Origin of the sequence: Streptoverticillium olivoreticuli subsp. olivoreticuli, from assembly GCF_003391135.1 — a bacterium.
Taxonomy (GTDB): Bacteria; Actinomycetota; Actinomycetes; order Streptomycetales; family Streptomycetaceae; genus Streptomyces; species Streptomyces blastmyceticus.
Genome location: NZ_CP031455.1, coordinates 5391294 through 5615296, shown reverse-complemented (window position 1 = coordinate 5615296; position 224003 = coordinate 5391294). Strand labels below are relative to the sequence as shown.

Genomic DNA, 224003 nt, shown 5'->3' with positions numbered 1-224003 from the left:
GGGCTTGATGTCGTGGCTGTGGTCCGCTGCGTTCGGGTCGCCGATGCTGACCAGCGGGTGGTAGGAGAGGCCGCAGGCGTTCCTACCGAGGTTGCGCACCTCGATCACCCGCTGGCTGGAGTCCTCCGAGTGCCGGATCACCTGCACCGACAGCTGGTTGGAGGTGCAGGCGTGGGAGTAGGCGTAGCTGTCGGTGTCGGTGTTGCCGGACGCCGCCGAGGACGTGCCGGCGCTGCCGATGACCGCGATGGAGCCGAGGGCCAGGGCTGCGCAGGAGAACAGGGTGCGGGTACGGGTCATGGACATGGGTATTCCTCCGTCGAGTGGGTGGAGTGGTTCGCACAGGGCCAGGAATCCGTTCGGATCCGGGGCGGACCCCGGCTGGCCAGGCCAACTTTGGGCCCTTTTTCGTCCCAGTCGCCCTTCCTGCCGGGAAGTGGGAACCATGGAACGGTTCCACCCCCTCTCACCTGGGGAAACTGCCGGGCCTGGAACGGCGTTCCGGGACGAGGGTGAGGGTGGGGATGGGTACGGAGACCGAGCGGTTCGCGGAGCTGATGCGTGAACTGAAGGAACGTTCCGGGCGGAGTTACGGCACCCTCGCCAAGCGGCTGCACTCCAGCAACTCGACCCTGCACCGCTACTGCAACGGCCAGACGGTGCCCACGGACTACGCGCCCGTGGAGCGGTTCGCCAGGGTCTGCGGCGCGTCCGCCGACGAGCTGGTGGCCCTGCACCGGCAGTGGATCGTGGCCCTGGCCGAACGCCGCCGGGAGTCGGCGGGCGGAGGTGCGCCCGCCGGAAGACCGGCCCGTACGGAGACTCCGCGCGAGGGCGCGGCCGACGCGGTCACGGACGAAGCCGCGCCCGTCCCGGCTCCCGTCCCCCCGGCGGTCACGGCAGACGCACTTGAACCCCCCGTGGCCCTGCCGGATGTAACGGAGAATCAGGAGAGCTCGGCTTCGGCTTCGGCTTCGGCGCCGGAGGCGGACCCCGCCCGCATACCCACCCGGTCCGGCGGCCGGCGCCGTCGGCTGGTCGCGCTCGCGGCGGGCGTCGCCGTGGCCATGGCGGCCGGCACGACCGTGGCCGTGGCGGCGCTCGGCGGTGGCGCGCACACCACCGAGCCGTCCGGCGCACGGCACGCGGCGGCTTCGGCGAAGGCGCAGTCGGCGAAGGCGCAGCAGCCCCTCTCGGCGGACGCGGCCGCCGACGCCATCGCCCCGCACTCGCCGTCGCCCTCGGGCGCCCCCCGCACCTCCGCGCCCCCCGGCGCCACACCCTCCTCGGCCACCGAGCAGGACGGCGCCCCCGGCGACTCCTCCGGCGCCCCGCCGACCGGTCCCGCCGCCGTTCCCTTCACCGTCAGCGTCATGACCAACAACTGGGGCAGCCCCTGCGGCCAGTGGTTCGCCCTGGACCAGGAGCCGGGCAAGGTCCCGCCGCCCCCGGCCCGGGGCGCCACCGACGGCTGGGCGTCCGCGCTGCACGCCGTGCCCGCCGGGAACCTGCGGATGGAGGTGACCGTGCAGGGCACCGGCAACACCCCCGTGGTCCTGCACGGTCTGTACGTCCACGTGGTCGACAGCGGCAAGGCGCCCGCGCGGAACGGCTACACCATGGGCGCGGGCTGCGGCGGCGAGCTGGCGCCCGCCTCGTTCGCCATCGACCTCGACGACGCCTCGCCACGCCCCCGGCCGGTCCCCGGCAAGGAGGGCGAGCGGCCGACGTCGACCACCGACTTCCCCTACAAGGTGTCCGCCACCGACCCCCAGGTGCTCGACATCGACGCCTCCACGCTCGGCCATGACGTCCGCTGGAAGCTGGAACTGGCCTGGAGCAGCGGCGGCCGCCAGCAGATCACGACCATCGACGACCACGGCCGCCCGTTCCGCACCACGGCGCTCAGCAACGACCACCGCTACTGGTACAACGCGGCCGGCCCCAACGCCTGGGTCCCGGCAACATCCTGATGTCCCGTCTATCCGTGATCCGGACGGGGCTCGGCGGTGCCGCCTGAGGCCGGTCCGGGTTTCGTGTAGAGGACCTCGCGGGCCTGCTCCGCGGCGCGGGTGATGCTCTCGGAGACGAAGTCGAGGAAGCGGGCGATGTTCTCGAGGCGGGCGGCGGCCGGGGTGTCGGGTCCGAGGATGCCGACGCCCTGCCGTGCGATCCCGACGAGCTGGGCGGTGGACCGGGCGCTGGCCATCATCGACTGGTACCAGACGTCGTCGTCGACGACGTAGCGCTCGCGGCGGCGCTCGTCGCGTTCCCGGCGGACGAGGCCCTGGCTTTCGAGGAACGCGACCGCCTTGGAGATGGACGCCGGGCTGACCTGAAGGCGCTGGACGAGTTCGGACGCGGTGAGGCTGCCGGCGTCGGTGAGGGTGAGGCAGGCCAGCACCCGGGCCATCATCTTGGGCACGCCCGAGGCCATGAGGATGACGGTGAAGGTCTCCTCGTATTCGCGCACGGCCTCGGCGTCGCGTCCGTAGGCCTGCGGGGGCGCCTCCGCCCCCCGGGGCGCGGCCTGCCTGCGCCGGTGGGCGCGGCGTTCGGTGGCGCGGTGGGCCAGGTCGGCGCGGTAGGCGGTGGGGCCGCCGTTGCGCATGACCTCGCGCGTGATGGTCGAGGTCGGGCGGTCGAGACGTCTGGCGATCTCCGCGTAGGCGAGGCCGTCGGCCAGCCCCAGCGCGATCTGCTGACGTTCCTGCTGGGTGAGCCTGCCTCCCGGCATCGCGGTCTCCTTCGCTCTCCTTGGTGCCTCCAGCATAGCGTTCACCCGCAATTCATTGCAACGAACAGGCGCCTTTCATTGCATTGAATTCAAGATCATTGCAACGATTTCCAAGCTCTGACCTGCATATATGCCAATTTTGCGCAACGAACTCATTGAATGATCCTCGAACGCAACGTAGCTTTTCCCTCATCGGAAACAACAACGCACCGAAGGAAAACACGATGCAGAAGTTCGACACCTCCGCCCCCGTCTCCGCCGTCCTCGACATCCCCGCCGGACGCATCCGGTTCATCGCCGCCGACCGGGCCGACACCACGGTCGAGGTCCTGCCCGCGAACGCCTCGAAGAGCCGCGACGTGAAGGCGGCGGAGCAGACCACGGTCGAATACGCCGACGGCGTCCTGCGGATCGAGACCTCCCAGGAGAAGAACCGGATCCTCGGCCCCTCCGGGTCGGTCGAGGTGACGGTCCAGCTGCCCGCCGGCTCCCGCGTCGAGGCGAAGGCGGCCCTCGCCGAGTTCCGGGGCGTCGGACGGCTCGGCGACGTCGCCTTCGAGGGCGCGCAGGGCACGGTCAAGCTCGACGAGACCGCGGGCGCCCGCCTCACCCTCCTCGCCGGCGACATCTCGGTCGGCCGCCTGGGCGGCCCCGCGGAGATCAGCACCCAGAAGGGCGACCTCCACATCGCCGAGGCCATGGGCGGCACGGTCGTGCTGCGCACCGAGTCCGGCGACGTGTCGGTCGGCGCCGCCCGCGGAGTCTCCGCCTCCCTGGACGCCGGCACCGGCTACGGCCGGATCCACAACGCGCTCCAGAACACCGACGGCGCCGCCGCCCGGCTCGACATCCACGCGACCACCGCCTACGGCGACATCACCGCCCGCAGCATCTGACCCGCAGCCCCTGAGGAGCACTCATCATGACCGACTTGGCCATCGCGGCGAACGGGCTGCGCAAGTCCTACGGCGACAAGGTCGTGCTCGACGGCGTCGACCTGACCGTCCCCGAAGGAACGATCTTCTCGCTGCTCGGCCCGAACGGCGCCGGCAAGACCACCGCCGTCAAGATCCTCTCCACCCTCGTCTCCCCCGACCCGGGCACCGGTGACATCCACATCGGCGGCCACGACCTGGCCACTGCCCCCCAGGCAGTGCGTGCCGCAATCGGTGTGACCGGGCAGTTCTCGGCCGTCGACGGGCTGATCACCGGCGAGGAGAACATGCTCCTCATGGCGGACCTGCACCACCTCTCCAAGCGGGAAGGACGGCGGGTCGCCGCCGAACTGCTGGAACGCTTCGACCTCGTGGAAGCGGCGAAGAAGCCCGCCTCCACCTACTCCGGCGGCATGAAACGCCGCCTCGACATCGCCATGACGCTGGTCGGCAGCCCGCGGATCATCTTCCTCGACGAACCCACCACCGGCCTCGACCCACGCTCCCGCCACAACATGTGGCAGATCATCCGCCAACTGGTCACCGGCGGCGTCACCGTCTTCCTCACCACCCAGTACCTGGACGAAGCCGACGAACTCGCCGACCGCATCGCCGTACTCAACAACGGCAAGATCGCCGCCCAAGGCACCGCGGAAGAACTCAAACGGCTCATCCCCGGCGGACACGTCCGCCTCCGCTTCACCGACCCGGCCGCCTACCAGTCCGCCGCCCTCACCCTGCGCGAAGCCACCCGCGACGACGAAGCACTCGCACTGCAACTCCCCAGCGACGGCAGCCAGCGCGAACTGCGCTCCATCCTCGACTGGCTCGACTCCACCCACATCGAAGCCGACGAACTCACCGTGCACACCCCCGACCTCGACGACGTGTTCTTCGCCCTGACCGGCGGCACCGACAAGCCCAAGGAGACCGTCCGATGAGCTCTCTGGCCCTCGCCGTGCGCGACTCCTCCACCATGCTGCGCCGCAACCTCCTGCACGCCCGCCGCTACCCCTCCCTCACCCTCAACCTCCTGCTCACCCCGATCATCCTGCTCCTGCTCTTCGTCTACATCTTCGGCAACACAATGAGCGCGGGCATCGGCGGCGGCGGCCGCTCCGCATACATCGCGTATCTCGTCCCGGGCCTCCTGCTGATGACCATCGGCAGCACCACGATCGGCACCGCGGTCTCCGTCTCCAACGACATGACCGAAGGCATCATCGCCCGCTTCCGCACCATGGCGATCCACCGCGGATCCGTACTCATCGGACACGTCATCGGCAGCGTCCTGCAATCCATCGCCAGCGTGGTCCTCGTCGGAGCCGTCGCCGTCGCCATCGGCTTCCGCTCCAAGGACGCAGGCGTCCTTGAGTGGGTCGCGGCGTTCGGACTGCTCGTGCTCTTCGCCCTGGCACTCACCTGGATAGCGGTCGGCATGGGCCTGATCAGCCCGAACGCCGAGGCGGCCAGCAACAACGCACTGCCGATGATCCTGCTGCCGCTCCTGTCCAGCGCCTTCGTCCCGGTCGACTCCATGCCGGGCTGGTTCCGGCCGATCGCCGAGTACCAGCCGTTCACGCCCGCCATCGAAACCCTGCGCGGGCTGCTGCTCGGCACCGACATCGGCAACAACGGATGGCTCGCCGTCGCCTGGTGCCTGGGCCTGACCGTGCTCGGCTACTTCTGGTCGACCTCGAAGTTCAACAGCGACCCGAAGTAACCGCCATGACAGCGCGGACCACCGGAGCCCATACTTTTGCAAGCAGGTCGCTTGCAAAAGTTAGCAACGTGGGGCAGCATCGAGCGCATGGGATCACTCAACGTCGGCAATCTCGGTGAGTACCTGCGGGAGCAGCGGCGCAACGCGCAGCTCACGCTGCGGCAGCTCGCCGATGCCGCGGGGGTGTCCAATCCGTATCTCAGCCAGATCGAGCGCGGCCTGCGCAAGCCGAGTGCCGAGATCCTCCAGCAGCTCGCGAGGGCGCTGCGGATCTCCGCCGAGACCTTGTACGTACAGGCCGGGATTCTCGACGAGCGGGACCGGGACGAGGCGGAGGTCCGCAGTGTGATCCTCGCCGACCCTTCGATCAACGAGCAGCAGAAGCAGGTGCTGCTCCAGATCTACGAGTCCTTCCGTAAGGAGAACGGGCTCGCGACGGACGACGACAGCAAATCTTCTAGCTGACCGGGAGACCATCGCCATGGCCACCACCCAGGACCTCCGCAAGGCCGCCACCGACACCGCGTACGCCGCGGCGGGCCTCGCCGACTTCACCGCCGAGAAGCTCGGGCAGGCCGTCGCCGAGGCGCCCGAGCGGTTCGAGCAGCTGCGCAACACCGACCCCAAGGCCCTTCAGGAGAAGGTGACCCAGCGGGCCAAGGAGACGCAGGCGACGGTGACCGCGAAGTTCACCGAGATCGTCAGCACCTTCGACAGCGACGCGAAGAAGCTCGGCCAGTCCGCACAGGACCTGCTGCTCCAGGGCGTCGGCCAGGCCGTGGGCTACGCGGCGAAGGCCGGCGAGCAGTACGAGAAGTTCGCCGAGCGCGGCCGGGTCGCCGTGAAGACCTGGCGCGGCGAGGCCGCCGAGGAGGTCGCGGACATCGCCGTGGCCATCGAGCCGGACAGCGAGGCCAAGCCCGCGGACGGGACCGGGCCGGAGGACGGGGCCGACGCGCAGGGCGACGACGCCAAGCCCGCCGCCGCGCGGAAGCCGGCCGGCCGCAAGGCCGCGGCGCCCAAGAAGACGGACGCCAAGTCCGAGGACCAGTAAGCAGGCGGGGCCGGGGAGCGGCCCGGGGCGTGTGTCACGTGCCCGGACCGTTCTCCCGGTACCGTGGCGGGCGCAAGCGCCCGTAACGGAACGACCTTGAGGTGAGCCACGTGTTGGTTGACGGGTTCGGCAGCGCCATCGGCTGGCTCGCGGAGTGGCTGCCCAGGGTGCTGTGCCTGTTCGCGCTCGCGGCGGTCGTCGACGCCGCGACCACCCGCGAGGACGCCTTCCGCGCGACCGACAAGCAGACGAAGCGCTTCTGGATCACCGTCATGGCCCTGGCGGCGCTCGTCTCGGGGCTGCCGTCGGCGCGCTATCTGGGCGGCGGATGGGCCGCCCTGGCGGGGATCTTCGGCGGCCTCGGCTTCCTCCTGATCCTCGCCGCGCTCATCGCCACCATCGTCTACTACGTGGAAGTGCGGGCCACGCTCAAGCGGATCAACGGCCGCCGGAGCTGGCCGAAGCGGCGGGGGCCGGGCCGGGGGTTCTGACCGGCCGGCGTCGGCTAGCCCCGGTCCAGCAGGAGCACCGCCAGGTCGTCCGTCAACTCGCCGCCGTTCAGCGCGCGCACCTCCGTCACCGCCGCGTCGAGCAGCTCCTCGCCGCTCAGGCCCTCCTTGACCTGACGGGTGACCAGCTCGACGATGCCCTCCTGGCCGAGGCGCTGCGTACCCGCCCCGATCCTGCCCTCGATCAGGCCGTCGGTGTACATCATCAGGCTCCAGCGGCCGCCCAGTTCGATCTGCCTGCGCGGCCAGCGGGCGCGCCGGAGCAGCCCGAGCGCCGGGCCGCCGCTGTCCTGCGGCAGCAGGCTCGGGGCCTGTCCGGGGCGTACGAGCAGGGGCGCCGGGTGGCCCGCCAGGCTCAGGCCCGCGCGGCGCCCGTCGGGCGATATGTCGACGGCACACAGCGTCGCGAACGTCTCCTCGTCCGCGCGCTCGTGCTCCAGCACCTGCTGGAGGGTGGAGAGCAGCTCGTCGCCGCACAGCCCGGCGAGCGTCAAGGCCCGCCACGCTATGCGGAGTTCGACGCCGAGCGCGGCCTCGTCCGGGCCGTGGCCGCTGACGTCGCCGATCATCGCGTGCACGGTGCCGTCGGGCGTCCGTACGGTGTCGTAGAAGTCGCCGCCGAGCAGGGCGCGGCTGCGGCCCGGCCGGTAGCGGGCGGCGAAGCGCAGGTCCGAGCCGGCCAGCAGCGGGGTCGGCAGCAGGCCGCGCTCCAGCCGGGCGTTCTCCTGGGCGCGCAGCCGGGACTCGGTGAGCTGGCGCTGGGCGAGGTCCGCGCGCTTGCGCTCGACGGCATAGCGGATGGCGCGGCTGAGCACCCGCCCGTCGAGCTCGTCGCGGAAGAGGTAGTCCTGCGCCCCCACGCGTACGGCCTCGGCGGCGCGCTCGGCGTCGGTCTCCGCGGTGAGCGCGAGGACGGCGTGCCGGGGCGCGAGGCGCAGCACCTGGCGCAGGGTGTCCAGCTCGTCCCGGGCCTCCGCCGGGTGCGGCTCGCCGCCGCCGGCGCAGCCGACAGTGACGCAGGCCGGTTCGCAGACCCGGTCGGGGGCGGGGAGGGCGAGGTCGAGAAGGATGCAGTGCACGTCGTCGGTGAGCAGCCGCTCGGCCTCGGTGAGGTTGCGGGCGGTACGGATCCGGACGGGCTTGCCCGCCGGGCCCGACATCTCGGCCATCTCGGGCATGGACAGCGAGCCGCCGGGGTCGCTCTCGATCACCAGCAGGGTCAGCCCGGCGTCGAGCGGGGGCGCCTCCGCGGGCCTCGGCGCGGGTACGGACATGGTGACGGCTTCCTTCCGTTCCCCCCGGGAACACGGCACCCCCCGATCGGTGGGCGCCGAACGCGACCCTAGCGGCCGACACGTTCGAACGGAATGGAACGGAGCCACTCGCCGCTGTCATATGCGCTTGCCCGGGCGGCATTTGGCGCGTGAGGGGAGAAACACGCAATGAGAAACATCACCCCAGGGAGTGGCCCGGGTCACACCGGTCATATGTGCGGCTTTCGCCTGCGGCGGGCTTTCCCCATGGGTGCGCGAATCCAGCCCGTCCGGCGATTGAGGACGCGCCCGCAGGGCGCTCCGCCGCAGGCGCAACGGACCGGCAGCCGGGGGTCTGGGGCACGGGCCCCGGTTTCGGGAAGGGGCGGGGTGGGGGAAAGCCCGCCGCAGGCGGCAACGGACCCGCACCCAAGAGCCGTCACCCCGGCCGCACGACCCCAAGAATCGGCATCGACCCCGCCCCCGCCAGAGTCACCTGCCGCCCCGGCCGCGGCGCATGCACAATCGTGCCGTCCCCCACGTACATCCCCACATGGCTCGCGTCCGCGAAGTAGATGATCAGGTCCCCCGGCCGCATGTCCTTGACGTCGACCTTGGGGAGCTGGCGCCACTGCTCCTGCGAGGTCCGCGGGATGGCCCGCCCGGCCGCGGACCACGACTTGAGCGTCAGCCCGGAGCAGTCGTAGGTGTCCGGCCCCTCCGCGCCCCACACGTAGTTCTTGCCTATCTGGGCCGTCGCGAAGGCGACCGCCCGCTTGCCCTCGTCGGTCGCCGCGGCCCCGGAGTCCTGGAGGGCCTCCTTGACGGTGACGCCCTTGGCCGGCTCGGAGGCGAGCCACTTCTGCTGCTCCTGGCGGGCGCGGTCCTCCTCCAGTTTCCGCAGGCGCTCCTTCTCCTTCTCCTCCAGCCGTGACTCCAGCTCCTTGGCCGCGGCCAGCTTCGCCTCGATCTCCTTCTTCGCCGACTCCTTCTTCCGGCGCTCGCCGTCCAGCGCCTTCCAGCGCTCGCTCGCGGCCTTGGCGTAGCCGTCGAGGGCCTTCTGCGTGGCGGCGACCTGCGCGATCACGCCCCGGGTCGCCGCCTCGCCCTTGTGGGCGAGCGCGATCCCGTCGAGGAAGGTCTGCGGGGAGGCGGAGAGGAAGAGCCGGGCCTGGGGCGGCATGCTGCCGTCGCGGTACTGGGCGCGGGCCAGGGCGCCCGCCTGGTCCTTGAGCCGGTTCATCCGCTCCTGCGCGGCGGCCGCGGACCGGGCGAGGTCGGCGATCGACTTCTCCTGGAGGCGCTGTTCCTCACCGGCCGCGTTGTACGCGTCCGTGGCGGCCTCCGCCTGCCGGTAGAGGCCCTCCACCTCCTTGTGGACGTCCTCCAGGCTGCGCGGCGGGGGCTTCGGGTCCGCGTACGCCGCACTGGACAGCACCGTCACCCCCGCCACGGCCGCCACACAGACCAGGGCGGTCGTCGCGATCAGGCGACCGCCGCCCGGTGTCCCCGTATCCCCGTCCCCGCCGCTCGCACCCCTGCCGTGCCACCTCACAGGCCACCTCCGCGGCTTCCGCCCTCAGGTCTGACATGCCGTCACGCGAGAAACGGATGCTGCCACGGCCGCCCGCAAACGGACAGAGATCTGCGTCACACTGTGGAGAATCAAGCCGTGCGCCCGGCTACCACCCTGACCGGTGAGGTTCACCCTCCGTTCACTCTCACCCTTCGACCGCTTCACCTGTTCTGCCTAATTTCGGTCGTAGAGGGTGCGGGGTCCCGGAAATCCGGGGCCGCGGCGAACGGCCGGACCGCACCACCACCTCTCGCACGCCGCCCCAGCGGCGGCTCCCGGAAGGAACTCCCGAAAAGTGAAGCTTCAGCGCAAGAACCGGCTCCGCGCCGTCGCCTTCGGCGCCATCGCCGTCTCCGGCGCCCTGGTCCTCACGGCGTGCGGTTCTGACAACAACAGCGGCAGCGACACCGGCAGCGGTGGCGCCACCAAGGCCGCCGGCAACATCAAGTGCGACGGCAAGGGCCAGCTGCTGGCCTCGGGCTCGTCCGCGCAGAAGAACGCCATGGACCTCTGGGTCAAGAACTTCATGGCGGCCTGCAAGGACATCCAGATCAACTACAAGCCCACCGGCTCCGGCGCGGGCATCCAGGAGTTCCTCCAGGGCAAGACCGCCTTCGCGGGCTCCGACTCGGCCCTGAAGCCGGAGGAGGTCGCCAAGTCCAAGGACGTCGTCAAGGGCGGCCAGGGCATCAACCTCCCGATGGTCGGCGGCCCCATCGCGATCGGCTACCACCTCTCGGGCGTGGACAACCTGGTCCTGGACGCGGACACCCTCGCCAAGATCTTCGACGGCAAGATCGAGAAGTGGGACGACCCGGCGATCGCCAAGCTCAACAAGGACGCCAAGCTCCCCGGCACCAAGATCCAGGCGTTCCACCGCTCGGACGAGTCCGGCACCACGGACAACTTCACGAAGTACCTCAAGGCCACCGCCGACAAGTCGTGGCCCTACGCGCCCGCCAAGGCCTGGGCCGCCAAGGGCGGTCAGTCCGCGGACGGCTCCGCCGGTGTCTCCTCGCAGGTCAAGCAGACCGAGGGCGCCATCTCGTACTTCGAGCTGTCCTACGCCACCGCCAACTCGATCAAGACGGTGAAGCTCAACACCGGCGCCGCCGCCCCGGTCGAGGCCACCTCGGACAACGCCTCCAAGGCCATCGCCGAGGCGAAGATCACCGGCACCGGCCAGGACCTCGCCCTGAAGCTCAACTACAACACCAAGGCCGAGGGCGCCTACCCGATCACCCTGGTGACGTACGAGATCGTCGGGGACAAGGGCAACAAGGCCGACACCCTGGCCGCCACCAAGTCCTTCCTGACCTACATCGCAAGCGAGGACGGCCAGTCCGTCCTCAAGGGCCTCGGCTACGCCCCGCTGCCCGCCGAGATCGCGAAGAAGGTCCGCGAGAACGTCGCGACCATCTCGTAACCCCGTGTGCGGCCGGACCCCCAGCGGGCATCCGGCCGCACCGTCCGGTGCACCGCCGCGCCAGGAGAGCGGGCCGAGGTCCGGCCGCCTCCGCAGACCGGAGAAAACCCCATGGACATAACCAGCACGACCGCAGCAGGCCCACCGGGCCCCGCCGCCCCCGCCGGGCGGGCGAAGGCGGCCACCCGCGCCGGTGACCGCGTCTTCCTCGCCCTCTCCCGGGGCTCCGGGATCCTGCTGCTGGTGATCATGGCCGCCATCGCGGTCTTCCTCACCGTCCGGGCCGCCAGCGCCCTCTCGCACGACCACGGCAACTTCTTCACCACCTTCGAGTGGAACGCCAACGCCACCCCGCCGGTCTTCGGCATCGCGGTCCTGGCGTTCGGCACGATCGTCAGCTCGCTGATCGCGATGCTCATCGCGGTCCCCGTCGCCATCGGCGTCGCGCTCTTCATCTCCCACTACGCGCCGCGCCGGATCGCCGCGCCGGTCGCGTACGTGATCGACCTGCTCGCCGCCGTCCCGTCCATCGTGTACGGCCTGTGGGGCGCCCTCTTCCTGGTGCCGCACCTCGGCGGGTTCTACAGCTGGCTCGACGACTACTTCGGGTGGACCGGCGTCCTCGCCTACCACGACGGCGCCGCCCGCTCGCTCTTCACCATCGGCATCCTGCTGGCGATCATGATCCTGCCGATCGTCACCAGCGTCAGCCGCGAGGTCTTCCTCCAGGCCCCGAAGATGCACGAGGAGGCCGCGCTCGCGCTCGGCGCCACCCGCTGGGAAGTCATCCGGATGTCGGTCCTCCCCTTCGGCCGGTCCGGGGTCATCAGCGCCTCGATGCTCGGCCTGGGGCGCGCGCTCGGCGAGACCATGGCCGTCGCGACCGTCCTGTCCCCCAGCTTCGTCATCAACAAGAGCCTGCTCGACCCGGGCGGCGGCACGTTCGCGCAGAACATCGCGAGCAGCTTCAAGGAGTCCGGTGACATCGGCAAGGACGCCCTGATCGCCTCCGGCCTCGTCCTGTTCGTGCTGACCCTGCTGGTCAACGGCGCGGCCCGGCTGATCATCGCGCGTCGCAAGGAGTACTCGGAGTGAGCGACGTGACCATGGAGCAGCCGCAGGTCGCAGACCGCGCCCCGCAGCCCCGCAGCAGCCTGCGCCAGCCGCGGCTGCCCCGCTGGGCACCGCCCGCCGTCGCGATCACCGCGGCCGCCGTCGGCGTCGCGATCGGCCTGGGCGCCGGTCTGAGCAGCAGGATCCAGTGGGGCCTGATCGCCGCGCTCCTCTTCGTCCTCGGGATGTACGGCCTCGCCGCCCGGGTCGAGGGCCGCCGCCAGGCCAAGGACCGCCTGGCCACCAGTCTGGTGTGGGTCTGCTTCCTGATCGCCGTCGTGCCGCTGCTCTCCCTGGCGTGGGAGACCGTCGGGCGCGGCTCGAAGGTCCTCGACGGCTCCTTCCTCTCCCACTCGATGTCCGGCGTGCTGACGATCCAGCCCGGCGGCGGCGTCTACCACGCGATCATCGGCACCCTGGAGCAGGTGGGCATCGCCACCGCCATCGCGGCGCCGGTCGGCCTGCTGACCGCGATCTACCTCGTGGAGTACGGGCGCGGGCGGCTCGCCAAGGTCGTCACCTTCTTCGTGGACGTGATGACGGGCGTCCCGTCGATCGTCGCGGGCCTGTTCGTCCTGAGCTTCTGGATCCTCATGCTGGACTTCGGCTACTCCGGCTTCGCCGGGTCGATGGCCCTGGCGATCCTGATGATGCCCGTGGTGGTCCGCTCCACCGAGGAGATGCTCAAGCTCGTGCCGAACGAGCTCCGCGAGGCCTCCCTCGCCCTCGGCGTGCCGAAGTGGCGCACGATCCTCAAGGTCGTCCTGCCCACGGCCATCGGCGGCATCGCCACCGGCGTGACGCTGGCCGTCGCCCGCATCGCCGGTGAGACCGCCCCCATCGTCCTCCTGGTCTTCGGCTCCCAGGTGATCAACAACAACCCCTTCGACGGCGCCCAGTCGTCCCTGCCGTACTACATCTACGAGCAGTGGGCGGCCGGCAACGAGGCCAGCTACGACCGCGCCTGGGCGGCGGCCCTGGTCCTCATCGCCTTCGTCATGATCCTCAACCTGGTGGCCCGCGGCATCGCCCGCTGGAAGGCCCCCAAGCACGGTCGCTGAAGCGACTCACGAAAGTAGTGATTCCCATGGCCAAGCGCATCGACGTCGGCGGCCTCAACGCCTACTACGGCAACCACAAGGCCATCGAGGACATCTCGATGACCGTCGAGCCCCGCTCCGTGACCGCCTTCATCGGCCCCTCCGGCTGCGGCAAGTCCACCTTCCTCCGCACCCTCAACCGGATGCACGAGGTCACCCCGGGCGGCCGCGTCGAGGGCAAGGTGATGCTCGACGACGAGAACCTCTACGGGCCCGGCGTGGACCCCGTCTCCGTGCGCCGCACGGTCGGCATGGTCTTCCAGCGGCCGAACCCCTTCCCGACCATGTCGATCTACGAGAACGTGGCCGCGGGCATCCGCCTCAACGGCGGCCGCGTCCGCAAGGCCGACATGGACGCGATCGTGGAGAAGTCCCTCAAGGGCGCCAACCTCTGGAAGGAGGTCAAGGACCGGCTGAACAAGCCGGGAGCGGGCCTCTCCGGCGGCCAGCAGCAGCGCCTGTGCATCGCGCGGGCGATCGCGGTGGAGCCGCAGGTGCTCCTGATGGACGAGCCCTGCTCGGCGCTCGACCCGATCTCCACGCTCGCCATCGAGGACCTGATCGGCGAGCTGAAGGAACAGTTCACGATCGTCATCGTCACGCACAACATGCAGCAGGCGGCGCGCGTCTCGGACCGCACGGCCTTCTTCAACCTGGCCGGCGTGGGCCAGCCGGGCAAGCTGGTCGAGATCGACGACACGGCCCGCATCTTCTCCAACCCGTCCGTCCAGGCCACCGAGGACTACATCTCGGGCCGCTTCGGATAAAGACCGCCTTACGGCGCTGCATGGCGGTGCCGCCGCAAGGCGAAGGGCCCGTCCCCCTGTTCGTACCAAGGGGACGGGCCCATCAGTGTTCAAGTGCGGGCAGCGGCGCTACCCGAACGCCAGCTGGACGATCCAGTAGCTGAACGCCGCCACGATCGCCGCGGCCGGCATCGTGATGAACCAGCCCATCACGATGTTCTTGGCGACACCCCAGCGCACCGCCCGCGAGCCCTTCGTCGAGCCCACGCCCATGATCGCGGAAGTGATGACATGCGTCGTGGAGATCGGCGCGTGGAACATGAACGAAGCGGTGTACATGACGGACGCCGCGGTCGTCTCGGCCGCGAACCCCTGCGGCGGGTCCAGCTCGATGATCCGGCGCCCGAGCGTCCGCATGATGCGCCAGCCACCGGCGTACGTACCCGCGGACAGCGTCAGCGCGCAGGCGAGCTTGACCCACAGCGGGATCGCGTCGCCCTTGCCCTGCACATCGCCGATGACCAGGGCCATCACCACGATGCCCATGGTCTTCTGCGCGTCCTGGAGGCCATGGCCGAGGGCCATGCCCGCCGCGGACACCGTCTGCGCGATACGGAAGCCGCGCTTGGCCTTGTGCGGGTTGGACCTGCGGAACATCCACATGATCGCGACCATCACCAGATAGCCGAGGATCAGGCCGACGAAGGGCGAGAGGAACATCGGGATGACGACCTTCTCGACCACGCCCGACCAGATCACCGTGGTGCCGCCCGCGAGCGCCGCGCCCACCATGCCGCCGAACAGGGCGTGCGAGGAGGACGACGGAAGCCCGAAGTACCAGGTGATGAGGTTCCAGGCGATCGCGCCCACCAGCGCCGCGAAGAGGATTCCCATCCCCTTCTGGCCCTCCGGCGTGGCGATCAGGCCCTCGCTGACGGTCTTGGCGACGCCGCTGCCCAGGAAGGCACCGGCGAGGTTCATCACCGCCGCCATCGCGAGGGCCGCCCGCGGGGTCAGCGCCCGCGTGGAGACCGAGGTCGCGATGGCGTTCGCGGAGTCGTGGAAGCCGTTCGTATAGGTGAAGCCGAGCGCGACCGCGATGGTCACGACGAGAGAGAAGGTGTCCACCGGGGGTCAGGACTCCTTGACCGCGATGGTCTCGACCGTGTTGGCGACGTGCTCGAACGCGTCGGCCGCCTCCTCCAGCACATCCACGATCTGCTTGAGCTTGAGGACCTCGATGGCGTCGTACTTGCCGTTGAAGAGCTGGGCGAGGAGCTTGCGGTGAATCTGGTCCGCCTGGTTCTCCAGCCGGTTCACCTCGATCCAGTACTCCGTGAGGTTTGTCATGGTCCGGAGGTTGGGCATGGCCTCGGCAGTGAGCTCGGCGGCCCGCGCGAGGACCTCGATCTGCTGCTCGACGCCCTTCGGAAGCTCCTCGACCTGGTAGAGAACGACCAGGTCGACGGCCTCCTCCATGAAGTCCATGATGTCGTCGAGCGACGAGGCGAGGTTGTAGATGTCCTCGCGGTCGAAAGGCGTGATGAAGGAGGAGTTCAGCTGGTGGAAGATCGCGTGGGTCGCGTCGTCCCCAGCGTGCTCCGCTGCCCGCATCCGCTCGGCGATCTCGGCTCGGGCGGACGTGTCCGCTCCGAGCAGTTCCATCAGGAGCTTGGAGCCCGTGACGATGTTGTCCGCGGACGCGGCGAACATGTCGTAGAAGCTCGTCTCCCTGGGGGTCAGACGAAAGCGCACGTGGGATCCTCGGGGTGCAGCGGATTCGGTCTCGTTGATGCTAGGCGCATCATCCAGCCACGGCTAACTGGCATTCCCTCAGTGTCGCCCATCGGGCAGAGTGCTCACGAAGGCAGGTACCGCCTCCGGCCACCGAATTCTGTACCATATACCTGCCGGGGGTATGCGAGTGGGGTATCCGCACCGACAGGGGCGAAACCCCTGGCCCGAGGACCGCACCGGCGCCTGGGGCACCCCGGACTTCAGCTCCGGGGAGGGACGACGGAGGACGCCATGACCACCACGGAAGCCGGCACCGGCTCGACCGGCGCCACGCCCTGCCACGGCGAGGCGGCCGGCGCGGACGGATCGCCCGAGCAGGTCCAGGGGCACGGCCACGACCACGGTCACGGCCCGCACGGCTACAGCGACCAGAAGGACCAGCACCTCAAGCGCCTGCGCAGGATCGAGGGCCAGATCCGCGGCCTCCAGCGCATGGTCGAGGAAGACGTCTACTGCATCGACATACTCACCCAGGTGTCGGCGAGCACGAAGGCCCTCCAGTCCTTCGCCCTCCAGCTGCTCCAGGAGCACCTGCGCCACTGCGTGGCGGCCGCGGCGGTCAAGGGCGGCGACGAGATCGACGCGAAGGTGGCGGAGGCGAGCGCGGCGATCGCGCGACTGCTGCGCACCTAGCGTCTGCCGAGGGGCGCCTTCGACGGGGCGCCTCCGGCGGAGCGCGGGACTATTCGCCCCGCGCCTCCGACCCGGCGGGCACGACCTTCAGCACCTCGTCGATGCGGTCGGGGCTCAGCCGGTCCTCGTCCGCGCTCGAGGCCGCGATCATCAAATCACCGTAGAGATCGATCTCGATGAGGGCCACGGGATCCGGCCCACCCGACGAACCGCGTCGCGAGACCACGTGATTCACCTCCTCGGGTTTTTGGTTCTTCGGCTTACCAGCGTAGTGATCGGTACACATGGCGCGCATGGCACAGAAGGACCATTTCCATGGCCAACCACGTCGCGCCGCGTTATTTCCGCGGCGAAGCCACGGTCCCCGCATAGATATCGGCGGAAGCCGGAAGCACCACATCGAACTTGGTGCCGAAGTCGGAGAGATCGACGGTCGAGACGACCGTCATCGGGACCGCAGGACCGCCCGAAGCCCCCGCCCGCCCGCGTGCGCCCCCTGCGACGCTGAACCGGTGGGAGAGCCTCCGCAGCCGGCCCTGGTCGTCGAGATACGCGTCGAACGCCACCGTGCCGCTGGAGAACCCTTTCGCTGCCACGGACAGCGGACCGCGGTCCCGCTCCGGCGCGGCGCGCGCCGCCTGGCCGAGGTCGATGGTCCCCCAGTAGTGCTTCACACGGACCCCGCCCACCCGCTCGTCCCTCATGTATGACACCTCGCGCGCCCCGCCGAGCAGTTCGGCCGCCGCGAGCGGGTCCGTGGCGCCGTTGGTGAGGAGATTGCCGTCGGCGAAGGCGGGGGTGGAAAGCCGCACCCACTTGTCGGCGGGCACGCCCGCCCCGCGGTTCTTCATGAAGAGCGCGCCGGGGGTGAACACCTCGGTGACGGCACGGTGTTCGGCCGCGCCCGCCGCGTCCGCGGGCACCAGCACCGTCAACTCACCGGCCGGCCGGGCGAAGTCGTAGCCGCCCGTCCCGTGGATGGTCAGCCGGGTGCCGCCGCTGACGGTCTCCATCGACGTACGCACCTTCGCGCCGCCCGCCTCGGCGAGCACCCGGGCGGCGCGGTGCAGCGCCTCGCGGGCCCAGCCGGGGTCGTCCGCCTGGCGGGCCTGGCTGCTCAGACTCTTCAGATCGTCCCGCAGCTCCGGCTGCTCCTGCGCCGCACAGCCGGAAACCAGCAGGCCGAGGGCGACGCCGCCCGCCGTCACGTGGGCGACGACCGCACCCCGGCCCCCGCGTCCTTGCCGCCGCACCACCATGCCCGTCAGCCCCCTGCCAGTACGCCGTGGAACCCGTAACTGTCAACGACCCCCCGTGGCCACCGTCACGGCCGGGTAGCGTGGTCACGTGTCCGAAGCAGCAGCCGCGAACGCCTCCGCGGCCCACTCCACCAGCACCAGCGAGACGGGATCCTTCTGCAGCGCCCGCTGCACCTGCGGCTGGCGCGGCCCGGCCCGCAGAGCGCGCTCACTCGCACGCGAGGACGCGCTGTCCCACACGGCGACGGCGCCAGGACCCAGCCCGTCCGGCGTTTGAGGACAGCGCGCGAAGCGTGCTTCGGGGGTCTGGGGCGGAGCCCCTCGCGCGGCGGAGCCGCATATCGGATGCAGCCGGGAAGGGGCGGGGCTGGGGAACAAAGCCCGCCGGGCCGCACCCGAACACGCACCCGACCCCAGGGCAGAGCCCTACGCCGCCAGGTCGTTGTCCCGGTGCACCGGCCGCTCAGGCCGACCAGCAGCCGCCACCACAGGCGCAACCGCTCCGCCAGACCGCACGAGCCACCCCACCCGAGACCCCGCCACCCTCCGCACCAACGGAGTCAGAAGCATCATCGCCAGCGGAGCCAGCAGCAGAGCCACCGCCGTGCCGAGCGCGAGCCCCCCGATGACGTCGGTCGGATAGTGCACGCCCATATAGACCCGGCAGAACCCTTCCAGGAAGGCGAGGCCGATACCGATCAGCCCGTACTTGCGGTTGGCGACGAAGAGGCCCACCCCGAGCGCCATCGTCAACGTCGCGTGATCGCTGACGAAGGAGTAGTCGGTCTTGCCCTTGACGAGGACGTCCAGCCCGGTGTGGTCGACGAAGGGCCGGGGCCGCTTGACGAAGTCCCGGATCGGGATGTTGACGAGCAGCGCGATCCCGGCCGCCAGCGGCGCCCACAGCAGCCCGGCCACGACGGCCGGCGCGTCGTCCCGCTTGCGGACGCTCCACCAGGCGCAGAGCATCAGCACGGCGAACCCCAGGACGATCCCGTACTCGCCGATGAACTCCACGGCGTGGTCCAGCCAGTTGGGGGCGGCCTTGGCGATGCCGTTGATGTCGTAGAGCAAGCTGTTGTCGGGGCCCGGCCCGGCCCCGGCCTCCGACACGAGGTGCCCCACCGCGAGTCCAGCCATGTGTCGTGGCCCCTATCTGTCGCCTCGTGCTACGTCCAGCTGCCGACCCCCGTGGTCCGTTGCGCCCGCCAACGGCGGCGCTGCTTTCCCACTCTCATGGAACGCCTCACTCCGGCCGGGCGTTCCACTCTCCACTCAATGATCACCAGGACGTTATCGAAGGGTGACCCATCGTTGCAGTCCGGGGTCCGGAGTTCAGACCCCCTTCGCCTTGGGCAGGGCCTTCGCGCCGTCCTCGGTGACCCGAGTCGCCCCGATGTAGTCCGGTGTGTCGATCTTGTCGAACCTGATCAGCGCCCCCGTGTGCGGCGCGTTGATCATGTACCCGCCGCCCACATAGAGCCCCACGTGGTGGATGCTGCGGGGGTCGTTCAGGTCGTGCGCGAAGAAGACCAGGTCCCCGGGGAGCAGCTCGTCCCGCTTGGGGTGCGCGCCCGCGTTCCACTGGTCGTTGGCGACGCGCGGCAGGGTGATCCCCACCGTCTCGTACGCGGCCTTGGTGAGCCCCGAGCAGTCGAAGCGCCCCCCGTCCTCGGCGGTGCCGTCCCCGCCCCACAGATACGGCGTCCCGAGCTTCTCCTGCGCGAAGTAGATGGCCCCGGCCGCCTGCTGCGAGGGCGCCACCCGGGTCACGGGCCTGGCGAAGCTCTTCGCGAGCGTCCGGATCTCCTTCACATAGCCCTGCGTCTCGTTGTACGGCGGCACGCCGCGGTGCTGGATGACCGCGTACGCACCCGCGTTGTACGAGGCCAGCATGTTGTCCGAGAGGTCGCCCGGCACGCTCTTGACGTCCTGGGAGAGCTCGCAGTCGTAGACGGCGGCCGACGGGATGGCGTCCTGGGGGTCCCAGATGTCCCGCTTGCCGTCCTTGTTGGCGTCGATCGCGTGGGCCTGCCACGTCTCGGGGATGAACTGAGCTATCCCCTGGGCGTTCGCGGGGCTCACGGCCTTCGGGTTCCAGCCGCTCTCCGAGTAGATCTGCGCGGCGAGGATGGCCGGCGACAGGGCGGGGCAGATGTTCCCCCAGTCCTGCACGAGCTTCTGGTACTCCGCCGGAACCGCGCCCTTCGCCAGCTCGACCGAGCCCCCACCGCCCGTGCCCATCAGGTTGGCGGCGGCCGTGTACACCCCGACGACGAGCAGCCCGATGAAACACAGGCACATCCCGATCCCGACACCCACGCCCACCCAGAGCTTCCGCACCCCGCAATCCTCCCCCACGAGCCCGCCGCGTATCCGTCAATTTCCTTTGACTTGGGGAGAGGAGCGTCGGCGTACGGCGCAACTGAGCATCGTGCCGACCATGTCGCACCGGGGCGGTCATCCGGTACCGTGAAGCAAGAAGGGCCCCCGCCCAGGGACCGGAATCCGTAAGGCGGGAGCCCACGCCGAAAGCCAGGGGCTACGGCCTGAGCCTCGTATGTGGGGGCTCAGGTCAGCCCTTGAGCCACCTCCCCAGCGTTCGCGCGACACGGACCAGAAGGTCCTCGACGCGCTGCCGTACGGATGGCTTCGGCTTCCCGCGACGCCCCATGGGCGCCTCCCCTCAGACCGGCTGCCGAAATCCCGGTCGGCAACCATCCTCAGGTTCGGGCCGGGCCCCGAGGGCCGGGGACCGGAGACGATCCGTGAGGGGAGGCGCACCGCAGTGCGCACAGATCACTCTACTGCCCAACTCGCAACGCACATGCGCGTTCTGGGAACTTCCGCACCCAATCGTGGGTGAGCCTCACGCGCTAAGCCGGAGCCAACTCGGCGTCCCCGCCGCGCAACGCGGCCCGTACGGCGGCCGCGCCACGGCGGGCGGCCGCCACGGCGCCCGAGGTGTCATGAGCGGGTGGAGCGGGCGCGTTTGGCTGTACGGGTGGTGGTGGCGCGAAGCGCTGTTCGGCGGCGCGTTGTTCCGCGAACGTGGGAGCGTCCGGCATCTTGCGGAGCAATCGATTCCGGATGATCCCGGCGGCGGAGTGCACATGATCGGGCAGCCCGCCGGTCAGCGCCTCCCGGACCTCCGCCAGACAAGCGCCCCGCTGGAACCACTCCCCGGCGAGCGGCGCGAGGCGGGCGATGTCCATGGCGGTCAGCCGCAGCCGCCGTTCGATGCGGGAGACGGAGGTGAGGGCGTGGACGCCTTGTGTGACGAAGGGCGCGGGGACGAACGCCGAGCGGTCGGGCGGGTCGGCTTGAGGCTTTGACGGGGGTACGGGGTCCGGCTCCGGCTCCGGGGCCGGTTCCGGGTCTGGCGTCGGCTCCGGGTCCGGCTCAGGCGGGACGGGGTGGGGAGGTTGGGGAGTGTTCTCCCCTGAGTCTTTGTCTTGGTAACGGCCGACGGACGGACTCTCCGGCTGACCGACGGCCGGGATCTGCGCACCCGGCTGTCCCGCCCGCACGGCGTCGGCCTCCTCGGCGGTGAGCGGCACCCCGGAGACGAGCTGCTCGGTGGCCCACCGCCCGCCCCACCCCTGCTCGCGCCACTCGTGGTAGTAACCGGCGGCGGCCAGCTCGCGCTTCGCACGGATGAACCCGGTGGTCTTGATCCCGGCCCGCTGCGCGACTTGCCACAGCGGCAGGTCGACGCCGGGCGGCAGGGACAGCTGCCAGATGAGCAGCCGTACGGCGTCCGAAGACAGCTTCGGGCTGCGAATGATCTCGTTGGCAACCTGCGTGAAGGAGGACGCGGGCGCGATAGCATGCCGGAGCATTCCGGTACCTATTCCTGTTGGTGCATACCGGGTGTAGACCCCTGGACCGGTGTCGCAAGCACCACCAGGGGTCGCCTCGCGTCTGGACGAGGCAACCCATCTGCCGTCACCGTAAAGCACAATTTCGGCCTGGACGCGGTCACTTGACCCACATCACCCGAATGGGTAACGAGAGTGGGGTTTGGTGACCTCATCGCCAGGGCCGTCACGGTGAATACGGTGGTCGGGGAGGGTGAACGCGGAAGGCCGCGCGTTCCTGAGGCTTGGTCGATACGGGCACTCCCGGTAGGGAGGCTGTGGGATTTGCCAACCGCGAGGGTCAGGACCACACAGTGAAGAGAACCAGTCGCATCAAGATGGCGGTCACAGGTCTTTCCGGCCTGCTTCTGGTCGGGGGCGGAGCGTCGCCCGCCATGGCCTGGGGCGACGGGCCGTTCGGCGCCGACGGCGACACGCACATCCGCTTCTATGCCGGATTCGTCTGCGAGGGCCGGGCCCGGACGTGCATCAACGGACCGGTGAACAGCGGCAACACCAAGGACTCGCAGAACGTCCGGCTGAACGGAAATCCCAGCAACAGCGGCAGCCCGACGAACAACAGCGGGTCCGTCAACTCCGGGTCCACCGGCACAGGTGCCGCGTCGGGCAGCTCCAACCACCAGCAGCACATCGGCCCGGGCGGCGACCTGCACCTGTGAGCCGACGCCTCGGGCCCCGGCGAGACCGGGGCCCGAGCGGACGGCCTAGGGAATCGTCGAGATGTCGTTCCTGCTGTTGCGCTCCGAACCCGTGGCGGAGTTGAGGCTGTTCGTGGAACCGGCGGCAGTCTCGATGTTGCCGCTGTCGACCGGGTTCCCGCGGTTGAGGAAATTGTTGCTGTTCTCGCTGTTCCCGCTCTGGACCGGACCGTTGATGCACGGATGCGGCGACTCGCTCACCGGCGATTTGTAATGGAAATCGGCCAGACGGTTGTTGCAGACCACGCCCGACACCGTTTCGGTGAGGGTGCCGAGATCGGCTCCCGCCACGGTGGACAGCAAGGAACCGTCCGGATTGGTCTGCGCCCGCGCGCTTCCGGCACCGATCAGCACCAGACCGCATGCCCCGGCGAAGGTCACCGCCTGCCCGAGTCTTTTCATGACGCTCCCTGCCTGGTCGACCTGTCGCTCCCAGACGTATCGTGCTGCGCTTCTCCCCCGCGGTCCCGACAACCCACAGAAGGCCAAACACTCGCGGCCCACATTCAGCCGGACGGCCTAGCACTACGAGCGGTGCCGGGACCGTCGAGGAAGCGAAGCAGCACGGCGGCCTCCGCGCGGAGCCGCGCGACTCGGTCGGCGTGCGCGGGCGCAGTCAACTGCGCCGCGACCTCCAGCCGCTCGGCGGCCTCGGCGCGTACGACATCCACGACACTCTGCTCGCTCAGCTCACGCCGCGCTGCTTCGGTGATGCCGACACCGGCAGGCGAATGCTCAAGGGCCGAGCCGCGAAGCTCGGCTTCTCCCACGGGCACCGCCTCGGCGTTGTCCAGCGCGGCAAGCGTTGCGCGCAGGGCGCTCACCGCGGCCTTGTCACGGGCGCGCATCGCTTCCGGCAGTGCTTGACGCATACGAAGACGTAAGGACATGCGGGTGACTTTATGGCGGCGGCTCTGGGCCCACAACGCGATATGCGTGCGGCATCAGGCGTAGATCCGCGAGGGCGGCCCGCCAGGCGCCGCCGAGTGGAACGTCGACGTACCTCACCGGCCTGCCGAGAACGGCGCCGAAGCGGTCGCAGAGCTCCGTCAAGGAAGCAGTCACTCGTTCGACCCTTCGTGTGTTCCACCCTTGTCGGGTGGGCAACTCGGGTGTAGGGGCACCAGAGTTGTCGTACGTACGTGGCCGCACCAGGAAGGGGCCCCGCCCATGACCGTTGAGGCCGACCGGCCGGACCCGACCACAAGCATGCTGGCGTTCTTCGGCTCCGAGGCTCTGCGGATGCGCACGAAGGCGGGGTGGTCACAGGAGAAGACAGCCAAGGAAGCGCTCTCGACGCAGGCGATGATCAGCTACGTGGAGAACGCGAAGCGGGTGCCGTCGAAGGAGCTGGCGGCGAGCCTCGACGCGGCGTTCGGCACGGACGGACACTTCGGGCGCCTGTACCCGCTGGTCATGCGGTACGCGTACCCGAAGTGGTTCGTTCGGTACGTCGAGTTGGAGCAGGCGGCGGCGACCATGCGGTCGTTCCAAGCACAGATGATCCCGGGTTTGTTGCAGACAGAGGACTACGCGCGCGCCTTGTTCGAAGCCGTGCGACCCGACAACCTGGACGGCCTCGTGGCAGCCCGCATGTCACGCCAGAGCCTGCTCGGAAGCGGCCTCCGGTGCTGGTTCGTGATGGACGAGCCCGCACTCGACCGCCACATCGGCGGGAAGAACGTCATGAGGGAGCAACTCGCCCGCCTGCTTGAGGCAGGACAGGAACCGCGCATCGTCATCCAGGTGATCCCTCACACCGTGCCGGCTCACGCTGGGCTTTTCGGTCCGTTCACACTCTTGAGCTTCGACGAGGGCGCGGACGTACTACATGTGGACGGCTTCTCCCAAGGCGGAACCACTGCCGACACAAGCGAGGTGAAAGAAGCGGTGCGCGCTTACGATCTCCTCCGGGCAGTGGCCCTGTCACCCAAAGAGTCGGCAGACCTGATCAGTTCCCACTTGAAGGAGCTAGACCCATGACCCGAGCAAGTGACCTTGCTGCGACGTGGCGGAAGAGCAGCTACAGCAGCCCCAACGGCGGCGAATGCGTAGAGATCGCCGACAACATACCGAACGCCATACCCATACGCGACAGCAAGAACCCCGACGGCCCCGCGCTCCTCGTCACACAAACGGCATGGATGTCATTCCTCGCCGGCATCAAGAGCGCGAGCCTCGGCGCCAGTTAGTGCGGCAGATATCGACAGCAACCAACGCGGTCAGCAGGAGCACCGGGAGCGACCTAACAGCGGTGCACGTCCTTCGCAGGGACCGGACGGTTCCCACACACAGGAGCTCTCCCTGCTGATTCAGCGAGACCAGGCCGCTTGATCCCAAATCGCCTGGAACTCCTCAGAGGTGATCACGGTAGCGGAAAATTCCGCTTGCGCAACAACGTCCTCAATACTTCCCACCGGGATCTCGCTGAGACCGATTTCTCCGGTCTCATGGAATTGATCCGCCTTGAGCAATCGGCCATCCCGGTATTGCTGAATCTTTCGAGTCTCATATCCGTCACTTCCGATCTCACTGAAGAACACCACCGGATCCTCGACAAAATCGTGGTGCCACGTCACCTTCCAGTAATCCATGTCAGTTCTTCCCATGGCTGATGATTCGACCTTCCAGGTTCAGCGGGCCGTCGTTCGGAATAACGTACACATCTGGGCGCTCGACGGAGCGCATGACGCCAAGCCCTTGAACGTCTATCTCAAGGAAGTGGGTAAATTTCCTTCCGGCCCATGGTACGCGCATGAACGCATAGGAGAGCTGACCAGGCGTCTTCGCACCCGGCTCTATGTCGGACAAGTACTGGCCGTCTCCGAAGCGCGCATCCTTCGGGTTGTGAGCCCGGATCGATGCTCTCATCTCGTTACTTTCCAATATCCCTTGATGGCCAGCCTCATTTGTGTAGTGAAACAGTGAGGCGACTTCCCCCTCGGGAACCCCTACGACTTCCCCGCACCCCGGCGCCAACCCCAGCGGGTCCGCCCAAGTGACCGGGTTATGGACATACGTAGCCGGATTCGGCGCCGGAGCCAACCCCAGAGGATCCGGTGACAGATAGCGCGCCGACTCCGGGTCGTAATGGCGGTGGAAGTTGTAGTGGAGGCCCGTCTCCGGGTCGAAGTACTGGCCCGGGAAGCGGAGTGGCGTGTAGGCCGTGCTGGCCGTGGCCCAGGCCGTCGTGCCCCAGAGAGTTGAGCGCGCGCGCCACGCCACCTCTCCCGACTCGTCGACGAGCTCCGTCGGAGTGCCGATCAGGTCCGTGACGATAGCGAAGAAGCGCTTGTCTATTGTCCGTTGAGACGCGCCCGTCGCCGATATTCGCTCCGTCTGGGCGATCGGGTGGAGACCATCGTGGTCCCACGTCAACGTGACCGGGTTGGGGAACTCGGAAGAGATCGTGGTCTGCTCGACCAGCGTCGCCCCGTCCCACGTGAAGCGGACTTCTTCAAGAATCGCGCCCGCCGCGCCGAGGCGTCGCTTCGCGATGCGGCGCCCCAGTGGGTCGTACAGATAGCGCCACCGCGCGCCGTCCGGAGTGACGACCGTCGTCAGGCGGTCCTCCGCGTCCCACTCGTACCGCCACGTATCCGGCTTTCGCGAGAGACGGGTCTTCCGCCGGACGACGACGCGGCCGAGTTCGTCATGCTCGTAACGGACGCCACCCGCCCGGGTAATGCGCGTACCCACATACGCGCGCGAGCCCACCGCCTCCTGCCCAGGGCCGGGCCAGTCGGCGGACGTCTGGTTGCCCGCCTCGTCGTACGCGTACCGCTCGCTCCACCCCGGAGCGTCCACGCCCGTCACCCGGCCCACCGCGTCCAGCGAGAACGTGCGGTCGTCGATCGAGGTGACGGCCCCGTCGCGACGGTAGGTGTACGTACGGGACAGAACGCCAGGCAGCGACTGGGAGCTCAGCCGGCCCACCGGGTCCCAGTCATGGGTCAGGGTCAGCTCATCGCCGAAGTGGCGGGCGATCTCCCGGCCCGCCGCGTCGTGTTCCATCGTGAACGAGTGACCGGACGCGGTCATGGACGTACGCCGTCCCGCCGCGTCGTACGCCCACGCGCTCACCACACCCATCGGCGTGACCCGGCGCGTGCGGCGGCCCAGTTCGTCGTAGGCGAAGGTCAGCGTACGGCCGTCGCAGCCCTCGGACTTGACCCGCCCGAGCCGGTCCCGGCCGTACACGAGTGTCGCGTCCGGACCCGCCGCCTCCAGAAGACGGCCCGCAGCGTCGTGGACGTACGTGGTCACCGCACCGTCCGCGTCCTTCCGTACCACCCGCCCCAGCACGTCACGCTCGTACGAGACCGTCTGCCCCAGCGGATCCGTACGCGACACGAGCCGCCCCACCGCGTCATGCGCATACCGAAGCGTCCGCCCGTCGAAGTCCGTCTCCGACGCGAGCCGTCCCGCCGGGTCGAACTCGTAACTCCAGGTCAGACCTTGCGGATTGGTGACGGCCGTCAGCTGGAGATGCGAGTCGTGGGTGAACTCGTAGCGCACCCCGTCCGGACCCGTCCGCGCCGCCAAGCGGTCGAAATGGGTGTATTCGGAGCGGGTGACTCCACCGAGGGCGTCCGTGTGCGTGACGCAGTTGCCCTCGCCGTCGTACGTCCACCTCTCCTCGGCCCCGTCCGCCGCGACGCGCCGGGCGAGCCGTCCCTCCACCGTCCACGACAGCCGGGTCGTCGCGCCGAGCGGATCGATGACGGTCGTCACGCGGCCGAAGGCATCGCGGCGGTACGTGGTCACCCCGCCGAGCGGGTCCGTCACCTCGACGGGCAGCCCCGCCGTGTCGCAGGTGACGTGCGTGGTGGAGCCCAGCGCATCGGTGACCGTCGACAGGTGGCCATAAGAGTCGTACGTGAAGCGGGTGACCGCCCCCGCAGGGTCCGTCGCGGAGGTCCGGCGGCCGGCGGCGTCGAAGGTCTGGCGGCGGACGGTCCCGTCCACGTCCGTCACGGTCACCGGGTGGCCCGCCGAGTCGTACGACGCCGTCGCCACGCGGCCGTCGGGGCGGGTCACCGAGAGGAGCCGCCCCGCCCCGTCGTAGCGGAACTCGGTCGTCCGGTCGAGGGCATCCGTGCAGGAGAGCAGCCGGTTGTGGCGGTCGCGGCGCGAGCGCGTGGCGGCGCCGGTCGGGTCGATCTCGGCGACGACGTGCGATGTGGCGTCCTCGACGACGTAGTGGGTCGTGTGCCCCAGGGAGTCGGTCATCGCCGTGACGCGCAGGCCCGTGTCGGGGTCGGGCTCCCCGTACTCCAGGGAGAAGCGCATATGGCCGTCGGTGCCGGTCTGGAAGACACAGCGGTCCCGGTCGTCGTACGCGTACACGTACCGGCTGGCGTTGCGGTCGGTCCACGCGGTGATCCGGCCGCGCTCGTCGTAGTCGAACCGCAGCGGCAGACCCGAGGAGTTGATGACATCCGTCAGGTTTCCGTCGGTGTAGCCGTACCGAATCAGCTCCGTCTCGACGCCTTCGGTCACCAGATGGAGCGCGGTGATGCGGCCCGAGTCGGTGGTGATGCGGACGCGGTAGCCGCCGTCGTGGACGAGCGCGCGAGGCGTGCCGTCGGCGTCGTACTCAAGGGTGATCCAGTGGCCTCCGCGGTCGGAAACCTGCTGGAGCAGGGCGAGATCCTCGCCGTACGGGGCGAAGTGGCGGGTACGGCCGGACGCCGGGTCGGTGATCAGATAGCCGCCGTCGGCGTTGGCCAAGGGCCAGCGCGGACCTTCGACAGGGAGGGTCGGGACGCCCGGTGCCGGATGCGGATAGCTCAGCAGCATGCCGTCGGCGCGTACGTAGACCACGCCCGCGGAGTCGATCTCCAGGCGCTCGTCGACGGTGCTCGACCAGGACGGGCCCAGCCAGCGGCCCGCACGGTAGCCGGACTCCGCCCGCCGCTCGAACAGCAGGGGCAGCCCGGCGGCGGGCAGGGAGACGTCGGTCTGGGGCAGGAACATGCGGCCGGTGGCCAGGTCGATGGGGTCACCGCCGACACACTTCTGGCCCTCCCCGATGCCGCCCTGCTTGGGGTTGGCATCCACCGCCTCGCGCGCGGCCCCGCTCTTGACGCCCTGCTCCGCCCCCGCCTCGGCGGCGTCCGTCGCCCCACGGCGCGCCGCTCCGATCGCCATCCGCTCACCCGCGTTGGCCGCGGTGCTGCCGCCGCCCGTGGCGACGCCCATCGTGATGTTGCCCGCGAGCCGGCCCATGGCCTCGGAGGGGTCCGAGCCCCAGCCGTCACCCAGGAGAGTGGAGGGGATGCGGCCGGGGTGAGCGGCGAGCGAGACGATTCCGGCATCGGTCTGGACGACGCCGTCGAGGTACGCCGCGGGGTGGGTGATGTTGTACGGGTCGAGCGGGTTGAGCGTACGGGCGAACCGCGCCATATCGGTCACCGACCGAACCGCGCCACCCAGCAGGTGCATCGCCTCGACCTGGCCGCCGTCGAAGAGGTCCTTCGCGTCACCGGCGACGCGATCGGAGAACTTGGGGAGCTTCGGGGCGAGTTCGACCGCCGTGCCGATGTGCGCCTGCGCGGCTGCGGCGGCGGTATTGCGCTGCTTCCGGGCCTCGGTCAGGACGCGCTGCGCCTCCTCACGGTCGGCGATGCCCGGGTCGGTGCACGGAGGTGGCGGCGAACCGGGGTCCTGGCCCGCCTTCACCTTCGCGTCGTATGCGTCGGCCGCCTTGCTGTAGGCGTCCCTGGCCGCCTTGGCGGCCTCCTGGCCCTGCTTGTAGAGGCGTACGGCCTCCTTGGCCTGGGCCTGCGCCCAGGTGACGGTGTGCGCGTACGCGGACAGGGCGGTCGCCGCGTCCTGACAGGAGTCGGCCGCATGAGCCCACTTCGGTGCATGCTCGGCAAACTTCTGCGCGAAGTTGTCCGATCCTTCGCCCTTCCACTGCGAGGAGTCGACCTTCTGCATGCCGGCGTGCGCGGTGTTGAAGGCGGTACGGAAGCTCCGCAGGTGGCCCGCGGTGGCCTCAATGCGTTTCGCGTCGCCGTGGACGAGCTCTTTGGGGTCGTCGGTCTCGTCGAGCCGCTTCTCGCCGACCTCCGCTCCCAGACCGGAAGCGGTCTTGTCGGACCAGTCGTCGACGGCCTTGGCCGCACCGTGGAACCCGAGGTCGTCGGCGACGTCGGCGACCTTGTGGCCACCCCATTCGACGGCCTCGCCGAGCCCCCTCTTTCCCGCGTCGACGGTGTGCTCGACCTTGTCGCCGATGTTGTCCCAGATGGCCATCAGCGACGCTCTCCGGTCGGCGGCGCCTCGCCCTTGATGTCGGCGATGGTCCGCGCCAGGGCCGCGTCCGTATGGTGACCGGCATGCTTGAAGGAGTCGGCGCTGTAGTCGGCGTGCGCAATCTGGTTGAAGGGGTTGTCCGAGAACGTCTTCCCCCAGGACTGCTGCTCCGCCTGCTCCTCGGTCATGTGCGGGTTGCCCATGAGGGCGTTGGTGGTCACCTTGAAGGTGTTCGAGATGTACGCGTCGCCCTCGTGGTAGTAACCGGCGGCCAGGCCCACGCGCTCGGCGAACTGGCTGCCGTCGTGCACCAGCGCCCGTACGCCCCACTCCCAGCGGTGGCAGAACGACTTGAAGGAGTCCGTCAGCCCCTGGTGGCCGGTCTCCATGCCGGAGAGGGCGAGCTCGCCGAAACCACGGCCGGTAGCCGCCTCGCCGGGCGAGCCGCCGGACTTCTTCAGCTCCTCTATGGCGCCGTTGAGGCCCTTGGTGATGTTGTCGAGAGCGTCCTTGGGGGCGTGTATGCCATCGCTCATCGCGTCGCCCTGTCGATGGCGGCGCGCTCGGGGACGATGCCCGCCACCGGCGGGAACATCATGGGACGCTCGCCGCCCACGTCCAGTGCGACACCGGTCGGTTCGCCGACGGCGGGCACGACGACGTCCAGCAGCCGTGCGCCGAGCACGGACCGGTACTCCCAGTCGCGCGCCGCCTCACCACGCGCCGCGGCGAACCGGGCCAGCGCGGCCTCGTCGGTGAAGGCGTAGATCCATTGCACGCCGCCGAACTCCGCGGTCCACAGCCCGCCCTGACCATCCATCGGTACGAGCACGGCCGTCCGCCGGAACTCCCCGACCAGCGCGGCCGGCCGCCCCCGCACCGCGTGGACCGCGGCGACCTCATCCCTCAACGACACCGTCTCCCCGCCCCTTCCCTGCCCCCGAGGCAGCGTATACAGCGGGCGACATGAATCGAACGGAGGGTCAGGTGGGGTGCCCGGCGGTCCTCTATCGTGAGCAACGACATTCGGCCGTATATCCCTTGAGGGGGCATCGTGGCAGAGCTCAACTGGATTCCGGCGACCGAAGGCGACGAAACGGAATACCTGGAAGTCGCGTTCGGTGACGACGGCAATGTCTACATCCGCGAGAACCACCGGCCGGACGAGGTGGTGGTGACCACGGACGCGAAGTGGGACGCGTTCGTCCTGGGCGTCAAGGCGGGCGAGTTCGACCATTTCGTGGAGGGTTAGGGAATGTCCTCACCGGTCGGGCTGATTTGCGAGCTACGGTCCGCGAAATCCAGCCCGTCCGGCGTTTGAGGACACGCCCGAAGGGCGCTCCCGCCGCAGGCGGCAACGGCGGGACAGCCGGGGGCTGGGCCACGAGCCCCCACGCGGCGAAGCCGCAAATCGACACAGCCGGGAAGGGGCGGGTAGGGGAAAAAGCCGCGCAGCGACCGATCAGTCGTCGGACTCCCGGCCCGATTTGGCCCGCTTCCCGTGCCCACCCTTGCGAACATCACCCGAAGGCGAAGCAGTAACCTCCGCCGGAACGACTTGCTGAACCGCCGGCCCCGACGGCCCCGCTCCCCCACCCCCACCGGACCCGAACGCCCAGGCGCCGATCGCCGCGGCCACCACGAACGCCACAGCCCCGGCGACCGCGATGCCCAACGTCTTCGACTTCCGCACGTCCTTGCGCCCACGCCGCACAGGCGCAGACACAGGCGCGGAAACCGGTGCGGACACAGGAGCGGGCCGGTGCGCGGGCGCAGGCACCGGCGGCCGTACAGGCGGCGCGGCAGCCGGCATCGGCACAGGCCCAGCACCCCCAACAGCCCCCGGCGAAACGAAAGGCGCAACCAGAGGCGCAGCCACAGGCACAGCCGGACGCGCGTCACCCTGCCACGCCGTACCCCCGAACCACTGCGCCACTTCCTCCGCCGCCGGCCGCTCCTCCGGCCGCTTGGCCAGCATGCGCAGCAGACAGGACTCGAAGGCGGGCGGCAGATCGGCCCGGTGCTGCCGTGGCGGTACCGGTGCCGCGTCGACATGGAGATAGAGCAGAGCAGTGGGGCTGTCCGCCCAGAACGGCGGTTGGCCCGCGAGGAGCTGGTAGATCACGCAGCCCAGCGCGTAGACGTCGGAGGCGGGCCCGGCCATGCGGCCCAGCGCTCGCTCCGGGGCGAGGTAGGTGCTGGTGCCGACGATCTGGCCGACCCTGGTCAGCGCCGTGGAGGTCTCGTCCACGAACCGGGCGATCCCGAAGTCGCCGATCTTCAGCGTGCCGTCGGCGTCGAGCATGAGATTGCCGGGCTTGACGTCCCGGTGGACCACTCCCTGCCGGTGCGCGGCCGCGAGCCCGGAGGCGGCCTGGGCGGCGATGCGGGCGACGCGGGCGGGGTCCAGGGTGCCGCGCGCGGCCAGCTCCTGGGCCAGGCTCGGGCCCCGGACCAGCTCCATGACCAGATAGAAACGCCCGTCCCAGGCCCCGAAGTCGTACACCGCGACCACTTGGGGGTGATTCAGACGGGCAGCCGTCTGCGCCTCCAGCCTGAATCGCGAGGCGGCCGACTCGTCCGCCTCGTCGCCCAGCAGGAGCTTCACCGCGACCTGACGGCCGAGCACCTCGTCCTGGGCTTCCCAGACTTCGCCCATTCCGCCGCGGCCGAGCAGCTCTCCCAGCCGGTACCGATCGGCTACCAGCACCCGTACCACCCTTGTTCTCGATGCCCCCGAAGCGCCGGACCCGGGCTGCGAGGGCGACGCACGCGACGATCAGGCCCCACAGCCACGAGGCCCGGTGGTCAACCGGGCGGCGCAGGCCCCAGCGTACCGACCGAACACCCTGCCGCCCGAACGTCCGCATGGCCCCCCACCTCGCCGATCATTGCTCGCCGTCCATGCCCGTGATACATAGAGTCACCATAGAGCTCCCCACTGACAGCGCCTCGCGTCGCGGGCCGGACCTGCATCGATGAAACGCGTACGGGTTCCGGCAAAAAATGGCGCCAAGTCGACATGCCGGAGGGGCATCGTCGGCGAAGATAGGTCCTGACCTTTGCCAGGCGGCGGAGGGGTTGACAACTACCCATAAGGGGCGGTGAGTTACAAATGTTTTTGGCGGCCGGCGACAAGGGTGACATCAACACCATCATTGGCGGAATTGCCCCGAAATGGGGGCCGTTCGGCAGCCTGGGCAATGAGGCGCGCGTTCTGGTCGAGGTCGTGATGGCCGCGGCAATCCTGCTCTGCCTCGCCATCGCGATCTGGGGCGCGGCGAAACAGCGCATCGGGGCGACGGCCCTGCGGGACACTTTCAGCGCCGAACAGGGCAAGGGACTGATCGTGGCCGGGCTCACCGGTGTATTCATCATCGGCTCGCTCGGCACGCTCTTCACGATTGTCTACGGCATGGCCATCTGACCCACGCGATCCGGCCGTACCGCGCGGCCCTCTTGACGAACTCCGCCCAGCGTCCGACAACTTTTGCTACGTCAGCCCCGGCCGCCCCAACCACCCCACCGATCCCATGAGTCCCGCCGCGCATCACCCCCGCGCAGACCCTCTCGTCCCCGAGTCCCCCCGCACCGAGGCTGCCACCTGATGCCCCCTCACACCCCCTCGTACTCCTCCCCCCAGAATCGCTTCGCGCCGCTACCGTCATATGCGGGTGCCACAGCGGCGAAGACGTATGAGGGGACGTGCGCGCGATGAGTCTCGGTGACGACGGCTACGGCAACGGCCAGGACTACGGCGAACCGGCCGGCTCCGACCGCCACCTGACGCGCACCCGCCTGCCGGAGGGCGAGGGCGACCCGTACGGCCCCAACCGGCGCGGCCGTGGCGGCGGTCGTGGCAGCGGCAGCGGCCTGTCCGGCCGGAATCTGATCACCGTCGTCGGCGTCGTCGTCCTGCTCATCGCGGCGATCGCCTTCGCGAACAGAGGCGGCGGGTCCTCGTCGGACGAGTCGGACTCGAGGGGCGGCGCGAGTGCGCAGGCGACTGCCCCCACCGGCGAGAAACCCGTGTCCGGCAAGGACGGCGCGACGGGGATCGCGTCGGGCTTCGCGCATACGGAGCAGGGGGCGCAGTCGGCGGCGTCGAATTATGCGGTTGCGCTCGGCGGGGACGGAATGTTCAAGACGGACACCCGTCACGCGATCGTGGACGGCATCCATACGCCCGACGCCGCACCCGCCCTCCAGAGAGATCTGGACAAGGCGTACAGCGCCGACTTCTTCAAGAACGTCGGCCTGGCCCCCGACGGATCGGCGCCCAAGGGCCTGACCTTCGTATCGCGCACCGTGCCCGTTGGCTCGAAGGCCACCGCGTACAACGACGGCGAGGCGACGGTCGCGGTCTGGTGCACGGGCCTGGTGGGCCTCGCCGGCCAGGGATCGACCAAGCCGGTCACCCAGACGTGGTTCACCATGACCCAGAAACTCCGCTGGGTGGGCAACGACTGGAAGATCGTGTCCTCCGAGCAGAAGCAGGGACCGGCTCCCGTCAGTGGTGACGTACCCGCCGCGGGGGCCGAGGAGATCACGAACGCGGTCAACGGGTACGGAGGGTTCACTTATGCCAGGTAGCCGTCGCCTTCGCGGCCTCTCCGTCACGGCGCTGGTGGTATCCGCCCAAGTGACCCTGTTCACGCTCGCTTCGAGAGCAGCGGCGGCCCCGCCGTCGCCCTCCGCCCCGGCGCCTTCGGCACCGAACCCATCCACCCTGCCGTCGACCGCCCCCTCGACTCTGCCCTCCCCGGGCGCCAGCAAGAGCAAGGGCCCGTGCGACCTGATCTCGGGCCTGGCCAAGGACTACTGCGAGGGCGGCAAGAAAAACGGATCCACCCCCTCCACCCCCGACCCCCAATCCTCCCTCGACCCCCTCGACTCGCTCTCCAAGGGCTGTGCCGACGCCGCCTCCTGGATCGTCAAGAAGCTCTCCGAGGCCGTGCACTCCACCGGCAACGTCGACTTCACCAACGCCACCTTCCTCCAGCAGTACGCCGTCGTCTTCGCGGCGTCCAGCATCCTCACCCTCGTCCTCTGGCTGCTGGCCGTCGCCAAGCGGGCCGTGCGCGGGGTGCCGTTCTCGGAGGCGTTCACGGAGGCCGTGGGGTTCCTGTGGCTGACGGTGCTCGCTTCCGCGTTCACCCCGTTGATCCTCTACACACTCGTATCGGCCACCGACGCCGTCACCGCCGTCATCTCCACCGGCAGTGGTTCGAACAACGACACCTTCTTCGGCGCCTTCGCCGACGCCCTCCAGAAGCGCGACCACATCGGCGGCGGGCCGATCATGCTGATCGTGGTGTCCCTCGTCTCCGTGCTCGCCGCGGGCGTGCTGTGGCTGGAGCTGGTGATCCGGGCCGCCCTGCTCTACGTCGGCGCCCTCCTCGGCACAGCCGTCTACGCGGGGCTCGTCGACAAGAACATGTGGGGCCACGTGCGCCGCTGGGCAGGCATCATGCTCGCGGTGATCCTGGTGAAACCGATCATCGTCGTGGTGCTGGGGCTCGCCGGAGCCCTGTCCTCCGGAAAGGGCCCGAACTCCTTCTCGGCGGTCGTGTCGGGGCTCGCCATCATCATCCTTGCCATCTTCGCCAGTGCGATGATCTATCGATTCGTCCCCGGCTTCGGCGACGAGATCGTCCACACCCGCAGCGCCAGCAAGGACGCGGCGTCCCGGCAGGCGGCCGCCGTGATCTCCTCGCCCGCCGCCCTGGTCAAGCAGGGCATCACCACCCACAGCGCCCGCGGCAACGGCCCGGCCGGCGGCAACAACTCCGCCCAGCCCCGCCCCGGCAACTCCGTCTCCGGCGGCGTCGCCGCCCACAGCACCCGCGCCCCCGCCCGCCCCGAAGGCGGGAACACCGGCGGCGGAAGCGCCCCCTCCGCCGTACCGGCGCCTCGCGCACAGAACCGCAGCAATGCTCCAGGAGGTGAGCGGAGTTGACGATCCAGGCACAGTCCCAGCCGATCGCGGCCCGCCGTACGTATCTGATCGGCCGCGCACGTCCCAACGCGGTCGTCGGCAAGAACCGGGAGACCGGCGAGATCGCCCTGATCATCGCCGGCGCCTTCCTCGGCATGATGTGCGGCCTCCTGGTGCCCGTCCTCCCGCTGCGGATCCTCACCCTCACCGGCTTCCCGGTGCTCGCGCTGTCGGCCGTGTACGTCCCGTACAAGCAGCGCACGTTCTACAAGTGGTTCGAGATCAACCGCACGTACAAGCGCACGCTGCGCCGCGGCGCCGCCTACCGCTCCTCCGCCTCCGAGGCCGGTACGCGCCTGGACGGGCGCGAGATCGAGGTCGGCCCGCCGCCGGGGATCGGGCGGATCAGCTGGCTGGCGGCGCCGTTCGGGCCGGACGAGATCGCCGTGCTGCTGCACGCCGACCGCCGTACGGTCACCGCCGCGATCGAGATCGAGGGGCCGGGCGTCGGGCTGCGCGACTCGGAGGACCAGGAGGCGCTGGTCGACCGGTTCGGCACGCTGCTCAAGCACGTCGCCAACGGCGACGGCTATGTGACCCGCATCCAGATGCTGGCCCGTACGCTGCCCGCCGACCCCGACGCGCACGCCAAGGACGTCGAGCGCCGGGGCGACGAGAAGTCCCCGAAGTGGCTCAAGGACTCCTACGACCAGCTGCAGTCGATGGTGTCGACCTCCTCCGAGCAGCACCGCGCCTACCTCGTCGCCTGCATGCACTACACCCGCGAGCTGGCCGCCGAGGCACAGACCATCGCCCGCGCCTCCCGCCACGAGAGCGGCACCCGGCGGCTGGACCGGGACGGCGGCCTGGCCGTCGTCATGGCCCGCGAGCTCACGGACATCTGCGCCCGGCTCGCCGAGGCCGACATCCGGGTGCGCCAGCCGCTCGGGCAGGGGCGGCTGGCGTCGCTCGTGCACTCGATGTACGACCCGGACCACCCCATCGACCACATCCAGGCGATGACGCAGCGCAACGCGTGGCCCGCCGAACTGGACGCCATGGAGCCGACGTACCTCCAGGCGAAGACGCGCGAGTCGTCAACGCGCGCGCCCTGGTGTCACTCCACCGCCTGGGTGAAGGAATGGCCCATGACGCCCGTGGGCGTCAACTTCCTCGCCCCCCTGCTCGTCCACACCCCGGACGTCATCCGGACGGTCGCCGTCTGCATGGACCTGGAGCCGACGGACGTCGCCATCGAGCGGATGCTGACGGAGAAGACGAACGACGACGCGGACGCCTCCCGCGCCGCGAAGATGAACCGGGTCGTCGACCCGCGCGACGTCGCCCACCACTCCCGCGTCGACCAGCGCGGCGAGGACCTCGCCAGCGGCGCGGCGGGCGTCAACCTCGTCGGGTACATCACCGTGTCGTCGCGTTCACCGGAGGCACTCGCGCGCGACAAGCGCACGATAAGAGCGTCGGCCGGCAAGAGCTACCTCAAGCTGGAGTGGTGCGACCGCGAGCACCACAGAGCCTTCGTCAACACGCTGCCGTTCGCAACCGGCATCCGACGATAGGGGCAACGCCGTGCTCGACCCACTGGCCGTACCGACCGAAGCGCTTGTCGCTGCCACTCAGCGGACGGGGAACAACAGCGCTGCGCAGGCCCTGCCACGCGCTCCGCGCCATTCGTGCGACCGCGAGCACCACAGAGCCTTCGTCAACACGCTGCCGTTCGCAACCGGCATCCGACGATAGGGGCAACGCCGTGCTCGACCCACTGGCCGTATTGACCGAGGCATTCACCAGCTTCCTGTTCGGAAAGGTGGAGACCACCCGGCTGCCCGTCCGCACCTCCACCGGACAGGCCCAGGCCGTCTACCTCCCGACCGCCGCCCCGGGCCTCGGCGACTCGGGCGTCGTCATCGGCCGCGAGGTCTACTCCGGCAAGGGCTACATCTACGACCCGTTCCAGCTGTACGGACAGCAGCTGCCGGCCCCGCACTGGCTGGTGCTCGGCGAGTCCGGCAACGGCAAGTCGGCACTGGAGAAGACGTACGTCCTGCGCCAACTGCGCTTCCGCGACCGCCAGGTCGTCGTTCTCGACGCACAGGGCGAGGACGGCGTCGGCGAGTGGAACCTCATCGCCCAGCAGCTGGGGATAACCCCCATCCGGCTCGACCCGGCGGCCGCCCTCAACGGCGGCATCCGGCTGAACCCGCTGGACCCCTCCATCGCCACGACCGGGCAGCTCGCCCTGCTGCGCACCATCATCGAGGTGGCCCTGGGCCGCGGCCTGGACGAGCGGTCCGGTTTCGCGCTCAAGGTGGCGCACTCCTACGTCAACGAGACGATCCTCGACCGTCAACCCGTGCTGACCGACATCGTCGAGCAACTGCGCCACCCGGAAGCCGAGTCCGCGGAGTCGATGAATGTCGACATAGACGACGTACGCGCGTGGGGCCTCGACGTCGCCCTCGTACTGGACCGGCTGGTCGACGGCGACCTGCGGGGCATGTTCGACGGACCGACGACGGCGGGCATCGACCTCGACGCACCGCTGATCGTCTTCGACCTCTCGCACATCGACCGCAACTCGATCGCCATGCCCATCCTGATGGCCATCGTGGGCGTGTGGCTCGAACACACCTGGATCCGCCCGGACCGGAAGAAGCGCATCTTCCTGGTGGAAGAGGCCTGGCACATCATCAACTCGCCTTTCGTCGCCCAGCTGTTCCAGCGCCTGCTGAAGTTCGGCCGACGGCTCGGCCTGTCGTTCGTGGCGGTGGTGCACCACCTGTCGGACGTGGTCGACGGCGCGGCCGCGCGGGAGGCGGCCGCGATCCTGAAGATGGCCTCCACCCGCACCATCTACGCGCAGAAGGCCGACGAGGCCCGCGCCACCGGCAGGGTCCTCGGCCTGCCGAGGTGGGCCGTCGAGATCATCCCCACGCTGACGCCCGGCATCGCCGTCTGGGACGTCAACGGCAACGTCCAAGTGGTCAAGCACCTCATCACCGACGTCGAGCGGCCCCTGGTCTACACCGACCGCGCGATGACCGAGAACGGCGACGACTACCTCGCCCGCGAACTCGCGGCGGAGGCGGCGGCCGCCGAACGCGCGGCCGCGGCGATCGAGGCGCAACTGGCCGACGAGGCGTACGGCTCCTCCGAGTCGACGGTGGCGTGACCGATGACGAGCACCGGCCCCAACGGGAGCCGCAGACCTGAACGCGGCATTCCGGACGCCCTGTTGGTCGGCGCCATCGCGTTATTGCTGAGCCTGACGCTGCTGGTGTGGGTGACGACCGGCCTCGCGGGCCTGGCCGCCCACGGCTCCTGGCCGGACGGTGTCAGCCTGGACGGTACGCCCGTGGCCCTGCGCCACCTGGCCACCCAGCCGCACGACCTCGCGGCCGCCTGGCCGGACGCCCCACCGGACACGCTCTCGGGGTACGGACTCTTCTGGGGCATCCTCATCGGCGAGCTGCTGACCCTCATCGTGCTGTGGATCTTCATCCTCGGCACGTGGACCCGCTGGCGGACCGTACGGGCGCGACGGCGGGCGGAAGCGACCGCGGAGACGGTGACGGTCGCAGAGGCCCCTGCGGAGGCGCCGGAGCGCCCTCAGGCGGCTTCTCCTGCACCGGCGCCTGTCCCTGTGCCTCCGCAGCCCGTGGAGCGGCAACAGCCCGCCACGGCGCCCGCGGACGCCCCGGCCCCCGCCCCGGCCGACGACGCCCCGACTCCCCGCGTCGTCTACGGCTCCGACCGGCGCGGTGCCGCGGCGCGCGCGGTCCTCGAGGCCGCCGGACCCGTCCTGGTGACCACCAGCGACCCGGGCCTGTGGGCCGAGACCAAGGACTCCCGCGCGAAGCTCGGCCCGGTCCACGTCTTCGACCCGGGCCACCTCCTCGACACCCCGAGCCGCCTGCGCTGGTCCCCCACCGTCGGCTGCGAGCTCCGTGACACGGCCGCGGCGCGCGCCGCGGCGCTGCTCGCTCCCGTGCGCCCGCGGAGCGCCCTGGACTCGGCGACGGCCGACACCGCGGAGACCCTGCTGCGCTGCTGGCTGCACGCGGCCGCCGTGGACGGCCGGCCGTTCCGCCAAGTGCACCGCTGGGCCCAGGGAACGGCGGCGCACGAGCCCGTACGGATCCTCCGCACGCACCCCAAGGCGGCGGGCGGCGCGGCCGGCGAACTGGAGTCCGCGCTGACCGGACACCCGGAACGCAAGGATTTGGCCCAAGAATTGACGAGTCGGGCGCTCAACTCCCTTTCGTCCATCCATATTCGGGACGCGTGCAATCCCAATCGATCCGATGCGCTCGCGTGGGAATCATTCATCGCAGAAGGGGGAACCCTCTACGTGGTGGGTGAGGCGATTGAGGATCCCCGCACCCGCCCGGGTGCGATGCCCCTGCTGACCGCACTCGCCGCAAGCGTGGTCGAGCTCGGCCGGGGCATGGCCGGACGGTCATCTGCCGGTCGGCTCGACCCACCACTGACACTCGTCCTCGACGATGTCGCGGCGGTGGCGCCGGTGCCTTCCTTGCCGGATCTCCTGGCGGAGGGCTCGTCGTTGGGCCTGCCGACATATGCCTTCATGCGCTCGGAAGAACAAGCCCGCGCCCGCTGGCCGCACGCCTCGCTACGGCGGTAGCGATCAGCCTGTCCGGCGTTTGAGGACAGCGCGCGGAGCGTGCTTCGGGGTCTGGGGCGAAGCCCCCCACGCGGCGGAGCCGCAAATCGGATACAGCCGGGAAGGGGCGGGGCTGGGGAAAAGCCCGCCGCAGGCGCGACGGGCCGTCTCAAACCGCAGGCCGCGCCACAGCCATCTCGTACTCCAGCGAAGACGGGTCACCCTCCATCGGCACCGTCACCCCCGTCCGCTCGAAGCCCAGCTTCCGATAGAGCCCCGCCGCACGAGCGTTGCGCTCATGCACATACAGACGCACGCGCGCGACACGAGGATCGGACCGCTCCCACGACCAGTCGAGCGCCGCCCGGAAGAGAGCCTCGGTCAGCCCCGTGCCCCGGTGCTCGGGCCGCGTGAAGACCCCCACCAAATGCGTCTGCGGCACGGTCGCCGGGGCGCCGAAGACCCCGTCCACACCGGGCAGTTCCACCAGGACGGTCACATTCCCCACCCATTCGCCGTCCGGCCCCTCGGCGATGAAGGACGTCGACGAACGCGCCCGCTCCTGCCAGAACTCGTCGGGCTGGACGACAGCCTCGTCATAGGTGCTGAGAAAGGCGATCGGCGCGGCCGGGTCGGAGAGCGCGGTCAGCCGCAGCTCCTTGACCTTCTCCCACTCGTCCGGGCGTACGGTTCTGATGAGGTGCTCCATCCGCTGATGGTCAACCGGTGCCCACGGCCAGGGCAAATGAGTTTTCCCGGTTTGCCTCAGGGGCATGGGTCAGCGCGTGAACGGTATACGGGGGTTGGTCGTAGTCATAGCCATGGGGGCGGACGAAGCCGCGGCGGTCCTCCCCCCGGAGCTACGGGCCAGGCTCGCGGAGTTGGCCGCTCCGGTCCTCGGCACACTGGTCGGTCCGCTCACCACTCCACAGGCCCGTGCGGCACTCGAGGGCGCCGACATACTGATCACCGGCTGGGGGTGCCCCACCCTGACGGAGGACGTGCTGGAGAACGCGCCGCGATTGCGGGCCGTCATCCATGCCGCGGGATCAATAAAGGAGTTGGTGACCCCGGGGGTCTGGGAACGTGACATAGCCGTCTCCTCGGCCGCCGGGGCCAATGCCGGCCCGGTCGTCGACTACAGCCTCGCCGCGATCACGTTCGCCACGAAAAAGGCCCTCTCGACCGCGGCGGCCTATGAGTCCGGATGGCCCGCGTTCCGTGACCGGCAGGGCTCCGACGGCCGCACCATCGGCATCATCGGCGCCTCCCGCATAGGCCGCCGGGTCCTGGCCCGGCTGCGGGCTTCCTGCGTCGGATATCGGCTTCTTCTGCACGACCCTTACGTCTCCGCCGGCGAGGCTGCGAGCCTCGGTGCGGAATCCGTCGGTCTCGCCGACCTCTGCCGAGAGTCCGGCATCGTCAGCGTGCACGCCCCGCAATTGCCCGAGACGCACCATCTGTTGGACGCGGAACATCTCGCTCTCGTCCCCGACGGCGGCACGGTCATCAATACCGCGCGCGGCTCGCTCATCGACACGGAAGCGCTCACCCGGGAGTGCTCCTCGGGCCGCCTGGACGCCTTCCTCGACGTCACCGAGCCCGAACCCCTGCCTGCCGGGCACCCCTTGCTGCGACTGCGGAACGTCCTGGTCACTCCGCATATCGCGGGTGCGCAGGGCAGCGAGGCCCGCCGGCTCGGGGTGTATGCCGTGGACGAGGTCGCGCGGCTGGTGCGCGGTGCCCCACTGGTGGGGCGGGTGACCCGCGACCAGTTGGAACGGCTCGCATGAACAAAAAAGTGTCCGGAAACGCAGAAATGCCCTGGCAGGAACCGGAGTTCCCACCAGGGCATTTCTCAAAATTTGTTCGGCGGCGTCCTACTCTCCCACACGGTCCCCCATGCAGTACCATCGGCGCTGAAAGGCTTAGCTTCCGGGTTCGGAATGTAACCGGGCGTTTCCCTAACGCTATGACCACCGAAACTCTATGAAATTAACCAACCGGATAGCAACACGGTCGTTACTTCAGAACCTACACAGTGGACGCGAGCAACTGAGGACAAGCCCTCGGCCTATTAGTACCAGTCAGCTCCAACCGTTACCGGTCTTCCACACCTGGCCTATCAACCCAGTCGTCTACTGGGAGCCTTAACCCCTCAAAGGGGGTGGGAATACTCATCTCGAAGCAGGCTTCCCGCTTAGATGCTTTCAGCGGTTATCCCTCCCGAACGTAGCCAACCAGCCATGCCCTTGGCAGGACAACTGGCACACCAGAGGTTCGTCCGTCCCGGTCCTCTCGTACTAGGGACAGCCCTTCTCAATATTCCTACGCGCACAGCGGATAGGGACCGAACTGTCTCACGACGTTCTAAACCCAGCTCGCGTACCGCTTTAATGGGCGAACAGCCCAACCCTTGGGACCGACTCCAGCCCCAGGATGCGACGAGCCGACATCGAGGTGCCAAACCATCCCGTCGATATGGACTCTTGGGGAAGATCAGCCTGTTATCCCCGGGGTACCTTTTATCCGTTGAGCGACGGCGCTTCCACAAGCCACCGCCGGATCACTAGTCCCGACTTTCGTCCCTGCTCGACCCGTCGGTCTCACAGTCAAGCTCCCTTGTGCACTTACACTCAACACCTGATTGCCAACCAGGCTGAGGGAACCTTTGGGCGCCTCCGTTACTCTTTAGGAGGCAACCGCCCCAGTTAAACTACCCACCAGACACTGTCCCTGATCCGGATCACGGACCCAGGTTAGACATCCAGCACGACCAGAGTGGTATTTCAACGACGACTCCACGAACACTGGCGTGCCCGCTTCACAGTCTCCCACCTATCCTACACAAGCCGAACCGAACACCAATATCAAGCTATAGTAAAGGTCCCGGGGTCTTTCCGTCCTGCTGCGCGAAACGAGCATCTTTACTCGTAGTGCAATTTCACCGGGCCTATGGTTGAGACAGTCGAGAAGTCGTTACGCCATTCGTGCAGGTCGGAACTTACCCGACAAGGAATTTCGCTACCTTAGGATGGTTATAGTTACCACCGCCGTTTACTGGCGCTTAAGTTCTCAGCTTCGCCCCACCGAAATGGAGCTAACCGGTCCCCTTAACGTTCCAGCACCGGGCAGGCGTCAGTCCGTATACATCGCCTTACGGCTTCGCACGGACCTGTGTTTTTAGTAAACAGTCGCTTCTCGCTGGTCTCTGCGGCCACCCCCAGCTCAGGAAGTAAATTCCATCACCGGAAATGGCCCCCCTTCTCCCGAAGTTACGGGGGCATTTTGCCGAGTTCCTTAACCATAGTTCACCCGAACGCCTCGGTATTCTCTACCTGACCACCTGAGTCGGTTTAGGGTACGGGCCGCCATGAAACTCGCTAGAGGCTTTTCTCGACAGCATAGGATCATCCACTTCACCACAATCGGCTCGGCATCAGGTCTCAGCCTTAATGTGTGACGGATTTGCCTACCACACGGCCTACACCCTTACCCCGGGACTACCACCGCCCGGGCTGGACTACCTTCCTGCGTCACCCCATCGCTTACCTACTACAAGTCTGGTCCGTCGGCTCCACCACTCCCCTTTCCCCGAAGGGTCCAGGGCGGCTTCACGGACTTAGCATCGCCTGATTCGATATTGGGCGTTTCAAAGCGGGTACCGGAATATCAACCGGTTGTCCATCGACTACGCCTGTCGGCCTCGCCTTAGGTCCCGACTTACCCTGGGCAGATCAGCTTGACCCAGGAACCCTTAGTCAATCGGCGCACACGTTTCCCACGTGTGTATCGCTACTCATGCCTGCATTCTCACTCGTGAACCGTCCACAACTCGCTTCCGCGGCTGCTTCACCCGGCACACGACGCTCCCCTACCCATCCCAGCGGGCGTTGGCCCTTCACGCTGGAATGACACGACTTCGGCGGTACGCTTGAGCCCCGCTACATTGTCGGCGCGGAATCACTTGACCAGTGAGCTATTACGCACTCTTTCAAGGGTGGCTGCTTCTAAGCCAACCTCCTGGTTGTCTCTGCGACTCCACATCCTTTCCCACTTAGCGTACGCTTAGGGGCCTTAGTCGATGCTCTGGGCTGTTTCCCTCTCGACCATGGAGCTTATCCCCCACAGTCTCACTGCCGCGCTCTCACTTACCGGCATTCGGAGTTTGGCTAAGGTCAGTAACCCGGTAGGGCCCATCGCCTATCCAGTGCTCTACCTCCGGCAAGAAACACACGACGCTGCACCTAAATGCATTTCGGGGAGAACCAGCTATCACGGAGTTTGATTGGCCTTTCACCCCTAACCACAGGTCATCCCCCAGGTTTTCAACCCTGGTGGGTTCGGTCCTCCACGAAGTCTTACCTCCGCTTCAACCTGCCCATGGCTAGATCACTCCGCTTCGGGTCTTGGGCGCGCTACTCAACCGCCCTATTCGGACTCGCTTTCGCTACGGCTTCCCCACACGGGTTAACCTCGCAACACACCGCAAACTCGCAGGCTCATTCTTCAAAAGGCACGCAGTCACGACTGCATGTGCAAGCACATACAGCGACGCTCCCACGGCTTGTAGGCACACGGTTTCAGGTACTATTTCACTCCGCTCCCGCGGTACTTTTCACCATTCCCTCACGGTACTATCCGCTATCGGTCACCAGGGAATATTTAGGCTTAACGGGTGGTCCCGCCAGATTCACACGGGATTTCTCGGGCCCCGTGCTACTTGGGTGTCTCTTAAACGAGCCGTACAGATTTCAGCTACGGGGGTCTTACCCTCTACGCCGGACCTTTCGCATGTCCTTCGCCTATCCATACGGTTTCTGACTCGTCTCATGGCCGGCAGACCATGAAAAAGAGATCCCACAACCCCGCATGCGCAACCCCTGCCGGGTATCACACACATACGGTTTGGCCTCATCCGGTTTCGCTCGCCACTACTCCCGGAATCACGGTTGTTTTCTCTTCCTGCGGGTACTGAGATGTTTCACTTCCCCGCGTTCCCTCCACACTGCCTATGTGTTCAGCAGCGGGTGACAGCCCATGACGACTGCCGGGTTTCCCCATTCGGACACCCCCGGATCAAAGCTCGGTTGACAGCTCCCCGGGGCCTATCGCGGCCTCCCACGTCCTTCATCGGTTCCTGGTGCCAAGGCATCCACCGTGCGCCCTTAAAAACTTGGCCACAGATGCTCGCGTCCACTGTGCAGTTCTCAAGCAACGACCAGCCACCCATCACCCCGCCGCATAAAGCGCCGAGTGCACTGGGGCCGGCATCGCGAAGGTCCGAAACCTAAGTTCCGTACCCTCAGATACCCAACAGCGTGCCCGGCCCGACCAGTTGACAAAGTGTGTTCCACGCCGAAGCAGTACTAACACTCACCAACCGATCGTGCCGAATAGTCAACGTTCCACCCATGAGCAACCGTGCGAGTCATTCGCTCGCAGTCGGCCATATGCTCCTTAGAAAGGAGGTGATCCAGCCGCACCTTCCGGTACGGCTACCTTGTTACGACTTCGTCCCAATCGCCAGTCCCACCTTCGACGGCTCCCTCCACAAGGGTTGGGCCACCGGCTTCGGGTGTTACCGACTTTCGTGACGTGACGGGCGGTGTGTACAAGGCCCGGGAACGTATTCACCGCAGCAATGCTGATCTGCGATTACTAGCAACTCCAACTTCATGGGGTCGAGTTGCAGACCCCAATCCGAACTGAGACCGGCTTTTTGAGATTCGCTCCACCTCGCGGTATCGCAGCTCATTGTACCGGCCATTGTAGCACGTGTGCAGCCCAAGACATAAGGGGCATGATGACTTGACGTCGTCCCCACCTTCCTCCGAGTTGACCCCGGCAGTCTCCTGTGAGTCCCCATCACCCCGAAGGGCATGCTGGCAACACAGAACAAGGGTTGCGCTCGTTGCGGGACTTAACCCAACATCTCACGACACGAGCTGACGACAGCCATGCACCACCTGTACACCGACCACAAGGGGGCGACCATCTCTGGCCGTTTCCGGTGTATGTCAAGCCTTGGTAAGGTTCTTCGCGTTGCGTCGAATTAAGCCACATGCTCCGCTGCTTGTGCGGGCCCCCGTCAATTCCTTTGAGTTTTAGCCTTGCGGCCGTACTCCCCAGGCGGGGAACTTAATGCGTTAGCTGCGGCACGGACGACGTGGAATGTCGCCCACACCTAGTTCCCAACGTTTACGGCGTGGACTACCAGGGTATCTAATCCTGTTCGCTCCCCACGCTTTCGCTCCTCAGCGTCAGTATCGGCCCAGAGATCCGCCTTCGCCACCGGTGTTCCTCCTGATATCTGCGCATTTCACCGCTACACCAGGAATTCCGATCTCCCCTACCGAACTCTAGCCTGCCCGTATCGAATGCAGACCCGGGGTTAAGCCCCGGGCTTTCACATCCGACGCAACAAGCCGCCTACGAGCTCTTTACGCCCAATAATTCCGGACAACGCTTGCGCCCTACGTATTACCGCGGCTGCTGGCACGTAGTTAGCCGGCGCTTCTTCTGCAGGTACCGTCACTTGCGCTTCTTCCCTGCTGAAAGAGGTTTACAACCCGAAGGCCGTCATCCCTCACGCGGCGTCGCTGCATCAGGCTTTCGCCCATTGTGCAATATTCCCCACTGCTGCCTCCCGTAGGAGTCTGGGCCGTGTCTCAGTCCCAGTGTGGCCGGTCGCCCTCTCAGGCCGGCTACCCGTCGTCGCCTTGGTAGGCCATCACCCCACCAACAAGCTGATAGGCCGCGGGCTCATCCTGCACCGCCGGAGCTTTCAACCCACCGAGATGCCTCGGCAGGTATTATCCGGTATTAGACCCCGTTTCCAGGGCTTGTCCCAGAGTGCAGGGCAGATTGCCCACGTGTTACTCACCCGTTCGCCACTAATCCACCCCGAAAGGCTTCATCGTTCGACTTGCATGTGTTAAGCACGCCGCCAGCGTTCGTCCTGAGCCAGGATCAAACTCTCCGTGAATGTTTACCCGTAATCGGGTGCGACACTCGCGTTGAGCGGCACAGCCAGGCGGAATAAGCCCGGCCGTGCACAGCGTCCTCGCTGTGTGCCTTCCCTAAGGAAGGACTTTTTCAAAGGAACCGCGTCCCGACCAGAAGGCCAGGGACGGGGTATTTTATAGTCTGGCGTTGACTTTTGGCACGCTGTTGAGTTCTCAAGGAACGGACGCTTCCTTTGTACTCACCCTCTCGGGCTTTCCTCCGGGCGCTTCCCTTCGGTATTTCGTGTTTCCAACCTTACCAGATCCGTTTCTCGGTCCGTTTCCGGTCCGAATTCCGTTTCCGGCCCCCTGTTGGAGCGGGGTTTCTCGCGCCTTCCGGCGTGATCACTACTTTAGCGTATTTCCCCGGCGGCTCCTAATCGGAACCCGGTCCGGAATTCGGCACGCCGAAATCCATCCCGTTCAGGGATCATGCAGTAGAGATTGCCGCCGGTGCGGCGTGAGTGGCCGCCTCGCCGTCCTCGCGGACGCCGTGGCAACTCGAAGAACTCTACACCAGTCGGACCGGTGCTCCGGCCCGTTCGCCGCTATCGGCGCTTGCCCCGCTTGCCGGGCCTGGTGCGGCGCCGTTCGTAGCGGGCGACGGCCTCCTCGTACTCCTTGCGGCGCAGCTTCTCGCCCGGGGCCTCGGTGAGGGTGCGGAGGGCATAGGCGAGCAGGGAGCCGATGAAGCCGATCAACAGCATGCTCTGCATCGAGCGCTCGGCACCCGCGTCCCCCGCGGGGTCCGGCCGGCGGCTGAACCCTTCCCAGGTGCGGCGGAAAGCGAGCGCGCTGCACACGGCGAAGGCGACGACCACCAGGATGTTGACGAGGTTGCCGACCTTGGCGATCGTCAGACCCTCGTAGCCGAAGCGGAGCACCAGGGCGCCGGCCACCGCCGCGACGAGCGCGCCCAGGCCCGCGCCGACCCGGCGCAGCGCGTAGCCGCCGTCGTGGTCGATCCATGTCGTACCGAAGAACCGGATCGGTTCGGGCCGGGGTCCGGTCGCCTCGTGCTCATCGCTCATGTGCCGATTATCGCCACCGGCCCGCGGCGGGGCCTCGTGCCTCAGGAGCAGCGGACGGCGACGAAGCCGCTGCTGCCCGTCTTCACATAGGCGTCCGACACGTACTGGCCCGGCGCGATGCTGTCCCAGATGTCCGTCGTGCCGTACGGGCCGGAGACCGTCTCGCCGCGGGTCTGGCAGCGGATCTGCACCTCCGCGTCCTCCGGGAGGACGCGGACGATCTGGCTGCCGGTGTTCGGGCCGCGGCGGACGTTGACCTGGGTGCCCGGGGCGACCGGGTAGTAGACCGCGCTCGCGGACCGCACCGATACGGACAGCCCGGCACTCTCGTCACGCGTGCCGCTGTCGTTGCTCTCGCTGATCCCGCCGTCGGCCATGTGGCCCTCCCCCGCGCAGTAATGAGGCGTTGCTCGATGACATGCGCAGGCTAGCAAGGCACGGCCATGCCTCCCGGGGTTCCCGGGTGCCATCGATTAGGCTCCGGAAGCCGCCGTACGCGGCCGAATACACACGGGGGTGGGGGAATGCCGCCGCTGCGCACGACCGGGACGGGCCCGGAAGCGGAGGATCCGGGGTCTGCCGGTCAGTACCGGCTGGAGGGGCGTCTCGGGTCCGGCGGCATGGGCGTCGTCCACCTGGCCCGCTCCCCGTCCGGGCTGCGGCTCGCGGTCAAGGTGGTGCACGCCGAATACGCGGTGGACCCGGAGTTCAGGGCCCGTTTCCGGCAGGAGGTCGCGGCCGCGCGGCGGGTGAGCGGGGCGTTCACCGCGCCGGTCGTGGACGCCGACCCCGATGCGGAGCGGCCCTGGATGGCGACCCTCTACATCCCCGGCCCCACGCTCTCCGAGCGGGTGAAGCGGAACGGCCCTCTCCCGCCCGACGAGGTGCGGCGGCTGGCCGCGGGACTCGCCGAGGCGCTGCGCGACATTCACCGTGCCGGAGTGGTGCACCGCGATCTCAAGCCGAGCAATGTGCTGCTCGCCGAGGACGGTCCCAAGGTCATCGACTTCGGTATTTCCCGCCCCTGTGACAGTGAGCTGCGCACCGAGACCGGGAAATTGATCGGGACGCCGCCTTTCATGGCTCCGGAGCAGTTCCAGCGGCCGCGTGAAGTGGGTCCGGCGGCGGATGTGTTCGCTCTGGCGTCGCTGTTGGTGCACGCGGCGACGGGACGGGGGCCGTTCGAATCGGACAGCCCGTACATCGTCGCGTACCAGGTGGTGCACAACGAACCGGATCTCGCCGGGGTCCCCGGAGACCTCGTCCCGCTGATCCGCGCCTGTCTGGCGAAGGAGCCGGCCGAGCGGCCGACGCCGGACGCGATCATGTCCCGGCTGCCGAGCGTGCCCGACGCGGTGCGGGTGGGCTCCTTCGGCGGTACGGATCACGGCGCGGCGCGTGACGCCGTACCCACGCACGTACGCGTTCCCCCGCAGCCCGAGGCGCCGCAGCCGGTCGCGCCGCCGGCCGGCTCCCCCGCGCGGCGGTCCCGGCGTGTGCTGTGGGCCGTCGCCGCCGCGGTGGTGGCCACCGCGCTGGGGGCGGCCGGCTTCTGGGCGCTGGACCGGTCCGACTTGTCGGCCCGGCCGTTGCAGCCGCGGCCGACGGCGGCGGGCGCCGACTGGCAGCCGTGGGAGGCGTCCGTCCCGGCGGACGCGGCGGGGGACGGCAGGGTGCGGGCCGGGTTCTGTACGTACGGGGAGACGGCGCTCTACTGTTCCGCGCCCGGTGTGCAGGCGGCCCGTATCGACCCCGCGAGCGGCAAGGTCGTCTGGCGGCACCCGGTCGACACCTCCCGCCCCGCGGCGACGGAGCCGGGGGCCCCGCCCGCGCCCGTGGTCTCGGGCGGCCTGGTCCACGTCATAACGCCGGACGGCGACCGGCTCTCCGCGCTCGACCCCGCGAAGGGCGAGCAGCGCTGGGCGCGGGACGTCTCGGTGTACGGCGGGCGGGTCTATCACGCGGGGGACACGCTGCTGCTGGTCGCGAACGACGGGACGGTCACGGCCGTCGACGGCGCTTCGGGCAAGGAGCGCTGGAGCCACAAGCTGCCGGGGAACGCCAAGCCGGTCTTCTCCTCCTTCGCGGACTCCGACGCCGGCTCCTACGCCGATCCCCGCACAGGGGCCGGGCGCGACGCCGGTGCGCCCGTCTACGCCGTCTCCCCGGCCGGTGCGGGACAGCACCGTACGCAGCTGCTCGCGCTCGATCCGCTGCGCGGGACGACGCTGTGGCAGCGGACGCTGGACGGCGATCTGACGGCTGTGGGCGTGGGGCCGCGCGGCGCGCTCTATCTGACGGCGGTCGACTCCCGCGACCGTGTCTCCGCCGTCGTCCGCTACTCCCCCGCCGATCAGCGTGAGCATCGGGTGTCCCTGAGCACGCCGCTGAGCGTCACGAGCGCGGCCGCGCGGGGCGACGCTGTCTATCTGCTGTCCTCGGACGGCGGCCTGACGGCCGTCGGCGTCGATCCGGACGGGCCGGGCGGGGGCCAGCGCTGGCGGCTCGACACGTCCGTGGCCAACGCTTCGGCGCTCGTCCTCACGGACGGCAGGCTGTATTTCTCTGCGGCGGACGGGCGACTGCTGGCCGTCGATACGGGGCGGGGGACGCTGCTCGGGCAGACGTCGCCGCGGCTGACGCGGGCCGGGCGGGGGTATCTGGATCTGTTGCCCGCGCCGGTGGCGGCGGACGGGAAGGTTTTCGGGGCGGCGCCGGATGGAACGGTGTTCGCGGTCAGCGACCACAACCCTGGCGGGTGGCGGTAAGGATCGTCCGGCTGCGCCGGGCGCTTCTCTTTTCCCCCACCCCGCCCCTTCCCGAAACTGGGGCTCCGCCCCAGACCCCGGTCCTCAAACGCCGAACGGGCTGACTTTTAAGCGGTCACCCCAAGCGGCTGACGTCTCTCACCGCTCCCTTGTCCGCGCTCGTCGCCATCGCCGCGTACGCGCGCAGCGCCGCCGAGACCTTGCGGTCGCGGGACTTCGGGGCGTAGCGGCCGGCGAGGGTTTCGCGGCGGGACGTCAGTTCCTCTTCGGGGACGAGGAGTTCGATCGAGCGGCCGGGGATGTCGATGCGGATCCGGTCGCCGTCCTCGACCAGGGCGATCGTGCCGCCGGAGGCCGCCTCGGGCGAGGCGTGGCCGATGGAGAGGCCGGAGGTGCCGCCGGAGAAGCGGCCGTCGGTGACCAGGGCGCAGGACTTGCCGAGGCCGCGGCCCTTGAGGAAGGACGTCGGGTAGAGCATCTCCTGCATGCCGGGGCCGCCCCTGGGGCCCTCGTAGCGGATGACGACGACGTCGCCCTCCTTGATCTCCTTGCGGAGGATCTTGTCGACGGCTTCTTCCTGCGACTCGCAGACGACGGCCGGTCCTTCGAACGTCCAGATCGATTCGTCGACGCCCGCCGTTTTCACGACACAGCCGTCGACGGCGAGGTTGCCCTTGAGGACGGCCAGTCCGCCGTCCTTGGAGTAGGCGTGCGCGGCGTCGCGGATGCAGCCGCCCGCCGCGTCGGTGTCCAGGGAGTCCCAGCGCTCGGACTGCGAGAAGGCGGTGGCGGAGCGGACGCAGCCGGGGGCCGCGTGCCAGAGTTCGACGGCCTCGGCGGACGGGGAGCCGCCGCGCACGTCCCAGGTCTCCAGCCAGTCCTTGATGGAGGGCGAGTGGACGGTGTGCACGTCCTCATTGAGCAGGCCCGCGCGGTAGAGCTCGCCGAGGATCGCGGGGATGCCGCCGGCGCGGTGCACGTCCTCCATGTAGTACGTGCCGCCGGGGGCGACGTTGGGGGCGACCTTGGCCAGGCAGGGCACCCGGCGCGAGACCGCGTCGATGTCCTTGAGGTCGTAGTCCAGCCCGGCCTCCTGGGCGGCGGCGAGCAGGTGGAGGATCGTGTTGGTCGATCCGCCCATGGCGATGTCGAGGGCCATGGCGTTGTCGAAGGCGGCGCGGGTGGCGATGTTGCGCGGCAGGACCGAGTCGTCGTCCTGCTCGTAGTAGCGCTTGGTGATCTCGACGACCGTGCGGGCCGCGTTCTCGTACAGCGCCTTGCGGGCGGTGTGGGTGGCGAGGACGGAGCCGTTGCCCGGGAGGGAGAGGCCGATGGCCTCGGTGAGGCAGTTCATGGAGTTCGCGGTGAACATGCCGGAACAGGAGCCGCAGGTCGGGCAGGCGTTCTCCTCGATCCGCAGGACGTCCTCGTCCGACACGTTCTCGTCGACCGCGTCCACGATGGCGTTGATGAGGTCGAGCTTGCGGACCGTGCCGTCGACGAGGGTGGCCTGGCCGGCCTCCATCGGGCCGCCGGAGACGAAGACGACGGGGATGTCGAGGCGCAGCGCGGCCATCAGCATGCCCGGCGTGATCTTGTCGCAGTTGGAGATGCAGATCAGCGCGTCGGCGCAGTGCGCCTCGACCATGTACTCGACGGAGTCGGCGATCAGGTCGCGGGAGGGCAGCGAGTAGAGCATCCCGGCGTGGCCCATCGCGATGCCGTCGTCGACGGCGATGGTGTTGAACTCGCGGGGCACCGCGCCCGCCGCCAGGATCGCCTCGGAGACGATCCGGCCGACCGGCGCGAGGTGGGTGTGGCCGGGGACGAACTCGGTGAAGGAGTTGGCGACCGCGATGATCGGCTTGCCGATGTCCTCGCTCGCTACGCCCGATGCGCGCATCAGGGCGCGTGCCCCCGCCATGTTGCGGCCGTGGGTGACGGTGCGGGACCTCAGCTCGGGCATCCTGCTCCACTCCTCGAAGGGCGTCGGCGCGGTGTCGGACGTCTTCGTATCGACGTCTTCGCGTCGGCGCGGTGTCGGCGTCTTCCGAGCCTACGCCGATGATCCAAGATCCGGACAGTGCCTCCGGGATGTGAGACGGGCGTCTCGCGTGACGTTATGGGGTACCCGAGAGGTGGCGCTGTATGGCCGGTGCCACCTGGGCGATGACCTCTTCCATGTCCGCCGACGCCAGCGGCTCGACCTTGATCACATGGCGCAGCATGGCGACACCGACCAGGTGGGCGGCGGCGAGCTCGGCGCGCAGCCGGGGGTCCTCGATGTCCAGCTCGTCGGCGATGCGGGCCATCAGCCGGGAGGAGACGAGGTCGCGGAAGACCGCGGCCGCGGTCTCGTTGGCGACCGCGGACCGGACGATCGCGAGCAGCGGCTCGCGGGTGACGGGGTCCTCCCAGAGCCCGAGGAAGAAGCGCGCCATCCGCTCGCCCGCGGTGTCCAGTCCGCCCTTGAGGACGACGTCGGGCGCCTGGAGCGCGGGCGCGAAGGCCACCTCGATGGCGGCGGCGAAGATCTGTTCCTTGGGCCCGAAGTAGTGGTGGACGAGGGCGGGGTCCACGCCCGCTCCCCGGGCTATGGCGCGGATGGACGCCTTGTCGTAGCCGCGCTCGGCGAATTCGGCGCGGGCCGCCGTGAGGATGCGCTCGCGGGCGCCGGGGCCGCCGCCGAGGTCCGTGCGGGCGGGTCTGCCGCGTTTCTTGGGGGCTTCGTCGCCCGTACGGGGGACGCTCACGGGCGGGCCACGCCCGTCGGGGAGGCGAGGTGCAGCCGGGTGAAGGCCAGGGCCTCGGCGAGGTCGGCCTCGCGCTCGGCGGCGGACATGGCGCGGCGGGTGTTGACCTCGATCACCACGTGGCCGTCGAAGCCGGTGGTCGCGAGGCGCTCCAGCAGCTCGGCGCAGGGCTGCTTGCCGCGGCCCGGGACGAGGTGTTCGTCCTTGGCGGAGCCGTTGCCGTCGGCGAGGTGGATGTGCGCCAGCCGGTCGCCCATCCGGTCGATCATGTGGATGGCGTCGGTCCGGGCGGTGGCGGTGTGCGAGAGGTCGACGGTGAAGTGGCGGTAGTCGTCCTTGGTGACGTCCCAGTCCGGGGCGTAGGCGAGCATCTCGCGGTCGCGGTAGCGCCAGGGGTACATGTTCTCGACGGCGAAGCGGACGTCCGTCTCGTCGGCCATCCGCCAGATCCCCTGGACGAAGTCCCGTGCGTAGCCGCGCTGCCAGCGGAACGGCGGGTGGACGACCACGGTCGTGGCGCCCAGCTTCTCGGCGGCCGCGCGGGCCCGCTGGAGCTTGACCCAGGGGTCGGTCGACCAGACGCGCTGGGTGATCAGCAGACAGGGCGCGTGGACGGCCAGGATGGGCACCTGGTGGTAGTCGGACAGCCGGCGGAGCGCCTCGATGTCCTGGCTGACCGGGTCGGTCCACACCATGACCTCGACGCCGTCGTAGCCCAGGCGCGCGGCGATCTCGAAGGCCGTCGCCGTCGACTCCGGGTAGACCGAGGCCGTGGACAGCGCGACCTTCGCATCCGGGATGCGCACCACAGGCTCTGTCACGAGGGACAGCGTACGACCGTGTCCCGGACCGCGGGCATGGAGGTGCCCGTGCGGCGCACCGGTCGCGGGCCGCGCGGTGGGCCGTTCGCGTCCCGCGCGTCACGAAGTCGGCAGGTGATCCAGCCTCCGGAGGATGACGCCCTCCCGCAGCGCCCAGGGACAGATCTCCAGCTCCTCGACGCCGAAGAGGTCCATGGCCGCCTCGGCGACGAGCGCGCCGGCGACGAGTTGGGACGCGCGGCCCTCCGACACCCCGGGCAGCCGGGCGCGCTCCGCGGAGGTCATGCCGGCGAGCTTGGGCACCCACTCCTCCAGGGACCGCCGGGTGAGCGCGCGCTGGACGTAGAGGCCGTCGGTGGAGCGGGCGGCCCCGGCGATCCGGGCGAGCTGTTTGAAGGTCTTGGAGGTGCCGACGGTGTGGTCCGGGGTGCCGTGCCGGGCGAAGTCCCCGACGATGCGCGCGATCTGCGCCCGTACGTGCCGCCGAAGGGCCCGTACGTCGGTGGGGTCGGGAGAGTCTCCGGGCAGCCACGCCTTGGTCAGCCGGCCCGCGCCCAGCGGCAGGGAGGCGGCCGCGTCGGGCTCCTCGTCCATGCCGTAGCCGATCTCCAGGGAGCCGCCGCCGATGTCGAGGACGAGGAGCTTTCCGGCCGACCAGCCGAACCAGCGGCGGGCGGCCAGGAAGGTCAGCCGCGCCTCCTCGTCGCCGGTGAGGACGGGCAGGGTGATCCCGGTCTCCTTCTGGACGCGGGCGAGCACGGTGTCGGCGTTGGCCGCCTCGCGCACCGCGGAGGTGGCGAACGGGAGCACCTCTTCCACGCCCTTGTCCTCGGCGGCTTCCAGGGCCTCCTGGACGACGGCGACGAGCCGGTCGATCCCGGCCTCGCTGATCGCCCCCTCGTCGTCGAGGAGCTCCGCGAGGCGCAGCTCGGCCTTGTGGGAGTGCGCGGGCAGGGGGCGGGCGCCCGGATGCGCGTCCACCACCAGCAGATGGACCGTATTCGAACCCACATCGAGGACACCGAGTCTCATGGCCTGAACGCTACTGCGGTCGGCCGGTGCGCATAGTCTTGAGGGGTGGCAAAGACGAAGAAGGCGAAGCCTGACAAACCCCTCGACAAGGCAGCCAAGATCTCCCAGGACAAGGCCTCGAAGAAGGGCTCCAAGCCCTCCGCGAAGGTCTCCGACGAGGTCGGGCTCGACTTTGCCCGCGCCTGGGTCGAATTCCCCGATCCGGCCGACGACGAACAGGTCTTCCGCTGCGACCTGACCTGGCTCACCTCCCGGTGGAGCTGCATCTTCGGCAGCGGCTGCCAGGGCATCCAGGCCGGGCGCGCCGACGACGGCTGCTGCACGCTGGGGGCGCACTTCTCGGACGAGGAGGACGAGCAGCGGGTCGCCGGGCACGTGGCGCGGCTGACGCCGGAGATGTGGCAGTTCCACGAGGCGGGCACGTCGACCGGCTGGACCCAGGTCGACGAGGACGGCGACCGGCAGACGCGCCGCTGGGAGGGCTCGTGCATCTTCCAGAACCGGCCGGGCTTCGCGGGCGGCGCCGGCTGCTCGCTGCACATCCTGGCGCTCAAGGAGGGCCGCGAGCCGCTGGAGACCAAGCCGGACGTCTGCTGGCAGCTGCCGGTGCGGCGCACGTACGACTGGATCGACCGGCCGGACGACACGCGGGTGCTCCAGGTCTCGATCGGTGAGTACGACCGCCGCGGCTGGGGCCCCGGCGGCCACGACCTGCACTGGTGGTGCACGTCCGCGACGTCCGCGCACGGCGCGGGTGACCCGGTGTACGTGACGTACGCGCCGGAGCTGAAGGAACTGATGGGCAAGAAGGCGTACGCGCGGCTGGTGGAACTCTGCGAGGAGCGGTTGGCCTCGCTCCTGCCTTTGGCTCCGCACCCGGCGGACAGGGGCTGACGGTCGTTCATCGGGTGCGGGCCGGTTCGCGCCTGCCTTTGGCTCCGCACCCGGCGGACAGGGGCTGACGGTCGTTCATCGGGTGCGGGCCGGTTCGCGCCTGCGGCGGGCGGCCTCAAACGCCGGCCGGGCTGGTTTTGGCCGGCCTCAGCCCGCCGGGGTGGGTGGAGCAGGCGTCGGCTGTGGGGTGGTCGCCGGCGGCGTCGGCCGAGGCGTCGGTATCGGCGCCGGACCCTGGCCCTCGATCGTCACCACCGAGCCGCCGGGCGCCACGGCCACCCGCGCACTCCAGTGCCCGGCCGGTTCGTTCGCCGTGTCGATCTCGACGACGACGGTGATGGACTGGCCCGGCTGCAGGACCCCGCCGGTGCGGCTCAGCCGCAGCCAGGGCGCGTCGGTGCTCATCGACCAGACGACCGGTTCCCCGCCGCTCGCCGTGAGGGTGATGAGGGTGGCGTTGCCGCTCGGCCGCGCGGCGATGGTCAGCCGTCCGGGACCGGGCGCGGGCGCGGACGGCGGCCCCAGCAGGGGTACGGCGCTGCCGGTGGGCGAGGGCGGCACCCCGCCGAGCTGTTCCTCGGGTACGGGCACGGGTCTGCCGTCCGGCCCGATCACCGAGACCGAGACTCCGGGCGGGCGGTTTCCCGCCGCCGAGCGCGAGCCGATCCGCTTGTGGGCCGCGTCGTCGGCCTCCCCGCGCGGATATTCGGCCGGGCCGCCGGCCTCCTCGGCGGTGACGGACGTGGGGCTCTGCCCCTCCCCTGTCGACGGCGCGCCGCGGTAGGCGGCCCACAGGGCGAGCACGGGGGCGGCGACGACGGTGGCGACGACCGTGGTCGTGATGGCGCGGCTGCGGAGTCGGCTGCGGCGCGCCACCCGGTCCTTGGGGTCCACGGGAAAGCCTCGGCGGTCGAAGCGCGGGGTGAGGTGCGCGGACCCCCGCTGCGCACGCGCGCTCACGGCGGCCAGCATGGCGGTGTGCGCCGCGGCCCGTGGGGCCTCGATGACGGGCAGCGCGGCCGATGAGGCGGAGGTGCCGGGCCAGGGTTCGCCCGCGGTGGCCCGCTCGGCGGTGCGGCGGCAGTCGGCGCAGTCGTCGACGTGCCGGACCAGTTCGCGCCGCAGGGCGGTGCCCAGCAGCACCCGGGTGTCGCCCGCGAACCGTGCCACGACCGGGCAGCGGCCCGACTCGACGACGGCCAGCGCGGTCCGGGTGCGCTCGACCTCGCAGGCGGCGCTGGACAACAGGGCGCGCGCCGCGTCGGCCTCCAGGCGGAGCACGGCCGCGACCTCGTGCGCGGAGAGGCCGTGGCGGACGGCCAGTTCGAGCGCTTCCCGCTGCTCGGCGGTGGTCCCGGCGGCCTCGGGCCAGGCGAGCAGGGCGAGCTCCGTACGGCGGTGCTCGGCGGGCTCCCCGGACGCGGTGCCCGGTTCGGCGAGCCGGCGCAGACAGGCCCAGCGGGCGAGGGCGTAGAGCCAGGAGCGGCGCACGTCGTCGCCGGCGGGGGCGCGGTCGGCGCGCCGCTCGGCGATCGCGAGGACCTCGCCGAGCGCGGCGGTCGCGCTGTCGTGCTCGCACAGCACGGACAGGCAGTACGTGAACAGGCCGTCGAGGTGGGGGTCGTACTGAAGAGGCGGCCGCTGAACGAGCGTTTCCTGGTCCGTACGGGCCGCGCGCGGCGCTCCGCGGCCTGCGCGGTGCGCGCCGGTGGCGTGCGTGGGGTGCTCGGGCCTCCTGGTCATCATCCCGGCGACGGTAGGCGCGTGGCGGGCCCTCGTCCTCGCTGCCGGCACAGGATTAACCCATTCGGGTGAGCTTCTCCCTCAAAAGGGGACGCTGCGCTGTCGCGGGGCGCCCTGCGGGCGGCAACGGACCCGCACCCCGGATGTCAGTGCCCACCGATACGGTGACCCACATGGCCACCCGCACCGCTCGATCCGCCAAGGACCGCCCCTCCTACAAATGCAAGGAATGCGGCTGGACCACCGCCAAGTGGCTCGGCCGCTGCCCCGAGTGCCAGGCATGGGGCACCGTGGAGGAGCTCGGCGTGCCCGCGGTGCGGACGACCGCGCCCGGCCGGGTCACCTCGGCCGCGCTGCCGATCGCACAGGTGGACGGCCGCCAGGCCACCGCCCGGAGCACGGGCGTCGACGAGCTGGACCGCGTTCTCGGCGGCGGCCTCGTGCCCGGTGCCGTCGTGCTGCTCGCGGGCGAGCCGGGTGTCGGCAAGTCGACCCTCCTGCTGGATGTGGCGGCCAAGGCCGCCTCCGAGCAGCACCGCACCCTCTATGTGACCGGTGAGGAGTCCGCGAGCCAGGTCCGGCTGCGCGCCGACCGGATCGGCGCCCTCTCCGACCATCTCTATCTCGCCGCCGAGACCGATCTGTCCGCCGTCCTCGGGCACCTCGACACCGTGAAGCCCTCGCTCCTGATCATGGACTCCGTCCAGACGGTGGCCTCGCCGGAGATCGACGGCGCGCCGGGCGGCATGGCGCAGGTGCGCGAGGTGGCGGGCGCGCTGATCCGCGCGTCGAAGGAGCGCGGTATGTCCACGCTGCTGGTCGGCCACGTCACCAAGGACGGCGCGATCGCCGGGCCCCGGCTGCTGGAGCACCTGGTGGACGTGGTGCTGAGCTTCGAGGGCGACCGGCACGCCCGGCTGCGCCTGGTGCGCGGGGTGAAGAACCGCTACGGCGCGACGGACGAGGTCGGCTGCTTCGAGCTGCACGACGAGGGCATCACCGGCCTCGCGGACCCCAGTGGGCTGTTCCTGACCCGGCGCGCCGAGCCCGTGCCGGGCACGTGTCTGACGGTGACGCTGGAGGGCCGCCGTCCCCTGGTCGCCGAGGTCCAGGCGCTGACGGTCGACTCGCAGATCCCCTCGCCCCGCCGCACGACGTCCGGTCTGGAGACCTCGCGGGTGTCGATGATGCTGGCCGTGCTGGAGCAGCGCGGGCGCATCAGCGCCCTCGGCAAGCGGGACATCTACAGCGCCACGGTGGGCGGGGTGAAGCTCTCCGAGCCGGCAGCCGACCTCGCCGTCGCGCTCGCGCTGGCCAGCGCGGCCAGTGACACCCCGCTGCCGAAGAACCTGGTGGCCATCGGCGAGGTGGGGCTGGCGGGCGAGGTCCGTCGCGTCACGGGGGTGCAGCGGCGGCTGGCGGAGGCGTACCGGCTGGGATTCACGCACGCGCTGGTGCCGGGCGACCCCGGAAAGATCCCGAGCGGGATGCGGGTGCTGGAGGTCGCGGACATAGGCGAGGCGCTTCGAGTGCTGCCCAAGCGGGTACCCCGGGAGAACCGGCGCAAAGCCGGGGCGGACGCCTCGTCGGAAGAGAGCCCTGTCTGAACCGGAGGAGAGGCCTCTTTAATAGGCTGGGCGCCGGAATACGCCAGTAGACTTTGCCCTGGTCTCGCCCGTACGTACGGACGGCAGGGCGGCCTGCGGCACCGTTGACCTTGCGACCGGAGGAGTGCAGTGGCAGCCAACGACCGGGCATCGGGCCCCGGCAAGGCCGGGGGATCCTCCGGTGCCGACGGTCTGATGCGCGCCTCGCTGAGCGCCGTCGCGCCCGGCACGGCCTTGCGCGACGGCCTTGAGCGCATTCTTCGCGGCAACACCGGCGGCCTGATCGTCCTGGGCATGGACAAGACCGTCGAGTCGATGTGCACGGGCGGTTTCGTCCTCGATGTGGAGTTCACGGCCACCCGGCTGCGCGAGCTCTGCAAGCTGGACGGCGCGCTGATCCTCGACAAGGACATCACCAAGATCGTGCGGGCGGGCGTCCAGCTCCTGCCGGACGCCTCCATCCCCACCGAGGAGACCGGCACCCGCCACCGCACCGCGCAGCGCGTCTCCATCCAGTGCGGCTTCCCCGTGGTCTCGGTCAGCCAGTCCATGCGGCTGATCGCGCTGTACGTGGGCGGGGAGCGGCGCGTGCTGGAGGAGTCCGGCGCGATCCTCTCCCGCGCCAACCAGGCGCTGGCAACCCTGGAGCGCTACAAGCTCCGTCTGGACGAGGTCGCCGGCACGCTCTCCGCCCTGGAGATCGAGGACCTGGTGACCGTCCGGGACGTCACCGCGGTCTCCCAGCGGCTGGAGATGGTCCGCCGGATCGCCACGGAGATCGCGGAGTACGTGGTCGAGCTGGGCACCGACGGCCGTCTTCTCTCGCTCCAGCTGGACGAGTTGATCGCCGGTGTCGAGCCCGAGCGCGACCTGGTCGTGCGGGACTACGTCCCGGAGCCGACCGCCAAGCGCACGCGTACGGTCCCCGAGGCGCTGTCCGAGCTGGACTCCCTCACCCACGCCGAGCTGCTCGAACTGCCCATCGTGGCCCGTGCGCTGGGCTACAGCGGCTCGCCCGAGACGCTGGACTCGGCGGTCTCCCCGCGCGGCTACCGCCTGCTGGCGAAGGTGCCGAGGCTGCCTGGGGCGATCATCGAGCGGCTGGTCGACCACTTCGGCGGGCTCCAGAAGCTGCTCGCCGCGAGCGTCGACGACCTGCAGACCGTCGACGGCGTGGGCGAGGCCCGCGCCCGCTCGGTGCGCGAGGGGCTCTCGCGCCTGGCGGAGTCGTCGATCCTGGAACGGTACGTCTGACGACGTCGGAGTGGTTCCTCGGGGCCCGACTGTCCCGCCGTTGCCGCCTGCGGCGGGAGCGGCCTGCGGCCGCGTCCTCAATCTCCCCCAGCTACCGCTGGGAGGTGCCCCCAACGGGCTGAATTTCGCGGACCGCAGCCCGCACATCCAGCCCGTCCAGAGACACCCGCCAGGGGCGAAGCCCCGGAGATCAGCCCTTGTTCAGGGTGAACTCGTACTTTTCGGTCACGCCCGCGATCTTGACCTCCACGCGATACGTGCCGTCACCCACGGCACCACCGCCGGACGGCGTCCCGCACTGCGGGGCGCTGCGCTCACGGTTCCACTCCAGCGTCCGCTTCGTCTCGCCCGAGCCGGGGAGTTCGATCAGCACGGGGCCCTTGCCGCGCGGGCAGTCACCGGAGGACCAGATGTGGTCGTCGCCGCCGGTGGCAGTGATGGTGAGCGTGGCCGCCGCCGATCCGAAGTCGACCTTGCACGCCTTGCTACCGGAGTTCTTCACCACGATCTCGAACTTCGGCTTCTCGTCGGGACCGTAGGAGTCCTTGACGCTGCGCACCGCCAGGCGCACGGATCCTGACGTGCAGTCGGGCAGCGAGGAGTTCGCCGGGACGGCCTTGCCGTCTCCGGTGCCCAGGGCGCCGTTGCCGCCACCGGAGCCCCCGGAGCCGCCGGCTCCGGAGCCGCCCGTGCCACCGCCGGAGCCCCCGGAGCCGCTGACGTCGCCGTGGTCGTTCGCGACGCCACCGCTGCCGCCCGTGCCCGAGTCGCCCCGGCCGCCGGGCCGTTGGCTGTAATACGTGCCCGACGGAACCGGGCCGGGCGTGATGGTCGTGTCCGACGGGCCCTTTCCGTCCGAGGAGCCCTTGCTCTGGTCCTTGCCGGAGCCCCCGTCACCCCCGAGGGTGAGCATCCACAACCCCAGCAGTACGAGAAGGCCGAGCAGGCCAAGCGCAACTGCCCTCCGCCGCCAATAGATGGAGGAGGGAAGCGGCCCGATCGGATTGCGCAGTGATCCCACGCGAAGACTCTACGAGAGATCGGGCAGGGCACCAGCCAATACCCGCCGGGTGGGTGCTTACTTTTCCCATCATCTGCCCGCGTGACGAGGGCATTCCCGTTGTCGATACCTGACGAAAGTCAGACGCGCCGCATGCCGATCGCCCGATGTGGTGCGGGGGTGACATTCCGTACGCTCCATTGATCATGGACGACGATCTCTACCGTGACATCACCGATTACGCGCACTCCACACCGGGCTGGGTGCACACCCTCGCGGAAGTCGGCACCCAGGCCGGACTGTTGCTGCTGATGGCCGTGGCCGTCGTGGTCTGGTGGCTGGCCCGGCGGCGCGGCGCGCGCGAGGTCGCGCTCACGCTCCTGGTGCCGGTCGGCACGGCCGTGGCGTACGTGATCAGCGAGATCGTGAAGGCCCTGGTCGACGAGGTGCGGCCGTGCCGGGCGGTGGCGCACGCGGTCACCTCGATCGCCGCGTGCCCGGCGCCGACCGATTACTCGTTCCCCAGCAACCACGCCACGCTGGCCGCCGCCCTCGCGACCGGAATCGTCCTGGCGCGCCCGGTCGCGGCGTGGCTGGTGGTGCCCATGGCGCTGCTGGTGGCGTTCTCCCGTGTCTTCCTCGGCGTGCACTACCCGCACGACGTGGCCGTGGGCCTGCTGCTCGGGGCCATCGTCGCGCTGCTGGCCGCCCGGCTGCTCGTACGCCCCGGCACCCGGCTGGTGGAGCGGTGGAGCGGTGGCCGGTGGAGCGTACTCGTCAAGGCGTGACGGCAGTTCACACGATGGGGTGGTGAGTCCACTCCGTCTTGTGACCGAAGCCCTGGCCGTTGTCGACAAGCCGCAGCCATTCGGGGCGCAGCTCCCACAGATCGGTGCGCTCCATCGCCTGCCGGAGCTTCTCGTTCCGGTCCACGTAGGGGTGGCGCGTGCCGTACGCACGCCACCCCGCCTCACGGTCCGTGCCCTCCAGGCGGCGGCACACGCCCCGGCCTTGAATGCCCGTCAGGGCGGTCCACACCTGGCCGTCACGCTGCACGGTGAAGGCGACGGGCCCCCCGTCGAGGAGGGCGCGTCCATGGCGGGTGGTGACCGAGGTGACGAAGAGGAGGGCGGGGCCGCCGTCGGCGGTCTCCCCTCTCGCGTAGAGGACGGCGCACGCCTGTGGGCCGTCCTCGTCGGCGTAGGCCAGGGTCATGGTCGTGTGCGCGTCGAGGGCCGCCCTGATCTCGCCCGGGGGCCGTTGCTCCGTCTCGCTCATGATCCCCATTCCACCCCGGTCAGTCGCCGGTGACCAGTCCGGCCTCGTACGCGATGATCGCGGCCTGCACCCGGTTGCCGACCTCCAGCCGGTCCAGGACCGCGCTCACATAGCCCTTGACCGTGCCCTCCACGAGGTGCAGCCGCCGAGCGATCCCGGCGTTGGAGAGCCCCTCCCCCAGCAGGGCGAGCACCTCTCGCTCGCGGGCCGTCAGCCCGGCGGTGCGGGCGCGCGCGGCGGTGCCGCGCGTCATCCGCTCGCCGCCCAGCTCGGCGATGACGTGCCGGGCGACCTTGGGGGAGAGATAGGCACCGCCGTCGGCCACCGCGCGCACGCCGGCCATCAGCTCGTACGGGTCGCCGGACTTGAGGAGGAAGCCGGTGGCCCCGCCGCCGAGGGCGCGGGAGATATAGGCGTCCTCGGAGAAGGTGGTGAGGATGGCGACGGCCGTGCCCGGTGTGGTGCGGCGGATCTCCTCGCACGCGGCGAGGCCGTCCAGCCGGGGCATCCGGATGTCCAGCAGCGCGACGTCGGGGCGGTGCGCCTGTGCCGCCTCCACCGCCTCCCGGCCGTCCGCCGCCTCGGCGACCACCTCGATGCCGGGGTCCGCGCCGAGGATGGCCCGTACGCCCGCCCGGATCATCGCCTCGTCGTCCGCGATCAGAACCCTGATGGCCGCTCCTGTCACCGCACCCACTCCTTCTCCTCCTGTTCCACGACCTCGGCCGTGCCGACCCGCGGGATGCGGCTCTTCGCCACCAGCCGGCCGTCCTGGAAGCAGAGCCGGAAGTGGTCGACGCTGACGAAGAGCTCGCCGCTGGCCCGGTAGTAGCGGCACTGTGCCCCGGCGGGCGGCGGCGCGACGGTCCGTCTGACCGGCGGGTCGGCGACACGCCGGTCGGGCAGTACGGGCGCGACCGCCTCGTACGGCGCGCCGACGCGCAGCGCGGCGTAGTCGGCGGGCTTCAGCACGGAGTGCGCCTTGATGTAGGCGTACCACCCGAAGGCGGCCGTGACGAAGACGGCGGCGCAGCCTCCGACGACGGCGAACGGCACGACGATGCGCCGCCGTGACACGCGTCGCGCGCGGGCGAACGCGTCGAGGTCCCCGGCCGCCGAGGCGGCGGTGAGGGCCTCGGCCTCGCCGGTGTTCCGCGCTTCCGGTTCCCCGGCGGGCGCGGGAGGCGTGTGGGGCAGGCGTGCCGAGACGCGGAAGCCGCCGTCGTGCGGGCCCGCGGAGAAGGTGCCGCCGGCCAGCGCGGCGCGTTCGCGCAGCCCGAGCAGTCCGGTGCCGGAGCCGCCGGAGGCGGAGGGGTGCGCGGCGGGTGGCGGTCCGTTGACGACGGTCACGGCCGTCTCGTCCACGCCGTGCTCGACGGTCACGGTGACGTCCGCGCCGGGGGCGTGCTTGGCGGCGTTCGTGAGGGCTTCCTGTACGACGCGGTGGGCGGCACGCTCGACCATGACGGGGACGGCGGGGCCGTCCGCCCCGCGCGCGGGGCGCAGACGCACGCTCATCCCCGAGGCCGCCGCCCGCTGCACCAGGGCCGGAATGGTTTCGTCCGCCGGGGTCAGCGGGGGCACCGGTGCCGCTTGGGTCGTCGTGGGGTCGCGGAGGATGCCGATGATGTCGCGGAGGCGGTCGGTGGCGTCCGCCGCCGCCCCGCGCAGGTCCGCGGCGGCCGCGCGCTGTTCCGCGTCGAGGCCGGGCGCCACCTGGAGGGCGCCCGCCCGCAGCGCGATCAGGCTCAGCTCGTGGCCCAGGGAGTCGTGCATGTCCTGGGCGATGCGGGCGCGCTCGCGCAGCCGGGCGCGGTCGGCGACGATCACCTGCTCGCGCTCCAGCTGTGCCGCGCGGCTCCACCCGGCGGCGACCAGCTCGCGGTCCTGGCGGCGGTAGCGGCCGATCAGCCAGGGGAAGACCGCCCCGAACAGCAGCGTGCCGGTCAGGACCAGCCATTCGATGACGGGGTCGAAGCCCCGTCCCACGACCAGCAGTGTGCCCGCCGCGGCGGTCGCCGCGAACGCGTAAAGCGCCGGGCGGGCCCCGGCCGAGCGGCGGCCGAGCAGGAAGGCGAGGGCGGCGAGCGCGGGTCCGTACGAGAGCGTGAAGAGCGACGGCGAGGTCGCCAGGCCCAGGCCCGCGGCCAGCAGCACCCCGAGCACCGGACGCGTACGGGACGCCACGACGGCGACGGCGAGGACGGCGGCGCCGCCCGCCGACTGCCACCAGGGCCGCGGCGTGTTCAGCCCCAGCCAGGCCGCGGCGAAGCCGGGCGCGGCCAGCGCCACCCAGAGCAGGGTGTCCGGAAGCACCGTGGTCAGGGCGGGTCTACGGCTCACCGCTCGAACGTACCGGTGCGAAGGTCCCGCGCGCCCCTGCCGAAAGTCACATGCTCCGGGGGCGCGCGCCCCCGGACTACGTGAGCGGCAGCCGGTACAGACCGTCGGGCAGGGGTTCCACCAGGCCGTCCGCGACCAGGCCGTCGAGCGCGCGCGCCCGCTGGACCGGCTCGTCCCAGACCGCGTCCAGGGTCCGCTGCGGTACGGGCTCCAGGGCCTCGCGGAGGACGGCGAGGAGCTTGCCCCGGACCTGGCGGTCCGTGCCCGCGTAGGTCTGGCCGCGGCGCGGCGGGCCGTCGTGCGCGGGCGAACCGGCCGCCCGCCAGGCACACCGGGCGGCGATCGGGCAACGGGCGCAGTCGGGGGTGCGCGCCGTGCAGACGAGCGCCCCCAGCTCCATCGTGGCCGCCGCCCAGCGGGCGGCCGTCGGCTCGCTCCGCGGCAGCAGCTCGCGGGCCAGCTTCCGCTCGGCGGCGGTGGTGGCGTTCGGCGGGTACTGCGCGCCGCTCACGGCGCGCGCGAAGACCCGGCGGACGTTGGTGTCCAGGACCGCGTGCCGCTGCCCGTACGCGAACGAGGCGACCGCCGCCGCGGTGTACTCGCCGACGCCCGGCAGCGCCAGCAGCTCGGCGTGGTCGCTCGGCACCTCGTCGCCGTGCAGCTCGGTGATCGCCGAGGCCGCGGCGTGCAGCCGCAGCGCGCGCCGCGGGTAGCCGAGCCGGCCCCAGGCCCGCACGGCCTCGCCGGGCGGCTCCGCCGCGAGGTCGGCGGGGCGCGGCCAGCGGGCGAGCCACTGCTCGTACACCGGCAGCACCCGGCTGACCGGCGTCTGCTGGAGCATGAACTCGCTGACCAGCACGCCCCAGGGGCCCGCTTCGGGGCGGCGCCAGGGGAGGTCGCGGGCATGCGTCTCGAACCACGCGATCACGGGGGTGTGGAGGGACGCGTCGACGGGTGTGGGTGCGGCAGTCATCACCACGATCCTGGCACGGCCGGGCGGGCGCCGGGCCCGGGGGCCCCGGCCCCGCGGAGCACTGTCCGGGTCCGGGGCGGAACCTCGTGGGGGCGGCCCACCCGGTCCGACGGCCGGCACCCACGTCACAGCAACAAAGCAAAGGCGCGCAGCCCCCTTTGCGCCCCATTTCTTCGGCTTTCCCTCATCGCTGTTACACAACCTATGGATAGCTGTGCACCAGCCGCAGTGCTGCTGCACATCGCGCCGCAACAGCTCCTCCGTAGCGTCCTACTCGTGCTGGAGGACCACCAGCGTGACGCGGGGAATGCAAGCGGAATGGAGGCTGCAAGATGGCCAGCAGCGGCAGCAAGGTTCTGGACTTCGAGGAGTACGTGCGCAACCGTCAGGACGCCCTCCTGCGCAGCGCCCGCCGTCTCGTTCCGGACCCCATCGACGCACAGGACCTCCTCCAGACCGCCCTGGTGCGTACGTACGGCCGCTGGGAAGGCATAGCGGACAAGTCGCTTGCCGACGCCTACCTCCGTCGTGTCATGATCAACACTCGTACGGAGTGGTGGCGCGCCCGCAAGCTCGACGAGGTGCCCACCGAGCAGCTCCCCGACGCCTGCGTCGAGGACGGCACGGAGCAGCACGCCGACCGCGCTCTGCTGATGGACATCCTCGGAGTCCTGGCACCCAAGCAGCGCAGCGTCGTCGTGCTGCGGCACTGGGAGCAGATGAGCACCGAGGAGACCGCGGAGGCGCTCGGCATGTCGACCGGCACGGTCAAGAGCACGCTGCACCGGGCGCTGGCCCGGCTCCGTCAGGAGCTGGAGAGCCGCGACCTGGACTTCCACGCCCTTGAGCGCAACGAGCGGGGGCAGGAACGGTGCGCAGCCTGAAAAAGGCGGCTCCCACCAGGCCGGCACTGATCACCGGCGGCACGGTCGCAGCATTGGCCGCGGCCGCCGGTCTTCTGCTTGCCGGATGCGAGGCGGGCAGTGAGGGCGTACGGAAGGAGGGCACCGCGCAGACCCAGTCCGCGGCGAAGCCCACCCGGATGCCCGCGGCGTCGGCGGTCCCCACCCAGGGGAAGATAGACGCCATAAAGCTGATCAAGAGCGACCCCAAGGTCAGCGAGCAGGTCAAGAAGAACCTCAAGCCCTGCGAGAAGAACCAGTACCCCGTCGACGTGATCTACGGGCAGGTCACCGAGGGCTCCCGCAACGACGTGGTCGTCAACGTGCTGACCTGTGGGGATTCCCTGGGGGTCGCTTCGTATGTGTACCGTGCCAAGGGCGACTCGTACGAGAATGTGTTCACGGCCGAGCAGCCGCCCGTCTACGCCGAGATAGACCGCCGCGACCTGCGGGTCACCAAGCAGGTCTACGGCCCCGGCGACGCGGCGTGCTGCGCGTCGGGCGAGGACGTCATGACGTACCACTGGTCGGGGAACGAGTTCCGCGAGGCCAGTCGCACGCACACCGACTTCAGCAAGGTCGGCGGCAACAACGACAAGGGTGAACTCCCGAGCGTGGGAACGGAGGGCTGAGAGCAGCGTGGCCGATACGCATGTGCTCTTCGTCGAGGACGACGACGTCATCCGCGAGGCGACCCAGCTGGCGCTGGAGCGCGACGGCTTCGAGGTGACCGCGGTGCCCGACGGGCTGCTGGGGCTGGAGCGCTTCCGCGCCCGCAGGCCCGACATCGCCCTGCTCGACGTCATGGTGCCGGGGCTGGACGGGGTGAGCCTGTGCCGCCGGATCCGTGACGAGTCGACCGTGCCCGTGATCATGCTGTCGGCGCGCGCGGACTCCATCGATGTCGTGCTCGGCCTGGAGGCCGGAGCCGACGACTATGTGACCAAGCCCTTCGACGGTGCCGTGCTCGTCGCCCGGATACGGGCCGTGCTGCGGCGCTTCGGGCACGCCGGCGGCTCCGGCGGCGCGGCCGACGACCCCGAGCCGCTCGAGGGCGGTGTGCTGCGCTTCGGCGACCTGGAGGTCGACACGGAGGGCATGGAGGTGCACAAGGCCGGCGAGCCCGTGGCCCTGACCCCGACGGAGATGCGGCTGCTGCTGGAGTTCTCCGCGGCGCCGGGCACCGTGCTCTCCCGCGACCGGCTCCTGGAGCGGGTCTGGGACTACGGCTGGGGCGGCGACACCCGCGTCGTCGACGTCCATGTGCAGCGGCTCAGGGGCAAGATCGGCCAGGACCGCATCGAGACGGTCCGTGGCTTCGGCTACAAGCTCAGAGGCTGACCTCCCGATGGTGAACCACCGGGGTCTCCCGTGGTGAAGCTGGCCCTCCGAACCGGTCTGCGCTGGAAGGTCAGCCTCGCCATCGCCGGTGTCAGCGCGCTGGTGGCCGTCGCGCTGAGCCTGGTCGTGCACAACGCGGCGCGGCTGTCCATGCTCGACAACGCCCGTGACGTGATGGACTCGCGGGTCCAGATCGCCCAGGGCTACTACGAGAGCACCCACCGGCTGATGCTCCACGCGAAGCTGGACGACCCGGCGCTCCCCAAGCAGCTCAAGGACGCCGCGGCCGTGGGCCTGCGCGCCACCTACCTCCAGGACTCCGGCGGCAAGGGCACCCCCGAGGTGTGGGCCTCGACCCCGCTGCGGAACGGCAAGATCCTCTCGATCCACACCCGCTTCCAGGACCGCTTCTCGATCCTCGACGCCCTCGACCGGGCGCTGATCATCGGCTCGGTCTCGGTGGTGCTGGGCGGCTGCGCCCTGGGCATCCTCATCGGGGGCCAGCTCTCCCGGCGGCTGCGGAAGGCCGCCACCGCCGCCCGCAAGCTCGCCGACGGGGACGCCGAGGTGCGGGTCCGCGAAGCCATCGGGGGGCGGGTGCGGGACGAGACCGACGACCTGGCACGGGCGGTCGACGGCATGGCCGAGGCGCTCCAGCACCGGCTGGAGGCCGAGCGGCGGGTCACCGCCGACATCGCCCACGAGCTGCGCACCCCCGTCACCGGTCTGCTCACCGCCGCCGAACTGCTGCCGCCCGGCCGCCCCACCGAGCTCGTCAGGGACCGCGCCCAGGCCATGCGCACCCTGGTCGAGGACGTCCTGGAGGTCGCCCGGCTGGACGGCTTCGCGGAGCGCGCCGAGATGCAGGACATCCGGCTCGGCGAATTCGTCCTCCGCAGGGTCCGGATCGCCGAGCCCCAGGCACAGGTCAAGGTCGTGCGCGACGCCTATGTCTCCACCGACCCGCGCCGTCTGGAGCGCATCCTCGGCAATCTGCTGGCCAACGCCGCCAAGCACGGCAAGGGGCCCTTCGAGGTGACCGTGGAGGGCCGGGTGCTGCGCGTGCGCGACCACGGGCCGGGCTTCCCGGAGGAGCTGCTGAAGGAGGGCCCGAGCCGCTTCCGCACCGGCAGCTCGGACCGCGCGGGCAAGGGCCACGGCCTGGGCCTGACCATCGCCGCGGGCCAGGCACGGGTGCTCGGGGCGCGGCTCACCTTCCGCAACGCGGACCCGGAGGCGGAGGAGGGGCGCGGGGCGATCGCCGTGCTCTGGCTGCCGGAGTCCGCCCCGACGAGCACTGGCAGCTTCCCGATCATCCAGGTGCCGGACTGAGAGCTGCGTATCGAGGCCCGGAGGAACCGGCGCGTGGGGTGCTCGGGGAACCGGGACTCCGCCCCGGAGCCCCGGGCCGGCCGGGTGCCCGGCCGGGGTCGCTACATCGGATCCACGCACTCGCCCCACGCCTTGTCCAGATCCAGCTGGTCGCGGCGCTGCGTGAGCGAGAACCAGTTGCCCGAGTCGTCACGGAAGATCGCCTCCGTGCCGTACGGCCGCTCCTGGGGCTCCTGGAGGAACTCCACGCCCTTGCCCTTGAGCGTCTCGTAGTCGCGGTGTATGTCGTCGGTGCTCAGCACCCCGGCGCCGAGCGTCCCCTTCGCGACCAGCTTCTTCAGGGCCTCCGCGGACTCGGGGTCCAGGCCGGGCGCCCCGGGCACCATCAGGGTGAGCTCGACGTCGGGCTGGTCCTTCGCGCCGACCGTCAGCCAGCGCATGCCCTTGTCACCGCCCATGGTCATGTCTGTGCGGACCTCGAACCCGAGCTTCTCGGTGTAGAACTCCTTCGCCCGGTCCTGGTCGAGGACCCAGACGGTGGTGATGGCAATGCCCTTGATCATGGCGCGCTCCCAGGGGTTCCGGCTGCTTCACGACCACCGTAGGCCCGCCCGGGTTCAGGATGCTTCTCCAGAATTGCGGTCCTTGCCGACCGCCTCCACCGTGGGGAAACCGCCGCTCCAGAGCAGGGCGTAGCACCCAGGTATGTGCCCGGCGCCCCGGGCGGCGTGGCGGGCGCGGTAGGCGCTGGGCGTGAGCCCCGTCTGCTTCTTGAAGCTCGCGGAGAAGGTGCCGAGGCTGCTGAATCCGACCAGGGTGCAGATCTCGGTGACCGACAGATTCGCCGTGCGCAGCAGCTCCTGCGCCCGCTCTATGCGCCGTCGGCTCAGATACCGGCCGGGCGTGCGTCCGTACACCGCCTTGAAGGCGCGGACGAAGTGGAATCTCGAATATCCGGCGTGGGCGGCCACCGCGTCCAGGTCGAGCGGCTCGGCCCAGTCACGGTCCATGGCGTCCTTGGCGAGGCGCAGCCGGCGCAGCTGCGCCAGTCGGTGCGCCGGGTCAGGAGCCGTTCTCACTTCCGTCGGCTGCATGCACCGATGCTGGCACGGGGGTCTGACAACGACCCCCGCATACGTTCTGACCAGCGGTGATGTCAGAGGTTCTCGCCGTGGGCGCTCAGGAAGGCGCGGGGCTCGACGGCGGTGCCGTAGTCCGGGGTCGTACGGATCTCGAAGTGCAGGTGGGGGCCGGAGGAGTTGCCGGTGGAGCCGGACAGGCCGATCTCCTGGCCGGTCGTGACCGCCTGGCCGACGCGCACCTCGACCTGCGACAGGTGGGCGTACTGCGAGTAGGTGTTGTCGTCGTGCTTGATCACGATGGCGTTGCCGTACGCCGGGCCGTCGCCGCCGCCGTTGGGGCCCGCCTTCACGACCGTGCCGCCGTGCACGGCCTTCACGACCGTGCCGCTGTCGACGACCAGGTCCTGGCCGCTGTGCTTGTTGGCCCACATGTTGCCGGAGATGCCGAAGGGCTGGCCGATCCGGTAGCCGTCGACGGGCGCGACCCAGGCGTCGGCGCGCTTGCGCGAGGCCTCGGCGGCCTTGCGGGCGTCCGCGGCGCGCTTGTCGGCCTCCTGCTTGGCCTGGGCCCGGTCGGCCTGCTCCTTGGCGGCGGCCTTCAGCTGGGTCTCGGCCTGGGCGTGCAGCGCGCCGCCCAGCGCCACCACGGACGCGAACGCCGGGACCTGCTCCTGGGCGGTGGAGGTGTCCGCCGCGAGCGCCACACCGGTTCCGAGAGCGAGCGAGGCGCCGAGCCCGGCGGCCAGGACGGCGGCGCGGGAGCGCAGGGCGGAAGTGCTCGCATTACGGAAAGTGGTGTGCTTCGACATGAAGAAATACCTCCAGGCATGAATGGGCCCCGGCTGTGGACCGGGATCGCCATACCTTGGTAACCCGCAATTTCCGGTCCGCCAAGGGCGCCTTCTACTAGCGGATTTCGTATCCGCCGCGAAGGCATTTGGTCCCTACCCCCGGGCTTCGCCGGACAAAATCACGCTTTTGTGGTGCCTGTCCGGCCGCTAATGCGGGTAGTAGCCGGAATTCGCCCTGTGCGGCTTGTCACCGCCCCGGGACTTTCGGCCTTCGCCGTTCCGGGACCAAGGCCCGCGTCCCGGCGGTACGCTCTCGGACGGCAGCAGACGACGGGCCGCACACGCCGGGGGGCGCCGCGATGGGCAGGGATTCGCACCACTCCGAGATCGAGGGCATCGAGCTGGCGGACGCCGTCCAGGCGGTCCGCGACGGCCTCACCACGGCCGCGGCGCGCGGCGCGGGCCAGGACGTCGTCTTCGACGTCGGCCCGATCGCCATGGAGTTCAGCGTGGAGATCCGCAGGGACCTCCGGGGCTCGGGTGGCGTGAAGGCCTGGGTCGTCAGCGCGGAGACGGAGGCGTCCCGGGGTTCGACGCGCACCCACCGGGTCTCTTTCACGCTCACGCCGAAGGATGCCCGTACGGGCGGGAGCCTGCGGGTGGGCAATGAGCGCCCGGGTGGCGTGTCCCGGTTCGGCCCCGCGGGGCCATGACCGTCAATTCCGGTGAATGAAATTCACCGGAAGAGCTGAAAAAGGGGTGGGCCCCGGAACCGTGCGGTTCCGGGGCCCACCCCTTTTTCAGCTGTGTCCAGGGCGCCTTACGCGTCCTTGGAGAGGTTCGGGCCCGCGCCACCTGCCGCGGACTCGATCGGCGGGGTGTCCGGCAGAGCCGACTTCTCCTCGCCGCGGAAGGTGAACTTCTTCTCCTCACCCTCGCCCTCGGTGCCGACGACCACGATGTGGCCGGGGCGGAGCTCACCGAAGAGGATCTTCTCCGAGAGGATGTCCTCGATCTCGCGCTGGATCGTGCGGCGCAGCGGGCGGGCGCCCAGGATCGGGTCGTAGCCCTTCTTCGCCAGCAGCGACTTGGCCTCAGAGCTGAGCTCGATGCCCATGTCGCGGTCCTTGAGCCGCTCATCCACCTTGGCGACCATGAGGTCGACGATCTGGATGATGTCTTCCTCGGTGAGCTGGTGGAAGACGACCGTGTCGTCGACGCGGTTGAGGAACTCGGGCCGGAAGTGCTGCTTCAGCTCTTCGTTGACCTTCGCCTTCATCCGCTCGTACCCGGTCTTGACATCGCCCTGGGCGGCGAAGCCCAGGTTGAAGCCCTTGGAGATGTCCCGGGTACCAAGGTTGGTCGTCATGATGATGACGGTGTTCTTGAAATCGACCACGCGGCCCTGGGAATCGGTCAGGCGACCGTCCTCCAGGATCTGGAGCAGCGAGTTGAAGATATCCGGGTGGGCCTTTTCGACCTCGTCGAAGAGGACCACGGAGAACGGCTTGCGGCGCACCTTCTCGGTGAGCTGGCCGCCCTCTTCGTAACCGACATATCCGGGCGGGGAGCCGAAGAGCCGGGAGACGGTGTGCTTCTCGCTGAACTCCGACATGTCGAGGGAGATCAGCGCGTCCTCGTCACCGAAGAGGAATTCGGCGAGCGTCTTGGACAGCTCCGTCTTACCGACACCGGACGGGCCCGCGAAGATGAACGAGCCGCCGGGGCGCTTCGGGTCCTTGAGGCCCGCACGCGTGCGCCGGATGGCCTGGGAGAGCGCCTTGATGGCGTCCTTCTGGCCGATGACGCGCTTGTGCAGCTCGTCCTCCATGCGCAGCAGGCGGGAGGACTCCTCCTCCGTGAGCTTGAAGACCGGGATGCCGGTGGCCGTGGCCAGGACCTCGGCGATCAGCTCGTCGTCGACCTCGGCGACGACGTCCATGTCGCCGGCCTTCCACTCCTTCTCCCGCTTGGTCTTCGCGGCGAGGAGCTGCTTCTCCTTGTCGCGCAGGGAGGCGGCCTTCTCGAAGTCCTGCGAGTCGATCGCGGACTCCTTGTCCCGGCGGACGTCGGCGATCTTCTCGTCGAACTCGCGGAGGTCCGGCGGCGCGGTCATCCGGCGGATGCGCATCCGGGATCCGGCCTCGTCGATCAGGTCGATCGCCTTGTCCGGCAGGAAGCGGTCGGAGATATAGCGGTCGGCCAGCTGGGCCGCGGCCACCAGGGCGGAGTCGGTGATGGAGACGCGGTGGTGCGCCTCGTACCGGTCGCGCAGACCCTTGAGGATCTCGATGGTGTGCGGCAGCGACGGCTCCGCGACCTGGATGGGCTGGAAGCGGCGCTCGAGGGCGGCGTCCTTCTCCAGGTGCTTGCGGTACTCGTCGAGCGTGGTGGCGCCGATGGTCTGGAGCTCACCGCGGGCCAGCATCGGCTTGAGGATGCTGGCGGCGTCGATCGCGCCCTCGGCGGCGCCCGCACCCACGAGGGTGTGGAGCTCGTCGATGAACAGGATGATGTCGCCGCGGGTGCGGATCTCCTTGAGGACCTTCTTCAGGCGCTCCTCGAAGTCACCGCGGTAGCGGGAGCCGGCGACCAGGGCGCCGAGGTCAAGGGTGTAGAGGTGCTTGTCCTTGAGGGTCTCGGGCACCTCGCCCTTGACGATGGCCTGGGCCAGGCCCTCGACGACCGCCGTCTTGCCGACGCCGGGCTCGCCGATGAGGACCGGGTTGTTCTTCGTACGGCGGGAGAGCACCTGCATGACCCGCTCGATCTCCTTCTCGCGCCCGATGACCGGGTCGAGCTTGGATTCGCGCGCTGCCTGCGTCAGGTTGCGACCGAACTGGTCCAGGACGAGCGAGGTCGAGGGCGTGCCCTCGGCCGGGCCGCCGGCGGTGGCGGCCTCCTTGCCCTGGTAGCCGGAGAGCAGCTGGATGACCTGCTGCCGGACCCGGTTCAGGTCGGCGCCCAGCTTGACCAGGACCTGGGCGGCGACGCCCTCGCCTTCCCGGATCAGGCCGAGCAGGATGTGCTCCGTACCGATGTAGTTGTGGCCGAGCTGAAGGGCCTCGCGGAGCGACAGCTCCAGCACCTTCTTGGCACGGGGAGTGAAGGGGATGTGCCCGGACGGGGCCTGCTGCCCCTGCCCGATGATCTCCTCCACCTGCTGGCGGACCGCCTCGAGCGAAATCCCGAGGCTCTCCAGGGCCTTAGCGGCGACACCCTCACCCTCGTGGATCAGGCCCAGGAGGATGTGCTCGGTGCCGATGTAGTTGTGGTTGAGCATCCGGGCTTCTTCCTGAGCCAGGACGACAACCCGCCGCGCGCGGTCGGTGAACCTCTCGAACATCGTTAATCGCTCCTCAGAGCGGTCAGGCAGTTAGGGGTCGGTCCCCTCCCTGTCCTTCCGCATGCTAGTCCCGCGGGACGGGACAGCTCATTCCAACTGCCGACATCCGTCCGGATCACCCCCGCGTCGGCGGGGAAACCTGCTGCCGAACAGCCGACAACTCCTCCAACCCGATGGTGGGAGACGATGTTCCCGCAGGCCAGGCATATACGCTCACCACCACTACGCCCATGGCGAACGCACCCCTGGCCCGACACGCCCGCTCGGCACCCCACCACCGCCCCCGGTGGTGCGCTCCGACCGCTGCTGTACCGCCTCTTTCCCACTGGGAATGTCTTACCCGTACGCACCGGCGGTCCATGCGGCGCGGCCCTCGCCCCTCAGCTACGGGCGAACAACCTCGCGCCTTCCGGAGCCTCCGTGCGCCCCTTGCCCCTTATACGGAGCGTGCCCAACTACCAACCCTGCGTAACCTCTTGGGCGCTTCTCAGTTGCACCGCGTATGACCGTTGCCCTCCCGCGCCCCTGCGGCCCCGCATCTCCATGGTGCCAGGCGCGCCGCTGGTACGAGCGCGAGCTGAACTGGCCCACCACCGGCGAGGAACCCCTGGAGCTGGTGACCGGGGTGCGCTTCGACGTCCTCGACCTGCCGCTGGACGCCGGCCGCGCGGTGCTCGGCCGGGTGGGCCGGACCGGGCCCGTCGCGCTCGACGAGCGAGCGCGGAGGCTGCGGTTCCTGATCGCCGCCGGCAGCGCGGACGAGCTGCCGGGGCTGCTCGACTGGCTGGAGTGGGGCGGGGTGGCCCTGGAGCTGGCCGCGCTGGGGTCGGGCGGCCGGATGGTCGCACCTGTGCCCGCCGGCGAGGGCCGCGGGCACCTCGTGGCGCTCGGCACGGGGAAGGCCGTGTGGGTACGGCCTCCCGAGCCGGGGTGCGAGGTGGAGCCGACACTGCCGGTGACCGGCCTCGGGGGCGATGGGGGCGCCCCCGATCTCGTGCGGCTCGTGAGCGCGGCGGCTACGGAATGCCACCGGGCCCGGTTGCTGCGCGCCGGGGATGCGCGCACGCGTCAGCCGACGGGAGATCAGCCGTTGGCCTTCTCGTACGCCTCACGGATGTCGGCGGGGACGCGGCCGCGGTCGTTGACGCTGTAGCCGTTCTTCTTGGCCCAGGCGCGGATCTTCGCGGTGTCGGGGCTGCCACCGGTGGAACCGGCGCGGGCCTTGCCACGGCTGCCCGCGGTGCGGCCGCCGGTGCGGCGGGCGGACTTCACGTAGTCCGCGAGCGCCCCGCGCAGCTTGTCCGCGTTGCCGGCGGTGAGGTCGATCTCGTAGGACTTGCCGTCGAGCGCGAACGTCACGGTCTCGTCCGCCTCGCCACCGTCGAGGTCATCAACAAGAAGGACCTGAACCTTCTGTGCCACGGGGAATCCTTTCAGTGGAAAATGGGATTACGGAGGAATAGCAAACCGCCTTTCTCTGAAAAACACAAACCCCCCGGGAAGGTTCAGCCCGCCTTCCACGTGGGAACGATGCCTTCCGGAGGTCTGGGATAGGGGCGCGATTCGGACATAGGGACCGCGATCACAGATGCAGAAGCATCCGGCTGTTGCCAAGGGTGTTCGGCTTCACCCGTTCGAGACCCAGGAACTCGGCAACGCCCTCGTCATAGGACCGCAGCAGCTCGCTGTAGACATCGCCGTCGACCGGCGTCTCGCCGATCTCCACGAAGCCGTGCTTCGCGAAGAAGTCCACTTCGAAGGTGAGGCAGAAAATGCGCCGGACGCCGAGCCAGCGTGCCGTCTGGAGCAGCTTGCCCAGTACCGCGTGGCCGACTCCGGCGCCCTTGACGGCCGGGTCCACCGCGAGAGTGCGCACCTCCGCGAGGTCTTCCCACATCACGTGGAGTGCGCCGCAGCCGACGACCTCGCCGTCGGCGTCCCGCTCGGCCACCCAGAACTCCTGGATGTCCTCGTAAAGCGTGACCGTGGCTTTGTCGAGCAGGATCCGCTCACGAACGTACGTGTTGATGAGGCGGCGCACCGCCGGGACATCACCGGTCCGGGCGCGGCGGACGGTGACGACTTTTGATTGTGCGGGCATGCCCGGACGCTATCGCTCGGGAGCCCCGGCGCTGTCGGCGGGCCCGTCGAGTTGCGCGATGTGGATGGCGTCGCGCAGGGCTTCGCGTTGTTCGGCCGACATCATCCCGAAGAAGGCGACGAGTGCGGCCGCCGGGTTGTCACTGACGGACCACGCTTCGTTCATCAGTGCGGCCGAGTAGGCGGCCCGGTTGGAGACCGCCTCATATCGATAGGCGCGGCCTTCCGCTTCCCGCCGGACCCAGCCCTTCTGATACAGGTTGTCCATTACGGTCATGACCGTGGTGTAGGCGATCGACCGTTCCTGTTGAAGGTCTTCCAGCACTTCTCGAACAGTGACCGGTCGGTTCCAGTCCCACACGCGCGTCATCACGGCGTCTTCCAGATCACCCAGGCGTCGAACCACACGCGAATAATAGTGGGAGATGTCTAGAATGCCGGTTTATCCGGGCAGGAAAAAGGGCGCACGGCCGAGAAATGCGGTCTCGGACCGTACGCCCTGAGGACGCGGTACGCCCAAACGGCAGACCCGCCCTTCGGCGGGAAGTCGGGGGCGCCGCCCTAGGGGGCCTGCTCGGCACTCCCGGCGCGAGCCATGGCGGCGTCGACGATGGCGTCTTCCTTCGCCTTGTTCTCGCCACCCTGGCTCTTGACGATCGTCACGATCAGCGCGATGAATGCGACCGCCATCACCACGGGCGGGACCAGCGCGGCAACATAGTCCATGGCCGTCGGCTCCTTCTGGTTCTGGATTCTGCGATTGCCTGAGCGACCCGTCCAGATTACGCGCGCATCAGGCGGGCCGGGCCCGGGGGTCGGCAACCTCGGCCCCCGACGGCGGAGGAACCTTGCGCCGCGGGGGAAAGACCTCGCCGGGGGTGGGAATGGGACGGTCGGGCCGCGGCGACTTCGGCGCGGGAGCCGACGGGGCGGGTTTCTGCTCGGGCTTCGGCGCAGGCTTCGGGTCGGGACGGGCCTCCGGCGCGGCGATCGCCGTCGCCCCGGCCGCCCGGCCCCCCGCGAGGGCGAGCAGGCGCGCACGCGGCTCCGGCCGGGACATGGGCACACCGCCGGCGACCGAGCGGTCGGCCAGCCGTGCCCGTACGCCGAGCTCGGCGAGGTGCTCACAGCGGTGCAGCAGCGCGCGGCGGCGGTCCGCCTCGGCGCCCCCGGACGGCCCCGCGCAGAGCGTGCGCAGCGCCTTGAGGTCCTCGGCGCGGGGCTGGTAGCCCGCCGAGAGGGCGTTCTGGAGCCGTTCGGTGTAACCGGCGGCGGTCCCCGGCAGGGCTGCGCGGTAACGGATGAGGTCGGCGAGGAGGAAGGCGCGCAGCCGGCCGCCCTCGTGGGCCGCCTCGTCCACGGACTCCGCGAGCCGGAGGCACTCGCGCACCTCTTCGTCACGCTCGGGACCGGGGCTCCTGGGCACGGACTGGGGGTCGAGGGCGATGGCGAGGGCTCGGCGCAGCACGCGCAGTTCGTCCGCGCTGAACGCCATGCCGCCGCGTGTTCCATAAGGCGTGGGCATGCGCTGACTTTAAGTGCTAAGCGGACAAAATTGTCCGATCAATGCATTTCGGGCGTGGCATGGATGTTTGGCCGCGGCCCATCGTCAGGTACGGCTTCCGCTCCCGCGGCGGGCCGCCCTCCGGCGGCCGCGTCAGCGCTGACGGCGGCGGGAGGCGCCCAGGGCTATGGCTCCCGCCGAGAGGGCCGTGCCCGACGTGGTGGCGATGAGGAGGGTGCCGTTGGTGCCCAGGTCCTCCGCGCGGGCGGGCGGCGGGGCCGGGGGCAGGAGCTCCACGCGGATCGGGGCCGAGTCGTTGGCCGGGTCCGGGTCGGGCGCCTGCCCGGCGTCGTGGTCGAGCACCTGGACCCGGCCCTCCGCGCCCTCGACCTTCCTGTCGATGCGGACCTGGAAGCGCAGCGTCTCCTGGTCGCCCGCGGGGAAGTCCTCACCGATCGCGCAGACGTACGCGGCCGGGCCGGTGGGCGTCGCCTTCGCCACGCACGGCTGCCGGCCACCGCCCTGCGGCGGGCGCGCCGCGGTGATGGTGGTCCCCGCGGGCGGGATCACCTCGTACGTGCCGGCGCCATGACCGCCCCGGACGGCCGCGGGGGCGGGGCCGCCGTTCCTGACGCCCAGTTCGACCTCGACGGTCTGGCCGACGCGGCCCACGACGGGATGGGCGACGGCCTGGTAGTCGGCGCGCGGCAGCTCACCGGCGCTCACCGGCCCGACGGCCAGGCCCAGTCCGGCCGCCGCCACCGCGGCGACGGCCGCAAGCCGTCGCATTGTCCACTTCCTGCGCATACGCTCCACGCCCATCATGTGCACGATCATGTCCCGCAGCTGACAGGACAGTTGGAGCGGCCCCCCGGTTGCGCCCGCGGGAGCATTCCCTACGAGCGCACCACGCTCCCGACCGTACCCGCCGGTGCCCTATGTGCGGGCGACATTGCGCTCGTACACCAGGCGCAGGCCGATGAGCGTGAGCCAGGGCTCGTGCTCGTCGATGACCGACGCCTCGCCGAGCACCAGCGGCGAGAGGCCGCCGGTGGCGATGACCGTGACATCGTCGGGGTCGTCGGCCAGCTCGCGGGCCATCCGGGTGACGACGCCGTCGACCTGGCCCGCGAAGCCGTAGAGGATGCCGGACTGCATGGCCTCGACCGTGTTCTTGCCGATGACGCTGCGCGGGCGGGCCAGCTCGATCTTGCGGAGCTGGGCGCCCTTGACGCCCAGTGCCTCCACGGAGATCTCGATGCCGGGGGCGATCACCCCGCCCGCGTACTCCCCGCGCGCGCTGACCGCGTCGAAGGTGGTGGCCGTACCGAAGTCGACGACGACACAGGGGCCGCCGTAGAGCTCGACGGCCGCCACGGCGTTGACGATGCGGTCCGCGCCGACCTCCTTGGGGTTGTCCATCAGGATCGGCACGCCGGTCTTGACGCCCGGCTCGACCAGGACCGCGGGGACGTCGCCGTAGTAGCGGCGGGTGACCTCGCGGAGCTCGTGAAGGACGGCGGGGACCGTGGAGCAGATCGCGATGCCGTCGATGCCGTCACCCAGCTCCTCGCCGAGCAGCGGGTGCATGCCCATCAGACCCTGGAGCAGGACGGCCAGTTCGTCGGCGGTGCGGCGGGCGTCGGTGGAGACCCGCCAGTGCTCGACGATGTCCTCGCCGTCGAACAGACCGAGGACGGTATGGGTGTTGCCGACATCGATGGTGAGCAGCATCAGGCGGTCTCCTCCCGGAGGTCCAGGCCGATGTCGAGGATCGGGGAGGAGTGGGTGAGCGCGCCGACCGCGAGGTAGTCGACGCCGGTCTCCGCGTAGGCACGGGCGTTGACGTGGCTGAGGCGGCCGGAGGACTCCAGCATGGCGCGGCCCGCGACGAGTTCGACCGCCTCGCGGGTCTGCTCGACGGTGAAGTTGTCGAGCAGGATCAGGTCGGCGCCCTCGGCGAGGACCGGCGCGATCTGGTCGAGCCGGTCGACCTCGACCTCGACCGGCGCCTGGGGGAAGCGCTCGCGGACGGCGCGGAAGGCGGCGGCGACGCCACCGGCGGCGACCACGTGGTTGTCCTTGATGAGCGCGGCGTCGGAGAGCGACATGCGGTGGTTGACGCCGTCGCCGCAGCGCACCGCGTACTTCTCCAGGGCACGCAGGCCGACCGTGGTCTTGCGGGTGTCGCGGACGGCGGCCTTGGTGCCCTTGAGGATGTCGGCCCACTCGCGGGTGGCGGTGGCGATGCCGGACAGGTGGCAGAGCAGGTTGAGCGCGCTGCGCTCGGCGGTGAGCAGGTCGCGGGTGCGGGTGCGCACGGTCAGCAGCTTCTGGCCGGCCGACACCCGGTCGCCGTCCTCGACGTGCCGCTCGACCTCGAACTCGTCGGTGCAGACGACCGAGAGGATGGCCTCGGCGATGCGCAGACCGGCGACGGTGCCGTCCTCGCGGGCGGTGAAGTCGCCGGTGGCGACGGCGTCCTCGGGGATGGTCGCGACGGTCGTGATGTCCTCGCCGCCGTCGAGGTCCTCCTCGACCGCGAGGTGCGCGATGTCCTCGACCTGGAGCGGGTCCAGGCCCGCGCCCGCGAGCAGCTCGGCGAGCGCGGGGTCGAGCCCGCACTCCATGGCGTCCGCCTCGAACGTCTCGCCGCAGCCACAGCCGTCGCCGCAGCCGCCGGCCGCGGCTTCCTCCTCGGACAGGCCGATCTGGTGCAGGGGAAGGTCGTCGGTGGTGCTCACGGTGTCTCCTTGAGGGCGGCGGGAGTGACGGGCGGGACTGCTGTGGCGGACACCGCGGGGAAGGCCGCGGAGTCCGTGCGGGAGACCGCGAGCGTACGGTCGGGGCGCAGGGTGACCAGGAGGTGGCGGCGCCAGGTGGTGTCGACGCGGTCGGGGAAGTCCTCGCGCCAGTGGCAGCCGCGGGTCTCCTCGCGGCGCAGGGCGGCGGCGACCAGGACGCGGGAGACGAGCAGGAGGTTGGTGGCCTCCCAGCTCTCGGTGCCGGGCTCGGCGGTCTTGCCGTCCGTCTCCAGCGTGGTGACCGCCTGGGAGAGCAGCCGGTCCAGGTCGGCCGCGGCCCGCTCCAGGCTCTCCGCGGAACGCAGCACTCCGGCGCCCGTGGTCATGATGCGCTGGATCGCGAAGCGGGCTTCGGGGGCGAGGAGGGGGGTGGCCGGCCGGTCGGCGACGGTGGCCTCGCCCGGCGCCGCGCAGTCGTCCGCCGCGATGTCCGCGGCGATGCGCTCGGCGAAGACCAGGCCCTCCAGGAGGGAGTTGGACGCGAGCCGGTTGGCGCCGTGGACGCCGGTGCAGGCGACCTCGCCGCAGGCGTACAGCCCCGGCAGCGTCGTGCGGCCGTGCAGGTCGGTGCGTACGCCGCCGGAGGCGTAGTGCGCGGCGGGCGCGACCGGGATGGGCTCGGTCACGGGGTCGATGCCGTGGGCGCGGCAGGCGGCGAGGATGGTGGGGAAGCGGTGGGCCCACATCTTCGCGCCGAAGTGCCGGGCGTCGAGGTACATGTGATCGGCGCCGAGCTCCTGCATGCGGCGCGTGATGCCCTTGGCGACGATGTCGCGCGGGGCCAGCTCGGCCAGCTCGTGGGCGCCGACCATGAAGCGGTGGCCGTCGGCGTCGACGAGGTGGGCGCCCTCGCCGCGGACCGCCTCGGACACCAGGGGCTGCTGCCCCTCGGCGTCGGGGCCGAGCCACAGGACGGTCGGGTGGAACTGGACGAACTCCAGGTCGGAGACCTCCGCCCCGGCGCGCAGGGCGAGGGCGACGCCGTCGCCGGTGGAGACGGGGGGGTTCGTGGTCGCGGAGAACACCTGGCCCATGCCGCCGGTGGCCAGCACGACCGCCTTGGCGCGCACGGCGCCGACGCCGTCGTGGCAGCCCTCGCCCATGACGTGCAGGGTGACACCCGCGGCGCGGCCCTCGGAGTCCTTGAGGAGGTCGAGGACGAGGGCGTTCTCCACGGTCTTGATGCCCGCGTCACGGACGGCCCCGACAAGGGCGCGGGAGATCTCGGCACCGGTGGCGTCGCCGCCGGCGTGGGCGATCCGGCTGCGGTGGTGACCGCCCTCGCGGGTCAGCAGGATCTCGCCGGTGTCGCTGTCGGTGTCGAAGAGGGCGCCGGTGGCGATGAGGCGGCGCACCGCGTCGGGGCCCTCGGTGACCAGCGCGCGCACGGCCTCCTCCGAGCAGATCCCGGCACCGGCGACGAGGGTGTCGTCGAGGTGCTGCTCAGGGGTGTCGCCGTCGCCGAGCGCGGCGGCGATGCCGCCCTGCGCCCAGCGCGTGGAGCCGTCGTCGAGGCGGGCCTTGGTGACGACGGTGACAGCGGCCCCGGCGGCGGCGCAGCGCAGCGCGACGGTGAGCCCCGCGACGCCGGATCCGACGACGACGACATCGGCGTCGACGGACCAGCCGGGCCGGGGTGCGTGCAGCCGTATGCCGGTCATCGCTGTGCTCCGGTTTCCGCGAAGGTCAGGGGGATGTTGTCGATGAGGCGGGTGGTGCCCACCTTGGCGGCGACGGCCAGGACCGCTTCGCCGGTGTGGCCGTCGGGGACCTCGGTGAAGTCTGCGGGGTCGACGAGCGCCAGATAGTCGAGGACGACCGGGGGCTCCATCCGTGCCGCGTTGTCCAGGATGGCGCGGGCGGAGCGGCGGACGGCCGCGGGGCCCTTGGCGACGGCCGCCTCCGCGGTGAGCAGGGCACGCGATATCTCCAGGGCGGAGGCGCGGTCGGCCTCGGAGAGATAGCGGTTGCGGCTGGAGAGGGCGAGGTTGCCGCCCTCTCGGACGGTGGGGACGCCCACGACCTCGACGGGGAAGTTGAGGTCGCGGACCATGCGGCGGATGAGCGCGAGCTGCTGGGCGTCCTTCTGGCCGTAGAGCGCGACGTCGGGCCGGGTGAGGTGGAGCAGCTTGGCGACGACGGTGAGCATGCCGTCGAAGTGGCCGGGACGGTGGGCGCCTTCGAGGCGCTCCCCCATGGGCCCGGCGGTGATCCGCACCTGGGGCTCGCCGCCGGGGTAGACCTCGTCGACGGCGGGGGCGAGCACGATGTCGGCGCCGGCCTTCTCCGCGAGGACGATGTCGGCGTCGAGGGTGCGCGGATAACGGTCGAGATCTTCACCCGCGCCGAACTGGAGGGGGTTGACGAAGACGGTGACGACGACCTGGCCGTCCGTGCCCACGAGCCGGCGGGCGGTGCGGACCAGGGTGGCGTGGCCCTCGTGGAGGGCGCCCATCGTCATCACGACGGCTCGTCGGCCCGCGCGGGGCAGGGCGTGCAGCTCCTCTGCCGTACGGGTGAGCTGGGTGGTCATTCGTTGCCTCCGTCCGCGAGGACGCCGAGCAGGTCCTCCGCCAGTTCCGGCTTGAGCAGGCCGTGCGCGAGGGCGCGGTCCGCGGTCGTGCGTGCCATGGCCAGGTATCCGGCGACGGCGTGGGGTGCGTGGGTGCGCAGTTCCGCTATGTGGGCGGCGACGGTGCCCGCGTCGCCGCGGGCCACCGGGCCGGTGAGGGCGGCGTCGCCGCTGCGCAGGACGTTGTCGAGCGCGGCGCCGAGCAGGGGGCCGAGCATGCGGTCGGGGGCTTCGACGCCCGCGGTCCGCAGCAGGTCCATGGCCTGGGCGACCAGGGTGACCAGGTGGTTCGAGCCGATGGCGAGGGCCGCGTGGTAGAGGGGGCGGGCGCTCTCCGCTATCCACTCGGGCTCGCCGCCCATCTCGATGACCAGGGCCTCCGCGGCGAGCCGCAGCTCGTCGGGCGCGGTGACGCCGAAGGAGCAGCCCGCGAGCCGCTCCACGTCCAGCTGTGTGCCGGTGAAGGTCATGGCGGGGTGCAGGGCGAGCGGCAGGGCGCCGGCCCTGCGCGCCGGGTCGAGGACGGCCGTGCCGTGCCGGCCCGAGGTGTGCACGACGAGCTGGCCGGGGCGGACGGCGCCGGTCTCGGCGAGCCCGGCGACCAGCCCGGGGAGGACGTCGTCGGGCACGGTGAGCAGCACCAGATCCGCGCGCGCGAGCACCTCGGCGGGCGGGACGAGGGGCACTCCGGGGAGCAGGTCGGCGGCCCGGCGCACCGAGGCGTCGGAGACTCCGGAGGCGGCGACCGGGCGGTGCCCGGCGAGCCGCAGCGCGGCGGCCAGCGAGGGGCCGACACGGCCCGCGCCGACGACGCCGACGGTGAGCCGGGCCGGTCGGTCCTGTGGGCTCGGGTGCTGCGGGATGGGTTGTGCGTTCACGCGGCGATGGCCTTCCGTTCCAGTCCTGGGGTCCCCCATGCCGCAGGCCAGGGGCGGGTACCGGACGATTCCTTCGTCATGCTACGCGAGTGTGCGGCGGCCGATTCCGAACGTCCCAGCCCTGTGGATAACCCGCCTGTGGATAACTCGGGCGGTGTTCCGGAGATGCGCCATCATCGGCACATGGCTGACGACAGGACCGGGGAGAAGACCGAGGCGGCGACGGCGGAAACCGGCGCGGCGGAGCCGGAGGAGGGGCCGGGTGTGGACCGGGCGCGCAGGGTCGCGGCCGTGCGGGGTTCGGAGCGGGTCCTCTCGGCGGGCCCGCCCGTGGCGACGATCGCCGAGCGGCTGGCCGCACTGTCCGCGGAGGCCCCCGCGGGCCGTGGCCTGGACGAGCAGGCGGATATGTACGGCGACGGGATCGTCGGCGAGCTGGAGCGAGAGGTCGCGGAGCTGCTGGGCACGGAGGCCGCGGCGTTCTTCCCGACCGGCACGATGGCGCAGCAGGTGGCCCTGCGGTGCTGGGCGGGGCGCACCGGCAGCCCGGTGGTGGCACTTCACCCCATGTCCCATCTGGAGAAGGACGAGCGCGGCGCGTACGCACAGGTCTCCGGCCTGCGCGCGGTGCGTCTCGCGAGCGGTCCCCGGCCGCCGACTGCCGCGGAGGTCCGCGATCTCGACGAACCCTTCGGGACTCTCGCGCTCGAACTGCCGCTGCGGGGCGCGGGCTTCCTCCTGCCCACGTGGGAGGAGCTCACCGCCGTGGTGGAGGCGGCCCGCGAGCGGGAGGCGGTGGTCCACTTCGACGGCGCGCGGCTGTGGGAGTGCGCGACCCACTTCGGTGTGGGTCCGGCCGAGGTGGCGGCCCTCGCCGACTCGGTCTACGTGTCCTTCTACAAATCGCTCGGCGGCATATCGGGGGCCGCGCTGGCCGGGCCCGCGGAGCTGGTGGAGGAGGCGAAGGCGTGGCGGCACCGGTACGGCGGCGACGTCTTCCAGCAGTGGCCCGCGGCGCTCGCGGCGCTGTCCGGGCTGGAGCGCGAACTGCCCCGGCTTCCGTCGTACGTGGCGCACGCCAGGGTCGTGGCGGCGGCGCTGGAGGAGGGTTTCCGAGCGGCCGGGGTGCCGTGGTTCCGGGTCAATCCAAGGGTGCCGCACACCCACCAGTTCCAGGTGTGGCTGCCGTATCCGGCACACGCGCTGGAGGAGGCCGGGGTGGCGCTGGCGGAGGAGACCCGTACGACGGTGTTCGACGGCTGGTCGTCCTCCGACGTGCCCGGTCTGTCGTTCACCGAGGTCACGATCACCTCGTCAGCACTGAGCTGGACGCCCGAGGCGGTCGTCGAGGCGGTCGTCGCGGTCCTGGCCCGGGTTCCGGCGGGCGCCGGAGGCGCAGGGTGAGGCGGGCTCCGCGGTCCGGGCCTCCGCCGCGGGGCGGGCGGCGGCGCGGGCCACCGGGTGCGCCGGAGTGCGCGTCCCCGGCCGGAGGAAGGAGAGCAGGGCGTGCCGGCGGGAGCGGCGGGCCGCGGCGCGCTCGTCGACGACGGCCCGGAAGTCCCTCCAGGTGCGGAACGCGCGGAGGGCCCGGAGCTGCCCCTCGCCCGGGGTGAGCGGGGCGGGCTCCTGATGCTGGGCGGTGCGGTAGAGGTCGAGCATGTGCTGCTGAGTGGCGTTCATGTCCCCACCCTGCGCCGGTCGCGAAGCCACTGGCGCGCCAATTGACGAGGACTGTCAATCGACGGCCCGACCTGCGAAAAGAGAGGCACGATGAGCACATGAGCGTGGACATCGACATCACCGGACTGCCGCTCGAGCGCATCCAGTTCTGCCCCTCGCCCCTGGCGGAACTGGGCGCGATGCTGCACGCGCTGGCCGAGCCCGGGCACCACCCGGGGCTGCACGCCTGGGCCACCACCACCGCCTCCTCGCTCAAGCCGGACCTCGCCGACCGGCTGACCGAGGCGGACTTCCTGTGGCGCTCCACGCGTTCGGACATCCTGCTGCCGGCCGTCCCCCGGGCCACGCTCGCCGAGGAGCTCGACGACCTCGACCTGATGGACGACGAGACGTTCACGTCCGCGGCCTTCGAGGTCACCTGCACCTCCGGCTACGAGAAGGGCTGGCCGTCGCCGCTGGTCGACTCCAGGCAGCGGGCGCGGGTGCTGGAGCTCTCCGCCGCGCGCGGGCCGCGGCAGGCGGCGTTCGCGGAACGGATGCTGGAGACCCCCGATGTCCTGCGCGCCTGGCTGCGGCGCCTCTTCGAGGACTGCGAGCAGGCGTTCTTCGGTGACAACTGGCAGCGGGTCCGGGTGCAGCTCGCCACCGACGCCCGGCACAAGGCCGACCTCCTCCAGCACAAGGGCCTCGCGGAGGCCCTCACCGCGGTCTCCCCCGCCGTCTCGCTCAGCGAGGACCGGTCCCGCATCGTCGTCGACAAGCTGGCGAACGGACGGACCACCGCGGCGTACGGGCAGGGGGTGATGTTCCTGCCGACCGCCTTCGGCTGGCCGCACCTCTTCGCCGTGCACCGGGCCGGGTGGAAGCCGGTCATCCAGTATCCGGTGACCGCCACCGAGCTCCCCCAGCCCACGGCCCCGCACCTGGTGCAGCAGCGGCTGGAGGCCCTCGCCCACCCGGTGCGGATGCGGCTGTGCCGCACCCTCGCGCGCGGCCCCCACACCACGGGCGAGCTGGCCGCGGCGTACAACCTGACGCCGCCCGAGGTGTCACGGCACATAGCCGTGATGAAGAAGGCGGGGCTGCTGAGCACGCGGCGGCGCGGGCGGTACGTGCTCCACCAGCTGGATCTGACGACGGTGGCGCGCCTGGGGAGCGACTTCCTGGAGACGGTGCTGCGGTGACGCGCTCCAGGTGACGGGCCCCGGGGCCGCCCGCCTACACCACCTCGTAGATCCGCCCCGTCTGGCGGCCCTCGACCGAGCGGACATAGGCGTTCGCGACACGGCTGAGCGGTACGGACTCCATGCCGGGGAAGAACGCGCCGTAGGCGTCGAGGGACTCGGTGACCACGGTCGGGCTGACGGCGTTGATCCGCTGCGGCGGGAGCTCGATCGCGGCGGCGCGCACGAAGGCCTCCACCGCGCCGTTGGCCGCGGAGGCCGCGGCCCCCGCGAGGATGGGCTCCTGGGTCAGGACGCCGCTGATCAGGGTGAAGGACCCGGCCGGGGACAGGTGCCGCGAGCCCTGCCTAACGAGCTCGATCTGGCTCAGCGCCTTGCCCCGGAAGGAGGCGGCGACATCGTCGGCGGTCAGCTCGCCGAGCGGCTTGAAGACGGCGTCGCCCGCCGCGCACACGACCGCGTCCAGGCCGCTCCCGCCCGCCACCCGCTCGTAAAGCCGCCCCACGGCTTCGGGGTCGGTGATGTCGCAGACCACGTCGCCGCCCGTACGGCCGACGGTGATCACGTCGTGGCCGCGCCCGGCCAGTGCCGTGCGCACCGCGCCGCCCAGGGTGCCGGAGGCGCCGACAAGGAGAATCTTCATGCTGTCCATCCAGGGAGTCATTGGGAAGCAACAGGAACGACTCCGACGCTAGTCAGCCCCTCACACACCCGGAAATGCCTTCTGCGCAGCGACTATGCTCCCCACGCATGGATGTGGAACTGCGTCACCTCAGGGCATTGGTCGCCATCGCCGACGAAGGCACCGTCACCGCCGCGGCCACGCGCCTGCACCTGACCCAGCCCGCCCTGTCCCGTACGCTCGCCCAGCTCGAACAGCGGGTCGGGGTCCGCCTCGTCGAGCGCTCGTCCCGCCACCTTCTCCTCACTCCGGCCGGCCGGACCCTGCTGGAGCACGGCCGGGCGATCCTCTCCCACATGGACGCGGCCCTCGCCGACACGGCGGCCGTCTCCCGCCCCCTGCGGATGGGGTACAACTGCGCGGTCCTCGGGCAGCTCACCGTGCCGCTGCTGCGCTCCTGGCGTCAGGAGCACCCGCACATCCCGCTGGAGCTGCGCCGGATGGACAACCGCACCGCCGGGCTCGCCACCCGCGAGGTCGACGTGGCGATCCTGCGGGTCCTGCCCACCGACCCCCGCATCCACGCCGAGGCGCTCTATCTGGAGGAGCGCGTCGCCGCGCTGCCCGACGACCACCCGCTCGCCGGCCGGGACGCCGTCACCCTGGCCGAGCTCCGCGTCGAGACGCTCGCGGTCTGCCCTGAGACCGGCACCGCGGGCGTCGAGCTCTGGCCGGTGGAGCTGCGCCCGAGCCGTACGACGGAGGTCCGCAACGTCGACGAGTGGCTGACCGCCGTCTCCGCGGGGCAGGCGATCGGCCTGGCGGCGGCGGGCACACGGGAGAGCCACGCGCACCCCGGGGTCCGCTATGTCCCCGTCACCGACGCCCCGGCGGCCACGGTCTATCTCGCCCGCCCCGCCCAGCCGACGCACCCGGGCACGGACGACTTCCGGGAGGCGGTGCGCGCCGTCGTGTGCGCGTAGGCAGGGCGCCGCCGCTACTGCACCGCTCCCCCGCCCGCCCGGACGAGGCCGCTCTCGTACGCGAGCACCACGACCTGCACCCGGTCCCGCAGCCCCAGCTTGGTGAGGATCCGTCCCACATGGGTCTTCACGGTGGCCTCGGACAGCACCAGCCGTGCCGCGATCTCGCCGTTGGACAGCCCCTGCGCCACCAGCAGCATCACCTCGCGCTCCCGCTCGGTGAGCCTGCTCAGCTCCGCGCTCGTGGGTTCGTTGCCCGCGCTGGGCAGCATCGGGGTGAAACGGTCCAGCAGCCGGCGGGTCGTACTGGGCGCGACCACCGCGTCGCCGCTGTGCACGGCCCGGATCGCGCCCAGCAGTTCGGCCGGGGGCACGTCCTTGAGCATGAAGCCGCTCGCGCCGACCTTCAGCGCGGAGAAGGCGTATTCGTCCAGGTCGAAGGTGGTCAGGATCAGCACCTTCGGCGGGTTCTCCTGCGCGCAGATGCGGCGGGTGGCCTCCACGCCGTCCAGGCGCGGCATGCGCACGTCCATCAGGACGACGTCCACCTCGGTCCCGGCCAGCACCTCCAGGGCCTCCGCACCGTCCCCGGCCTCGGCGACGACGTCCATGTCGGGCTGGGCCGCCAGCACCATGCGGAAACCGGTGCGCAGGAGCACCTGGTCGTCGACGAGCATCACGCGGATCGACATGCGTGGTCCCTTTCCTCGGTGTTCATCAAGTCTGCCAGCGCTGACAGTTTTCGATCAGGTTTGATCAGCATGTGGTCGCCGTGCCTCCGTCACCCGTCGGACGGTCAGCGGCCGCCCGGTTTGATCGGCAGCAGCACGCTGATCCGGAAGCCACCGCCCGGCCGCGGCCCCGCGTCCAGGGTGCCGCCGACCATCCCGACCCGCTCGCGCATGCCGATCAGGCCGTGCCCCATGCCGTCCGCGCCCCCCGCCTCGTACAGCTCCTGCTGCGCGCCCCGGCCGTCGTCCTCGACCAGCAGGCCGAGCCCGTCGTCGAAGAAGGTCAGGCGCACGCTCGCGCCCGCGCCCGGCCCGCCGTGCTTGCGGGTGTTGGTGAGCGCTTCCTGCACGATGCGGTACGCGGTCAGCTCCACGCCGCTCGGCAGCGGCCGCGGCGCGCCCTCGACCTGGAACTCCACCGGCAGCCCCGCGCCGCGCACCTGCTCGACGAGGTCGCCGATCTGCTCCACGTCGGGCTGCGGCACGTACTCACCGCCCTCGCCGCCCTCCTCGGTGCGCAGCACGCCCAGCAGCCGGCGCATCTCGGCGAGCGCCTGGCGGCCGGTGCCGGAAATGGTCTCCAGGGCCTGCTTGGCCTGCTCGGGCGAGGCGTCCAGGACATACGCCGCGCCGTCGGCCTGGACCACCATCACCGAGACGTTGTGCGCGACGACGTCGTGCAGCTCGCGCGCGATCCGCGCCCGCTCCGCGACCACCGCCATCCGCGACTGCTGCTCGCGCTCCTTCTCCAGCCGCGTGGCCCGCTCCTCCAGCTGCGCCCAGTAGGCGCGACGGGTGCGCATCGAGTCGCCGAGCACCCAGGCCAGGACGAACGGAACGGTGGTGAAGACCGTCCCGATGACGCTGGTGGTCATGGACTGGTCGGGGTCGGCCCACCGCAGTTGGGCGAGTGTCGGCGCGATCAGACCGCCGATCAGGGCATAGCGGGACGCCCAGCGGGTGTTGCCGGACGCCACCGTGTAGATGATCACGAGCATCGCGAAGTCGGCGATGCTCTGCCCGGTGTCGAAGACGAGCTGGGCCACCCCCACCGCCGTCGCCAGCAGCAGCATCTTTTCCGGCCAGCGCCTGCGCAGCGCGATCACCGTGCACAGCGCGAGGTCCACGACCCCCCTGACGAGGCCCGACGCGTGCCCGGACCCCGTCGACTGCTCGGCGATGGTGATCGCACTGAGCCCGAGCAGCAGGACGGCCCAGAAGCTGTCCACACCCGTCGGGTGCCTGCGGAGAAAGTCGTAGAGGCGCTGCACGTCACCCAGCGTAGGCACGTCGCGTACGTGCCGGGGTCAACCGGACGATCGATCCGACGACGCCCCGCCTACTCCCCAAGGTGGAGGCGGCGTGCCCACCAAGGGCGCATAGCGTGTGCGTATGGCAAGCGGAACAAGAACGTGGCGCGCCGCCACGGAGGCCGCCCTGTACGGCCCGAACGGCTTCTACCGGCGTCCCGAGGGGCCCGCCGGGCACTTCCGTACCTCCGTGCACGCCTCGCCGCTCTACGCGGGGGCCGTCGCGGAACTCCTGCGCCGCGTCGACGCGGTGCTGGACCATCCGGCGGAGCTGGCGTTCACGGATGTCGGCGCGGGCCGTGGCGAACTCCTCACCGCCGTGCTCGCGCGGACCGCGCCCGAGCTGGGCGCGCGACTGCGCCCGTACGCCGTGGAGCGCGCCGAGCGCCCCCCGGGGATCGACGAGCGCATCACCTGGCTGGGTGACGTCCCCGAGGGCGTGGACGGGCTGCTCTTCGCCAACGAGTGGCTGGACAACGTGGCGGTCGACGTCGCCGAGGCGGACGCCGAGGGCACCGCCCGCCAGGTGCTCGTCCAGGAGGACGGTGAGGAGCTCCTCGGCGAGCCGGTGTCCGGCGCCGACGCCGCCTGGCTCGCCCGCTGGTGGCCCCTCGACGGCGCGCCGCCCGGCAGCCGGGCCGAGATCGGCCTGCCGCGCGACGCCGCCTGGGCACGGGCGGTGCGCAGCCTGCGGTCCGGGCTGGCCGTCGCCGTGGACTACACGCACCGGCACGACGCCCGCCCGCCGTTCGGCACGCTGACCGGCTTCCGGGAGGGACGTGAGGTGCGCCCGGTGCCGGACGGCTCGTGCGACATCACCGCGCACGTCGCCCTGGACGCGTGCGCGGGCCCCGGCGGCTCCCTGCTGACCCAGCGCGACGCCCTGCACGCCCTCGGCGTCGACGGCAGCCGTCCCCCGCTGTCGCTCGCGTCGTCCGATCCGGCCGCCTACGTACGGGCGCTGGGCGCGGCGGGCGAGGCGGCGGAGCTGACGGCGCCGGCCGGTCTCGGCGGCTTCGGCTGGCTCGTGCAGCCGGTCGGCGACGCCTGCGCCGGGCTCCTGGAGCCCGCCCACGGCCACCCGGACGGGGAAGGCTGACAAACTACTCCCCATGTCCCCTACCTCTGAGACGACAGTCGGCATCGGCGGCGCGGCGGAGAGCACCGACATGGTGCTCAACATCGGGCCGCAGCACCCGTCCACCCACGGTGTGCTGCGGCTGCGGCTCGTTCTCGACGGGGAGCGGATCCAGCACGCCGAGCCGGTCATCGGCTATATGCACCGGGGCGCGGAGAAGCTGTTCGAGGCGCGCGACTACCGGCAGATCATCATGCTCGCCAACCGCCACGACTGGCTGTCGGCCTTCTCCAACGAGCTCGGGGTCGTGCTCGCCGTGGAGCGGATGCTTGGCATGGAGGTCCCCGAGCGCGCCGTGTGGACGCGCACGCTGCTCGCCGAGCTGAACCGGGTGCTCAACCACCTGATGTTCCTCGGCTCCTACCCCCTCGAACTGGGCGGGATCACCCCCGTCTTCCACGCCTTCCACGAGCGCGAGCAGCTCCAGACGGTGATGGAGGAGGTCTCCGGCGGCCGGATGCACTACATGTTCAACCGCGTCGGCGGCCTCAAGGAGGACCTGCCCGCGGGCTGGCTCGCCCGGGCCCGGCACGCGGTGGCCGACGTCCGCTCGCGGATGGACGTCTACGACCGGCTCGTGCTCGGCAACGAGATCTTCCGCGGGCGCACGCGCGGCGTCGGCGTGCTCTCGCGCGAGGCGGTGCACGCGTACGGGGTCAGCGGGCCGATCGCCCGTGCGTCCGGCGTGGACTTCGACCTGCGCCGTGATGAGCCGTACCTCGCGTACGGCGAGCTGCGCGACACCCTGAAGGTCGTCACGCGCGAGGACGGCGACTGCCTGGCCCGCTTCGAGTGCCTGCTGGAGCAGACGCACAACTCGCTGGAGCTGGCGGAGGCGTGCCTGGACCGGATCGCGCACCTCGCGCCCGGCCCGATCAACCAGCGGCTGCCCAAGGTCCTCAAGGCGCCGGAGGGCGCGACCTACGCCTGGACCGAGAACCCGCTCGGTCTCAACGGCTACTACCTGGTCTCCAAGGGCGAGAAGACGCCGTACCGGCTCAAGCTGCGGTCGGCGTCGTTCAACAACATCCAGGCGCTGACCGAGCTGCTGCCGGGGACGCTGGTGGCCGACATGGTGGCGATCCTGGGCTCGCTGTTCTTCGTCGTCGGCGACATCGACAAGTAGCGCGGAGAAACGAGAACCCCCGGTGGGACGCCCACCGGGGGTTCTCGTGTACTGCGCCGGGCTACGAGATGGCGCTGCGCAGCTCCACGACGTCTATCTGCTCGGTCTCGTCGTGCGCGGTCAGGTCGATGACGCCTCCTTTGGCGTCGTCGCCACCGGCCTCCGCGGCCTCGGCCTCGGCGAGCGCCTCCTCGCCGACGACGTCCGCGAGGTCGGTCTCCTCGACGGGCCGAGCGGCGGCGGGAGTCCGCTGGGTGCCGAAGAAGTCGAAGCCGCCCTGCGCACGCGACGCGGGGCGCCGGGCGGGGCTCTGCTGCGGCACGACGGCGGCGGCGGGCCGGGTCGCGCGGGGCGCGCTCATGGGAGCCGCGGCGTCCTCGGGGCGCTCGGCGTCCTCAGCGGGCGCGGTGTTCGTGGCGGGTGCGATGTCCTCGGCGGGCGCGATGTCCGTGGCCGCGGTGGCGTCCTGGACGCCCTCGACCTCTTCGGCTTCCCCGGCGGCCGGGTCGGGCTCGGTGGTGTGCGGGGCGGACCCGGTGCTCTCGGGTGCCGTGCGCTTCCCGACGGCCTCGGCGTCACCGGTGGCCTTCGCGCCCGTGCGCCTCTTGGCGGCCCTGGCCGCGTCCGCGGCGCTCAGGATCTCGCCGGTGCCGGCCTCCGGCCGCCCGCTCGGGGGCACGGCGTCGGCCGGCTGCACCAGGGGCGTGTCCTGGGCGGGCTCGGCCGCGGACTCCGCGTCCCGCTGGAGCGTCGCGTTCCGCTCCAGGTCGCGCAGTGCTTCCGCCGCCTTGCGGTACGCGGAGGCGGCGACGGCGGACCCCGCCGTACCGGCCGAAGCCGCGGCGGACTCCAGCGCCTTCGCGCTGCGGGGCGCAGCGCCCCGCGCCTGGCGCCGGCCCTCCAGCGCGCTGGCCCGCCCGGTCTCGGCCGCGGCGTAGCGGCGCAGCAGGTCGGCGTGTTCCGTACGGAGGCGGGCGAGCTCGGCGCGCTTGCCGCGCAGCTTGGTCTCCACCTTGGCGCGGGCGGCGCGGGCTTCCTCCAGCTCCGTCTCCAGCTCGGCGATGCGCTCGTCGGTCTTCCACTCCTCGCGCACCCGGGCGGCGCTGAGCTGGGCGACCCGCTTCCCGGCGGCGCGGTCCCAACGGCGCATCAGCACGGCGCCGACCACCGCGGCGGCGGCAGCCGCCGCGGCGAGGCCCCGGATGACGACCGTTTCACCTACCACCCAAGCACCGGCGGCAGCGGCGACCGATGTCGCGGCGACCGTCGATGGGGGAAGGAGCCGGTGCAAGGGCTGTGAATGGCGGTGGCGTCCTCGTGGCATGGCCTGAAACTTACCGTGCGTCGCCTCAGGAGTGTGACTCCACCACCAAACTCTTCCCTTGATCTTACTTCTCTCCTACTTCTTCTCCCCCGTCAGCAACCCCTTGTCCTTGAGGTACTGAGCCGCCACATCCGCGGGCTTGAGCCGCTGCGCGTCGACCTTCTTGTTGAGTTCGGTGAGATCGGCCGTGGTCAGCACCCTGTTGAGCTTGCCGAGGGCATCGGCGATCTTCTGTGTGCCGGCCTTCTTCGCATTCACGACGGGCAACACGTTGTCGGAGTTCTGGAGCTTCTTGTCGTCCTCCAGGAGAACAAGGCCGAACTGTTCGAGCGTGGCGTCCGTGGTGGTGGTCAGCACCATCTGGTCCTTGCCCGACTTGACCGCCTGCTTGGCCTGCGTGCTGCCGACCTCCAGCGGGTCGATGCCGGTGACGTCGATGCCGTACGTCTTCTCCAGACCCGGCTGGCAGAAGGGCCGCTGGGGGCATTCGTCGCCCGCCGCGAGCTTGATCCGCTCCTTTGCCGTGCCCAGGTCGGAAAGGGTCTTGAGCTGGTGTTTCGCGGCGAACTCCTTGGTGACCGCGAAGGCGTTCTGGTCGACGGCCCGACCGGCGTCCAGCACCTTGAGGCCACGCGGCTCGGCGAGTTTACGGAGCGCCTTCACCGTGGCGTCCGCATCGGCCGAGGCGACCGTGGGAGCGTCCTTGCCGTTCTGCTTCTTGTTGAGGAATTCGGCGAGTGTCGCCGCATACTCCGGGACGACATCGATCTTGCCGTTCTCCAGCTCCGGTTCATAGAGCTCGCGGGCGTCGACGGTCTTGATCGACGTCGAATATCCGGCGTCCTTCAGCAGCCCCGCATATATCTCGGCGAGCACCTTGGACTCGGTGAAGGAGGCCGATCCGATGACCAGCGAGCCCTCGCCCGGCCGGCCGGACGCGTCCCCGCCGCCGGACTTCTCCAGGCTGTCGCCACCGCAGGCGGCCAGACCCGCCGTCAGGGTGGCGACGCCCGCCGCCGCCAGCAGCGCGCGCGTGGTCCGCGCTCGACGCGGGGTCCTGCTCATGGGGAACTCCATCCACTCGGTCGGACGTCCGGTGCGCCCGGACGGCCCTTGATCGGTCGTCATTCCCGCCGTCGCGCAAGGGCGGACGGGACAGGGGTGTCACACGGCACTGCCCACCGCGGGGACGGCGTCGGCGGGCGCCACCGGGCCGTCGCCGCCCGCCGCCCGGCCGGCCGTCCGCCTCGCCCTGCGGCGCACCGGGTCCAGCAGCCGCTCCAGGACCACCAGCACGCCTTCGACCAGCAGCGCGAGCACGGCCACCAGCAGCGCGCCGGACACCACTTGAGCGGTGTCGGTCAGCCGGAAGCCCGCCGTGATGATCCGGCCCAGGCCACCGCCGCCGGGCAGCGCGGCGAGCGTGGTCGTGGCCACCACCTGCACCGCGGCGGTCCGCACCCCGGTCGCTATCAGCGGGAACGCGAGCGGCAGCTCCACCCGGCCGATCAGCTGACGGCCGGTCATGCCCATGCCGCGCGCGGCCTCGACCACGTCCCGGTCGACCTCGCGCATCCCGACGTACGCGTTGGTGAGCAGCGGAGGGATCGCGAAGAGCACCAGCGCGATGACGGTCGGCCATGAGCCATGCGTACCCAGCGGGCTGAGCAACAACAGCACCAGCACCGCGAACGTCGGCACGGCGCGCCCCGCGTTGGAGACGTTCACCGCGAGGGCACCGCCCCGGCCCACGTGCCCCAGCAGCACCGCGACGGGCAGTGCGAGGGCACAGGAGATCGCCAGGCAGACGACGGTCAGGAACAGGTGCTCGCCGAGCCGGTGCCACACGCCGTCCGTGCCGGACCAGTGCGAGCCGGTGGTCAGCCACGTCCACGTACGGTCGATGACGCCCATCACAGAGCCCCCTCGGTGACCGGCCGCCCGCCCGCTCCCCTGCCACGGCGCTTCGCCTGCTTGCCCGCCCGCGCCCAGGGGGTCAGCAGCCGCTGCACGAACAGCAGCACGAGGTCGGCCACGATCGCCAGCGCCACGCACAGCACCGAGGCGGTGAGCACCTGCGCCTTGAAATAGCTGTGCATGCCCTCATAGATGAGATTGCCGAGGCCGCCGTAGCCGATGATGGCGCCCACGGTGGTGAGCGAGACGGTGGAGACCGTGGCGATCCGCAGCCCGGCCATCAGGGCGGGCAGCGCCAGGGGCAGCTCCACGCCGAAGAGCAGGCGCAGCGGGCCGTAGCCCATGCCGCGCGCGGCCTCGCGGGCCTCCTCCGGCACCGAGGCCAGGCCGGCCAGGATGTTCCGCACGAGGACCGTCAGCGAATAGAGCACCAGGCCGGTGACCACGACCGACACCGACAGCCCGAAGACGGGCACCAGCAGCGAGAACATGGCCAGCGACGGCACCGTGTAGAGCACGGTGGTCAGGCCGAGCACCGGGCCCGCCGCGGCCCGCCACCTCCGGGCCAGCAGCGCCAGCGGGAAGGCGACGAGCACGCCGATGGCGACCGAGGCCAGCGTGATCCCGATGTGCTGGAGCGTGGCGTCCGTCAGCTCGTGGCCGCGGGTCCGCAGATATTCGCCGCAGATCCACTCGTTGGTGACCAGGCAGTTCTGCCCCGCCATACGCTCTCACCTCCCCCTGGGCATTGACCGTCGGTTACTGGCGACCCTAACCCCGGGCACTGACATTCGAGTCCGGCGCCACACAACGGCAACAATGTCGGGAGCGAGTACGGCCAGAATGGGGAACCATGATCCGCTTCGAGCACGTCACCAAGCGCTACGCCGATGGCACCACCGCCGTGGACGACCTGTCCTTCGAGGTGGCGGAGGGCGAGCTGGTCACGCTCGTCGGACCGTCCGGCTGCGGCAAGACCACCACCATGAAGATGGTCAACCGGCTGATCGAGCCGACCAGCGGCCGGATCCTCCTCGACGGCGAGGACATCGCGACCGTCGACCCCGTCGAACTGCGCCGCCGGATCGGCTACGTCATCCAGCAGGTCGGCCTCTTCCCGCACAAGACCGTGCTCGACAACACCGCGACCGTCCCGCACCTGCTCGGCTGGCAGCGCAAGAAGGCCCGCGCCCGCGCCGCCGAACTGCTCGACCTCGTCGGGCTCGACCCGTCCGTCTACGGCGACCGCTACCCCGAACAGCTCTCCGGCGGGCAGCGGCAGCGCGTCGGTGTGGCCCGCGCGCTGGCCGCCGACCCGCCCGTCCTGCTGATGGACGAACCGTTCGGCGCGGTCGACCCGGTGGTCCGCGAGCACCTCCAGAGCGAGTTCCTGCGGCTCCAGTCGCAGGTGCGCAAGACGGTCCTCTTCGTCACCCACGACATCGAGGAGGCGGTCCGGCTCGGTGACCGCATCGCGGTCTACGGCAACGGGCGCATCGAACAGCTCGACCCGCCCGCGGCCGTGCTCGGGGCGCCCGCCACGCCGTACGTGGCCGACTTCGTCGGCGCCGACCGGGGCCTCAAGCGGCTCTCCGTCACCCCCATCGAGTCCGGCGACCTCGAACAGCCGCCCGTCGTCCACCTCGACGACCGGGTGCGCGACGCGGCGGCCCGGCTGGAGGAGGAGGGGGCGCGCTGGGCGGTGGTCCTGGACCGCGCGGACGGGCTGCACGGCTGGGTCTCGGCGGAGGCGCTGTCCGGCGCGCCCGACGGCGGTACGGTCCGGAACCACTCCCGGCGCATGGACGCGTGGCTGCCCGTGGGGGCGTCGCTGAAGCAGGCGTTCAGCACGATGCTCCAGCACGACGCGGGGTGGATCGCCGTCCTCGACGGCGACCGGGCGGACCACTTCGTGGGCGTCCTGACCCCGGCCCGCCTGCACGAGGCCCTGCGGCGGTCGACGGCGGCGGACGCGCTCGGCGCCGCGCGCACGGAGGTGTCGGTGGAGACGGTGGCCGACGCGTAGCCCTTGCCCTTACGGGGGGCCGTTCTTGGGTGCGGGCCGCCTGCCGCCTGCGGCGGGGGCGGCCTGCGGCCGCGTCCTCAAATGGCGGACGGGCTGATTTCAGCCCGTCCGCCATTTGAAAAGCTACGCCCGGGCCGAGCCCGTCCCGCCCTCTTCGTCGTCGTCCTCCGGAAGCCGGCAGACCCGCTCCAGGAAGAACGCCGCCACGACGACGCAGACAGCGGCCAGGACGGACGCCCCGGCGTAGATCGTCTGGTCCCGGCGGGCCGGGTTGTTGTCCAGGCCGGCCAGCAGCAGGAACGTGCCCACGCCGCCGTACATGCCCGCGACCAGCGCCGCGACCAGCGCGCTCGCCTGGCCGAAGACCACCGCGCGGGCGGCCACCAGCGGGTCGACGCCCTTCGCGCCGGGGCGCCGCTCGCGCTGCGCCCGCAGCCGGGCGCGCAGCGAGAGCGCCGTCGCGGCCAGCACGACGGCGATGACGGCCAGCACGATGGGGGCCGCCACGGGCACGCTCGGCAGTGTGCCGAAGGCGTCCCACAGCCGGGCGCCCGCCCAGGACACCACCCCGGCCACGACGAACAGCCCGGCCAGCACCCTGACCCGCAGTTGCTTCACCGGTTCGCTCCTCCGTGAGCAGATCGCGGAGCAGGTCGCTCCGCGCCCTCGCCCCTCATCTCGTACGTCTCTCGGCCCAACGCCTACTCGGGCAGTCGCAGTTCCAGGTCCACCCGCGGGGCGACCCCGTCGAGACCGACCTGGGCCAGCAGCTCGACGACCGCGCCGCGCCCCGGGACCACGGCCTCGGGGTCCACGTCGTGCCACGGCGCCAGCACGAAGGCACGCTCGTGGGCGCGCGGGTGCGGCAGCGTGAGGACGGGGTCGTCGGAGAGGACGTCCTGATAGCTGACGATGTCGACATCCAGCGTCCGCGGGCCCCAGCGCTCGTCGCGCACCCGCTCGAAGGCCTCCTCGATCGCGTGCCCGCGCTCCAGCAGCGAGTCCGGCGGGAGGGTGGTCTTCACCAGGACGACGGCGTTGAAATACGAGGGCTGGGTGCCCGGCTCGACGCCCCACGGCTCCGTCTCGTAGACCGGGGAGACCGCCTTGACCCGCACGCCGGGCGTGTCCTCCAGCGCGTCGATGGCGCCCTGGAGGGTCTCCAGGCGGTTGCCGAGGTTGCTGCCCAGCGAGATCACGGCCCGCTTGGGGTTGCTCAAGGTCACATCTGCGGCGTCCACCTGCTCCACCACGGAGGCGGGCACCGGCTGCACGGTCGGGTCGCTGCTGCTCATACTCGGCTCCGGGTAATAGTGATCGTCACATCGTCAAAAGGCACGGTGATGGGGGCGTCGGGCTTGTGCACCACGACCTCCACCTCCCGCACCGCTTCGTGCTTGAGACACACCTGGGCGATCCGCTCGGCGAGGGTCTCGATCAGGTCGACGGCTTCCCCCTGGACGACGTCGACGACCTCCTCCGCCACCACGCCGTAGTGCACGGTCTTCGCGAGGTCGTCGGTGGCCGCGGCGGGCCGGGTGTCCAGACTCAGCACCAGGTCCACGATGAAGGTCTGGCCCTCTTCGCGCTCCCGGGGGAAAACCCCGTGGTGCCCGCGGGCCTTCAAGCCGCGCAGCGCGACACGATCCACACGAATCACTCCTGCTGGTCGTCGGTATGCCGGGTGCGCACCGGCCACTGCCGGCACATCGCCCGTCCCCCGTCGGCCGGGGTACCCACTTCGAATCTACCTGCGAGCACCGACAGTGCTCGCACCCGGACGTCAGGGGGCGCTGTCGACATGTGACGACATTTGCGGATGTTTAAGGACGCCACAGAGCTTCACGGACAGGAACCCCAACGCCGCCGACCGGTCGCGCCGCGCTTGCCCCCGGCTCCGTGCCTCACCCCTACCCGGCCATCAAGCACCCCGAACGAGTGGCTTCCGAATGCCCGGCGCTGACGCCAGGGCGCCGGTCACGCCCCTTCCGGACCGTCCGCGCCCTCTCTGCCCTCCGGGCCGTCCTCCTCCTCGTCGTCACGCCCCGCGAGCACCGGCGAGCCGTGGTGGGACCACACCTTCCACTCCTCGCCGACCCGCCGGAAGGCGTTGGTCGCCACGACCAGCTGGCCCACCAGCGGCCCCAGCTCGCCCTCCGCCTCGGACGGGCCGCCGCTGAGGATGTTCTCGGTGCAGGTCACCAGCGCCGTGTCACCGGCCACCGCGACCTCGACGTCCGTCAGGAAGAACTGGATGTAGTCGGTGCTCGCCATGATCAGCGCATACGACCGGAGCACCTCGGTCCGCCCGCGCAGCACCGGCCAGCCCGGGTGCACACAGGACACCTCGGCATCGGGGTCGTCCAGCCACAGCCGCCCCATGGCCACCGTGTCGCCGCGCTCCACCGCCTCGTACAGCGCGGTGTTCGCCAGCTCGACCCGCTCGGCGTCCGTACGGGCCGCGCTCACTCGGCCCCCTCGGCGCCCGGGGCGCCCGCCGGCTCGGCCACCATCGCCACCCCCGCCGTCTCGGCCGCCTGGTCCACGGCCCGCACCACCCGCACCGCGTCGGCGCTCGCCCGCACCTCGTGCACCCGCACCGCCCACGCGCCCTCGCGCGCGGCGATCGTCGACACCGCCGCCGTCGCCGCGTCCCGCTCCCGCGCCGGCGGCGGGCTGCCGCCGTCGTCCCCGGCCAGCACCCGGCCGAGGAAGCGCTTCCGGGAGGCGGCCACCAGCATCGGCAGCCCCAGCTCCCGGCGGAGCCTGGCCAGCTGGGCGACCAGGGCCAGGTCGTGGTCCGCGGTCTTCGCGAAGCCCAGCCCCGGGTCGACGACCAGCCGCTCCGGGTCCACCCCCGCGGCGACCACCGCGTCCAGCCGCTGCCGCAACTCGCCGAGGACCTCGCCGACCACGTCGCCGTAGACCGCCCGGTTGTTCATGTCCGCGCTGAAGCCGCGCCAGTGCATCACCACGAACGGCACCCCGGCCGTGGCCACCACCGGCACCATCGCCGGATCCGCGAGGCCACCGCTCACATCGTTGACCAGCGCCGCGCCCGCCTCGACGGCCGCCTCCGCGACCGAGGCGCGCATGGTGTCCACGGACACCACCACCCCCTCGGCCGCCAGCCCGCGGACCACCGGGATCACCCGGCGCAGCTCCTCGCGCTCGTCCACCCGGGCCGCGCCCGGCCGGGTCGACTCGCCGCCCACGTCGACCAGGTCGGCCCCCTCGGCGGCCAGGTCCAGACCCCGCTTGACCGCCCCTTCGGTGTCGAACCAACGGCCGCCGTCGGAGAACGAATCGGGCGTGACGTTGACCACGCCCATCACCGCACAGCGGCCCCACTCCGGCAGACCGACCGGCCCGAATCGACCGCGCAACGTACTCATGCCACCAGCCTAGGGCGTGCGGTGAAGGGCGCGCCGCCCGCCCGGAGGCCGGTCCGGCGAACTCCGGCCGCCTTCGACATATGACGAAGGCCCCGCCCGACCACCCTTCCCGGACGGTCGCCCGGGGAAGGGTGGTCGGACAGGGCCTCGGGCCTGTGCCGTACGGTCACGCGGCGCGCGTGACCTCCGCGACGGAGACCTTCTCGTCGTCCATGCACGGCTTGGGCTCGGCCGGGCGGCGGCGCAGCAGGCGCGGCAGCTCCAGGAAGCCCTCCGCCTGCATCATCGCGAAGCCGATGCGCGGCAGGTCGCGGTTGTTCGGGAAGACGATGAAGCGCGGCTCCCAGCGCGGCCGGAACTTCTCGTTGAACTTGTACAGCGACTCGATCTGGAACCAGCGCGAGAGGAAGACCAGCACCGCGCGCTGGACCCGGACCACCGGGCCGGCGCCGAGCTTGCCGCCGCGCTCCAGGGCGGAGCGGAAGAACGCGAAGTTCAGCGACAGCCGCTTGATCTTCAGGTCGGGCGCGGCCTGCAGGAAGGCGACGATGAGCAGCTCGTTCATGCCGGGGTCGGCGCTGCGGTCGCGGCGCATCAGCTCCAGCGACTGGCCGTCCGGGCCCCAGGGCACGTAGTGCTGCATGGCCTGCAGGTCGCCGAAGGGACCGGGCTCCTCGCCCTCCTCCGGCGCCTTGTGGGCGGTGGCGATGACGGCGTCGAGGTCCTTGGGGTCGCCGATGCGGCCCAGGGCCATGGAGAAGCCGCGCTCGTCCTCGGTGTCGCGCCAGGCCTCGGCGGCCTTCTGCACGGCCTCCAGCTCGGTGGGGCTCAGCTCGCCGACGCGGCGCACCTTGGTCTCGTAGCCGTTGCGCTCGATGCGCTTGACCATCTGGCGGACGTTGCGCATGGCACGCCCGGTGAGGGAGAAGTCGGCCACGTCGACGATGGCCTCGTCGCCCATCTCCAGCGCGTCAAGGCCCGTCTCGCGGGTCCAGACCTCGCCGCCGGTCTCACTGCAGCCGGCGACCGCCGGGGTCCAGGAGTGGCGCTTGGCGAGCTCCATGAACTGCTCGATGGCGCCCGGCCAGGCCTCCACGTCACCGATGGGGTCACCGCTGGCGAGCATCACACCGGAGACGACGCGGTAGGAGACCGCGGCCTTGCCGGACGGGGAGAAGACGACGCTCTTGTCGCGGCGCAGCGCGAAGTGGCCGAGCGAGTCGCGCGCACCGTGCTTGGCGAGGAGCTCGCGCAGCCGGTCCTCGTCCTCCTCGGTCAGCACCGCGGCCGGGTAGGCCGGGCGGAAGGCGAGGTAGGCGGTGGAGGCGACGGTCAGCAGGCCGAGCGCACCGAGGGAGTAGCCGACGGTGTAGTCGACGCCGTGGGTGTAGCGGATCGAGCCCTCGAAGCCGAAGAGGCCCCAGATCACGTGCTCGATCTGCTCGACGACCGACGGGTCGCCGACCATCCGCTTGTACTGCGAGCCGACGATGATCCACCCGAGGGTGAAGCTGACGCCACCCATGATGATGAAGTTCGCCACCGCCTTCCAGCGGCTGCGCGGGTCGGGCAGGGCCGTGAAGGAGGGCTTGTGCCAGACCAGGTAGGCGAAGAGCGCCAGCGAGCAGATCGTGCCGATGATCGAGTGGCGGTAGATCAGCTGGGCGGCCGCACCGATCGGCAGGACGACGACGGCGGCGAGCCAGGCCCGCTGCTTGGCGCGCTTGAGGCCGTGGGCCAGCATCAGCATCAGGATGCCGACGACGATGGACCCGGCCGCCGCGAGCTGGGTCACCGTACCGGGCAGGACCTCGGCCCACGTGTGGAACTTGCTCCAGCGGAGCCGAGGGACGACTCCGGCCACGATGTTGAGCAGGCCGATGATGATGCCGACCCATCCCACCACGGTCGGCACGCTCTCGGGCCGCGGCCCCTTGGCGATACGCGCAAGCCTCGACAGTCGCTTGGTTCCCTCGGGAACCCCATCGGACTTTTTGCCATCTACCCTGACAGACATCTCTTCCCGTCGTCCTGTCGAGTGGTCCTGCGCCTTCTGGCGGCAGCGCCCGGACAATGTGCGCCCTGTAGGACGACGGTTTCGGGGTTGAGGTTCCGCCGGGGCCGAGCCCGGAAAGAAGTAACCATTCCGCGGCCCGCGGCGGGCCGCTCGGCAGAAAGCACCTCATGGGTCTCACCAGCATGGCGGTTCTGCTGCTTGCCATCGTGGCGGCGGTAGTGCTCTTCGCGTTGACCATTTGGCTCTGGCCCCGACTGGGGAAGAAGAGCGTCGGATCGGTCCTGGGCCGGTTCGGCATGATGCTCGCCACCCAGCTGACGCTCTTCGCCGCGATCGGTCTCTGGGCGAACCAGTCCTTCGGCTTCTTCGCCTCCTGGGCCGACCTCTTCGGCATGGAGAAGGGCCAGGGCGTGGTCGTCGACCACAGCGCCGGCAGCAAGCCGGTCGAGGTGACCGGCATCCAGCAGGTCAAGGGCCACGGCTCGGTGCCCTCGATCGCCGGCAAGGTCGAGAAGGTCAACATCAAAGGGCCCGAGTCCAAGATCGTGAGCCCGGCCTTCGTCTACCTCCCGCCGGAGTACTTTCAGCCGCAGTACGCCAACAAGACCTTTCCCGCCTCGGTCGTCCTGACCGGCTTCCCCGGCACCGCCGAGGCGCTGATCAAGGGCCTGCACTACCCGCAGGAGGCGCAGAAGCTCGCCAAGGCGAAGAAGATGCAGCCCACCATCCTGGTGATGATGCGTCCGACCGTCGCCCCGCCGCGTGACACCGAGTGCATAGACATACCCGGCGGCCCGCAGACCGAGACCTTCTTCACCAAGGACCTGCGCAAAGGGCTCTCCGAGCAGTACCGCATCGGCCTGAAGCCCGCGAACTGGGGCGTGATCGGTGACTCCACCGGTGGCTACTGCGCGCTGAAGTTCGCCATGCGTCACCCGGACTCCTACGGCGCCGCCGCCGCCCTGTCCGGCTATTACGTGGCCGCCCAGGACGCCACGACCGGCAAGCTCTTCGGCGAAGGCAAGCAGAGCAAGCAGCTGGAGAAGGAGAACGACCTGATGTGGCGGCTGAAGAACAAGCCGCTGCCGGCCGTCTCCCTCCTGGTGACCAGCAGCAAGCAGGGTGAGCACAACTACGGCGACACCCTGAAGTTCATCGACGCCGCCAAGAAGCACCCCACCCGCGTCTCCTCGATGATCCTGGACAGCGGCGGCCACAACTTCAACACCTGGCGCCGTGAGATCCCCGGCACCCTCCAGTGGATGGGCAGCCGCCTCAGCGCCTGACCCCCACCGCATACGTAAAAGAGCTGCCCGCCGCGACCGAGGTCGTGGCGGGCAGCTCTTTTACGTACCTGCCGTCAGCGGGCCATGATCAGGCTCATGGCCTCGGCGCGGGTCGCGGGGTCGCGCAGCTGGCCCCGTACGGCCGAGGTCAGGGTCTTGGCACCGGGCTTGCGGATGCCCCGCATGGACATGCACATGTGCTCGCACTCGATGACGACGACGACTCCGCGCGGCTCCAGGATCTCCATCAGCGAGTCCGCGATCTGCGTGGTCAGCCGCTCCTGGACCTGCGGGCGCCGGGCGTAGACGTCCACCAGGCGGGCCAGCTTCGACAGGCCCGTGATCTTGCCGCTGGTCGCGGGGATGTAGCCGACGTGCGCCACGCCGTGGAACGGCACCAGGTGGTGCTCACAGGTGCTGTACACCTCGATGTCGCGGACGAGCACCATCTCGTCGTGCCCGAGGTCGAAGGTCGTGGTGAGCACCGACTCCGGCGCCTGCCACAGGCCCGCGAATATCTCCTTGTACGCGCGCGCCACCCGCGCGGGCGTCTCGCGGAGCCCCTCGCGGTCCGGGTCCTCACCCACGGCGATCAGCAGCTCACGGACGGCGTTCTCGGCCCGCTTCTCGTCGAATACGCCGATGGAGCTCTCGGCGTCCAGCGTCACCGGGTCGGTCATGGAGTTGCCTCGTTCTCTCATGCGTACGTTCGGGCCGACGGCGGCCCACAAGCGGAAAGCCGCGCCTCCCAGGCTAATAACCTGGGTGACGCGGCATCCATTCCGGGCCCTGTGATGCTGCCCGGCTTCAGCTGTGCTTCCCGGCTCAGCTCTCCGGGCGGGTGTCGTCCGGGAGGTCGACCGACTCCACGGGCTGACCGCCGTTGCTCGGTGCGAGCTCCTTGGGGGAGAGCACCGGCGGGCGGGTGGAGGGCGTACGCCGCGAGGAACCGGTCCACGCCGGGCGGGCCGGGCGCTTCACGATGTGCTTGAAGACCTCGGCGATCTCCTCCTTGTTCAGCGTCTCCTTCTCCAGGAGGGCCAGAACCAGGTTGTCGAGCACGTCGCGGTTCTCGACGAGGATCTCCCACGCCTCGTTGTGCGCGGTCTCGATGAGCTTCTTGACCTCTTCGTCGACCAGGGCCGCGACCTCTTCGGAGTAGTCGCGCTGGTGCGACATCTCACGGCCCAGGAACGGCTCGCTGTTGTCCGAGCCGAACTTGATCGCGCCGAGCCGCTCGGTCATGCCGTACTGCGTGACCATCGCGCGGGCCGTGGCCGTGGCCTTCTCGATGTCGTTGGCCGCACCGGTGGTCGGGTCGTGGAAGACGAGCTCCTCGGCCGCGCGGCCGCCCAGCATGTACGCCAGCTGGTCGAGCATCTCGTTGCGCGTGGTGGAGTACTTGTCCTCGTCGGGCAGGACCATGGTGTAGCCGAGCGCGCGGCCGCGGGACAGGATCGTGATCTTGTGCACCGGGTCGGAGTTCGGGGACGCCGCCGCGACCAGGGCGTGACCGCCCTCGTGGTACGCGGTGATCTTCTTTTCCTTCTCCGACATGATCCGGGTCCGCTTCTGCGGGCCCGCCACGACGCGGTCGATGGCCTCGTCGAGCATGTGGTTGTCGACCAGCTTCTTGTCGCTGCGCGCCGTGAGGAGCGCCGCTTCGTTCAGCACGTTCGACAGGTCCGCGCCGGTGAAGCCGGGGGTGCGCCGGGCGACGGCCGCGAGGTCGACGTCCGGGGCGACCGGCTTGCCCTTCTGGTGGACCTTGAGGATCTCCAGACGGCCCTGCATGTCCGGGCGGTCGACCGCGATCTGCCGGTCGAAACGGCCCGGGCGCAGCAGCGCCGGGTCGAGGATGTCCGGGCGGTTCGTGGCGGCGATCAGGATGACGCCGCCCTTCACGTCGAAGCCGTCCATCTCGACCAGCAGCTGGTTGAGGGTCTGCTCGCGCTCGTCGTGACCGCCGCCGAGGCCCGCGCCACGGTGCCGGCCGACGGCGTCGATCTCGTCGACGAAGACGATGGCCGGGGCGTTGGCCTTGGCCTGCTCGAACAGGTCACGGACGCGCGAGGCGCCGACACCCACGAACATCTCGACGAAGTCGGAGCCGGAGATCGAGTAGAAGGGAACGCCCGCCTCGCCGGCGACGGCGCGTGCGAGCAGGGTCTTGCCCGTGCCGGGCGGGCCGTAGAGCAGGACGCCCTTGGGAATCTTGGCGCCCACGGCCTGGAACTTCGCCGGCTCCTGGAGGAACTCCTTGATCTCGTGGAGCTCCTCGACCGCCTCGTCGGCCCCCGCCACATCGGCGAAGGTCGTCTTCGGGGTGTCCTTGGTGATCAGCTTGGCCTTGGACTTCCCGAAGTTCATCACTCGGGAGCCGCCGCCCTGCATCTGATTCATCAGGAAGAGGAAGACCACGACGATCAGGACGAACGGCAGCAGCGAGAGCAGCACCCCGATGAAGGGGTTCTGCTTCGACGTCGAGATGTTGTAGCCGTCGGAGATCTGCTTGGAGTCGGCCTTGGCCTGCAAGGTCTTGGCGAGGTCGACGCCCTGGTCGCCGATGTAGTTCGCCTGGATCTTGCCGCTGCCCTTGACCTTCTGGCCGTCCTTGAGCTCGACCTTGATCTTGTTCTCGTCGCCGGTCGTCAGCTCGGCCGATTTCACCAGGTCCTTGTTGATCGCGTTGACGACCTGGCTGGTGTCCACCGACTTGTAGCCGCCGGACGAGCCGACGACCTGCATCAACACGACCACGGCGAGGACGGCCAGCACGATCCACATGACCGGCCCACGGAAGTAGCGCTTCACGTCCATCCATACGGGGCGCAAGCGCCCCGTCCCTCCTGCCACAGTGAGGCACGGCTGCCCCTGTCAGGGGGTGCGTGCGTACGGTGTTCTGCTCGACCTTGAAAAAGATTGAAAAGACTGACCTTCGGACGGTACCCCAGCATTGTCACCCGACGCCGCCGCAGGCGGTCAACCAACCCGCCTTCCCATGCTCCAACGGCGGAAACCGTCCGTCGGTTCCCGCGCGCTGGGGAGTCCCGTCCCGGCCCTTGAGCCCTAGCCGCCGTAGACGTGCGGCGCGAGCGTGCCCACGAAGGGCAGATTGCGGTACTTCTCGGCGAAGTCGAGCCCGTAACCGACGACGAACTCGTTCGGGATGTCGAAGCCGACCCACTTCACGTCGATGGCGACCTTGGCCGCCTCCGGCTTGCGCAGGAGGGTGACGACATTGAGGGATGCGGGCTCCCGCGAACCGAGGTTCGAAAGCAGCCAGGACAGCGTCAGACCGGAGTCGATGATGTCCTCGACGATCAGGACGTCCTTGCCCTTGATGTCGGTGTCGAGGTCCTTGAGGATCCGGACCACGCCGGAGGACTGGGTGCCCGCGCCGTACGAGGACACGGCCATCCAGTCCATCGTGACCGGGGTGGACAGCGCACGCGCCAGGTCCGCCATCACCATCACGGCGCCCTTGAGGACACCGACGATGAGCAGGTCCTTGCCCGCGTACTCCGCGTCGATCTTCGCAGCCAGCTCCGCCAGCTTCGCGTCGATCTCTTCCTTGGTGATGAGCACCGACTTGAGGTCGGTGCCCATGTCCTTGTCGTCCACCCGCGCCACTCTCGTTTGTTGAAGGCTCATCCGGCTTGTCTCATCCGGCTTGTCCGAGGCGAGCCACTGCCGTTCGCACTCGTTCGAATCAGCCCTGCCGAAGGACCAGTCTGCCACCCTGCCTGCGGACCGCGACGCGCCCGGGCAGGTTGATGGCCCCCTGGCCGCGCCAACCGGTGATCAGCCGGTCGACTTCCTCGATGTGCCGGGCGAAGAGCGAACCGGCCGGGGCGCCCGCCGAGATGGCCGCGCGGCGCAGCACCCGGCGGCGGACGGCGGGGGGCAGGGCGAAGAGCTTCGCGGCCTCCAGGGCCCCGCTGTCGTCCCGTACGGAGGGCTCGACGGCGGCGGCCCAGCCGTCGAGTGCGTCGGCGTCGTCCCGGGAGAGCTGGGCGGTGCGGGCGAGGGCCTCGACCACGCCTTTGCCGAGCGCCTTCTCCAGGACGGGCAGCGCTTCGTGGCGGACCCGGGAGCGGGTGTAGGCCGGGTCGGCGTTGTGCGGGTCGTCCCACACGGGGAGCGACTGGACCATGCAGGCCTTGCGGGCCGTCTGGCGGTCCAGGCCGAGGAACGGCCTGCGGTAGCGGCCGCCGACGCCGGACGCGACGGCCATGCCGGACAGCGAGCGGATGCCGGAGCCGCGGGCGAGCCCGAGGAGCACGGTCTCCGCCTGGTCGTCCCGGGTGTGGCCGAGCAGGATCGCGGCGGCCCCGTGCCGCTCGGCGACGGCGTCCAGGGCGGCGTAGCGGGCGTCGCGGGCGGCGGCCTCCGGGCCGCCTTCCCTGCCGACGGACACGGCGACGGCCTCGACGGGGTCGAGGCCGAGGACGGTCAGCCTGCTGACGACCTCGGCGGCGCGGATGTCGGAGCCGTGCTGGAGGCCGTGGTCGACGGTGACTCCCCCGGCCCTGATGCCGAGCTTGGGCGCCTCGAAGGCCAGCGCGGAGGCCAGGGCCATGGAGTCGGCGCCACCGGAGCAGGCGACCAGGACGAGCGGCGGGGAGCCGGCGGGGGCGGGGGGAACGGATGCGGGTGTGGTGGGGGTGAGGACGTCGTGAAGTACGCGGCGGACCGCCAGGCGTATCGCGGCGACCGCGGGATGTGGACCCATGTCCGTGTGTCCAATCGTTCCATATGGAGATGGTCGGAGCTGCGCGAGCTTCGAGCCTCAGTCACGCTGTGTGCGTCGATGGTGACAGAAGCGAGCCATTACCCGAGCATCGCACGCCCACCCCTGGCCCACGGTCCCTCGGACGGGTGATTACGGAAGCGTTCTACCCGGAGGTGGAGCGTCCGCTTCAGGATTCCGGCTTCCGGTGCACCCGCGCGACCCAGTCCGCCGGTTTGGCGATCTCCGTCTTGGTGGGGAGGGTGTTCGGGGACGTCCAGACCCGGTTGAAACCGTCCATACCGACCTCGTCGACGACCGCTCGTACAAACCGCTCACCATCACGGTACTGCCGCAACTTGGCGTCCAGTCCCAGCAGCTTGCGCAGTGCCGCGTCCAGCCGCCCCGCGCCGGTCGCGCGGCGCTGCTGGAACTTCTCCCGGATCTCCGTCACCGACGGCACGACCGCCGGGCCCACGCCGTCCATCACATAGTCCGCGTGCCCCTCCAGCAACGACATCACCGCCGTCAGCCGGCCGAGGATCTCGCGCTGGGCGGGCGTCTGGACCAGGTCGACGATGCTGCGGCCGCCCTCTTCCTCGTCCTGCGGCGGCCTGCCGCCCGCCAGCGACTGCGCCGCCTCCCGGACCCGCTCCAGCAGCGTCGCCGGGTCGACCTCCGTCTCGCCGAGGAACGACTGGATCTCGCCCTCGATGTGGTCGCGCAGCCAGGGCACGCCGGTGAACTGCGTGCGGTGCGTCTCCTCGTGGAGGCAGACCCACAGCCGGAAGTCGTGCGGATCCACGTCCAGCTCGCGCTCCACGTGGACGATGTTCGGCGCCACCAGCAGCAGCCGTCCGCCCCCTGCCGCCCCCGGCAGGTCGCGGGTGGCGGGCGCGAACGTCTCGTACTGCCCGAGCACCCTGGACGCCAGGAACGACAGCAGCATGCCCAGCTCCACGCCGGTCACCTTGCCGCCCACCGCGCCGAGCACCGCGCCGCCGGGGACGCCCGCGCGGCGGTCCGACATCTTCTCCAGCAGCGGGCCGAGCAGGGCGCGGAAGCCGGCGACGTTCGCCTTGATCCAGCCCGCCCGGTCCACGATGAGCACCGGGGTGTCGTGGTTCCCGCCCGCGGGGTCGTCGCCCCCTCCGGGCGGCGTCATCCGGGTGAACGCCCGGACGTGCTCCTCCGACGTCTTCGCGTGCCGCCTCAGCTCCGCGACGACCTCGCGGGCCGCGTCCCGGCCGATCTCCGGTCCCGGCCGCACGAGCCTCGTCGCCGTCGCGACCGCGAGCTTCCAGTCGACCATCTCCGCACCACCGATGCTCGTCATGGCTTCACCGTACGTGCTGCGCACGGCCGGCGGTTAGGGGTTACTCGGTAGCCGGGTGCGCGGGAGTTGGCCGGTGCCGCGCCTTGAGTGCGGGTCCATCGCCGCCTGCGGCGGGAGCGCCCTTCGGCCGCGTCCTCAAACGCCGGACGGGCTGAATTCGCGAACCGTAGCGTCTCAGCCTCTGCAGCCGCAGGACGCAACCGCCGTCGCCATGCGGTCCAGAACTCGCTGTGCCGCGTCCGCGTCGCTCGTGCCGGAGGCCATGAAGGCGAACGTCAGGAGGCGGCCGTCGGCGGAGACCGCCGTGCCGGCGAGCGTGTTCACGCCGGTCAGGGTGCCCGTCTTCGCCCGTACCGTGCCGCGCCCCGCCTCCTCGTCGGCGTACCGGCCGCTGAGCGTGCCGCTGAAGCCGGCGACCGGCAGGCCCGTCAGGACCGGGCGCAGCTCGGGGTGCGCGGGGTCGGCGGCCCGTACGAGCAGCTGGGCCAGGAAGCCCGCCGAGGCCTGGTCCGCGCGGTCGAGGCCGCTGCCGTCGGCGACGTGGACGCCGGGGAGGCCGAGCTTGTCGAGGCGTTCGGTGACCGCCTTCGCCGCACCCTCGAAGCTCGCGGGCCGCCCCGACGCGAGGGCCGTCTGCCGGGCGAGGGCCTCGGCGATGTCGTTGTCGCTGTTGGTGAGGGCGCGCTCGACCAGCGCGCCGAGCGGCGGGGAGGAGACCGAGGCGAGGCGTTCCGCTTTCGCCCCGGCCCCGCCCTGGGTCACCTCGCCGTCGACCTTGATGCCCTGTCCGCCCAGCATCTCCGCGAACTTCCGGGCCGCGTCCCCGGCCGGATCGGCGGTGCGGGCCGCGGGCCCGTGGTCGGAGTCGTCGAGGCGGCCCTCGTCGGTCATGAGGGCGCTGACGGGCGCGAGGTTCTCGTTGGGGCCGATGGTGTGGACGGCCGGTCCGGAGTAGAGCGAGGCGTCGTACGCGACCTTGGTGCGGTCCGTACCGCGCTCCTTCAGCCTGCGCGCGGTGGCCTCCGCGAGGGCCTCGAGGCTCGCGGGCCGCTGGGGGCCCGCCTTGGCCGGGTGGGCGGTGAGCGTGGGGTCGCCGCCGCCCACGAGCACGATGCCGTCGCCGCCCGCCACGACCGTGGTGTCGATCCGGTGGTCGGGCCCGAGCGCTGCGAGCGCCGCCGCGGCGGTGGCCGGCTTGATCGTCGAGGCGGGGGTGTACGCGGTGTCCTGCGCGGAGCCGTAGAGCTGCCGCCCGGTGGTGGCGTCGTACACCGCCGCCGAGCGGTCCGAGCCGAGCGCGGCGTCCTTCAGCAGCGGTTCGAGCACGGCGGCGAGGCCGTCCCGGGTGGGCTCCTGCGCGGTGGCCCGGCCGCCGAGGGCGGCGAGCACGGGCGGCGCGGTGGGCCGCACCGGCCCGGCGTGGCGGTCGGCGGCGCTCGCCGCGCCCGCGGCCGCGCGGTCGCGCTCGGCCTTGCGCTGCCCGGATTCCCAGGGCCCCGCGGCACCCACGGCGCCCACCGCCGCGACGGCGCCGGCCACGGCCGACACCGCGACGAGACGCACCGTCCGACGCCGTTCCAGCGGGGCGCTCCGCCACCACTCACGCACCACGGACCAGCCCCTTTCGCCACCACACACCTGCGTGAGAGACACTTAATCACTGCGCCTTGCCGCGAGCATGGCACCCGCTGTAGCCACCCGCCCGGGAGGACACAGCATCACCGGACGTATGTGTTGATCATGGAGGAGCCACCCGTGGAGTTCGACGTCACCATCGAGATCCCGAAGGGTTCGCGGAACAAGTACGAGGTGGACCACGAGACCGGTCGCATCCGTCTGGACCGCCGACTCTTCACCTCGACCAGCTACCCGGCCGACTACGGCTTCGTCGAGAACACCCTGGGTGAGGACGGCGACCCGCTGGACGCGCTGGTCATCCTGGACGAGCCGACCTTCCCGGGCTGCCTCATCAAGTGCCGCGCCATCGGCATGTTCCGCATGACGGACGAGGCCGGCGGCGACGACAAGCTGCTGTGCGTCCCGGCGAACGACCCGCGCGTCGAGCACCTGCGCGACATCCACCACGTGTCGGAGTTCGACCGCCTGGAGATCCAGCACTTCTTCGAGGTCTACAAGGACCTGGAGCCGGGCAAGTCCGTCGAGGGCGCCGACTGGGTCGGGCGCGCGGAGGCCGAGGCGGAGATCGAGGCGTCCTACAAGCGTCTCGAGGCCGCGGGCGGCTCGCACCACTGAGTCCGACCGAACGCGCGGTTCCTGGTGCCCTGAGGGCGCCGGGGGCCGCGCGTTCCGGGCTGAGCACCCGCTGAGTCCCCTCAGAAGCCGCGCGTCCGCTTCGCCGCTCTGCGGGATGCCGCCGCTCCCGGGACCTTGATGAACAGGCGGGCCATCTCCGAGCCCAGGTTCACGCCGATGGCGATGGCGAGGGCCAGCGCCGCCGCCTTGGTCAGGCTGGAGATGCCGGTGCTCAGCTCGTTCTTCGCGAAGTTCAGCAGCGCGAAATACGTCGCGCTACCGGGCAGCAGCGGCCCGATCGCCGCCGTGACGTACGGCAGCGCCGACGCGTACCGATAGCGGGAAAGCAGCTGGCCGAAGAGGCCGACGAGCCCGGCGGCGATGGCCGTGGCGGGCACCGGGTCGAGCTTGGCGGTGTCGGCGAGGGCCGCGTAGATCACCCAGGCGACGCCGCCGTTGAGGGTGGCCGCCAGCACCGTGTGGCGCTCCTGCTGGAGCAGCACCGCGAAGGCGAAGGCCAGCAGCATCGCGGCGATGATCTGGATCAGCGGCCGCTCCTGGCGCTCCAGCGCCGCCTCGGGGTTCAGCGCCCCGCCGCCGATGTGCACGCCTCCGTAGAGGACGACCAGCACTCCGCAGACGATGCCGACGATGAGGTAGCCGACTTCCAGCAGCCGGGCCGCGGCGGTGATGTAGTAGCCCGTCAGACCGTCCTGTACGCCCGCCACGAGCGCCCGTCCGGGGATCAGGGCGAACAGGCCGCCCGTGATGACCGCCGAGGCCTGTACGTGCGCGTGGGTGGCGCTGAGGGCCACGCCCATCGCGGCGGGCGGCATCGCGGCGGCGACGAACTGATAGAACTCCGGCAGCCCGCGCCCGGACGCCAGCCACGCCAGCCGGTCGCCCAGCATCGCGCCTGCGGCCGCCGCCACGAAGACCAGGACCCCGCCGCCGACGAGCATGCTCGCCGCGCCGGCGAGCAGCCCGGAGGCGGCCGTGAGCGCCCAGCCGGGGTAGGGGTGGCGGTTGCGGCGGATCTCGGCGAGACCGCGGTACGCCTCCTCCAGCGTCAGCCCGCGCGAGGTGATCCCGTGGACGAGCCGGAAGACGGCGGAGAGCCGGTTGTAGTCGGTGCCGCGGCGGCGCACGGTGCGGCTGGCCGTGATGGGGTCGTCGATCAGGGACGGCTGATAGCTGACCGACAGCAGGGTGAAGGTGACGGTGGGCTCGCAGCGCCCGAGGCCGTAGGCGTGTGCGACGCCGAACATCGCCGCTTCCACGTCCTCCGCGCCCTCGCCGCCCGCGAGGAGCAGCTCGCCGATGCGCAGGGTGAGGTCGAGCACGCGGGGTACGGGCGGGCCGGGCTCGTCCGGCTTCTCCGCGCGCTCGGGTACGGGCCGCTCGCCGACCGGCATGCGCAGCATCGTGCGCATGCGGTCCTGCCAGGGCGCCTCCTTGGTGAGGCTCACCTTGGGTATGCCGTGCGGCGGGGTGAAGGCGGGGTAGGGCGTGCTCTGCGTGGTGCCGGGGCCCACGGTGCCCGCGGGGAGGGTGAAGGCCGAGCCTTCGGGCTCGCCCTCCGGTTCCGCGGCTATGCCCTCCGGCATGGCGAATTCCGAGGTGGGGTGCTCGTCCTCGGGCGCGTTGGGCAGCGGGACGCCGAGCGGCGGGGTGAAGGCGCTGTGCGCCTCGTCGGACTGTGGCTTCCGGTCCTCGACCGGGTCCGCTCCGCCCCGCTGCCGCTCCGCCACCACACGCTCCTCGTACGCCTCCTGCCGCCTGCTACGGCCACCATGCCTGATGGGTGTCCCGCGTGCCCAGTGGGGTCCGGGTCATGCGTGCGACGGCAGGAGAGGTGCGGGGCGTCAGCGCTTGGCGTGGCGGCCGCGCGGCGCCGGGCGGCCGTCGTAGGGCGCGCCGGGGGCGCCGGGAGCACCGGGCGCGCCCAGGGGGCCGGGGACGGCGGGCTGCTTCTTCGCCTTGGAGCGGGCGCGCAGCAGCTCGATGGCAACCGGGACCACCGAGATCAGCACGATGGCGACGAGGATCAGCTCGATGTGCTTGTTGACGAAGTCGACCTTGCCGAGGGCGGCGCCCAGCAGGGTGACTCCGGCGCCCCAGAGGCAGCCGCCGATGACGTTGAAGATCAGGAAGGAACGGTAGTTCATCCGGCTCACGCCGGCGATGATCGGCGTGAACGTGCGGATGATCGGCACGAAGCGGGCCAGGACCAGCGACTTCGGGCCGTACTTCTCGAAGAAGTCGTGCGCCTTCTCCACGTTCTCCTGCTTGAAGAGGCGGGAGTCGGGGCGCTTGAAGAGCGAGGGGCCGACCTTGCGGCCGAAGAGATAGCCCGCCTGGTCGCCGAGGACCGCGGCGAGCACGACCAGCAGGGCGACCAGCCACAGGGGCTTGTCGATCTGGTTCGTGGTGACGAGCAGGCCGGTGGTGAAGAGCAGCGAGTCACCCGGCAGGAAGAACCCGATCAGCAGGCCGGATTCCGCGAAGACGATCGCCAGGACGCCGATCAGACCGAATTGCTCGATCAGATAGTTCGCGTCGAGCCACTGCGGACCGAGCGCGAGTGTGGTCATGGGGGTCACGGGTGACAGGCTCCTGGGTCGAGGGCGCAGGCTCGTGCGAGGCCCGGGCACAGGCGGGGGTGGCGGGGAAGTGCGGCCCCAAAAGTACAACGTGACCGGTCGACCCTCGGTTCCAGAGTGCCATGAAGGACGTACCCCCCGGTCGGGCTCAACCGCGCCGCCCCGGCATGCGTCCGGGCCGGTGTACGGCAAAACTGCACACACGGAGGTGGATGCGATGGGCATCGAGGAGTACGGCGGCGGGCAGTCCCAGGCGGATGTGCTGGTGGTCACGACGAACGACGTGCCCGGCTTCAAGGTCGACCGGGTCATCGGCGAGGTCTTCGGCCTCACCGTGCGCTCCCGGCACGTCGGCAGCCAGATCGGCGCCGGGCTGAAGTCCTTGATCGGCGGCGAGCTCAAGGGGCTGACCAAGACCCTCGTGGAGACCCGCAACCAGGCGATGGACCGCCTCGTGGAGCAGGCGCGGGCGCGCGGCGCGAACGCGGTCCTGATGTTCCGCTTCGACGTGACGGAGGCGGCGGACGTCGGCACGGAGGTCTGCGCGTACGGCACCGCGGTCGTCATCTCCCCCCGGGCGTGACCCCCGGCGGCGGGGCGGACGCGGGAAGCCTCCCGGTCCGCCCCGCCGGTGCGAGCACACGCCCGAGCGGACTTCGAGCGTGGCGCGCCCGCCCCGGTGGTAGGCATCAACGCCATGCCACTGCACAAAGGCGCCGACAAGGCAGCGAAACGCAGCTATTCGGTCAACCCCTTCTACGGCGAGGCCGACCCCATCGGCGGGATGGCGGCCGAGCCGCCGCGGGACGCGCTGCCCGAGGGGCCGATGACACCGCACGCGGCGTACCAGTTCGTCCACGACGAGCTGATGCTGGACGGCAATTCCCGGCTCAATCTGGCCACCTTCGTCACCACCTGGATGGAGCCCCAGGCGGGTGTGCTGATGGCCGAGTGCGCGGACAAGAACATGATCGACAAGGACGAGTACCCGCGCACCGCCGAGCTGGAGAAGCGCTGCGTGCGGATGCTCGCCGACCTCTGGCACGCGCCCGACCCCGCCGCCGTCATCGGCTGCTCGACCACCGGGTCGAGCGAGGCGTGCATGCTCGCGGGGATGGCCCTCAAGCGGCGCTGGTCGCTCGCGAACGCCGGGCGCTATCCCTCGGCCGGCGCCCGGCCCAATCTGGTGATGGGCGCGAACGTACAGGTCTGCTGGGACAAGTTCTGCACCTTCTGGGAGGTCGAGGCGCGCCAGGTGCCGATGGAGGGCGATCGCTTCCACCTCGGCCCGGAGGCCGCCGTCGCGCTCTGCGACGAGAACACGATCGGCGTCGTGGCCGTCCTGGGGTCGACGTTCGACGGGTCGTACGAGCCGGTGGCCGACGTGTGCGCGGCACTGGACGCGCTCCAGGAGCGTACGGGCCTCGACATCCCCGTCCACGTGGACGGGGCGTCCGGGGCGATGGTCGCGCCCTTCCTGGACGAGGGCCTCGTGTGGGACTTCCGGCTGCCGCGCGTCGCGTCCGTGAACACCTCGGGGCACAAGTACGGGCTGGTCTACCCGGGCGTCGGCTGGGCGCTGTGGCGGGACCGGTCGGCGCTGCCCGAGGAGCTCGTCTTCCGGGTCAACTACCTGGGCGGCGACATGCCCACCTTCGCGCTGAACTTCTCCCGGCCGGGCGCGCAGGTGGCCGCGCAGTACTACACCTTCCTGCGCCTCGGGCGCGAGGGCTACCGCGCCGTGCAGCAGAACTCCCGTGATGTCGCGACCCGGCTCGCCCGGCACATCGAGGACATGGGCGACTTCCGCCTGCTGACGCGCGGCGACGAGCTGCCGGTGTTCGCTCTCACGACGGCCGACAGCGTCACGCGATACGACGTCTTCGACGTGTCACGGCGGCTGCGGGAGCGCGGCTGGCTGGTGCCCGCCTACACCTTCCCGCCGGACCGGGAGGATCTGTCGGTCCTCAGGATCGTCTGCCGCAACGGCTTCTCGCACGACCTGGCCGACCTCTTCCTGGAGGACCTCCGCTCGCTCCTGCCGGAACTGCGCCGCCAGCCGGGCCCCTTGGGCCGCCCCGAGGCCGTCGCCACGGCCTTCCACCACTGACCCCGCCCCCGTCAGCCGCCGGACGGGTTGAGGCCCTCCCAGGGGTCGCCCTCGTCCGCCATCACATAGGCGCCGCCCTCCAGGCGCCCGATCAGCCCCAGGGCCCACTGCTCGCCGCTCTCGGCCGTGTGGATCCACATGCCCCGGATCTCGCCGATGTGACCCCAGTCCTCGCCCTCCCCCGGCGTCCAGTGCTGCCGGATCTCCTCGCGCCAGGCGCGCAGCGACTCGACCCGCCGCTTCAGCAGGGCGATCGCCTCGGCGCGCGGCAGGTCGACGAGGAAGCCGACGCCCGCGGTCAGGACGTCCACCTTCTGATCGTGCGAGGAGAGGGCCTCCCGCAGCAGCCGGAAGTACTCCCGCTCGCCCTCGTCGGTCAGCTCGTACTCCGTACGGGGCGGGCCGCCGGCCTCGCTCGGCGCGGTGTCGTGCGCGATCAGCAGGCCTTGCGCGGCCATGGACTTGAGGGCGTGGTAGATCGAGCCGGGCTTGGCGTTGGACCACTCGTGGGCGCCCCAGAACTCCAGGTCGCTGCGGACCTGATAGCCGTGGGCGCGTCCGTGCTGCCGGACGGCGCCCAGAACGAGCAGTCTGATCGCCGACATTGCTTCCCCTCGGCCCGCGGACCCTTTACTGCCGCCAGCGTAGGGGGTGCCCCGGGGCTCCGCCCCGGGACCCCGTTCGAGTGCGGGCCGGTGGTCTCTTTCCCCAGCCCCGCCCCTTCCCGGCTGTGTCGATTTGCGGCTCCGCCGCGTGGGGGCTGCGCCCCGGACCCCGCGACGCGGCCTCGCTGCGTTGTCCTCAAACGCCGGACGGGGCTGGACTGCAGCCAGCACATTCAGCCCGCCGTCGAATCAGCTACCAGTTCGAACGCCGTCCTGCCGTCCAAGGACTCGCGGATGACATCCGCGTGCCCCGCGTGCCGCGCGAGTTCCTCGATCAGGTGGAGCAGAAGCCACCGCATGGAGACCGACGCGTCCTTGGGGAACCAGGGCGCCGCCGGGAGGGGGAAGGTGCGCTCCAGGGTGGGCAGGGCGCGGATGAAGCGTTCGGTCTCCGCGGCGAGTTCCTCCCAGGTGGCGAGGAGGCCCGCGACGGACTCGTCGTCCGTGAGCACGAAGCCCGATTCGAACTGCTTCATGGCCTCCTCGTGGGAGATCTCGGGGGCGGTCCCCCGGGCCATCGCGAGCCAGCCGCGCTCGGCGCCGATGGCGTGCTTGAGCAGCCCTCCCAGCGACAGCGTGCTCGCGCTGGGCTTCAGGGCCGCCTGTTCCTCGGTGAGCCCGAGCACCGACCGGCGCAGGCCGCCCCGCTGGGCGTCCAGGAAGGCGAGGAGGGTGCCCCGCTCGTCCGCGGGGTCGTTCTCGATGACGTGAGTGGGCACCGGGTCAGCCTTTCGTCGTTCCGCCGGGCAACGGATGCAACGTACGCCCCAATGCGGACAGTCCTCGTCCTACATCTCGTCGGATACCTCGTCAGAACGGGAATCTGCTGCGACCGTGCTGGATCGAGATCCACTTCGTCGTGGTGAAGACGTCGACCATCGCGTCACCGTTCAGCCGCCCCACCCCCGAGTGCTTCTCGCCACCGAACGGCACGATCGCCTCGTCGTGGACCGTCCCGTCGTTGACATGGATCATCCCGGTGTCGATGCGCTTGGCGATGCGTACGCCCCGCTCGATGTCCCCGGTGTGCACCGCGCCGCTCAGCCCGTACGGCGTGGCGTTGGCGATGCGTACGGCCTCCTCCTCGCCGTCGAAGGGGATGATCAGGGCGACCGGCCCGAAGATCTCCTGCGCGAGGATCGGGGAGTCCGCCGGCAGCCCGGTCAGCACGGAGGGGGCGACCAGCGTGCCGGTCGTCGTGCCCCGCAGGAGGGCGGTCGCGCCGTCCGCGACGGTCTGGTCCAGCAGGGTGTTGATGGCCTCGGCCTGCCCGGCGTTGATCAGCGGGCCGATGTGGGTGGCCGGGTCGCCGGGGTCGCCGACCTTGAGAGTCCTGACCTTGGCGACGAACTTCTCGGTGAACTCCGCCTCCACCGACCGGTCCACGAGCACCCGGTTGGCCGCCATGCAGACCTGTCCCTGGTGGATGAAGCGGCTGAAGACGGCCGCGTCCACGGCGTAGTCCACGTCCGCGTCGTCGAGGACGATCAGGGCGCTGTTGCCGCCGAGTTCGAGGACGGTCCGCTTGAAGTGCGAAGCGGCGACGGTGGCCACGTGGCGGCCGACCTTGTCGGAGCCGGTGAAGGAGATCACGCGGGGCACGGGGTGCTCGATGAGCGCGTCCCCGATCTCCGCGATGTCGGTGACCACGACGTTGAGCACCCCGGCGGGCAGCCCCGCCTCCTCGAAGACCTTGGCGACCAGTCCGCCGCCGCATATCGGCGTGTTCTGGTGGGGTTTGAGGACGACGGCGTTGCCGAGGGCAAGCGCGGGCGCGACGGACTTGATGGACAGCAGGAAGGGGAAGTTGAAGGGGCTGATGACCCCGACGACCCCGACCGGCAGCCGGTAGAGGCGGTTCTCCTTGGTGTCGTCCGGCGACGGCAGGATGCGCCCCTCGGCCCGCAGCGCGAGGTGCAGCGCCTCGCGCAGGAACTCCCGCACCAGGTGCAGCTCGAAGGCCGCCTTCACGGCCGTGCCGCCGCACTCCGCGGTGATCGCGGCGGCCAGCTCGGCCTCCCGCTCGTCGACGACCCGCAGCGCCCGCTCGAAGACGAGCCGGCGGGTGTACGGGTTGGTGGCGCCCCACTGCTTCTGGGCGCGCTCGGCGGCGCGGTACGCCTGGTCGATCTCGTCCACGCCGGCCACGGTGATGGAGGCGAGCTTCTCCCCGTCGTAGGGATTGAAGTCGACAATGTCCCAGGAGCCGGTGCCGGCCCGCCATTCGCCGTCGATGTACTGGAAAGCCAACTCGTCGAAGTAGGACATGTGCCATCCCTGCCTGGAGAAACGGGGGCGCAAACGGCGCCCGACCCGGAATGCAGACTCCTGATGGGACGTCATCGTACTGATGTGTCACACGAGTTGGAGCAGCCGCCTCAACAGGTCGCGAGTGAGCGCGGGCGAGAGGCTGTCCTCGTGCAGGCGCTCCATCACCCTGCCGTACTGCGCCACCTCGTCGGGCTTGTCCAGATACAGCGCGCTGGTCAGCTGCTCCAGGTAGACGACGTCGGACAGGTCGGACTCCGGGAAGCGCAGCATGGTGAAGGCGCCGCTCTCCCCCGCGTGCCCGCCGTGCGCGAACGGCATCACCTGGAGCGTCACATTGGCCTGTTCCGAGATGTCGACGAGGTGCTCCAGCTGGCCGCGCATGACGGCCTCGCCACCGTACGGGCGGTGCAGCGCGGCCTCGTCCAGCACGGCGTGGAAGTGCGGGGCGCGCTCGGAGAACAGCAGCTTCTGGCGCTCCATGCGCAGCGAGACGCGGCGCTCGACCTCGGCCTCGTCGGCGGTCGGCTGGCCGCGGACGACGACGGCCTGGGCATAGCCCTCGGTCTGGAGCAGGCCGTGCACGAACTGCACTTCGTAGATGTTGATATGGGAGGCGGCGCCCTCCAGGCCCACATAGGTCTGGAACCACCCCGGCAGCACATCGCCGTAACTGTGCCACCACCCGGCGACGTTGGCCTCGCGGGCCAGTCCCAGCAGCGCCTCGCGCTCCAGCTCGTCGGTGACCCCGTAGAGCGTGAGGAGATCCTCGACGTCCCGCGCCTTGAAGCTCACCCTGCCCAGCTCCATGCGACTGATCTTCGACTCCGACGCCCGGATCGAGTAGCCCGCCGCCTCGCGGGTGATCCCCCGGGATTCCCGCAGCCTCCTGAGCTGCGAGCCCAGAAGTATGCGGCGCACCACAGAACCGCTCGACTCGCTCGTGGCCATCTTCGCGACTCCTCCTTTTCCGGTCCCTACCCGGTCGTGCCGCTTCCGCACCCTCCCGGGGCGACCCCCGCTACCCCCGGCGCCGAAGTCTGCCACCTCCGGGCTCCGTTGAGTGTGCATCCGATTACGGAGGCAGTGGCAGTCCGGACACCGTACGCAGGAGGGCGTAGGAAGAATTGCTCCCTTACCGGAGCGTGCGCCCCCAAAACCCCCACGTGCACGTGCATCTGCCCTTGCATCCGCCATCCGCATTGGGAACCATGGGGAACGCACACGTGCATGTCACGTCCACGATTGCCAGGAGTGCCTCGGATGGGTACCGAAGGATCGACTGTGCTCTCCCCCCTGTGGCGAGGGCTGCCACCGATCGCCCCATCAGCCGTCTCCAGCTCCGCTTCCTGTGTGCTGCCGCCCCGGTTCGAGGCGGTCAGGACGGCGCGGCGGTTCACGAGGACCACGCTCCAGCAGTGGGACCTCCCCGGGCTCTTCGACGATGTGGCGCTCGTCGTCTCGGAGTTGGTCACCAACTCCATGCGCTACGCCCTTCCGGCCGAGCTCGTCGGCACGGAGTACGAGCCGCCCGTACGGCTGCACCTGATGCGCTGGACGTCGCGTCTGGTGTGCGCGGTGCGGGACCCCAGCGAGGAGAGCCCCGTCGCGGGCGAGGCCGACGCCTCCGCGGAGTGCGGGCGCGGACTCCTCCTGGTGGACTCCTTCAGCGACACCTGGGGCTGGCACCCGCTGGCCGGCGCGCTGCGGGGGAAGGTGGTCTGGGCGCTGTTCAGGCTGCCGCGGGATCGCGACTGAGCGCTGCCACGGGGGGCGCTCAGTCGGCGATCAGATAGTCGAATTCGCCGTCCTTGACGCCCAGCAGCATGGCCTCGATCTCCGCCGGCGTGTAGACGAGCGCCGGACCGTCCGGATGACGGGAATTGCGCATGGCGATCCCGCCGTCCGGCAGCTTCGCGAACTCCACGCACGATCCCTGCGAGTTGGAGTGCCGGCTCTTGCGCCAGACCACGCCGTCGAGATCCGTGGCAGCCATGCCGTTGTACGCGTGAGGCACAGGTCTCTCCCGGAGTATTCGCAGGGGGCACCCCGGCACGAATGGTGGGGATGACAACTACTCCGGATCATAGCTCCGTTCATGTGCCTCTGCATGAGCCGATGCACGTGCACTTACGGTGCCGACTTCACTACTTCCCGGTGCCCGAATACGGAAGCAGGGCCATCTCCCGGGCGTTTTTGATCGCCCGGGAGAGTTGTCGCTGCTGTTGGGCGGTGACCCGGGTCACGCGGCGGCTGCGGATCTTCCCGCGGTCCGAAATGAACTTCCGCAGCAGATCGGTGTCTTTGTAGTCGATGTATGTGATGCCCGCTGTTTCCAGGGGATTGGGACGGGGTTTGAGGTTCTTGCGGTGATCGGGACGGCGGGGCATGAGCATTGCCTTTTCTGGTCGTTGATCGGTTGCCGGTCGACCGGGTGTTCGGCCGGTGATCAGGAAACCGGGTCGAGGAGTTCGTCGAATGCGCCGGACAGACAGCGCCAGGTGTCAGGACCCGCCGCGAATTCGGCATCGGTCAGCAGGCACGACTCCAGCAGCGAGGCGAGCGCTTCTCCGTCGAGCCCGGGCGAGGTGAAGGTGAGGTACTGCGCGCGGTCGCCGTGCTCGGGGTGCCAGTCCAGCGCGGCGGCCACCCGGCGGGTCGCGGGCACCATCTCCCAGGCGGCGTCCGGCAGTGCGGCCAGCCACGGCCCGGCGTTCTCGACGCACAGGGCGCCCCCGGCCGCATCCCAGGACAGCAGGGTGTCCGGGCGGTCCGCGAGCCAGAACCGACCCCGGCTGCGCGCCGCGGCGCACGTGAGGTCCTCCAGCGCGTCGTACAGCCGCCCCGGGTGGAACGGCCGGTGCCGGTGCCAGACGAGCGTGGTGACCCCGTCCGCGTCGGCGGCCTGCGGCAGCAGCGCGCAGGCGGGGTGCTGCCGGGCGGCCGCGGCCTCCACGTCGAACCCCGCGACCGCGGCGGCCGCCAGCTCGACGGAATCGACCGGAACGCGGTGGGCCGTGGGGACGAGCTGGTCGAGCAGGGCGAAGTCGGCGGCGTCCGCGGGGGGTGTGGCGTCCGGCCCCCCGCTCCCCTCCACCACCGCCAGCACCGGCGCGTACTCCAGCTGCCGCGCGAAGGTGTCCGCGACCGTCCGCTGGTCCGACGCGGCGGCCGCCAGCCCCGCCTCGGCGAGGTCGTCGCCGCAGCCGAGAGCGGGCAGCAGCAGGGCCGGGTCGACGGCCGTGATCACTGCCGTCAGCCGGATGTCCGGCCCGCTGTGGGCGGCCACCACCTCGGCCATCGCCTTGGGCTCGACCGAGTCCCAGAGCTCCACGACGGCGAGCCGGCAGTGACCGGCGGCGGCGAGCCGTTCGAGCTCGGGGACCAGGTCCTCGCGCAGCGCGCAGCAGGCGCAGTCGTTGACGAGCGGGGCGTCGCCCTCGTCGAGGAGGCCGGAGGCGTCCCGTACGGTCCGGCGCACCGTTCCCGTGACGGCCGTCGCCAGGTCGTGATGGAGCGCGACGCTGCCCGGCACGGTGTTCAGCAGCCGTTCGACCACGGCGACGCGCGCGTCGGAGTGCAGACCGCCGACGAGCGCCACGGGCAGCGGCCGCGGACCGGTCACCGGCCGCCCTCCCGCTTGCCGTAACGGCGCTCGAAGCGCTCGACCCTCCCGGCCGTGTCCAGGACGCGGGCGGTGCCGGTGTAGAAGGGGTGGCTCGCCGAGGAGATCTCGACGTCGACGACGGGATAGGTGTTGCCGTCCTCCCACTCGACGGTCTTGTCGCTGGTGGCGGTCGACCGGGTGAGGAAGGCGTGGTTCGCGGCGCGGTCGCGGAAGACGACGGGGCCGTAGGGCGGGTGGATTCCGGGCTTCATCGGGGTCAGCGCTCCTCTCGGAAGGTGACGTGGCGACCGACGACGGGGTCGTACTTCCGCAGCTCCATGCGGTCGGGGTCGTTACGGCGGTTCTTGCGGGTGACGTAGGTGTAGCCGGTCCCCGCGGTGGACCGGAGCTTGATCACGGGGCGTAGCTCGTTGCGGGCCATGGGGGCTACTATACAGAAATGGTTTCCATTTTCATTAGGCTCTCAGGGGCCGCCCGAGGACCGGAGGTCTGACCATGTCCGCCCACTGCCAACTCACCGGCCGCAAGCCGGGCTTCGGCAACTCCATCTCCCACTCCCACCGGCGCACCGCCCGCCGCTTCGACCCCAACATCCAGAGCAAGCGCTACTGGCTCCCCGGCGAGGGCCGCCATGTGCGGCTGCGGCTCAGCGCGAAGGGCATCCGGACGGTCGACAGCATCGGCATCGAGGCCGCGGTGGCCCGCATCCGCGCCCGGGGGATGGGGGCACCTCCCAGCGGTAGCTGGGGGAGTGTCTGATGGCGAAGAAGAGCAAGATCGCGAAGAACGAGCAGCGCCGGCTGACGGTGGCCCGCTACGCGGCCCGCCGGGCCATCCTGAAGGCGATCATCCGCGACCCGCACACGCCCGACACGGAACGCGCCGCCGCGGGTGCCGAGTTGCGCCGCCAGCCGCGTGACGCGAGCGCCACGCGCGTACGCAACCGGGACTCGGTGGACGGGCGGCCGCGCGGTTACGTGGGCACGTTCGGGCTGTCGCGCGTGAACATGCGACAGCAGGCGCATGCGGGGTTTCTGCCGGGCGTGCGGAAGTCGAGCTGGTAGCGGGGCGTACGGGCGGGCTCGGGGAGCCCGCCCGGGGCGTCACCCCGTCCCGGCGGCCTTCCCGTTCCCTGCCCCCGGACCCTGCCTGCGGTACCGCCCCGGGGCCACCCCGTACTCCCGTTTGAACGCCTTCGCGAAGGCGAACTCCGAGGCATATCCCGCCCGTTCGGCGACAGTGCGCAGCGGGGCGTCGGCCTCGCGGAGCAGGCGGCCCGCGGTCGTCATGCGCCACCAGGTGAGGTAGGCGAGGGGAGGGCGGCCGACCAGGGCGGTGAAGCGGCGGGCGAAGGCCGCGCGGGACAGGCCCGCCCGCGCGGCGAGCTCCTCGACCGTCCAGGGGTGCGCGGGGGCGCCGTGGAGGGCGTGCAGCGCGGCCGTGACGGCCGGGTCGCCGAGGGCGCCCGCCCAGCCGGCCGTCCGGTCCGGGCGCTCCTCCAGCCACCACGTGCGCAGCAGGTACAGCAGCAGGGTGTCGAGGAGCGCGGACACGATGGCGTCGGAACCGGGCTGGTGGTCGGCCAGTTCCGCGCCGAGCAGCTCGACGGCGGAGCGCAGGCGTTCGTGGCAGCCGACACGGGCCGGGATGTGGATGAAGGGCGGCAGCTCGGCGAGGAGGGGGTGGGCGCGCGCCTTGTTCAACCGGTAGGCGCCGCACAGCATGAGGGTGTCCTCGCGGCGGACGGGCCCGTGGTGCCGGAGCGTGGGCCAGGTGCCGTCCGGCTCCGGCCTGGCGTCCTCCAGCGGGGTGTCGAGCCGGTCGGCCAGCCCGTGACCGTAGCCGTGGGCCAGGAAGACGACGTCGCCGGGCCCGAGCCGTACGGCTTCGGCGCCCCCGGGCGGCAGCAGCCACGCCGACCCCTGGAGCACCACATGGAACCCGGCGCCGTCGTGCTCGGGGAAACGCACGCCCCAGGGCGCGCGCTTGACCGTGCGCGAGGAATGAGGGCGCCCGGTGCGCATGGCGGCGATGGCATCGCTCAGTACATCCACGAGGGCACGATAGACGATGAGACATAAAAGTGAGCTCTTGAGACATGGATCGTCTCCGCCTCGGCTCCATACGGTCGCCTCATGACAACTTCTTCCACCACCAAGGCGGTTCTGTTCCACGAGCTCGGAGGGCCCGAGGTCCTCGAGGTCGAGGAGGTGCCGCTGGCGGAGCCCGGCCCCGGCGAGGTCCTCGTCCGCGTCGAGGCGATCGGCCTCAACCGTGCGGAGGCCCTCTTCCGTGCGGGCACGTACTACTACCCGCCGACCCTGCCGGGTTCCCGGCTCGGCTACGAGGCGTCCGGTGTCGTCGAGGCGGTCGGCACGGACGTGACCGAGCACGCCGTCGGCGACGCGGTGACGACCGTCGCCAACTTCGACTTCCGTGACCACGGGGTGTACGGCGAACGGGTCGTCCTGCCCGAGGAGTCCGTCGTCCGCGCGCCCGCCGGCGTGGACGCGGTGACGTCCGCCGCGACGTGGCTCACGTACTCCACGGCGTACGGCGGTCTGATCGAGACCGGCGGCCTGGCCCCGGGCGACCACGTGGTGATCACGGGTGCGTCCAGTGGCGTCGGCACGGCCGCGATCCAGACGGCCCTGCGCGCGGGCGCGGTCCCGATCGCCACCACGCGCGGCGGGGCCAAGCGGCAGCGGCTGCTGGACCTCGGCGCGGCGCACGTCATCACCACGGAGTCCGAGGACCTGGTGCGGGAGGTGCGCCGCGTCACGGGCGGCGTGGGCGCGCGGCTGGCCTTCGACGCGATCGGCGGCCCCGGCTTCGCAGCCCTCGGCGACGCCCTGGCGCCCGGCGGCACGGCGGTCCTCTACGGCACTCTGGACCCGCGCCCCGTACAACTGTCGCTGAACTGGCCCCAGACGGTGCACACCCACGCGAACGGGATCACCTCCCGGGACGCCTCCTACCGGCGGCGGGCTGCGGCCTACATCGGCTCCGGCCTGACGAGCGGCGCGCTGACGCCGGTGATCGCGGAGGTCTTCGACGGGCTGGAGCGGATCGCCGACGCACACCGTCTGATGGAGTCCAACACGCACCTGGGAAAGATCGTGGTGCGGGTCTGACTCATGCGCTCCGACGGGATCACATCGAGTTCCTGGCGGTCACCGACACGTCGAGCACGCACGCGGTCACCTATCTCGTGCCGTGCACCTATCGCGGCGCCCCGCTCGCCGGAGCGGACCACGCCCTCATCGGCACACTGGAGCACGGGGTGCTGGGGAAGCGCTGGGTCTACGACGGCTGCCACGACCCTGTGCTGGTGGCCCAGTTGCTCGCCCTGATCGAGGGCCGGGCCCGGGCCCAGATGCAGAGTGTCGACGACACCCCCGACCCGGACATCACCCGCTCCTGCACCGGCGACGGCCCCGCCGCCGCGGACTTCACGGCCACCGACGACCAGGAGGGCACCGCACTGTCCGTCGGTGGCTGTGAACTCCGCCTGCACCGCGTCCTGGAGCCCGCCACGGGCCTCCTCCTCGAGGGCGCCACCGGCCACGTCGGCGGCCCTTGGCAACTGCCGGACGGCACGCGGGCGAAGGGGCTGTTCGCGGTGCTGCGGGGGGGCGTCCGAGGGCTGAAGGCGCAAGCCCGTGAACCGGGCACACGTCAGCGGGAGTTCCCCGCCCCCTCCGCGAAGCCGTCGAGGCCCGGCCGGAGCAGGGCGAAGGCGCGCCCCACGGCCCCGGTGACGGCGCCGCGGATGCTCTCCTCCGGTTCGCCCGCGACGACCCTGCGGCGGATCTCGGCGGTGACCGCCCGGTGGGCGCCGGCGATGGCACCGGCCAGCACGGCGGGGAGCGGGTCGCCGGGTCCGGCGGCCGACTCCTCGGCCAGCGCCGCGGCGAGGGCGGCCTCGGACCGTTCGGCGATCTCGCGGCCCCGGGCCTGGAGGGCGGGGCTGTCGGCGACCACCCGCCAGAAGGTCCTCGCCTCCGCGCTCAGCGCGAGGGTCGGCTCGTTGCGTTCGAGCCCGGCCAGCAGGTCCGCACAGACCGCTCCGGCGGCGGAGCTGCCGTCCGGGCGGTTGCGGACGACCTCGGCGAGGTGCGCCTCGACCTCCGCCTGCCGGTCGAAGAACAGGTCCTCCTTGGTGGGGAAGTAATTGAAGACGGTGTTGACCGACACCCCTGCGGCGCGGGCCACTTCGGCGACCGCGACCCGGTCGAATCCGCGCTCCACGAAGAGCCCCATGGCCGTGTCGGAGAGGGCGGCCCGGGTCTGCTGCTTCTTGAGTTCACGGAGTCCCATGACCACGATGATAGAGCCCGCACATGATGTCACCCCAAATTTGGTGTGACACCAAAAATATCGGCTAGGGTGCGGCCATGACCTTCACCTTCGGGATCTACCCCGGCGCTCTGCTGGGCAGCGACACCGGTCTCACACACCCCGTGCACCCCGATCAGCCCGAACAGATCACCGCCGCCCTGCGCGAGCTCCAGGGCGGCGCGCGGACCCTCCTGGTCCGCGCCTACCGCCCGTACGCGGCGGGCGCCACCGCGGACACCCCCACCACCCCTGACGACCCGATGCGCTACCTCGGCGAGGGCCGCGAGCTCGACCTGGTGCTCCAGTTCCGCGAGCCGACGGGCGAACTCGACGGCTGGCTGGAGTACATCCGGGCCACGGTACGGACCGACGGCCCGTATTTGGCCTCCTTGCAGATATGCGAGGAGCCGAATCTCGACATGCCCAACCTCGACGGCGGCACACCGAACGTGCTCCAGGCGATCGTCCAGGGCGTGGTCGCGGCCAAGGAGGAGGCGCGCGCCTGCGGCCACGACATCCTGGTCGGCTTCAACGCCGTACCGGACTTCGGCCGCGCCTCCCCGACCTTCTGGCAGGACATCGGCGCACTGGCGGACGAACGCTTCCACCGATCGCTCGACTACGTCGGCCTCGACTTCTTCCCCGACGTCTTCCGCCCCCTCCCGGCGGACCAACTGCCGTCAGCGGTGGCCACGGTGCTCACCCACTTCCGCGACACGAGCCTCCCGCGGGCCGGCATCGGCGCGTCCGTCCCCGTCCACATATCCGAGAACGGCTGGCCCACCGGCCCGACCCGCACGGAACACCGCCAGGCCGAGGTCCTCGAAGAAGTCGTGCGCAAGGTGACCGCCCTCCGCGAATCCCTCAACATCGGCGGCTACTCCTACTTCGACCTGCGCGACGCGAACACATCCGGCACGGACCTCTTCGACGGCTTCGGTCTCCTGCGCGACGACTACTCCCGGAAGGAGGCGTTCGGGGTCTATCGGGGGTTGATCGAGGAGCTGACGGTTTGAGGTGGGGGCGTGCTTTTGGGGTCGCGATCGAGGGTGGGGTTTCAGGGCTCGCCAAGTGAACCGGCAGCACGCCCGTGCGCCCTTGACGCGGCTCGCCCTGTGCGGCGATGGTCGTGCAACAAGCCGCAACTGCCTCGGCAGGAGGAATGGTCATGGCACTACTGTTCTTCGGCAAGGACCCCAACACCAACGGTGATGACTGCCCGACGGTTTGGGTGGATGACGAGGCTCAAGAGTTCGTTTTCCAGGGCTGGAAGGCGGACGCCGCGCTCCTGGCCAAGTGCCTGGAGAGCGGTTCGATTCCCGACACCGAGGCGGTGGTTCGTCTACCGATCCGCATGGTGTCGGCCGTCAGGGAGGCATGTGATGTCGCAGAACGTTCCACCGTTCGCTGAGTTGCTGGCAACTTGCCGGCGATCAGCGGTGCATCTGGAGATGCGAGACGTCTACGGCGTTGACAGCGAGGTGGGTCCGTTCGCGCAGTGGAAAGCGGGAACTTGGACCGCCGAAGCCGACAGAGCCGATCGTTCTCACTGGTTCGGCATCGTCGCCGAAGCAATCGGCCGTGGTGTGGAGATGCGACGGGCACGCATCGTCTCGGAACCCGTGACGGAGTACATCCGATTCGAGCACTCGGGCACCGCGCTGAACGTCGCAGCCGGTGAGCAGGTGCGCTGGCTGCCGCGGCGGAAGGCGTCCGATATCGCCCTCCCCGGCAATGACCTGTGGCTGTTCGACGACCACTTGATCCGCTTCGGCCACTTCACCGGCGACGGTGCTTCCGCCGGGCACGAACTGTGCGATGACCCGGCGGTCATCAAGCTGTGCGCGGCAGCATTCGAGTCCGTCTGGGAGCGGGCCACGCCGCACGAGGAGTTCAAGGTCTGACGCCAAGCATCACCGGACTGCCAGCTCATGCCTGCATATCAGTCGTCCAGCGCCGAAGCCGCACGTAAGGCCGTAGCGGCAAGATTGCGCGAGCTCCGGTTGGACGCCGGCCTCACAGGGCAGGAGCTGGCAGTCCGGTGCGGGTGGAACAAATCGAAGTCGTCCCGCATCGAGAATGCCAGGACCCCGCCGTCCGACGCGGACATCCGCGCATGGTGCGATGCCTGCTACGCGACGGACCAGGCTCACGACATCATCGCCGCGTCACGTACGGCCGACTCCATGTACGTCGAGTGGCGACGGCTCCAGCGGACTGGACTGCGTCGCCTGCAAGAATCCAGGATCCCGCTCTACGAGCGCACCAGGCGCTTCCGGGCATACGCCTCCCATGTCGTACCGGGTCTGTTCCAGACCCCTGCCTACGCCTCCTCTCTGCTGTCGGTCATCGGCCGGTTCCACGGAACCCCGGACGACATCACCGGGGCCGTACAGGCCCGCATGGCACGTGCCCGGGTCCTGCACGCCGCAGACCACCGCTTCGCCCTGCTGGTGGAGGAGTCCGTGCTGCGCCACCGCATCGGGAACGCCGAGACAATGGCCGGGCAGCTCGGGCACCTGCTGTCGGTGATGTCATTGCCTGCCGTATCGCTGGGCATCATCCCGCTCGGCACGGACGAACGGTGCATGTGGACGCTGGAGACGTTCAACATCTTCGATGAACTGCGCGTCCACGTAGAGCTGCTGACCGCGCAGGTGACCGTCACGGCTCCCAGCGAGGTGGCTCTGTACGTGAAGGCATTCGGCGAGCTGAGAAATCTGGCCGTATACGGGGCGGACGCCCGGATGCTGATCACGTCCGCGATCGCCGCCCTGTGAATCGGCGTGCAACTTCGTAGAACTCTGCTGAAGTGAAGCCGACCGAATCCCTAACGTGATGGACGCGCCGAACAGCGGTCCGGCGCAAGCCACATGGGAAGGGGCCATTATGTCCAGGCACGGAGGCAAGCCCGACACCGCCGAGAGCGACGGGCACAAGCCCGACAAGCCGATTCCTCCGGCGGACCCCAAGCGGCCGGAGAACCCGAAGCGATGAGTGACCCCGTATCGCTTGCGGCGCAGTTGACCAGGGCGGGGTTTCTCGACCCGGGGTGGGAGGAGACGCTTCGCACCGTCCGGCGGGAGGACTTCGTTCCGGACCGCGTGTGGGTGCGGGACGGGAACGCCTATCGGCCCGTCCGGCGGGCCGACGCCCCTGACCATTGGCAGACCCTCGTGTACGAGGACACCGCACTCGTCACCCAGGTCGAGGACCCTTCAGCCGAAAACCTCGTGCCGTCCAGTTCGGCGAGCATGCCGCGCGTCGTCGCCCTCATGCTCACCGAACTCCGCGTCCGGGCAGGCATGAAGGTGCTGGAGATCGGCACCGGGACCGGTTACAACGCGGCGCTACTCGCCCACCGTCTCGGCGACCGTAACGTCACCTCTGTAGAGGTCGACCCCGTCACCGCGGGCGGCGCGCGCGACGCGCTCAAGGCAGCCGGTTACACGCCGTCCGTGATCACCGGTGACGGCACGGAGGGGTGGGCGCCCGGCGCACCGTACGACCGTGTCATCGCCACCTGCGCGGTCCACCGTGTGCCGTGGGCATGGGCCGAACAGGCGGCCTCCGGAGGGGAGATCCTCTTCCCCTGGGGCACGGATCTGCACAACGGCGTCCTCGTGCGACTGACCGCGAACGGCTCCACCGCATCCGGCCCCGTCGTCGGCGACAGTGCGTTCATGTGGCTGCGGGCTCAGGCGCCGCGCGTACGGGACGTCATGGCCTGCGTGCACGACCCGGACGACGGTGTGGAGACGCGTACGGGTCTGGATCCCCGGCTCGCCCTCGGCGACGACGACGCGGCGTTCGCGGTGGGGGTACGGGTGCCGGGGTGCCGCAGCACCGTCGGTCACGGCCCCGACGGGGAGTGGACGCTGTGGCTGGCCGATGCGGTCGGCGGCTCTTGGGCGTCGGTGGATTACGTCCCGGGCGAGACGGACTTCGCTGTGCGGCAGCGCGGGCCGCGTGCGCTCTGGTCGGAGGTGGAGGAGGCGTACGTGTGGTGGCAAGGGGTGGGGGCGCCGGTGCGTACGCGATACGGGCTGTCTGTGACGCCTGCGGGACAGAGCGTGTGGCTGGATGAGCCGGGTGTTGTCGTTGGCTGATTCCGCTGGGTGCGCTTTCCGCTGGGTGCGGTTTATTGCCGCCTGCGGGTGCGTTGCCGCCTGCGGTGGAGCGCCCTGCGGGCGCGGCCTCAAGCGCCGGCCGGGCTGGGTTTTGGGTTCTTCGCCGTTGTCACGATGAGGGAGCTTGGGCTTCGGGGTGCGCAATCAGCCCGTCCGGCGTTTGAGGACAGCGCGCGAAGCGTGCTTCGGGGTCCGGGGCACGAGCCCCGGTTTCGGGAAGGGGCGGGATTGGGGAACAAGCCGCCGCGCGGGCCGGGTTCGCTCAGGTCTGCGCGGTCGGCGGCTTCGCCGCCACGAATGAGCCCATGCCCGGAGTGGTGACGATCAGGCCCTCAGCCCGGAGCGCCGCGGTGACCTTGCGCACGGTCACTCGCGCGACCTCGAATTCCTGCTCCAGCCGCGTCTCGGAGATCAGGTGGTTCACCGGGTACTCGCCACTGGCGATGCGCCGGCGGATCACTTCCGCGATCTGCGTCCACTTGGGCTGAGTCGGGTCGTACTCCATCATGCGCGGAACTGTACGTATGAACGCCTAGTCGAACATAGATGCCTACGTGTATATCCGGCTATAGACAGGTGCAGCACTGCGCCGTATTGTGACGCCACAAAAGACCCCCGCGACCGCACGAACGGCCCGGGGGCATGGCCACCAGCACACTCCAGGAGCTGATGACGTGAAGGACTTTATCGCTCGCCTCTTCCACCGGGCGAGGGCACCGTTCAGGCCCCGCACCCTCAACGCACCGCAGCCGCCAGCCGCACCGCAGCCGCCCGCTCCCCCGGGCGCCACCCCCGAGCCGCAATCCACCTGCGGTGTCTACATGTGGGCCACCGCCCACGGGATCGACCTCAAGCCCAGCTCGCCGCTTGCCAATTGCCGCTGTTCGGAGCACATTCGGGAGCCCGCTCCCGAGGTCGGGACCTACGTCGTCGACGTGCGTACCGACCGCATCGGGCGGGTCATGGGCGACGCCGGACCCCATCTTCAGCTGCGGCCGCCCGCGGGTGGCAGGGAGTGGGACGTCGAACCGGGCGACACCCGGCCCGCCACGGACTCCGAGCTGCTCAGCGCCAAGGTGAAGGCGGTCAACTCCGACAGGAGACAGGGGAGGTGAGCGCCGGAGCAGCGCGCCCCGCGCGCCCCCCGTGCGCCGGGTGTGCGCGCTAAACCCCCCTTCACGGAGCGCGACCGTCAGATACTCTGAGTGACGACAGCGGATTCGGGAGGGGACGCGGAATGACAGATCTCATGGAGTCCACAGAGGCACCGGCCGCGGAGGTGTACGAGCCTCCGGCGCTCGTGGAGGTCGGGGACTTCGGCAGGCTCACACTCGGCTGGATCGAGGGGAACGTGCTGGAGGAAGGCGGCGAAGGCCAGCTCTGGCACTGGCAGTAGCGCCGGCCGTGCCGAGTGAGGAGTGGTTCGCCGTCCTGCCCGACGGCCCGGCGGCCATGGCCGCGGTGTGCACGCTGCGGCCACGGGCCGACCGGATCGTCGCCCACGGTTCGGGGAGGCCGTGGCTGCTGGGCCGGTGGGCGGATGATCAGGTGACGGTCGCGCGTACGCGCAAGGCGAGGGTCGCGGTGATCGGGCGCTGCGCGGTCACGGCTGCCGAACTCACGGCGCTGCTCGGACAGGTGGACGACCTGGCGCAGATCGAGCGGGTCGCCCGGCCACTGGCGGGCAGCTTCCACCTGATCGCATCGGTGGGCGGCAGGGTGCGGGTGCGGGGAAGCGCCTCGGGCGTCCGCAGGGTCTTCCACGCGCTGGTGGACGGGACGACGGTCGCGTCGGGCCGCTGCGATGTGCTGGCCGCGGCGATCGGCGCGCCGGTGGACGAAGAGGTGCTGGTGACGCGGCTGCTGGCCGCCGGGGCCGTGCACCCCGTGGAGGAGAGGAGCACATGGCGGGGCGTCACGGCGGTGCCGCCCGACCACTGCCTGGTCGTCGAGCCCGACGGCCGGTCCGGCCTGCGGCGCTGGTGGACCGCGCCCGAACCGGCGCTGCCCCTGGCCGAGGGGGCGGAGGCGCTGCGGCAGGCGCTGTCGGCGGCGGTGGATTCCTGCACGGCGGGCGGCGGCACGGTCAGCGCGGACCTGTCCGGCGGTCTGGACTCCACCAGTCTGTGCTTCCTGGCGGCGCACGGTCCGGCCCGGCTGGTGACCACGCACCGGCAAGGTGCCGACCCGGTCAACAGCGACACGGTCTGGGCGGAGCGGGCCCGGGCGGCGCTCCCTGAGGCGGAGCACCATTCGGTGGGGCAGGAAGAGACCCCCCTGTGGTTCGCCGGGGTGCACGGCCCGTATCCACCGCTGGAGGAGCCCGGCGCCTGGGTGCGCGACACGGCCCGGCTCGCCGATCTCGCCCGGCGGATGAGCATGGCGGGCTCCCGGCTGCACCTGGCCGGGCACGGCGGGGACGAGCTGTTCTCCGTCACCCCCCGCTATCTCCACGACCTGGTCCGCGAGCATCCGGCGAAGGCACCGGCCCACATCCACAGCCACTGCATCCGCTTCCGGCAGCCACTCCGGCCGTTGCTGCGCGCCCTGGCCGAGCACACCACGTACGCGGACTGGCTGCGCCTCGCGGTCGAGGAGATGGACGCGCTGCCGACCGCGCCCACCGCGCCCTCCATGACCTGGGGACCGGCACTGCGGATGCCGCCCTGGGCGACGCCGGAGGCAGTCCGCACCGCCCGGACCCTGTTCCGCGAGGCGGTCGCCGCCGGGCCCGAACCACTGGCGCCGCACCGGGCACAGCACACCGCCGTGCAGTACGCCCGGACGGCCGGGGCCGCCGTCCGGCGCATCGACCAGGCCACCACCCGGTCCGGCCTGCCGCAGGCGGCGCCCTGCCTGGACGACCCGGTGATGGACGCGGCCCTGTCCGTACGCCTCCACGAGCGCGCCGGCCGCACCGCGTACAAACCACTGCTCACCACCGCGATGGACGGCATGGTCCCGGCGCCCCTGCTGGCCCGCACCACCAAGGGCGACTACAGCACCGACTTCTACATAGCCCTCGCTCGGCACCGCGCCGAGCTGCTGGAGCTCTTCGACGGCTCGCTGCTGGCCGGCATGGGGCTCATCGACGCCTCCGTGCTGCGCGCCGCGCTGCTCGTCCCGCACCCCACGCCGCACATCGTCACGCACCTGTCCCAGACGCTCGCCTGCGAGACCTGGCTGCGCTCCCTGAACCGCCCCGCCCACCGGCCCACCTCCACCCCGACCGGGAGAGCACGATGACCGTCAGCCTGCGCGACACCATCAGCACCGCACCCGTCGACGACGGCATGATCCTGCTCGACGAGCGCACCGGCCGCTACTGGCAGCTCAACGCCACCGGCACGCTCGTGCTCAACGCGCTCCTCCAGGGCGCCACCACCGCCGAGGCCGCCCGCGGCCTGAGGGAGCATCACCCGAGCCTGCCGGCCGGGCAGGCGGAGGAGGATGTGTCGGCCCTGGTCACCTCGCTGCGCAGCGCACGCCTGGTGACGCCGTGAGCGCGCCGGGCGCCACGCCCACGCCCTGGCCGCAGCGGCGCTCGGCCGTGCGGGCGGCGGTCGCCGGGGCCCGGCTGCTCGCCGCCCTGCCGCCGGGGCGCATCCGCCGGGTGCTGGGCCGCTTCCGGCCCGGGGCCGCCCCGGCCACGGCCGAACAGGTGCTGGCCGCCCGGGAGGCGGTGGTCGCGGCGAGCGAGCGGTGTGCGGTGGAGGCGGGATGTCTGCAGCGGTCGCTGGCGGTCGTGCTGCTGTGCCGGCTGGACGGCTTGGGGGTGGTGTGGTGCGCGGGGGTCCGGAGCCGTCCGTTCCGGGCGCATGCGTGGGTGGAGGCCGGTGGGTCGCCTGTGGGTGAGCCGTACCCCGCGGGGTACTTCTCGCCGATCGTGACCGTGCCGGTGGGGGTATCCTCCCCGGCGCCCCCGGTGGTCGCGGGTTACCGCGGCACCAGCAGCAGCTCGTCCGCGTAGCACCACGCCCAGTCCTCGCCCGGTTCGAAGGAGCGGGCGAGGTCGTGGCCCGATTCCGCGTGCGCGTGGGCGCTCGCGTGGCGGTTCGGGGAGCTGTCGCAGCAGCCGATGTGGCCGCAGACCAGGCACTCGCGCAGGTGCAGCCAGGTGCTGCCGATGCGCAGGCAGTCCTCGCAGCCTTCCGTCGTGCTGGGGGTGACGTCCCGGACCTCGTCCAGGTGGGCGCAGTCGCGCCGGGTGGGGCGGCCTTCGACGTCGGCGGCGACCTGCCAGGTGGGTTCGCTCATGCTTCCAACATAGAGCGGCGTTGTCAGACCCTCCTGGCAAACTCGCGAGTGCGAGGCCGATGGTGGCGGAGACGGATCACGGGGGTGTTCGTGTCCGCCACCGCCGGCCCCGGGCTCCGCCCCGGACCCCCGCTCGGGTGCGGCCCGGTGGGCGCTTGTTCCCCAGCCCCGCCCCTTCCCGGCTGCATCCGATATGCGGCTCCGCCGCGTGAGGGGCTCTGCCCCAGACCCCGAAGCACGCTTCGCGCGTTGTCCTCAATCTCCCCCAGCTACCTCCCCCAGACTCCGTCCGGGGGTGCCCCCAGAGGTGCCCCCACGGGCTGATTCAGCCCGTCCGGCGATTGAGGACGCGCCCGCAGGGCGCCCCCGCCGCAGGCGGCAACGGACCCGCAGACAAAGCAATGGCATACGCCAGACGAGTGGAGAGCACTGACGGGCTGTCAACCATGCGGCTCAATCCATCGGGCCCCGTACACATACGCAACGCACGATGGACGCGTGGCCACCGCTTCCCCACCCGTTCTCGGGAAGGATCCCGTCTTGACCCCTCACAGCCTTGAGCAGCTGCGCCGTTGCACCGTCGCCGTCGACCTCGGGGCCGCTCGCACCCGGGTCTACGTCCGGGACACCGGACTGATCGTGGACGAGCCGAGCATCGCCGCCGTGAACACCCGCACGGGTTCCCTGATCGCGGTCGGTGCCATGGCCGAGGGCATGGCGGGGCGCACGCCCCAGCACATCCGCGTCGTGCGGCCCATCTCCGGCGGCACGGTCGTGGACATCGACATGGCGCAGCGCATGCTCCGCTTCCTCGTCAGCGACAAGATCCGCCGGGCCTGGCGGCGCAAGCCGCTGCTGCGCGCGGCCGTGTGTCTGCCGCACGACGCCGAGCCGCTCGCGCAGCGGGCCGCGACCGAGACGCTCACGGGCCTGGGCGCGCGCCGCGTCGAGCTGGTGGACACGCTCATCGCCGCCGCCGTCGGGTGCGGGCTGCCCGTCGAGCAGCCCGAGGCAACGATGATCGTGGTCGCCGGGGCGGCGTCGACGCAGGTCGCCGTCCTCTCCCTGGGCGCGATCGTGGCGGCGGAGAAGGTGCAGGTGGGCGGCGATGCCATCGACTACGCCGTGGTCCAGCACCTGCGCAGCAGGCATGAGCTGATGCTGCCCACCCAGGGGCTGGCGCCGCTCCAGCGGGCGCTGTGCGCGGACCCCATGGAGGAGGGCGCGGAGGTGCGCGGCCGCGACGTGGCCACGGGCCTGTCCCGTACGGTCATGGTGAGCACCGAGCACGTCCGCGAGGCGATCCACACCCCGTTGACCGGCGTGCTCGACGCCATCGGGCGCGTCCTGCGCGCCTGCCCGCCGGACCTCGTCGCCGACCTCGTGGAGCGCGGCGTGATGCTCGCCGGTGGCAGCGCGGTGCTGCCGGGGCTGGACCGGATGATCGCCGACGCCACGGGGATGACCGTGCGGATCGCCGAACACCCCGACACATGCGCGGTGATGGGGCTCGGCGCGATGCTGGAGGGCCGGGTGCGGCCGCTGCACCTCGATCCGCTCGCCACCTGACCCCGGCCCCCGGACCCTGCCCGCCCCCTTGGGAACTTCTTTACCTTTGGGTCCGTTCCTTCTGTGCACCCCTGATTTTTACGAGGAGAGACACAGATGGCGCTCTGGGACCGGTTCAAGGACTCCGCCGCGACGATGCAGGGTCAGCTCGTGGCGAAGAAGAACGAGCTCAAGAGCGGGGCGTTCCGCGACGCGAGCATGGCGATGTGCGCGCTGGTGGCCGCGGCCGACGGCTCGATCGACGCCTCCGAGCGGCAGCGCGTGGCCTCGCTGATCGCCACCAACGACGTCCTCCAGAACTTCCCGGCCGACGACCTCCAGGCCCGCTTCAACGACTACTGCCAGAAGCTGACGGCCGACTTCGACTTCGGCAAGGTCAGCATCCTGCAGACCATCGGCAAGGTGCAGAAGAAGCCGACGGAGGCGCGGGCGGTCATCCAGATCGGCATCGTCATCGGCGGCGCGGACGGCGACTTCGACAAGGACGAGCAGGCCGTGGTCCGCGAGGCGTGCTTCGCGCTGGGCATCAACCCGGCGGAGTTCGACCTCTAGTCCGATTCCGGAAGGTGCGGCACTTCGGTGCCGCACCTTCGACGACTGCCACAAGCTCGAAAAAACCCTTGACACCCCGTCGCGCGCCTGTTGAGCATGTGCGCATGACGGGGGATTCCAAGAGGTTCGGTTCGTCGTGCCCTGACGCGCGCCGCACCGAGCGGCTCGCACGCAAGATCTCGTACTTCGCCCATACCGGCTCCGCCGCTGCCTCCGGCACCCCGTCGACGCACCGGCAGAGCCATCCACCACGAGCGTGTCCGGCCCTGCTGTGTGCCGACAGCCCCATTCGCCAGGCTCCACCTGCTACCGAACCCGGATAGCGGGACACCTCCCGTGCGCTCGGTGGGCAGGCCGAAGGATCTCGGAAGCCGTACCGGCCGTACCGGCCTTTTCCGAATGGCACACAGTGGCAGAGATATTGCACGTGATGAGCCCGGGACAGATGAGACGGCTCCTGGGTGACTGGCGCTCGCGCGGACCCGCGTACGACGCACTGGCACAACGCGTCCGCATCCTCATCCGTGAGGGGCAGCTGTCACCGGACACCCGAGTACCCCCTGAACGGGCCCTCGCCGAGCAGCTGGGCATCAGCCGCACCACCGTCACCAAGGCCTACGACATGCTGCGCGCCGAGGGCCGGCTCCGCAGCGCCCGTGGTTCCGGCACCGTGATCGCACTGCCGGAACCGGCTGCGGACGGCCCCGAGACCGCCTCGCCCGGACCCGCCGCCGAGTGGTGCAGACCGGCGACGGACTGGGTGGCCGACTTCGCCTCCGACCTCCTGCCCGTACCCGACGAGCGCCTCGGCCAGGCGCTGGGCTCCATCGCCCCGGCCGTGGCCAGGGCCTTCGCCGACCGGAGCCACGAGCCGTACGGCCTGCCGGAGTTACGGCAGGCAGTGGCCGACCGCTACACCGAGCGGGGGCTGCCCACCTCGCCCGCGCAGATCCTGATCACCCAAGGGGTGCGGCACAGCTGGCAGTTGATGCTGCGGCTGAGGGCCAGACCGGCACAGCGCGTCCTGATCGAATCGCCCGCGGCACCCCACGTCATGGACGCCATCTGGCTGCACGGCGCCCGCCCGTGGCCCGTGGGCCTGGGGGCGAACGGCTGGCACATCGAGCTTTTCAGTGCCGCGATGCACCAGGCCAGACCGCAACTGGCGCTGCTCACTCCGGATTTCCAGCACCCGACCGGGCATGTGATGTCGACCGAGGAGCGCCGCCTCCTCGTACGGACCGCGCTGCGCACCGGCACCCTCCTGGTCGCCGACGAGAGCACGGCCGACCTGCGGCTGGACGACGGCGGGATGCCCGAGTCGCTCGCCGCGCACGCCCCCGACGGCACGGTGGCACTGATCGATTCCGTACGGGCGGCGATCGGCGACGGGGTGCGGGTGGGGTGGATCCGTACGGCGGCGTCGACCGTGCACCGGCTCGCGGTGATCAACAGCGGGCTGGGGACGACGGGTTCGGTGCCGGACCAGGTGGTCGCCGCCCGGCTGATGGCGTCGGCGGACGGGCTGCTGACCGAGCGGAGGACCACGCTCCGGGACGGTCGGGCGACGCTCACCTCGGCGCTCCGGCAGCAGCTGCCGGGCTGGCGCTTCGCGATCCCGCGGGGTGGCACCACCCTCTGGGTCGATCTGGGCGCGCCCGTCAGCAGCGCCCTCACAACCGCGGCCGAGCGGCGCCGCGTCCATCTGCTGAGCGGCCCCCGGTTCGGCACCGGCGGCACCTATGACAGCAGGCTGCGGCTGCCGTTCACGCTCGACGGGCACTCCCTGCGGGACGGTGTCCGGCGGCTCGCCCTCGCCTGGGAAGACGTCGTGGAGACCGCGCGGACGGGGGCCGCCGAGCGCCCGGAGGCCATCCGGAGCCCGGCCCTCGCATGACGCAGGCCAAGCCTTGCGAATTGGCTATTTGAAGCGCGCCACCCATGTTTCATACTGGTAAAGGAAATTCTGCACGGCCGGTTCAATAATCCGCCGACGACCCTGGGCCCGGCACTTCTTGCCGCCCGGCGGAATCACCCTCGAAAGGCTGTAGAGAAGCATGCCGAAACTCGATCGTGATCGTCTTGAATCCCTTGCCGCCGAGCTGCTGGAGAAGCAGTTCAAGCGGGTCCCGAAGATGCGCGAGCTGCACCGCGGCGAGTGGATCGACCGGGATTACTACATCCGCCACATCACCGAGACGGTGCTGCGGATCCGCCTGAACAACGAGGTCGACAGCTACGCCCTCTACAAGGTCGGTTCCAAGGACGACCAGTTGGCCGCGAAGCTGGCCCGCTATCTGGCCGAGGAATTCGGGCACGAGAACATGTTCACCCGGGACCTCCAGAAGTTCGGCCTCACCATCGAGGAGCTGGACGCCACCCCGGTGCTCAGCTCGACCGCCAAGCTGATGGGCTATCTGCGGCTGGAGGCGGACCACGACGGCCCGGCCCCCACCACCATCTGGGACTGGTTCGTCGAGTGGTACTCCGACCGCTACAACCCGGTCATCACCGACAAGGCCGCCGAGGAATTCGGCAAGGAGTATGTGCACGGCACGCAGGCGCACATCGCCTTCGACGAGCAGCACGACCACGACGAGCTGATGTTCCGGACCGTGTCCCGCGCGGTGGAGAACTTCAGCACGCCCGAGAAGGCCGAGGTCTACCTCACCACCTTCATCGACCTCATCGGCGACTACTTCGCCGAGCTCTACGAGGTCACCGTGGGCGCGCGGGAGGCCGTGACCGCCTGACGGCGCCCGATTCACCGGCACCGCTGCTCCGACCAGTGAACGCAACGCGGCGGCCCTGATTCACCTTCCGGGCCGCCGCCACCGATGTCCCGGAGAGCCACTGCAATGACCGAACCGCAACCCCGCCCCCGTATCCGCATTCTGGTCGTCGAGCCCATGTCGTCCGGATGCCAATTGCTCGTCGAGGCCCGCGCGCTCGGCTTCGAACTCGTCGTCGCCTCCTACGACCGCGACGACCGGCGCATCGCCGAGCCGCTGCGCGAGCACATCGACGAACTCGTCGTGGTGGACACCAATGACGAGTCGGCGCTGTACGACACGGTGGCGGAGCTGCACCGCGAGCGGCCGTTCGCGGGCCTCGTGCCCGGCTTCGAGTTCTACGTCGGCACGGTCGCCCGGCTCGCGGACCGGCTGGGCCTGCCCGGCCTGCCCGTGGCCGATGTGGAGGCCCTCCGGGACAAGGCGGTGATGCGCGACCGCGCGCGGGCCGCCGGGCTGCGCGTCCCGCGCTACGCCGAGGCGGCCGACGCCGCCGGGCTGGACGCGGCCGCCGCCCGGGTGGGATTCCCCGCCGTGCTCAAACCGACCCGCTCGGCGGGCAGCATCCACGTCACCCGGGTGGAGACGCCGGAGGAGCTGCGCCGGGCGTACGACTGGATACGCACCGACCCGCGCACCGACATGGGCCGCGGCCTCGAAGGGCCCGTGCTCCTGGAGGAGTACGTCGCAGGGCCCGAGGTCAGCGTCGAGGGGTACGTGCTCGACGGCCAGGTCGTCATCGTCTCCGTCACCTCCAAACTGCTGGGCGCCGAGCCGTACTTCGTGGAGCTCGGCATGATCGTCCAGCATGAGCTCGAACCGCCCGTGCGGGCCGCCGTCGAGGCGTACGTCACCGACGTCTGCCGGGCGCTGGGTGTCGCACTGGGCCCCTTCCACTGCGAACTCCGGCTGCCCGACGGCGATCCCGTACTGATCGAGATCGGCGCCCGCCTCGCCGGGCACTGCATCCCCCAGCTCGTGGAGCTCGTCACGGGCGTCTCCCTGGCCCGCGTCATGCTCGCCTCGTACGTCGCGCTCGACCCCGACGAGCTGGGGGTCTTCTCGGCACCGCGGGCGAAGTGCGCGGCGGTGCGCTGCTTCAGCGCGGCCTCGGGGGTGCCGTCCTTCAACGGGCTCGTGGGGCTCGATGAGTTGGCCGCCTCCGATGATGTGCTGGAGGTTTCGCTGTATTACGAGCCGGGGGCGGAGGTTCCGCCCGCGGAGGACTTCCGGTGTCTGCTGGGACATGTCATCTTCCAGGCGGAGTCGTACGCCGGCGCGCTTTCGCGTTGGAACGCGATCGGGGACTCGGTGCGGCTCGCTTGACCGGGGTTTCTTCCCCAATCCCGCCCCTTCCCGAAACTGGGGGTGAACCCCCAGGCCCCGATTGAGGACACGCGGCGCAGCCGCGTTCGGGGGTCTGGGGGCTTGCCCCCAGCAACCCAGCCGCCGAGGACGAACCCTTTGGAACAGACACCCACCGCCGCCCCCGCCGAAGGCAAGGGCATAGGAAGAGACTTCGGCTATCTCTGGTCCGCCAGTCTCATCGCGCCGCTCGGTGACGGTGCCCTCGTCGCCGCGTTGCCGCTGACCGCCAAGAGTCTCACCGACGACCCCCGGCTGATCTCCGGTGTCGCCTTCGCGTCCACGCTGCCCTGGCTGCTGCTGTCGGTGATCGGCGGGGCGCTGGTGGACCGGATGGACCGCCGGCGCCTCATGCTCGGCGCGCAGATCGCGCAGGCGGCACTGGTGGCGGTCATCGCCGTGCTGGTCTCCGGTGAACTCACGCAGATCTGGATGCTGTTCCTGCTGCCCTTCGGGGTGGCCTCCGCCGAGGTGCTGTTCACCACGGCCAGCCAGACGGTCATCGCCGCCGTCGTGCCGGAGCGCCATCTGGAGCGGGCCAACGGCAGGCTCGTGGCGAGCGAGACCGTGGCCCGCGAGTTCGCCGGGCCGCCACTCGGCGCCGCGCTGTTCGCGTTCGCCGCGCCCCTCCCGTTCTGGCTGAACAGCATCACCTTCGCCCTGTCCGTGCTGCTCATCCAGCGCATCCGCACCCCAGCGCGGGAGCCCCGCCCGGCGGGCGGCGAGAAGCTGTCCGCCGAGATCGCGGCGGGGCTGCGCTGGCTGCTGCGCCACCGGCTGCTGCGCACCCTGTCGCTGGTCGCGGGCGCGGCCATGTTCTGCGAGGCCATGGCCCTGTCGACGCTGGTGCTCTTCGCCCACGACGAGCTGCACGTGGGGGACCGCGGCTACGGCGTCCTGCTGGCGGCCATGGCGATCGGCGGGGTCGTCGGCGGGATGGTCGGCGGCCGGGTCGTCGCCCGCTTCGGCCCCCGGTTGACTGCCATCGGGGCGCAGACCGCCTGTTCGCTCATGTGGCTCGCGATCGGCCTGGTGGGCCGCAGCCCCGTCACCGTCGTGGCCCTGTTCACCGTCTTCTCCGTCAGCGTCTCGCTGTGGGTCGTGGTGGTGCAGTCCGTACGGCAGCGGCTGGTCCCCGCCGAGCTGCTCGGCCGGGTCTCGGGCGCCGCCCGCATGCTCACCTGGGGCGCGATGCCGCTCGGCTCGCTCGTCGGCGGCTTCGTCGCCAACTCCTTCGGCCTGGTGTCCCCCTGGCTCGTCGGAGGCACCCTCTCCCTGCTCGTCACCCTGATCGCCCTGCCCGCCCTGATCCGCTGGGACCACTGACCGAACGCCGGACACCACCACTGAGGAACGCCACCGTGAACCATCAGTCATCCGGGCAGGACACTGCCCCGCTGCTCCTCGTCCTCAACCGGTTCGACGACGAGTTCGGCGAGTACCACCGCTTCGTACCGCCCGGCAGCTTCCGCCTCGCCTATCTGGCCACCGCCGACGCGCTCGCGCCCCTCGACCGGGACGGCGCCGCCGAGACCGTCGTCGTCGAGGACATGGCGTACGAGACGCTGCTGCCCGCCGCCCGCCGCGTCGCCCGGGCCCACGGCCCGCTCGCCGGGATCATCGGCCTGTCGGAATTCGACCTGATCACCGCGGCCCGGCTCCGGGAGGCGCTCGGCGCCCCGGGCCGGAAGACGGAGTACGTCCTGCGGTTCCGCGACAAGACGCGGATGAAGCGCTGGATCCGGCTGGCCGGGGTGCGGGCGCCGAAGTACCGGGCGCTGGACGCCGGTTCGCACGCCAAGACCCTCGCCGACGAGCTCGGCCTGCCCCTGATCCTCAAGCCCCGCGACGGCGCCTCCGCCAAGGGCGTGCTGCTGGTGCGCACCGAGAGCGAGCTCCAGGAGGCCCTGGAGGGCGTCGACCGGTACGGCTACGAGGCGGAGGAGTACGTCGAGGGCGCCATCCACCACGTGGACGGCATCCGCCGCGACGGGCGCTTCCACTTCGCCACCGCCTCCGCGTACGTCAACACCTGCCTGGACTTCACCCACGGCCTGCCGCTCGGCTCGGTGCTCCTCGACCCGGGCCCGCGGCGCGACGCCCTGATGTCCTTCGCCGCGGACTGCCTGGACGCCCTGGAGCTGTGGGACGGCCCGTTCCACCTGGAGGTGATCGTCGACTCCGCGGGGGAGCACGTGTTCCTGGAGGTGGGCCTGCGGCCGGGCGGGGCCGGGGTGCCGTTCGTCCACCGCGACATCTTCGGCATCGACCTCTACGGCGAGGCCGTGCGCGCGGCGGTCGGGCTGCCCCCGCTGACATCCCTGGAGGAGCTCACCCACCCCGGGCCCGGAGTCGGCGGCGGCTGGCTGGTCTTCCCCGAGCCGAGGCCGTGGCCGCGGCGCGTCGTCAGCCGCAACTCCCTGGTCGAGGCGATACCCGAGTTCTACGGGGAGGCGCTCCCGGCCCCCGGGCAGGTCTTCGACGGCGAGGGCGGCTACGACCACGCCGGCGGCCGCTTCCTGCTGCGCGGGCCCGACGAGGCGACGGTCCGCCGCGCCGTGCTGGAGGGCATCGCCCGCTACCGGCTGGAGACCACGGCCGCCGCCCCCGCCGCCGCCCGATGAGCGGGCGCACCCTGCGGGTCCGGCTCGGCATGCCGTCCGCGATCGACCCCGGCACCGCCTTCGAACACGACGGTGCGCTGATCGCGGGCGTCATCGCCGACCCCCTCGTCGACTGCGACCCCGCCACCGGCCGGCTCGCCCCCGCCGCCGCGAGCGGCTGGCAGGTGGCGCCGGACGGCCTCTCCGTACGGTTCACGCTGCGCCCCGGCGTGCGCTTCCACCACGGACGCGAGGTGACGGCCGAGGACTACCGCTACGCGCTCTCCCGCGTGGTCGCGCCCGGGACCGGCTCGGAACTGGCCGAGCACCTCGCGGTGGTGGAGGGGTACGACGACGTACGGGCGGGGCGGAGCGCGCGGCTCGGCGGGGTGCGCGTCCTCTGGAAGCTGCTGCTGGAGATCCGGCTGACCGATCCGTTCCACGACATCGCGGCCGTCTTCAGCCACCGGGCGACCGCGCCCGTACCGGAGGAACTGGCAGAGGCGGACCCCGCCGGGTTCGCCCTGCGCCCGGTCAGCAACGGGCCGTACCGCCTCACCGGGCCCTGGCGGCCGGGCGAGGACCTGACCGTCGAGCGGTTCGACGGCTACTACGCCGCCAACGCCGCGCACCCGGCGGGCGGCGCCGGGCAGGCGGCGCGGATCACCTTCTCCACGCACCCGGACCTGGCCGGGGGGCACGAGGCGTTCCTGCGGGGCGAGGTCGACGTGACCGAGGTGCCGCCGACCAGGATCGACGCGGCGGCGCGCGACGGCGGTCCGCGCTTCCGCGTCACGCCCAACCCCATGGTCACCTTCCTCGCCTTCCCGACGGCCGTCGCGCCCTACGACGACCCGGTGGTGCGGCGTGCGGTGGCCATGTGCGTGGACCGCGAGACGATCGGCCGCACGCACTTCGCGGGCACGCGCCCGGTGGCCCACCGGGTCCTGCCGCCGGTCCTGGACCCGTCGGGCCCGGCGCCGGACGTGATTCCCCACGACCCCGCCGGGGCGCGGCGGCTCCTCGCCGAGCGGGGCCTGGCCCCGCCGCCGCGCTTCGTCTTCCGCTATCCCGCGGGCCAGGGGCACGAGGGGTGGGCGGCGGATCTCGCGGCGGGGGTCGGCGCGGGCTTGCGCATCCCGGCGGAGGCGGTGCCGTCCGACCGCTCCTCCTTCCTGTCGGAACTCCCGGTGATGGACGGGCCGTTCCGGCTGAACTGGCAGGTCGACTACCTGTCCGCGGACAACGCGGTGGGGCCGCTGCTGCGTGGGGTGGGGTATCGGGACGCCGCGCTCGACGAGCTGCTGTCGCGGGCGCGGGGGGTTGCGGGGGTGGGGGACCGGCTCTTGGTCTACCGGGAGGTGGAGCGGGTGCTTCTGGGTTCGTTGCCGGTGTTTCCGTTGTGGGAGGGGGCGCTGTATCACTTGGTCGACACGGATCGGGTGTCCGCGCTGGGTCCGTGGCACGATGCGTTCGGGGAGCCGGTGCTCAGGGGGTACGCGCTCTGACGCCCTGCGGGCGGCGGCTTTCTTCCCCGCCCCGCCCCTTCCCGAACTGGGGCTCCGCCCCAGACCCCGAAGCACGCTTCGCGCGCTGTCCTCAAACGCCGGACGGGCTGAATCTCCTCACCCACCTCAAGTCGCCGGAGCCGGCTCCGCCGGAGCCGCACTCTTCGACCACGTCCCCAGTGCGATCTCCGCCGTGATTCCCGGGCCGAAGCCCGCGATGACGCCGCGTGCGCGATGCTCCGCGCCGCCGTCCTGGAAGAGCCGTTCCAGGGCGTCGAAGATGACCGCGCTGGCGATGTTGCCGCGCTCGGTGAGCGTGGCACGGCTGTAGCGGAACATCTCCGAGGGGAGGTTGAGGTATTTGCAGAGGTCGTCCAGGATTCTGGGGCCTCCCGCGTGGACGATGTAGAAGTCGAGGCCGGACATGTCCCAGTCGTACGGCTCGGCCATCGCCCGCATGGCGGGCGCGAGCATGGCCATCGTGCCGGGCACCCGCTTGTCGAGCATGAAGTGGAAGCCGGTGTCGCGGACGCCGTAGGAGATCCAGTCCTCGGTGTCGGGCACCAGGTGGGAGCCGTTGCGCTCCAGCTGGACGCCGACGCCGCCCTCGCCCCGGACGACGGCCGCCGCGAGGGCGTCGCCGAAGAGGCCGTTGGACAGGAGATTGCCGACGCCGAGGTCCGCGGGCTGGTAGCAGAGCGAGCAGAACTCGCAGGAGACGATCAGCACGTTGGACGCCGGATAGGCCATGCAGAAGTCGTGGGCGCGGTTGATGGCCGCTCCCCCGGCGGCGCAGCCGAGCTGGGCGATGGGCAGCTGCCGGGTCTCGGACCGGAAGTCCATGGTGTTGATGATCCAGGCGGTCATCGACGGCATCATGAAGCCGGTGCACGAGACGTAGACGATGAGGTCGATGTCGCGGGTGGTGAGCTCGGCGTGGTCCAGGGCCCGCCGGATCACCTCGGGCACCCTGGCCTTGGCCTCCAGTTCGTAGAGCGCGTTGCGGGCGGTGAAGCCGGGGTGCTTGAGGGTGTCCTCGATGGGCTGCACGAGATGCCGGGTCTGGACGCCGGTGTTGCCGATCAGCCGCAGGGCGAGGCCCAGCTGGGGGTGGCCGGCGTGCAGCGTGCGCGCGAGTTCCAGGGTTTGTTCCCGGGTGATGACGTGCTCGGGGACGGCGATGGACGGCCTGCACAGAGTTGCCATGATCCGCTCCTTACCAGGCGACCGGCAGGGCGAGCGGATAACGCCAGATAGAGACGGTGTTCCACTGCACCTCCTCCGCCGGTACGGCCAGCCGCAGTTCGGGAAAACGGTTGAGCAGGGTGCCGATGGAGACCTGGAGCACCATGCGGGCCATGTGGGAACCCAGGCAGTGGTGGCTGCCGTATCCGAAGGCCATGTGGACCGCGGGGTCCTTGCGCTCGAAGTCCAGCTCGTCGGGGTGTTCGTAGACGAGCTCGTCGCGGTTGGCGGTCAGGTACGACACGTGGACCGTGTCGCCCTCCTTGATGATCACCCCGTCGAGATCGACGTCCTCCAGGGCCACCCGGGGGATGCCCACGCCCTGGCGGAACGGGATGAACCTCAGCAGCTCCTCGACGGCCTGCGGGAACAGCTCGGGCCGCTCCCGCAGCTGGAGCAGGTGCTTGGGGTGGGTGAGCAGGGTGTAGATGATGTTGCTGATGTCGTAGGTGGTGGTGTCGTGGCCGGTGACGACCAGGAGCATGGCGAGCACGGCCAGCTCGTCCTCGTCGAGCATCTCGTCGCCGATCCGGGCGGTGGCGAGTGAACTGATCAGGTCGTCACCGGGGTTGCGCCGGCGCTCCTTGCCGAGCTCCTGGAAATAGGCCCGCAGGCCGGCCTTCGCCTCGGCCGCCGAGGTCCTGTCGGCGGCGGCCATGGACATCATGGCCATCGCCCAGCGGCGCAGCTGCGCCCGGTCCGGCTCGGGGATGTCGAGCAGCTCGCAGATGGTCATCAGCGGGAGCCGGCCCGCGAGGTGGTCGGCGACGTCGGCCGGGGCGCCGTGCTCGACCATGTCGTCCAGCAGGGAGTCGACCGTCTTCTGCGTCCAGGGTCTCAGCTCCTCCACCTGCTTGGTGGTGAAGGCCTTGACGATCAGCTTGCGGACCCGGTTGAGGTCGGGCGGGTCCATCACGTTGATCGCCTCGGACTGGACGATGGGCGCCGGGGTGATCCGCGGGAAGTCCATGCCGACCAGCGCGGCCCGGCTGAACCGCTTGTCCGAAGTGACCGTCTGCACGTGGTCGTAGCTCGTCACAAGCCAGCAGCGGCCCTCGCCGTACGGCATCCGCACCCGGACGACGGGGGCCTCCGTCCGCATCCGGGTCATGAACGGATCGGGCTCCAGGGCCTCGTCATGACGGAAGGGACAGCTTCGCACGGAGTCCGAAGTGGTCATCGCAGCACTCCCATTCGCACAGGGCCCCGCCGATGGCGCGCCAGCCTATTTTCAGACCATGCCGCAATGGCAAGCCCGCCACACACAAGGCCCCGCGATTCACCCGGACGATGGATTTCTCAGGGAATCACCGATAACATCCCCCTCTCCACCAACTTTTTCCTCTTTACTTCGCCGCTCCCGTTTTGCCCGCAATGACAAGGGGTCCGGCCCGGCTGGGCCCGGTCCCCCATTTGCCTCTTCCGGTTGCCCCTCGAGCTGCGGACGCGCAGCGATGCTCTTAGAGTCGAATCCGGCATCACTGGACAAGTGATGACATTTCGCTGCAAGGAGACTCTGATGCTCGCTCAAGAAACCCTCCGACTCGTCGCGACCCCCACCGAGGCAGCCGCGATCGGAACACTGATGGTGGAGCCGGAAGCCACGGTCAGTGATCCGCCACTGCCCGCACCCGAAGCGGCGGGCTTCCTGCTCGCGCTGCTCCTCCTGTCCCCCAAGGAGCCGAAGGAGCCGAAGGGCAAGTGAGCTCGCGGGCGGATTTCGCCGCGGCGGCCGATGATCTGGCGATCCGTGTCCTTGGTGCCCTGCGGGGCGCCAAGGGCACGGCGCTCGTTGCCCGCCACATCGACAGCGCCCCCGACGCCCTGGCGGCCCTCGCCGCGATCCGGGTGATCGGTGCGGACACCTTCTCCCCGTACGTCCTGGCCGGCGCGGCCTTCCACGCCGAGGACGCGGCCGCCGTGGCCCGCTCCTTCGAGGCGTTCCCGCTGCCGGGCAGCGGGCCCTCGGCCCCCGTGGACGAACGGACCGCCGCCTGGCGCGACTGGGCGACGGCACAACTGCTCTCCCGGCTGGGCGGGAGAGGCACCTGGCGCGTGGACGCCGCGCAGCCCGAGGGCGACGTCGCCCTCGCCGACACCGCGGACTGGCAGCGCTGGTCCGTGCGCATGGCCCAGCTGGCGACCCTCGCCACCCCCGGCCTCGAAGGGCCGGTGCACGACGCCGCCCGCGGCGCGGCCCTGCCGCTGAGCCGGGGCGTCACCCGCTCCGTACTGCGCCGCGACTTCCCCACGGCGGTACGCCTGATCCGCTGGCTCGCGTGGCTCGCCCACGAGGGCGTGCCGCTCCCGCTGGAACCGCTGCTCGCGCTCGAACACGTACGGCTGCTGGGCGGCGAGAGCCCGCGGACGGCCCTGGACCTGGCCGTCGCGCGCCACCTGCTCGAAGGGCGGCACCACCAGGGCACGCAGGAGGTACGGACATGACGGTTCCCGAGCCCGTGGCCACGGCGGCCCGCAGCATGGCCGACCGGGCCCTGTCCTGGCTGCACGCCAACCGCGCCCACGGCGCCCTCCCGGAAGGCACCACGGAGACGATCGCCGACCCCGACAGCGTCTACAAGCCGCTCGGCGAGACCACCCTCGCCGCCTCCGTCCTGCTGCGCGACGGCGTCGCCGGGGCGGGCCAACTGGTCGCCGCGCAGGCCCTGATGGACTTCACCTGGCGCCAGCTGCGCGAGGGCGACATGCTCTACGAGCGCCAGCTCCGGCACACCCTGATGACCGACCCGCTGGAGATGTACGCGCCCTTCGTCCGCTGCGGCTACCGCCACGCCGACCTCGACCGGCTGCTGGCCCACCGCGCCCGGCTGCGCTCGGTGGACGGCGTCGAGCTGCTGCCCAACCGCCGGCTCGCCGTCGCCAACGCCGCCCGCGTCGCCGGGCTCGACCACGACGCCGACTGGGCGGCGCTGGCCCGCGCCACCTGGCTCGGCTCCACCCCCGAGCCCTGGGCGATCAACTGGATCACCGCCTACGCGATGACCCACACGGTCTTCCACCTCACCGACTGGGGCGGCCGCCCGCACGGCCTGCCGCCCGACCTCACCGCCTACGTACGGACCTGGCTGCCGGTGTGGATCGACATCTGGCGCGAGGTCGGACAGTGGGACCTCGTCGCGGAGCTGCTCATCGTCGGCGCCTCCCTGGACGAGCCCTACTGCGAGCCCTCGGACTGGGAGGCCATCGCCGCACTCCAGCACGAGGACGGCTTCGTCCCCCGGGACGCCGACCCCGTCGACGACGACCCGCTCCAGCGCTTCAAGGACCACCAGCACACCGTCGTCGTCACCGCCGTCGCGGGCTCCATCGCGCTTGCACGCGCGGCGCGCGAGCCGTGAGCACGGCGCTCGACAGATTCCTCACGCCCCTCCTGGGCGCCGCCGACGGGGCACACGCCGTGGCCGTCGCGGCGGTGCGCGGCGAGGAGTGCGCGGTGCTGTGCCGGGGGCCCGCCGAGCCCGGCACGCGCTTCGAAGTCGGTTCCCTGACCAAGACGTTCACCGCGCTGCTCCTCGCCGAGCTCGTCGCCCGGGGGGAGGTGCGCTACGACGACCCCGTGGACCGCTATCTGCCGAGCGCCGTACCGGGCCCGCCGATCACCCTGCTGCACCTGGCCACCCACACCGCGGGGCTGCCCCGGCTGCCACCGGGGCTGATCGGCCGGGAGGCGCGCGCCACGTGGTTCAGCAATCCGTACGCGGCCTTCACCTCCGCCGACCTGATGGCCGCCCTCCCCCGCACCCGGCTGCACCACCGCCCCGGCACCCGGGTGCGCTACTCCAACTACGGCGTGGGCCTGCTGGGTCACACCCTGGCCCGCGCCGCGGGCGGTGACTACGCGGAGCTGCTCACCGAGCGCGTCCTCGCGCCGCTCGGCCTGACCGACACCGACTGCGACCCGTACCGCCCCCAGGCGCTCGGCCACTGGCACGGCAGGCCGCGGCCGCCCTGGCTCATCCCCGGGCTGCCCGCCGCGGGCGCCCTGCGCTCCAGCGCCCGCGACCTCATCCGCTGTCTGCTGGCCCTGCTCGCACCCGACCGCGCCGACCTCACCGGCCTGCCCCCCAGCCTGCGGGCCGCGCTCGCCGACGTGCAGCGCCCCCGGCTGGCCCTGCCCCGCTCGGGCAGCCGCGTCTGTCTCGTCTGGAACCTGCGCCCCCGCGAAGGGCGTCCGCTGCTCCATCACTCCGGCGGGACAAGGGGGTTCAGCGCCTTCGCCGGCTTCCTGCCCGGTTCCGGCTGCGCGATCGCGGCCCTGGCGGACACGGCCCCGACCCTGCTGGCGCCCTTCATCCAGGCCGCGTACGGCACGCTGTGCGCCCTCGACGGCTCAGCCGTCGGCCACGTGGCGGGCGACCGTGGCCGCGAACTCCCGGGCGGAGGGCGAGAGAGCCGACCACTGCCGGGCGGCCCAGCCCACGTCCAGTGACGGGATGCCGGTGACGGGGATCAGCCGGACGCCGTCGCGGGACTGGTCCCGCAGCCCCGGCACCGCGGGTATCAGCGCGTGCCCCAGCCCCAGCTCCGCGAGGAGCAGGGCGGTGTCCCAGTCGGTGGCCCGGGTGGTGGTGGCGCGCGGCGGGAGGCCGTGCGCGCCCAGATAGTGCTCCACCTGACGGCCCGAACTCGTCCCCGCGGGCGGCCGGATGAGCCGGGTCCGCGCCAGGTCCTCGGCGCACAGCGCGGTCTCCCGCGCCAGCGGGTCGTCCGGCCGCACGGCGAGCACCCACTCCAGGCTGACGACCGGCCGCAGTTCGACTCCCTGGACGTCCCCGTCCGGGGCGATGGTCACCCAGGCCAGGTCGACGGAACCGGCCCGCAGCACGTCCAGGCAACGACCGCTGGACCGCTCGGTGTGGAACTCCAGGCCCACATCCGGGAACGCGCCGTTGAAGTCCTTGATGGCCGGGCCCAGGAAATTGCGGATCGTCGTGGCACCCGTCGCGATGACGACCCCGCCGCCGTGCCCGGTGCGCAGCTCCTCCAGCAGCCGCAGCCCCTCGGCCAGGGCGGTGAGACTGTCGGCGGCGGCGCGCTGGAGGATCCGGCCGGCGGGGGTGGGCACGACCCCTCTCGGCTGGCGCTCCATCAGAGGCACGCCGACCTCCTTCTCCAGCCTCCGGACGTGCTGGCTGACCGCGGACTGCGTGCAGTTCATCTCGCGGGCCACGGCGCTGAGGTTGCGGGCCTCGCACACCATGACGAACACCTTCAGGTCGTCCAGGGTCATGGGGTGAAGCTTAAGCTTTTGCTTGGACCTGTGGTGGCAACTCTTAGGATTGACTGGGTGAGTGACGGGGCGCCATGATCTGTCGTGGCGGCAACCTGGGCGCGGCCGTTCGCTCCGAGCATGCGCGGGGTCGACCGAGACGTAGCCGCAACCAGGTGCCGACCGTCCCGCCGTTGCCGCCTGCGGCGGGAGCGCCCTGCGGGCGCGTCCTCAAACGCCGGACAGGCTGTTCTCACGAACCCTTGCCGGAGAAGCTCCGGCCCAGTACCGGGACCGCGTTCAACAGCTGCTCCGTATATGGATGTTGCGGCGCGCTCCATACATCCGCCACCGGACCCCGCTCCACCACCCTCCCCCCTCTCATCACCATCACGTCGTCGCACAGATACCGGATCACCCCCAGGTCGTGCGACACCACGCACAGCCCCATCCCCCGCTCCCCCGTCACTCCCCGCAGCACGTCGAGGATCTGTGCCCGCACCGAGACGTCGAGCGCGCTCACCGGCTCGTCCGCGAACAGCACCGACGGTTTTGGGGCGAGTGCGCGGGCGATGGCGATGCGCTGGCGCTGGCCGCCGGAGAACTGGTGGGGGTAGCGGGCCGCCGCGTCCGCCGGGAGGCCCACCGCGGTCAGCAGTTCCGCGACCCGGCCGGGGGAAGCGGCGCCGCGCAGGGGCTCGGCGACGATGTCCCGTACGCGCATGCGCGGGTCGAGGGAGCCCATCGGGTCCTGGAAGACGACCTGGAGGCCCACCCCGTCCGCGGTCTCGACCGTGCCCGCCGTCGGCCGGTCGAGACCGGCGAGCAGCCGCAGCAGCGTCGTCTTGCCGGAACCCGACTCGCCCACGACGCCGAGACGCCGGCCCGCGCGCAGCTCCAGGCCGACCTCCTCCAGGGCGGTGAAGTGGGCGCGCGGCGCGAAGGGACGGGTCCGCGGCCGCGCATAGCGGCGGGTCAGCTTCCGGGCGGTGAGCAGCACCCTCCCGGCCTCCCGGGGCGCCTCCACGGGCGGCGGCGTCGCCTCGGTCGCGGCGGCACCGGTCCTGGGGTGCCAGCAGGCGACCGTGCCGCCCGACGCGTCGGCCACCCGCTCCGGGCGCACGGCGCACGCGTCGTCCGCGTACGCGCACCGGTCGCGGAAGACGCAGCCCTCCGGCAGCGCGCCGGGCGCGGGCACGGTGCCGGGGATCGCCTTCGGGCGGGCGCCGGGCGACAGGTCGCAGGCGGCGAGGAGAGCCTCGGTGTACGGGTGGGCCGGGCGGGACAGCACCTGCCGCACCGGGCCGCTCTCCACGATCCGCCCGCCGTACATCACCAGCACCCGGTGGCACACGGAGGCGACGAGCGCGAGGTCGTGGCTGATGTAGAGCACCGCCGTGTCCCGCTCCGCGGACAGGCCGGTGATCAGGTCGACGATGTCCTTCTGCACGGTGACGTCGAGCGCGGTGGTCGGTTCGTCGCAGATCAGCAGGGCCGGGTCGTTGGCGAGGGCGATGCCGAGCACGCCGCGCTGCCGCTGCCCGCCGGACAGTTGATGGGGGTGGGCGCGCGCGGCGCGGGCGGGGTCGGGGAGCCGCAGCCGGTCCAGGAGGTCCACCGCCGTGGCCCGCGCGGCGGCGCGCTCCGTACGGGTGCCGTGCAGCCGCAGGGTCTCCGCGATCTGGGGGCCGACCCGCATCACCGGGTTGAGGGCGGTCATCGGCTCCTGGAAGACCATTCCGGCGAGCCGGCCCCGTACGGTCGACAGGTCCCGGTCCGAGGCGCCCACGAGGTCGAAGGGCACGCCGTCGAGCCGGGCGCTGCCGGTGGCCCGCAGCCCGTCGTCGAGGAGGCCGAGCAGCGCGAGCGCGGTGAGGGTCTTGCCTGAGCCCGACTCGCCGATGACGCCGAGCCGTTCGCCGCGCGCGAGGGAGAAGGAGACGTCGCGCACGAGCGGTACGGCACCGGCGTCCACTCCGAGACCGGTGACCTCCAGCAGCGGCGCGGTGGTCATCGGACTCCTTCGAGCGTGGGGTCGAAGCGGTCGCGCAGCCCGTCGCCGAAGAGGTTGAGGCCGAGGACGGCGGCGGCGACGGCGAGCCCGGGCCACAGGCACAGCTCGGGCTCGGAGAAGAGCAGCTCCTGGGAGTCCAGGAGCATGCGCCCCCAGGAGGGGGTGGGCGGCGGGGTGCCGAGGCCCAGGTAGGACAGGGCGGCTTCGGCGAGCACGGCGGTGGCGAAGGCGACGGACACCTGGACGATGACCACGTCCCGGATGTTCGGCAGGACGTGCCGCCAGGCGATGGCCGTACGCGAACGCCGGGCGAGCCGGGCCGCGTCGATGTACTCGGCGGCCATGACCCGCAGCGTCGCCGCCCTGCTGACCCGGGCGAAGCCGGGCGCCGAGGCGATGCCGATGGCCGTCATCGCGGTGAGCGTGCTGGTGCCGTAGACGGCTGCCAGCATGATCGCGAGCAGCAGCGCGGGGAACGCCAGCAGGAAGTCGCCCACCCGCATGACCAGCGCGCCGAGGGCGCCGTCGGACATCCCCGCGGCGATCCCCGCCGGCACCCCGAGGAACACCGCGAACCCCACGGCCACCACGCCGACGAAGACGGTGGTGCGGGCGCCGGTCATCAGCCGGCTGGCCACGTCCCGGCCGAACTGGTCGGTGCCCAGCAGGTGTCCGCCGCCGGGCGCCGCCAGCCGGTGGGCCGCGTCGACGTGCATCGGGTCGTAGGGGGTCCACACCAGCGAGAGCAGCGCGGCGGCCAGGACGAGGACGACCAGGGCGCCACCGGCCGTCAGCGTGGCACGGTGTCTCATCAGCGGCTCCGCAGCCTGGGGTCGAGCAGGTGGTAGAGCAGGTCGGTGACGACGTTCACCACGAGCACGGCCACCACGAGGACGATCACCACGCCCTGCACCAGCAGCAGGTCGCGGTCGGCCACGCCCTGCAGCAGCAGGTCGCCGAGGCCGGGGACGACGAAGACGCGTTCCACGACGACGGCGCCGACGAGCAGCGTGCTGAGCTGGAGGCCGAGCACGGTGAGGACGGGGACGGCGGCGTTGGGCAGGCCGTGCCGCCACAGGGCGGCGCGGCGGCGCCTGCCCTTGGCGCGGGCGGTCCGCAGGAAGTCCTGGTGCAGGACGGTCAGCACGGCGGAGCGCACATAGCGGGTGAGGACGGCGCCCTGCACCAGGCCCAGCGACAGGCACGGCAGGACGAGGTGGCGCGCCCATTCGCCGGGGTCCTCGGCGAGCGGGGTGTAGCCGCCCGCGGGCAGGGCGCCCGCCCGGACCGCGAAGACGTAGACGAGGAGGATGCCCGCGAGGAAGGCGGGGATCGCGATGCCCGCCTGGCTGAGCGCGGACAGCAGCGCGCCCGCGGCCTTGCGGTGCCAGGCGGCGGCCAGCACCCCTGCGGGCAGCGCGAGCAGGACGGCCACGAGCATGCCGCCGAGCGCCAGCCAGCAGGTGACGCCGAAACGGTCGGTGATCCGGGGGCCGATGAGGTCGTGGGTGACGTAGGAGGTGCCGAAGTCGCCGTGGAGCAGCCCCTGGGCCCAGTCGAGATACTGCGTGACCAGCGGCCGGTCGGTGCCGAATTCGTGCCGCAGCGCCGCCACGGCGTCCGGGGTGGCGTTGGTGCCGAGGGCCACCTCGGCGGGGTCGCCGGGCAGCACCGCCAGGAACGCGAAGACCACGAAGCTCGCGATCACCGCGCTGGTCAGCAGCGAGGCGAGCTTGCGCAGCAGCAGTCTCACTTCTTGGCCCACCGGACGCCGGTGAGCTCGAAGCCCTCGCCGACCTGGTTGACGGGCAGGCCGGTGAGGTTCTTGTCGGCCACCATGAGGTTGGGCATCAGGTAGAGCCAGTCGGCGGCCGCGTCGTCGGACAGCAGCCGGGCCGCCTCGCGGTAGCGGGCGGTCTCGTCCTGGGGCTTCCCGGCGTCGCCCTCCTTGAGGAGCTTGCCGTACTCGGGGTTGTCGTAGTGGAAGTAGTAGCTGCTGTCCGCGAAGGTCCACAGGTCGCGCGGCTCGGCGTGGTCGATGATCGACATGTCGTAGTCGCCCTTGGTGAAGACCTCGGACAGCCAGCGCGCGGGGAACTCCAGCGGCTCGATCTCCACCTTCAGCCCGACCTGGTCGAGCTGGGACTTCACGACCTGGGCGGCGGAGACCGCGTACGGCATGTTGGGCACCCGCAGCCGCAGGCTCTTCCCCTCCGCGCCCGCGTCCTTGAGGAGTTCCTTCGCCTTGGCCGGGTCGTACGGGTAGCGGCCGGTGAGGTCCTCGTACCAGGGGTCGGTGGGGGTGGCCATCGTGCCGATGAGCTTGCCGTGGCCGGAGCGCGCGGTGTCGACGAGCGCCTTGTGGTCGATGGCGTGCCGGACGGCCTGGCGGACGCGCTTGTCCTTGAACGGCTCGCGGGCGTTGTTCATCGACAGGACCACCTCGCCGGTGGAGGTGCCCTCGATGGTCCGGAAGCGGTTGGTGTCGGCGAAGCGGGACAGCGACTCGGGGGCCTGGACCGTGCCGAGGACGTCGATGCTGTTGGTGAGCATGGCGTTGTTCATCGCCCCGGCGTCCTTGAAGTACTTCAGGGTCACCTTGCTCAGCTCGGGCTTGGTGCCCCAGTAGGAGGCGTTGCGGTCGAGGACGATGCGCTCGCCGCGGCGCCGCTCGGCCAGCTCGAACGGCCCCGTGCCCACGGGGTGGTTGGCGAGGTCGGCCACGCCGGTGCGGCTGAACATCGCGCCGATTCGCTCCGTCATCGAGAACAGCCAGCCGTTGCTGGGGCGGCTCAGGGTGACCTTGACGGTGTGGTCGTCGGTCTTCTCCGCCTTCTCGACCACGTCCATCTGGCGGGCGATCTTCAGCTTCCAGTCCTTCTTGACGCGGTCGATCGAGAAGACCGCGTCGTCGGCGGTGAAGTCGGCGCCGTTGGTGAACCTCACGCCCCGGCGGAGGTGGAAGGTGTACGTCCGGCCGTCGTCGGAGCGTTCGTACCGCTCGGCGAGGTGCGGCTGGATCCTGCCCTGCTGATCGAGGCGGACCAGCCCCTCGTAGACGCTGCCCAGCATCGCCTGGGGAATGGCCGCGCCGTCGGTGGTGGTGAAGTCCAGGCTCGCCGGCTCGGCGATGAGACCGACGGACAGGGTGTCGGTGGTACCGGAAGCGGATGATCCGCCACCGGAACCGCATCCGGCCAGCACGCCCCCGAGCAGGGCACAGCCGGCCACGAGGACGGGCAATCGCTTCGACCTGGTCACTGTGTCTCCGCACGGACTTGGAATCGGTGGCCCTCGGGAAACCATTCCACGGGATGCGGGGCCACGCCATGGATCGAACGGGTAGGTGATCGACTTCACGCATCCTTACCCGGAACGAGAGCGACTGCCACCCCCAACTCAATTGACCATGACGCGTGTTCGGCTCATGATCGACGGTAGCTTTTCACGCGCTTCCGCTTCTTCCGGCCAGAGTGGAGTCCGTATGACCTCGATCCTCACCGAACCCGTCACCGGTCCCGGCGCCTGGCGGGCCGCCGACTTCACCGGCGAGGACGACTGGGTGGTGACCCTCGCACAGGAGGAGGTCCGCGAGCTCGACGCGGTACTGACCTCGGCCAGGATCCGTGAACTGCCCCTGGAAGCGCTGACGATGGCCGACTTCCCGCTCCCCGCGCTGGCCAAGACCCTCGAAAGGGCCGTGCAGGACCTGGAGTTCGGGCGCGGCTTCACCGTGCTGCGCGGCCTGCCCGTCGAACGGTGGACGCCGGACGAAGCCCGCCTCGCGTACTGGGGCATCGCCCTGCACCTGGGCACCCCCGTCTCGCAGAACGCCGACGGGGAGCTCATCGCCCACGTCAAGGACTACGACGAGGGCGGACTCGACAACCCCGCCACGCGCGCCTACCGCACGCGCAACGCCCTGCCCTTCCACACCGACAGCTCCGACATCGTGGGCCTGCTCTGCCTGCGCGGCGCCGGGCAGGGCGGCGGCGTCAGCACCCTGGCCAGCTCCATGACCGTGCACAACCACCTGCTCGCCCACCATCGGGAGCTGCTCGGCCTCTACTACCGCGGCTTCGTCTACGACCGGCGCACGGAGGAGGGCTCGGAAGAGCTGCCCTATTACCGCAATGCCGTGTACGGCTATTTCGACGGGCAGTTGAGCTGCCGCTTCTATATGACGCACTACATCGAATCGGCGGTGGCGAAGACCGGGATTCCGCTGAGCGGGATCGAGCGGCACGCGTTGCGGTTGTTCCAGGACATCGCCGAGTCCGACGACCACCGGGTGGAGATGACCTTGCGGCCGGGGGATCTTCAGCTGCTCAACAACAATGTGGTCGTGCATGGGCGCTCGGCGTACGAGGACGAGCCGGGGCAGCGGCGGGATCTGCTGCGGCTGTGGCTGAACACGCGCTATGCGCGGCGCATCCCGGAGGATTTCGCGCGCTTCCGGCGGGGGATGCCGCGGACGCGGCGCTGAGCGTTTTCGTTGACCGGGGGCTTCGCCCCCGGACCACCTGATGCCCTGCGGGCGGCTTGTTCCCCACCCCGCCCCTTCCCGGCTGCGTCGATCTGCGGCTCCGCCGCGTGCGGGGCTCCGCCCCCAGACCCCCAACGGTGCGCAACTCAGCCCGTCCGGCGTTTGAGGACGCTCCCCCAGACTCCGTCCGGGGGGGGACCCCCAAGGGCGCCCCCGCCGCAGGCGGCGAACCGGCCCGCAGTCGGGGGTCTGGGGCACGCGCCCCAGTTTCGGGAAGGGGCGGGGCTGGGGAAAAAGCCCGCCGCAGGGGGCACCTCCCAGCGGTAGCTGGGGGAGCAACCGACCCGCACCCAGCGGAAAGCGCGCCCTAAATCGCGATCGCCGTCACGACCAAGCCCTCGTCCGCCAGCCAGCGGCCCGTGAAGCCGTCCAGGCGGCGCCCCCCGACCACCGGCCCCGGCACCAGCAAGCGCGCCGAGAACGTCTGCGCGTCCGGGTCGAATTCGAGCTCCGCCTCGCTGAAGTCGAGCTCCTGGCCGGTGAGTGGGTACCAGGTCTTGAAGACGCTCTCCTTGGCGCTGAAGAGCATCCGGTCCCAGAAGACCTCCGGCCGCCGCGCGGCCAGGCCCGCGAGCCGCGACCGCTCGCCCGGGAGGGCTATGGCCTCCAGGACGCCTTCGGGCAGCGGACCGTTCGGCTCGGCGTCGATGCCGATGGACACGGCGTCGGCCGCGCGCGCCACGACGGCGGCGCGGTAGCCGTCGCAGTGGGTCATGCTGCCCACCACACCGGCGGGCCAGCCCGGCGCGCCGCGCCGGTTGGGGAGCAGGGGCACCGGATCCAGGCCGAGCCGCCCGAGCGCCTTGCGCGCGCACGCCCGCACGGTCGCGAACTCGCCCTGCCGCTTGGGCACCGCGCGCGCCACGTGGGCCGCCTCCTCGGGGAGGAGCAGGTGTGCCACATCGGCCGGAAGAGCGCCGAAATCCTCCTCCGAAACGCTCACCGAAGGCAGTATGCGCTCGATCACCGTGCTGTTCCTCGCTGTTCATCGGCCGGTCGGGGCAGGATCTGCCGCAGTGGTTCACGTGGTGGTCTGGGCCGCCACTCGCGCGGATAGCCGACGGAGACCTCCTCGAAGCGGACTCCGTCGTGCCAGGTGACGCGCGGGATGTGCAGATGGCCGTAGACCACGGCCGCCGCGCGGAACCTCAGGTGCCAGTCGGCGGTCAGCTCGGTGCCGCACCACTGGGCGAAGTCGGGATACCGCAGGATCTCCGTGGGGTGCCGCACCAGCGGGAAGTGGTTGACGAGGACGGTGCGGTGCGCGGGATCGACGGCGGCCAGCCTGCGCTCGGTGAACTCCACCCGCGCGCGGCACCAGTCGTCGCGCCCCGGATAGGGGTCCGGGTGCAGGAAGTGCTCGTCGGCGCAGACCACTCCCGCCTCGTGGGCCCGGCGCAGGGACTCCTCCTTGGAGTCGGCGCCGGGCACGCGGAAGGAGTAGTCGTAGAGCACGAAGAGCGGGGCCACGGCCACCGGGCCGCCCTCGCCGTGCCAGACGGGATAGGGGTCCTCGGGGGTGGCGACGCCCAGGCTCCGGCAGAGCTCCACGAGGCGCAGATAGCGCTTCTCGCCCCGCAGGTCGACGGGGTCCTTGGGGTGGGTCCACAGCTCGTGGTTCCCCGGCGCCCAGACGACCTTGGCGAAGCGGCCGGCGAGGAGGCTCAGGGCCCACTCGACGTCGGCGTACTTCTCGGCGACGTCACCGGCGACGATCAGCCAGTCGCCGTCGCTTTTCGGCCGCAGCTGTTCGACGAGAGTGCGATTGTCCTTGTAGACGACGTGCAGGTCACTGACCGCGAGCAAGCTTCCGTTGGGCACCGTGATGTCCTCCCCGGCCTCCGAAACTAATCGATCAACCGTCCGGAAGGAAGCGTTCACGGCCCTTTCCACCCCTGTGGGTCACTTCGCCCACCACATGGCGCCACCCGGTGCCACCAGGTGCCACTCCATGCCCCCAAAAGCCCCTGAGCAACGCATAGCGCCACAACGACTCAGGCTGGCACCATCACATTTCCGCAGGTCAGAGCAGCAACACTCAAGCTCACCTCACCCGAGGCGCCATTCGGCCTTGCGTGTGGCGCCATAGTGGTGCCACTATTGCGTCATGGACCTCACGCCGTATGTCGACACCCTCCGCCGCGAACTCGCGGTGGCCGCCGAAGCCGGCGGGGAGGATGCCCGCGAGCTGGCCGAGCGGCTCACCGCTCCCCTGGAGTCGGCGACCCGTCTGACCATGCTCAATGTGCTCTCCGCCGCGATGGACGAGGTCACCCGCGAGCTCGCCCCCGGCTCGGTCGACGTACGGCTGCGCGGGCTCGACCCCGACTTCGTGGTGACCCTGCCGCCCGCCGACGGCGGCGCCCTCACGGAGGCCGAGCCCGCCGGACCGCTCGGAACCCCGGCCCCCGCCGATGCCGACGAGGGCGGCACCGCCCGCGTCAACCTGCGCCTGCCGGCCCACCTCAAGGCCCGCGCCGAGGAGGCCGCGAGCCGCGAGGGCCTGTCGGTCAACGCGTGGCTGGTGCGCGCCGTGTCGGCCGCGGTCGACGGCGGCGCCCGGCCGCGTACGGCGGAGAAGACCCGGACCGTCGGACAGAGCTTCACGGGCTGGGTGCGCTAGCCGCGCCCCCTCTCCCGCACCACAGCACCCGAACAGCACAGCACCCACGCCACGTCCCACCAGCGGGGACGCCCCGAAGACCCAAGAGGACGGGACAGCCATGCCTTCTTTCGACACTCCCGAAGCGATCTCGGTCACGGCGCATGTGGTAGCCGGTTCCATCCAGTTCACCGCCGGCGACCGCTCCGAGACCGTCGTCGAGGTGCGGCCCCGCGACCCGGAGAAGGACCGGGACGTGCGGACGGCCGGCCAGACCGAGGTCACGTACGCGAGTGGAGTACTGACCGTCAGGACGCCCAGGACCAGCCCGTTCGGCCGCACCGGCGTCGTGGACGTGACGGTCGAACTGCCCACGGGTTCGCACATCGACATGACCGGCGCCTGGACCCAGGTGCTCGGCGAGGGCCGGCTCGGCGAGGTCCGCGTGAAGACCTCGTCCGGCGACGCCCGTTTCGACACGACCGGCCCACTGCAACTGACCGCGTCGCACGGCTCGATCACCGTGGACCGCGTCGAGGGCGCGGCCGAGATCACCACCAGCTCCGGCAGCCTGCGTGTCGGCCTCGTCGACGGCCCCGCCGTCCTGAAGAACTCGCACGGCACCACGATCGTCGGCACCGCGGCCGGCGAGCTGCGGGTGAGCGGCGCCCACGGAGACATCGAGATCGGGCGCGCCGGGGACTCGGTCACCGCCACCACCGCCCACGGCACCCTGCGGGTGGGCGAAGTGGCCCGCGGCACCGTCCAGCTGGAGACCTCCTACGGTGCCATCGAGGTCGGCGTCCGCGAGGGCACGGCCGCCTGGCTCGACGTCAGCGCGGGCTCCGGCCAGGTGCGCAACACCCTCACCGCATCCGAGACCCCGGGGAAGGCCGAGGACACCGTCGAGGTCCGCGCCCGCACCCGGCACGGCAACATCGACGTCCGCCGCGCCAAGGCCTGAGCGCCACATCCTCAACCGGCCCCGCACCTCACCCACTTCAGCCTCCGAACGGAGGGCCCCATGCACTCTTCTGTCATGCCCACACCAAGGCAGGGTGACGGTCACCCGTCCCCGGCCGCCGTCTCCACCATCGACCTGCGCAAGTCCTACGGCGACAAGACCGTCCTCGACGGCATCGACCTGCACATCCCGGCCGGATCCGTGTTCGCGCTGCTCGGGCCCAACGGCGCCGGCAAGACCACCGTCGTGAAGATCCTCTCCACCCTCATCACCGCCGACGGCGGCCAGGCCCAGGTCGCGGGGCACGACATCGCCGCATCACCGGACGGGGTGCGTGCCGCGATCGGTGTGACCGGGCAGTTCTCGGCGGTCGACGGGCTGATCACCGGTGAGGAGAACATGCTCCTCATGGCGGACCTGCACCACCTCTCCAAGCGGGAAGGCCGGCGGGTCGCCGCCGAACTACTTGAACGCTTCGACCTGGTGGAAGCGGCGAAGAAGCCCGCCTCCACCTACTCCGGCGGCATGAAACGCCGCCTCGACATCGCCATGACACTGGTCGGCAGCCCGCGGATCATCTTCCTCGACGAACCCACCACCGGCCTCGACCCACGCTCCCGCCACAACATGTGGCAGATCATCCGCCAACTGGTCACCGGCGGCGTCACCGTCTTCCTCACCACCCAGTACCTGGACGAAGCCGACGAACTCGCCGACCGCATCGCCGTACTCAACAACGGCAAAATCGCCGCCCAAGGCACCGCGGAAGAGCTGAAGCGGCTGGTACCCGGCGGGCACGTCCGGCTCCGCTTCACCGACCCGGCCGCCTACCAGTCCGCCGCCCTCACCCTGCGCGAAGCCACCCGCGACGACGAAGCACTCGCACTGCAACTCCCCAGCGACGGCAGCCAGCGCGAACTGCGCTCCATCCTCGACTGGCTCGACTCCACCCACATCGAAGCCGACGAACTCACCGTGCACACCCCCGACCTCGACGACGTGTTCTTCGCCCTGACCGGCGGCACCGACAAGCCCAAGGAGACCGTCCGATGAGCTCTCTGGCCCTCGCCGTGCGCGACTCCTCCACCATGCTGCGCCGCAACCTCCTGCACGCCCGCCGCTACCCCTCCCTCACCCTCAACCTCCTGCTCACCCCGATCATCCTGCTCCTGCTCTTCGTCTACATCTTCGGCAACACAATGAGCGCGGGCATCGGCGGCGGCGGCCGCTCCGCATACATCGCGTACATCGTCCCGGGCCTCCTGCTGATGACCGTCGGCAGCACCGTGGTCGGGACCGCGGTGTCCGTCTCCAACGACATGACCGAGGGCATCATCGCCCGCTTCCGCACCATGGCGATCCACCGCGGCTCCGTACTCATCGGACACGTCATCGGCAGCGTCCTGCAATCCATCGCCAGCGTGATCCTCGTCGGCGCCGTCGCCGTCGCCATCGGCTTCCGATCGACGCATGCCACGGCCCTGGACTGGCTGGCGGCGTTCGGGCTGATGGCACTGGCCGCCCTGGCACTCACCTGGATCGCCGTCGGGATGGGCATGGTCAGCCCGAACGCCGAGGCCGCCAGCAACAACGCACTGCCGCTGATCGTCCTGCCGCTCATCTCCAGCGCCTTCGTCCCGGTCCACGCGATGCCCGGCTGGTTCCAGCCGATCGCCCAGTACCAGCCGTTCACCCCGGTCATCGAAACCCTGCGCGGCCTGCTGCTCGGCACCGACATCGGCAACAACGGATGGCTCGCCATCGCCTGGTGCCTCGCTCTCACCGCGCTCGGCTACTACTGGTCGAAGGCGGCCTTCAACCGCGAGCCGAAGTAGCCGGGAAGACCGTGCGGGCGGCGCACTCCGACACCGCGTCGGAGTACGCCGCCCCGTCCGCGTCGGCGCGCGGCTACGCGGACTCGCGGTCGTACGTCACCACCAGCGTCTTGTCGAGCGCGTCGAAGAGTTCCGCCAGCGACTCGTGGTCGGGCGCCTCGCCGTAGACGATGGCGGCGAACGCCTGGGTGCCCTCGCGCCAGTCGACCGGCTGGCCGGGGCGGCGGACGACCTCGACGCGCCGCACGCCCGGCAGGGCCTTCGCTTCCTTGACGCCCGTCATCGAGACGATCTCGCGGGCGGCGAGCGGCGGGGCGAAGAAACGCTGGAAGGCGATGCGCCGGGGCGCCGGAGCCGTGAGGTCCGCGGGCACCCGGCCCAGGGCGCAGTCGAAGGCGGTGCGGATCATCGGGAAGCCCGTGGCCCGGCCGACGGTGTCGTCGATGAAACCGCCCAGCCTGCCGTTGACCTCGATCAGCCGCGGGCCCTCGGCGGTCAGCTTGAACTCGGTGTGGGTGATGCCGCACGTCACCCCCAGCGCCCGCAGCGCCTGTTCGGTGGCCTCGGTGAGCCGGGCGGCCGTACGGTCGTCGACGCTGCCGGGGAAGAAGGCGCCGGTCTCGCGGAAGGGCGCCAGCAGGGGCGGCTTGCCCGTGATGCCCACCTGGACGGTCCGGCCGTCCACGACCACCGACTCCACGGAGACGTAGTCACCCCACCGCGGCCCCGCGACGGCGGGGTCCCCGACGAGGTACTCCTCCAGCACCAACTCGCTCTCGCCCGCGGCCAGCAGCTCCTCGACCGTGCGGACGCAGTCCTCCACCGTCCGCGCGAGGACCGTGTTGCGGCTGCCCGCGCCCTGCCGCGGCTTGACGACGGCCGGAGCGCCCACGGCGGCTGCCGCGGCGGCGGCGTCCCCGGGCGCGGAGACGGCGGCGTAGCGGGGCAGCGCGGGGACGCCCGCGGCGGCGAGGGTCGCGCGCTGGAGGTGCTTGTCGACCAGGGCGGCGGCCGTTACCGGGGAGTGGAAGGCAAGCCCCAGGTGCTGCGCGAGCGCGGCGGTGGCTTCTATGGTGCGGTCGCTGAAGGTGGTGATCCCGTCGATGCCGAGGGTTTCGAGCCGCCGGGTCGTGGCTTCGGCCAAGGGGGATCCGGCGTCGAATTCCACGACGGTGCCGATTTCCCGGAGGAGCGGGAGGTCTTTGGCCACGGTGGCCTGGGACGGGTCGCAGAGGAGGACGAGTTCGCTGTGTCCGGTGGCGGCGACGGCCAGTTGGAGAGGGGTCACGGAGCCGTTGTCGTGGACGATCGCGAGACGGGGTGGCATTTCGGAGAGAGCCTTTCGAGTGCGAGCCGGACGGGCCTGGATCACCCGCCCAGCAGCTGACGAAGCACGAAGAACGTCACCGCTCCGATCGCCGCCACCGCGAGGAAGTTCTTGAGGAGGCGGCCGGCGATCAGGGTGACCACGCCGCCGATCAGCGTCGGGACCGCCCAGTCGCCGCCGCCCTCGTACATGGGCGTGACGACCTCGGGGAAGACGAGCGCGGCGAGCACCGCCGCCGGGACGTAGTTCAGGGCAGTCTTCACCGGGCCGGGCAGTTCCCGGTCCTGGAAGAGCACGATGGGGAGGTAGCGCGTGGCGAAGGCGCAGGCCGCCATGCCGACGATGAGCAGGGTCAGGAACACTCAGGCCACCTCCGTGGACTTCGCGCGCTTCTTCTCCCAGACGTCGCAGCCCGCGCCGATCGCCGCGCCGCCGAGGGTCGCGACGACGAGCCCGAGGTTGTACGGGAGGGGGTGCGCGGCCAGGGCGAGCGCTCCGGCGCCGAGCACCGCGGCCCACACCTTCCAGTTGACCATCGCGCCCGCCATCATGGCGATGAAGATCGCCGTCATGGGGAATTCGAGGCCCTGGCCGGCGATGTCCGGTACGGCCGAGCCGAGGATCATGCCCAGGACGAGGGACGTGATCCAGTTGGTGAACATCGCCATGGAAGCGCCGAGGAAGTACCACTGCCGGTCCCGGATGCCGGTCAGCGTCTTGAACTTGTCGACGACGATGAAGAAGACCGCGTCGACCAGCCCGAAGGCCAGCAGGGCGCGCCAGCGCTGCGGCAGGTCCCGCATGTGGGGCCGGAGCATGATCGCGTAGATCATCATCCGCAGGCTCAGCACGAGGGTGGTGAGCAGGATGATCGGCCAGCCCACCCCGTCGCGCAGCAGCTGCTGGCCGGCCAGCATCGCGGTGCCGGAGTTGACGGCGGCGGCCATGGCGACGGTGCCCGCCCAGCCGATGCCCCCGGCGATGCCGGCGGCCCCGGCGATGATGCCCATGGGGAACGCGCCGATCATGAACGGGGTCATGGCCCGCGCCCCCGCCCAGAACTCGGCCCGGTGGGTGTCCCCGTCGCCGGACCCGGCTCCCGCGTCGACGGCCGCGGTGTCCCCGCCGTCCGCCGCGGCCGCCACCGGCTCACGCGTGCCGACGCGTTCGTCCGCCGCACCGGGCTCCTTGGTCCCGCTGCATACGGGATCGTCCAACGGGTCCACCTCCCTTCACATAGCCACCAGGGGAATTTATGCAGACTGCGAGTGCCCCCGGCCGGTTAGTCGGTCCTTGAGCAACGGGGCCACCTCGCTGCGCAGCTCGGCGGGCGAACCCAGGCGGAGAGACTCCACCGCGGCGCGACGATAGAACAGTTGAGCGTCGCTGTCTTCCGTCATCCCGTACGCACCGTGCACCTGCATGGTCTCCGCGGCGATCTTCCGTGCGGTTTCGGCCGCCATGGCCAGCGCCTGCGCGGCCTCCAGCCGGGGCGCGCCCGCGGGCCGGTCCGCCTCCCAGGCCGCGGCCCTGACGACGAGGCGCACGGCGTCGAGACGGGCGGTGAGGTCGGCCAGCCGCAGCGCGATCACCTGTTGGTGCCCCAAGGGCTTGCCGAACTGCTTGCGGGATTTGGCGTAGGAGACCGCCAGATCGAGCGCCCCCTGACCGAGCCCGACGAGATAGGCGGCCTGCCGGACGCGGGCGCCGTCGAGGACCGTCCGCCAGATCTCCGCGAGCGTGGTGCCACCGTCCGTTTCCAGCCAAGTATCGACAGGGGCGTCGGCGAACCCGACCGCGTACAGCTCGCCCCGCCCGAGCTCCTCGTGGCGCCGGGCGGTCACCCCGGGCGCGTCCGGCCGTACGAGCGCGGCGCGCACCGTGCCCCCGGCGCGGCCGATCACCAGGAGACGGTCCGCCTCCGGCACGAAACCGACGAAGGACCGGGAGCCGGTGACGGTGTTCCCGTCCGGGCCGACGGTCAGCGGTGCCGGGTCGGCGGTGGTCCCGGTGCCGGTGTCGCGGGCCGCGAGCGCGATGCGGGTGCCTTCGGCGACGGCGGCGAGGAGCTCGTCCCGCGCGCTGCCGGCGGCTGTGCGCGAGACGAGCTCGGCGGCGGCCGCCGTGTCCAGCAGTGTCCCCTGGTAGAGGACGTCGCCCAACTGCTCGGCGGCGATCGCCCAGGACTCCTGGCCGAGCCCGGCGGACAGGCCGAGGTCGGTCAGGGCCTGGTGGATCATGGCGCGGATGTCGGGGTTGTCCTCGGTGTCGGCATGGGGCGAGCGGTCTGCCATGCGGCGAACGAGGGGGGTGAGCTCTTCGTCCAGGAACTCTCCGAGTTGCTCCTGGAGGGCTCGTTGATCCGGGCTCAGGGTGGTCTTCATGTGGGTTCCTCAGTGTGGCTGGTGTGTGGGGGCGGGGGGTTTTCCCCTGCCCGCCCCTTCCCGCAACCGGGGCTCCGCCCCGGACCCCGGTCCGCAAGCTCCCCCAGCTACCGCTGGGAGGTGCCCCCAACGGGCTGAAATCGGCCCGTCCGGCGCTTGCGGGCACGGGGGTCACGCCAGCAAGCCCAGGCCCGTCGACGCGATCAGCGAGCGCATGACCTCCGACGTGCCCGATGCGAGGGTGAGGCCCACCGAGTCCCGGTAGGCCGCCTCGCCCGTGCCGTCGGAAGGTGCCCGGTCGTCGTGCCGGGTGAGCGCGCCGTCCAGCCCCGAGAGGTCGAGCTGGGCCTGTGCCACCTCCTGGGCGACCTCGGAAGTGACCAGCTTGGCCATGGCGTTGTGCACGTCGTCGCTCGCGTGGTCGCCGAGTTCGGTGACCGAGCGCCAGGCGAGCAGCCGGGCGGCCCGCACCCAGGAGTCGAGCTCCACGAGCCGCGGCCCGTGCACCGGGTGGTCGAGCAGCCCGGTGTCGGCGGCGTGCCGCAGCAGCACGTCGAACCAGCGGCACGCCTTGGCCTCGAACTCGACGCCGGTGCGCTCCAGTCCGAGGACGCTGTTGATGACCTCCCAGCCGCCGTCGACCTCGCCGACGACGTCGTCCTCGGTGACCCGGATGCCGGTGAGGGTGACGTCGCCGAACCGCTCGTCGCCGAGGTTCCACAGCGGGTCCACCAGGACGCCCGGGGTCTTCAGCGGCACGACGAAGAGCGTGATGCCGTGGTACTTCACCTCGGACTCGGACGTGCGGGCGGCGCACAGCGCGAAGTCGGCGAGGTGCGACTTCATGCTGTAGACCTTGCGCCCGTGGATGCGCCAGCCGTCGCCGTCGGGCTCGGCCCGGGTCTCCAGGGCGGCCAGGTCGGAGCCGACGGCGGGCTCGCTGAAGAGGATGCTCGCGGCGCCCTCACCGCGGGCGATCCTCGGCAGGAGCCTGCTCTTCTGGGCGTCCGTGCCGTACATCATCAGGGCCAGCCCGACGATGTCGATGCTCAGCGTGTGCACGATGTCGGGGACGCCGTGGGCGATGAGCTCCTCCGTGAGGATCGCCTTGTCCTGGATGGTCCCGCCCAGCCCGCCGTACTCCTCCGGCCAGTTGACCGCGAGCCAGCCGCGCTCGCCCAGCCTGCGGTAGACGTCGAGCAGGCCCGCTTCCCCGCCCCGCGCGCCACGGACCGCCGCCACCTCGGCGCGGACCTCGTCCGAGCACAGCAGCGCGCAGATCCGCTCGCGGAACTCCCGCTGCTGTGCCGTCGGCTCCAACTCCACTGTTCCACTCCTCCTGTTCGAAGCCTGCTCGAAGACTGCTCGAGGACTGACTGACCGCTACCTGCCCGTCGCCGCGTCGAGGGCCCGCCGTACCGCGCGGGCCAGCTCCTCGACGTGCGGCGGCTGGAGCATCGTGTAATGGGTGCCGGGGACCTCGACGTGGTCGGCCCCGCGCCCGGCCAGCTCGCGCCACAGCGCCACCGGGACGTTGTCCTCCTCGGCCGCGCCGAGCAGGGTGATCCGGGCGTCGATCGGGCGCGGCGTGTGGGTGCGCACGGCATGGGTGGTCGCCAGGAACACCCCGATCCGGGCGCCCAGTTCGTCCCGTACGCCCTCGGGGACCAGGCCGCTCTCCTCCAGCAGCCGCACCACGTGGTCCGACTGCTCGTCCTCGGTGAGCGTGCGCAGGTGCGCGAGGCCGACGTCGGGCACCGGCCGCTCCCGCAGGTGGGCCAGGTCGTGGACGAAGGAGGCCAGTTGCCCGGCGTGGTCGGGCGCGCCCTCGTCGGCGCCCTCGCCGGGAGTCGCCGTGTCGAAGAGGACGAGCGCGCCGACCTCCTGCCCGGCGTCCCGCAGCTGTGCGGCCATCTCCGCCGCTATGGCACCGCCGACGGACCAGCCGCCCAGGTGGTACGGGCCTTCCGGCTGCACCTCGCGGACGGCGGCGACGTAGAGGGCCGCGAACTCCGTCAGCGTGCCCGGGGTCGCGCCGCCGTCGAGGCCGGGCGCCTCCAGGCCGTGGAACGGCTGATCGTCGCCGAGCAGCCGGGCCAGCGGGATGTACGGCACCGCGGCGCCGCCCGCCGGGTGCACGCAGAAGAACGCCGGGCGCGTGCCCCCGGTGTTGAGGGGCACGAGGACGGACGGGCCCTGTACGGCGGGCGCGGCGTGCTCGTCGATCAGTGACGCGATGCCCCGCACGGTCGGCGCGAGGTAGAGGCGGCGCACCTCCAGCGTGACGCCGAACTCCTGCTTGACGGCGGTGGTCAGCCGGATCAGGTTGAGCGAGTTGCCGCCGAGGCCGAAGAAGCTGTCGTGCACGCCGAGGCGGTCGCCGTCGACACCCAGCAGACCGGTCCACAGCGCGGCGAGCTTCCGCTCCGTGGGCGTCGCGGGCGGGGTGTGCCCCTGCTCGCCCTGTGCCTCGGGCAGCGGCAGCCGCTTCTGGTCGACCTTGCCGTTGGCGGTGAGCGGCAGGGCGTCCAGCAGGACGACGACCGAGGGCACCATGTGCAGCGGCAGCCGGTCGGCGACGTCCTGGCGGACGCGCTCGCCGTCGAGCCCGGGCGCGCTGTCCGGCTCGGCCACCACATAGGCGACCAGGCGGGCCTGCGGGGTGCCCGGGTCCTGCACCACGACGATGCCCTGGCGCACGGCGGGCAGGCCGGTGAGCGCGTGCTCGACCTCGCCCAGTTCGATGCGCAGGCCGCGGATCTTCACCTGGCGGTCGGCGCGGCCGAGGAACTCGAGGTTGCCGTCGGGCCGCCAGCGGACCACGTCACCGGTGCGGTACATCCGCTCGCCGGGCTCCTGCGCGAAGGGGTCGGGCAGGAAGCGCTCCGCCGTGAGGTCGGGGCGGCCGAGGTAGCCGCGCGCCAGCCCGGTGCCGGCCACGTACAGCTCGCCGGGGACGCCGACCGGCACCGGCCGGAAGGCGGCGTCGAGGACGTACGCCCGGTGGCCCGCCATGGCGCGGCCGATCGGCGGCGCCGAGGTGAGGCCCTCGGGCGGGCAGAGATAGTCGACGCAGGCGACGGTGGCCTCGGTCGGGCCGTAGCCGTTGTGGAACTCGCGGCCGGGCGCGCTCCACCGGTTGACGAGCTCGGCGGGGAACGCCTCCAGGCCCACGAAGAGCACCCGCAGCGCGGTGAGCGGCGCCGGGTCGAGCAGCCGCAGCACGGCCGGGGGCACGTCCGCGACGGTCACCCGCTCCGCGCGCAGCAGCTCCTGGAGCGCGTCCGGGTCCAGCAGCCGCTCGCGCGGGGCGCCGATGACGGCCGCGCCCGAGCAGAGGGCCGCGTAGAAGTCGAAGACGCTGACGTCGAAGGCGGGGTTGGCGAACTGCAGCAGCCGGTCGTCCGGGGTGATCCGGAACAGCTCGCGGACGCCCTCCACGAAGTCCACCGCGGCCCGGTGGGAGATCAGCACGCCCTTGGGCTTGCCGGTGGACCCCGAGGTGTAGATGACGTACGCGAGGTGGTCGGGGCGGACGTCGACGGCGGGCGCCTCGGCGGGCAGGTCCGCGAGCTCGCCCGCGGCGTCGTCCATGCACCAGTGGTCGACCGGGCCGGTCACCAGGTGGGCCAGGTCCTTGCTGGTCAGTACGGTGCGGACGCCCGCGTCGGCGAGCTGGTGGGCGATCCGGTCGGCCGGGTACTGCGGGTCGATCGGCAGCCAGGCGCCACCGGCCTTGAGGACGGCCAGCTGGGCGACCGGCAGGTCGAGGCCGCGGTCGAGGAGTACGCCCACGACCTGGTCGGGGCCGGTGCCCCAGCGGGTCCGCAGCAGGTGGGCGAGCCGGTTGGCGCGGGCGTCGAGCGCGGCGTAGTCGAGCTGCTCGCCCTGGAAGCGCATGGCGACGGCGGCGGGGCGCTCGGCGGCGTGCCGGGCCACGAGCTCGTGCAGCAGCGCCTCGTCCGCGGGCCGGGCGACCGGGGTGGGGTTCCACTCGCGCAGGACGCGGTCCCGCTCGTGCGCGGGGAGCACCTCGAAGCCGTCGACGCGGGTTTCCGGCGCGGCGACGGCCTGCTCCAGGACGCTGTGGAAGTGCTCGACGAGCCGCTCCATGCGGTCGCGCTCGAAGAGGTCCGTGGCGTACTCGATCCAGATGCCCAGGTCGCTGCCGGGCCGGTCGACGACCTGGAAGGCCAGGTCGAAGCGCGAACTGCCCTGCTGGACGGGCAGTTCCTCGACCTCCAGGCCGCCGAACGCGAAGGCGCCCACGATCGACCCGGTGAGCAGGGTGAAGCTGATCTGGAAGAGCGGGTTGCGGCTGGGGTCGCGCTCCGGGCGCAGCTCCTGCACCAGGGTGCCGAAGGGGACGTCCTGGTGCTCCAGGGCGCCGAGGACGCCGCGGTTGGAGCGGGCGACCAGCTCGCCGAAGGTGGGGTTGCCCGTCAGGTCCGGGCGCAGCACCAGGGTGTTGGCGAAGAAGCCGACGAGCGGGTCCGTCTCGGGCCGGGTGCGGCCGCTGAAGACGGAGCCGAGGGACAGCTCCGGCTGGCCGGTGTAGCGGCCGAGCACGACGGCGAACGCGGACAGCATCACCGAGAGCAGCGAGGCGCGCTCCTTGGCGGCGAACTCCCGCAGCCGCTCGCCGAGCTCCGCCGGCAGGTCGCGCTCCAGGGTGGCCCCGGCCCAGGTGGGCTGCGCGGGGCGGGCCCGGTCGGCGGGGAAGTCGACGGTCGGCAGGCCGTCCAGGGCGTTGCGCCAGTAGGCCACCTGCCCGGCGGGCGCGTCGGTGGTGAGCCACCGCTGCTGCCAGGCGGCGAAGTCGGCGGGCTGCACGGCGAGTTCCGGGAGCTCGGCCGGGGTCCCGGTGCGCTCCGCCTCGTACAGCGCGGCGAGCTCCTCGGTCACCCGGCCGACGGACCAGCCGTCGGTGACGATGTGGTGCATGACGAGCAGCAGCACGTGATCGCCGTCGGCGACCTTGAAGAGCGAGGAGCGGAAGACCGGGCCCGTCTCCAGGTCGAACGGGCGCCTGGCCTCCTCGTCGAGGAGCCGCCGCAACCGCTCCTCGCGGTCGCCTTCGGCCCCGAGGCCGGTGACCGGCAGCGGCCGGGGAGCCGGGTCGTCCACCGTCTGGAAGGGCACGCCGCGCTCACCGCCGAAGCGGGTGCGCAGGCTCTCGTGCCGGGCGACCAGGGCGGTCAGCGCGGCGGTGAGCGCGGCGGTGTCGAGCTCACCGCGCAGCCGCAGCGCGAACGGCACGTTGTACACCGGGAGTTCCGGTGCCACCTGGTGGAGGAACCACAGATAGCGCTGCTGCTCGGAGACGGCGAGCTTGCCGTCCCGGTCCACCGCGACGATCCGGTCGCGCTCCGCCTTCTCCGCGCGCTTCTGCCGCAGCTTCATCTCCAGCAGCTTGCGCTTGACGTCGGAGAGGCCTGCCGTACCCGCGGTGCCTCGCTCTGTTTCAGCCATGTCCCTCGTCAACCTCGTACTCGTTCGCCTGCGGCCGCGGTCAGCGGTGCTCTTCGCCGGCTTCCTGGTGTTCTTCGAGCAGGCGCAGCGCCTCCTCGTCGGTGAGCGCGTCCGCGCCGGACAGCAGCTCCTCCTCGACGATCGCCGTCAGGCCCGAGACGCTGCCCTCCGTGAAGATCACCGGGAGCGGGACCTTCACGTCGAAGGCCTTCTCGATGCGGGTCATCAGCTGCACCGCCTGCAAGGAGGTGCCGCCGAGCTCGAAGAAGCCCTCGTCGGGGTCGATCTCCTCGGCGGTGACCTTGAAGACGTCCTGCCAGATGGCGGTGAGTTCGTCCCGCACCGGGTCGGCGCCCGCGCCGTCCTCCGCGCTCACAGGCCCGCCTCCGCCCGCTCGGCCTCGGCGATCTCGGCGGCCTTCTCCCACGGCGTGCGGTGCTCCATGGACGCGGCGTAGCGCGTCCACACCTCGCGGTGCTGCCAGACCTTCTCGAAGGCGTCCGCGTAGGCGGAGAGCAGCGGCCGGGCGTCGGGCGACAGGTGGGCCTTCTGGATGGCGAAGGAGTCGTCGATGACGGCCAGCGTGACGGGCTGGTCCTCGGCGCGGTACTGCCGCGCCTCGACACCCGGCAGCTGCCAGGGGAAGCCGCCGTAGCCCAACTGCTCCTGGAAGACGCGCTGCTGTGGCAGCGACATCATCTGGTAGTGCCCGGCGGGCACGCCCTCGGCGCGCAGGGCCCGCATCAGCGAGGCGCGCAGCGGGCCGGCGAGCGAGGCGTCGAGGCCGAGCGCCGCGGGGTCGACACGGAAGCGCAGGATGTGCCAGGCGTGCGTGCGGTCCTCGGGGACGTACGGGGTGAGGAGGCCGGGCAGGGCGGAGAGCCGGTCCAGGAAGTACCGGACGTTCTCGTCGCGGATCTTGGCCTCTTCGGGGAGCCGCTCCAGCTGGCTGCGCGTGAAGGCCGCCTGGATGGCGTTCGGCTTGTGGTTGAAGCCGAGCATGTGGCCAACGTAGGAGCGCTCGCCCTGCTTGGGGATGAGCTCGCCGAACTGCCGCAGCATCAGCGCGCGGCGGGCCAGCCGGTCGTCGTCGGTCGTGATGAGACCGCCCTCGCCGCAGGTGGCGAGGTTCTTGCTGACGTTGAGGCTGAAGGTGTTGATCGCGCCCAGCGAGCCGACCGCACGGCCCTGGTAAAGGGCGCCGTGCGCCTGGGCGGCGTCCTCGACGACGGGGATGCCGTGCTTGTCGGCGACCGCCAGGATCTCCGTCATGTCGACGGGCAGGCCGTGCAGGTGGACGACCACGATGGCGCGGGTGCGCGGGGTGATCGCGGCCTCGACGGCCTCCGGCGTCACGTTGAACGTCCGCGGGTCGATGTCGACGAAGACGGGCACCGCGAGGATGTGCAGCGGCGCCACGGCGGAGGCGATGAAGCTGAGCGCGGGCACGATCACCTCGTCGCCCGGCTGGATGTCGAGGGCGCCGAGGGCCACGGAGATCGCGGCGGTGCCGTTGCTGACCATGACGCAGTGCTTGGCGCCGACGGCCTCGGCCCACTCGCGCTCCAGCGACTCGATCTCCTGCTCGCCCGAGGACGCCGAGGTGAAGCGGCCGCTGGCCACGGCCCGCACGACCGCCGCCTCGTCGGCCTCGGTCACCCGCGGCCAGGCCGGGATGCGCAGCGAGCGCGGGACGGACCGGGCGCCGCCCTGCATGGCGAGCTTGTCGGGCGACCTGGTGGCCCCCTGAGATGCGGCAACAGCCATTACAGTTCCGCTCCTTCGTGTGCGAGTCCTGCCAGCACCTGTTCCAGGTCCTTCAGGAGGATGTGGGCGCGCCTGGTGAAACGCGCCGCGCCGAGCCCCTCGGACTGCGTGAGCGCCGCCATGATCCGGATCGCGGACCAGTGGTGGGCGATCCGCTCGACGGCCCGGCCCTGCTCGGTCAGGCCGGGGTGGTCGAGCGCGCGTCCGGCGAGGGCCAGCCAGTCGGCGTGGACGGCCGTGTTGGCCAGGGCCGCGCCCGCGACGACGAACAGTTCGTCGCGTACGGTCTCGCCCGCCGCGAGCCGCTTGCCCATGTCGGCGAAGAACGCGGTCAGCCCGTCGAGGCCCGCGTATCCGTCGCCCTGCGCGGGCTCGTGGTAGCCGCGCAGGTTCCGCTCGACGACGTCGCGGATGTGCGGCCGGTCGAAGGCGGGGAAGTCCTCGGGGTTCGCGTCGAGTTCGACGGACAGCCAGCGGTTGCCTATGTGCACGTCCGTGAAGAACATGTCCCGGTCGTGCACCGCGGCGTTGCCCGAGTCGCGGGAGGCGGTCAGCTGCCGGAGGGTGATGTCCCCGTGGAAGTGCGGCGGGATGGCGTCGAGGACGTGGACGGTGCCCGCGTCCTCGTCGAAGCCGTGCACGATCACCATGTGGTTGGAGTGCACGTCCCGGTAGGCGGGCCGGAAGGGCAGCTCGAAGTTGTCCACCGCGACGGCCACCGGCCGCCCCGCCCCGACCTCGGCCCGGACCTGCGCCCAGCCCTCGGCGGCGTCGGCCGGGCTGTGCCAGACGGAGCGCACCGGGTGGTACGGGGCGAGCGCGCCGAGCAGCGACTCACCGGGGGCACGGGGGTAGAAGTACTCCTCGCGCCGTATGTCACCGGGCAGGTGGCGGAAGCGCCAGGCGGCGCCCAGCGTCTCCAGCGGTGCCACACCGCGGTGCTCCAGCAGGGTCGCCATGCAGGCGTGCAGGCAGCCGGCCAGGTCGTGGCGCCAGCCGCGCACGTCGTCGATGAGGGTGGTCACTCCGCTGCCTCCGGCGGTGTCGTGGGCGCGAGGGTCATCGCGAACACATGGATCGCGGGGTTGTCGGGCAGCGTGAGCGCCGTCAGCTCCCGCTGCCGGGTCACGGGTACGCGCTGCCGCCAGATGGTCGGCCCCATGGAGCGCTGGACGTGCCGGGGGTAGTGCAGCCGCGTGCAGGAGAAGGCGGCGCTCTCCCCGAAGCGGGCCCCGGTCTGCGGCCAGAAGTCGGAGATCCGCAGCCACTCCGGGTCCACGGACCCGTCCGTGTAGTGCAGTTGGACGAAGTCCTCGGTGCGCCGCTCGGCGGCGGCCAGGACGTGGATCCAGTCGTAGCGCCCGGCGGGCAGCTCCAGGAGCTGACCGGCGCAGCGGACGTTGTCCGGCGCGCCCGCGGCCGGGGCCGGGAAGCGGAAGGGGATGCCGTCGACGGTGATCTCGCCGCCCGCGGGCAGCTCCTCGGCCGGGAAGGTGTTGCCCCAGATGTTGAACGCGCCGTCGGACAGCCGGTCCTCGGTGGTGATGCCGGTGTTGTTGGCGAACGCCGTCAGGTCCAGGCGCGTGGGCGTCGTGTGTGCGGTCTGTGTTCTCAACTCGGACTTGCTCCAACGGTTCCGTGAACGGAGGGTGCGGCCGGCACCGGCCGGTGCGTCCGGCCCGGGGCGAGGCGCAGGACGGCCCGCAGCCCGGGGTGGAGGGTGCGTGGCATGAGGTGGGCGGGCACGCTCTCCCGGCCGCCGGGGAAGGCGAAGATCTCGTGCCCCGGCGTCCCGGAGCGGCCATGGACGCCCGCGAGCCCGGTGAGCAGCGCGGTCAGCCGGGCCCGGCCGTCCTCGCCCGCGCCGGGCCAGACGTCCAGCCCGGCCGCGCCCGGGACCCCGGCGCGGTCGCAGGCCCGGTCCAGCAGCTCCGACGGGCGCCCGGCCGTCTCGACGGCGGCCAGCAGCCGCCCGTCCGCGGGCAGCCAGACGATCGCCGGGTCGGACGGCCCCAGCGGGTCGTCCACCAGGGGCAGCGCGCCGGTGTGCGGCGGTGCGCCGGGGACGCGTTCCAGCGTGGTCTCGGACAGCGGCTTGTCGGCGGCGGACCAGTGGCGTACGGCCCGGAAGCCCAGCCGGCCGTAGACGCCCGGCAGACAGCGCTCCACGACCGCGTCGAGCCACAGCCGCGGCACGCCCTGCGCCAGGGCCGCCTCCTCGACGGCCGTCAGCATGGCGCGGGCGATGCCCTGGCCCTGCCGGACGGGGGCCACGGAGACGCGGTGGACCTCCCAGCCCGCCGCCCCGTGGTCGGTGACCCGCAGGGCGCCGGCGAGCCTGCCGTCCGGTCCGGTGGCCAGCCACACCCGGGTGCCGCGCTCGATGTCGCGCAGGACGGCGGGTTCCGTCTCCCGCGCGCCGTCGGGGACGGGCAGGCCGGGGTAGGGGTCGGACAGCGCGTACGCGGCCCGCGTCAGCCCCGCGACCGGGCCCGCCCAGCGGGCGGCCGCCGCGCGGCCGGGAGGCAGCGGCGCCACGTCGACGGCGGTGGTCGCCTCACTCATGGTCGCGCAGCAGTTCGTGGAAGCAGTGGGCGCCGAACTCCAGGTCCTCGACGGCGATGCGCTCGTCCGCGACGTGCAGCATGTCGCGGTACGACGTGCCGGTGGACTGGCGCAGCGGCAGCCAGCCGTAGGTCTCGATGCCCAGCTGCGGGAAGAGCCGCGCGTCGGTGGACGCGGTGGTCACCATGGGGATCGGCACGCCGCCCGGGTCCTGCTCGCGCAGCACCCCGGCGAGCCGCTCGTAGAACGCCCCGAGCTTCGGCTGCGGCATCTGCTCGCCCTCGACGAGGACCTCCAGGTCCATGTCGACACCGGACTTCGCGCGCAGTTCGGCGAGGAAGCCGGGGGTGCCGAAGTCGCCGGGCAGCACCCGCCCGTCGAGCTCCACGGAGATCTCGCTCGGCAGCACATTGGTCTTGGTGCCGCCGTGGATCACCGTGGCGTTGACGGTGTGCTGCACGATCGAGCTCAGGTAGCGGATGTCGCGCTCGTCGAAGCCGTCGAGGGCGGAGGTGTCGGCCGGGTCGGCGCGGAAGGCCGCGATCCGGCGGCCCTCGCGCTCCGGCAGGACGCGGGCCAGCTCGGCGAGCATGGTGTCGACGGCCGGGGTCAGCACGGTGCCGAGCCCGCCGCCGTCGATGGCGCCGAGCAGCCGGGTCAGCTTGTACGCGGCGCCCGCGCTGCCGGTGACCCGGGAGGCGTGCCCGGCGATGCCGCGCAGCACGGCACGCACCCACACGGCCCGCTTCTCGGCGACCACGATCGGGTGGAAGCGCACGTGACCGCCGAGGCCCAGGCTCGCGCCGCCGTCCTCGCCGATCGCGTAACGGACCCCGGCGAACACCTCGGGGTGCTCGTTCACGAGGAACTTCGCGCCCGCCGCGCTGCCCGCCTCCTCGTCGCAGACGACGGCGAGGAGGACGTCACCGGCGGGCGGGGTGCCCGTGGCCCGCAGCCGCAGCACGGCGTCGAGCATCATGGCCAGCTGGCCCTTCATGTCGACCGCGCCGCGCCCCCACACCTCGCCGTCCACGAGCTCGCCGCCGAACGGCGGGCGGCTCCAGCGCTGGTTCTCGGTGGGTACCACGTCGACGTGGGCGTGCAGCAGCAGCGGGGGCGCCTCGCCGCGGCCGGGCAGCCGGGCGATCAGGTTGGGCCGTGCGGGTTCGCGGCCGAGCAGGCGCGTCTCCAGCCCGGCGGCACGGAGCAGTTCCGCCACGTACCGCACGCAGGCGGCCTCGTCGCCGGGCGGGTTGGTGGTGTCGAAGCGGATCAGCCGCTGGGTGAGCGCGACGGCGCCGGGGTTCTCCAGGGTGCTCATGTCCGGTCGGCCTCCGTCTTCGAGGGGGCGAGGGCGGCCAGGTCGGCGGCCAGCTCGGCGACGAGCGCCTCCGGTGCGTCCAGGAAGGCGTAGTGGCCGCCGTCCAGGAGGACTTCGCGGGTGTCGCCGTCGGGGGCGTACTCCCGCCAGCCGGCCGTCATCTCCGCGGGGATGACGGTGTCCTCGCGCCAGCCGATGGTGGTGAGGGTGGTGGGCAGCCGCAGCGGCGCGTCCAGCCGGTAGCGCCGGTTGGCCTCGATGTCGGCGGAGAGGACGTCCACGCCGAGGTCGACGAGGTCCGGGTGGGGTTCGCCGCCCATGGCCCGGGTCAGCGCGATGAGCTCGTCGGCGAGCTCGTCGTGCCGGAGGCCGAGCAGCCGGCCGTACGGGCCCTCGTGCGGGGCCACCTGCGAGGAGAGGAAGAGCCGGTCCGGGACCCGCTGCCCCCGGCGGGCCAGTTCGGCCGCCGCTGCGAAGGCGGGCAGGGCACCGCTGCAGTGCCCGAAGAAGGCGAACGGGCGGTCCAGGTGGGGTTCGAGGCCCTCCAGCAGCCCTTCGGTCAGCTCCTCGTACGTGCCGAAGTGCGGCTCCCGCAGCCGGTTCTCCCGGCCCGGCAGCTGGACGAGGCACACCTCGGCCGGCCCGATGGTCCGCGGCCACTTGGCGTACATCGACGCGCCGACACCCGCGTAGGGGAAGCAGAAGACGCGCACGGGACTGTCGTCCTTCGGGCGGCGCAGCAGCCATTTCGAGGGACGTCGGTCGGAAGTCATCCTTCACCTCATGTCGGACGGCGGAACGGGCACCGGCGGCGGGTCGCGGTGGTCGGCGGCGGGCGGTACGGCCGGGGTCAGCCCGCCGCCGACCCCTCGATGGCCTCGGCGAGTTCGGCCACGGTCGAGCTCAGGTAGAGGTCGCGGGGGCGGAGCTCCACGCCGTGCCGCTCCGCGACGTGGGCGACGATCCGGGTGACCATCAGCGAGTGGCCGCCCAGCTCGAAGAAGTCGTCGTCGACGCCGACCTCGTCCAGGCCCATCAGCCCGGCCCAGAGCGCGGCGAGTTCGCGCTCCAGCGCGGTGCCCGGCGCCCGGAAGTCGGCGTTGGTCTCCGGCCGCTCGCGGATCTCGCGCGCCTCCAGGGCGGCCCGGTCGACCTTGCCGTTGCGGGTCAGCGGCAGGGCGTCGACGCGGGCGAGGAGCGAGGGGACCATGTAGGGCGGCAGGGCGGCGGCGACGGCCTCGCGCAGCCCGGCGGGCAGGACGCTGTCGTCGGCGACGAAGAAGGCGACCAGGCGCTTGCCGGACTCCGGGTGGGTGTGGACCACGACGCAGGCGTCCTTGACGCCCGGCCGGCCCACCAACGCCGCCTCGATCTCGCCGGGTTCGATGCGGAAGCCTCGCACCTTCACCTGGTTGTCGATCCGGCCGAGGAACTCCACCACGCCGTCGGCGCGGCGGCGGACGAGGTCGCCGGTGCGGTACATCCGCGCGCCGGGCCCGGCGGCGTACGGGTCGGGCAGGAAGCGGTCGGCGGTCAGGTCGGGGCGCCCCACATAGCCCCGGGCCACCCCGGCCCCACCGGCGTAGAGCTCACCGGTGGCGCCGTCGGGGACCTCCCGCAGCCGCTCGTCGAGCACATGGACGGTGGTGCCGGTGACGGGCAGACCGATGGGCACGGGCCCGTCGCCGACCGGCTCTTCCATGATGTGGCAGCAGGTGAACGTGGTGTTCTCGGTGGGTCCGTAGCCGTTGACGACCCGGACGCCGGGCAGCGCGGCGAACGTCGCGTTGATGTGGTGGGGCGAGAGGACGTCCCCGCCCGCCAGCAGCTGCCGGACCGTGGTCAGCCGGGCGACGGGCCCCTCGGCCATCTGGTGGAAGAGCCCGGCGGTCAGCCACAGCACGGTGACGCCCTCCTGGACGACCGCGTCGGCGAGCTCGTCGAGGGAGGGCTCCCCGGGCGGGAGGATCGCGAGCCGGGCACCGCTGAGCAGGGGCGCCCAGATCTCCAGCGTCGACGCGTCGAAGGCGAGCGGCGCGAACATCAGGAAGGCGTCGTCGGGCCCGGCCGTCAGGAAGTTGTTGCGCTGGACGAGGCGGAGCACGGCGCGGTGCGGGACGCACGCGCCCTTGGGCGCGCCGGTCGAGCCGGAGGTGTACGCGACGTAGGCGGCGTGGCCGGGGCGCACCTCTGTGCCGAGGGCGGTGGCGGGGAGCCCGGAGAGCACGGTGCGGTCGAGCTCGGGGTCGTCGAGGACCACGGTCCGGGCGAGCCCGGACACCTGCGGAAGGAGGCGTTCCTGAGTGAGGATCAGGTCCGGGCCCGCCTCCTTCACCAGGGTCGCGTGGCGCTCGCGCGGCTGGCGCGGGTCGAGCGCGACGTAGTGGCCGCCCGCCTTGAGGATCGCGAGAAGGGCGACCACGGTCTCCACGGACCGCTCCGCGCAGATGCCGACCGGGCTCTCCACGCCGACGCCCAGGGCGCGCAGGTGGTGGGCGAGCCGGTTGGCCCGCGCGTCGAGCTCCGCGTAGCCGACCCGGGTGTCCCCCGAGGAGATCGCCACCGCGTCCGGGGTGGCCGCCGCGCACCGCTCGAAGGCCGCGTGCACGGATTCGGCCGGGTGCACCGATTCAACGGTCGTTGTCATTCTCGAACCCTTTGCGCATTTTCCACGGTCGGTCGGATCAGCTACGCAGGCTCAGCGGCCGCAGGTCCTTCCACACGGTGGATATCCGGTCCAGACACGCCTGCCGGTCACCGGTGAAACCTATTTCGTTCCAGCCCGGCGGAAGTTCGCGTCCGGCGGGCCAGATCGAATGCTGGTCCTCGTGGTTGACGACAATTGTCCAAGAATCCAGCGCCGCTTCGGCAGCCTCAGCCATGGTCGACCCTCTGGTTTATCCGCAGTGATATCGCCAGAGCGTAGGCAGGGCCGCCGTAATGCCGCATCCACTCCGCGGTTGACCTGCCGGGCGACCACCCGTCGACCCGGGCTCCCTCACGTCAACGCCCGGCTGACGGCCGTCCAGATCGTCTCAACACGCCTCGGCCGGGCTCTGCATCAGACCGGCCCGGTAGGCGAAGGAGACGAGCTGGGCCCGGTCCTTCAGGTCGAGCTTGTTGCGCAGCCGGTGCAGGTGGGTGCGGATCGTGCTGACCCCGATGCACAGCTCCGTCGCCACCTCGTCGATCGACATCCCCCGGCCGATCAGCGTGAGCACCTGGCGCTCGCGCGAGGTGAGCGAGCCGACCGAGGGCCGCAGTTCGGCGGCCGGCCGCAGTTCGCGGCCGCGGAACCACTCGACGAGGCGGCCCGCCACCTCGGAGGCCAGGGCGGTGCCGCCGCGCGCCACGGTCCGCACGGCGCTGGCGACCTCCTCGCGCTTGGCGTCGCCGATCAGCACCCCGTTGGCCCCGGCGTGCAGCACCTCGGTGATCACGTCGTCGGCGCAGTCCATGCTGAACACCACGGAGCGGGGGGCCGGCACGTCGCCGTCGTCGAACCGGGCGAGCCGGCGGATCAGCTCGATCCCGGACATCCCCTGGAACTTGATGCCGGTGACGACCACGTCGGGCCGGTGCGTGCGGATGAGCATCAGGGCACTCATCGCGCTGTCCGAGACATCGACGACCTCGATGTCCTGGGCGGCCTCCAGGAAGGTCTTCAGCCCATTTCGAATGATCGGCGTCTCATCACAGATGACCACTTTGATCGCCACCGCGCCCCGCACCCCCAGGTTACGTAATCCCATGGCAAAGCGGTGACCATCCGCAGGGCGGTACGCCAACAAGTGCAACAGAATTGGCTCACCACGCGGCCGACCACTCGTTCTGCCTTTTATCACAAGGCCGCAAAGCACCCAGAAACGCGGTGTCCCCCGCAGCACCGCTCGTCAATCTACTTCATGGAGCCAGACGTCCGGAGTCCGTGGAGGGCGTGACCAAGCTCACCGAAAGGCCCGCCGGGAGCGGAAAACGGGTATATACATCGGGCCATTCAGGCAATTATCCGGCTGCGCTGTTTTGCCAAGGATTCCGCCAGTTGGATGGCCTTCACACGGATCTCCGGGATGGCGGCGGTTTCCCATGAGTTGCCGCACCGCGACGGCCCCGGCGTCCACATGGGACGCCGGGGCCGTTGTCCGCCGCGGCCGGACCGCCGGGGATCCGAAACGAACTGTTCATACTCGCGAAGGCCGTTGTGGGCCCGGCCGTGCCGGGCCCACGGGTCACCCCGCGGTTCCCGCCATGCCGGCGGCGAGGGTGGTGCCGTCGGCGGGGTCGATGAGGAGGAAGGAGCCGGTGTGGCGGGAGTCGGTGTAGGTGTCGAGGGCGAGGGGTTCGGCGGTGCGGAGGGTGATGCGGCCGATGTCGTTGGTGGTGAGCTGTCCGGGGTCGGGGTGCTGGGAGAGGTCGTCGAGGGTCAGGCGGGAGGGGATGGCCTTGACGACCGCTTTGACGGTGCGGGTGGTGTGCTTGAGCAGGACGCGCTGGCCGGGGGTCAGGGGGCGGTCGGCGACGTGGCAGACGGTGGCCTGGACGTCCTGGGTGACTGCCGGGGCGCCGGTGGTGGGGGCGATGGTGTCGCCGCGGGAGACGTCGATGTCGTCGGTGAGGGTGACGGTCACGGACTGGGGTGCCCAGGCGGTGTCGGTGGCGCGGCCCAGGGCGTCGATCCCGGCGATGGTGCTGGTGCGGCCCGAGGGCAGCACGGTCACGGGTTCGCCGACGCGGAGCACGCCGGAGGCGATCTGGCCGGCGTAGCCGCGGTAGTCGGGGTGTTCGGCGGACTGCGGGCGGATCACGTACTGGACGGGGAGGCGTGCGGGGTCGGTGGAGGGGTCGTGGCCGGTGGGGACGGTCTCGAGGTGTTCGAGGACGGTGGGGCCGCCGTACCAGTCCATGTGTGCGGAGGGTTCGACGACGTTGTCGCCGGCGAGTGCGGAGATGGGGATGGCGGTGACGTCGGGGATGCCGAGGGAGGCGGCGTAGGAGGTGAACTCGGCGGCGATGGCGGCGAAGACGGGCTCGGCGTAGTCGGCGAGGTCCATCTTGTTGACGGCCAGTACCACGTGGGGGACGCGCAGGAGGGCGGCGACGGCGGCGTGGCGGCGGGTCTGCTCGACGACGCCGTTGCGGGCGTCGACCAGGACCACGGCGAGCTCGGCGGTGGAGGCGCCGGTGACCATGTTGCGGGTGTACTGCACGTGGCCGGGGGTGTCGGCGAGGATGAACCGGCGCCGGGGGGTGGCGAAGTAGCGGTACGCGACGTCGATCGTGATGCCCTGCTCACGCTCCGCCCGCAGCCCGTCGGTGAGGAGGGCGAGGTCGGGTGTTTCCTGGCCGCGCCGGCGGGAGGCGTCCTCGACGGCCTCGAGCTGGTCGGCCAGGACGGACTTGGAGTCGTGCAGCAGCCGGCCGACCAGAGTCGACTTGCCGTCGTCCACGGAACCCGCCGTCGCGAAACGCAGCAGGGTCGTGGCCTGCTGCCCGGTGGTGCTGGTCATCTAGAAGTACCCCTCGCGCTTGCGGTCTTCCATCGCGGCCTCGGACATCTTGTCGTCGGCGCGCGTCGCGCCCCGCTCGGTGAGCCGGGAGGCCGCTATCTCCACGATCACCGCGTCGAGCGTCGTGGCGTCGGAGTCGACGGCACCGGTGCAGGACATGTCGCCCACCGTGCGGTAGCGCACCCGGCGCACCTCGACGGGCTCGCCGTCCTTGGGGCCGCCCCACTCGCCCGCGGTCAGCCACATGCCGTTACGCGCGAAGACCTCGCGCTCATGGGCGAAGTAGATCTCGGGGAGTTCGATCTTCTCGCGGGCGATGTACTGCCACACGTCCAGCTCGGTCCAGTTGGACAGCGGGAAGACGCGGACGTGCTCGCCGGGAGCGTGCCGCCCGTTGTAGAGGTTCCACAGCTCGGGCCGCTGGCGCCGCGGGTCCCACTGCGAGAACTCGTCGCGCAGGGAGAAGACGCGCTCCTTGGCGCGGGCCTTCTCCTCGTCGCGCCGCCCGCCGCCGAACACCGCGTCGAAGCGGTGCTCCTGGATGGCCTCCGTGAGCGGGACCGTCTGCAGGGGGTTGCGGGTGCCGTCGGGCCGCTCGCGCAGCACGCCCCGGTCGATGTAGTCCTGCACGGAGGCGACGTGCAGCCGCAGTCCGTGCTCGGCCACCGTGCGGTCGCGGTACTCCAGCACCTCGGGGAAGTTGTGCCCGGTGTCCACGTGCAGCAGCGTGAACGGCACCGGCGCGGGCGCGAACGCCTTCAGCGCCAGGTGCAGCATCACGATGGAGTCCTTGCCGCCGGAGAACAGGATCACCGGCCGCTCGAACTCGCCCGCCACCTCACGGAATATATGCACCGCTTCGGATTCCAGGACGTCCAGGTGCGACAGCGCGTACTGATCCGCGGTGTCCGCAACAGGCGCGAAGGCCGTCGAACGGGTGTCACTCACACCAGACCCCTCTCCGTGAGCAGCGAGTACAGAGCGGCGGCGGACTCCGCCACGGTCTGGGTGTGCGACTCGATCCGCAGATCCGGCGACTCCGGCGCCTCGTAGGGGTCGTCGACCCCCGTGAGACCCGAGATCCGGCCCGCCGCCTGCATGGAGTACAGCCCCTTCACGTCGCGCTCCGAGCACACCTCGACCGGAGTCGCCACGTGCACCTCGAGATAGGCCGTGTCCGAGACCTCGTGGCGCTTGCGCACCGCTTCCCGGGAATCGGCGTAGGGCGCGATCACCGGCACGATCGACTTCACGCCGTTGCGCGCGAGCACCTCCGAAATCAGGCCGATGCGCTGCACATTGGTGTTCCGGTCCGCGCGGCTGAAGCCGAGGCCCGCGGAGATGAACTCGCGGATCTCGTCACCGTCCAGCACCTCGACCCGATGCCCCTCGCCGCGCAGCCGCTCCGCGAGAGCCTTGGCGATCGTGGTCTTGCCGGCACTCGGCAGACCCGTCAGCCACACCGTGGCACCCGTCCGCTCCGGCACGTCGCACGTGCACTGCGTCACTGTCACCTTCCGCACCCCTTGTTCCTCACCGCACCGGTCACGGCATCCGCCCCCATGTCAGCCACCCAGCCGGTGCGCGCGCAGCTTCTCGTAGAACGGTAGGTGGTGTTCCAGGTACTTCGACAGGACGGGGTGTCCGTCCACGTCGACCCGGTCCGCCCGCTCCTTCTTCTCGAAACCGCTGCTCGCGCTCGCGTCCCGGTGCCACTTCTCGGTCGGCGCCCATTCCTCCCGGCTGCCGCTGCGCCACTGGAGCGCCTCGGGGAGGTACGGGATGCGGGCGGCGGCGCAGTACGCCCGCACGGTCCGCTCCGGCGCCTCCACGAGGTCCGCGGCGTCGACCACGGCGGGCACGGTCCCGGTCAGCTCCCGGACGCGCTCGAAGAGCTCGTACTGCGCCTCGAATCCGATCTGGTGCAGCTGCACCTCGGGGTTGATGGCGTGGTACGAGGCGATCGTCTCGCGCGGGTGCCGGATGATGAACGTGTGCAGCGCGTCCTCCGCCAGGAACGGCGGGTCCGCGAGCAGTCCGGGGTAGCGCTCGTCGGTGGTGTCCTTGAAGAAAAGCGGGCCGTCCGCGGCGAGTTCCCGTATACGGGCGAGCAGACCGGCTTCGTCCGCCACCTTCCGGCCGGCCGCGTCCACCGAGCCGAATTCCATCAGGTACGAGAACGGCTCGTGCAGCAACCGGAAATCACCGCGCTCCGACATCATGCGGAAGAATGCGGTGGAGCGGCAGCGTGGAGCGCTCCAGAGGGCCAGAATTCTTGGGGCTTCAGCGGACCGCAAAATGACACTCCTTGCACACTCTTCCGATACTGCACACGGGCGCCTCAACCTAACCTGAACGGTGCGCCAGTAGCAATGGCCGACCGACCGCGGCGGGCCCCGCGGACGGGAATTGAAGCGGGCCGGGTCAGCCTGCCGTTGAGAAGTTGTGGACGCGCGTCGACGCGCCATCAGGAAATGCCAGTCCCGGTCAACGGAATCGACCCGCGCGAATCATCAAACGAGTGGATGCCCGCCCCGGAGCGGGGCCCCTAGCCTTGGTCCGCGCATCAAGTGCATGTCAAGTGCGCGATTCCGCAACAGTGCGATGGGAGAGCAGTTTTCATGGCGAAGTGTCCGGAGTGCGAAGGTTCCGTGGCCCTCATGGAGAACCCCCGGGTGAGTGAGATCGTGGAGTGCGCCGGCTGCTCCAGCGAGCTCGAGCTCATCTCCGTCGACCCGGTGGAGCTCGTGCTGGCCCCGGAGATCGAAGAGGACTGGGGCGAGTGACCTCCTCCACGCGCCCGGGCCCCTTCGTCATGCTCGCATCCCGTATGAGAGCGGATGAGAAGCGGCTTCTCGACGCCTTCGAACGACGGGGCGCCCACTGCGAGTACGTCGACAGCCGGGCGTCGTGGAGTCTTCTGCACGCGCAGCGGCCGCCGCGGCGGATCGTGCTCAACCGCGAGATCGGTCACGCCCGTGCCCTGTACGCCGCGCGCGCCCTGGAGGCGGCCGGCGCCATCGTGGTCAACTCGGCGGCGGCCACCGAGGTCTGCGGTGACAAGTGGCAGACCTCCGTGGCCCTGCGCCGGGCCGGCCTGCCCACTCCGCGCACCGCGCTCGCCCTCACGCCCGAGGCCGCGCTCGACGCCCTGGAGGAGATCGGCTACCCCGCCGTGGTCAAGCCCCTCGTGGGCTCCTGGGGCCGCCTGGTGACCCTGCTGCCGGACCGGCGGACGGCCGAGACGGTGATGGAGTACATCGCCGCCCTCCCGGCCCCGCAGTCGCACATCGTCTACGTCCAGGAACTGATCGCCAAGCCCGACCGCGACATCCGCATGGTCGTCGTGGGCGGCGAGGTGCTCGGCGCCACCTACCGCCGTGGCAGCCAGTGGCGCACCAATGTGGCGCGCGGCGCGACCACGGAGGCGTTCACTCCCTCGCCCGGGATGACCGAACTCGCCGTCATGGCCGCGAAGACCGTGGCGGCCGACATCGCGGGCGTCGACCTGATCGAGAGCGACGACGGCGAGGTGGTGGTCCTGGAGGTCAACCACGGCGTCGAGTTCTCGGGCTTCCAGCGGGCCATGGGCGACCGCGTGGACGTGGCCGACCGGATCGTCGAACATCTCATGACAAGGTCTGAATCATGCTGCGAGTAGCGGTTGTCGGAGCCTCCGGATACATCGGCGGCGAACTCCTACGGCTCCTCATCGGCCACCCCCGCGTGGAGGTGACCGTCGCGACCTCCAACCGCTTCGCGGGCAAGCGGGTGGACGGCCCGCACCCCAACCTGCGCGGGGCGACCGACCTGACCTTCGTCGCCAACGACCGGCTGGCGGAGGCCGAGGGCCGCTTCGACGTCCTCTTCCTGGCCACGCCGCACAAGGAGACCATGGGCCGGATGCCCGAGTTCCTCGGGCTCGCCGAGCAGGTCATCGACCTCTCCGGCGACTTCCGGCTGCGCGACCCGCTGGTCTACGAGCGCCACTACGGCACCCCGCACACCGCCCCCGAGCTCATCCCCACCTTCGTCACGGGCCTCCCCGAGTGGCACCGCGAGGAGATCCGGGAGAGCGACCGCATCTCCGTACCGGGCTGCATGGCGACCGCCGGCATCCTCGCGCTCCGCCCGCTCAGCGAGGCCGGGCTGCTCACGGGCGGCATCCAGGTCGACGCTCGCACCGGCTCCAGCGGCTCCGGCATCTCGGCGGGCTCGTCCAACATCCACGCCGAACGCAGCGGCGCCATGCGGATCTTCGCGCCCAACAGCCACCGCCACCAGGCGGAGATCGCCCAGTCCACCGGGCTGCCGGTCGCCATGAGCGCCACCGGGGTGGAGGCCGTACGCGGCGTGCAGGTGCTCTGCCGCGTACAGCTCACCGAGGGCACGGACGAGCGCGCCCTGCGCCGGGCGTACCGCGAGGCGTACGCGGACGAGCGGTTCGTACGCGTCGTCGCCCAGAAGCGCGGCCTCTACCGGCTGCCGGAGCCGAAGATCCTCTCCGGGTCGAACTTCTGCGACGTCGGCTTCTCGGTCGGCGACGAACCGGGCAGCGCGGTGGTGGTGGGCGCGCTCGACAACCTGGTGAAGGGCGGCTCGGGCAACGCGGTCCAGTGCCTGAACATCCGCCAGGGCTGGCCGGAATCCCTGGGCCTGGAATTCACGGGCCTGCACCCGAACTGACGCCGAATCCAGCCCGTCCGGGGGTCTGGGGGCTTTCCCCCTCACGCGGCGGAGCCGCATATCGGATCCAGCCGGGAAGGGGCGGGGCTGGGGAAAGAACCCGCCACCCCCAGAAGCCGAAAGGCCGAAAAGCATGCAGCACACCACCGTCGTCAAATGCGGCGGCAACGCAGCCGTGGACCCCCTCGCCATCTGCGAGGACATAGCGACAATGACGCACGAGGGCTCCCGCATGGCCCTTGTGCACGGCGGCTCCGCCGACATAGAGAACCTCGCCCACCGCATGAACGTCCCGACCCGCCGCCTCACCTCGCCGGACGGCGTATCCGCCCGTCACACCGACGCCGCGACCCTGGAAGTGGTCCACCTCGCGCTCGCCGGGCTCGCCAAACCCCGCCTCGTCGCCGCCCTCGTCGACAAGGGCGTCTCCGCCGTCGGGCTCACCGGCCTCGACGGCGGCCTGCTGAGGGCCAGGCGCAAGTCCGCGCACCGCGCGATCGTCGACGGCCGGAAGGTGCTGGTCCGCGACGACCACAGCGGCCGCGTGACCGAGGTCAACACGGCTTTGCTGCACACCTTGCTGGACGCCGGTTCGGTGCCGGTGATCTCCCCGCCCGCCCTCGCGGAGGACGGCCGTCCGGTGAACACCGACGCCGACCGCGCCGCCGCGGCCGTCGCCGGGGCGCTCCGGGCGCAGACGCTGGTCCTGCTGACCGGCGCGCCGGGCGTCCTCGCGGACCCGGCGGACGAGAGCTCCGTGCTGGCGGTCTGCGCCGTACCGCCCACCGGGGCGCCGCCGCACGTCGGCGGCGGCATGGGCCTCAAGCTCATCGCGGCCCGGGAGGCACTGCTCGGCGGGGCGCGGCGCGTCCTGATAGCCGACGGCCGCCGGCCCGGCCCCGTACGGGCCGCGCTGGCGGGCCACGCCACCGAGATCGTGATCGCCGACGATCCGGCGGCGACGGACACGACCGACAGGCCCGCGACGGCCGGGGAAGAGGCACGCCGATGAGCACGCCGATCAGCCGCACACCACGAGCGGGCGCCTCCACGTGCACGGAGTCGTACGCGGTCGGCATGCTGCGCCGCATGCTGGAGATCCCGTCCCCCTCGTACGAGGAGGGGGAGCTCGCCGCCTTCCTGGCCGAGAGCATGACGGAGCTCGGCTTCGACGCCCGGGTCGACGAGGCGGGCAACGCCGTCGGCGAGATCGTCCGCGGCGACGGGCCGACGGTGATGCTGCTCGGCCACATGGACACCGTCACCGGCGACCTGCCCGTCTACGCCTCCGAGGGGCGGCTCTACGGGCGCGGCGCCGTGGACGCCAAGACCCCGCTGGCCACCATGGTCTGCGCGGCCGCCACCGCGACGGACTTCCGGGGCCGGGTCGTGGTCGTGGGCGCCGTGGAGGAGGAGACGGCGCTGTCGCGCGGCGCGATGCACATCCGCCGCACCCACCCCAGGCCGGACGCGTTCGTCATCGGCGAGCCGAGCGGCTGGTCGACCGTCGTGCTCGGCTACAAGGGCAAGCTCGACCTGCTCTACGAGGTGGAGTGCGAGGCGACCCACCCCAGCAACCCGCTGCCCAAGGCGACGGAGCTGGCCGCGGGCGCCTGGTCGGCGCTGCTGGAGCTGCTGGGACCGGACGCGGGTCACGGCTCCTTCGACCAGCCGGGCCCCACGCTCGTGTCGATCAACGGCGACATCACCACGGCGAAGGCGGAGTTCAGCATCCGCATCCCGCCCGGCTTCGACCACCACAAGCTCGTGCACCGGCTGAACGAGGCCGTGCCCGAGGGCCGGATCACGGTCGTCAACACCGTCGAGGCGTGCCGCGTGGGCCGTACGGACCCGGTCGTCCGGGCCCTCACGGCCGGCATCCGGGAGCAGGGCGCCAAGCCGTCCATGAAGGTGAAGACGGCGACCTCCGACATGAACACCCTGGCCGAGGTCTGGGACGTCCCGATGGCCACCTACGGCCCCGGCGACAGCAGGCTCGACCACGCGGACGACGAGCACGTCGTGCTGTCCGACTACCTCGGCGGCATCGAGGTGCTGTCCGCCGCCCTGCGTGAGCTCGGCGCCTCCCTCCCGGCACGGGCCACCGCCCCGCACGTATCCGAGGAAAGCTGATGAGTGCCACTCCCCCCACCGGTTCCCCCGCGGGCAGCGCATGGACCGGCGACCTCGCGCCCGAGGAACACGCCCTGCGCGTCCGCGAGCTGATCGTGGAGATGTGCGGCTCCGCGGAGGGAGGTCACCTCGGCGGCTCGATGTCCCTCGTCGAGATCCTGGTGACGCTCTACCGCTCGGTGCTGCGCATCGACCCCGCGGCGCCCGACGACCCCGAGCGCGACGTGCTGCTGCTGAGCAAGGGCCACGGCGCGATCGGCCTCTACGCCGCCCTGGCGGAGCGCGGCTTCTTCCCCGCCGAGGACCTGGCCACGTACGGCAGGCCGGAGAGCCTCTTCTCCGCGCACCCCAACCCGGCCGTGCCCGGCGTCGAGATGCCCACCGGCTCCCTCGGGCACGGGCTGCCGCTGGGCGTCGGCTTCGCCCTCGCGGCCCGGCTCGACGCCTCTCCCCGGCGCACCTTCGTCCTCCTCGGCGACGGCGAGCTCCAGGAGGGCTCCAACTGGGAGGCCGCGATGGCGGCCGGCTCGCTCGGCCTCGGCCGGCTCGTCGCCGTCGTGGACCGCAACAGCCTCCAGATCACCGGCCCGACCGAGAACGCCGTCGCCCTGGAGCCGCTGGCCGACCGCTGGCACAGCTTCGGGTGGAACGTGCACGAGGTGGACGGGCACGACATCGCCCTGCTCCGCGCCACGCTCGACGGCATCCCGTACGACGCGGACCGGCCGACCGTGCTGATCGCGCGGACGGTCAAGGGCCGCGGCCTGCCCTACATCGAGGGACAGGCGCGCAGCCACTACGCCCGCCTCGGCGAGCGACCGAAGAAGCGGGCGCTGGCGATCCTGCGCGCCCAGTCCAGGAAGGCGGCACAGGCATGACCACCGTGGCGACCGAAGCCCACCCGGCCCCGGCGGAAACCGCCCCGGCCCCCGCGATCCCCTCCAGCCGCGAGGTCTACCGCGACCTGCTCGTGGAGTTCCTCGCCGCCGACGAGCGGGTGGTGTGCCTGGACAGCGACACCGGACTGTTCAACGGCGTCGACTTCGGCGGCACTTCCGCCCGCTACGTCAACCTCGGCATCGCCGAGCAGAACCTGATGGGCGTGGCCGCGGGCCTGGCCAAGGCCGGGCGGCTGCCGTTCGTCAACACGATGGCGACGTTCGCCACCACACGGGCGCTGGAGTCCCTGAAGCTGGACATCGCCCTGAACAACCTGCCCGTACGGATCGCCGCCACCCACGGCGGCCTCGCCGCGGGCCACCTGGGCTCCACGCACCACTCGCTGGAGGACCTGGCCATCACCAGGCTGCTCCCGAACCTCACGGTCGTGGTCCCCACCGACGCCGCCTCCACCGAGGCTCTCATCCGGCAGGCCCAGGAACTCCCGGGCCCCGTCTACATCCGCCTGGGCCGCAACGCCACCCCGGACCTCCCGGCCGGCGCCCCGCCCCTGCGGCTCGGCGAGGCCCAGCGGCTGCGCGAGGGCGACGACGTGACGCTGGTGGCCACCGGCCCGTACCCCGTGCTCGCCGCGCTCGAAGCGGCCGGCACGCTCGCCGGCGCGGGCATCGAGGCGGCGGTGCTCAACTTCCACACGGTCAAGCCGCTGGACACCCGGGCGCTGGTCACGGCGGCGCGTACGACGAAGGCCGTCGTCACCGTGGAGGAGCACTGGGCGGCGGGCGGCCTGGGCTCCGCGACCGCCGAGACGATCGCCGAACTCGGCGTCCCCACCCCCGTCCGCCGCGTCGCCCTCGGCGACCACTTCGCACGCGGCACGGGCGGCCAGAGCCACCTCGTGGAACGCAACGGCATCACGGCGACGGCGATCGTGAACCAGGTGACCGAGGCGCTGCGCGCCTGAGGCAGGGGGTCCGGGGGCTTGTCCCCCAGTTGCGGGAAGGGGCGGGCAGGGGAGAAACCCCCGCCCGCCCCTTCGCCGTCATCAAGCCTTACGCCCGCAGATAACCACCGTATCCGCACCCAACATGACACGCCCTGAAGGCTCCAGCCCCGCCTCAACGAACCACTGCTCGTACTCCCGCCCCGTATAGACCATGCCCTCGCCCGAGGCGATCGTGTGGAAGTAGGCCGAGAGGTACGCCGCCCGCTCCGGCCCCGTCTCCTCGTCGTTCTGGTGCGGCGTGACGACGAAGACGGCGCCCCCGGGCTCCAGCGCCCGCGACGCCTTCGCCAGCAGCTCCCGGATCCGCTCCGCGGACCAGATCTCCAGGAAGTGCGCGAAGAGGATCGCGTCGCAGCCGGTGGGGAACTCGTCGTTGAAGGCGTCGAGGGGGACGGCCGAGACCCGGTCGGACAGCCCCATCTCCGCGACCTTCTCGTTCGCCGCCGCCGCGACCGACGGCAGGTCGCCGATGGTCACCCGCAGCTCGGGCCAACGCGCGGCCAGCGTGGACGCGTTGATGGCCGTGCCACCGCCGACGTCGAGCAGGTGGCGGTGCGCCGAGAGGTCGAGCTTCCCGGCGATCTCCTCTCCGACGAGCCGGCTGACCGCGCCCATCATGGTGTGGAAGGTGGACTCCAGCTCCGGGTTCCCGGCGAGGCGCCCGTAAAGCGTCGGCGCCGTGCCCGGGATCTCCCGCTGGAGACCGATGTTGGTGTCCGCCTGCAGCGCCTCGGGGAACCACGACATCGCGCGGTAGATGCCCTGCTGCTCCCACGGGATGAAGGAACCCGGCGCCTGGTCCGGGTCAGCGCTGAGCGGCTGGGTGAGCGGGGTGTTGTAGTAACCGCCGTCCTCCTTGCGGATCAGGCCCGTGGCGGTGCAGCCCAGCAGCAGGATGCGCGTCGGCTGCTCCTTCAGGTCCAGCCGTATCGCGATGTCCTTGGCGACGATGCCCGGCTCCTGCTCCAGGATCGTGAAGAGCCCGAACTGAAAGGCAGCGCTCAGGAATTGGAAGTGGTAATGGGCCTTGTAGAAAGGTCGGAGCTGCGCCTCGATGGGCATCTCGGTTCGTGCCATGGTCCAAGCCTCCTGAGACGTTTTTGTGCCGTGCAAAAGTGCCGTGAGAAAAGGTGATGACCAAAAAGGTGCTGACGGAAAAAACTCTTCGGGAACAGCAGTTCAGTGACCGCGGCCGACGGCCGACGACCCGGCCGACTCCTGCTGCTGCTGAGGTGCCGGCTCCGCGGACCGCCGCGCCCAGGCGCTGGTGGTGACCACGGCCAGGACCAGCACCGCGCATCCGCAGCCGGCCATGATTCCCCAGCCCAGATGGCTCGCCGCGGGGAAGCCACTCGCGAACGGCCCCCGGATACGGGCCGTCGACACCGAACCGAGCACGGCGACCCCGAGCGACGCCCCCACCTGCCGCCCGGTCGAGGTGACCGCCGCCGCGACACCCGCCTGCGAGCGCGGCATTCCGGAGACCGCGGAGTAGGTGATGGGCGCGTCGAGCATGCCGAAGCCGATGCCGAAGAGCACATAGGCGACGACGAGGAACCGGATCGGGGTGTCCGCCTCCAGGCGGCACAGCAGCAGGGCGCACAGCGCGATCCCGCCCCCGGCCGCCATCATCGGGACCCGCGGCCCGCGCGCCCCGATGATCCGCCCCGCCAGCGGGCCGAAGACCAGGGTCATCGCCGCCATCGGCAGGGTGAGCAGCCCCGCCCGCAGCGGCGAATAGTGCCGTACGTCCTGGAGGTAGAGGGAGTTGAGGAAAAGGAAGCCGGCCAGCGCGGCGAAGCCGCACACCGCGGAGACGATCGCGCCGGTGAACGGCACGCTCCGGAAGAACCGGAGGTCCAGCAGCGGTTCGGGCCGGCGCCGCTCGTACCACCCCAGGGCGGCGGCCGAGCCGACGGCGACCGTGAAGCAGCCGACGATCAGCGGCGATCCCCAGCCCTTGCCCGGCCCCTCGATGATCCCGAACGTCAGCGCCGCGAGCAGCGCGATCACCAGCAGCTGCCCGACCGGGTCGAGCCTGCGCGGGCGCGGCGCCTTGGACTCCGGGATGAACAGCGCGGTGAGCCCCAGGGCGAGCGCGGCCACGGGCACGTTGATCCAGAAGATCGAGCGCCAGCCGCTCGCGTCGACCAGCGCGCCGCCGACGACCGGTCCGAAGGCCAGGCTCATGCCCGCGACCCCGCCCCAGATACCGATCGCCCTGGCCCGCTCCTTCAGGTCGGTGAAGGTGTTGACGATGATCGACATCGCGACCGGGTTGAGCATCGCCCCGCCGACCGCCTGGAGCATCCGGAAGGCGACCAGCGAACCGGTGTCCGGCGCGAGACTGCACAGCAGCGACGCCAGTCCGAAAAGCAGCAGTCCGGTCTGGAACGTGCGCCGCCTGCCGAACCGGTCGGCCATCGACCCGGACAGCATCAGCAGACTGGCGAGCACCACGGTGTAGGCGTCGACCGTCCACTGGAGGCCCGACGCCGACGCGCGCAGATCGCTCTGGATGGAAGGGAGGGCGAGGTTCACGATCGTGGTGTCGAGCCCGACGATGAACAGGCTCATGCAACAGATCGCGAGGATCAGCCACTTGCGGCCGCTCTGCGTCACGATATGAGCTTCAGTTCAGGGTGTGCGGTGCCGCCCTCGATCGCGGTGGACGACAGGTGCGAGACCACCCGGTCGTCGACCGGGTCGTCCGCCGGGTCGTCATGCACCAGCAGGTGCTCGTACGTCGTCGCACGCTGCGCCGGCACCCGCCCCGCCTTACGGATGAGGTCAATGATCTCCATACGGTTGGAACGGTGCTTCGCACCCGCCGAGGAGACCACGTTCTCCTCCAGCATGATCGAACCCAGATCGTCCGCACCGTAGTGCAACGACATCTGACCGACCTCCTTGCCCGTCGTCAGCCACGACCCCTGGATATGCGCCACGTTGTCCAGGAACAGACGGGCCACCGCAATGATCCGCAAGTACTCGAACAACGTCGCCTGCGTACGGCCCTTCAGATGGTTGTTCTCCGGCTGATACGTGTACGGAATGAACGCACGGAAACCACCCGTACGGTCCTGCACCTCACGGATCATCCGCAAGTGCTCGATCCGCTCCGCGTTCGTCTCACCCGTACCCATCAGCATCGTGGACGTCGACTCCACACCCATCGTGTGAGCCAGCTCCATGATCTCCAGCCACCGCTCACCCGACTCCTTCAACGGAGCGATCGCCGTCCGCGGCCGCGCCGGAAGCAGCTCCGCACCCGCACCCGCGAAGGAGTCCAGGCCCGCGGCATGGATACGGCGGATCGCCTCCTCCGCCGACACACCCGAGATCCGCGCCATGTGGTCCACCTCGGACGCACCCAGGGAGTGGATCACCAGCTGCGGGAACGCCTTCTTGATCGCCGCGAAGTGCTCCTCGTAATACTCCACCCCGTAATCCGGGTGGTGCCCACCCTGGAACATGATCTGCGTGCCGCCCAGCTCGACCGTCTCCGCGCACCGGCGCAAGATGTCGTCCAGACCACGCGTCCACACCTTGTCACTCTTCGGCGGGGCATAGAACGCACAGAACTTGCACGCCGTCACACACGAATTCGTGTAATTGATGTTCCGCTCGATGATGTACGTCGCGATGTGCTCCACACCCGCATACCGCCTACGACGCACGGCATCGGCCGCCGCACCCAGAGCATGCAACGGCGCGGAGCGATACAGATCGAGAGCCTCCTCCGGAGAGATCCGGCCACCGGCAGCGGCACGGTCCAGTACGGCCGTCAGTCCTGGGTGCTGCTCTTCGAACGTCGGCATATCGCTGCCCTTTCCAGAGTTCGTCGGCTTTTCGATCACGCCGGAGCTCACCGGCTCGTCACCGGTCACGTCCGGCTCACTTCTTTTCGGCGGCAGCGGCGTCCAGCAGCCGCACCCGGACGTCCGGCGGGAATCCCTCGTCGCCGCCTCCGGCCCTGCGGGCGAATTCCGTGATGCCGGCCAACTGGCGGTCACCGAGGCCGTAGTCGAGCGCCTCGGTGAAATAGCGCTTCAGCGTCCCCGCGTCGAATTCCTCCCAGCGGGCGGCCCGCTCGCACACCGTGTCCACCTCGGCCAGGGCGAGGTCCCGTGCGGCGAGCAGCGCCCGGTGGACCTCGCGCACGGTCTCCGGCTCCTGCGCCAGGAAGGCGCGCCGGGCCGCGAACACCGCGAAGACGAAGGGCAGTCCGGTCCACTCCCGCCACAGCCGCCCCAGGTCGTACACACGCAGCCCCTGTCGGGGCGCCTCCAGCAGGGACGCCCGCAGCGCGGGGTCACCGATGACCACGGCGGCGGACGCCCGCGACAGCATCGTGTCGAGGTCCGGAGGGCAGACGAAGTAGTCCGGCTTGACGCCGGTCCGCTCCGCCAGCAGCAGTTGGGCCAGCCGCACCGACGTACGGCTCGTGTCGCAGAGCGCGACGCGTTCGCCGTCGAGCTCCTCCAGCGGCACCCGGCTGACGATCAGGCAGGACATCACCGGGCCGTCACTGCCTATGCCGATGCCCGGCAGGGCCACCAACTCGTCGGCGTTCCGGAGGAATTCGACGAGGCTTATCGGGCCCATGTCGAGCTCACCGGAGACGAGCGCGGCATTGAGGCGGTCCGGGGTGTCCGAGGTCAGATCGAGATCGAGCAGACCGCCGGTCCTGGCCAGACCCCAGGAGAGGGGAAGGCAGTTCAGGAACCGGATGTGGCCGACCTTGGGACGGCGGGACGGTATGTGCACCGGGGTTTCCGTGCGGGGCAGGGTCATCTTCCGATTCACGCGTCGGGGCCGTAGACCTCGGTCAGATCGCTCCTGCGGCGCACGTGGATGCAGTCACCGGGGCAGTCCTGCACGGAATCCACCACGTCCTGCAACAACGGCAGAGGAACGGTCACGGCCGCGCCCGGCTCCTGGCGCAGCTCGTCGTCCGCGTCCTTCACATAGGCGAGTCCGTCGATGTCCAACTCGAAGACGTCCGGCGCGTATTGCGCGCAGATTCCGTCTCCGGTGCACAATTCCTGGTCGATCCAGACTTCGAGGTCTTCGTCGTGCGCATGGGTGGGCATAAGGGATCCGCCGATCGTCTTCGTTGGGTACTCGGTCGGGATTCAGACGCGCATGGGCTGGGGCGACTCGCGCAGCGACGCGTCCGGACCCGGATACTCACGGATCACCTCGTACCGCGTGTTCCGCTCCACCGGCCGGAAACCCGCGTCCCGGATCAGATCCAGCAGATCATCACGCGTCAGCTTGTTCGGCGTACCGTAATTGTCCGCATCATGCGTGATCTTGTACTCGACGACCGAACCATCCATGTCATCCGCACCGTGCTGCAACGCCAGCTGAGCCGTCTGCACACCGTGCATCACCCAGAACACCTTCACATGCGGCACATTGTCGAACAGCAGACGCGACACCGCGAACGTCTTCAGCGCCTCCGCACCCGTCGCCATACTCGTCCGCGCCTGGAGACGGTTACGGACCTTGCCGTCCTTCATGTCCACGAAATCGTGCTGATAGCGCAGCGGGATGAAGACCTGGAAACCACCGGTCTCGTCCTGCAGCTCACGCAGCCGCAGCACATGATCCACCCGGTGCCGGGGCTCCTCGATATGCCCGTACAGCATCGTCGACGGAGTCTTCAACCCCTTGGAATGCGCGAGGCGGTGGATGCGCGACCAGTCCTCCCAGTGGGTGTCATGGTCGACGATGTGCTGACGGACCTCCCAGTCGAAGATCTCCGCACCACCACCGGTCAGCGACTCAAGACCCGCATCGATCAGCTCATCCAGGATCTCGGAGGCCGGCATGCCGGAGATCTTCTCGAAGTGCTGGATCTCGGTGGCCGTGAACGCCTTCAGCGACACGCTCGGCAGCGCCTCCTTCAGCGCACGCAGCGAACGCGGGTAGTACCGCCACGGCAGCGTCGGATGCAGACCATTGACGATGTGCAGCTCGGTGAGGTTCTCGTTCTCCATCGCCTTCGCCAGGCGGACGGCCTCCTCGATCCGCATCGTGTAAGCGTCCTTCTCACCCGGCTTCCGCTGGAACGAGCAGTACGCACACGACGCCGTACACACATTCGTCATGTTGAGGTGGCGGTTGACGTTGAAGTGGACGACGTCACCGTTCTTGCGCGTCCGCACCTCATGGGCGAGACCGCCCAGCCACGCCAGGTCGTCGGACTCATAGAGGGCGATACCGTCCTCACGGGTCAACCGCACACCCGCGTGGACCTTCTCCTCCAGCTCACGCTTCAGCCCAGCGTCCATACCCAGCTACCCCCTCCGTGAGTGCCCACAAGGGCACGGTGCTCGCATCCTCCCGGAGGCAGGTCTAGGGAATTCCCCACACCACAGCCGCTTTGCTAGAAGGTGACCATGCCCGAATCGGTACACCGGCGTGCGCTTTGTTCGGTTCCCTTGACGAACTGCGGCAGTACGCGAGGCGGCCAGGTGCCGGCGCCGAACATCCCGAGGGAGTGCGCGCGGGCCACGAGAGCCGCACGGTTGGGCACCTTCAGCTGCCGGAGCATCCGCCCCACGTGGTACTCGACGCCCTGCCTGCTGAGGTAGAGCTGCACCGCGAGCTGAAGATTGGAGGTGCCTTTGGCGATGCCTTCCAGAATGCGCGCGTCCACCGGGGAGAGGAGCGACTTGGCGGGCGGCGGAGCAGGATCATCGGCCGGAAATACGGCAATGAGGTAGGTGGTGGCATCAGGCGGGCAATGGGAACTATGAATGGCGATGCCGGTGATGTCCGCCGAAAAGGGAGTTCGGTCCTGGCGATATCCGACGACCTGCTCGGTGAAGCGGGGATGCCCGCCCGAGGAGAGCCCGGCGAACTGCCGGTCCAGCACCTCCGACGCGCCGGGCTCCAGCAGGTCGTACAGATGGCGGCCGCACAACTCGTCGGCGGTGCCCCCGAATTGGCGCAGGAAGTCGGTGTCGGTGGCCCGTATGGTGAGCGTCGCGTCCAGCCCCGCCATGCATGTGTGGTGCAGATCGACGGGGCGAAAAACCGCGTCGACAGCGGCTTTGAGGTGGGGCGACATGGGGGGCGTTCCTTTCCTTCGCGCGCCACGGGAACACCGAAACACGAAGTGAAAGAACAAGCTCCGTTTTACCGCCCCCGTGATCGCGCCGAATCCATCACCGCACGTCCGATGCTGATCAAATCCACTGTAGCCACCGGCCCCTGCGGCAGGCCCTGCCCGGCGCTGTGATCTGTTCGCCGCGCCCCGCGCCCGGCACAACAAGAAAGCCCAGGTCAGAAAGAATCTGACCTGGGCTTCACCTGAGCCGCCTTCGGGATTCGAACCCGAGACCTACGCATTACGAGTGCGTTGCTCTGGCCAACTGAGCTAAGGCGGCAAGCTGCCGGACACCGGTTCGGCATCAGCAGCGCGCCCAAGTCTACACAGTTTCGAGGGGTGCTCCGTACACAGCGGTCGGGAGAGGGGATCCGCAGGTCAGGAGCACTTCTGGGCGGCGGGCGGCGGGGTGGTCGTGAGGAGGTAGTCGTTGATCGCGGTGTCGATGCAGCGGCTGCCCCGGGTGTAGGCCGTGTGACCGTCGCCGTCGTAGGTGAGGAGGCGGCCCGAGTCGAGCTGGGAGGCGAGGGAGCGGGCCCAGGGGTAGGGGGTCGCGGGGTCGCGGGTGGTGCCGACGACGAGGATGGGGGCGGCCCCCCGGGCCGGGATGCGGTGGGGGCGGCCGGCGGCGGGCAAGGACCAGTAACCGCAGGTCAGAGCCGACCAGGCGAGGCTGGCGCCGAAGACGGGCGACGCCTTGCGAAACTCGGGGAGGGCCTCGCGGACGTCGTCCGGGTCGTGGAAGGCCGGCGGGAGGTCGAGGCAGTTCACGGCGGCGTTGGCGAACATCAGGTTGGTGTACGCGCCCTTGCCGTCCCGCTCGTAATAGGCGTCCGAGAGCCGGAGCAGCTGGGCGCCGTCGCCGCGCTGCGCGGCACCCAGCGCCCTGCGGAGGAGGCCCCAGGCGGCCTCGTCGTACATGGCGGAGATCACACCCGTCGTGGCCAGGCTCTCGGTGAGCCTGCGGGTCTTCCCCGCCTGGATCGGGTGGGCGTCGAGCTGCTTGAAGAGCGCGCTGAGCCGGTCCCCCGCCGCGGCGACGTTCGCGGCGGGGGTGAGGGGACAGTCCTTGCGCTTGAGGCAGTCCTGCACGAAGGCGGTGAAGGCGGTCTGGAAGCCGGCGGTCTGGTCGAGGTTGATCCGCTCCGAGTCCAGGGAGGGGTCCAGGGCGCCGTCGAGCACCATGTGGCCGACGCGGGACGGGAAGAGCCCGGCATAGGTGGCGCCGAGGAAGGTGCCATACGAGGCGCCGACGTACGTCAGCTTCTCGTCGCCCAGGGCCGCGCGCAGGATGTCCATGTCGCGGGCGGCGTCGACGGTCGAGACATGGGCCAGCAGCCTGCCCGTGCGGGCCGCGCAGCTGTCGGCGAACTTCCGGTACGCCCCGACCAGCTCGTCGACCTCGGTGGCGTCGTCGGGCGTCTGGTCGACCTGGGTGTAGGCGTCCATCTCGGCGTTGGTGAGACAGGTGACCGGCTCGCTCGCGGCGACGCCGCGCGGGTCCATGCCGACCATGTCGTACCGGGCACGGACGGCGGCGGGATAGCCGACCCCCGCGTACTGCTGAAGGTAGTTGACCGCCGAGCCGCCGGGGCCGCCCGGGTTGACCATCAGGGAGCCGAGGTGCACGCCGGGGCCGGTCGCCTTCTTGCGGGAGACGGCGAGCCTGATGTCGTCGCCCTCCCGCGGCCGGTCGTAGTCCAGGGGCGCGGTCAGGGAGGCGCACTCGAAGCCGGCGGAGCCGCACGCGTGCCAGGCGAGCTTCTGGGCGTAGTAGTGGCGCAGGGCGGAGGGCAGCGCCTTCGGGAGGGGCGCGAGGGGGGCCGCCAGGCCCGTACGGGACCGGACGGTGTCGATCGCGCCCGCGGCCGGGGAGTACCCCCAGGCGTGGCCGTCGCCCCGGGCCTGGGGTCTCGCCGCCGCGGACGCGCTCGGCGCCGAGTCCTCCAGGGCACAGCCGGAGATCAGCAGTGCCGCGGTCGCGATGACGGCGCCTGAGGTGCGGAGCAGACGGCTCGAATCCATCGGCTGGTCCCTCTGATGGAGTGACGGGGGCATGAAAAACGCGAGCAGCGGGAATGACTGTTGGTTACGACAGATCACGATGCCCGCACGGAGCGTATCCATATGGGTGTGCGGCATGACCGGTTGCCGGGCCACTAGGCCTCGTATGAGTGAGATCGCGTAACTGTCGGCGCCCGCGCGCGTGGGGAACCGGTCCGGGCCGTCTTGGCGGACGGCAGCCCGGCTGCGGGCCGTCCGCCGCCTGCGGCGGGAGCTCCCCCGGCTCACGCTCGAAGGCGCCCAACGGGTTGCGATGCGCACTCACATCAGCCGCATCCAGCCCGTCCGGCGTGAGGACACCGCCGCGCAGCGGTGGTGCGGACGACAACCACCCGCAGAACCGCGGCCGGTGGAGTACAGCCGGCGCTCAGCCCGCCCGCAGGGCCATCGTCATCGCCTCGACCGCGAGGAGTGGTGCCACATTCCGGTCGAGGGCGCGGCGGCACTCGATGATCGCCTCGATGCGGCGCAGGGTCCCCTCCGGCCCGGAGCCCGAGGCGACGCGCTGGAGGGCGTCGCGGACATCGGTGTTGGCGAGCTCCACGCGCGAGCCGAGCTGCATCGCCAGCACGTCGCGGTAGAAACCGGTCAGATCCACGAGGGCGAGGTCGAGGCTGTCGCGCTGGGTGCGGGTGCTGCGGCGCTTCTGCCGGTCCTGGAGCTCCTTCATGGCGCCCGCCGTGCCGCGCGGGAGGCGGCTGCCGGTGCCGGCCGCCGCGCCCAGGGCGGCGCGCAGCTCCTCGGTCTCCTTGGTGTCGACCTCCTCGGCGACCTGCTTGGCGTCCTCGGAGGCGGCGTCGATCAGCTCCTGCGCGGCCTTCAGGCAGCCGCCGACGTCGTCGACGCGGAGCGGGAGCCTGAGGACGGCCGTGCGGCGGGCGCGGGTGCGCTCGTCGGTGGCGAGGCGGCGGGCGCGGCCGATGTGGCCCTGCGTGGCCCGCGCCGACTGCCCGGCGATCTCGGGCTCGATGCCGTCACGGCGGACGAGGAGGTCCGCGACCGCGGCCACGGGCGGCGTCCGCAGGGTGAGCAGGCGGCAGCGGGACCGGATCGTCGGCAGCACATCCTCCAGGGACGGCGCGCACAGCAGCCACACGGTGCGCGGAGCGGGCTCCTCCACCGCCTTGAGCAGGACGTTGCCCGCGCCCTCGGTCAGCCGGTCGGCGTCCTCCAGGACGATCACCTGCCAGCGGCCGACCGCAGGGGACAGCTGGGCGCGGCGGACGAGGTCACGGGTTTCCTTGACGCCGATCGAGAGCTGGTCCGTGCGCACGATCTCCACGTCCGCGTGCGTGCCCACGAGGCTGGTGTGGCAGCCGTCACAGAATCCGCAGCCGGGGACCCCGCCCACGGAGCGGTCCGGGCTGACGCACTGGAGCGCGGCGGCGAACGCGCGGGCCGCGGTGGCCCGCCCCGAACCGGGCGGACCGGTGAACAGCCAGGCGTGCGTCATCGACCCACCACTCTCGCCCGGGCCCGGCCCGCCGCCCGCGCCGGTGACCAGCGCGTCCGCGTCGCGCGCGGCTGCGGAGAGCTGCTCCGTCACCCGGTCCTGGCCGACCAGGTCGTCCCACACCGCCATGGCTGCCCTCCGAGCTGTTCGTCCTGCGGCTACCCATTGTGGGACACGGCACTGACATGGAACGCCACGGTCCAGCCCGTCCGGTGCTCGAGGACGCGGAGGTCGTGCGAACGGACCCCCGCGCCGTTCAAGCGCGCCGGAGCGTCTCAGTGACCGCCCCGGCGGCGTCCCTTGCGGTCCTCGTCCGCCTGGCGGCGCGCCTTTCCGCGCGGGCCCAGCAGCTCGTCCGCCAGCGTGGGCGCGTCGTCGGAGGCCGGTTCCGCCCAGCCCGGCCGGCGCCGCCGGCTCTCCGGGCCCTCGCCCGCGGCCTGCGGGATCTCACGCGTCCGCTCGCTGTCCGCCCCGTCGTCCTCCGGCCGGAACAGCCACGTCGGCACCCGGTCCGCCGGGTCCTCCGGGCGGTCGGCCCGAGCGGCCGGGCCGGTGCCTTCCGGCCGTACGGGCGGCAGCACCGCGGTCTCGTCCTCCGCGCCGGGCGAGGCGGGGGCCTCCGCCGCGGAAGCGGAAGCGGAAGCGGGCTTCGCCGCGGGGCGGGCGCCCGGCTGCGGAAGGACCGCCGTCTCCTCGGACTCCGAGCCGCCGGTGGCCTTCTCCGGTTCCATCCCCCAAGTGACGCGCTGCGGCGGCTCCGGGCGGACGGCCGGCGCCGCGGGCCGTACGGGCGGCAGCACCGCCGTCTCGTCGACGGCGCCTTCGGGTTCCGTACGGGGCTCGGCGCCCGGCTCGGCCTGCGGCTCGACGCGCGGCCGCTCGACCGTCGGGGTCAGGTCGGGGTCGGCGATCCGCGGATCCGGCCTGCCGAGGACCGGCCTGCGCACCGTTTGCGTCCGGTCGGAGTCACCGGAACCGGCCGCCCCGCGCTCGGGCGGAGCCGACGCCTCCACAATCTGCGTCTCATCGGAATCGGCGGAACCGTCAGCGGCATCCGGCTGGTCACCCTTACGGAGCGACGGCCGCTCGACCGTCGGCGCCTCGGAAGCCGAAGCGGACACCGAAGCAGACGCCGCTGCGGCCGCGGCCGCCGCCTCCGCCTCGATGCGCGCCCGCTCGGCCCTCAGCAGCGCCTCTTCCGCCTTGCGCTGCTTCTCCAGGCGCCGTTCCTCCGCCTCCGCGCGCAGCCGGGCCTCTTCCTCGGCCTGCTTGCGGAGCCGTTCCTGCTCGGCGGCGCGCGTGCGCTCCTCCGCCTCGCGGCGCAGGCGCTCCTGCTCCGCGGCGAGGCGCGCTTCCTCGGCCCGCTTCCGGGCCTCCTCGGCGGCCCGCGCCTCTTCCCGCAGCCGCGCTTCCTCCTGCTCGCGCCGCTTGCGCTCTTCCTCCTCCGCCCGCAGCTTGGCGAGCTGCGCCTGGCGCTCGCGCTCCAGGCGCTCCTCCTCCGCCTTGCGCGCGGCCTCTTCCTCGGCCTTGCGCCGGGCCTCCTCCTCGGCCGCCCTGCGCGCCTGCTCCCGGGTCTCGATCTCGTGGGCGGAGAGCGGCAGGACCTCGTCGAGCCGGTGCCGCACGACCGTGGAGACGGCCTCCGGCTCCTGCCCGGCGTCCACGACGAGGTACCGCGCCGGGTCGGCGGCGGCGAGGGTCAGGAACCCGGTCCGTACGCGCTGGTGGAACTCCGCCGGCTCGGACTCCAGCCGGTCCGGCGCCTCCGTGAAACGCTCGCGGGCGGTCTCGGGCGAGACGTCGAGCAGCACCGTCAGGTGCGGGACGAGTCCGTCCGTGGCCCAGCGCGAGATGCGGGCGATCTCCGTCGGCGAGAGGTCGCGCCCGGCTCCCTGGTAGGCGACGGACGAGTCGATGTAGCGGTCGGTGATGACGACCGCGCCGCGCTCCAGCGCGGGCCGTACGACGGAGGCGACGTGCTCCGCGCGGTCGGCGGCGTAGAGCAGGGCCTCGGCCCGGTCGGACAGTCCGGCGGAACCCACGTCGAGCAGGATCGCGCGCAGGCGCTTGCCGATGGCCGTCGCGCCGGGCTCCCGGGTGACGACGACCTCGTGGCCCTTGGCCCGGATCCAGTCGGCGACGGCCTGCACCTGGGTCGACTTGCCGGCCCCGTCGCCGCCCTCGAAGGCGATGAAGAAGCCGGTCCCCGACGGCGCCTGCGCGGGGTCGCCGCCGCGCAGGACGTCCATCAGGTCGCGGCGGAACGGTACGCCGTGCCGGTCGTCCGTCTTGCCGAGGACGACGGCGCCGACGGGCAGCAGCAGCGCGCCGATGAGCATCAGCGTGAACGCCGCCCCGCCGTGCGCGAAGACGAAGCTGCCGCTCTCCAGCCGGTGCGGCCCGATGGCGGCGGCGAGCAGCGGCGCGATCACCGCGCCGAGCGCCGCGGTGACGCGGACGACGGCGTGCAGGTGGTCGGTCGTACGGGCCCGCCGGGCCTCCTCGGTCTCCTGGTCGAGCAGGGCGTGCCCGGTGTTGGCGACGATGCCCGCGCAGACGCCCGCGAGCAGGATCAGCAGGAGAACCGTGGTCGGGTCCGGCACCAGGCCCGCGACCAGCAGCGCGAGACCGGTCAGGGTGAGGGCCAGGGCGAGCAGGCGGCGGCGCGAGAAGCCCGGCAGGACCTTCCGCGCGGTGCGGATGCCGATGACGGGGCCACCGCTCAGCGCGAGCACCAGCAGCCCGAAGGCCACCGGCCCGCCGCCCAGGTCGACGGCCTGGAGCGTGGCCACGCCGACGGCCGCGGCGATCGCGCCCGTGACGGCGGCACAGGCGAGGACGAGCACCGGGATCGCGCCCGTGCGTCCGGTGTCGGGGCCCTGCGGCGTCCGGGGGCGGCGCAGTCCCTCAAGAGGGGAGCGCACGCGCGGCGACTGCACGCCGGGAAGTTCGAGGAGGTAGAGGATCGTCGCCGACCCGGCGAACAGGGCGGCCGCGAGGAAGGACCCCAGCGCCGCCTGGTGCGCGTGGAACCACGCGATCCCGGAGCCGAGCAGATTGCTGATCAGGGTGATGACGACGAGCGCGGCCGCGGCTATGGGCAGGGCGACGAAGTTCGTACGCAGCGAGAGGCGGCGCAGCGCGTCGTAGTGGTCGGGCAGCGGGCGTACGGCCGCGCCCTCGGTGGGAGGTCTGGGCAGCAGCGCGGGGGCCGCGCCGTCCTTGGCCACGGTCCAGAACCGCTCGGCGACGCCCATGACGAAGGCCGATACGAGCAGCAGCGCGAGCGCCCTGGTGCCGGTCCAGCCGATCCACAGCGGCGCCACCACCAGCAGCGCCAGCCGCACGCCGTCGGCGGCGAGCATCGTCCAGCGGCGGTCCAGCGGACCGTTCGGCGCGATCAGCGAGGAGACCGGGCCGAGCAGGACGGCGCCGAAGAGCAGGGTCGCGAGCAGCCGCGCGCCGAGGACCGCGGCGATCGCGAGGGCGGCACCGCGGTAGCCGCCTCCGAAAGAGCCCGCCGCGACCGCCGCCTGGAGCGACAGCAGCAGGAGCACCAGGAGGGCGAGGGAGTCCCCGATCCCGCCGACGAACTGGGCGCTCCACAGCCGCCGGAGCGGCGGAATGCGCAGCAGGGCCCGTACGGCACGCTCGCGGGAGTCCGCGGCCAGTGCCCCGGATGTGGGGGTTTCCACTGTTGGCTGCTCGGCTCGCGTCATCCTGCCAGCCTATCCGCCTGCGGCGGGGCGCCGCGTCTCCATGGAACGCCCGTCCGAACGGTGCGGCTTTGTCGCCGCCTGCGGCGGAGCGGCCTGCGGCCGCGTCCTCAATCGCCGGACGGACTGAATTCAGCCCGTGGGGGCACCTCTGGGGGCACCCCCGGACGGAGTCTGGGGGAGGTAGCTGGGGGAGATTGAGGACAGCGCGCGAAGCGTGCTTCGGGGTCCGGGGCGAAGCCCCCACGCGGCGGAGCCGCAAATCGACACAGCCGGGAAGGGGCGGGGTGGGGAACAAACCCCGCCCGGCCCCCTACTCCGCCGCAGCCTTCGACGCCGCTGTCTTCTTCGCAGCCGTCTTCTTCGCCGTGGTCTTCTTGGCGGCAGCCGTCGTCTTCTTCGCGACGGTCTTCTTCGCCGTCGTCTTCTTCGCCGCGGCCGCCGTCTTCTTCGCCGGCGCCTTCTTGGCCGTCTTCTTCGCCGGCCCCTTCGCCCGCTTCTCCGCGAGCAGCTCGTAGCCCCGCTCCGGCGTGATCGTCTCGACGTCGTCGTCGCGGCGCAGCGTCGCGTTGGTCTCGCCGTCGGTCACGTACGGGCCGAACCGGCCGTCCTTGACCACGACCGGGCGCTCGCTGACCGGGTCCGTGCCGAGCTCCTTCAGCGGCGGCTTGGCCGCGGCGCGGCCGCGCTGCTTGGGCTGGGCGTAGATCGCGAGGGCCTCGTCGAGCGTGATCGTGAAGAGCTGGTCCTCGGTCTCCAGGGAGCGCGAGTCGGTGCCCTTCTTCAGATACGGGCCGTACCGGCCGTTCTGCGCGGTGATCTCCACGCCCTCGGCGTCCTTGCCGACGACGCGCGGCAGCGACATCAGCTTGAGCGCGTCCTCAAGGGTGACCGTGTCGAGCGACATGGACTTGAAGAGCGAGGCGGTCCGCGGCTTCACGGCGTTCTTGCCGGTCTTCGGCGTGCCCTCGGGCAGGACCTCGGTGACGTACGGGCCGTATCGGCCGTCACGGGCGATGATCTGGTTGCCGCTGACCGGGTCAGGGCCGAGCTCGAAGTCGCCGCTCGGCTTGGCGAGCAGCTCCTCGGCGTACTCGACGGTCAGCTCGTCGGGCGCCAGGTCGTCCGGCACGTCGGCGCGCTGGTGGCCCTCGGAGTCCTTCTCGCCGCGCTCCACGTACGGGCCGTAGCGGCCGACGCGCAGCACGATGCCCTCGCCGACCGGGAACGAGGAGACCTCGCGGGCGTCGATCGCGCCGAGGTCGGTGACGAGCTCCTTGAGCCCGCCGAGGTGGTCGCCGTCGCCGTTGCCGGCGTCGGCCGCCGACCCGGCCTGCGTGCCCTCCTCGGAGCCGAAGTAGAAGCGGCGCAGCCACGGCACGGCCTGGGCCTCGCCGCGCGCGATGCGGTCGAGGTCCTCCTCCATCGAGGCGGTGAAGTCGTAGTCGACGAGCCGCCCGAAGTGCTTCTCCAGGAGGTTCACGACGGCGAAGGACAGGAAGGACGGCACCAGGGCCGTGCCCTTCTTGAAGACGTAGCCGCGGTCGAGGATGGTGCCGATGATCGACGCGTACGTCGACGGGCGGCCGATCTCCCGCTCCTCCAGCTCCTTGACCAGCGAGGCCTCGGTGTAGCGCGCCGGGGGCTTGGTCGCGTGGCCGTCGGCGGCGATCTCCTCGGCGGTCAGCGGGTCGCCCTCGGTGACCTGCGGCAGGCGGCGCTCGCGGTCGTCGAGCTCGGCGTTCGGGTCGTCGGCACCCTCGACGTAGGCCTTCATGAAGCCGTGGAAGGTGATCGTCTTGCCGGACGCGCTGAACTCGGCGTCACGGCCGTCGCCCGCCCGGCCGCCGATCTTGACGGTGACGGAGTTGCCCGTCGCGTCCTTCATCTGGGAGGCGACGGTCCGCTTCCAGATCAGCTCGTAGAGCCGGAACTGGTCGCCGGTCAGGCCGGTCTCGGCGGGCGTGCGGAAACGATCACCCGAAGGCCGGATCGCCTCGTGCGCCTCCTGCGCGTTCTTGACCTTGCCCGCGTAGGTGCGCGGCTTCTCCGGCAGGTAGTCGGCGCCGTAGAGCTGGGTGACCTGCGCCCGGGCCGCGGAGATCGCGGTGTCGGAGAGCGTGGTGGAGTCCGTACGCATATAGGTGATGAAGCCGTTTTCGTACAGCTTCTGTGCCACCTGCATCGTGGCCTTCGCGCCGAAGCCGAGCTTGCGCGAGGCCTCCTGCTGGAGCGTGGTCGTACGGAACGGGGCGTACGGCGAGCGGCGGTACGGCTTGGACTCGACGGACCGCACCGAGAACGCCGAGTCGGCGAGGGCCGCGGCCAGCGCGCGGGCGCCCGCCTCGTCCAGGTGCAGGACCGGCGAGCCGTCCTTCAGCCGGCCGGTCGAGCCGAAGTCACGGCCCTGCGCGACGCGGCGGCCGTCGACGGCGGTCAGCCGCGCGGAGATGTTGCCCGGGTCGCTCGCGTCGCCGCCGCGCCCCGTGGCGAAGGTGCCGGTGAGGTCCCAGTACTCGGCGGAGCGGAAGGCGATGCGCTCGCGCTCCCGCTCGACGACGAGACGGGTGGCGACGGACTGCACGCGGCCGGCCGAGAGCCGCGGCATGACCTTCTTCCAGAGGACCGGCGAGACCTCGTAGCCGTAGAGGCGGTCGAGGATGCGGCGGGTCTCCTGGGCGTCGACGAGCTTCTTGTTCAGCTCGCGCGGGTTGGCGACGGCCTCGCGGATCGCGTCCTTGGTGATCTCGTGGAAGACCATCCGGCGGACCGGGACCTTGGGCTTGAGGACTTCCTGGAGGTGCCAGGCGATGGCCTCGCCCTCGCGGTCCTCATCGGTGGCGAGGAAGAGTTCGTCGGACTCGGCCAGCAGCTCCTTGAGCTTCTTGACCTGGTCCTTCTTGTCGTGGTTGACGACATAGATGGGCTGGAAGTCGGCGTCGACGTTCACGCCGAGCCGGGCCCACGGCTCGCCCTTGTACTTGGCCGGGACCTCGGCGGCCCCGTTCGGCAGGTCACGGATGTGCCCGACGCTCGCCTCGACGACGTATCCGGGGCCGAGGTAGCCCTTGATCGTCTTCGCCTTGGCAGGCGACTCGACGATGACGAGTCGGCGGCCGCCCTGTGCGGTCTCGCTGGTCGGGGACAACTTCGCTCTTCTTCCGGTCGGCACTCGGTGTAGGCGCTGCGGTGACGCTGCGGAGTGTGACGGTACATCCCGCCCCCGTGTCAAACGGAAAAAGCCCGCAACGCCACTCGAACGGTAACCCGACAAGCGTCCTGTCTGCCGCCCGGACCGGCACACCACCGGAGTGAACCGGCGGCCGGACCCCGCCCGGGGCGTCCCCGGGCGGCCTCACGGCCACCGGAAGCGGGGGCCCAGGGGCATCCAGAACGGCCCATGACACGGAACCGCACGAGGAACCGCAGGTGACAGGCCCGCCACCTGCGGTCCCAGAAGACGATGCCCAGTCGGGCCTGACGTGAACCCGACCCTTCCGGACGACTTATCGACCTTCCACCGGGAGCAGAAAACCCTGCTCCACGAGGAGCCGGATCGCCTCCGGCGTACGGTCGCGGAGCTGCACCGCCTCCTCCCCGACGAGCTGCGCGATCGCGTCCAGAATCCGTCCCGCGCTGAGAGAGCCGTCACACACTCCGGCGAAGCCCGCGCCCACCGTGTCGACCTTGGTCGCCCGCCGCATTCCGCGGTTCTGGCGGAGCACGACGTGCTCCGGGTCCTCCGCGCCGGGCGCCCCGACCTGCTCCTGGACGACCTCGTCGGCCAGCCGGAAACGGGTGGCGAGCAGCGCCGCGTCGTCATGCGAACGCAGGAAGTCCTGTCGCTCGAAATGGGCCCGAACGGATGCGCCGAGCGGCTGCTCGACCGGGTGCGGCCACTCCTCCGTCAGCACGGAAGGCCGCTCGGAGCCCGATTTGCGCAGCGTGATCCAGCCAAATCCGACGCCCTTGGTCCTGCGGGCCGCGAACTCGTCCAGCCACGCGTCGTAGCGGGCCGCGTACGCCTCGGGGGCGGAGCGGTGGTCGCCGCCGTCGCGCAGCCACAGCTCCGCGTACTGCGCGACGTCCTGCACCTCGCGCTGGACGATCCACGCGTCGCAGCCGCGCGGCACCCAGGACGACAGCCTCTCGCGCCAGTCCTCGCCCTCGACGTGCTGCCAGTTGGCCAGCAACTGGCAGTAACCGCCGTCGTTGAGCCGCTCCCCCGCCTGCTGGACGAGCGTGCGGCAGAGGTCGTCGCCGCCCATCCCGCCGTCGCGGTAGGTGAGCCGGGCGCCCGGGGAGATGACGAACGGCGGGTTGGAGACGATCAGGTCGTACGTGTCGTGGGCGACCGGCTCGAAGAGCGAGCCCTCGCGCAGGTCGGCCTCGGGCGCGCCGGACAGGGCCAGGGTGAGCCGGGCGAAGTGCAGCGCCCGCGGGTTGAGGTCGGTCGCGGTGACCTTGGTGGCGTGCTGGGCGGCGTGCAGCGCCTGGATGCCGGAGCCGGTGCCGAGGTCCAGGGCGCTCGCCACGGGTGTGCGCACGGTGATCCCGGCGAGCGTGGTGGAGGCCCCGCCGACCCCGAGGACGAGCTCCGAGCGGTCCACCCCGGCCGGGCCCGCGGTGCCCCCGATCCCGCCGGCGCCGCCGACGGCGCAGCCCAGGTCGGAGACGATCCACCAGTCCTGCCCCTCGGGGCCGCTGTACGGGCGCACGTCGACGGTCGCCCGCACCTCGTCGCCGTCGCGCACCAGCCAGCCGTCGGCGAGGCAGTCGTCCACGGGCAGCGCGGCGGCGGCCCGGCCGTACGCGGCGGGCCGCTGCAGCAGGAACAGCCGGACCAGCGTCTCCAGCGGCCCGTCACCCCGCGTGGCGCGCAGCGCGGGAACGGTCTCGCTGCGCGCGAGGGCGGCATAGGCGGGCGCGCCCAGCAGGTCGAGAAGGCCGTCGGCGGTGAACGCCGCGGCAAGCAGGGCGCCACGCAGCCGGTCGGTGCGCGCGCGGTCGGCGAAGGGAAGGAGCGTACTCACGCCTCCATTGTCGGGTGCGCCACGGACACTCAGCGCGCGAAGCGTGGTCCGGGGGCCCGGGGGCCCGCCCCGGGCCGGCCCCGTACCCCCGCTACTTCTTCTGGCACCCGGGCTGCTTCGCCATCGCCTTCCCCACGTCCCCCGACTGAAGCTTCTTCAGCGCGTCATCACTCTGGCTGCTGAGCTTCCCGATGTCCCCGCCGATCCCCTTGAGCCCCTCGGCGAACTTCGCCTTGTCCCCCGTGTCCAGCCCGTCGATCCGCTTCTTCAGCCCGGCGTAGGCCCCGGAGAGGTCGTTGAGCGCCTTGACGGCGTTCTTCTGGCTGGTCTCGCCGTCCTTCACCGGCGGCGCCCCCGCGTTCTCCACGCCACTGGCCAGCGACCTGTACGCGTCTGCGTTGGCCTGGAAGGCCGCGGAGTCGGTCTGCTGGACCTTCTTGGAGTCCTCTTCGGTCTGGACGCCCGCGATCGAGTGGTTGGCGTCCTGGATCTTCTTGACCTGAGGCTGCATCTGGTCGCAGACCTTCTTGGCCCAGTCGTCGAGCTTCTTGTTCCCGCCGTCGCCGCCGCCGCAGCCCGTCAGCGCCAGGACGAGTGCCGCACCGCCGGACAGTGCAGCCACAAGCTTCTTGTTCACCGGATTGGTCCCTTCGATGGCTCCCGGCCCCGGAACTTACACGTCCAGGCCGTGCCACCTCCGGGCCGAGCGCCCCTTACGCCCCCTTTTGAAGCCATTTGCACCAAGAACGCCGTGGCGTTCGCCGCACCTTGATCCACTTCCTTGGACGGCCTCGCCACCGCGGCGGCGCCCGACGGCGAACGGGCGGACGGCGCGCCTGGGCACGCCGCCCGCCCGTGGCCGGACCGGGTCCGTCAGGACACCACCGCGGGATCCACGGGGTGCGCCGCGCGCTCCGCCTCGCCGTCGTCGCCCATGGCGACGCCGCGCCGCTTGGAGACGTAGACGGCACCGACGATGACGACGATCGCGAGCACCGCGACGCCGATCCGCAGGCCCCTGTTGGCGTCGGCCCCGTAGGAGAACTTGACCACCGCGGGCGCGATCAGCAGCGCCACCAGGTTCATCACCTTCAGCAGCGGGTTGATCGCGGGCCCCGCCGTGTCCTTGAACGGGTCGCCGACCGTGTCGCCGATGACCGTCGCGGCGTGCGCCTCGCTGCCCTTGCCGCCGTGGTGCCCGTCCTCGACCAGCTTCTTGGCGTTGTCCCAGGCACCACCGGAGTTGGCCAGGAAGACGGCCATCAGGGTGCCGGTGCCGATGGCGCCCGCGAGGTACGAACCGAGCGCGCCGACCCCGAGCGAGAAGCCGACCGCGATCGGTGCCATGACGGCCAGCAGGCCGGGCGTGGCGAGTTCGCGCAGCGCGTCCTTGGTGCAGATGTCCACCACGCGCCCGTACTCGGGCTTCTCGCTGTAGTCCATGATCCCGGGGTGCTCGCGGAACTGCCGCCGCACCTCGTAGACCACCGCGCCCGCCGACCGCGACACCGCGTTGATGGCGAGCCCCGAGAAGAGGAAGACGACCGCGGCGCCCAGCACCAGGCCCACGAGGTTGTTGGGCTGCGAGATGTCCAGACTCAGGTTCATCTCCGTGGACTTCGCGTGCACCTCGTCGACCGCCGTGGCGATCGCGTCGCGGTACGAACCGAAGAGCGCCGACGCCGCCAGCACCGCCGTGGCGATGGCGATGCCCTTGGTGATCGCCTTGGTGGTGTTGCCCACGGCGTCGAGGTCGGTGAGCACCTGCGCGCCCGCGCCCTCGACGTCCCCGGACATCTCGGCGATGCCCTGGGCGTTGTCGGAGACCGGGCCGAAGGTGTCCATGGCGACGATGACGCCGACGGTGGTGAGCAGCCCCGTGCCCGCGAGGGCGACGGCGAACAGCGCGAGCATGATCGAGGTGCCGCCCAGCAGGAACGCGCCGTAGACGGCGAGCGCGATGAGCACGGCCGAATAGACCGCCGACTCCAGGCCGATGGAGATGCCGGCGAGCACCACGGTCGCGGGACCGGTCAGCGAGGACTTGCCGATGTCGCGCACGGGCCGGCGGCTCGTCTCCGTGAAATAGCCCGTGAGTTGCTGGATCAGCGCGGCGAGGACGATGCCGATGGCCACCGCCACCAGGGCCAGCACCCGAGGGTCGCCCTTGTGCCCGCTGATGGCGGCGTCGCCGATGCCCTTCAAGTCGGCGTAGCTGGACGGCAGATACGCGAACACCGCCACCGCGACGAGCACCAGGGAGACGGCCGCCGAGATGAAGAAACCGCGGTTGATCGCGGTCATCCCGCTGCGGTCCGCGCGCCGCGGGGCCACGGCGAAGATGCCGATCATCGCGGTGACCACCCCGATGGCGGGGACGAGCAGCGGAAAGGCGAGGCCCGCGTCGCCGAACGCCGCCTTGCCGAGGATCAGCGCGGCGACCAGCGTCACGGCATACGACTCGAAGAGGTCGGCCGCCATGCCCGCGCAGTCCCCGACGTTGTCGCCCACGTTGTCGGCGATGGTGGCGGCATTGCGCGGATCGTCCTCCGGAATGCCTTGTTCCACCTTGCCGACCAGGTCGGCGCCGACGTCGGCGGCCTTGGTGAAGATGCCACCGCCGACCCTCATGAACATCGCGAGCAGCGCCGCGCCGAAGCCGAAGCCCTCCAGCACCTTGGGCGCGTCGGCCTTGTACGCCAGCACCACGCACGAGGCGCCCAGCAGGCCGAGCCCGACCGTGCACATGCCGACGACCCCGCCCGTCCGGAACGCGATCTTCATGGCCTTGTGGGAAACGGCCGTCAGATCCTTTTCGGGCTCGCCCTCGGCGGGGGTGGCCTCTCGCGCCGCGGCGGCGACCCGCACATTGCTGCGCACCGCGAGCCACATGCCGATATAGCCGGTGGCCGCGGAGAAGAGAGCGCCGATCAGGAAGAAGCCCGAACGCCCGATGCGCTGCGACCAGTTGTCCGCCGGCAACAGCATGAGCAGGAAGAACACGGCCACGGCGAAAAAGCCGAGGGTGCGCAACTGACGGGCGAGATAGGCATTCGCGCCTTCCTGCACCGCCGCGGCGATCTTTCTCATGCTGTCGGTGCCCTCGCGCGCCGCGAGCACCTGCCGTACGAGCACCACGGCGACCCCGAGCGCGGCGAGCGCCACGACCCCGATCACCAGTACCAGCGTGCGATTGCCCCGGGTCAGCTCGGCCGCGAGATTCTGGGTGAAGTCCACCTGTCGAGGGGTAAGGGGCCCCGCCATTCGTCCTCCTTGACGTTTGGCACATGGGCGCGCGACAGCACCGCGAACGCGGAACAGCCGCCACGCTCAGGCGTCCTGAGCTCAAGATGGACGGATTGTAGGGAGCATGGCGAGATCAAAACAGAGCGCGGCAAACGGAACCGGCCTTACCGCGGTGAAGATCGAGTGAATGATCGCGCGGCAAAAGATCGCGGAGAAAGATCCCGAATGCGCGACCGTGGATCCGTAAAGGAAAGATCGACGCGGGGAGATCGAAAGAGGAGATCAAAAGGGATCGGAAATAGACCCGCGGCTCATGCCGCACGGCGGAAATCCGCCCCCGCGGCGCGAGGAACCCCGGCCCGGCCCAGGACACGCTCCGGCCCCGCCAGCGCTGCCGCACGCCGAAACGGGGGCCCTCACCAGGACCCCTGACGGTTACGCCGAATCCGGGACGGCCCGCTACGGCAATACGGTGACGGCGGGCTACGACAGCACGTGCGCCGGTGTCGTCGGCCAGCTCATACGGATCAGGCCACCGCTCTCGTCGGCGGTCACCTCGACATCGTCGACCAGGCCGCTGATCACGGCGAGACCCATGTCGTCCTCGCCGTCGGCCCCGCCGTCGTCCTGAGCGGGCACGGACGAGCCCGGGTCACCGCTCGCGCCCCGCGCGGCCGCGAGCGCCGCGGCGGACGGCCCTGGGGCGTCGTCCCCGACCTCGATGGAGAACTTCTTCTCGTCCTCGATCAGCACGACCCGCACCGGGCTGGTCACACCATTGCTGATGTGCAGCCCGACCGCGCGGGAGCACGCCTCGCCCACGGCGAGACGGAGCTCGTCCAGCACGGCCTCGTCGACTCCGGCCCGGCGCGCCACCGCGGCCGCCACCAGCCGGGCGGTCCGGACATGCTCGGGAAGGGCACTGAAGAGCAGTTCGACGGTGGCCATGCCATCCCCCTCAATCGTACGTGCCCCCTTCCCCTCTTCCGGAAAAGGGCGGACTCGCAGGGAGGGCCGGACCCTCGGGCCCGGATCCCCCCACGTGGCAGTCTTCCTGCGACGACCGTCAGTCGGTCGCCTGCACCGCGTCCTCGACCGAGGTGTGAATCGGGAACACCTTGGTGAGGCCGGTGATACGGAAAATCTTCAGAATGCGCTCCTGGTTGCAGACCAGGCGCAGCGAGCCCTCATGGGCCCGCACCCGCTTGAGGCCGCCGACCAGCACGCCGAGCCCGGTGGAGTCGAGGAAGTCGACGCCCTCCATGTCCACGACGAGGTGATAGCTGCCGTCGTTGACAAGCTCGACCAACTGCTCACGCAGCTTGGGCGCGGTGTACACATCAATCTCGCCACCGACCCGGACAACCGTACGGTCGCCTACGGTCTCGGTCGACAGGGACAGGTCCACGGATCCTCCAGCACCTTGCATCGAGCGGTCGCCCCCCATGGATCGGCAGCCGCGATGGCATTCAATCACTTACCGGCAGGCGTGCACGACGCCTTGGCGCCATTGTCCGCCACGCCAGTGACACACTCGGTGTCAATGGCCAACGATCAACTCCCGCCGGAGGCGGGCATACACCCCGCTCCCCGGACGGTCCTCGACAGGCTGACCGCCGGGGCCGACCGGGCTGCACGCATCACTCATACGGAGCACTTGCCCCCGCGTCCGGGACGTCATGCCCCCTGGCCCGAGAAGATCCGGCCGGAAGTGGTCGACGCCATCCGGCTGGCCGGCATCGAACGCCCCTGGGCTCACCAGGCTCTCACGGCCGAGCACGCCCTGCGCGGCGAGTCCGTGGTGGTGGCCACCGGAACCGCCTCCGGGAAGTCCCTCGCCTACCTCGCCCCCGTGCTGAGCGCCCTGCTGGACGGGGCGGAGGCCCCGAACGGCCGTGGCGCCACCGCCCTCTACCTCGCCCCCACCAAGGCCCTCGCCGCCGACCAGCGACGCGCCGTACGGGCCCTGGCCGAGCCCCTGGGCAAGAGCGTCCGCCCCGCCGTCTACGACGGCGACACGCCCGTCGAGGAGCGGGAGTGGGTGCGGCAGTACGCCAATTACGCGCTCACCAACCCCGACATGCTCCACCGCTCGATCCTGCCCGCCCACCCCAAGTGGTCCTCCTTCCTGCGCGCCCTGCGCTATGTCGTCATCGACGAGTGCCACACCTACCGGGGCGTCTTCGGCTCGCACGTCGCCCAGGTGCTGCGCAGGCTCCGGCGTGTCTGCGCCCGCTACGGCTCGTATCCCGTCTTCCTCCTCGCCTCCGCCACCGTCTCCGACCCGGCCACCGCCGCCTCCAGACTCACCGGGGTGCCCGTGGCGGAGATCACCGAGGATTCCTCCCCGCGCGGCGAACTGGTCTTCGCCCTCTGGGAGCCCCCGCTCACCGAGCTCCACGGCGAGAAGGGCGCCCCCGTCCGCCGTACCGCCACCGCCGAGACCGCCGACCTCCTCACCGACCTCGTCGTCCAGGGCGTCCGCACGGTCGCGTTCGTCCGCTCCCGGCGCGGCGCCGAACTCGTCTCCCTCATCGCCCAGGAACGCCTGGCCGCCGTCGACCGCTCCCTCCCCTCCCGCGTCGCCGCCTACCGGGGCGGCTACCTCCCCGAGGAGCGCCGCGCCATCGAGCGCGCCCTGCACTCCGGCGAGCTGCTGGGCCTGTCGGCCACCACCGCCCTGGAACTCGGCGTCGACGTCGCCGGTCTCGACGCCGTCGTGCTCTGCGGCTATCCCGGCACCCGCGCCTCCCTGTGGCAGCAGGCGGGCCGCGCGGGCCGTACGGGCCGGGGCGCCCTCGCCGTCCTCGTCGCCCGCGACGACCCCCTGGACACCTATCTCGTCCACCACCCGGAGGCCCTCTTCCGGCAGCCGGTGGAATCCACCGTCCTCGACCCGGACAACCCCTACGTCCTCGCCCCCCATCTGTGCGCGGCGGCGGCCGAGCTGCCGCTCACCGAGGCCGATCTCTCCCTCTTCGGGCCCGAGGCCCCCGGTCTCCTCACCCAGCTCGAAGGGCGCAAGCTGCTCCGCCGCCGGGCCGCCGCCTGGCACTGGACGCGCCGCGAGCGCGCCGTCGACCTCACCGACATCCGGGGCGGGGGCGGGCGCCCCGTCCAGGTCGTGGAGGAGGGCACCGGGCGGCTGCTGGGCACCGTGGACGCCGACGCCGCGCACACCGCCGTCCACGAGGGCGCGGTCCACCTCCACCAGGGCCGGACCTATCTCGTCCGCCACCTCGACCTGGAGGACTCCGTCGCCCTGGTCGAGCAGGCCGACCCGCCCTATTCGACGACGGCCCGCGACACCACCTCCGTCTCGATCCTGGAGACCACCGCCGAGATCCCCTGGGGGGACGCGCGGCTCTGCTTCGGCTCCGTCGAAGTCACCAATCAGGTCGTCTCCTTCCTCCGCCGCCGGCTCATCAGCGGCGAGGTCCTCGGCGAGTCCAAGCTGGACCTGCCGCCCCGCACCCTGCGCACCCGGGCCGTGTGGTGGACCGTCACCGAGGACCAGCTCGACGACGCCCGCATCCACCCCGAGGCCCTCGGCGGCGCCCTGCACGCCGCGGAACACGCCTCCATCGGCATGCTGCCGCTCTTCGCCACCTGCGACCGCTGGGACATCGGCGGGGTCTCCGTCCCCCTCCACCCCGACACGCTCCTGCCCACCGTCTTCGTCTACGACGGTCACTCGGGCGGGGCCGGCTTCGCCGAACGCGCCTTCCACACCGCCGCCGAGTGGCTCACCGCCACCCGCGAGGCAATCGCCGCCTGCGAGTGCGAATCCGGCTGCCCCTCCTGCGTCCAGTCCCCCAAGTGCGGCAACGGCAACGACCCCCTCGACAAGAAGGCCGCCATCCGCCTCCTCACCCACCTCCTGAAGGGCGCCCCGCCGAAGCCTCCCGAGGAGACGTAGGGAACTCCCGCCACTCCGAGCCCGCGTAACGGCCCCTCAGGCGCGATCCCGGGCCGCGGGCGGCCCTGGAGGGAGGCGGGAGCGGGGAAGCGGCCCGAGGCGACCTGCGCCCTCCCCGAGGCCGCACCACCGACCGGCACCGAGCCCACTCCGGCCGACCCGCGAGACGCGACCCGGCACGGCTCACGGCTCACGGCTCACGGCTCACGGCTCACGGCTCACGGCTCACGGCTCACGGCTCACGGCTCACGGCCAAGCGTCTCCCGTCGCCGGGCCCGCTCGCGAGCGGACTCGCGCTTCGTACGGGCCCGCCCCGGCCTCGGCGGACACTTCGGCGTACTCACCGCTCACGGCGCAGCGCACCACCCGCGTGTGCTGGGCCACCGCCACCCGCCGAGCGAGACCGCACGCCGTCTGCTCGCCTTCGAGGGCGTGGTCCGCGGCCGCCAGCACCGCCAGGTCCGCCGCCCCGCCGGCCCGGTGACGGGCCTCGATCGCCTGCCCCATGGCCAGCACCACCGCGAACACCGCGCAGAACGCCGTGGCTGCCACCGCCACCCATGCCGTCGCCATGCCGCTGTCACCCCACGGTCTCTTCCGCAAGGGCCACCGCCTCTCCTCCCAGCCGGACCGCCAGCGGACCCGGCCCCGCGGCCCGGGCGTCGACGCGCACCCGGACCAGGTCGCCCTCCCTGGCCAGAGCGACCGTCGCGCCCTCGGGCGCGGCCGCCCTTGCCGCGGCGACGGCCACCGAAGGAGGGTCGGACCGGGCCGCCGCCCGGGCCCCGGCCCGCGCCGCGTCCACGCACTGGATCTGCGCGGACGCGGCCATCAACCCCCAGATCAGCGCCATGCCGAACACCGTCAGCGTCGGCAGCACCACCGCGGCCTCCGCGGTCACATAGCCACCGTCAGAACGGCGCATGGAGCGCCTTCTCGATCAGCCCCTGCAACGCCGCGGTGACGGCGCCACTTGTGACCACCTTGTAGAGCACGGCGGCCAGGGCGCAGGCCGCGAGCGTGCCGATGGCGTATTCGGCCGTGGACATCCCTGC

Annotated in this window: 213 protein-coding genes, 1 tRNA gene, 3 rRNA genes and 1 pseudogene (2 of these 218 cut by a window edge); 84 read left to right on the top strand and 134 right to left on the bottom strand. The window is 71.1% G+C overall.

The window, feature by feature from the left end:
- Positions 1–306 carry the 5' portion of a DUF4232 domain-containing protein gene (locus tag DXZ73_RS24830; RefSeq protein WP_162890316.1) on the bottom strand. The gene continues 279 nt to the left of window position 1, outside the view, so the window shows 306 of its 585 coding nt (coding positions 1–306); its start codon is at positions 304–306; the stop codon falls past the left edge of the window.
- 218 nt (positions 307–524) lie between these two features.
- Here DXZ73_RS24830 and DXZ73_RS24825 point away from each other — a divergent pair, with 218 nt between their 5' ends.
- Positions 525–1973, top strand: a complete 1449-nt coding sequence (locus DXZ73_RS24825; RefSeq protein ID WP_116213268.1) for a helix-turn-helix domain-containing protein — start codon at positions 525–527, stop codon at positions 1971–1973.
- An 8-nt stretch (positions 1974–1981) separates the two neighbouring features.
- On the opposite strand, the gene DXZ73_RS24820 is transcribed toward DXZ73_RS24825, so the two are convergent.
- Positions 1982–2737: a GbsR/MarR family transcriptional regulator gene (locus DXZ73_RS24820; protein WP_116213267.1), complete on the bottom strand. Its 756-nt coding sequence runs from the start codon at positions 2735–2737 to the stop codon at positions 1982–1984.
- 224 nt (positions 2738–2961) lie between these two features.
- Here DXZ73_RS24820 and DXZ73_RS24815 point away from each other — a divergent pair, with 224 nt between their 5' ends.
- The 6 genes from DXZ73_RS24815 (at position 2962) to DXZ73_RS24790 (ending at position 6940) form a co-directional block, all read left to right on the top strand.
- Complete coding sequence (locus DXZ73_RS24815; RefSeq protein WP_116213266.1) at positions 2962–3633, top strand: DUF4097 family beta strand repeat-containing protein; 672 nt, start codon at positions 2962–2964, stop codon at positions 3631–3633.
- A gap of 26 nt (positions 3634–3659) precedes the next feature.
- Positions 3660–4613 carry an ATP-binding cassette domain-containing protein gene (locus tag DXZ73_RS24810; protein WP_116213265.1) on the top strand — a complete coding sequence of 318 codons (954 nt, stop codon included), beginning with the start codon at positions 3660–3662 and terminating at the stop codon, positions 4611–4613.
- The gene (locus DXZ73_RS24805) at positions 4610–5395 is read left to right on the top strand and encodes an ABC transporter permease (RefSeq protein WP_116213264.1); all 786 of its coding nucleotides are present in this window, start codon (positions 4610–4612) and stop codon (positions 5393–5395) included. Before DXZ73_RS24810 ends, DXZ73_RS24805 begins: the two co-directional genes overlap by 4 nt.
- An 87-nt stretch (positions 5396–5482) precedes the next feature.
- Complete coding sequence (locus DXZ73_RS24800; protein ID WP_116213263.1) at positions 5483–5860, top strand: helix-turn-helix domain-containing protein; 378 nt, start codon at positions 5483–5485, stop codon at positions 5858–5860.
- A gap of 16 nt (positions 5861–5876) precedes the next feature.
- Positions 5877–6449, top strand: a complete 573-nt coding sequence (locus DXZ73_RS24795; RefSeq protein ID WP_116213262.1) for a hypothetical protein — start codon at positions 5877–5879, stop codon at positions 6447–6449.
- A gap of 110 nt (positions 6450–6559) precedes the next feature.
- Positions 6560–6940, top strand: coding sequence for a DUF2516 family protein (locus tag DXZ73_RS24790; RefSeq protein WP_116215830.1), 381 nt, complete (start codon positions 6560–6562; stop codon positions 6938–6940).
- A 14-nt stretch (positions 6941–6954) separates the two neighbouring features.
- On the opposite strand, the gene DXZ73_RS24785 is transcribed toward DXZ73_RS24790, so the two are convergent.
- Together DXZ73_RS24785 and DXZ73_RS24780 are read right to left on the bottom strand one after the other, a co-directional pair.
- A complete protein-coding gene (locus DXZ73_RS24785) occupies positions 6955–8232 on the bottom strand; it encodes a response regulator (protein WP_116213261.1) in 1278 nt (425 codons plus the stop codon).
- 418 nt (positions 8233–8650) lie between these two features.
- Positions 8651–9766, bottom strand: coding sequence for an NlpC/P60 family protein (locus tag DXZ73_RS24780; protein WP_116213260.1), 1116 nt, complete (start codon positions 9764–9766; stop codon positions 8651–8653).
- Between the two features lie 316 nt (positions 9767–10082).
- Between DXZ73_RS24780 and pstS the strand changes: the two genes are divergently transcribed.
- The 4 genes from pstS (at position 10083) to pstB (ending at position 14193) form a co-directional block, all read left to right on the top strand.
- A complete protein-coding gene (pstS, locus tag DXZ73_RS24775) occupies positions 10083–11213 on the top strand; it encodes a phosphate ABC transporter substrate-binding protein PstS (RefSeq protein ID WP_116213259.1) in 1131 nt (376 codons plus the stop codon).
- A 111-nt stretch (positions 11214–11324) separates the two neighbouring features.
- The gene (gene pstC / locus DXZ73_RS24770) at positions 11325–12308 is read left to right on the top strand and encodes a phosphate ABC transporter permease subunit PstC (protein ID WP_116213258.1); all 984 of its coding nucleotides are present in this window, start codon (positions 11325–11327) and stop codon (positions 12306–12308) included.
- 11 nt (positions 12309–12319) lie between these two features.
- A complete protein-coding gene (gene pstA, locus DXZ73_RS24765) occupies positions 12320–13387 on the top strand; it encodes a phosphate ABC transporter permease PstA (RefSeq protein ID WP_116215829.1) in 1068 nt (355 codons plus the stop codon).
- A 26-nt stretch (positions 13388–13413) separates the two neighbouring features.
- A complete protein-coding gene (gene pstB, locus DXZ73_RS24760; protein ID WP_116213257.1) occupies positions 13414–14193 on the top strand; it encodes a phosphate ABC transporter ATP-binding protein PstB in 780 nt (259 codons plus the stop codon).
- Positions 14194–14301: 108 nt separating this feature from the next.
- Here pstB and DXZ73_RS24755 read toward each other — a convergent pair whose 3' ends face one another.
- On the bottom strand, positions 14302–15300 hold the full coding sequence (locus DXZ73_RS24755) for an inorganic phosphate transporter (RefSeq protein ID WP_116213256.1): 999 nt from the start codon (positions 15298–15300) through the stop codon (positions 14302–14304).
- Positions 15301–15306: 6 nt separating this feature from the next.
- A complete protein-coding gene (locus DXZ73_RS24750; protein ID WP_116213255.1) occupies positions 15307–15927 on the bottom strand; it encodes a DUF47 domain-containing protein in 621 nt (206 codons plus the stop codon).
- 273 nt (positions 15928–16200) lie between these two features.
- Between DXZ73_RS24750 and DXZ73_RS24745 the strand changes: the two genes are divergently transcribed.
- Positions 16201–16602: a metal-sensitive transcriptional regulator gene (locus DXZ73_RS24745; protein ID WP_116213254.1), complete on the top strand. Its 402-nt coding sequence runs from the start codon at positions 16201–16203 to the stop codon at positions 16600–16602.
- 49 nt (positions 16603–16651) lie between these two features.
- On the opposite strand, the gene DXZ73_RS38325 is transcribed toward DXZ73_RS24745, so the two are convergent.
- The 6 genes from DXZ73_RS38325 to DXZ73_RS24720 all read right to left on the bottom strand — a co-directional run bounded on the left by DXZ73_RS38325 (position 16652) and on the right by DXZ73_RS24720 (position 21703).
- Complete coding sequence (locus tag DXZ73_RS38325) at positions 16652–16888, bottom strand: hypothetical protein (protein WP_162889882.1); 237 nt, start codon at positions 16886–16888, stop codon at positions 16652–16654.
- Positions 16889–16940: 52 nt separating this feature from the next.
- Entirely contained in the window at positions 16941–17861 is a 921-nt protein-coding gene (locus DXZ73_RS24740; protein WP_162890315.1) for a hypothetical protein, read from the bottom strand.
- Between the two features lie 84 nt (positions 17862–17945).
- On the bottom strand, positions 17946–18101 hold the full coding sequence (locus DXZ73_RS40640) for a hypothetical protein (RefSeq protein ID WP_205519220.1): 156 nt from the start codon (positions 18099–18101) through the stop codon (positions 17946–17948).
- Between the two features lie 186 nt (positions 18102–18287).
- Positions 18288–19001 carry a phosphatase PAP2 family protein gene (locus DXZ73_RS24730; protein WP_116213252.1) on the bottom strand — a complete coding sequence of 238 codons (714 nt, stop codon included), beginning with the start codon at positions 18999–19001 and terminating at the stop codon, positions 18288–18290.
- A 195-nt stretch (positions 19002–19196) separates the two neighbouring features.
- Complete coding sequence (locus DXZ73_RS24725) at positions 19197–20204, bottom strand: NlpC/P60 family protein (RefSeq protein ID WP_116213251.1); 1008 nt, start codon at positions 20202–20204, stop codon at positions 19197–19199.
- Positions 20205–20737: 533 nt separating this feature from the next.
- Entirely contained in the window at positions 20738–21703 is a 966-nt protein-coding gene (locus DXZ73_RS24720; RefSeq protein ID WP_116213250.1) for a hypothetical protein, read from the bottom strand.
- Positions 21704–22035: 332 nt separating this feature from the next.
- Here DXZ73_RS24720 and DXZ73_RS24715 point away from each other — a divergent pair, with 332 nt between their 5' ends.
- A complete protein-coding gene (locus DXZ73_RS24715; RefSeq protein WP_240351477.1) occupies positions 22036–22401 on the top strand; it encodes a hypothetical protein in 366 nt (121 codons plus the stop codon).
- A gap of 45 nt (positions 22402–22446) precedes the next feature.
- Here the strand turns inward: DXZ73_RS24715 and DXZ73_RS24710 are convergent, their stop codons facing one another.
- On the bottom strand, positions 22447–22842 hold the full coding sequence (locus DXZ73_RS24710; protein WP_116213248.1) for a hypothetical protein: 396 nt from the start codon (positions 22840–22842) through the stop codon (positions 22447–22449).
- A gap of 104 nt (positions 22843–22946) precedes the next feature.
- Entirely contained in the window at positions 22947–23288 is a 342-nt protein-coding gene (locus DXZ73_RS24705) for a hypothetical protein (RefSeq protein ID WP_116213247.1), read from the bottom strand.
- 322 nt (positions 23289–23610) lie between these two features.
- On the opposite strand from DXZ73_RS24705, the gene DXZ73_RS24700 reads away from it, so the two are divergent.
- Both DXZ73_RS24700 and DXZ73_RS24695 read left to right on the top strand, forming a co-directional pair.
- Entirely contained in the window at positions 23611–24423 is an 813-nt protein-coding gene (locus DXZ73_RS24700; protein ID WP_116213246.1) for a helix-turn-helix domain-containing protein, read from the top strand.
- Positions 24420–24632: a DUF397 domain-containing protein gene (locus DXZ73_RS24695; protein ID WP_116213245.1), complete on the top strand. Its 213-nt coding sequence runs from the start codon at positions 24420–24422 to the stop codon at positions 24630–24632. Before DXZ73_RS24700 ends, DXZ73_RS24695 begins: the two co-directional genes overlap by 4 nt.
- Before the next feature lie 120 nt (positions 24633–24752).
- Here the strand turns inward: DXZ73_RS24695 and DXZ73_RS24690 are convergent, their stop codons facing one another.
- The 4 genes from DXZ73_RS24690 to DXZ73_RS24675 are packed head-to-tail and all read right to left on the bottom strand — an operon-like array spanning position 24753 to position 30619.
- Positions 24753–25034, bottom strand: coding sequence for a DUF6881 domain-containing protein (locus DXZ73_RS24690; RefSeq protein WP_116213244.1), 282 nt, complete (start codon positions 25032–25034; stop codon positions 24753–24755).
- 1 nt (position 25035) lies between these two features.
- Complete coding sequence (locus tag DXZ73_RS24685) at positions 25036–29703, bottom strand: putative T7SS-secreted protein (protein ID WP_116213243.1); 4668 nt, start codon at positions 29701–29703, stop codon at positions 25036–25038.
- Entirely contained in the window at positions 29703–30239 is a 537-nt protein-coding gene (locus tag DXZ73_RS24680) for a hypothetical protein (protein ID WP_116213242.1), read from the bottom strand. The genes DXZ73_RS24685 and DXZ73_RS24680 overlap by 1 nt, the downstream gene beginning before the upstream one ends.
- Entirely contained in the window at positions 30236–30619 is a 384-nt protein-coding gene (locus DXZ73_RS24675) for an SseB family protein (RefSeq protein WP_116213241.1), read from the bottom strand. Before DXZ73_RS24675 ends, DXZ73_RS24680 begins: the two co-directional genes overlap by 4 nt.
- Positions 30620–30757: 138 nt before the next feature.
- On the opposite strand from DXZ73_RS24675, the gene DXZ73_RS24670 reads away from it, so the two are divergent.
- Positions 30758–30955 (top strand): DUF397 domain-containing protein, encoded by a 198-nt coding sequence (locus DXZ73_RS24670; protein WP_116213240.1) that lies wholly within the window; start codon positions 30758–30760, stop codon positions 30953–30955.
- Between the two features lie 210 nt (positions 30956–31165).
- Here DXZ73_RS24670 and DXZ73_RS24665 read toward each other — a convergent pair whose 3' ends face one another.
- On the bottom strand, positions 31166–32413 hold the full coding sequence (locus tag DXZ73_RS24665; RefSeq protein WP_205519219.1) for a serine/threonine-protein kinase: 1248 nt from the start codon (positions 32411–32413) through the stop codon (positions 31166–31168).
- A gap of 405 nt (positions 32414–32818) precedes the next feature.
- Between DXZ73_RS24665 and DXZ73_RS24660 the strand changes: the two genes are divergently transcribed.
- From DXZ73_RS24660 to DXZ73_RS24635, 6 genes are all read left to right on the top strand, one after another.
- Positions 32819–33130 (top strand): hypothetical protein, encoded by a 312-nt coding sequence (locus DXZ73_RS24660; protein WP_116213239.1) that lies wholly within the window; start codon positions 32819–32821, stop codon positions 33128–33130.
- A 287-nt stretch (positions 33131–33417) separates the two neighbouring features.
- Positions 33418–34296 (top strand): hypothetical protein, encoded by an 879-nt coding sequence (locus DXZ73_RS24655; protein ID WP_116215826.1) that lies wholly within the window; start codon positions 33418–33420, stop codon positions 34294–34296.
- A complete protein-coding gene (locus tag DXZ73_RS24650) occupies positions 34286–35662 on the top strand; it encodes a hypothetical protein (protein ID WP_116213238.1) in 1377 nt (458 codons plus the stop codon). Before DXZ73_RS24655 ends, DXZ73_RS24650 begins: the two co-directional genes overlap by 11 nt.
- A gap of 2 nt (positions 35663–35664) precedes the next feature.
- Positions 35665–37218, top strand: coding sequence for an SCO6880 family protein (locus tag DXZ73_RS24645; protein WP_116215825.1), 1554 nt, complete (start codon positions 35665–35667; stop codon positions 37216–37218).
- Positions 37219–37409: 191 nt separating this feature from the next.
- Positions 37410–38831 carry an ATP-binding protein gene (locus DXZ73_RS24640; protein WP_116213237.1) on the top strand — a complete coding sequence of 474 codons (1422 nt, stop codon included), beginning with the start codon at positions 37410–37412 and terminating at the stop codon, positions 38829–38831.
- 3 nt (positions 38832–38834) lie between these two features.
- Positions 38835–40304, top strand: a complete 1470-nt coding sequence (locus DXZ73_RS24635) for a type VI secretion protein (protein WP_116213236.1) — start codon at positions 38835–38837, stop codon at positions 40302–40304.
- Positions 40305–40452: 148 nt separating this feature from the next.
- Here DXZ73_RS24635 and DXZ73_RS24630 read toward each other — a convergent pair whose 3' ends face one another.
- Positions 40453–40992 carry a GNAT family N-acetyltransferase gene (locus tag DXZ73_RS24630; RefSeq protein WP_116213235.1) on the bottom strand — a complete coding sequence of 180 codons (540 nt, stop codon included), beginning with the start codon at positions 40990–40992 and terminating at the stop codon, positions 40453–40455.
- Between the two features lie 112 nt (positions 40993–41104).
- On the opposite strand from DXZ73_RS24630, the gene DXZ73_RS24625 reads away from it, so the two are divergent.
- Positions 41105–42076, top strand: coding sequence for a hydroxyacid dehydrogenase (locus tag DXZ73_RS24625; RefSeq protein ID WP_116213234.1), 972 nt, complete (start codon positions 41105–41107; stop codon positions 42074–42076).
- A gap of 74 nt (positions 42077–42150) precedes the next feature.
- Here DXZ73_RS24625 and rrf read toward each other — a convergent pair.
- From rrf to DXZ73_RS24590, 5 genes are all read right to left on the bottom strand, one after another.
- A 5S ribosomal RNA gene (gene rrf, locus DXZ73_RS24620) occupies positions 42151–42267 on the bottom strand.
- A 73-nt stretch (positions 42268–42340) separates the two neighbouring features.
- Positions 42341–45465: ribosomal RNA gene (locus tag DXZ73_RS24615) — 23S ribosomal RNA — on the bottom strand.
- A gap of 282 nt (positions 45466–45747) precedes the next feature.
- Positions 45748–47271: ribosomal RNA gene (locus DXZ73_RS24605) — 16S ribosomal RNA — on the bottom strand.
- The 16S, 23S and 5S rRNA genes sit together here, the layout of an rRNA operon.
- A 567-nt stretch (positions 47272–47838) precedes the next feature.
- Complete coding sequence (locus DXZ73_RS24595; RefSeq protein ID WP_116213232.1) at positions 47839–48321, bottom strand: hypothetical protein; 483 nt, start codon at positions 48319–48321, stop codon at positions 47839–47841.
- 41 nt (positions 48322–48362) lie between these two features.
- On the bottom strand, positions 48363–48698 hold the full coding sequence (locus DXZ73_RS24590) for an SH3 domain-containing protein (RefSeq protein ID WP_116213231.1): 336 nt from the start codon (positions 48696–48698) through the stop codon (positions 48363–48365).
- A gap of 147 nt (positions 48699–48845) precedes the next feature.
- On the opposite strand from DXZ73_RS24590, the gene DXZ73_RS24585 reads away from it, so the two are divergent.
- Positions 48846–51089 (top strand): PQQ-binding-like beta-propeller repeat protein, encoded by a 2244-nt coding sequence (locus tag DXZ73_RS24585; RefSeq protein ID WP_116213230.1) that lies wholly within the window; start codon positions 48846–48848, stop codon positions 51087–51089.
- Positions 51090–51204: 115 nt separating this feature from the next.
- On the opposite strand, the gene ilvD is transcribed toward DXZ73_RS24585, so the two are convergent.
- From ilvD to DXZ73_RS24565, 4 genes are all read right to left on the bottom strand, one after another.
- Positions 51205–53055, bottom strand: coding sequence for a dihydroxy-acid dehydratase (ilvD, locus tag DXZ73_RS24580; RefSeq protein WP_116213229.1), 1851 nt, complete (start codon positions 53053–53055; stop codon positions 51205–51207).
- Positions 53056–53209: 154 nt separating this feature from the next.
- A complete protein-coding gene (locus DXZ73_RS24575) occupies positions 53210–53842 on the bottom strand; it encodes a TetR family transcriptional regulator (protein ID WP_116213228.1) in 633 nt (210 codons plus the stop codon).
- Positions 53839–54663, bottom strand: coding sequence for a sugar phosphate isomerase/epimerase family protein (locus DXZ73_RS24570; RefSeq protein WP_116213227.1), 825 nt, complete (start codon positions 54661–54663; stop codon positions 53839–53841). Before DXZ73_RS24570 ends, DXZ73_RS24575 begins: the two co-directional genes overlap by 4 nt.
- Positions 54664–54762: 99 nt before the next feature.
- A complete protein-coding gene (locus DXZ73_RS24565) occupies positions 54763–55695 on the bottom strand; it encodes a Ppx/GppA phosphatase family protein (protein WP_116213226.1) in 933 nt (310 codons plus the stop codon).
- A gap of 45 nt (positions 55696–55740) precedes the next feature.
- Here DXZ73_RS24565 and DXZ73_RS24560 point away from each other — a divergent pair, with 45 nt between their 5' ends.
- Positions 55741–56589, top strand: a complete 849-nt coding sequence (locus tag DXZ73_RS24560; RefSeq protein WP_425315860.1) for a hypothetical protein — start codon at positions 55741–55743, stop codon at positions 56587–56589.
- A 147-nt stretch (positions 56590–56736) separates the two neighbouring features.
- Here DXZ73_RS24560 and DXZ73_RS24555 read toward each other — a convergent pair whose 3' ends face one another.
- Positions 56737–58335, bottom strand: a complete 1599-nt coding sequence (locus DXZ73_RS24555) for a BACON domain-containing protein (protein WP_425315859.1) — start codon at positions 58333–58335, stop codon at positions 56737–56739.
- A 170-nt stretch (positions 58336–58505) separates the two neighbouring features.
- On the opposite strand from DXZ73_RS24555, the gene radA reads away from it, so the two are divergent.
- Complete coding sequence (radA, locus tag DXZ73_RS24550) at positions 58506–59939, top strand: DNA repair protein RadA (protein WP_116213225.1); 1434 nt, start codon at positions 58506–58508, stop codon at positions 59937–59939.
- Between the two features lie 129 nt (positions 59940–60068).
- Positions 60069–61193 (top strand): DNA integrity scanning diadenylate cyclase DisA, encoded by a 1125-nt coding sequence (gene disA / locus DXZ73_RS24545; protein WP_116213224.1) that lies wholly within the window; start codon positions 60069–60071, stop codon positions 61191–61193.
- A gap of 190 nt (positions 61194–61383) precedes the next feature.
- On the opposite strand, the gene DXZ73_RS24540 is transcribed toward disA, so the two are convergent.
- Positions 61384–62214, bottom strand: a complete 831-nt coding sequence (locus tag DXZ73_RS24540; RefSeq protein ID WP_116213223.1) for a hypothetical protein — start codon at positions 62212–62214, stop codon at positions 61384–61386.
- 185 nt (positions 62215–62399) lie between these two features.
- Here DXZ73_RS24540 and DXZ73_RS24535 point away from each other — a divergent pair, with 185 nt between their 5' ends.
- Complete coding sequence (locus DXZ73_RS24535; RefSeq protein WP_240351476.1) at positions 62400–62981, top strand: phosphatase PAP2 family protein; 582 nt, start codon at positions 62400–62402, stop codon at positions 62979–62981.
- Between the two features lie 7 nt (positions 62982–62988).
- Here DXZ73_RS24535 and DXZ73_RS24530 read toward each other — a convergent pair whose 3' ends face one another.
- From DXZ73_RS24530 to DXZ73_RS24515, 4 genes are all read right to left on the bottom strand, one after another.
- Positions 62989–63471: a pyridoxamine 5'-phosphate oxidase family protein gene (locus DXZ73_RS24530; protein WP_240351475.1), complete on the bottom strand. Its 483-nt coding sequence runs from the start codon at positions 63469–63471 to the stop codon at positions 62989–62991.
- A 19-nt stretch (positions 63472–63490) separates the two neighbouring features.
- Positions 63491–64114, bottom strand: a complete 624-nt coding sequence (locus tag DXZ73_RS24525; RefSeq protein WP_116215822.1) for a response regulator transcription factor — start codon at positions 64112–64114, stop codon at positions 63491–63493.
- A gap of 41 nt (positions 64115–64155) precedes the next feature.
- The gene (locus tag DXZ73_RS24520) at positions 64156–65814 is read right to left on the bottom strand and encodes a sensor histidine kinase (RefSeq protein WP_240351474.1); all 1659 of its coding nucleotides are present in this window, start codon (positions 65812–65814) and stop codon (positions 64156–64158) included.
- Between the two features lie 76 nt (positions 65815–65890).
- Positions 65891–66787 (bottom strand): A/G-specific adenine glycosylase, encoded by an 897-nt coding sequence (locus DXZ73_RS24515; protein WP_116213219.1) that lies wholly within the window; start codon positions 66785–66787, stop codon positions 65891–65893.
- Between the two features lie 332 nt (positions 66788–67119).
- On the opposite strand from DXZ73_RS24515, the gene DXZ73_RS24510 reads away from it, so the two are divergent.
- The 4 genes from DXZ73_RS24510 to cseC are packed head-to-tail and all read left to right on the top strand — an operon-like array spanning position 67120 to position 70362.
- Entirely contained in the window at positions 67120–67671 is a 552-nt protein-coding gene (locus DXZ73_RS24510) for a SigE family RNA polymerase sigma factor (protein ID WP_116213218.1), read from the top strand.
- Complete coding sequence (locus tag DXZ73_RS24505) at positions 67659–68321, top strand: hypothetical protein (RefSeq protein ID WP_116213217.1); 663 nt, start codon at positions 67659–67661, stop codon at positions 68319–68321. The genes DXZ73_RS24510 and DXZ73_RS24505 overlap by 13 nt, the downstream gene beginning before the upstream one ends.
- A gap of 7 nt (positions 68322–68328) precedes the next feature.
- Positions 68329–69030 (top strand): two-component system response regulator CseB, encoded by a 702-nt coding sequence (gene cseB / locus DXZ73_RS24500; RefSeq protein WP_116213216.1) that lies wholly within the window; start codon positions 68329–68331, stop codon positions 69028–69030.
- Between the two features lie 30 nt (positions 69031–69060).
- On the top strand, positions 69061–70362 hold the full coding sequence (gene cseC, locus DXZ73_RS24495; protein ID WP_116213215.1) for a two-component system sensor histidine kinase CseC: 1302 nt from the start codon (positions 69061–69063) through the stop codon (positions 70360–70362).
- 101 nt (positions 70363–70463) lie between these two features.
- On the opposite strand, the gene DXZ73_RS24490 is transcribed toward cseC, so the two are convergent.
- The 3 genes from DXZ73_RS24490 to DXZ73_RS24480 form a co-directional block, all read right to left on the bottom strand.
- A complete protein-coding gene (locus DXZ73_RS24490; RefSeq protein WP_116213214.1) occupies positions 70464–70925 on the bottom strand; it encodes a VOC family protein in 462 nt (153 codons plus the stop codon).
- A 54-nt stretch (positions 70926–70979) separates the two neighbouring features.
- Entirely contained in the window at positions 70980–71456 is a 477-nt protein-coding gene (locus DXZ73_RS24485) for a helix-turn-helix transcriptional regulator (RefSeq protein WP_116213213.1), read from the bottom strand.
- 62 nt (positions 71457–71518) lie between these two features.
- Entirely contained in the window at positions 71519–72253 is a 735-nt protein-coding gene (locus DXZ73_RS24480) for a M23 family metallopeptidase (protein ID WP_116213212.1), read from the bottom strand.
- Between the two features lie 341 nt (positions 72254–72594).
- Here DXZ73_RS24480 and DXZ73_RS24475 point away from each other — a divergent pair, with 341 nt between their 5' ends.
- Positions 72595–72948, top strand: a complete 354-nt coding sequence (locus DXZ73_RS24475) for a trypco2 family protein (protein ID WP_116213211.1) — start codon at positions 72595–72597, stop codon at positions 72946–72948.
- Positions 72949–73055: 107 nt separating this feature from the next.
- Here DXZ73_RS24475 and DXZ73_RS24470 read toward each other — a convergent pair whose 3' ends face one another.
- Positions 73056–75581: an ATP-dependent Clp protease ATP-binding subunit gene (locus DXZ73_RS24470; protein WP_116213210.1), complete on the bottom strand. Its 2526-nt coding sequence runs from the start codon at positions 75579–75581 to the stop codon at positions 73056–73058.
- Between the two features lie 502 nt (positions 75582–76083).
- Here DXZ73_RS24470 and DXZ73_RS24460 point away from each other — a divergent pair.
- Complete coding sequence (locus DXZ73_RS24460; protein WP_116213208.1) at positions 76084–76734, top strand: SCO3374 family protein; 651 nt, start codon at positions 76084–76086, stop codon at positions 76732–76734.
- Here the strand turns inward: DXZ73_RS24460 and DXZ73_RS24455 are convergent.
- The 11 genes from DXZ73_RS24455 to DXZ73_RS24410 all read right to left on the bottom strand — a co-directional run bounded on the left by DXZ73_RS24455 (position 76665) and on the right by DXZ73_RS24410 (position 85439).
- Entirely contained in the window at positions 76665–77003 is a 339-nt protein-coding gene (locus tag DXZ73_RS24455) for a histone-like nucleoid-structuring protein Lsr2 (protein WP_116213207.1), read from the bottom strand. The genes DXZ73_RS24460 and DXZ73_RS24455 overlap by 70 nt on opposite strands.
- A gap of 160 nt (positions 77004–77163) precedes the next feature.
- Positions 77164–77682: an amino-acid N-acetyltransferase gene (locus DXZ73_RS24450; RefSeq protein ID WP_116213206.1), complete on the bottom strand. Its 519-nt coding sequence runs from the start codon at positions 77680–77682 to the stop codon at positions 77164–77166.
- Between the two features lie 9 nt (positions 77683–77691).
- Positions 77692–78087 carry a BlaI/MecI/CopY family transcriptional regulator gene (locus DXZ73_RS24445; protein WP_116213205.1) on the bottom strand — a complete coding sequence of 132 codons (396 nt, stop codon included), beginning with the start codon at positions 78085–78087 and terminating at the stop codon, positions 77692–77694.
- A gap of 155 nt (positions 78088–78242) precedes the next feature.
- Positions 78243–78407, bottom strand: coding sequence for a hypothetical protein (locus DXZ73_RS38315; RefSeq protein ID WP_162890313.1), 165 nt, complete (start codon positions 78405–78407; stop codon positions 78243–78245).
- A 67-nt stretch (positions 78408–78474) separates the two neighbouring features.
- Positions 78475–79206, bottom strand: coding sequence for a hypothetical protein (locus tag DXZ73_RS24440; RefSeq protein ID WP_116213204.1), 732 nt, complete (start codon positions 79204–79206; stop codon positions 78475–78477).
- A gap of 132 nt (positions 79207–79338) precedes the next feature.
- Complete coding sequence (locus tag DXZ73_RS24435) at positions 79339–79974, bottom strand: hypothetical protein (protein ID WP_116213203.1); 636 nt, start codon at positions 79972–79974, stop codon at positions 79339–79341.
- A 147-nt stretch (positions 79975–80121) separates the two neighbouring features.
- A complete protein-coding gene (locus tag DXZ73_RS24430) occupies positions 80122–80919 on the bottom strand; it encodes a type III pantothenate kinase (RefSeq protein WP_116213202.1) in 798 nt (265 codons plus the stop codon).
- Positions 80919–81929, bottom strand: coding sequence for a carboxylating nicotinate-nucleotide diphosphorylase (gene nadC, locus DXZ73_RS24425; RefSeq protein WP_116213201.1), 1011 nt, complete (start codon positions 81927–81929; stop codon positions 80919–80921). Before nadC ends, DXZ73_RS24430 begins: the two co-directional genes overlap by 1 nt.
- Complete coding sequence (locus tag DXZ73_RS24420) at positions 81926–83650, bottom strand: L-aspartate oxidase (protein WP_116213200.1); 1725 nt, start codon at positions 83648–83650, stop codon at positions 81926–81928. The genes nadC and DXZ73_RS24420 overlap by 4 nt, the downstream gene beginning before the upstream one ends.
- Entirely contained in the window at positions 83647–84522 is an 876-nt protein-coding gene (panC, locus tag DXZ73_RS24415) for a pantoate--beta-alanine ligase (protein ID WP_116213199.1), read from the bottom strand. The genes DXZ73_RS24420 and panC overlap by 4 nt, the downstream gene beginning before the upstream one ends.
- On the bottom strand, positions 84519–85439 hold the full coding sequence (locus tag DXZ73_RS24410) for a Rossmann-like and DUF2520 domain-containing protein (RefSeq protein ID WP_240351473.1): 921 nt from the start codon (positions 85437–85439) through the stop codon (positions 84519–84521). Before DXZ73_RS24410 ends, panC begins: the two co-directional genes overlap by 4 nt.
- Before the next feature lie 183 nt (positions 85440–85622).
- Here DXZ73_RS24410 and DXZ73_RS24405 point away from each other — a divergent pair, with 183 nt between their 5' ends.
- The gene (locus DXZ73_RS24405; protein ID WP_116213197.1) at positions 85623–86843 is read left to right on the top strand and encodes a threonine aldolase family protein; all 1221 of its coding nucleotides are present in this window, start codon (positions 85623–85625) and stop codon (positions 86841–86843) included.
- Here DXZ73_RS24405 and DXZ73_RS38820 read toward each other — a convergent pair.
- Positions 86754–87119, bottom strand: coding sequence for a hypothetical protein (locus tag DXZ73_RS38820; protein ID WP_205519218.1), 366 nt, complete (start codon positions 87117–87119; stop codon positions 86754–86756). The genes DXZ73_RS24405 and DXZ73_RS38820 overlap by 90 nt on opposite strands.
- A 98-nt stretch (positions 87120–87217) precedes the next feature.
- Between DXZ73_RS38820 and DXZ73_RS24395 the strand changes: the two genes are divergently transcribed.
- Positions 87218–88303 carry a DUF5937 family protein gene (locus DXZ73_RS24395; protein ID WP_116213196.1) on the top strand — a complete coding sequence of 362 codons (1086 nt, stop codon included), beginning with the start codon at positions 87218–87220 and terminating at the stop codon, positions 88301–88303.
- A 34-nt stretch (positions 88304–88337) separates the two neighbouring features.
- On the opposite strand, the gene DXZ73_RS24390 is transcribed toward DXZ73_RS24395, so the two are convergent.
- Complete coding sequence (locus DXZ73_RS24390) at positions 88338–88946, bottom strand: short chain dehydrogenase (RefSeq protein ID WP_116215821.1); 609 nt, start codon at positions 88944–88946, stop codon at positions 88338–88340.
- Positions 88947–89053: 107 nt separating this feature from the next.
- Between DXZ73_RS24390 and DXZ73_RS24385 the strand changes: the two genes are divergently transcribed.
- Positions 89054–89908 (top strand): LysR family transcriptional regulator, encoded by an 855-nt coding sequence (locus DXZ73_RS24385; RefSeq protein WP_116213195.1) that lies wholly within the window; start codon positions 89054–89056, stop codon positions 89906–89908.
- A gap of 14 nt (positions 89909–89922) precedes the next feature.
- On the opposite strand, the gene DXZ73_RS24380 is transcribed toward DXZ73_RS24385, so the two are convergent.
- Both DXZ73_RS24380 and DXZ73_RS24375 read right to left on the bottom strand, forming a co-directional pair.
- Positions 89923–90600: a response regulator gene (locus DXZ73_RS24380; protein WP_116213194.1), complete on the bottom strand. Its 678-nt coding sequence runs from the start codon at positions 90598–90600 to the stop codon at positions 89923–89925.
- Positions 90601–90704: 104 nt separating this feature from the next.
- Positions 90705–91910, bottom strand: coding sequence for a sensor histidine kinase (locus DXZ73_RS24375; protein WP_116213193.1), 1206 nt, complete (start codon positions 91908–91910; stop codon positions 90705–90707).
- 121 nt (positions 91911–92031) lie between these two features.
- On the opposite strand from DXZ73_RS24375, the gene DXZ73_RS24370 reads away from it, so the two are divergent.
- Positions 92032–93048, top strand: coding sequence for an SAM-dependent methyltransferase (locus tag DXZ73_RS24370; protein ID WP_116213192.1), 1017 nt, complete (start codon positions 92032–92034; stop codon positions 93046–93048).
- A gap of 13 nt (positions 93049–93061) precedes the next feature.
- A complete protein-coding gene (locus DXZ73_RS24365; RefSeq protein WP_116213191.1) occupies positions 93062–94213 on the top strand; it encodes an NADH-quinone oxidoreductase subunit D in 1152 nt (383 codons plus the stop codon).
- A 61-nt stretch (positions 94214–94274) separates the two neighbouring features.
- Here DXZ73_RS24365 and DXZ73_RS24360 read toward each other — a convergent pair whose 3' ends face one another.
- The 4 genes from DXZ73_RS24360 to DXZ73_RS24345 all read right to left on the bottom strand — a co-directional run bounded on the left by DXZ73_RS24360 (position 94275) and on the right by DXZ73_RS24345 (position 98179).
- Positions 94275–95438 carry a hypothetical protein gene (locus tag DXZ73_RS24360; RefSeq protein WP_338059136.1) on the bottom strand — a complete coding sequence of 388 codons (1164 nt, stop codon included), beginning with the start codon at positions 95436–95438 and terminating at the stop codon, positions 94275–94277.
- Positions 95439–95612: 174 nt separating this feature from the next.
- Entirely contained in the window at positions 95613–96602 is a 990-nt protein-coding gene (locus DXZ73_RS24355) for an ABC transporter substrate-binding protein (RefSeq protein ID WP_116213189.1), read from the bottom strand.
- A 99-nt stretch (positions 96603–96701) separates the two neighbouring features.
- Positions 96702–97451 carry an ABC transporter permease gene (locus tag DXZ73_RS24350; protein ID WP_116213188.1) on the bottom strand — a complete coding sequence of 250 codons (750 nt, stop codon included), beginning with the start codon at positions 97449–97451 and terminating at the stop codon, positions 96702–96704.
- On the bottom strand, positions 97451–98179 hold the full coding sequence (locus tag DXZ73_RS24345) for an ABC transporter permease (RefSeq protein ID WP_116213187.1): 729 nt from the start codon (positions 98177–98179) through the stop codon (positions 97451–97453). The genes DXZ73_RS24350 and DXZ73_RS24345 overlap by 1 nt, the downstream gene beginning before the upstream one ends.
- Positions 98180–98307: 128 nt before the next feature.
- On the opposite strand from DXZ73_RS24345, the gene DXZ73_RS24340 reads away from it, so the two are divergent.
- Positions 98308–99480 carry an ABC transporter ATP-binding protein gene (locus DXZ73_RS24340; protein WP_116213186.1) on the top strand — a complete coding sequence of 391 codons (1173 nt, stop codon included), beginning with the start codon at positions 98308–98310 and terminating at the stop codon, positions 99478–99480.
- 123 nt (positions 99481–99603) lie between these two features.
- On the opposite strand, the gene DXZ73_RS24335 is transcribed toward DXZ73_RS24340, so the two are convergent.
- The 6 genes from DXZ73_RS24335 to DXZ73_RS24310 all read right to left on the bottom strand — a co-directional run bounded on the left by DXZ73_RS24335 (position 99604) and on the right by DXZ73_RS24310 (position 104892).
- The gene (locus DXZ73_RS24335; protein WP_116213185.1) at positions 99604–100098 is read right to left on the bottom strand and encodes a DUF3180 domain-containing protein; all 495 of its coding nucleotides are present in this window, start codon (positions 100096–100098) and stop codon (positions 99604–99606) included.
- 83 nt (positions 100099–100181) lie between these two features.
- Positions 100182–100775 (bottom strand): 2-amino-4-hydroxy-6-hydroxymethyldihydropteridine diphosphokinase, encoded by a 594-nt coding sequence (folK, locus tag DXZ73_RS24330; RefSeq protein WP_116213184.1) that lies wholly within the window; start codon positions 100773–100775, stop codon positions 100182–100184.
- Positions 100772–101131: a dihydroneopterin aldolase gene (gene folB, locus DXZ73_RS24325; protein ID WP_116213183.1), complete on the bottom strand. Its 360-nt coding sequence runs from the start codon at positions 101129–101131 to the stop codon at positions 100772–100774. Before folB ends, folK begins: the two co-directional genes overlap by 4 nt.
- Positions 101132–101457: 326 nt before the next feature.
- Positions 101458–101949, bottom strand: coding sequence for a nuclear transport factor 2 family protein (locus tag DXZ73_RS24320; protein ID WP_116213182.1), 492 nt, complete (start codon positions 101947–101949; stop codon positions 101458–101460).
- Positions 101946–102875, bottom strand: coding sequence for a dihydropteroate synthase (gene folP / locus DXZ73_RS24315; protein WP_116213181.1), 930 nt, complete (start codon positions 102873–102875; stop codon positions 101946–101948). The genes DXZ73_RS24320 and folP overlap by 4 nt, the downstream gene beginning before the upstream one ends.
- Positions 102876–103041: 166 nt before the next feature.
- Positions 103042–104892: a phosphatidylglycerol lysyltransferase domain-containing protein gene (locus DXZ73_RS24310; RefSeq protein WP_116213180.1), complete on the bottom strand. Its 1851-nt coding sequence runs from the start codon at positions 104890–104892 to the stop codon at positions 103042–103044.
- Between the two features lie 167 nt (positions 104893–105059).
- On the opposite strand from DXZ73_RS24310, the gene DXZ73_RS24305 reads away from it, so the two are divergent.
- Positions 105060–106178, top strand: coding sequence for an alpha/beta hydrolase (locus tag DXZ73_RS24305; protein ID WP_116213179.1), 1119 nt, complete (start codon positions 105060–105062; stop codon positions 106176–106178).
- 74 nt (positions 106179–106252) lie between these two features.
- On the opposite strand, the gene folE is transcribed toward DXZ73_RS24305, so the two are convergent.
- The 6 genes from folE to dacB form a co-directional block, all read right to left on the bottom strand.
- Positions 106253–106858, bottom strand: coding sequence for a GTP cyclohydrolase I FolE (folE, locus tag DXZ73_RS24300; RefSeq protein WP_116213178.1), 606 nt, complete (start codon positions 106856–106858; stop codon positions 106253–106255).
- Positions 106859–107003: 145 nt separating this feature from the next.
- A complete protein-coding gene (gene ftsH / locus DXZ73_RS24295; RefSeq protein WP_116213177.1) occupies positions 107004–108998 on the bottom strand; it encodes an ATP-dependent zinc metalloprotease FtsH in 1995 nt (664 codons plus the stop codon).
- Positions 108999–109247: 249 nt separating this feature from the next.
- Positions 109248–109787, bottom strand: coding sequence for a hypoxanthine phosphoribosyltransferase (hpt, locus tag DXZ73_RS24290; protein ID WP_116215820.1), 540 nt, complete (start codon positions 109785–109787; stop codon positions 109248–109250).
- 103 nt (positions 109788–109890) lie between these two features.
- The gene (tilS, locus tag DXZ73_RS24285; protein ID WP_116213176.1) at positions 109891–110913 is read right to left on the bottom strand and encodes a tRNA lysidine(34) synthetase TilS; all 1023 of its coding nucleotides are present in this window, start codon (positions 110911–110913) and stop codon (positions 109891–109893) included.
- A gap of 187 nt (positions 110914–111100) precedes the next feature.
- Complete coding sequence (locus DXZ73_RS24280) at positions 111101–112246, bottom strand: zinc-dependent metalloprotease (RefSeq protein ID WP_116213175.1); 1146 nt, start codon at positions 112244–112246, stop codon at positions 111101–111103.
- Between the two features lie 174 nt (positions 112247–112420).
- A complete protein-coding gene (gene dacB, locus DXZ73_RS24275) occupies positions 112421–113857 on the bottom strand; it encodes a D-alanyl-D-alanine carboxypeptidase/D-alanyl-D-alanine endopeptidase (protein ID WP_338059135.1) in 1437 nt (478 codons plus the stop codon).
- Between the two features lie 144 nt (positions 113858–114001).
- Here dacB and DXZ73_RS24270 point away from each other — a divergent pair, with 144 nt between their 5' ends.
- Positions 114002–114499, top strand: coding sequence for an inorganic diphosphatase (locus DXZ73_RS24270; protein ID WP_045933001.1), 498 nt, complete (start codon positions 114002–114004; stop codon positions 114497–114499).
- An 80-nt stretch (positions 114500–114579) separates the two neighbouring features.
- Here DXZ73_RS24270 and DXZ73_RS24265 read toward each other — a convergent pair whose 3' ends face one another.
- Together DXZ73_RS24265 and DXZ73_RS24260 are read right to left on the bottom strand one after the other, a co-directional pair.
- Entirely contained in the window at positions 114580–116250 is a 1671-nt protein-coding gene (locus tag DXZ73_RS24265; RefSeq protein ID WP_116213174.1) for a threonine/serine ThrE exporter family protein, read from the bottom strand.
- A gap of 114 nt (positions 116251–116364) precedes the next feature.
- The gene (locus tag DXZ73_RS24260) at positions 116365–117093 is read right to left on the bottom strand and encodes a DedA family protein (RefSeq protein ID WP_116213173.1); all 729 of its coding nucleotides are present in this window, start codon (positions 117091–117093) and stop codon (positions 116365–116367) included.
- A 226-nt stretch (positions 117094–117319) separates the two neighbouring features.
- Here DXZ73_RS24260 and DXZ73_RS24255 point away from each other — a divergent pair, with 226 nt between their 5' ends.
- Both DXZ73_RS24255 and DXZ73_RS24250 read left to right on the top strand, forming a co-directional pair.
- Positions 117320–117685, top strand: coding sequence for a YbjQ family protein (locus DXZ73_RS24255; RefSeq protein ID WP_116213172.1), 366 nt, complete (start codon positions 117320–117322; stop codon positions 117683–117685).
- 114 nt (positions 117686–117799) lie between these two features.
- Entirely contained in the window at positions 117800–119212 is a 1413-nt protein-coding gene (locus DXZ73_RS24250; protein WP_116215818.1) for a glutamate decarboxylase, read from the top strand.
- Positions 119213–119223: 11 nt separating this feature from the next.
- On the opposite strand, the gene DXZ73_RS24245 is transcribed toward DXZ73_RS24250, so the two are convergent.
- The 4 genes from DXZ73_RS24245 to DXZ73_RS24230 all read right to left on the bottom strand — a co-directional run bounded on the left by DXZ73_RS24245 (position 119224) and on the right by DXZ73_RS24230 (position 123096).
- Complete coding sequence (locus DXZ73_RS24245) at positions 119224–119817, bottom strand: PadR family transcriptional regulator (RefSeq protein ID WP_116213171.1); 594 nt, start codon at positions 119815–119817, stop codon at positions 119224–119226.
- Positions 119818–120050: 233 nt separating this feature from the next.
- Positions 120051–120596 carry a DinB family protein gene (locus DXZ73_RS24240; RefSeq protein WP_116213170.1) on the bottom strand — a complete coding sequence of 182 codons (546 nt, stop codon included), beginning with the start codon at positions 120594–120596 and terminating at the stop codon, positions 120051–120053.
- Between the two features lie 91 nt (positions 120597–120687).
- Positions 120688–122145, bottom strand: a complete 1458-nt coding sequence (locus DXZ73_RS24235; protein WP_116213169.1) for an aldehyde dehydrogenase family protein — start codon at positions 122143–122145, stop codon at positions 120688–120690.
- A gap of 87 nt (positions 122146–122232) precedes the next feature.
- The gene (locus tag DXZ73_RS24230; protein WP_116213168.1) at positions 122233–123096 is read right to left on the bottom strand and encodes a helix-turn-helix domain-containing protein; all 864 of its coding nucleotides are present in this window, start codon (positions 123094–123096) and stop codon (positions 122233–122235) included.
- Between the two features lie 312 nt (positions 123097–123408).
- Here DXZ73_RS24230 and DXZ73_RS24225 point away from each other — a divergent pair, with 312 nt between their 5' ends.
- The gene (locus DXZ73_RS24225) at positions 123409–123903 is read left to right on the top strand and encodes an ATP-binding protein (RefSeq protein WP_205519217.1); all 495 of its coding nucleotides are present in this window, start codon (positions 123409–123411) and stop codon (positions 123901–123903) included.
- A 19-nt stretch (positions 123904–123922) separates the two neighbouring features.
- On the opposite strand, the gene DXZ73_RS24220 is transcribed toward DXZ73_RS24225, so the two are convergent.
- From DXZ73_RS24220 to rpmG, 5 genes are all read right to left on the bottom strand, one after another.
- Positions 123923–124162, bottom strand: a complete 240-nt coding sequence (locus tag DXZ73_RS24220; protein ID WP_116213167.1) for a DUF397 domain-containing protein — start codon at positions 124160–124162, stop codon at positions 123923–123925.
- A gap of 130 nt (positions 124163–124292) precedes the next feature.
- The gene (gene rpsR, locus DXZ73_RS24215; protein WP_116215816.1) at positions 124293–124535 is read right to left on the bottom strand and encodes a 30S ribosomal protein S18; all 243 of its coding nucleotides are present in this window, start codon (positions 124533–124535) and stop codon (positions 124293–124295) included.
- Positions 124536–124594: 59 nt separating this feature from the next.
- A complete protein-coding gene (locus tag DXZ73_RS24210) occupies positions 124595–125770 on the bottom strand; it encodes a CobW family GTP-binding protein (RefSeq protein WP_240351471.1) in 1176 nt (391 codons plus the stop codon).
- The gene (locus DXZ73_RS24205; protein ID WP_116213166.1) at positions 125767–126024 is read right to left on the bottom strand and encodes a type B 50S ribosomal protein L31; all 258 of its coding nucleotides are present in this window, start codon (positions 126022–126024) and stop codon (positions 125767–125769) included. Before DXZ73_RS24205 ends, DXZ73_RS24210 begins: the two co-directional genes overlap by 4 nt.
- Before the next feature lie 5 nt (positions 126025–126029).
- Positions 126030–126194, bottom strand: coding sequence for a 50S ribosomal protein L33 (rpmG, locus tag DXZ73_RS24200; RefSeq protein WP_116213165.1), 165 nt, complete (start codon positions 126192–126194; stop codon positions 126030–126032).
- Between the two features lie 74 nt (positions 126195–126268).
- Between rpmG and rpmB the strand changes: the two genes are divergently transcribed.
- Entirely contained in the window at positions 126269–126532 is a 264-nt protein-coding gene (gene rpmB / locus DXZ73_RS24195; RefSeq protein WP_116213164.1) for a 50S ribosomal protein L28, read from the top strand.
- Complete coding sequence (gene rpsN / locus DXZ73_RS24190; RefSeq protein ID WP_116213163.1) at positions 126532–126837, top strand: 30S ribosomal protein S14; 306 nt, start codon at positions 126532–126534, stop codon at positions 126835–126837. The genes rpmB and rpsN overlap by 1 nt, the downstream gene beginning before the upstream one ends.
- Before the next feature lie 39 nt (positions 126838–126876).
- Here rpsN and DXZ73_RS24185 read toward each other — a convergent pair whose 3' ends face one another.
- Positions 126877–127827: an AraC family transcriptional regulator gene (locus DXZ73_RS24185; protein WP_116213162.1), complete on the bottom strand. Its 951-nt coding sequence runs from the start codon at positions 127825–127827 to the stop codon at positions 126877–126879.
- Positions 127828–127908: 81 nt separating this feature from the next.
- Between DXZ73_RS24185 and DXZ73_RS24180 the strand changes: the two genes are divergently transcribed.
- Together DXZ73_RS24180 and DXZ73_RS40635 are read left to right on the top strand one after the other, a co-directional pair.
- Entirely contained in the window at positions 127909–128907 is a 999-nt protein-coding gene (locus DXZ73_RS24180) for a zinc-dependent alcohol dehydrogenase family protein (RefSeq protein ID WP_116213161.1), read from the top strand.
- Positions 128904–129083 (top strand): annotated as a pseudogene (locus DXZ73_RS40635) (maltokinase N-terminal cap-like domain-containing protein); the annotation flags it as partial. The gene DXZ73_RS24180 and the pseudogene DXZ73_RS40635, both read left to right, overlap by 4 nt.
- Before the next feature lie 368 nt (positions 129084–129451).
- Here DXZ73_RS40635 and DXZ73_RS24175 read toward each other — a convergent pair.
- Positions 129452–130093, bottom strand: coding sequence for a TetR family transcriptional regulator (locus tag DXZ73_RS24175; protein WP_116213160.1), 642 nt, complete (start codon positions 130091–130093; stop codon positions 129452–129454).
- Between the two features lie 77 nt (positions 130094–130170).
- On the opposite strand from DXZ73_RS24175, the gene DXZ73_RS24170 reads away from it, so the two are divergent.
- The 5 genes from DXZ73_RS24170 to DXZ73_RS24150 all read left to right on the top strand — a co-directional run bounded on the left by DXZ73_RS24170 (position 130171) and on the right by DXZ73_RS24150 (position 134223).
- Positions 130171–131130, top strand: a complete 960-nt coding sequence (locus DXZ73_RS24170; RefSeq protein WP_116213159.1) for a hypothetical protein — start codon at positions 130171–130173, stop codon at positions 131128–131130.
- 152 nt (positions 131131–131282) lie between these two features.
- The gene (locus DXZ73_RS24165) at positions 131283–131525 is read left to right on the top strand and encodes a hypothetical protein (RefSeq protein WP_116215814.1); all 243 of its coding nucleotides are present in this window, start codon (positions 131283–131285) and stop codon (positions 131523–131525) included.
- A complete protein-coding gene (locus DXZ73_RS24160; RefSeq protein ID WP_116213158.1) occupies positions 131497–132018 on the top strand; it encodes a DUF6879 family protein in 522 nt (173 codons plus the stop codon). Before DXZ73_RS24165 ends, DXZ73_RS24160 begins: the two co-directional genes overlap by 29 nt.
- A 27-nt stretch (positions 132019–132045) precedes the next feature.
- Positions 132046–132894, top strand: coding sequence for a helix-turn-helix domain-containing protein (locus tag DXZ73_RS24155; protein WP_116213157.1), 849 nt, complete (start codon positions 132046–132048; stop codon positions 132892–132894).
- Positions 132895–133107: 213 nt separating this feature from the next.
- Positions 133108–134223: a methyltransferase domain-containing protein gene (locus DXZ73_RS24150; RefSeq protein WP_162890312.1), complete on the top strand. Its 1116-nt coding sequence runs from the start codon at positions 133108–133110 to the stop codon at positions 134221–134223.
- 283 nt (positions 134224–134506) lie between these two features.
- Here the strand turns inward: DXZ73_RS24150 and DXZ73_RS24145 are convergent, their stop codons facing one another.
- The gene (locus DXZ73_RS24145) at positions 134507–134752 is read right to left on the bottom strand and encodes a GntR family transcriptional regulator (RefSeq protein ID WP_116213155.1); all 246 of its coding nucleotides are present in this window, start codon (positions 134750–134752) and stop codon (positions 134507–134509) included.
- 166 nt (positions 134753–134918) lie between these two features.
- On the opposite strand from DXZ73_RS24145, the gene DXZ73_RS39575 reads away from it, so the two are divergent.
- The 5 genes from DXZ73_RS39575 to DXZ73_RS24120 all read left to right on the top strand — a co-directional run bounded on the left by DXZ73_RS39575 (position 134919) and on the right by DXZ73_RS24120 (position 138214).
- On the top strand, positions 134919–135359 hold the full coding sequence (locus DXZ73_RS39575; RefSeq protein ID WP_240351844.1) for a hypothetical protein: 441 nt from the start codon (positions 134919–134921) through the stop codon (positions 135357–135359).
- A gap of 122 nt (positions 135360–135481) precedes the next feature.
- Positions 135482–135640 (top strand): lasso RiPP family leader peptide-containing protein, encoded by a 159-nt coding sequence (locus tag DXZ73_RS24135; protein WP_205519215.1) that lies wholly within the window; start codon positions 135482–135484, stop codon positions 135638–135640.
- Between the two features lie 8 nt (positions 135641–135648).
- Positions 135649–137490, top strand: a complete 1842-nt coding sequence (locus DXZ73_RS24130; protein ID WP_116213153.1) for an asparagine synthase-related protein — start codon at positions 135649–135651, stop codon at positions 137488–137490.
- On the top strand, positions 137487–137747 hold the full coding sequence (locus DXZ73_RS24125) for a lasso peptide biosynthesis PqqD family chaperone (protein WP_116213152.1): 261 nt from the start codon (positions 137487–137489) through the stop codon (positions 137745–137747). The genes DXZ73_RS24130 and DXZ73_RS24125 overlap by 4 nt, the downstream gene beginning before the upstream one ends.
- Positions 137744–138214: a lasso peptide biosynthesis B2 protein gene (locus DXZ73_RS24120; RefSeq protein ID WP_116213151.1), complete on the top strand. Its 471-nt coding sequence runs from the start codon at positions 137744–137746 to the stop codon at positions 138212–138214. The genes DXZ73_RS24125 and DXZ73_RS24120 overlap by 4 nt, the downstream gene beginning before the upstream one ends.
- On the opposite strand, the gene DXZ73_RS24115 is transcribed toward DXZ73_RS24120, so the two are convergent.
- Positions 138181–138501: a UBP-type zinc finger domain-containing protein gene (locus tag DXZ73_RS24115; protein ID WP_116213150.1), complete on the bottom strand. Its 321-nt coding sequence runs from the start codon at positions 138499–138501 to the stop codon at positions 138181–138183. The two genes, DXZ73_RS24120 and DXZ73_RS24115, sit on opposite strands and share 34 nt — an antisense overlap.
- A 540-nt stretch (positions 138502–139041) precedes the next feature.
- On the opposite strand from DXZ73_RS24115, the gene DXZ73_RS24110 reads away from it, so the two are divergent.
- The 8 genes from DXZ73_RS24110 to DXZ73_RS24075 all read left to right on the top strand — a co-directional run bounded on the left by DXZ73_RS24110 (position 139042) and on the right by DXZ73_RS24075 (position 148890).
- Positions 139042–140070, top strand: a complete 1029-nt coding sequence (locus tag DXZ73_RS24110) for a rod shape-determining protein (RefSeq protein WP_116213149.1) — start codon at positions 139042–139044, stop codon at positions 140068–140070.
- A 96-nt stretch (positions 140071–140166) separates the two neighbouring features.
- Positions 140167–140622 carry a tellurite resistance TerB family protein gene (locus tag DXZ73_RS24105; RefSeq protein ID WP_116213148.1) on the top strand — a complete coding sequence of 152 codons (456 nt, stop codon included), beginning with the start codon at positions 140167–140169 and terminating at the stop codon, positions 140620–140622.
- Between the two features lie 445 nt (positions 140623–141067).
- The gene (locus DXZ73_RS24100) at positions 141068–142519 is read left to right on the top strand and encodes a PLP-dependent aminotransferase family protein (RefSeq protein WP_162890311.1); all 1452 of its coding nucleotides are present in this window, start codon (positions 141068–141070) and stop codon (positions 142517–142519) included.
- Between the two features lie 160 nt (positions 142520–142679).
- Positions 142680–143375 (top strand): hypothetical protein, encoded by a 696-nt coding sequence (locus DXZ73_RS24095; RefSeq protein WP_116213146.1) that lies wholly within the window; start codon positions 142680–142682, stop codon positions 143373–143375.
- Positions 143376–143480: 105 nt separating this feature from the next.
- Entirely contained in the window at positions 143481–144740 is a 1260-nt protein-coding gene (locus DXZ73_RS24090) for an ATP-grasp domain-containing protein (RefSeq protein ID WP_116213145.1), read from the top strand.
- A 138-nt stretch (positions 144741–144878) separates the two neighbouring features.
- A complete protein-coding gene (locus DXZ73_RS24085) occupies positions 144879–146105 on the top strand; it encodes an MFS transporter (protein WP_162890310.1) in 1227 nt (408 codons plus the stop codon).
- Between the two features lie 35 nt (positions 146106–146140).
- Positions 146141–147403 (top strand): ATP-grasp domain-containing protein, encoded by a 1263-nt coding sequence (locus DXZ73_RS40120; RefSeq protein ID WP_116213143.1) that lies wholly within the window; start codon positions 146141–146143, stop codon positions 147401–147403.
- The gene (locus DXZ73_RS24075) at positions 147400–148890 is read left to right on the top strand and encodes an ABC transporter substrate-binding protein (RefSeq protein WP_116213142.1); all 1491 of its coding nucleotides are present in this window, start codon (positions 147400–147402) and stop codon (positions 148888–148890) included. Before DXZ73_RS40120 ends, DXZ73_RS24075 begins: the two co-directional genes overlap by 4 nt.
- 126 nt (positions 148891–149016) lie before the next feature.
- On the opposite strand, the gene DXZ73_RS24070 is transcribed toward DXZ73_RS24075, so the two are convergent.
- Positions 149017–150096: a type III polyketide synthase gene (locus tag DXZ73_RS24070; RefSeq protein WP_116213141.1), complete on the bottom strand. Its 1080-nt coding sequence runs from the start codon at positions 150094–150096 to the stop codon at positions 149017–149019.
- A 10-nt stretch (positions 150097–150106) separates the two neighbouring features.
- The gene (locus tag DXZ73_RS24065; RefSeq protein ID WP_116213140.1) at positions 150107–151315 is read right to left on the bottom strand and encodes a cytochrome P450; all 1209 of its coding nucleotides are present in this window, start codon (positions 151313–151315) and stop codon (positions 150107–150109) included.
- A gap of 339 nt (positions 151316–151654) precedes the next feature.
- Between DXZ73_RS24065 and DXZ73_RS24060 the strand changes: the two genes are divergently transcribed.
- Genes DXZ73_RS24060 through DXZ73_RS24045 form a run of 4 tightly spaced genes read left to right on the top strand, consistent with a single transcriptional unit; the run spans position 151655 to position 154585 of the window.
- Positions 151655–151840 (top strand): hypothetical protein, encoded by a 186-nt coding sequence (locus DXZ73_RS24060; protein ID WP_116213139.1) that lies wholly within the window; start codon positions 151655–151657, stop codon positions 151838–151840.
- Positions 151837–152580: a hypothetical protein gene (locus DXZ73_RS24055; RefSeq protein ID WP_116213138.1), complete on the top strand. Its 744-nt coding sequence runs from the start codon at positions 151837–151839 to the stop codon at positions 152578–152580. Before DXZ73_RS24060 ends, DXZ73_RS24055 begins: the two co-directional genes overlap by 4 nt.
- A complete protein-coding gene (locus DXZ73_RS24050; protein ID WP_116213137.1) occupies positions 152577–153494 on the top strand; it encodes a DUF6895 family protein in 918 nt (305 codons plus the stop codon). The genes DXZ73_RS24055 and DXZ73_RS24050 overlap by 4 nt, the downstream gene beginning before the upstream one ends.
- Positions 153491–154585, top strand: coding sequence for a serine hydrolase domain-containing protein (locus DXZ73_RS24045; RefSeq protein ID WP_116213136.1), 1095 nt, complete (start codon positions 153491–153493; stop codon positions 154583–154585). The genes DXZ73_RS24050 and DXZ73_RS24045 overlap by 4 nt, the downstream gene beginning before the upstream one ends.
- Here DXZ73_RS24045 and DXZ73_RS24040 read toward each other — a convergent pair.
- The 5 genes from DXZ73_RS24040 to DXZ73_RS24020 form a co-directional block, all read right to left on the bottom strand.
- Positions 154487–155386, bottom strand: a complete 900-nt coding sequence (locus tag DXZ73_RS24040) for a LysR family transcriptional regulator (RefSeq protein ID WP_116213135.1) — start codon at positions 155384–155386, stop codon at positions 154487–154489. The genes DXZ73_RS24045 and DXZ73_RS24040 overlap by 99 nt on opposite strands.
- A 232-nt stretch (positions 155387–155618) precedes the next feature.
- A complete protein-coding gene (locus tag DXZ73_RS24035; protein WP_116213134.1) occupies positions 155619–157379 on the bottom strand; it encodes an ABC transporter ATP-binding protein in 1761 nt (586 codons plus the stop codon).
- Positions 157376–158191: an ABC transporter permease gene (locus DXZ73_RS24030; protein ID WP_116213133.1), complete on the bottom strand. Its 816-nt coding sequence runs from the start codon at positions 158189–158191 to the stop codon at positions 157376–157378. Before DXZ73_RS24030 ends, DXZ73_RS24035 begins: the two co-directional genes overlap by 4 nt.
- Positions 158191–159144, bottom strand: coding sequence for an ABC transporter permease (locus DXZ73_RS24025; RefSeq protein WP_240351470.1), 954 nt, complete (start codon positions 159142–159144; stop codon positions 158191–158193). The genes DXZ73_RS24030 and DXZ73_RS24025 overlap by 1 nt, the downstream gene beginning before the upstream one ends.
- Positions 159129–160640: an ABC transporter substrate-binding protein gene (locus DXZ73_RS24020; RefSeq protein WP_240351469.1), complete on the bottom strand. Its 1512-nt coding sequence runs from the start codon at positions 160638–160640 to the stop codon at positions 159129–159131. Before DXZ73_RS24020 ends, DXZ73_RS24025 begins: the two co-directional genes overlap by 16 nt.
- Before the next feature lie 223 nt (positions 160641–160863).
- On the opposite strand from DXZ73_RS24020, the gene DXZ73_RS24015 reads away from it, so the two are divergent.
- Complete coding sequence (locus DXZ73_RS24015; RefSeq protein ID WP_162890309.1) at positions 160864–161865, top strand: TauD/TfdA family dioxygenase; 1002 nt, start codon at positions 160864–160866, stop codon at positions 161863–161865.
- A gap of 367 nt (positions 161866–162232) precedes the next feature.
- Here the strand turns inward: DXZ73_RS24015 and DXZ73_RS24010 are convergent, their stop codons facing one another.
- Positions 162233–162892: a 4'-phosphopantetheinyl transferase superfamily protein gene (locus DXZ73_RS24010; protein ID WP_116213131.1), complete on the bottom strand. Its 660-nt coding sequence runs from the start codon at positions 162890–162892 to the stop codon at positions 162233–162235.
- A complete protein-coding gene (locus tag DXZ73_RS24005; protein ID WP_116213130.1) occupies positions 162889–163746 on the bottom strand; it encodes a metallophosphoesterase family protein in 858 nt (285 codons plus the stop codon). The genes DXZ73_RS24010 and DXZ73_RS24005 overlap by 4 nt, the downstream gene beginning before the upstream one ends.
- A 286-nt stretch (positions 163747–164032) precedes the next feature.
- On the opposite strand from DXZ73_RS24005, the gene DXZ73_RS24000 reads away from it, so the two are divergent.
- The 4 genes from DXZ73_RS24000 to DXZ73_RS23985 all read left to right on the top strand — a co-directional run bounded on the left by DXZ73_RS24000 (position 164033) and on the right by DXZ73_RS23985 (position 167326).
- Positions 164033–164548 (top strand): toxin-antitoxin system HicB family antitoxin, encoded by a 516-nt coding sequence (locus DXZ73_RS24000; RefSeq protein ID WP_116213129.1) that lies wholly within the window; start codon positions 164033–164035, stop codon positions 164546–164548.
- A 100-nt stretch (positions 164549–164648) separates the two neighbouring features.
- Positions 164649–165491, top strand: a complete 843-nt coding sequence (locus tag DXZ73_RS23995) for a DUF4097 family beta strand repeat-containing protein (protein WP_116213128.1) — start codon at positions 164649–164651, stop codon at positions 165489–165491.
- Positions 165492–165566: 75 nt separating this feature from the next.
- The gene (locus DXZ73_RS23990) at positions 165567–166544 is read left to right on the top strand and encodes an ATP-binding cassette domain-containing protein (RefSeq protein WP_116213127.1); all 978 of its coding nucleotides are present in this window, start codon (positions 165567–165569) and stop codon (positions 166542–166544) included.
- Positions 166541–167326 carry an ABC transporter permease gene (locus tag DXZ73_RS23985; protein WP_116213126.1) on the top strand — a complete coding sequence of 262 codons (786 nt, stop codon included), beginning with the start codon at positions 166541–166543 and terminating at the stop codon, positions 167324–167326. Before DXZ73_RS23990 ends, DXZ73_RS23985 begins: the two co-directional genes overlap by 4 nt.
- Before the next feature lie 73 nt (positions 167327–167399).
- Here the strand turns inward: DXZ73_RS23985 and DXZ73_RS23980 are convergent, their stop codons facing one another.
- From DXZ73_RS23980 to DXZ73_RS23885, 20 genes are all read right to left on the bottom strand, one after another.
- Complete coding sequence (locus DXZ73_RS23980) at positions 167400–168653, bottom strand: ATP-grasp domain-containing protein (RefSeq protein WP_116213125.1); 1254 nt, start codon at positions 168651–168653, stop codon at positions 167400–167402.
- A 41-nt stretch (positions 168654–168694) separates the two neighbouring features.
- Positions 168695–169015, bottom strand: a complete 321-nt coding sequence (locus DXZ73_RS23975) for an AzlD domain-containing protein (protein ID WP_116213124.1) — start codon at positions 169013–169015, stop codon at positions 168695–168697.
- Positions 169016–169870 (bottom strand): AzlC family ABC transporter permease, encoded by an 855-nt coding sequence (locus DXZ73_RS23970; RefSeq protein ID WP_116213123.1) that lies wholly within the window; start codon positions 169868–169870, stop codon positions 169016–169018.
- 36 nt (positions 169871–169906) lie between these two features.
- Complete coding sequence (locus DXZ73_RS23965; RefSeq protein WP_116213122.1) at positions 169907–171037, bottom strand: acyl-CoA dehydrogenase family protein; 1131 nt, start codon at positions 171035–171037, stop codon at positions 169907–169909.
- Positions 171038–171208: 171 nt separating this feature from the next.
- On the bottom strand, positions 171209–172363 hold the full coding sequence (locus tag DXZ73_RS23960; protein WP_116213121.1) for an acyl-CoA dehydrogenase family protein: 1155 nt from the start codon (positions 172361–172363) through the stop codon (positions 171209–171211).
- Between the two features lie 57 nt (positions 172364–172420).
- Entirely contained in the window at positions 172421–176509 is a 4089-nt protein-coding gene (locus tag DXZ73_RS23955; RefSeq protein ID WP_116213120.1) for a non-ribosomal peptide synthetase, read from the bottom strand.
- A gap of 40 nt (positions 176510–176549) precedes the next feature.
- Positions 176550–176885 carry an acyl carrier protein gene (locus DXZ73_RS23950; protein ID WP_162890308.1) on the bottom strand — a complete coding sequence of 112 codons (336 nt, stop codon included), beginning with the start codon at positions 176883–176885 and terminating at the stop codon, positions 176550–176552.
- Positions 176882–178276 carry a DegT/DnrJ/EryC1/StrS family aminotransferase gene (locus tag DXZ73_RS23945; RefSeq protein ID WP_116213119.1) on the bottom strand — a complete coding sequence of 465 codons (1395 nt, stop codon included), beginning with the start codon at positions 178274–178276 and terminating at the stop codon, positions 176882–176884. Before DXZ73_RS23945 ends, DXZ73_RS23950 begins: the two co-directional genes overlap by 4 nt.
- Positions 178276–179301 (bottom strand): BtrH N-terminal domain-containing protein, encoded by a 1026-nt coding sequence (locus tag DXZ73_RS23940; RefSeq protein ID WP_116213118.1) that lies wholly within the window; start codon positions 179299–179301, stop codon positions 178276–178278. The genes DXZ73_RS23945 and DXZ73_RS23940 overlap by 1 nt, the downstream gene beginning before the upstream one ends.
- Positions 179298–179891 (bottom strand): hypothetical protein, encoded by a 594-nt coding sequence (locus DXZ73_RS23935; protein ID WP_116213117.1) that lies wholly within the window; start codon positions 179889–179891, stop codon positions 179298–179300. The genes DXZ73_RS23940 and DXZ73_RS23935 overlap by 4 nt, the downstream gene beginning before the upstream one ends.
- Entirely contained in the window at positions 179888–180841 is a 954-nt protein-coding gene (locus DXZ73_RS23930) for a GNAT family N-acetyltransferase (protein ID WP_116213116.1), read from the bottom strand. The genes DXZ73_RS23935 and DXZ73_RS23930 overlap by 4 nt, the downstream gene beginning before the upstream one ends.
- Positions 180834–182162: a M20/M25/M40 family metallo-hydrolase gene (locus DXZ73_RS23925; protein ID WP_116213115.1), complete on the bottom strand. Its 1329-nt coding sequence runs from the start codon at positions 182160–182162 to the stop codon at positions 180834–180836. The genes DXZ73_RS23930 and DXZ73_RS23925 overlap by 8 nt, the downstream gene beginning before the upstream one ends.
- Positions 182159–182935 (bottom strand): thioesterase II family protein, encoded by a 777-nt coding sequence (locus DXZ73_RS23920; protein ID WP_116213114.1) that lies wholly within the window; start codon positions 182933–182935, stop codon positions 182159–182161. Before DXZ73_RS23920 ends, DXZ73_RS23925 begins: the two co-directional genes overlap by 4 nt.
- A gap of 77 nt (positions 182936–183012) precedes the next feature.
- Complete coding sequence (locus tag DXZ73_RS23915) at positions 183013–184809, bottom strand: non-ribosomal peptide synthetase (RefSeq protein WP_205519213.1); 1797 nt, start codon at positions 184807–184809, stop codon at positions 183013–183015.
- A 37-nt stretch (positions 184810–184846) separates the two neighbouring features.
- Positions 184847–185044, bottom strand: a complete 198-nt coding sequence (locus tag DXZ73_RS23910) for an MbtH family protein (RefSeq protein ID WP_116213112.1) — start codon at positions 185042–185044, stop codon at positions 184847–184849.
- A 153-nt stretch (positions 185045–185197) separates the two neighbouring features.
- On the bottom strand, positions 185198–185914 hold the full coding sequence (locus tag DXZ73_RS23905) for a response regulator transcription factor (protein WP_205519212.1): 717 nt from the start codon (positions 185912–185914) through the stop codon (positions 185198–185200).
- A 477-nt stretch (positions 185915–186391) separates the two neighbouring features.
- Positions 186392–187669: a sulfate adenylyltransferase subunit 1 gene (locus DXZ73_RS23900; RefSeq protein WP_116213111.1), complete on the bottom strand. Its 1278-nt coding sequence runs from the start codon at positions 187667–187669 to the stop codon at positions 186392–186394.
- Positions 187670–188617, bottom strand: a complete 948-nt coding sequence (gene cysD / locus DXZ73_RS23895; RefSeq protein WP_116213110.1) for a sulfate adenylyltransferase subunit CysD — start codon at positions 188615–188617, stop codon at positions 187670–187672.
- Positions 188614–189183 (bottom strand): adenylyl-sulfate kinase, encoded by a 570-nt coding sequence (gene cysC, locus DXZ73_RS23890; protein ID WP_240351467.1) that lies wholly within the window; start codon positions 189181–189183, stop codon positions 188614–188616. The genes cysD and cysC overlap by 4 nt, the downstream gene beginning before the upstream one ends.
- A 51-nt stretch (positions 189184–189234) precedes the next feature.
- Complete coding sequence (locus DXZ73_RS23885; RefSeq protein WP_275898587.1) at positions 189235–189966, bottom strand: sulfotransferase family protein; 732 nt, start codon at positions 189964–189966, stop codon at positions 189235–189237.
- 324 nt (positions 189967–190290) lie between these two features.
- Between DXZ73_RS23885 and lysW the strand changes: the two genes are divergently transcribed.
- The 7 genes from lysW (at position 190291) to DXZ73_RS23850 (ending at position 196352) form a co-directional block, all read left to right on the top strand.
- The gene (gene lysW, locus DXZ73_RS23880; RefSeq protein ID WP_116213109.1) at positions 190291–190455 is read left to right on the top strand and encodes a lysine biosynthesis protein LysW; all 165 of its coding nucleotides are present in this window, start codon (positions 190291–190293) and stop codon (positions 190453–190455) included.
- A 29-nt stretch (positions 190456–190484) separates the two neighbouring features.
- Positions 190485–191330 carry a RimK family alpha-L-glutamate ligase gene (locus DXZ73_RS23875; RefSeq protein WP_275898618.1) on the top strand — a complete coding sequence of 282 codons (846 nt, stop codon included), beginning with the start codon at positions 190485–190487 and terminating at the stop codon, positions 191328–191330.
- Positions 191318–192355: an N-acetyl-gamma-glutamyl-phosphate reductase gene (gene argC / locus DXZ73_RS23870; RefSeq protein ID WP_116213108.1), complete on the top strand. Its 1038-nt coding sequence runs from the start codon at positions 191318–191320 to the stop codon at positions 192353–192355. Before DXZ73_RS23875 ends, argC begins: the two co-directional genes overlap by 13 nt.
- Positions 192356–192488: 133 nt before the next feature.
- The gene (locus DXZ73_RS23865; RefSeq protein WP_116213107.1) at positions 192489–193367 is read left to right on the top strand and encodes a [LysW]-aminoadipate kinase; all 879 of its coding nucleotides are present in this window, start codon (positions 192489–192491) and stop codon (positions 193365–193367) included.
- Positions 193364–194488 carry a M20/M25/M40 family metallo-hydrolase gene (locus tag DXZ73_RS23860; protein ID WP_116213106.1) on the top strand — a complete coding sequence of 375 codons (1125 nt, stop codon included), beginning with the start codon at positions 193364–193366 and terminating at the stop codon, positions 194486–194488. Before DXZ73_RS23865 ends, DXZ73_RS23860 begins: the two co-directional genes overlap by 4 nt.
- A complete protein-coding gene (locus DXZ73_RS23855; RefSeq protein WP_116213105.1) occupies positions 194488–195366 on the top strand; it encodes a transketolase in 879 nt (292 codons plus the stop codon). Before DXZ73_RS23860 ends, DXZ73_RS23855 begins: the two co-directional genes overlap by 1 nt.
- Positions 195363–196352 carry a transketolase family protein gene (locus tag DXZ73_RS23850; RefSeq protein ID WP_116213104.1) on the top strand — a complete coding sequence of 330 codons (990 nt, stop codon included), beginning with the start codon at positions 195363–195365 and terminating at the stop codon, positions 196350–196352. Before DXZ73_RS23855 ends, DXZ73_RS23850 begins: the two co-directional genes overlap by 4 nt.
- Before the next feature lie 81 nt (positions 196353–196433).
- On the opposite strand, the gene DXZ73_RS23845 is transcribed toward DXZ73_RS23850, so the two are convergent.
- From DXZ73_RS23845 to bldG, 17 genes are all read right to left on the bottom strand, one after another.
- Complete coding sequence (locus DXZ73_RS23845) at positions 196434–197471, bottom strand: methyltransferase (protein ID WP_116213103.1); 1038 nt, start codon at positions 197469–197471, stop codon at positions 196434–196436.
- A 102-nt stretch (positions 197472–197573) separates the two neighbouring features.
- On the bottom strand, positions 197574–198971 hold the full coding sequence (locus DXZ73_RS23840; RefSeq protein WP_116215805.1) for an MFS transporter: 1398 nt from the start codon (positions 198969–198971) through the stop codon (positions 197574–197576).
- Between the two features lie 41 nt (positions 198972–199012).
- Positions 199013–200215, bottom strand: coding sequence for a cyclic dehypoxanthinyl futalosine synthase (gene mqnC, locus DXZ73_RS23835; RefSeq protein WP_116215804.1), 1203 nt, complete (start codon positions 200213–200215; stop codon positions 199013–199015).
- A gap of 76 nt (positions 200216–200291) precedes the next feature.
- Positions 200292–201191, bottom strand: coding sequence for a menaquinone biosynthetic enzyme MqnA/MqnD family protein (locus DXZ73_RS23830; RefSeq protein ID WP_116215803.1), 900 nt, complete (start codon positions 201189–201191; stop codon positions 200292–200294).
- Positions 201192–201199: 8 nt separating this feature from the next.
- On the bottom strand, positions 201200–201490 hold the full coding sequence (locus tag DXZ73_RS23825; protein ID WP_116213102.1) for a ferredoxin: 291 nt from the start codon (positions 201488–201490) through the stop codon (positions 201200–201202).
- 42 nt (positions 201491–201532) lie between these two features.
- Positions 201533–202696: an aminofutalosine synthase MqnE gene (gene mqnE, locus DXZ73_RS23820; RefSeq protein WP_116213101.1), complete on the bottom strand. Its 1164-nt coding sequence runs from the start codon at positions 202694–202696 to the stop codon at positions 201533–201535.
- A gap of 95 nt (positions 202697–202791) precedes the next feature.
- Positions 202792–203478, bottom strand: coding sequence for a LuxR C-terminal-related transcriptional regulator (locus tag DXZ73_RS23815; RefSeq protein WP_240351465.1), 687 nt, complete (start codon positions 203476–203478; stop codon positions 202792–202794).
- A 245-nt stretch (positions 203479–203723) separates the two neighbouring features.
- Positions 203724–203797, bottom strand: a tRNA-Thr gene (locus DXZ73_RS23810).
- A gap of 98 nt (positions 203798–203895) precedes the next feature.
- Positions 203896–205542, bottom strand: a complete 1647-nt coding sequence (locus DXZ73_RS23805) for an alpha/beta hydrolase (RefSeq protein ID WP_116213100.1) — start codon at positions 205540–205542, stop codon at positions 203896–203898.
- Between the two features lie 406 nt (positions 205543–205948).
- Entirely contained in the window at positions 205949–207163 is a 1215-nt protein-coding gene (locus DXZ73_RS23800; protein WP_116213099.1) for a DNA polymerase III subunit delta', read from the bottom strand.
- Between the two features lie 146 nt (positions 207164–207309).
- Positions 207310–210753, bottom strand: coding sequence for a dTMP kinase (tmk, locus tag DXZ73_RS23795; RefSeq protein WP_116213098.1), 3444 nt, complete (start codon positions 210751–210753; stop codon positions 207310–207312).
- A 310-nt stretch (positions 210754–211063) separates the two neighbouring features.
- Entirely contained in the window at positions 211064–213898 is a 2835-nt protein-coding gene (gene topA, locus DXZ73_RS23790) for a type I DNA topoisomerase (RefSeq protein WP_116213097.1), read from the bottom strand.
- Positions 213899–214256: 358 nt separating this feature from the next.
- Positions 214257–215783, bottom strand: coding sequence for a DUF7059 domain-containing protein (locus DXZ73_RS23785; protein ID WP_116213096.1), 1527 nt, complete (start codon positions 215781–215783; stop codon positions 214257–214259).
- A gap of 91 nt (positions 215784–215874) precedes the next feature.
- A complete protein-coding gene (locus tag DXZ73_RS23780; protein WP_116213095.1) occupies positions 215875–216420 on the bottom strand; it encodes a small secreted protein in 546 nt (181 codons plus the stop codon).
- Positions 216421–216656: 236 nt separating this feature from the next.
- A complete protein-coding gene (locus DXZ73_RS23775) occupies positions 216657–219047 on the bottom strand; it encodes a sodium-translocating pyrophosphatase (RefSeq protein WP_116213094.1) in 2391 nt (796 codons plus the stop codon).
- Between the two features lie 465 nt (positions 219048–219512).
- Positions 219513–219977, bottom strand: a complete 465-nt coding sequence (locus DXZ73_RS23770; protein ID WP_116213093.1) for an ATP-binding protein — start codon at positions 219975–219977, stop codon at positions 219513–219515.
- Positions 219978–220095: 118 nt separating this feature from the next.
- Positions 220096–220437, bottom strand: coding sequence for an anti-sigma factor antagonist BldG (gene bldG / locus DXZ73_RS23765; RefSeq protein ID WP_030367299.1), 342 nt, complete (start codon positions 220435–220437; stop codon positions 220096–220098).
- 54 nt (positions 220438–220491) lie between these two features.
- On the opposite strand from bldG, the gene DXZ73_RS23760 reads away from it, so the two are divergent.
- Positions 220492–222948 carry a DEAD/DEAH box helicase gene (locus tag DXZ73_RS23760; protein ID WP_116213092.1) on the top strand — a complete coding sequence of 819 codons (2457 nt, stop codon included), beginning with the start codon at positions 220492–220494 and terminating at the stop codon, positions 222946–222948.
- Positions 222949–223194: 246 nt separating this feature from the next.
- On the opposite strand, the gene DXZ73_RS23755 is transcribed toward DXZ73_RS23760, so the two are convergent.
- The 3 genes in view from DXZ73_RS23755 to DXZ73_RS23745 are tightly spaced (at most 7 nt apart) and all read right to left on the bottom strand, a layout consistent with a single transcriptional unit that may run on beyond the window.
- A complete protein-coding gene (locus DXZ73_RS23755; protein WP_116213091.1) occupies positions 223195–223521 on the bottom strand; it encodes an Rv3654c family TadE-like protein in 327 nt (108 codons plus the stop codon).
- A 7-nt stretch (positions 223522–223528) separates the two neighbouring features.
- Entirely contained in the window at positions 223529–223873 is a 345-nt protein-coding gene (locus DXZ73_RS23750; RefSeq protein WP_116213090.1) for a TadE family type IV pilus minor pilin, read from the bottom strand.
- On the bottom strand, positions 223860–224003 hold the 3' portion of the coding sequence (locus tag DXZ73_RS23745) for a DUF4244 domain-containing protein (RefSeq protein ID WP_240351464.1). 117 nt of this gene lie beyond the right edge of the window; the window shows 144 of its 261 coding nt (coding positions 118–261); the start codon falls outside the window, past its right edge — the gene reads right to left on this strand; it ends in the stop codon at positions 223860–223862. The genes DXZ73_RS23750 and DXZ73_RS23745 overlap by 14 nt, the downstream gene beginning before the upstream one ends.

Excerpts from the sequence above, each read along its gene's own strand:
- DXZ73_RS24825 (WP_116213268.1), top strand. The coding sequence starts at position 525 with ATGGGTACGGAGACCGAGCGGTTCGCGGAGCTGATGCGTGAACTGAAG.
- DXZ73_RS24820 (WP_116213267.1), bottom strand. The coding sequence starts at position 2,737 with ATGCCGGGAGGCAGGCTCACCCAGCAGGAACGTCAGCAGATCGCGCTG.
- DXZ73_RS24815 (WP_116213266.1), top strand. The coding sequence starts at position 2,962 with ATGCAGAAGTTCGACACCTCCGCCCCCGTCTCCGCCGTCCTCGACATC.
- DXZ73_RS24810 (WP_116213265.1), top strand. The coding sequence starts at position 3,660 with ATGACCGACTTGGCCATCGCGGCGAACGGGCTGCGCAAGTCCTACGGC.
- DXZ73_RS24805 (WP_116213264.1), top strand. The coding sequence starts at position 4,610 with ATGAGCTCTCTGGCCCTCGCCGTGCGCGACTCCTCCACCATGCTGCGC.
- DXZ73_RS24800 (WP_116213263.1), top strand. The coding sequence starts at position 5,483 with ATGGGATCACTCAACGTCGGCAATCTCGGTGAGTACCTGCGGGAGCAG.
- DXZ73_RS24795 (WP_116213262.1), top strand. The coding sequence starts at position 5,877 with ATGGCCACCACCCAGGACCTCCGCAAGGCCGCCACCGACACCGCGTAC.
- DXZ73_RS24785 (WP_116213261.1), bottom strand. The coding sequence starts at position 8,232 with ATGTCCGTACCCGCGCCGAGGCCCGCGGAGGCGCCCCCGCTCGACGCC.
- pstC (WP_116213258.1), top strand. The coding sequence starts at position 11,325 with ATGGACATAACCAGCACGACCGCAGCAGGCCCACCGGGCCCCGCCGCC.
- pstA (WP_116215829.1), top strand. The coding sequence starts at position 12,320 with ATGGAGCAGCCGCAGGTCGCAGACCGCGCCCCGCAGCCCCGCAGCAGC.
- pstB (WP_116213257.1), top strand. The coding sequence starts at position 13,414 with ATGGCCAAGCGCATCGACGTCGGCGGCCTCAACGCCTACTACGGCAAC.
- DXZ73_RS24745 (WP_116213254.1), top strand. The coding sequence starts at position 16,201 with ATGACCACCACGGAAGCCGGCACCGGCTCGACCGGCGCCACGCCCTGC.
- DXZ73_RS38325 (WP_162889882.1), bottom strand. The coding sequence starts at position 16,888 with ATGTGTACCGATCACTACGCTGGTAAGCCGAAGAACCAAAAACCCGAG.
- DXZ73_RS24740 (WP_162890315.1), bottom strand. The coding sequence starts at position 17,861 with ATGGTGGTGCGGCGGCAAGGACGCGGGGGCCGGGGTGCGGTCGTCGCC.
- DXZ73_RS24730 (WP_116213252.1), bottom strand. The coding sequence starts at position 19,001 with ATGGCTGGACTCGCGGTGGGGCACCTCGTGTCGGAGGCCGGGGCCGGG.
- DXZ73_RS24720 (WP_116213250.1), bottom strand. The coding sequence starts at position 21,703 with ATGCTCCGGCATGCTATCGCGCCCGCGTCCTCCTTCACGCAGGTTGCC.
- DXZ73_RS24710 (WP_116213248.1), bottom strand. The coding sequence starts at position 22,842 with ATGAAAAGACTCGGGCAGGCGGTGACCTTCGCCGGGGCATGCGGTCTG.
- DXZ73_RS24705 (WP_116213247.1), bottom strand. The coding sequence starts at position 23,288 with ATGCGCGCCCGTGACAAGGCCGCGGTGAGCGCCCTGCGCGCAACGCTT.
- DXZ73_RS24700 (WP_116213246.1), top strand. The coding sequence starts at position 23,611 with ATGACCGTTGAGGCCGACCGGCCGGACCCGACCACAAGCATGCTGGCG.
- DXZ73_RS24695 (WP_116213245.1), top strand. The coding sequence starts at position 24,420 with ATGACCCGAGCAAGTGACCTTGCTGCGACGTGGCGGAAGAGCAGCTAC.
- DXZ73_RS24690 (WP_116213244.1), bottom strand. The coding sequence starts at position 25,034 with ATGGATTACTGGAAGGTGACGTGGCACCACGATTTTGTCGAGGATCCG.
- DXZ73_RS24685 (WP_116213243.1), bottom strand. The coding sequence starts at position 29,703 with ATGGCCATCTGGGACAACATCGGCGACAAGGTCGAGCACACCGTCGAC.
- DXZ73_RS24680 (WP_116213242.1), bottom strand. The coding sequence starts at position 30,239 with ATGAGCGATGGCATACACGCCCCCAAGGACGCTCTCGACAACATCACC.
- DXZ73_RS24660 (WP_116213239.1), top strand. The coding sequence starts at position 32,819 with ATGTTTTTGGCGGCCGGCGACAAGGGTGACATCAACACCATCATTGGC.
- DXZ73_RS24655 (WP_116215826.1), top strand. The coding sequence starts at position 33,418 with ATGAGTCTCGGTGACGACGGCTACGGCAACGGCCAGGACTACGGCGAA.
- DXZ73_RS24650 (WP_116213238.1), top strand. The coding sequence starts at position 34,286 with ATGCCAGGTAGCCGTCGCCTTCGCGGCCTCTCCGTCACGGCGCTGGTG.
- DXZ73_RS24635 (WP_116213236.1), top strand. The coding sequence starts at position 38,835 with ATGACGAGCACCGGCCCCAACGGGAGCCGCAGACCTGAACGCGGCATT.
- DXZ73_RS24630 (WP_116213235.1), bottom strand. The coding sequence starts at position 40,992 with ATGGAGCACCTCATCAGAACCGTACGCCCGGACGAGTGGGAGAAGGTC.
- DXZ73_RS24625 (WP_116213234.1), top strand. The coding sequence starts at position 41,105 with ATGGGGGCGGACGAAGCCGCGGCGGTCCTCCCCCCGGAGCTACGGGCC.
- DXZ73_RS24595 (WP_116213232.1), bottom strand. The coding sequence starts at position 48,321 with ATGAGCGATGAGCACGAGGCGACCGGACCCCGGCCCGAACCGATCCGG.
- DXZ73_RS24590 (WP_116213231.1), bottom strand. The coding sequence starts at position 48,698 with ATGGCCGACGGCGGGATCAGCGAGAGCAACGACAGCGGCACGCGTGAC.
- DXZ73_RS24585 (WP_116213230.1), top strand. The coding sequence starts at position 48,846 with ATGCCGCCGCTGCGCACGACCGGGACGGGCCCGGAAGCGGAGGATCCG.
- ilvD (WP_116213229.1), bottom strand. The coding sequence starts at position 53,055 with ATGCCCGAGCTGAGGTCCCGCACCGTCACCCACGGCCGCAACATGGCG.
- DXZ73_RS24565 (WP_116213226.1), bottom strand. The coding sequence starts at position 55,695 with ATGAGACTCGGTGTCCTCGATGTGGGTTCGAATACGGTCCATCTGCTG.
- DXZ73_RS24555 (WP_425315859.1), bottom strand. The coding sequence starts at position 58,335 with ATGATGACCAGGAGGCCCGAGCACCCCACGCACGCCACCGGCGCGCAC.
- radA (WP_116213225.1), top strand. The coding sequence starts at position 58,506 with ATGGCCACCCGCACCGCTCGATCCGCCAAGGACCGCCCCTCCTACAAA.
- DXZ73_RS24535 (WP_240351476.1), top strand. The coding sequence starts at position 62,400 with ATGGACGACGATCTCTACCGTGACATCACCGATTACGCGCACTCCACA.
- DXZ73_RS24530 (WP_240351475.1), bottom strand. The coding sequence starts at position 63,471 with ATGAGCGAGACGGAGCAACGGCCCCCGGGCGAGATCAGGGCGGCCCTC.
- DXZ73_RS24525 (WP_116215822.1), bottom strand. The coding sequence starts at position 64,114 with ATGATCCGGGCGGGCGTACGGGCCATCCTCGGCGCGGACCCCGGCATC.
- DXZ73_RS24515 (WP_116213219.1), bottom strand. The coding sequence starts at position 66,787 with ATGACTGCCGCACCCACACCCGTCGACGCGTCCCTCCACACCCCCGTG.
- DXZ73_RS24510 (WP_116213218.1), top strand. The coding sequence starts at position 67,120 with ATGGCCAGCAGCGGCAGCAAGGTTCTGGACTTCGAGGAGTACGTGCGC.
- DXZ73_RS24490 (WP_116213214.1), bottom strand. The coding sequence starts at position 70,925 with ATGATCAAGGGCATTGCCATCACCACCGTCTGGGTCCTCGACCAGGAC.
- DXZ73_RS24485 (WP_116213213.1), bottom strand. The coding sequence starts at position 71,456 with ATGCAGCCGACGGAAGTGAGAACGGCTCCTGACCCGGCGCACCGACTG.
- DXZ73_RS24480 (WP_116213212.1), bottom strand. The coding sequence starts at position 72,253 with ATGTCGAAGCACACCACTTTCCGTAATGCGAGCACTTCCGCCCTGCGC.
- DXZ73_RS24475 (WP_116213211.1), top strand. The coding sequence starts at position 72,595 with ATGGGCAGGGATTCGCACCACTCCGAGATCGAGGGCATCGAGCTGGCG.
- DXZ73_RS24470 (WP_116213210.1), bottom strand. The coding sequence starts at position 75,581 with ATGTTCGAGAGGTTCACCGACCGCGCGCGGCGGGTTGTCGTCCTGGCT.
- DXZ73_RS24460 (WP_116213208.1), top strand. The coding sequence starts at position 76,084 with ATGACCGTTGCCCTCCCGCGCCCCTGCGGCCCCGCATCTCCATGGTGC.
- DXZ73_RS24450 (WP_116213206.1), bottom strand. The coding sequence starts at position 77,682 with ATGCCCGCACAATCAAAAGTCGTCACCGTCCGCCGCGCCCGGACCGGT.
- DXZ73_RS38315 (WP_162890313.1), bottom strand. The coding sequence starts at position 78,407 with ATGGACTATGTTGCCGCGCTGGTCCCGCCCGTGGTGATGGCGGTCGCA.
- DXZ73_RS24440 (WP_116213204.1), bottom strand. The coding sequence starts at position 79,206 with ATGCCCACGCCTTATGGAACACGCGGCGGCATGGCGTTCAGCGCGGAC.
- DXZ73_RS24435 (WP_116213203.1), bottom strand. The coding sequence starts at position 79,974 with ATGCGACGGCTTGCGGCCGTCGCCGCGGTGGCGGCGGCCGGACTGGGC.
- DXZ73_RS24430 (WP_116213202.1), bottom strand. The coding sequence starts at position 80,919 with ATGCTGCTCACCATCGATGTCGGCAACACCCATACCGTCCTCGGTCTG.
- DXZ73_RS24420 (WP_116213200.1), bottom strand. The coding sequence starts at position 83,650 with ATGACCGGCATACGGCTGCACGCACCCCGGCCCGGCTGGTCCGTCGAC.
- panC (WP_116213199.1), bottom strand. The coding sequence starts at position 84,522 with ATGACCACCCAGCTCACCCGTACGGCAGAGGAGCTGCACGCCCTGCCC.
- DXZ73_RS24405 (WP_116213197.1), top strand. The coding sequence starts at position 85,623 with ATGGCTGACGACAGGACCGGGGAGAAGACCGAGGCGGCGACGGCGGAA.
- DXZ73_RS38820 (WP_205519218.1), bottom strand. The coding sequence starts at position 87,119 with ATGAACGCCACTCAGCAGCACATGCTCGACCTCTACCGCACCGCCCAG.
- DXZ73_RS24395 (WP_116213196.1), top strand. The coding sequence starts at position 87,218 with ATGAGCGTGGACATCGACATCACCGGACTGCCGCTCGAGCGCATCCAG.
- DXZ73_RS24390 (WP_116215821.1), bottom strand. The coding sequence starts at position 88,946 with ATGAAGATTCTCCTTGTCGGCGCCTCCGGCACCCTGGGCGGCGCGGTG.
- DXZ73_RS24385 (WP_116213195.1), top strand. The coding sequence starts at position 89,054 with ATGGATGTGGAACTGCGTCACCTCAGGGCATTGGTCGCCATCGCCGAC.
- DXZ73_RS24380 (WP_116213194.1), bottom strand. The coding sequence starts at position 90,600 with ATGTCGATCCGCGTGATGCTCGTCGACGACCAGGTGCTCCTGCGCACC.
- DXZ73_RS24370 (WP_116213192.1), top strand. The coding sequence starts at position 92,032 with ATGGCAAGCGGAACAAGAACGTGGCGCGCCGCCACGGAGGCCGCCCTG.
- DXZ73_RS24365 (WP_116213191.1), top strand. The coding sequence starts at position 93,062 with ATGTCCCCTACCTCTGAGACGACAGTCGGCATCGGCGGCGCGGCGGAG.
- DXZ73_RS24355 (WP_116213189.1), bottom strand. The coding sequence starts at position 96,602 with ATGAGCAGGACCCCGCGTCGAGCGCGGACCACGCGCGCGCTGCTGGCG.
- DXZ73_RS24350 (WP_116213188.1), bottom strand. The coding sequence starts at position 97,451 with ATGGGCGTCATCGACCGTACGTGGACGTGGCTGACCACCGGCTCGCAC.
- DXZ73_RS24345 (WP_116213187.1), bottom strand. The coding sequence starts at position 98,179 with ATGGCGGGGCAGAACTGCCTGGTCACCAACGAGTGGATCTGCGGCGAA.
- DXZ73_RS24340 (WP_116213186.1), top strand. The coding sequence starts at position 98,308 with ATGATCCGCTTCGAGCACGTCACCAAGCGCTACGCCGATGGCACCACC.
- folK (WP_116213184.1), bottom strand. The coding sequence starts at position 100,775 with ATGAGCAGCAGCGACCCGACCGTGCAGCCGGTGCCCGCCTCCGTGGTG.
- folP (WP_116213181.1), bottom strand. The coding sequence starts at position 102,875 with ATGAGTACGTTGCGCGGTCGATTCGGGCCGGTCGGTCTGCCGGAGTGG.
- DXZ73_RS24310 (WP_116213180.1), bottom strand. The coding sequence starts at position 104,892 with ATGTCTGTCAGGGTAGATGGCAAAAAGTCCGATGGGGTTCCCGAGGGA.
- DXZ73_RS24305 (WP_116213179.1), top strand. The coding sequence starts at position 105,060 with ATGGGTCTCACCAGCATGGCGGTTCTGCTGCTTGCCATCGTGGCGGCG.
- folE (WP_116213178.1), bottom strand. The coding sequence starts at position 106,858 with ATGACCGACCCGGTGACGCTGGACGCCGAGAGCTCCATCGGCGTATTC.
- ftsH (WP_116213177.1), bottom strand. The coding sequence starts at position 108,998 with ATGGACGTGAAGCGCTACTTCCGTGGGCCGGTCATGTGGATCGTGCTG.
- hpt (WP_116215820.1), bottom strand. The coding sequence starts at position 109,787 with ATGGGCACCGACCTCAAGTCGGTGCTCATCACCAAGGAAGAGATCGAC.
- tilS (WP_116213176.1), bottom strand. The coding sequence starts at position 110,913 with ATGGGTCCACATCCCGCGGTCGCCGCGATACGCCTGGCGGTCCGCCGC.
- DXZ73_RS24280 (WP_116213175.1), bottom strand. The coding sequence starts at position 112,246 with ATGACGAGCATCGGTGGTGCGGAGATGGTCGACTGGAAGCTCGCGGTC.
- DXZ73_RS24260 (WP_116213173.1), bottom strand. The coding sequence starts at position 117,093 with ATGACCACACTCGCGCTCGGTCCGCAGTGGCTCGACGCGAACTATCTG.
- DXZ73_RS24255 (WP_116213172.1), top strand. The coding sequence starts at position 117,320 with ATGGGCATCGAGGAGTACGGCGGCGGGCAGTCCCAGGCGGATGTGCTG.
- DXZ73_RS24250 (WP_116215818.1), top strand. The coding sequence starts at position 117,800 with ATGCCACTGCACAAAGGCGCCGACAAGGCAGCGAAACGCAGCTATTCG.
- DXZ73_RS24245 (WP_116213171.1), bottom strand. The coding sequence starts at position 119,817 with ATGTCGGCGATCAGACTGCTCGTTCTGGGCGCCGTCCGGCAGCACGGA.
- DXZ73_RS24235 (WP_116213169.1), bottom strand. The coding sequence starts at position 122,145 with ATGTCCTACTTCGACGAGTTGGCTTTCCAGTACATCGACGGCGAATGG.
- DXZ73_RS24230 (WP_116213168.1), bottom strand. The coding sequence starts at position 123,096 with ATGGCCACGAGCGAGTCGAGCGGTTCTGTGGTGCGCCGCATACTTCTG.
- DXZ73_RS24225 (WP_205519217.1), top strand. The coding sequence starts at position 123,409 with ATGGGTACCGAAGGATCGACTGTGCTCTCCCCCCTGTGGCGAGGGCTG.
- rpsR (WP_116215816.1), bottom strand. The coding sequence starts at position 124,535 with ATGCCCCGCCGTCCCGATCACCGCAAGAACCTCAAACCCCGTCCCAAT.
- DXZ73_RS24205 (WP_116213166.1), bottom strand. The coding sequence starts at position 126,024 with ATGAAGCCCGGAATCCACCCGCCCTACGGCCCCGTCGTCTTCCGCGAC.
- rpmG (WP_116213165.1), bottom strand. The coding sequence starts at position 126,194 with ATGGCCCGCAACGAGCTACGCCCCGTGATCAAGCTCCGGTCCACCGCG.
- rpmB (WP_116213164.1), top strand. The coding sequence starts at position 126,269 with ATGTCCGCCCACTGCCAACTCACCGGCCGCAAGCCGGGCTTCGGCAAC.
- rpsN (WP_116213163.1), top strand. The coding sequence starts at position 126,532 with ATGGCGAAGAAGAGCAAGATCGCGAAGAACGAGCAGCGCCGGCTGACG.
- DXZ73_RS24180 (WP_116213161.1), top strand. The coding sequence starts at position 127,909 with ATGACAACTTCTTCCACCACCAAGGCGGTTCTGTTCCACGAGCTCGGA.
- DXZ73_RS24175 (WP_116213160.1), bottom strand. The coding sequence starts at position 130,093 with ATGGGACTCCGTGAACTCAAGAAGCAGCAGACCCGGGCCGCCCTCTCC.
- DXZ73_RS24170 (WP_116213159.1), top strand. The coding sequence starts at position 130,171 with ATGACCTTCACCTTCGGGATCTACCCCGGCGCTCTGCTGGGCAGCGAC.
- DXZ73_RS24165 (WP_116215814.1), top strand. The coding sequence starts at position 131,283 with ATGGCACTACTGTTCTTCGGCAAGGACCCCAACACCAACGGTGATGAC.
- DXZ73_RS24160 (WP_116213158.1), top strand. The coding sequence starts at position 131,497 with ATGTCGCAGAACGTTCCACCGTTCGCTGAGTTGCTGGCAACTTGCCGG.
- DXZ73_RS24155 (WP_116213157.1), top strand. The coding sequence starts at position 132,046 with ATGCCTGCATATCAGTCGTCCAGCGCCGAAGCCGCACGTAAGGCCGTA.
- DXZ73_RS24150 (WP_162890312.1), top strand. The coding sequence starts at position 133,108 with ATGAGTGACCCCGTATCGCTTGCGGCGCAGTTGACCAGGGCGGGGTTT.
- DXZ73_RS24145 (WP_116213155.1), bottom strand. The coding sequence starts at position 134,752 with ATGATGGAGTACGACCCGACTCAGCCCAAGTGGACGCAGATCGCGGAA.
- DXZ73_RS24135 (WP_205519215.1), top strand. The coding sequence starts at position 135,482 with ATGACAGATCTCATGGAGTCCACAGAGGCACCGGCCGCGGAGGTGTAC.
- DXZ73_RS24125 (WP_116213152.1), top strand. The coding sequence starts at position 137,487 with ATGACCGTCAGCCTGCGCGACACCATCAGCACCGCACCCGTCGACGAC.
- DXZ73_RS24115 (WP_116213150.1), bottom strand. The coding sequence starts at position 138,501 with ATGAGCGAACCCACCTGGCAGGTCGCCGCCGACGTCGAAGGCCGCCCC.
- DXZ73_RS24105 (WP_116213148.1), top strand. The coding sequence starts at position 140,167 with ATGGCGCTCTGGGACCGGTTCAAGGACTCCGCCGCGACGATGCAGGGT.
- DXZ73_RS24100 (WP_162890311.1), top strand. The coding sequence starts at position 141,068 with ATGAGACGGCTCCTGGGTGACTGGCGCTCGCGCGGACCCGCGTACGAC.
- DXZ73_RS24095 (WP_116213146.1), top strand. The coding sequence starts at position 142,680 with ATGCCGAAACTCGATCGTGATCGTCTTGAATCCCTTGCCGCCGAGCTG.
- DXZ73_RS24090 (WP_116213145.1), top strand. The coding sequence starts at position 143,481 with ATGACCGAACCGCAACCCCGCCCCCGTATCCGCATTCTGGTCGTCGAG.
- DXZ73_RS24075 (WP_116213142.1), top strand. The coding sequence starts at position 147,400 with ATGAGCGGGCGCACCCTGCGGGTCCGGCTCGGCATGCCGTCCGCGATC.
- DXZ73_RS24070 (WP_116213141.1), bottom strand. The coding sequence starts at position 150,096 with ATGGCAACTCTGTGCAGGCCGTCCATCGCCGTCCCCGAGCACGTCATC.
- DXZ73_RS24065 (WP_116213140.1), bottom strand. The coding sequence starts at position 151,315 with ATGACCACTTCGGACTCCGTGCGAAGCTGTCCCTTCCGTCATGACGAG.
- DXZ73_RS24060 (WP_116213139.1), top strand. The coding sequence starts at position 151,655 with ATGCTCGCTCAAGAAACCCTCCGACTCGTCGCGACCCCCACCGAGGCA.
- DXZ73_RS24050 (WP_116213137.1), top strand. The coding sequence starts at position 152,577 with ATGACGGTTCCCGAGCCCGTGGCCACGGCGGCCCGCAGCATGGCCGAC.
- DXZ73_RS24040 (WP_116213135.1), bottom strand. The coding sequence starts at position 155,386 with ATGACCCTGGACGACCTGAAGGTGTTCGTCATGGTGTGCGAGGCCCGC.
- DXZ73_RS24035 (WP_116213134.1), bottom strand. The coding sequence starts at position 157,379 with ATGACCACCGCGCCGCTGCTGGAGGTCACCGGTCTCGGAGTGGACGCC.
- DXZ73_RS24030 (WP_116213133.1), bottom strand. The coding sequence starts at position 158,191 with ATGAGACACCGTGCCACGCTGACGGCCGGTGGCGCCCTGGTCGTCCTC.
- DXZ73_RS24015 (WP_162890309.1), top strand. The coding sequence starts at position 160,864 with ATGACCTCGATCCTCACCGAACCCGTCACCGGTCCCGGCGCCTGGCGG.
- DXZ73_RS24000 (WP_116213129.1), top strand. The coding sequence starts at position 164,033 with ATGGACCTCACGCCGTATGTCGACACCCTCCGCCGCGAACTCGCGGTG.
- DXZ73_RS23995 (WP_116213128.1), top strand. The coding sequence starts at position 164,649 with ATGCCTTCTTTCGACACTCCCGAAGCGATCTCGGTCACGGCGCATGTG.
- DXZ73_RS23990 (WP_116213127.1), top strand. The coding sequence starts at position 165,567 with ATGCCCACACCAAGGCAGGGTGACGGTCACCCGTCCCCGGCCGCCGTC.
- DXZ73_RS23985 (WP_116213126.1), top strand. The coding sequence starts at position 166,541 with ATGAGCTCTCTGGCCCTCGCCGTGCGCGACTCCTCCACCATGCTGCGC.
- DXZ73_RS23980 (WP_116213125.1), bottom strand. The coding sequence starts at position 168,653 with ATGCCACCCCGTCTCGCGATCGTCCACGACAACGGCTCCGTGACCCCT.
- DXZ73_RS23965 (WP_116213122.1), bottom strand. The coding sequence starts at position 171,037 with ATGAAGACCACCCTGAGCCCGGATCAACGAGCCCTCCAGGAGCAACTC.
- DXZ73_RS23955 (WP_116213120.1), bottom strand. The coding sequence starts at position 176,509 with ATGGCTGAAACAGAGCGAGGCACCGCGGGTACGGCAGGCCTCTCCGAC.
- DXZ73_RS23945 (WP_116213119.1), bottom strand. The coding sequence starts at position 178,276 with ATGGCTGTTGCCGCATCTCAGGGGGCCACCAGGTCGCCCGACAAGCTC.
- DXZ73_RS23930 (WP_116213116.1), bottom strand. The coding sequence starts at position 180,841 with ATGAGTGAGGCGACCACCGCCGTCGACGTGGCGCCGCTGCCTCCCGGC.
- DXZ73_RS23925 (WP_116213115.1), bottom strand. The coding sequence starts at position 182,162 with ATGAGCACCCTGGAGAACCCCGGCGCCGTCGCGCTCACCCAGCGGCTG.
- DXZ73_RS23920 (WP_116213114.1), bottom strand. The coding sequence starts at position 182,935 with ATGACTTCCGACCGACGTCCCTCGAAATGGCTGCTGCGCCGCCCGAAG.
- DXZ73_RS23915 (WP_205519213.1), bottom strand. The coding sequence starts at position 184,809 with ATGACAACGACCGTTGAATCGGTGCACCCGGCCGAATCCGTGCACGCG.
- DXZ73_RS23910 (WP_116213112.1), bottom strand. The coding sequence starts at position 185,044 with ATGGCTGAGGCTGCCGAAGCGGCGCTGGATTCTTGGACAATTGTCGTC.
- DXZ73_RS23905 (WP_205519212.1), bottom strand. The coding sequence starts at position 185,914 with ATGGGATTACGTAACCTGGGGGTGCGGGGCGCGGTGGCGATCAAAGTG.
- DXZ73_RS23900 (WP_116213111.1), bottom strand. The coding sequence starts at position 187,669 with ATGACCAGCACCACCGGGCAGCAGGCCACGACCCTGCTGCGTTTCGCG.
- lysW (WP_116213109.1), top strand. The coding sequence starts at position 190,291 with ATGGCGAAGTGTCCGGAGTGCGAAGGTTCCGTGGCCCTCATGGAGAAC.
- DXZ73_RS23875 (WP_275898618.1), top strand. The coding sequence starts at position 190,485 with ATGCTCGCATCCCGTATGAGAGCGGATGAGAAGCGGCTTCTCGACGCC.
- argC (WP_116213108.1), top strand. The coding sequence starts at position 191,318 with ATGCTGCGAGTAGCGGTTGTCGGAGCCTCCGGATACATCGGCGGCGAA.
- DXZ73_RS23865 (WP_116213107.1), top strand. The coding sequence starts at position 192,489 with ATGCAGCACACCACCGTCGTCAAATGCGGCGGCAACGCAGCCGTGGAC.
- DXZ73_RS23860 (WP_116213106.1), top strand. The coding sequence starts at position 193,364 with ATGAGCACGCCGATCAGCCGCACACCACGAGCGGGCGCCTCCACGTGC.
- DXZ73_RS23855 (WP_116213105.1), top strand. The coding sequence starts at position 194,488 with ATGAGTGCCACTCCCCCCACCGGTTCCCCCGCGGGCAGCGCATGGACC.
- DXZ73_RS23850 (WP_116213104.1), top strand. The coding sequence starts at position 195,363 with ATGACCACCGTGGCGACCGAAGCCCACCCGGCCCCGGCGGAAACCGCC.
- DXZ73_RS23845 (WP_116213103.1), bottom strand. The coding sequence starts at position 197,471 with ATGGCACGAACCGAGATGCCCATCGAGGCGCAGCTCCGACCTTTCTAC.
- DXZ73_RS23840 (WP_116215805.1), bottom strand. The coding sequence starts at position 198,971 with ATGAGCCTGTTCATCGTCGGGCTCGACACCACGATCGTGAACCTCGCC.
- mqnC (WP_116215804.1), bottom strand. The coding sequence starts at position 200,215 with ATGCCGACGTTCGAAGAGCAGCACCCAGGACTGACGGCCGTACTGGAC.
- DXZ73_RS23830 (WP_116215803.1), bottom strand. The coding sequence starts at position 201,191 with ATGACCCTGCCCCGCACGGAAACCCCGGTGCACATACCGTCCCGCCGT.
- DXZ73_RS23825 (WP_116213102.1), bottom strand. The coding sequence starts at position 201,490 with ATGCCCACCCATGCGCACGACGAAGACCTCGAAGTCTGGATCGACCAG.
- mqnE (WP_116213101.1), bottom strand. The coding sequence starts at position 202,696 with ATGGACGCTGGGCTGAAGCGTGAGCTGGAGGAGAAGGTCCACGCGGGT.
- DXZ73_RS23815 (WP_240351465.1), bottom strand. The coding sequence starts at position 203,478 with ATGTCGCCCCACCTCAAAGCCGCTGTCGACGCGGTTTTTCGCCCCGTC.
- DXZ73_RS23805 (WP_116213100.1), bottom strand. The coding sequence starts at position 205,542 with ATGGATTCGAGCCGTCTGCTCCGCACCTCAGGCGCCGTCATCGCGACC.
- DXZ73_RS23800 (WP_116213099.1), bottom strand. The coding sequence starts at position 207,163 with ATGGCGGTGTGGGACGACCTGGTCGGCCAGGACCGGGTGACGGAGCAG.
- tmk (WP_116213098.1), bottom strand. The coding sequence starts at position 210,753 with ATGACGCGAGCCGAGCAGCCAACAGTGGAAACCCCCACATCCGGGGCA.
- DXZ73_RS23775 (WP_116213094.1), bottom strand. The coding sequence starts at position 219,047 with ATGGCGGGGCCCCTTACCCCTCGACAGGTGGACTTCACCCAGAATCTC.
- DXZ73_RS23770 (WP_116213093.1), bottom strand. The coding sequence starts at position 219,977 with ATGGCCACCGTCGAACTGCTCTTCAGTGCCCTTCCCGAGCATGTCCGG.
- DXZ73_RS23760 (WP_116213092.1), top strand. The coding sequence starts at position 220,492 with ATGGCATTCAATCACTTACCGGCAGGCGTGCACGACGCCTTGGCGCCA.
- DXZ73_RS23755 (WP_116213091.1), bottom strand. The coding sequence starts at position 223,521 with ATGGCGACGGCATGGGTGGCGGTGGCAGCCACGGCGTTCTGCGCGGTG.
- DXZ73_RS23750 (WP_116213090.1), bottom strand. The coding sequence starts at position 223,873 with ATGCGCCGTTCTGACGGTGGCTATGTGACCGCGGAGGCCGCGGTGGTG.